The sequence below is a fragment of the Pseudogemmobacter sp. W21_MBD1_M6 genome (genome assembly GCF_052119585.1).
Taxonomy (GTDB): domain Bacteria; phylum Pseudomonadota; class Alphaproteobacteria; order Rhodobacterales; family Rhodobacteraceae; genus JBGQOJ01.
Genome location: NZ_JBGQOJ010000005.1, coordinates 1 through 191,519, shown reverse-complemented (window position 1 = coordinate 191,519; position 191,519 = coordinate 1). Strand labels below are relative to the sequence as shown.

Genomic DNA, 191,519 nt, shown 5'->3' with positions numbered 1-191,519 from the left:
GGCGGATTGATCCATCACTCGGACCGCGGCGGGCAATATTTGTCCATTCGATACACCGAGCGTTTGGCCGAAGCTGGGATCGAGCCATCGGTCGGCAGCGTCGGTGACTCGTATGACAACGCTCTCGCGGAAACCATAAACGGTCTTTACAAAACCGAGCTGGTTCACCGCCAGGGCCCTTGGCGCAACATGCAGGATCTGAAAATGGCCACCCTCGGCTGGGTCGACTGGTTCAACAACCGGCGCCTGCTTGGACCCATCGGAAACATCCCGCCAGTAGAGGCCGAAGAGAACTTCTATGCACAGCGCGACGTGTTCGATATGGTCGCGTGAAATGAAGCTATAGGTCTCCGATAAACTCGGAGCGATTCAATCAACTGGTCTATCCGCAGACCGCGCGGAATGTTTCGAACCGTGCAACCCAATCTGACCGGGCGCACTTCCACCGTGATCTGCGTCATGAATGCGTGACGTTGTCGCTGCTGCCCTGCGTCTCCAACACTGTGTCATGTGGAGCAGACTGACCAGCCTTTTCGGAGTTATGCCCACTTCCTGTCGCGTCGAAGCGGCATCTAAGACACTGAAAGGAAGACGCGTTACGTTTTGTCAGGTTTCGCCGAGATCAATTTCACCGGTCGCGCGGTTTGCATCATTCCAGCGGATTGATGACGCGGTGCAGAAAGTCCTTTGTTCGTTCATGTTTGGGGTTACGCAGCAATTCGCTGGCAGGACCTTCTTCCATAATCACACCGGATTCCAGAAATAGCACACGATCCGCCACTTCGCGCGCGAATCCCATCTCATGCGTTACAACCACCATGGTCATCCCCTCGTTTGCAAGATCGCGCATGACGGTCAGCACTTCGCCTACAAGTTCGGGATCCAGCGCTGATGTAGGCTCGTCAAAGAGGATCGCCTTGGGTCTCATTGCCAAGGCACGAGCGATTGCCACCCGTTGTTGCTGTCCCCCCGACAGGCTGGACGGATAGGCATCCAGCTTGCCTGATAGCCCCACCTTATCCAGAAGCTCTCGCCCCAGTTCGATGGCATCGGCCTTTTTTTCACGCTTCACCTGAACCGGGCCTTCGATCACGTTTTCCAGCACCGTGCGATGGGGGAACAAGTTGAAGCGTTGAAATACCATCGAAAGTTGGGTCCGAACGTCTATGATGCTTTTGTCGCTTGGATCAATTTTGATCCCGTCGAACATGATCGCCCCACTGTTGTAAGTTTCCAAACCGTTGATGCAGCGCAGGATCGTCGATTTTCCTGAACCGGAAGGGCCTATGATGCAAACCACCTCACCCTGTTTGACATCGAAACTGACGCCTTTGATGACTTTGACGGGTCCAAAGGATTTGTGAATATTGTCCACGGAAATCATGTGTTGGCATACCTTTTTTCCAGATAGCGGGTGAGGAATGTCAGCGGCAACGCCATCGCCAGATACATCAGGGCAACCAGCGAGAAAACGGTCATGTTGTCAAACGTAGACGATGCGATCAGCTGGCCTTGCCGTGTCAATTCCGCCACGGTGATGGTCGAAACCAGCGATGAATCCTTAAGCAGCATGATGATCGTATTGCCAAAGGGGGGCAGAACGATCCGCACGGCTTGCGGCAGGATCACGCGGCGCATGATCAGACCATCGGTCATGCCGATGGAATGCGCGGCCTCGATTTGACCTTTGTCGATGGCTTCGATTCCGGCACGGAAATTCTCGGCTTGATAGGCCGAATAGGCAAGGCCCAAGCCAATGATGCCCGCCTGCAAGGCCGTCAGATTTATGCCGAGTTCGGGCAGGACGAAGTAGATATAGAACAGCTGAACGATAATCGGGATGCCGCGTATTATCGTAATGAACGTGCGACTGATCCCCCGAAGGGTGCGCGATTTAGAGACCGCCATGATCGCCCAAACCAACCCAAGGACAGAGCTCAGGATGACCGAGGAAAAAGTCACCACGATGGTCAGCGTCACGCCTTCCATCAGCAGGGGAAAATACTGGGCCGATCTGGCCAGAAATTCACTCATGTGTTTTCACTCCATGTTGGGCAGGCACGAGAAGTCGCGCCTGCCCGGTATTCTTACTTGATGCCCCATTTTGCCAGGATTGCGTCCAGTGCGCCGCTGGCACTTATCTTGCCGAGCCCCTCGTTTATCGTGGCAAGAAGTGCGGCATCGTCCAGACGGACGGCAATGGCGACATCGCCTGTGATCTGGGATTTGTACTCCTCGACCATGCGCACGTCCGAGGCCCCTTTGGAAAGTTGGTATGCCAGGATCGGGCGATCGCCAAAGCCGGCGTCGATACGACCAAGAGAGACATCCCGCATGATGTCTGCCAGCGAGTCGTAGATCTTGATCTCCTTGAACTTTCCGCTTGCTTCGAGCGGCGGGATATAGGCCGTACCGACCTGAACGCCCACAGTCAGGCCTTCCATCTCGTCGATGGATGTATAGGCAACATCGGCGTCTTTCGGCACGATCAGGCCCTCGCCGTAAGAGTAGACCTTGTCGCTGAAGGCAACGACTTCCGCACGGGACGGGGTCGCATACATTGCGGCGGCAATGATATCGATCTTGCCGCTGGTCAACGAGGGGATAAGGGCGCTCCACTGTGTCGCGTCCACCTGGACGGCGAAGCCTTGTTCCTTTGCGATGGCCTCGATGATGTCGACCATGATGCCGTCGATCTGATTGGTCTCGACATTCAGAAAGGTGAATGGAACACCAGTGGGCGTTGACCCCACCTTGTAATTCGTTTGGGCGTAGGCCGCGCCAGTGATTGCAAGGGTCGCGCCGAGCGCCAGCGACACACCGCGCAGTTTGTGAACAAAAGACTTGAACTTCATGTGAATCTTACTCCCTGTTTCTTTGCTGAGCGGCTAAAAGTTTCGTAGCAGACTTCATAGTGGTTGAAATTAATGCCGCAATATTTCAATGTGAGCAAAACTATCTTGGGATGTCAATCATATGTTGGAAAGCAAATCGGATGCGAGCGGATCTGGCCGGACCGACAGTGTGTCCTCGGAGCCTGAAGCCGATCCTCAGATCGGGCGCCGGTTGAGAGAGCGTCGCAAAGTCCGGGATATGTCGCTGAAAGATGTGGCATCCAAGGCGGGTATCTCTGTCAGCCTGCTCAGCCAGGTAGAGCGCGGACTGTCGATGCCCTCGGTGCGCTCGCTCGGCGCGATCTGCGCGGCGCTTGAGATGCCTGTGTCCTGGCTGTTTGACCGCCACGATGAAAACCCTGGTCGGATCGTTGTGCGCAGACATCAACGCCGCACGCTCGATCTTGGGGCCAAGGGGATGATCAAGGAGCTGATGACGCCCGACAGCTGCTCGGGCATCCAGATGATGCGGCTCGTTATCCGGCCGGGCGGGTCAACGGGCGACACGCCCTATAATCACCCAAGCGGCTCGAAATGCGGCACCGTTCTATCGGGTACCCTCGCCCTTGAGGTTAATGGCACCCTGCATGAAATCGGACCCGGTGACGCTTTTGCTTTCGATGCGCAGGAACAGATCCGGTTTTGGGCCGTCGGACAGGTCGAGACCGAGGTGCTTTGGGTGGTGACACCCGCTGTTTATTAATCTTTCGGCTTTGAGGTGTGTGAAATGATACAGAACGAACTGCCCAGCATTGCCAATTCGGTGTGGTCGGCGACGGCGGCACCCCCGCCCGACTGTCCGCCGCTTGTCGGCGACCATCAGGTGGATGTTGTTATCATCGGCGGCGGGTTTACCGGGCTGACGGCGGCACTTCATCTGGCCGAGGCCGGCATCAGCGCCATGGTGCTGGAGGCCGAAACGCCGGGCTGGGGCGCCTCGGGGCGCAATGGTGGCCAGATCAATCCGGGCCTGAAGGAAGATCCGGACGCAGTCGAGCGGCATTTCGGTCCGGTGTTCGGGCCGCGCGCGGTCAAAGTGTCAGGCGGCGCGGCTGATTTTGTCGCGACACTGATTGCCAGGCATGAAATCGACTGCGGCTTTTCGCAGCGTGGATGGGTCCAGCCGGTCCATGACGCGACCGCGATGACCACGATTACCAAACGGGTCGAACAATGGCAGCGCCGCGGCGCGCCGCTTCGGCTGCTGTCCAGGCAGGACGCATCCGAAATACTGGGCACCGACGCCTATCTCGGGGGTATGATCGACGAGCGTGGCGGCCAGCTCCACCCTCTGAATTACGCGATCGGTCTGGCCAGGGCCGCGCTGAAGGCGGGCGCGGTGCTTCACGGTCATACCCGCGCTGTCAGCATCGAAAAACAGGGGGCGGGCCATCTTGTCAAATGCGCAAACGGCACCGTAAAGGCAGGGCGCGTTCTGATCTGCACCAACGGCTATACGGATGACGTCGCCCCGCGCGTAAGGCGCAGCGTCGTGCCGATCCGCTCTATCCAGATCGCGACAGATCCGCTGAGTGACAACTTGCGGCGCAGCATTCTGCCCTTTGGTCATTCCGCCTCTGACAGCCGCCGGTTGCTGCTTTATTTCCGGTTCGACGCGGATGGCCGGTTCTTGATGGGCGGACGGGGCGATTACACGGAAAAAGGGCTGAAACGCCAGTTTGCATCGCTCAAGTCGGTCACGGAAACGCTTTATCCCCAATTGGGCGGCGTTCCGTGGAAATATGGCTGGGGTGGTTTTGTGGCAATGACGGCCGATCATTACCCCCACCTGAGCAGCCCCGAGGCGGGGATCATGTCGGCGGTTGGCTACAATGGGCGCGGCGTGGCGATGGCAACGGCGCTGGGTAAGGTGCTGGCCGATTGGGCGTCCGGGGTTGCCGAGAAAGACCTCGATTTTCCGGTCACCCACCTGCGCCCCATCCCGTTCCATTTCCTGCGCAAACCCGCCGTCACGGCAATGATCGCGTGGTCCCGGCTGAAAGACAAACTGGGATAGGATCGAATCTGCATGTCCAGAGGTCCGATAAATTTCGCACTGGGCCGCCCGCCCAGTCCGATAACATACGTTCACCTGTTCCGAATATTCTCCCACCTTTGATGTCGGGCATGCGCGGCGCGTCACGGGCCAGACAGGTGACGCCGCTTTGCCTGAAACCGATCGCGGTGCACAGGCCCTGCGGCATGTCATGCCAGCGGCGCATCGCATCCATCATGATCGGCAGTTCCGCCAGATCCCGGCCCTGATGACGCAGCCAGCCCCAGTTCCAACCCGACTGCACGCCCTTTTCGCACAGCAAAACGCGAAGGCCATCGCGCGAAAGCTCCCAGTCGGTCAAAAGCCCGATTATGCCACTACCAATAACCATGACATCCACCGCTTCTGGCGGCGGGCCAGAATGCTCTGGCAGGGTGGCAAGGGTGATCGGAAAACCGAGCGTGACAGGTCAGAACCTTGAAATCAGGTAGGGGGCAGGATCAATGACCATGGCTCGTCCGGCTATGGTGTCCGCGACCATCTGCGCCGTGATTGCCGCGTTCTGTATCCAGGCTTACCCGCTTGCCCAACTGCCGCACCAGCCTGGCCGACCACGCCCCTGCCGCAATCACCAACCGGTCGAACGACTGTGTGTTCCCTTCGGCATGAACGGTCACGCCGCCTTCGCCGCATCGGGCAATCCCGCGAACACGCTGGCGCAGATGGATCGCGCCCCGCCGCGCGGCGGCGTCGAAATATGCCTGCGCCGGCCCTTTGGGATGCCGCACAAAGCCGCAGTCAAAGAGCGCGAGACGATAGGGTGTAGCGCGGCCGCAATGCGGTCCACTTCGGCAGGCAATCCCGCGCGTGCAAAGCGGAACAACCACGGCAAGACCTTCAGCGAATGGCGCAAGCGAAGCACCACAGCCCACGATCCCCGCGCCGATAATTGCGACAGACCGCGGTCCACCGTCTTTCATAGACTTAGGCATGGACGTGATTCCGTTCGAAAAAAATCTCTGTTTGGGTAATGCGCCATAAACTGCCCCGCCCGCCTCAATCGGCTATTGTCGATCCGCGACGGCATATGGCTTCGTCAAAGGCTTGATCACTCCAAGTCTATACCGATGGTGCCGAAACGGGTTTCGGCCCATTTCGAAAAGCGCAATACGGGATAACAATAGAAGAAATAGAAGACGGCGATAAGGCTGTAGATAAACATGATGTCGCCCGGCATTCTCATGATTGCCACTTCGCCCTGACGGGTCAGCTCTGCGATTCCGATCACCGAAAGCACCGCTGTGCTTTTGATCACGATCACATAGACACTGGCCATCGGCGGAATCGTCATTTTCAGGGCTTGAGGAAGGATAACGTACCTATGGGCCTGCGCCTTGGTCATACCGACCGAGCGGGATGCTTCGCTTTGTCCGGTTGGCACGGCGAAGATGGCCGATGCGACAATTTCGGTCACGTAACTTGATGTGTAAAGGGACAGTGACACCACTGCCGCCGTGAAGCTGTCGAACTTCAGCCACTCGATGTTGAATGACGGAAAGACGAAATAGATGATGTAAAGCTGGACCAGATATGGCGATCCGCGCAAAATATGCAGATATGTGTTAATCAGCTTTTCCAAGGCATAGATTTGCAGCGTCTTGAGAACGCCCAAGACAAACCCCAGCGCAGAGCCGAAGAAAATCGCAATGATCGAAATCTTGAATGTGATCCAGAGCCCCTGAAGCAAAAAGGGCGAAAGTTGGTCGATAATACCCCACTTATGTGCAAACCATTCCATGCGATATTCCCTAATTTGCCTGCCAGGCGGAACCGCCCAGTTTTCGTTGGACCAAGCCGGAAATCCCTAGCATCATGAAATATATAGCCAGGTAACAGACGGCGGTCGTCACGTAGCTTTCCGTGGCGATGACCGTTTCCGAAAACATCCTCAGCCCTGCTCCCATAAGCTCGAACACGGCGATGATGCTGAGAAGAGAGGTGTCTTTGATCAGAACCGCCGTCTGGCCAAGCAAAGGCGGCACAACGTTCGCAATCGCCTGCGGCAGGACAACGTTCGTCATGGTTTGTTTAGGGGTCATGCCGACAGACAGCGCACCCTCTATCTGACCGCGATCGACGGATTCCAGACCCGCGCGGATGATTTCGCCCATGTATGGCGAGGTGTGTATGGTCAGCGCTATAATGCCGGTTTGAGTCTCATCCAGAAAATTCCCGAACGGCAGTATGGACGGCAAGCCATAATAGATCAGGTAGATCTGTATCAGCAGTGGGGTAGAGCGTATCGCCTGGATGTAAACTGCGACAGGTCGCCAGATCAGCGGATTGGTCGACCTTCGCGCCAGTGCGATGAATATTCCGAACGTCAACGACAGAGCCAGACAAATCGCCGAAATCCAGATTGTATTGACGATGCCTTGCGCGAAGACTTCCCAATACTGCGAGACGATCCGAAAGTTAAAGATACTTTGAAGCCAATCCATTAACTCATCCGGTTTCCTGAGTATTGATGATTTTCGATTTATCAGCCCGCATCACGGCCGCGCGTACGCCGCCGTGAAACGCATAGTGGCGGGCGGGATCTTACTTGTGATCCGCTTCCCAGCTGGTGGTGTTCCACCAGTAGTCCAGCTTTTCATCCAGACGCCCGTCAGCACGGATCAGGCGCATGTAGTTGTCCAATGCGAACAACAGATGCATCGAGTCAGGACGCACCGCAAAACCAAGCGGTTCGCGGCTGATATCGCCGTCAAGAACAACGAGGCCGTCGATGGAAGACATGAAAGCGGCGATCGTCGCCTTGTCGGATACACCGGCGTTGATGCGACCGGACGTCAGTGCCTGAACCGTTTGGGCGGTGCCACCGGAAAACTCTTTCAGTTCCGCGTTCGAAATCTTCTTGCGCGCGAGATCAGCCCATGACGAGGCCTGGGTCGCACCCACAGAGATGCCTGCGACATTGAGATCTTTCCAGGATTTGTATCCTGCGTCTTTCATCGCGAACGCAATGGTTTCCGAGTAGAAAACCGGCTCTGTAAAGACGACCTGCATGCTGCGCTTGGCTGTCGGGGTCATATCCGCCGCAATGAAATCGGCTTTGCCGGACAGAAGCGCGGGAATAAGGCCCTTCCAGTCGTAGTCCTGAACGACCAGTTCAACTTCCATGTCGTCGGCCATCAATTGCGCAAGCTCGATGGCAAGACCCGTTCTTTCACCGGCCTTGTCGATAAAGCTGACGGGTGGCCCTTGTGTCTGAACGGCAATGGTCATCTGCCCGGTTCTGACGATTTTCTCCATCGTAGATTCGGCAAAGGATGCCGTCGCCATCAAGGCCAGCCAGGCACCGCTGGCGGCTGCAACTGCGAGTCTAGTATATTTTTGCATTTTTCTCTCCATTGTTGTGGTTTCTTGTTGTTTCGGCCCGTTACAGGATTTGTCGTAGGAAATCCTGGGCTCGTTCTGATTGTGGGTTGTCGAAAAACTGATCGGGGGTGTTTTCTTCGATGATGGCACCGGCATCCATAAAAATCACACGGTCCGCAGCTTCGCGCGCGAAACCCATTTCGTGCGTTACGACGGCCATTGTCATCCCCTCTGCGGCAAGACCCCGCATAAGTTCCAGAACACCGCCGACGGTTTCGGGGTCAAGCGCGGATGTGGCCTCGTCAAACAGCATGACTTTCGGCTTCATCGCCAAAGACCGCGCAATCGCGACACGTTGCTGCTGTCCACCGGATAACATCGAAGGATAGTTCCCGCCGAGGTTGGGAATGCCGACCTTGTTCAAAAGATCATTGGCAATCGCCTCGGCCTCGGCGCGGCTGCGCTTTAGCACCACGGTCTGCGGCATCACGATGTTTTCCAATGCGGTTTTGTGCTGGTACAAATTGAAATGCTGGAAAACCATGCCGACTTGCGACCGAAGCAGGTTCAGGTTGGTCTTCTTGTCGGTCACGCTGACACCGTCGATGATGATGGTGCCGCTGTCGATCTGCTGCAGCCCGTTCAAAGACCGCAAAAGCGTCGATTTCCCGGACCCCGACGGGCCAATGATCACGACAACCTCGCCGCGATCAATGTGGTTTGTAACATTGTCCAATGCGCGCACCGGCTCTGGACGGGATTTCACGTGGTATGTTTTACAAACCTTATCGATGGTTATCATGATGTCGTTCATGCCATATTCCGTTCTGGTCCTGGCAGCGTTCCGCTGAAACAAAACTCCACCGGCCCTGTCAGCACGGCAGAATTGTCGATGTGGATCTCTATATCGACCGCGCCTGCGGGCATCTCGACCGTGACACGGTTTCGTTTGGTCAATCCGCGCAATTGCGCCGCCCGCACGGCGACGCAGGCACCACTGCCACATGCGGTCGTCAATAGTCCCGGACGCTCATAAACGGTTGACCGGATGTAATCGTCGCGCACCATCTGCGCCGCCCCCACATTGACCTGGTTCGGGAATATCGGGTCATTCTGGATTTTGGGCGCAACCGCCGCCATGTCGACAGCATCCAGATCATCCACAAAATAAACCACATGCGGGTTGCCGATATTCAGCGCAATTCCGTCTGACAACGGCCCGTTTTCCACACCCATATGCAATGTGTCCATAGGGCGGGCCAGCGGAATGCTATCCCATTCTGTCGTGATCCGGCCCATTTCAACGCTGACAATCTTATGCCCCACGCGTCGGCAGCGCAGCGGTCCGACAACCGTTTCCAGAATAATCTCGTTCTGTCCGGTTTCCTCCAGCATCAACCAGCCAAAACAGCGCGTGGCATTTCCGCAGGCCTCGGCGTCTTTTCCGTCGATGTTGATAATCCGCATGAACGCATAGGCGCCCGCCTTTGCCCCCTGCCCGGTCGGCGGCTGAATAATCAAAAGCTGGTCAGCGCCGACACCGGTTCCGAAGTTGCAAATGCGGGCGGAGTCCTCAGGATCGGGCAAGAAGCCGATCTCGCGGCCATCTACGATCACAAAGTGATTTTCCAGCCCCTGCATCTTGATGAATGGCCTGCCCCCTACGGGAGCAATCTCGTCCCAGCGTCTAGTCGACAGAATGTCCGTCCCCCGTTTGATTTGCTTGGCGCCACTCTGGACCATGCCATGGCCCCTTCGCGGCTCAAGTCCGTATGCAACTCGTTTGGTGGTCGCTTTTCCGCATTACACGTACGGCTATTCTCATGTCATAAATTGAAGCATACACAGGGCGGTCTAAAACCACTAACAATTTCGAAACGATCAGGCGCCCCCTTTTTTTCCAGTCCTTTTCAAGGGTGAATTACCCCCGCCCTGCGGCAAACGCTTTGATGACAGCGCGGTGCAAAGGCGGTGTCCGCCCCAGGCACAGATAGGCTGCCAATTGTGACAAGGCGGGCGCGGTCTGCATGCCATAACCGCCTTCCCCGCCAGCCAGAAGAAGCCTTAGGCAACGGGGGCAAACCCGGCCACAGGCGTCCGGTCCGCCACAAAGCTGCGCAGTCCCGCCGGCGAATGTTCGACCCGCGTCACAGGCACGGTGACGGCCTCTGTTCATACCGGTGCGGCCCTTCCGCAACGACCATGTCATCGGCCCAGACATCGTGCGGCTCGACCTCGTCCTCTTCAGCGGGCGCGGGGATCAAAGCGGCAGACCGGCGCAGCGCACGAAGCCCGACAGGCGCCACGCCTGCCAATGCCGCAATATGGTCGACCCACGCGCCAGCTTCCGTCCCGTCTTGAGATGGATATGACCCGTGCGCCCGTCACAATCTGCCCGCCCTTCGCGTGGGAGAATGGCTATTGCGAGAGCTTCAATGCCCGTTTCCGACCCTCTTGTGGCTTGCAAGGCAAACCACTGCCGGGCAATGGATGAACCGCTGAACGGCGAGATTTTCGACACATTGCGCGAAGCCCGGATCCTGATCGAAAGAGGGAGGCGCCACGACACTACGGTCGGCCACATAGTGCCTTGGGCGACCGCCCGCCAGCGCCAGAAAGCATCGTTCCGGCAGACCAAAGGCCGACCATGCATTAACATTCAAACTGGACCACCTGATGGGGGCACTCCACCCGGAAGTGCCGCAATACTTGCCTCACGCCGCTTTTCTAACCACATACGTGAGTGTGACACGTTGGTTTAACTTGACCGGAGCTATTGCGCACAAAGTGTCTTTTCGAGTCGCAAAGTCTCATGCCACCGATGCAATCCCTTCACGCGATGGCAGCTTGCGGGACTGGCAAAACCAGCAGCGGCTGTTCCTCCTCCTGCTCGACCCGCTCAAGATACGTGCGACCATTTACGCCCATCTGGATCAACACCTCGCTCAGGGCGGGTTGCGATGCGATCCTCAGGCGAATTTCCGAAGCGTCTTGTGAAATTTGACGGGCAGCATCTGCTCCGCCTTGCAGGCGCGTGGAAAGGACGTCGCGCGGCATCAGAAATGCCAGTTCCTGAAGCTTGTCGACCTGGCGCCGCGAGCGCTCCCGCGCCGCTTCTTTCTCATCCAGCCAGAACAAGGACTTAATCTGCGCCCCCCCGCAAAGCGCCAATCCTGCCAGCAGGCTTTGCAACATGCGTTCGTCAATGGTCACCTCTGCAACCAACTGTTTGACACCGGCATGCAGAATATTGAATCCCTCGTGCAATGCTTCTTCTGCCTTTTGCACGACCGGGCGAGGATCCTGTCTAGCCGAAATTTCCTGAAGGCGTTCAAGCTGCGTCTCGACGCGCGTCAGCGTTTTGTGCAGATCAAGGTCGCGCCACTGAGCGGGAAGCGCGTTGATCTTACCTTCAATCGTGGCCAACCCGGCATCAACTGCCTTCAGGCGATGCAAAATGATCGCAGTGCTGGCCACAGTGACCCCGATCCCCACGACAGAAGACACCAGCGACGCGACCTGAAGCGTCTGCATGCCGCCAAGCATCGACTGCATGACGTCTATCCGTCTTTTGATCTGCTCATTCTGAACCACGCCGATCAAACCGGTCACGGCCCCGATGGGATCGAGTGGATTGAAGGGAAGACCGGATTGAAATACTTTTTGCAGCATCCCGGTTTCTTGCAGGTGCGCGACGATCCGTCCGGTCGAGCTGTCCTTGAGGATGGAGCCATACCGCACGACGTTGCCAATCGAAAGTGCGGCCTGAAAATTGGCGGGAACGATGAATGGTATGGCCGAGGCAATCATGAGAGACCTTTCAGTCGAAGCTGTGCGGTCTGGTCGATCTGCGACCTGAAGGTCGACCACGAGGATGAAGATTTCGAATTGCCGTCCGGGTCTGTCAATAACCGTTCCAGCATGGTGTCCAAATGCGTCAGGAACCGATCTCTGATCAGTTTCTCCGCGCCCTCACGGGCTGGAACAAAAAAATACGCCGCAGCGACAGCACTTGCTCCCACTACGGCAAAGAGCGGCCATGAGACCGTTGTGACTGGAACAAAGAACATGAACGTCGCGGTCGTCGTCGCAAAGCTGGTCGCCGTCGCGACAAGCCCCAAAGTGCCAAGCGCCAATGCCCCGCTGCCTGCAAGTGCTGCCATCTCGGACAGGGTGGCGCCGTCGAACGCGGCATTGCCTTCGACGCGCATTACAGAGGCCTCGAATGACGATTGAAGGGATGCGGCCAGTCGCCGGTTCAACATGTTGACGTCAGACTGGATCTGCCGCTCGATCGCAGTGCGCGCTGTGGCGCTTGGCATCAGCAAATCCTTCATCGAAAGATCGGCAGCAGCGGCAGATGCACGGGTCTTGAAGGTCTCCCTGGCTGCGAGGCAAGCGTCATAGATGCGTGCACGCTCGGCCTCCCACCAGTCAATAACCTCAGCACGTTGAATCTCTTCGGACAATCAGGGTTCCACCACATAGGGTCTTCAAAAATGAAGATGCCCCAAGTCCATCCGTTTCAACACCCCAAAAACGCGCTTTGCCCGTCTTTCAAAGCCCTGGGCAGCTCGCGCCCGGCCCGCATGATGGCTTTGCCCCCCCGGACCTGCCCCAGACAGTTGCCCGAAAGCCCCGCATCTGGAATGTTTCCCCCGCAATCGCCTAGAAAAAGATCGACGACACCGTGTAAAGCGCACCGCCAAGGATCATGACGACGCCCAGCGCGAACAGGAAGGGTTGCACAGGTTTGGCGGCCATAAACCGTTCGATATGCGGGCCAAGGTATTTTCGGATCATCGCGCACTCTCCGCATCTTGCGGCGGCGTTTCGCCACCCTCTGGGGACATGTCTTGCACATCCATCGGGCGCGGTCCACCGGGGGCCGCTGCCCGCGATCATCCCCAGACCGAAATCCAGACCGAGGGCTTTATGTCCTCGTTTCCATGGTGCGGCAGCTGGATATCAATGATCCGCACCCGGAACATGCGTTCCTTTTTCAGGCCCGACAGCAGCAGCGCCTGACTTGTCGGTCCCAGATGCCCAATCTTGATATCGCGGGTTTTGTGGAAGATGCCGAAGGCCTTGTAGGGCAGGCTGGCGTAGGCCGTGACCTGATCGTTGTCGCCAACCACCAGTTTCACATCGTCCCCAAGGCTAAGCTTGCCCCAGTTAAGTCTTTTCGGCACGCCCAGAAGGGCGGCTTTGCTGATAAGAACCTGCATGGGGCGTATTACCTCTGATGTCTTGCGCACGTCATCACCGCAATGCCCCCCGCGCCGAACCAGACACGCGGTGGCGCTGCGGGCGCACTCTTGCCGTGACTAGTCCACATGGCGCCAGATGAACAGGCGGGATGCCGCGCTTGGCGGATTCTTGCGGACGCCCGCCCCCCGCCCGCCTCAGGTCTTGGCGCCGGTCACGCTCATCTTGCCGGTGATATCAGCGCCGTTCTCGACCACAAGGTTCTCGCAGGCGATATTACCGGTGATCTTTGCCCCCGCCACGATCGACAGACGCTTGCAGGTGACGTTGCCCTGCTGCACCCCCATCAGTTCGGCACTGTCGGCCTTGATCGTGCCCTTGATGTGCCCGTCCTGAGACACGCCAAGGCTGTGCGCCGTGACATTGCCCTTCACGTTGCCATGAATCAAAAGCGTGCCGGTGCAGATCACGTTTCCGTCGATAATCATATCGTCAGAGATCAGGGATGGCCCGTTCTTGGATGTGTCCGTCATGGTGTTCCGCCTCTACCAACTATCTTGTTCCAAGCAATGACCTGCATCCTGCCGATTGAAAAGGGATCATCCGGCCATCGGCTGATCCTTGCACACGGGAGGTGGATCAAAGATCCGGGAAACACAGACATGGTTACAGTCAGTCAGGCAGGCGCACAGTCACATGCACCCTATTCGGTTTTGGCCGTCATTCCATCCTGTTTTTGATCCGGCGGTTCTGAAACGGCCAATCCGGACCGAAAGGCAGGCCTGCCCCTTATTTGGCCGCCCCCGCATCCGGCCTCGCACGCGCCGCCAGAAACAGGGTAATCGCGGTCGCCATTGCCCCTATGCCAAGCAGCACCAGCACCATATTCGCGAACCAGCCCAGAAACGGGATAAAGTTCAGGACGGTCATCACAAGCAGCCCTGCAGCCAGCACCGCCACCCGCACCGCCGTGCCCGGTGCCTTGTCCCCGCCCATGCCCTGCCAGAACCGCAGAGCCAGCACATAGACCCCCATCAGATAGCCCAGCGTCCAGACGACAACGCAAAACAGCACCGCGACCGGCACCAGCGGAATGCCGATCAGGGTCATGGCGCTGACTGGAACGCTGCCCAGCACCGTCGCCAGCCCGAGGAACCCCATCAGAATGGTAAAACCGGGCCGCGCCACGGCGACGGTGCGCAGATGCTCTACCCGCGACGCAAAGAACGCCAGAAGAACCGCGCCCAGCGCCACCAGAAACGCCAGCGTCACCAGCGCCATGGCGAACAGGGTCATAAAGGCGGGCAGGACCGGATAGTCGCGGTCCCTCATCGCCGTCCGCATGTCGCGCAGCATTTCCGACCGCTCCAGCTTTGTGAACCGCACGCGGTCGGTCGGGATCACGCCCTCGGGGATGCTGATCTCTGCCGGGGCGGAATAGGTCAGCGTCCCGCCGATACGCGCCTGCGGGCCAAAGCTGACCTTTTCGGCGATGATCCAGACATCGCCCCCGATCGCGCTATCCAACACCACCTCGCCGCCAGAGACACCAAGGCTGCCGGTCACCGGCCCTTCGATGGTCACCATGCCCCCGGCCAGCCGCGCATTGCCCTGTGTCACGGCAGAGGGCAGCGTGCGCAGGGAAAAGGCCATGGCGGACAGGTCGTGCCCTGTCGTGGCGCGGATGGCCACGGTGGCCCCCACGGCGTAGATGCTGCCCGCCGAGGCCCCGTCAACCTCGACATCGAAACCGGCCGCATGGGTCACCCCCGCCACCTGCCCGCGCAAGCTCAACGATGGCCCCGCCGCAAAGACATCCCGCGAGGCGCTCAGATTGCCGCTGGACCCGGTGCCCGACAGATAAAGGTCGCCGCCCATCATGCGGCTGGTGACTTCGGCGCGGGCGAAACCCGCCATCGCAAGGCAGGCGATCAGCAACAGGGCAAGGCGTGACATGGAAGGCTCCTTTGGTGTCGATCAAAACCCCATGCTACGCCCCTGCCCGCGAAATGAATTGACGACGGTCAACGCGGCGACGGCGGTTCTGGGTCATTGTGGCGTCAACCCGTTCCGAACCAAAGGATATCAGAATGAAAATCACCGGCATCTCGACACTGGACCACGCCCCGCAGGTAGTCGCGGAGTGGCTGAACCTGCTTTGCGAGGATCTGGACTGGGTCGATACCGCGCGCGCCTACCAGTTGCTGCGCGAAACCCTTCACGCCCTGCGGGATTACCTGCCCAGCGACGAGGCGGCGGACCTGTCCGCGCAATTGCCCCTGTTGGTCCGCGGGATCTACTTCGAGGGTTGGAATCCCGCCAAAACTCCTGTCCACCCCCGTGGCAAGGCCGATTTCATCGACCGCGTCGCCGCCAGGTTCCCCGACCGCACCCCGGAGGAGGTTGAAGAGGGCGTGGTGGCCGTATTCGACCTTTTGCGGCGCAAGGTGTCTGCCGGCGAGATAAATCAGGTGGCAAACGCCCTGCGCAAGTCGCTCAGGGATCTGTGGACATAGGCTCCCCTGCGAAACGCCGCCACGAAAAGCCGCTACGAAAAGTACCTGTCGCCCCCCGCATCCACCTACCGGAAAGAGCCCCATGTTTTCAAAAGCCGTCCGCCTGTTCAACATCGCCGGTTTCGAAATCCGGATCGACGCCAGCTGGCTGTTGATCGCGGCGTTGATCGTCTGGACCCTGTCCACCGGCTGGTTCCCCGAGACCCTGCCCGGTCAATCGACCGACACCTACCTGACCATGGCGGTTCTGGCGATGCTGGGCCTGTTCTCCTGCCTTGTGTTGCACGAGCTGGCGCATTCCCTTGTCGCACGGCGCTTTGGCCTCGGGGTTGGCGGCATCACGCTGTTCATCTTCGGTGGCGTGGCCGAGCTTGAAAAAGAACCGGTGGATGCAAATTCCGAATTCTGGATCGCCGTTGCCGGACCGGCCGCAAGTTTCGCGCTGGCCCTGATTGCGGGGATCGGCGCGTGGATAATGCCGGTGGCGACACCGGCGCAGGCGGTTCTGGCCTATCTGTCCACCATCAACCTGACACTGGCCCTGTTCAACCTGGTGCCCGCCTTTCCCTTGGATGGCGGACGGGTGCTGCGCTCGTTGATCTGGCGCAAAACCGGCGACATGATGCGGGCCACACAGATTGCCAGCACAGCGGGCATGGTGTTTGCCTGGGTGCTGATCTTTATGGGCGCCGCCAGCATGGTCGGTGGTCAGGGCGCGATCGGGCTTTGGCCGATCCTGATCGGCCTGTTCCTGATGTCCGCCTCGCGGGCGTCTTACCAACAGCTTCTGATCAAGGCGACGCTGGCCAGATCGACCGCCGCCAGCATGATGAGCACTTCCACCATCAACGCAAGCCCACTGACCAGTCTCGGCGACCTTGTCGACGACATGATGATCGGCCACGGGCGCTCCTTTGTTCCCGTCACCGATGCCGACGGCCTTTACGGCTATATCGACAGCGCCGCTATCCGCGCTGTGGACCGCGCCCTATGGCCGACCACGCGGGTCGTGGATGCGATGCAACCCAGCTCACCCGACAACACCGTATCGCCCGACACCCCCGTGATCGACCTGCTCGAGTTGATGGGCAAGACCGGACGCCGCAAGTTCCTCGTCGCGCGCAATGGCCGCCTCGAAGGGGTCGTGACCCTGTCGGACCTGATGGAATACATCGCCCTGCTGCAAGATCTTGGCGTGACCACGGCCAATGGCACGAAACGGCACTCCTCGTTCGTCGGCAGCTAGGCCGGGGGCCTTGCGCGACATCAAAGACGGGTCGCGGCATTGCTGCAAGTGTCCCCCCTGGAAGGACGCCAACCATGTCTGAGACGGTTTTCAGAACCGAAGGGCTGACCAAGGTCTACGACACCGGAACGGTCAAGGTCTTTGCCCTTGCCGGGGTGGACCTTGCGCTGTTTTCGGGCGAACTGGCCGTTTTGCTTGGCCCGTCGGGCAGCGGGAAATCGACGCTTTTGAACATCCTCGGCGGGCTGGATCACGCCACTCAGGGCCGCGTCTGGTTCCGCGACACGGAACTGACCGGAATGAACGACCGTGGCCTTGCGCGGTTCCGGCGTGATCACGTCGGCTTTGTCTTTCAGTTCTACAATCTGGTGGCCAGCCTGACCGCCCGCGAAAACGTCCAGCTTGTTACCGATGTGGCCAAGGACCCGATGGACCCCGCAGAGGCGCTGGCCCTTGTCGGGCTGACCAACCGCATGGATCATTTCCCGGCGGAACTGTCGGGCGGCGAACAACAGCGCGTCGCCATCGCCCGCGCCATCGCCAAGCGCCCCGATGTCTTGTTGTGTGACGAGCCGACAGGCGCGCTGGACAGCAAGACCGGCGTGCAGGTGCTGGAGGCGCTGAAAAACGTCAACGAACAGTTCGGCACGACGACAATCGTCATCACCCATAACGCCGCGATCCGCAAAATGGCGCACCGCGTGATCCGCTTTCAGGATGGCCACATCAGTGAGGTCGTGGAAAACGCGACCCGCCTCGATCCGGCGGAAATCGAGTGGTAATCGCATGAGAAACATCGTCCATGCCATTGATAAAAAATTGTTTCGTGACCTTGTTCGACTTTGGGCGCAGGCGCTGGCGATTGCCCTTGTTCTGGCCTGCGGTGTCGCGATCATGTTGACGGGTTTCGGCATGTACCGGTCATTGGACGACACCCGCAGCGCCTATTACGAGCGGAACCGTTTTGCCGATGTCTTTGCGCAGGTGCGCCGCGCGCCCTTGTCGCTGATGCGCGACATAGAGGCGATCGACGGCGTCTGGGCGGCAGAGGCGCGGGTGACCGGCAGCGCGATACTGGATGTGCCGGGGCGGCTGCAAACCACGGTCGGGCGCATTCTGTCCCTGCCCCCCGACAGGGAACCGCGCCTGAACGTTCCGGTCCTGCGCACAGGTCGTATGCCCTTGTCCGGCGCGCGGGACGAGATCGTGGTCAACGCGCCTTTCGCCATCGCAAGCGGTCTGGTCGCGGGGGATACCATCGCCGCCAACCTGAACGGCAGCCGTCGCAGTCTGACCATCACCGGCACCGTTTTGTCGCCAGAGTTCATCTATACCCTTGGACCCGGCGCCATGATGCCCGATAACTCATCCTTCGGCATTTTGTGGATGCCTGAACCCGAGGCCGCCGCGGCCTATGACATGACCGGCGCGTTCAACACGGTCAGCCTGAAACTGAGCATGGACGCCCGCAAGGACGAGGTGATCGACCGTCTGGACGCCCTTCTGGCCCCATACGGCGGTCTGGGGGCCTATGACCGGTCGCAACAGGAATCCAACGCCTTCATCGACGCCGAGATCCAGCAGTTGCACACCATGGTCTATGTGATGCCGCCGATCTTCTTCGGCATAGCCGCGTTTCTGGTCAATATGGTCATCGGGCGGATCATCTCGTTGGAGCGCAGCGAGATCGGGCTGTTGAAGGCGATCGGCTATACCAACGGTCAGATCTGCATGCACTATCTGGTTCTGGCGGGGCTGATCGCGGTCGGCGGTGTCGGGATCGGCTGGATCGTGGGCGCGTGGCTGGCGCATGGCATGGCGGCGCTTTACGCGCGGTTCTTCGACTTTCCGTTCCTGATGTATCGGGCGTCCTATGTCGCCTATGCCGTTTCGGGGGTGCTGGGGGTGGCGGCGGCGCTGCTGGGCGCGGTGCGCAGTGCGCTGAAGGCCGCGCTGCTGGCACCCGCAGTTGCCATGGCCCCGCCCGCCCCGCCGCATTTCTCGCGCGGGTTTCTGGACCGCGGCCTGTCGGCGCTGGGGATGCGGCAATCGGGAATGATGATATTTCGCAGCCTGACGCGATGGCCCGTGCGGTCGGGGCTGACCGTGCTTGGTCTGGCGATGTCGGTCGCTATTCTGGTCAGTTCCGGCTTTTTCAACGACGCGCTGGACAGCCTGATGGACCGGTCCTTTACCCAGTCGAACCGGCAAACCGCCACGCTGGCCTTCACCGGCGACCTTTCGGAAAGCGTGCTGGAGGAGGTGCGCCGCCTGCCCGGTGTGTTGCAGGTCGAGGGGCAGCAGGCGGTTCCCGTCACCCTGTCGCACGGCCACCTGTCCAAGCGCACGGTGATCGAGGCCCGCAGGCCCGACCCCGACCTTGCCCGCGTGATAGACGACGCAGGCCGCGTTCTGAACGCCCCGCCCAGGGGGATCATCCTGTCGGACCGTCTTGCCGCGCATCTGAATGTGGCGGCGGGCGGCGCGGTCGATATCCGGTTCATGACGGGCCGCCGGGAAACGACGCGGGTGACCGTGGCCGGCACGGTGCCGCTGTTTGTCGGCCTTGGCGCCTATATGGATCTATCGGCCCTTGGCACCCTGTTGCGGCAGATCCCGCAGGTCTCGGTTGCGCATGTGACGCTTGATGCCGCGCAGGAGGATGCGTTTCATGCCGCGATCAAGGACATCCCCAAGATCACCAGCGTGACCATGCTGACCCACGCCCGGCGCTCGTTTCAGGAGACCATCCGCGAGAATGTCATCATCATGACCACCGTCTACATCACCATCGGGGTGCTGATCACCATCGGCGTCAGCTATAACGGCGCGCGGATACAATTGTCCGAACGCGCCCGCGAACTGGCCAGTCTGCGCATCCTCGGGTTCACCCGCGCCGAGGTCTCGCTGATCCTTGTCGGGGAAACCATGCTTCTGGCGGTGCTGGCGCAACCGGTCGGATGGCTGCTTGGCGCGCTGATCGCCAAAATTGTCGCGCAAGGGTCGGCCAGCGACCTTTATGCGATCCCTTTTGTCTTGCAGCCCTCGACCTTCGCCACCGCCAGTCTGGTGGTTCTGGGGGCCGCGTTCGGTGCCGCACTTGTGGTGCGCCGCAGGCTTGACCGGCTTGACCTTGTGGCCGTTCTGAAAACACGGGAATGAAGCTATGGCATTGAACACACGAACAATTCTTATCTCGGGCGTCGGGGCCATCGCCCTAGCGGCCCTGATCGGCGTCGCGGTCTGGCCCGAACCGGTGCCCGTTGACCTGAAAACCGTCACACGCGGACCGATGGAACAGACGGTCAATGCCGACGGCAAGACACGGATCCGCGACATCTATGACATCTACAGCCCCATATCCGGCACCGCGCAACGTGCCCCTGTCGCGGTGGGCGACAAGGTCACCCAAGGGGAAACCGTGGTGGCCGTGGTGCAGCCCGTGGCACCCGCCCTGCTGGACCGCCGCACGCGCCTTCAGGCAGAGGCCGCCGTGCAAGAGGCCCAATCCGCACTGCGCATCGCCAACAGCCAATACCATCAGGCCAACGAGGAACTCGGCTATGCCCGGTCCCAGTACGACCGCACCCAGACGCTGGTGACGCGCGGGGTCGCCTCTGTCACCCAGCTGGAGGACGCGGCACAGCGCCTTGAGATCAAGAAAGCCGCACTTGAAACCGCCGCCTCTGGGTTGGCGATGGCCAACAGCGCGCTGTCCCGCGCGCAGGCCGCGTTGATCGAACCGAACGGCGCCACCCCGCCGCCCGAAAGTTGTTGCGTCCGCATCGATGCCCCGATCAGCGGATCGGTTCTGGCGGTCGATGTCGTCAGCGAACATACCGTCTCGGCGGGCACCCGGCTGGTGTCCATCGGGCAGACCGACAATCTGGAAATCGTGGCGGACCTGTTGTCCAGCGACGCCGTGCGTCTTGCGGCGGGTGCCGATACCGTGGTCGAACGCTGGGGCGGCCCCCTGCCCCTTCACGCGACCCTGCGCAGCGTCGATCCCTCGGCACGAACCAAGGTGTCGGCCCTGGGGATCGAGGAACAGCGGGTCGAGGCGACATTCGATTTGACCTCTCCACCTCAGGACCGCGCCGGGCTGGCCGACGGGTTTGCGGTGTTCCTGCGGATCACCGAATGGCGGTCGCCGGACGAGTTGCAGGCGCCGCTGAGCGCGCTGTTTCGCCACCAGGAGGACTGGGCCGTCTTCACCGTTCAGGACGGGCGGGCGCGGCTGACGCCTGTCCAGATCGGGCGGCGCAATGGCACCTTTGCGCAGGTGCTGGGCGGTCTGGAGCCGGGACAGCCGGTTATCACCCACCCCAGCGACAAGATTGCCGACGGGGTGCGGGTCATCGACCGCGCGGATATGTGAACGCGCGATAAAGAAAACGGCGCCACACGGACGCCGCCACAGATCGAAACAGGCGATGCTCAGGTGCGCTTGGCGTTCAGCAAATCGTCCATCATCTTCTGGCTCAACTGCACCAACTTTCCGGTTTCGGCGGTGTATTGCTCTATCGCCTTGTTCAGGAATTCGGTCTGGACCGTCTTGATCTGATCCATATCCTTGCAATGCAGCATACGATGCTGGGTTTGCACGTCTTCCTTGATGCGATCGGCGATGAACTGGGCGCATTCACTGTTGATTTCCGCCATTTTCTCGGCCATTGCCGCGCCGAACCACGTCATCGGCATCATGCCGGATTTCTGGATCGCGGCGAAGGCCTCTGTCATCGCCGTCGCCGGGTCTTTCGGTGTCTGGTTGGGTTTTGTCTGATCGGCCATTTGGAACCCCCTGCATATGGCGTTGAAAAAATCATAGTATCAAGGAATCCCCGGTTCCGACTTGACGCGCATCAAGGCATCGCCCCGCACAGTGGGTTTTTCGACCCGCGCCCGCGTTGACAGGCACCGACACGCGTTGACGACGGTCAATGACCGGGCGCGGTATTTTCCGCCAGATTAACCGTGTCGGGCCTATCACGTGAAACGATCAAGGAGACACAGAAGATGACAAGCGCCGCGTTCGTCATGTTGTCCGGCCGTCCGACACCCCGACAGGTTCCGGGCCGCTACGAGTTCCGCTGCTGGCCCGCGGACCTGCCGCAAGCGGCGTCACTGCTGCAACGCGACTGGCTGTTGACCAAGGCAGAGGTCCGGTCGGACATCTATCTTGTATCGCCATCCAGCGACCGTCACCTTGCCAAGCTTCGCGATGGAAATCGCCTTGAAATCAAAGCGCTGCGCGCAACGTCTTATCCTCTTCAATATTGGGAACTTGTCCTGTCGGACGACTTCCCCCTCAGCCGGAGCAGCCTTGGCACCTTTGCCACGGAACTGGGCCTGACGGTTGCGCCCGACACCCGCGCCGGACGTTCGCCCGCGCATCTGATGGCCTATCTGGCCGCCACCCATGCCACCCCCCGCATCGAGACGGTGGACAAATCGACCATCACATTCCAACGCGGATCAACCCGCGCGGGCATCACCTTCGTCACCCGTGACCAATTCCGCGCGTTAAGCATATCGGTCGAGGACGAAGACCCGCATCTTGCGCTGGAGGCGGTGTCGGAGCTGGGCCTTGCGATCTACCCGAACCAGTCCTTTGGCGAGGTGCTGTCGCCGCGACGGCTGGGGATGATGACACCGGAACCGATGCCGGACTTTGCGGCCTTCATCTGAACGGATTGGCTGGTTCTTATGGGCGATACCGATCCTATCTTCTCGATCCAGAAGCATGACGCAACACATCTGCATTACGATTTCCGGATCGAGGTCGGCGGTGTGTTGCGGTCATGGGCCTTGCCGAAAGGCCCATCCACCGATCCCGCGCAAAAGCGGCTGGCAATCCCCACGGCCGATCACGAACTGGATTACGCCACCTTCGAAGGCTACATTCCCGAAGGTCAATACGGCAGCGGAACCGTGCTGGTCTGGGACATCGGAACCTATCGCAACATCACCGAAAAAGACGGCAAGCCACAGCCCATCGACACCGCACTTGGCGCGGGGCACGCGGTGATCCAACTTGACGGGAAAAAACTGAAGGGCGGGTATATTCTGCAACGCGGCGGCGACGGGGGCCAGCCGCGCTGGCTGTTGACAAAGGTGCAGGACGAACATGCGGACGCCCGGCGCAAACCTCTGATATCGTTTCCATATTCGGTGCTAAGTGGGCGATCTCTGGATGACATCAAGCGCGAGGAAGGCCCGGAATGACGCCGTGATCCATGGGCAAAACACCGTCACCGCCCATGGTGCCTTTCGGGCGGTGACGGTGTTCACGGGGCAAAACGCCCCGCGTCACTCTACCTGAAGCGTCGAGATATATTCGATCAGCGCCAGTATCCGGCCGCGCACAAACTGTTCGCGATCTTCGGGCGAATAATCCCACCCCAACTGATCGGGCGCGCGCACGCGGTAGCGTTGCCCCCAGGCGGGCATCTCGCGGGTGCCATGCACGCCTGCGGGGCCATCGCCGGCAATGGTTTCAAAGATCGCCGACACCGGAAAAACGCCGCCATTGTTCTTTTGCAAAACGGTCAGGTCGGACGGCTTTGTGTTCATGAATTCCTGCATTACCCCGTCGCCCGTGCCCGAGGCCCCGTGGCATGCCGCGCAATGATCCATGAATTCGCGCTCTCCCAGATTTTGCGCATGCGCTGCGGGTGCCTGCGCCAAGGCAAAGACGGTCAGAACGGATGCCAGAACAGGTAGATGTGTCATTACGATTCCTCCTTCGCGATAAAATTTCTAAAATCCAACTGTTCAAGCCTACGTCGTTTTCGGACCCGCACATTGACGACCGTCAAAAGCGCACCGCCCGAAACTGCGGGGCGCTTTTTGACAGTGATCAATGTGCCAATGGCCCGACGGTGCGATGTTTGGGCATTGTCAATTTAGGATTGCAGATCATGAAAAACGAAAAATTATGGGTCCTTGTCCTGAATTCCACGCGTGCGCGTATTTTGCGTAATCTGGGACGGGACGGCTCCACCACAGAGGCCGAGCTTGTCCTGCGCTCCGAGAACCGGCACCTGAAGGACATCATGTCCGACAAACCGGGCCGCAGCTTTGCCTCGGTCGGCGACCGGCGGTCGGCGATGGCCTATGGTTCAGATCCGGTATTCGAGGACGAACGCGCCTTTGCAAAAGAGGTGCTGTCAGTGCTGGAAACCCACAGGCGGGCGGGCGATTTTGACCAGCTGGCGGTTTTTTCCGAGCCTGAAATGCTGGGCATTCTGCGCAAGGAATATCCGAACCTGCTGAAGGAAAAGATCCTTGGCGAGTATCGCAAGAACCTGCTGCACGAATCCGAGCAAGACCTGCCGCGGATCGTCGCGAAAGACCTGTTCCAGCGCAACGCCTGAGGCAGGTTCAGCCCTGCCCGCCCAGAATCTGCGTCGCACGGGCCAGATAGGCCTGTGCCTGACGCGGCCATTTTTCAGGCTTTCGCGGGTGCCGCTCTCTCAGATGGTCAATCGACAGCCGCGCTCGCGTCATGCAGCGAAACACGGTATAGGCCTTCATCAAACCGTCCGAGGGGGCCGCAAAGCCCGCCTTTTCCATGGCCGCCAGAACCATCTCGCCGATCCAGGGCGCGCCCAGCATCGCGCATTCAAGGCCAAGGTAGTTCACCTCGTCGAAGATATCGATCATCAGCATCTCAGACGCGAACTCTATCCGGTCAAAGATCACCGGCGGCGATGTCAGGCAGACATGTTCAGGGCGCAGATCGCCGTGCCCCTCGATGATCAGGCGGGCGGTGTCGCGCTGTGCAATCTCGGGGGCATGGCCTGCGATCATCGCCTCGGCCCGCGTTGCCGGCCCCATAGCGTCGATGCCGCCAAGATACTGCGTCATATCCGCAAGATGGGCCGTGTTGACCGCGCTTTCGGCCGTCAGATGCTTTTGATAGACGCCCGGTCTGGCCGGTTCCCCCTGCCGTTCCCGATAAAAGCGGACCAATCGTGCGGCGACATCGGTAATTCTGGCGCGGCTTGGCTGTTTTCCGGCCTTCAGCACTTCGTCCAGAATGCGCGTCGCCGGAAGGCGGCGCATCACGACCAGCCAATCCACAACCCGGCCATCACCGCCAAGCGCAAGTTGCCCGCCCGCGCCGATGACAACCGGTTCCAGCCCCAGATAGACATCGTCCCCCGCCAACTGCCGATTCAGGCGTAATTCCTCGGTGCAGGCATGTTCGCGGGCGGCCAGACTGCGGTGATCGAGGAAATCCAACGCGATGGGTTTCTTGATTTTCAACGCCCGGTCGGCGGTCAGAAAGACAAAGGCGGTGTGGGTCTCGATGCGGGTCGCCCCCGGAAAGGCGCGGGCCAGAAGGGCCAGTTTTTCATCCAGTGTCACCGGACGCGCAGGCCCGTCCGCAGCCGCCACATGGCCCTTCATGCAGGTCGCCCGACCGGCTGCACGAAGGTCACAAGCTTCGTGGCATCCAGGCCCAACGCCTGCGAAATCGCGGGCGCGTCGGCCCCGCCCACAAGACAGGTGCCCAGCCCGTTCGCGGCGCAGAACAGATAGACATTCTGCCCCACGATCGCGGTGTCGACATGGGCATAGATGCGCTTCGCATCCGCCCCCGCCTCTGCCATTTTCAGCAGGTCCGCGACAAGGATCAGCGCCATCGGCGCGGTCCGCACAAAGGGCTGGGTGGACAGGACCGCGCGAATATCCTCGGTCAGGATGGTGTCCAGGGTGTTGGTCGCGGGGTCGTAGGAATGCACACCTGCCGCGTCGGCCACATAGATCAGCGTCTCGGCAGAGCCGCGCCAGGATGGCGCGGTATGAAGCCCGCTGTCGGGCCTGTTGATCCCGAACGCCGCCCAGAGCAGCGCCAGAAGCGTCTGCGTCTCAATCGGATCGGGGGCAAAGCTGCGGGTCGAGCGGCGCTTCATCAGCGCCTCTGTCACGGTCCGTTCCACCTCTTGCGCCATTGCGCTGCCCGCCAGCACATGACCGATGCCCGTGGCCAGACCAGTCGCGCCCAGAAACAGGCGTCGCGACATTGAAATGCGTCCCATACCGTCCTCCTTCACTCCTCTTTCATCATCGGTCCGGGCAAGCAGGCGCGTCATTGACCGACGTCAATGACGCGCAGCCCGTCCGACGCAAAGATCGCGGTTATGATATTCTTCAGCCTCAACCATTCCGCAGATCTGGGACGCGCCGTTGCACATGCGGGCGGGTTTCCCCTTGCCCTGCATGAAGAGCGCGAATTCAGCGGCGGAGAGCACAAGGCCCGCCCCCTGCTCAGCGTACGCGGCAAGGACGTCTATGTCCTGCATTCGCTTTATGGCGAACCGGGGATGTCGGCCAATGACAAGCTGTGCCGCCTGCTGATGTTTCTGGCGACCTGCCGCGAGAACGGTGCCGCGCGGGTGACGGCGATCGTGCCCTATCTGGCCTATTCGCGCAAAGACCGGCAGACCAAACCCCGCGACCCGGTGACCACGCGCTATGTCGCCGCCCTGTTCGAGGCGATGGGCACCGATTGCGTCGTGACGCTGGACGTTCACAACCATGCCGCGTTCCAGAACGCCTTTCGCTGCCAGACGGTGCATCTGGACACGCGCCGCCTGTTCACCGCGCAAATCCTTGCCCGCGCCGACGAGGCCCCCATTGCGATCGTGTCGCCTGACGGCGGCGGCATCAAACGCGCCCAGCTTCTGCGCGAGGCCCTGACCGAAACATCCGAGCGGAGCTTTGATTTCGGCTTTATGGAAAAGCGCCGCAGCGAGGGTGTTGTATCCGGTAGCCTGTTCGCCGGTGATGTCATGGGACGCTCTGTCTGGATCGTGGACGACATGATCGTCGGCGGCGGCACCATGCTGCGCGCCGCGCGGGCCTGCCGCGAACACGGTGCCTCGCAGGTGCATCTGATCGCAACCCACGCGATGCTGACCCCCGAGGGGATCGACACATTGGATGATCCGGCGATCGACACGGTGACGCTGACCGATGCGGCGGCGGGTCTTGGTCCGGCGCGGGCTGTTCTGGGCGACCAGCTGGTCGGCGTATCCGTCGCACAAGAGATCGCGCAGACCATTCTGCGGCTGTCTCTGGGCCAGTCGATCAGCCCCGTTCTGGACCCGACCGGCAACACCCGTTGAGCGGGATCAATGCGCAAACGGCCGCAGTGCGGAATGATGCGGTGCAACACCTGGTCAGCACCAGAAACCAGACGGAGGATACCATGGAAATCTCAAAGGCAATGCACAAGAAGGCGCAATGGGTCAGCGCGGACACGCCGGTGTCCGATGTCGCGGCCATCATGAAAAAGGACGACATCGGGTCGGTGCCCGTGGGCGAGAACGACAAGCTGATCGGCATGATCACCGACCGTGATCTGGCGCTGCGGGTCGTGGCCGAAGGGCGCGATATGAAAAAGACACTGGCCAGGGACGTGATGACGCCGGGCATCATCTATTGCCAGACCCACCAGACGGTCGAGGACGCGATCCACCTGATGGACCAAAAGAAAATCCGGCGGATGCCGGTTCTGGACGGCAAAAAGCGCATGGTCGGGATGCTGAGCATCGGCGATGTGTCCCATTCTGTCGGGCACGATCTGTCCGGCGAACTGATCCAGGCGGTCAGCGATCATCACGCCTAAGCCCTGTTCCCCCCTTCGCGCATGAAAAGGCCCCCCGACGCCCTGCGCATCGGGGGGCTTTTTGCCATCGTTCTATCCGGTGATCGACAGATGATCGGTGACGTTGCGCACGCCCGGAGCGGCCCAGGCCGCACGCTCTGCCGCGCGGCGTTCGGACAGGCTGTGCACCTTGCCATCCAAGGTCACCGTGCCATCGACAACCGAAATCTTGATGGCAGCGGCTTCAACCTCGGCGTCGCGCTTCAGCGCCTTCTCGATCCGCTCGCGCACATCGCTGGCGTTGGCCTTGGGGCTGATCAGGATCGCGTTGGTGACCCCGGTCACCCCTGCCATGCCCTGCAACGCCCGCGCCGCCGCATCCCGCTGGAAATGCCATTCGACGGTGCCAGACAACTGCACCCAGCCTTTGGTCACTTTGATCTTGATCGCATCCTGCGGCACCGATGTATTCCAGCGCAAGACGTTGACGATGCGTTTGGCGATCTCGTCATCGGCCGTCAAATGAGTACCAACGGGGCGCACTTCGATCTCTTGCGCAATGCCTTTCACGCCTTTGACATGCGAGGTGATCCGCTCTGCCGTCATCTTTTCCGCATAGGTTTCGACATGGCCTGTCAGGGTGACAACGCCCTCGTCGACGGCGACCCCGATGTTCGCGGCATCCAGACTCGGTTCAAATTCCAACTCGTCCACGACACTCTGTCTCAGATCAGTATCAAGCATTTCATTCTCCCTTGGTATGCGCGCCAAGGCGCGACAGTTGATGATGCCGGTACTGTGGTCAGGGGGGCGCGGATTCGCATTGACCACAGTCAACATCGGCCCTGCGGGCGGTCATTCCGCGCCTGTCAGACCGGCGTTCACCACATCCAGAAGACCCATATCCAGCCAGTGCGCCACACCGGTTTCATTCAGGTGGTCGGTGTCGAAATACACTTTAGGATCAGGCAATATGCCACTGAAATCATGAACTTTTATGCCCTCTGGCCCCAGCACGCCAGAAAGCCGTTCGGCGAAGACTTCCTTGTGCGGAATCAGTGCGGCAAAGCGGGCCGGTACGGGCGGGCGAACGACGACAACACGCGCGCCTTCGGCCTTGGCAAGCCGGACGACCGCCACAAGATCCTGAAGGTAACGCGCAAGGGTCGCGTCGTTCGGAACCGCGGGGTAAAGATACTCGATCCGCTGCCGGTCGGCCAAGGCAGAGGGCCGCGCAGAGCGTGTGAATTTCGCCTCGCCCTCCCATGTGTCGGGGGTCAGCCGGTCGCGGGTGTTGATCTTGGAAAACCCGCTGGCGTAATCGGCCACCGTCGCAAACGGCAGCCCGCGCGCGGTCGCCCGCCAGAACATCCGCAGCAGCGCCGCGTCCCATGGCGTGCGCGGCAGCAGGTCGGCGTCGCCGATCCGGTCCTCGTTCCACGTCGGCGCGGTGAAACCGAAACTGTCCACAACAATCAGAACCGCGCGGGCCTGATGGTCTGTGAAATACCGCTCTGCGATCAGGCGCTGCACAAAGGGGCCCGCACCCGTCGCCGCAAGAGTTAGGGTGCTGGCCCCTGTCGCCTGTTCGATCTGCCGGCGCGGCCCTTCAAAACCCAGCGGCATCGCGTGGGACGCGCCAAGGATCACAAGGTCGAATTGCCGGGCTTCCGCTGTGAGGATGCGGAAAAACGGGTTCCGGTCGCCATAGCGATAGGTCAACCCCTCGGCTACGGCAAAGATCAGGCCATAGATCACCGCCCCGATCAGCACGAACAGCGCGATCAGGTCGGGACGCCAGACGGGGGGGATACCTTTGGTTTTCATGACCGCCCTCAGAATTGCATGTAGATGAAACCGTCGCCCTGCCAGCGCCCCAGCACCAGAACCAATGCCAGCCCCGCATACCAGACCGCCCACCGCGCGGCGCGGGGCCATTGCGCCAGACGCTCGGACAGGGGCGTGCGTTCGGACGCCAGCTCGACCGCCAGCAGCCCAAGGATCAGGGCCGCCCCAAGCCTATGATCCGCGCTGAACGGATAGTGCGGCACCAGCGCCGGAAGGCTGGGCAGCGCCTGCCAGATGCGGGTCAGGATGGTAGTGGCATCGGCCAGCGTTTCGGCACGGAAAAACACCCAGGAAAGCCCGATCAGGTGAAATGTCAAAAGCACACGCAGGACGGCCATGATGCGGCTTGTCCCGCCGATGGGGGATGTCGTGATCCGCCGCCCCACCACACCGACCGAGACATACAGCCCGTTCAGCAGCCCCCAGACCAGAAACCCCCAGCCCACGCCATAGCCAAGCCCCGCATGCCAAAGGCCGCTGATCGCAAAGACGAACATCAGGTTTATCACCTGCCGGATCACGCCCTTGTGGCTGCCACCAAGCGGGACATAGACATAGTCGCGAAACCACGCGCCCAGGGTGATGTGCCAGCGGTCCGACCAAAAGCCGGACACGGTTTGTGACAGGTAAGCATGGTGGAAATTCCGGCTAAGGGCCAGCCCGAACAACGCCGACAGCCCGATCGCGATGTCGCTATACCCCGAGAAATCGCAATAGATCTGGAAGGCAAAGAAATAGGCGGCGATGATCAGGTCCAGCGGGGCCGCATAGGCCGGAATGGCAAAGGCCGCATCGACCACGGGGGCCAGATTGTCGGCAATCACCAGCTTTTTGATCAACCCGCCAAGGACCAGAACCGCCCCCCCAAGCGCCAGATCGGGGCGCGGGCGCAGGGCCTGCGGGATCTGCGGAATGAACCTTGTGGACCGCTCTATCGGCCCTGCAAGGATTTTCGGAAACCATGTGACATAGAGCAGATAGTGCGCGGGCGCAGGCGGCGCGATTTTGCCGCGTCCGATGTCCAGCAGATGCGCCACGACCATGAACGTATAGAACGAATACCCCGCAGGCGGACCAGAGGCCAAGGGGCGCAGACCAATGTTCGGAAGAAGTGCATCGTGAAACTTCAGCACGACCAGCGCCGCGATCAAAAGGCCCGCCCCCGACCGCACCCAAACCTTGCGGGCGCTGTCTGTTGCGGCCCGTCCGGCCCCCAGCCCCGCCCCCAGCCCGACCACAGCCACCCCCCCGAGATAGGCCAGATCGGACGGCGCGACGCCCCCGTAGAACGCAAGGCTGGCAAGGATCAGCCAGACCACCCGCCCGCGCGTCGGCAACAGCGCAAAGCCCAGCAGGACCACAGGCAGGAAAAGAAAAAATCCGGGCGAGGTGAAAGACATGGCGCAGGCTCCTCTGCGGGTCAGGTCAGCCGTGTCTGGACCCGGTCAGTAGGACGCGCCCCCCGCCCTTAGCGCCGGGGGGATATCCTCGATTCCGATGCCCGCGTTCAGCACCAGATAATCCGCCAACTGGCCGCGCTCCTCCTCGGTCAGGGCAATCTCGACGTGGCTGGGTTTGTTCATCGTGCCCAACCATGCCTCGCGGGTGCGGTCCTGCGTCACGACGACGGTGATGATATGGCACGACTGGCACTTGGCCAGCGCCATGTCACGCCCGTCCCACGGCAGGTCCGCCACGGTGGGTTGCGGCCCCGCATAGGCCAAATATTCGGCAAGCGTCCGGCGCTGATGGTCCTCCATCTCTGCCGTGCCCGGCAACAGACCCGACGCCAGCGCGGCGTCCCATTCATCTGCGCCTTGCACGGTGGACAAGGCGTCCGACACCTGCGCATCGGTCAGGGCCATCTCCTCGATCATTCCACGCCCGCCCAGAGGCACGAAATCGAAGATGTCGTCTTGGGCGCGCAAACCGGTGGGGATGCACAAAAGTGCTGCGGCAAAGACCATTCGGAACATCGTTCTCTCCTTTTCGGGCGCGACGCCAGCCTAGAACCGCAGCTCTGGCGGGACGGCGTCGAATGTCATCGGCATGTTGAGGGCAGAGTAATTGGCAAAGGTCCGTCTTTCCGCGTCACTCATCTTTATTTCCTTATGGAACGGGGACTTGAAGGTTGAGAGCCAACCCTCTTCGTCGCGCCGCTGCATCAGGTAACCGGTAAAGAACGAATGGCAGAACTGGCATTGCGCCACGGCGATCTCGCGGCCGTCGGGGGGCAACAGCAGGGCGATGTCTTGCTCTGCCCCCTTTGGTTCCAGAAGTTGTTCCAGCGGGGTATTGATTGCCAGATACCCCGCAAGCGTGGCGCGTTCGGGTGGTGCCAGACCGGGGCTTTCCGCCTCGATCCGCGCAGCCCATTCCTGCGGCGTATGGGTTTCTGTCAGCGCGGTACGGGCCTTGTCCCCGCTGCCAAAGACGGCGACAAAGCTTTCCTTGCCGCCATCGGGCATGAAGGAAAAATTCGTCCCGACCTGCGCCAGTGCCACCGAAGCGATCAGGCACAGACCGGCAAGGGCCAGCCCGCGCCTCACCCGCCCCGCCCCGCCGCGACCGAGGGGTTGAACACGAACACCGGCACCTGAATGAACTCTGCCGCATCGGCCCGTCGGAACCCGTTCCCCCGCATCAGATCCAGTTTCATCGCGGTATGGTCGCTGATGAATTCCTCGCCGCAGGCCCCGCAGACAAGGGCGGGGATATCGCGGATCAGGCAGGGGTTCATGCCTTGCCAGAAGGCGATCGAGATCGTTTCCTCGGCGATTTTCCCGGCGCCGCATTTGGTGCAGGCCTGCGCCGGAACAAACGCCGTTCCCGGCACCTCTTCAGCAAGGTCGTCCCTCAGGCCTTCGGGGTGCAAGGTCTTGTAATGCATCGGGTTCTCCTTTGGTTTCTTGTGTGCTTAGCCGACAATCGCTTTGGCGGCGGCGGTGATGTGATCGGCGTTGGGCCGCATCCACAGGAACATCTCGGGCGATGCGGGTGGTGCCGCGTCGGGAAAGGCGATCCGCTTGAACCTGGCCCCCTCGACGTTCTCGGCCACACGCGCGATGACTTCGGCTGCGGGGCCAAGGGTGTAATAGGACTGGTCCACCGCCAGCAGGCGCTTGGTCTTGGCGACCGAATTCACCAGCGTTTCGGTGTCCATTTCCTTGAGCACCCGCAGGTCGATCACCTCGACCCCCATGCCGTCATCCTGCAACCGCTTTGCGGCGGCTAGCACTTCGGGCATGCCCGCACCCGATCCGACGATAGTCAGGTCGCTGCCTTCAGAGCGCACGGCGGCCTTGTCCAGCGGCACCTCGTATTGGTCGTCGGGCACCTCTTCGGTCAGGGTGCGCAGGCCCGCGGGATACAGATAGACCACCGGATCGGGGCTGCGCAGCGCCGAAACCATCATCCCTTTGGCATCATAGGGCGTCGAGGGGATAATGGTCCGAACCCCCGAGATATGGGCGTAAAGGCTGTCGATCTCGTAGTCCGAATGCTGCCCCGCAAACCCCGGAGTCTGGCCCGTCATCTCCATCACGAAGACCACCGGCAGGGTCGCCTTGCCGCCGGTCATCTGGCGCAACTTGCCCGCGTGGTTCTGGATCACCTGGAACGGCATGCACGCCCCCTGATAGGGCACATAGGTAGCCGCCCGTGACCCCGCCAGACCGGCACCGATCACGGCGGACACCATCCAGTTCTCGTCGATGCCGGTGTTGACCACCCGCTTGCGCCCGAACTCTTCCTCCAGATTGATCACCGGCATGCCGGGGTTAGAGGCGACGGGGGGCGTCAGTTCGTAGATCCAGATCATATTGGGGTCGGCGCGCATCTCGTTCGCGACCGCCTCGAGCACGGAATACATCCAGCTTTTCTCTGTCATCGTCGTGTTCCTTTTTATGCATGGGTGCCGCGATCAGCCGAACTGGCGCACGGGAACCTCGCCGGTTGCAAAAACATGTTTCAGACCGTCCTCGGGGGTGCAAAGCGGCTGTTCTGCCGCCCAGGCAAAGGCCTCGTCGACCTCGGTGCGCACGTCGGACTCTATCTGCTCTGCGGTGGCCATATCCATGACACCCCAGTCGACCAGGGTGTCGCGGCAGATGTCGACCGGATCGCGCTGCATCCACGACCGCACTTCGCGTTCGGGCCGGAAGGATGAAATGGCAAGCGGGTCATAGCCGAAGGCCCCCAACTCTCCCGCGACCGCACCGGGGGCGCCCCAGTGGTTGTAATAGCGATAGGTCTTGGCCTCGATAAAGGTCGGGCCACCGCCGGACCTTGCGCGGTCCACCGCCTCTTTTGCGGCGTTGTAGACCTGAAACACATCTTGCCCGTCCACGACCGTCGCGGGGATGCCATAGGCGCGTGCCGCATCGGCGATGTCCTTGTGCGGGCACGAATAGGAATAATGTGCGTATTGGTGATAAAGGTTGTTCTCCAGCACATAGATGAACGGCAGATCCAGCAGTTTGGCGTTGTTCAGCGCCGAGTGGAAATGCGGTGTCGCATAGGTGCCGTCGCCCCCGAACACCACCGCGACCTGATCCGATCCGCGCGCACGAAAGGCAAAGGCCGATCCGCTGGCGATCACCGGACCGGGGCCGATCATACCGTCCGCCCCGATGAACCCGACGCTTGGGTCGCACAGGTGCATTTCGGCGCCAAACCCGCCGTTCAGGCCGGTGGCGCGAAAGTCGTTCTCGGCGCACATCAGTTTCATGTCCACGCCCTTGGCAAGGGCATGTCCGGTCGGGCGGTGGGTGGAATAGGCAAGGTCGATCTGGTCGAACGGCCCGTCGTTGCGCAAGGCGGCGCAGACCCCTGTCGCGACGGCCTCCTGGCCTGCGTAGAAGTGGTTGTAGCCGCGATAGTTGCTGTCTGTCAGCATCTTGTCCGCCATTGTGCGTTCGTGCCAGCGGATGCGCAGAATGGTGCGATACATTTGCACAAGCTGGTCGTCGGACAGGTCTTTTGACCAGAACCCGATCTCTCCGTTGGCGCGGGCAACCTTGCTGGCCAGCGAAACAGACGCGCCCGCAAGCGCCGCGATCTGAAGAAAGCCCCGACGGGATGTCACATGAGCAGTCACTGGGGCTGTTGCAGCGGCCGTGCTCTTGGTTTCCTGAAGTTCGTTAACATCCGCCATTTCTATTCCTCCCTTGGATGAATGGAATTCCGGTAACGTGGCCTCACCATAGTTCCGGTTCCGGGCGGGATCATTGACCGTCATCAACCAACCGCAACCCCGCCGTTGTCGCCAGTCAATGCAGGGCGGCCCCGCGTCGCGCAGCATGGATGCGCAAGCGGCAATTCAGGCGCGTCGGGGCGGAAAGGACAGGCAGATGCAGGACAATCAGGCAGAGGTCATCGCGTTTCTGGCATCCCCTGCAGGGCATCCGGGCAAGGGGCCGGTCAGCGTTGTGCAGACCCATGGCGCGCTGGTGTTTCTTGCGGGCGACACGGCGCTGAAAATCAAGCGGGCCGTGCGCTATGACTATATGGACCTGTCAACCCTGCCCTTGCGCGAACAGATGTTGCAGCGCGAACTGGACCTGAACCAGTCGGTGGCACCCACGATCTACCGCGATGTGATCCCCGTCACCCGCCAGCCTGATGGCACGCTTGCGCTGGGCGGGACCGGGGATGTCGTCGAATGGGTGCTGCGCATGTGGCGGTTCCCGCAAGAAGACGAACTGGCCGTGATCGCCGCAGCAGGCGGGTTCACCGATACCCTTGCCAATCAACTGGGACAGGCCATCTACGACTACCACCACCAGACCCCCGTCAAACACGTCGGCGGGGCAAAACTGATCGCTGACATTCTGGCAGAACTGACCCGCGTTTTCGCAGGCATGCACGACGCATTGGGCGCGGACCGGCTGCACCGGTTTCTGTCGGGCGCGCGTCACAGCCTTGACGCACAGGCCGCCCTGCTGGACCGGCGCGGCCTTGACGGCCATGTCCGGCGCTGCCACGGCGACCTGCATCTACGCAACCTTGTGCTGATCGACGGCGTGCCAACCCCCTTTGACGCGCTGGAATTCGACGAGGTTCTGGGCACCTGCGATGTGCTTTACGATCTTGCGTTTCTGGTCATGGACCTGCGCCACCGCGACCTGCGACGTGGCGCGAATATTGTGTTGAACAGCTACCTTCTGGCGGCCCGTGGCACCGAGGATGACGGGCTGGCGGCGTTGCCGCTGTTTCTGGCCGTCCGCGCCGCGATCCGCGCGATGGTCATGGTGCAGACCGCGACCGCCACATCGGCCCCCCCCGCGGCAGAGGCACAGCATTATCTGGACGAGGCGCTGGCCGCCCTGACCCATGCGCCCGCGCGGCTGGTCGCGGTCGGCGGGCTGTCGGGCACCGGAAAAACAACTGTCGCCCACGCGCTGGCGCCGCTGATCGGGGCGGCCCCCGGCGCGGTCCACCTGCGCAGCGATCTGGAGCGAAAGGCGATGCGCGGCGTCGCAGAGCAAACCCGCCTGCCCGCAGACAGCTATGCGCAACCCGAACGCGAACGGGTTTACGACCGGATGTTCCATCGGGCAGAATCGATCCTGAAGGCCGGCCATTCGGTTTTGCTGGACGCCACATTTCTGGATCAGTCCATCCGGTCACGCGCCGAGGCGCTGGCGGATCAGGTCAGGGTGCCGTTCACTGGAATCTGGCTGACAGCCCCCCTTCCCGTCCTGATTTCAAGGGTCTCGGCGCGGTCCGGTGACGCGTCGGACGCCGATGCGGGCGTGGTCCGGCAACAGGTGCTTCAGGACTGCGGCACGGTCGGCTGGACCCGCGTCAACGCGGCAGCAGCCCTGTCAGACACGATCCAGACCGCGAAAACGGCGTTGGACCAGAAAAAAGCCGGTGCGCCAAGCTAGGCTGCACCGGCTTTCGGGGTCGGTCCTGTTCCGGTCAGGCAGGCTTCACCTCGATCTTGCGTTCCTTGCTTTTAGCCTGAGCGGTTTTCGGCATTTTGACAAACAACACGCCCTTGTCGAACCGGGCCTCGACCTTGTCGGTGTCAACGCCATCGGGCAGGCGGAAACTGCGCTGGAACTGGCCATAGCTGCGTTCGCGCATGTGATAATCCTGATCGTCCTCGACGTGTTCCTCGGATTTTTCGCCCTTGATGGTCAGCATGCCTTCGCTGACCTTGACGTCGATGTCGTCAAGACCCAGTCCGGGCAGTTCTGCCTGAATTTCGTATTCGCCGTTCCGCTCGACCAGATCCATCGCCGGTGCCATCGCCCAGACATCGGACCATTGGCGCACCGGCTCTATTGCGCTGCCACTTGCCCGAAACGGCAGATGAATGCCGGGCCAGTCGAAGTCCTCGAAGAGGCGGTCAATCTCGTGCCTCAGCGAGACAAACGGGTTCTGCCGCTGTCCATTTCCCGCAGGCCGCGTTTCGCGTTTCACTTCAACTTGTGTGCTTTTCTTGCTCATGGGGGGTCTCCGTCGATGATGCGTTGACTATGGCTTGTCAGGCAACAGCCCGCAGGATTGCCCCCGGTAACAGGGGGCAACTGAGCCGTAAAAGGGGCTGTGTCTGGCAAGTCAGGACAGGGTATCCCCATCCGGTCCCGCAATCATTGATACCAATCAACAGGCGCAAAAGTTGCGGCCGTTCCCGGCGGGGATGGCGTGTTCGCAACGGCCCTCAACAGCGGTCCGGCCTTGGCAGGCACTGCCTTCATCCGCTTTGACACCGCGCCCGGTTGCAGGTTCAGCCTGCCCCAGGACGCGGCCAGATTATGCGGAAACTGTATCTGATCGAACGTCCCTTCCAACTGGCCCATCTCGACCAGCGCCGGCAGATCCGGAATTTCGAATTTATAGGGCGTGATGGTTCGCAGCGCGCCGATTTCATGCAACCTTTTGGCGATCCGGCTGATCGTTTCCATCGAGACGCCCAACAAATCCGCAATATCGGACCGCGGCAGGTCCACATGCAAGATGCCGCCCGTCCTGCCGTCCGGCTCGAAAGCCATGAAATTGGTCGCCATCGCGAAAAACGAACACAGCCGTTCCTGAGCGCTGAGCGCCCCCAAGGACCACGTCAACCAGCGCAGTCGTTCCAGCTTGGCCATCCGCAGCTTGTAAACCGCGCGGACCAGATCAGGTTCTTCCACCATCAGGCGGTCGAACACGGCCTTGTCGAACCTGCACACGCGAACATCCGTCGCCGCCTCGATCGCATAGCCGGCTCTATGGCTGGACGAATCGCCGATAATGTCGCCTGCCATCTCCAGACTTAAAATCTGCCGCCGCCCGTCCATGCCATGGCGTTGAAACCGCAGATATCCCGAAATCACCACCCCGACGAACGCAGGCCCGTTGTCCTCGTCGCAAATACGCCCGTTCGCGGGGAAATCCTGAATGCGCCCCGTCGATACAAGCTTGTCACGCGTTTCAGGGCTGATCATTCCGCAAATGCCCTCGCTGCGCATCATGCAATTCGCACATTCTCTTTTGGATTGGGTTGCTGGAAGTCGATACATCTCAAGCCTCACTTTACAGGTTGGCACACCGGAACAGCGCGCCTGATCAAAGGGGGGAAATCAACATCTCGGCGTCGTGGCACCCGGTGATGAAATACATCCACCGGAAGAATCGACAACGACTCATTACATCTCAATATGATAACTTTATGGAAGGATTTTTAAAGCCCGGTATTGATCTGAATCAAGATGAGCTATGTCATACCATATTTAATTGGCGGTTGACCGGTCGGCCAAAAGAAAAGACCATGCGGTATTGATAAAAAGGAGGGTTGATCAGTGTATCTTGCTTCAATCAGTTTTCGTTTTTCCCAAATAATTTCAATTCGTTACGGCACTGAAAAATGAGTGGTGCAGATCAGGGGCCTGTTCTGCCGCAAGGGTTGCGCGGGGCAAAGGGAACCCACCTTGCCGACCTGTTTGCAATGATGTCCCCCGCGACACGCGACAAGATCGGCAAGATTTCGCGTGTCAAAACCATAGCCGCCGGAAAAATAATGATCGAGGATGGCGAAGAAACCGATCATGTTGGCTACGTGCTTGACGGCATGATGTGCATGACAAAACTTTTGCAGGACGGGCGGAAACACATCATCGGGCTTTTGGTGCCGACAGACATGTACGGTCACCTGTTCGATGGCGCGTCCAGCTATCAGGTCGAAGCCCTGACCGAAACGCAGATCTTTTGTCTGGACCGGGTGCCGTTCGAGAAAATCCTGAAAGAAACGCCTGAAATTGAACGGATGTTTCTGGTCAATGTGCTGGACGAACTGGATGCCGCGCGGGAATGGATCCTGCTGCTGGGCGCGCGCAAGGTGATAGAGCGTGTCGCGTCGTTTCTGTTGATCCTGATCCGGCGACGGTCGCGGCTTATCGGCAGCGCAGGGCTGGAGGATCATCCGATCGCGATCCATATTCCGATCCGGCGCATCGACCTTGCCCATTATCTGGGAACGCGGCCGGAATCCCTTAGCCGCGCCCTGCACGAGCTGGACGCAATCGGGGTGATCAAAATCCATGACCCCTCGCATCTGGAGGTCATGGACCTGGCCGCCCTCATTGATGCCGCAGGTCACGACCTGATTTCAGAGGACTCTCCGGTTCCCGGATAGCCTATTTCTGGATGGATTGCAGATAAAGCACCAGTTCCAGAACCCGACCGCGCACCATCGGTTCGCTGCCATAGACGCCGGCGGTGTCCTCTGTCTCGGTCTCGAAGCGGCGACCGAAAATCGGCATCGGATTGCCATGGCCGCGCACCTCCATCCGGCCGTCGATGATGTGCATCACATCCAGCAGCGGGAATTTTCCGTCGTTGCGCTCGGCGATGCCGGTCAGGTCGGGCACGGGCGTCTTGAACATCGTGGCAATCGGGCCGTTGCCATCGGCATTCTCGCCGTGGCAGGCGGCGCAGCCGGACATATACTCTTGCTGGCCACGCGAGAATTCCGACATATCCGTGGCCGAATCTGTGGCCGACTGGGCACTGGCGGCCCCCGCAGAGACGAGAAACGATAGGGTTATAATCCTTAACATGGTGTCATCCTTTCCGTTGGCATGAGGGGCCCGCGGCACGTCGGGGCATGTTGCCATCCTTCACCAAATCCGGCGATCTTCATTGACCATTGACAAGAGCGCAGGGAATGGCCCCGCCCGAAACCTGTCAATCACAACAGGTGTGCCGCTTGATTGCGGTCAAGGCACGGATTGGAAAAAGCGCAATGATACTGAAGGGATTTTGGCACGGATAACACTATTGCCGCGAACGACCCGCCCTGAAACGGGCCGACAAAAGGGAGACACGCCATGTGGACGACTGCACTGGACCATATGCTTGGGGCCTTGCTGCGGCAGGGTTCCGTCACGCTGCACCTGCCCGATGGATCGCAGCGCCGATACGGCGACGGCACGGGCGATCCGGTCACCGTGCGGCTGCACGACCGCGCGACCGTCGCGCATCTGGCCCGCAATCCCGAACTTGCCTTCGGCGAGTCCTATATGAACGGCACGCTGACCATCGACGGCGACGACCTTCAGGGGCTGATGGCCATCATCGTCACGAATTACAACACGCACCGCCCCGTCTGGTGGATGCGCTGGCTGGGGCGGACGCGCACAACCCTGCGGCGTTTGCGCCAGAACAATATCGCACCGTCGTCGCGGCGCAATGTGGCGCATCATTACGATCTGTCCAGCGCCCTGTTCGACCTGTTTCTGGACCACGACCGCCAGTATTCCTGCGGATATTTCCACACCCCCGATGACACGCTGGAACGCGCCCAAAGCCGGAAAAAGGCACATATCGCCGGAAAGCTGCTGATTGAACCGGGGATGCGGGTGCTGGACATCGGCTGTGGCTGGGGCGGTCTTGCCCTGACGCTGGCGCGGGATCATGGCGCACAGGTGGTCGGGGTCACCCTGTCGCAAGAGCAGCACAAGATCGCAACACAGCGCGCCCTGCGCGAGGGGCTGTCGGACAGGGTGGACTTCCGCCTGACCGACTACCGCGATGTGACCGAAACCTTTGACCGGATCGTGTCGGTCGGCATGTTCGAACACGTTGGCCTGCCCCATTTCCAGCCCTATTTCGCAACCATCCGCGACCGCCTGACACCAGACGGTGTGGCGCTGATCCATACCATCGGGCGCTCTGCCCCCCCCGAGGCGACAAACCCCTGGATGGCGAAATACATTTTCCCCGGCGGTTATATTCCCAGCATGTCAGAGGTCACCGCCGCAATCGAGGCAGAGGGGCTGTGGCTGGACGACATCGAATGCTTACGCCTGCATTACGCCTATACGCTGCGCCACTGGTATGACCGGTTCAACGCGAACGCCGACAAGGTCCGCCAGATTTATGACGACCGTTTCATCCGCATGTGGCGTTTCTATATCGCGGCCTGCGAACAGACGTTCCGGCACGGGCGACAGGCGGTATTCCAGTTCCAGATCTCGCGCAGGATCGACGCCGTGCCTTTGACGCGCGACTACCTGTATCAGCCGGACATCGGGGCCGCCCACCGCAACGCAGCGGAATAGCGGCCCCTAAGGTCAGGCGATCGCGCCGGCCAGAAATGCCTCTGGCATGTTCTGGTAGCACACCGGCCGCATAAAGCGCCGGATCGCCAGCGTGCCGACGCTGGTCGCACCGAAGTTGGTCGAGGCCGGATAAGGCCCACCATGCACCATCGCGTCGCACACCTCGACGCCGGTCGGGAACCCGTTGACCAGCACCCGCCCGGCTTTGCGTTCCAGCACCGGCAAAAGCGCCTGCGCGATGTCGCTGTCGCCCGCATCCATCTGCATGGTGCAGGTCAGTTGCCCGCGCAGGCCCATCGCCACGCGGCGCATCTCGTCGATATCCGCGACCCGCACGATCAGCCCCAGCGGGCCAAAGACCTCCTCTGCCAGATCGGGATTGGCAAGAAACGCCGTGCCCGTCGTGGTCAGAAGATCGGGCGCGTTCTGCCGCCCCGAACAGCCCGACCCAAGGCGCACATCGGCCAGCGCCGCCAGATGGTCGCGGCCATGGCGATAGGCATCGGCGATACCGTCGGTCAGCATGGTTTGCGCAGGCGCGGCCCCTAGTGCGGTCAGCGTCGCCGCCTCGAACGCGTCTGCGTCTGGCCCTTCAACCGCGATCACAATGCCGGGGTTGGTGCAGAACTGCCCTGCCCCCATGGTCAGCGATCCGGCCCAGCCCGCGCCGATCTCTGGCCCCCGTGCCGCCAGTGCGGCAGGCAGCAGGAACACCGGATTTACACTACCCAGTTCACCGAAAAATGGAATGGGAACAGGGCGTTGGCACGCCAGATCGAACAGCGCGCGCCCCCCCGCCAACGACCCTGTGAACCCGATCGCCTGGATCAACGGGTGCTGCACCAGGGCCTCTCCCGCAGCGCGGGAATTCGACTGGATCAGGGAAAACACCCCCGGATGCAGCCCGCAGGCCACGCGCGCGGCCTCGATCGCCTCGGCCACGATCTGTGCTGTGCCGGGGTGCGCGGGATGGCCTTTGACCACCACCGGACAGCCTGCCGCCAGCGCCGATGCCGTGTCGCCCCCCGCCGTGGAAAACGCCAGCGGAAAGTTCGACGCGCCGAACACACCCACCGGCCCAAGGGGGCGCTGGATCATCCGCATGTCGGGGCGCGGGGCGGGCGCGCGATCAGGCATCGCCGCGTCATGGCGCAGGTCCAGAAAAGCGTCGTCAAGGATATGGGTCGCGAACAGCCGCAACTGGCCCGTAGTGCGGCCCCGCTCGCCTTGCAGACGGGCGGCGGGCAATCCGGTTTCGGCGCAACCGATCTCGGTGATCGCATCGCCCCGCGCCTCTATCTCGTCGGCGATGCGGTTCAGAAAGGCGGCGCGGTCGGCGCGGCTGGTGGCGGAATAGGACCAGAACGCATCCTCGGCGCTGCGTGCCGCCGCATCGACATGCGCCGCCGTGCCTTGGGCAAAACGCTGCCCCTTGCCCGTCACGGGTTGGGAAAGAAAGGTTTCATCGCCCGACACGCAGGTTCCCGCGATCAGGTGGCGGCCGTTCAGGCCTTCAGCAACAGTCATTGGACGTCCAGTTCTATTCGTAAAAAGGCTTGGTGATATGCCTGCGCCCGATCATAAAGGCATCGGCAACATGGCGCAGCGGGGCGATATCGACATCGCTTTTTCCTGTGGCCAAAAGATCGGCAAAACGGGCATAAATCGCATCATACTCGCGGTTTTCGCCCTGAACAACCGTTGCGCCGTCCACAGCCATCTTTGCCCCGCCGTCCGACAGCACCAGCGTGCCGTCATCGGTGACAACCGTGATGTCCCATGTCTGGCGGCCCTCGTGGCGCCAGTCGAACTCGGCGGATATATCGCCCCCCATCGGGTCGGCGAACTGCAACCGCGCGGCAATCGGCGTTTCGCAGTTTTCAGGGAATTCCAGATCGGCGGACGCGATGTGGATGCCATGCGGCATGATCCGCGTCAGGATCGACAGCGCGTTGATACCGGGGTCGAACACGCCGACGTTGCCCGCCGTCCAGATCCAGGCCTGCCCCGGATGCCAGCGGCGCACGTCCTCTTTCCAGACGATCCGCAGCTGCTTGATCTGACGGCTGGCGATCCAGTCGCGCGCCGGTTCCACCCCCGTGGCGTGGCGTGAATGCCAGGTGGCATAGATCGTCAGCCCCCGTTCAGCGGCCAGTGCCGACAGGGTTTCGACCTCTGACAGGGTGGCGCCGGGCGGCTTTTCAAGCAGCACATGTTTCCCCGCCCGAAGCGCGTCCCACGCCATCTGGAATCGCACCGCAGGCGGCACGCACAACGACAGCGCCGGAACATCCGCGCCTGCGGTCAGGAACTCGGCAAGCGTGTCATAGTTCGCGACATTCTCGACGCCCGCATTGCGGCTGACGGCGGCCACAAGCCGGAATGACGGGTTGCCCGCGATAGAGGGCAGATGCTGGTCGCGGGCGATCTTGCCCACGCCCACAATCGCCAGATCAATGCGAGTCACGGCCAACCTCCTTTCCGCGACATCCCCTGAGAAAGTCGAAATCCGCCCCTTCGTCCGCGCCCTGAACATGGGTGCGGAACAGCAGGTCATAGCCGCCTTTGGGCATTTCGCCCGCAGGCACCCAGGCGGCCAGTCGCGCGGCCAGTTCGTCATCCGGGATATCCAGATGCAGCCTGCGGCCCGCCACGTCGATCTCTATCATATCGCCGGACCGCACCACCGCCAACGGCCCGCCGACAGCCGCCTCGGGCGAGGTGTGCAGCACGACCGTGCCATAGGCTGTGCCCGACATCCGCGCGTCGGAAATGCGCACCATATCCTTGATCCCCTTTTTCAGCACCTTGGGCGGCAGGCCCATATTGCCGACCTCGGCCATACCGGGATACCCGCGCGGGCCACAGTTTTTCATCACCATGATGCAGGTTTCATCAATATCCAACGCATCGTCGTTGATCCGCGCCTTGTAGTCGTCGATGTCCTCGAACACCACGGCGCGGCCGCGATGTTGCATCAGATGCGGGCTGGCCGCCGATGGCTTGATCACCGCGCCCTTGGGCGCAAGGTTGCCGCGCAGCACCGCGATACCGCCCTGCTGGGTCAGCGCCTTGTCCACCGGCAGGATCACATCCTCGTTCCAGTTGCGCACGCCTGCGATTTCCTCGGCCATGGTCTTGCCCGACACGGTCAGCGCGTCGCCATGCAGTTTTCCCGCGTCCAGCAGGCATTTCAGCACAACCGGCAGACCGCCCGCATAAAAGAATTCTTCCATCAGGTATTTTCCCGATGGCATCAGGTTCACGATGGTCGGAATGTCGCGCCCCTGCGTGTCCCAATCATCAAGGCTCAGGTCGACCTCGACCCGTCCGGCAATCGCCAGAAGGTGGATCACCGCATTGGTCGAGCCGCCGATCGCGCCATTGGTGCGGATCGCGTTCTCGAAGGCGGGGCGGGTCATGACGTCGGACGGTTTCAGGTCGTCCTTGACCATATCGACAATGCGTCGCCCCGTCAGATGCGCCATCACGCGGCGGCGGCTGTCGACCGCAGGGATCGCGGCATTGCCCGACAGCGCCATGCCAAGCGCCTCTGCCATACTGGCCATCGTGCTGGCGGTGCCCATGGTGTTGCACGACCCCGGAGAGCGGGACATCGACTGTTCCGCCTCCAGGAACTCGTCCTGCGTCATTTCGCCCGACTTCACCGCCTCTGACATCTGCCACAGCGCCGTGCCAGACCCCACATCTGTGCCGCGCCATTTGCCGTTCAGCATCGGCCCGCCGGTCACCACAATGGCCGGGATATCGACGCTGGCAGCCCCCATCAGCAGCGCGGGCGTGGTTTTGTCACAGCCCACCATCAGCACAACACCGTCCAGCGGATTGGCGCGCAGGGCCTCTTCGACGTCCATCGCACACAGGTTGCGATACATCATCGCCGTGGGCCGGAGCGAGCTTTCCCCCGGCGAGAACACCGGAAATTCCAGCGGCAGACCGCCCGCCTCGTAGATGCCGTGCTTTACCCGTTCCGCCAGATCGCGCAGATGCGCGTTGCAGGGCGTCAGTTCAGACCAGGTGTTGCAGATCCCGATCACCGGACGGCCATCGAAAAGATCGGCAGGAAGCCCCTGATTTTTCATCCAGCTGCGGTGATAGATATTGTCGCGGCTGGTGCCGCCATACCAGGCATGAGAGCGCAATGTGCGGGGCCATTCGGCTTTTTTGAAGGTCATATGACGTGCCCCTTGAGCTATAGCGATTTTACGACTGTGGGTGTGTCCGCGCCGGTCTCGATGGCAAGCGGATTGCGCAGCGGCAAGCCAAAGTCCGCCGCCTCTATCTCGAACACGTCGCCCGCCTGCGTGGTGATCCCCGCCGCAAACGAAAGGGTCGCGGTGCCGAACATATGCACATGCACGTCGCCGGGTTGGCGGAACAGCGCGTATTTGAAGTGGTGGTGCTCAAGATTGGCCAGCGTATGGCTCATGTTGGCCTCGCCCGACAGGAACGGCGCGTCGAATATCACGGTGCCGTCGCGGATGATCCGGCTGGTGCCGGCCACATCCTGCGGCAGGTCGCCCAGACGGATTTCAGGCCCGAAAGACGCCGGTCGCAGTTTGGAATGGGCCAGAAACAGATAGTTCTGACGCTCTGTCACATGGTCCGAGAATTCATTCGCAAGCGCGAACCCCAACCGAAACGGCGTGCCGTCGGGGCCGATCACATAGATCCCCGCCAGTTCCGGCTCTTCGCCGCCATCCAGCGCGAAAGCGGGCGACACCAGCGGCGCACCCGGCGCCACAACCGCCGCGCCTGTGCCCTTGTAGAACCATTCCGGCTGCACGCCGACCTGTCCCGCCGCAGGCTTGCCGCCCTCGACCCCCATGCGGAACATCTTCATCGAATCCGACATCTCTTCGGTGGCGTTCGCATGCATCGCGTCGCGGGTGGCGGCACTGCCCAGATGGGTCAGCCCGGTGCCCGTCAGGTGCAAATGACCCGCGTCGGGATGGGCGATCGGCGACAGGATGCGCCCTTCGGCATAGGCGCGGGCCAGATCGACCGCATCGCCGAACCCGAGGCCGGAAATCCGGTCGGCCAGCTTTTGCCCTGTCGCGGCACAGTCCATCGCCAGCGCGTAAAGGCTGTCGGCGCCCTTGACCACAAAGGCCTCTGTCCCTTCGCGCGCCACGACCCGCACCACGCCGTTTTCGTCCCTGATCCGAGATACCAGCATTGCATTACCCTCCATCAGGATTTCTTGCGGTTGTAGACGTCGAAAATCACGGCAGCCAACAGCACAAGGCCCTTGATGACCTGCTGCCAGTCGATACCGACCCCGAGGATCGACATGCCGTTGTTCATCACGCCCATGATAAAGGCGCCGATCACGGCACCGATGATGGTGCCCACGCCGCCGCTCATCGAGGCGCCGCCGATAAAGACCGCCGCGATCACGTCAAGCTCGAACGCCTGCCCCGCCTTCGGGGTCGCGGTGTTCAGGCGGGCGGCAAAGACCAGACCGGCAAGGGCCGCAAGCATACCCATATTGGCGAAGGTCAGGAACACCAGACGCTCTGTCTTGATGCCCGACAGCTTTGCCGCTTTCTCGTTGCCGCCGATCGCATAGATGCGCCGCCCGATGGTCGTGCGTTGGGCGATGAAGGTGTAGATCGCGATCAACAGGGCCATGACGATGAACACGTTGGGCAGGCCACGGAACGTCGCCATCAGATAGGTCAGATACACAACCGCCACGACGATAATCGCGTTTTTCGCGGCAAAGAACGCGAAAGGCTCGTCTGCGACACCGTTGGCCTGCTGGTTCTTGCGGGCGCGGATGCTGAGCCACAGCAACAGCGCGGCAACACCGCAGCCAAGGAACATCGAGAACAGGTTGATCCCCTTTGCCCCGAACAGGTCAGGAATAAAGCCGGACGACAGCAACTGGAACGTCTTGGGGAACGGCCCGACCGACTGACCGGCCAGCAGCCACAGCGTCAGCCCCTTGAACACCAGCATTCCCGCAAGCGTCACGATGAACGCGGGGATCTTCATATAGGCGATCCAATAGCCCTGCGCGGCCCCGATCAGCGCGCCGACACCCAGACAGACCACCGATGTCACCACGAAATTGATGTCGTAATTCACGATCATCACCGCGGCCAGCGCGCCCACGAACCCAAGGACAGACCCCACGGAAAGGTCGATATGCCCCGCCACGATGACCAGCAACATGCCGATCGCCATGATGATGATATAGCTGTTTTGCAGGATCAGGTTGGTCAGGTTGACGGGTTTCAACAAAATGCCGCCGGTCATGATCTGGAAAAAGGCCATGATCACCACCAGCGCGATCAGGATGCCGTATTCGCGCATGTGGGCGCGCATGAACTTCCATGACGACCCTTCGGGCTTGGCGGGGATGTTCGTTGTCTGGTCCATGTTCTTATCCAACCGAATTGATGATCATTCCCATGATCTTTTCCTGAGTGGCGTCACCGCTTGCCATTTCGCCGACAAAGCGGCCCTCGTTCATGACATAAAGCCGGTCTGAAATCCCCAGAAGTTCGGGCATTTCGGAACTGATGACGATGATCGACTTTCCCGATGCGGCAAGGTCGCGGATGATCGTGTAAATCTCGAATTTGGCACCGACGTCGATGCCGCGTGTCGGTTCGTCCAGGATCAGGATTTCCGGCCCCGCGAACAGCCATTTCGACAGAACCACCTTCTGCTGGTTGCCGCCCGACAGGTTCACCGTCTCCTGCGCGATGCTGGAGCATTTGATGTTGATCCTGCCGCGATAGTCTTCGGCGACCTCTGCCTCGCGCTCTTCGTTCACCACCACGCCTCTGGCGATGCCGTCCAGGTTGGCCAGCGGGATGTTGCGGCGGATCGTGTCGTCCAGCACAAGGCCGAACTGCTTGCGGTCCTCGGTGGCATAGCACAGGCCCGCCTTGATCGCCTTGGGGATGGTCGTCAGGTCCACGGGCTTGCCGTGCATCGTGACGCTGCCCCCCGCGTAGCGGCCATAGGCGCGGCCAAACAGGCTCATCGCAAGCTCGGTGCGCCCCGCGCCCATCAGGCCGGCGATGCCCAGAACCTCGCCCCGTTTCAAGGTAAAGCTGACGTTGTCCACCACCCGGCGGTCACTTTGCAACGGGTGCAAGACCGTCCAGTCGCGCACATCCATCACCACCTCGCCGATTTGCGGCGCACGGGCCGGATAACGGTCGGACATCGACCGCCCCACCATATCACGGATGATGTCGCCTTCGCTGATCGTGCCGGTGCGGCAATCCAGCGAGCTGACCGTCGCGCCGTCGCGCAGCACGGTGATGCTGTCGGCCACTTTGGAAATCTCGTTCAGTTTGTGCGAAATCAGGATCGACGAAATTCCATGCGCGCGGAATTCCATCAGCAACGCCAAAAGCGCGTCGCTGTCTTTCTCGTTCAGGGACGAGGTCGGCTCGTCCAGGATCAGCAGGCGCACCTCTTTCGACAGCGCCTTGGCGATCTCGATCAACTGTTGCTTGCCCAGCCCCAGTTCGGAGACCAGCGTTTCGGGGTTTTCCTTCAACCCGACCTTTGCCAGCAGTTCAGCCGTGCGGCGGTGGGTTTCATGCCAGTCGATGACCCCGTTGCGGGCGCATTCGTTGCCCAGAAAGATATTCTCGGCAATCGACAGAAGCGGCACAAGCGCCAGTTCCTGATGGATGATGATGATGCCGCAGGCCTCGCTGTCCGAGATGTCGCGAAAGTGCTTCACTTCGCCCTCGTACAGGATGTCGCCGTCGTAGGTGCCGTGGGGATAGACGCCGCTGAGAACCTTCATCAGCGTGGATTTCCCCGCGCCGTTTTCACCGACAAGCGCGTGGATCTCGCCGCGCGTCACCGAAAGGTTCACGTTGTCCAGCGCCTTGACACCGGGGAACGTCTTGGTGATGCCGCGCATTTCTAGGATGGTTTGCATGGGAAAGGGTTCCCGGAATCGGAAGGGGAAAAGATGCCGGACGGGCGGAGGATACCGAACCCGTCCGACAGGATCAGGTCAGATTACTTGATCTGGTCCATCGTGTAGTAACCGCTGCCGATCACGATCTCTTCCCAGTTCGAAATATCCACCGAAACGGGTTTCAGCAGGTAGGACGGGATCACCTTGACGCCGTTGTCATAGGTCGAGGTGTCGTTGATCTCCGGCTCGGACCCGGACAAAAGCGCATCCACCATGCCAACCGTCACACGGGCCAGTTCGCGCGTGTCCTTGAATACGGTCGACGACTGCTCGCCTGCCAGAATGGACTTGATCGACTGGATTTCCGCATCCTGCCCCGACACGATCGGCATCGGCTGATCGGCAGAGCCGTATCCCACACCCTTCAGCGAGGAAATGATGCCGATGGACAGACCGTCGTAGGGCGACAGAACCGCATCGACGCGGCCATCGGTGTAATAGGCGGACAAAAGGTTATCCATGCGGGCCTGTGCAACGGCACCGTCCCAACGCAATGTGCCGACCTTGTCCATGCCCATCTGGCCGGATTTGACGACCAGCTTGCCGCTGTCGATCAGCGGTTGCAGCACCGACATCGCGCCATTGTAGAAGAAGAACGCATTGTTGTCGTCGGGCGAGCCGCCGAACAGTTCGATGTTGAAGGGGCCGTCGCCTTGCAGCTTGTCGATCAGCGATGTCGCCTGAAGCACACCGACCTGGAAGTTGTCGAAGGTCGCGTAATAATCGACGTTGCCGCTGTCGCGGATCAGGCGATCATAGGCGATCACCTTGATGTCCGCCGCCGCCGCGTTTTCCAGCGCGTTTGACAGGGTCGTGCCATCAATTGCGGCGATGACCAGAACGTCCGCGCCTTTGGTGATCATGTTCTCGATCTGGGCCAGCTGGTTCGGAATGTCGTCTTCTGCGTATTGCAGATCGACGTCATAGCCCGCATCGGTGAACTGCTTGACCATGCTGTCGCCGTCGGAAATCCAGCGGGCGGACGACTTTGTCGGCATCGCGATGCCAACGGTGCCTTTGCCGGCGGCAAAAGACGGGGCACCAAGCGTGCCAACCGCAAGTGCGGCCACGGCAACCGTCATCAGGGCGCGTTTCGTGATATTCATGGTATCCTCCTCCCAAGGACAGGGTCTGCTGTGACCGGCGCACCGGAGGGCAGATCCAAATTTCAGTAGGGCGACCCGCCTTTTGCAGACGTTTTACCCTGGTTTGCCCCGCCCGTAATGGGCGGGACCAGCGCCACGCTCTGCCTGATCCGGCGGGTGTGGCTGCAACTGGATAATAAGATGTGGCTATGACAGTCAAATATTGTTATTTGATCTGGATATACCATTATTAATATATCAAAATTGGAAAATCATCCGCCATGGCGCAGAAACCGAATGGCCGTCGTTCCGAAGACCTGCGCCCTGATGACCTGATCCTGCGCGGGGTCAAGCTGACGCATCTGCGGCTTATGGCGCATCTGGGTGACACCACACAGATCAGCGCCGCAGCGCTGGCGCTGAACATCTCGCAGCCCGCCGCGTCGCGCCTTGCGTCGGAACTGGAACAGATCACCGGCGTGCCGCTTTACACCCGCCATCCCCGCGGGATCGAGCTGACGGAATTCGGTCTGCGTCTGGCCGCACGGGCGCGCGCGATCCTGCAAGGGCTGAATGACGCGGGCCGCGAGCTGGCGGAACTTGGCAGCGGACAGGGCGGACGGGTGAACATCGGGTCGGTCACCGGGCCCTCGATCGAGATGGTCCTGCCAATGCTGAAACGGATGCGGATGACCCATCCTATGGTTGAAACCACGGTGATGGTCGATGTCAGCGGCACGCTGGCGCAGGGCCTTTTGTCGAACCGGCTGGATTTCTACATCGGCCGCATCCCCGTCGACGCCGATCCGCGCCTGTTCGACGCCACCGTGATCGGAGAGGAACCAATCGCGATGATCGTGCGGCGCGATCATCCACTGACCCGCCAGCCCGACATCACCATTGCCGACTGCATGCCCTATGATTGGGTGATGCAGGATCAGGGCGGCCTGCTGCGCCGCACGGTCGAGGATTATCTAATCGCCCGCGACCTGCCGCTGCCCCGCAAGGTGCTTAGCACGGCCTCGCTTATGCTGACGCTGGCCTCGATCATGGAAACCAGCGCGATTGCTCCGATCGCACGCTCTGTCGCGGATTTCTTCGGCGGCGATGTGGGGCTGGGCGGGCGCATAACCAGCCTGCCGGTGGCGCCCACCCTTTCGGTTTCCGACTACGCCCTGATCCGGCGGGCAGGATCGGTTCTGTCCCCCGCCGCACAGATCTTTTTCGACAGCCTGTACAAGCTGACAGAGACAAAAAGCCTGCGGTCCATGCCTGACTAGGCCGGGGCAGCGCAGCCGCCGGGTGATCGGGTCGTGACCCCTTACACCGAATGGGCGTGGTGGCGTCGCCGCACTGTCGGTGGCCGCCCGTCAACACTCAGCCGCGCATCGTTGCGCAACTGCCGGGAGATCACCTTGCCCTTTGCCACAACGCACAACCGGTCGGGCCGCAGCCTGAGCGCCTCGATCGGGTTGCCCGCGTCCAGCACCACAAGCGAGGCCAGCGCGCCAACCTTCAGCCCGTAGTCCGTCAGCCCCATGATCCGCGCATTTTCCGTCGTCACCATGTCAAAGCACTGGCGCATTTCGGCGGGGCTGGTCATCTGCGCCACATGCAGCCCCATAAAGGCCACGTCCAGCATATCGCCCGTCCCCATGCTGTACCACGGGTCCATCACACAGTCCTGACCGAAGCCCACGGTGATGCCCATTGCCAGCATCTCCTTGACCCGCGTCATGCCGCGCCGTTTGGGATAGGTATCATGCCGCCCTTGCAGCACAATGTTGATCAGCGGGTTCGGAATGGCGGCCACGCCCGCCTCCAGCATCAGCGGCAACAGCTTGGACACATAGTAATTGTCCATCGAGTGCATCGAGGTCAGATGCGACCCCGCCACACGGCCCTGAAGCCCCAGCCGTTGCGCCTCGAAGGCCAGCGTTTCGATGTGGCGCGACATGGGGTCGTCGGTCTCGTCGCAGTGCATATCCACCATCAGCCCGCGCATCGCCGCCATTTCGCACAGCAGCGTGACAGAGGCGGCACCGTCGGCCATCGTCCGTTCAAAATGCGGAATACCGCCCACCACATCGACGCCCATATCCAACGCGCGAATGGTATTTTGCAGCGCCGTGGGGCTGCGCAACAGCCCGTCCTGCGGAAAAGCCACCAGTTGCAGGTCGATGTATCCCGAAACCAGTTTCTTCACCTCCAGCAGCGCCTGCACCCCCAAAAGCCGGTCATCGCAGGTGTCGACATGGCTGCGGATCGCCAGCAGGCCCATGCTGGCCGCCCAGTCGCAATAGGCCAGCGCACGGTCGCGGACCTCTTCCAGCGTCATCACCTCTTTCAATTCGCCCCACAGGCCGATCCCCTCCAGCAAGGTGCCGGACGCGTTGATCCGCGGTGTGCCGTAGGACAGCGTTGCATCCATGTGGAAATGCGGGTCGACAAAGGGCGGGCTGACCAGATCGCCGCTGGCATCGACCACCTCCCGCGCGCCGGTCAGGCCGGTTTCGATCGCCGTGATCCGGTCGCCGGTGATCCCGATATCGGCAACACGCCCGTCGGCCAGAACGCCGCCTTTGACAATCAGATCGAACATCAGCGTTCCCCCTTGTTGAACGGCAGCATCAAGGCTGCAGGCACCTCGGCGCGGCGGGACATGACCACCAGCGCCAGTATGGACAGAATATAGGGCATCATCAGGAAAATCTGATAGGGCACAACCGCGCCCAGCGGCGTTTGCTGCACGCGGATTTGCAGCGCGTCGAAGCCCGCGAACAGGATCGCCCCCAACAGCGCCTTTCCGGGGCGCCACGACCCGAACACCACAAGGGCGATGCAGATCCAGCCGCGCCCGTTGACCATCTCGAAGAAGAACGAATTGAACGCCGACATCGTCAGGAACGCGCCGCCGACCGCCATCAACCCGCTGCCGGCCATCACCGCCCCGATCCGCAGACCGGCCACCGAAAGCCCCTGCGCGTCGACCGCCTGCGGGTTCTCGCCCGCCGCACGCAGGGCAAGGCCCAGCGGGGTCCGATACAGCACAACCGACACCAGACCGACCAGCGCGAAGGCCAGATAGGTCAGCGGCGTCTGGGTGAACAGCGCGGGCCCCACCAATGGCAGGTCCGACAGAACCGGCACCGGCCAGGGCTGGAATGCCTCGATCTTGGGCGGGCTTGTGACCTCTGGCAGGGCCAGCCGGTAGCTGTAATAAGTCATCGAGGTCGCAAACAACGTGATCCCAAGGCCCACGACATGCTGCGACAACCCGAAGGGCACGGTCAGCACCCCGTGCAGCAAGCCGAACATCATTCCCGCACCGAACGCCACCGCGACGCCGGTCCACAGGCCGCAGCCCGCGTAAACCGACATCCATCCGGCAAAGGCACCCACCACCATGATCCCCTCGATCCCGAGGTTCAGCACACCCGCGCGTTCGCAGATCAGCTCTCCCATCGTGGCAAAGATCAGTGGCGACGCGATACGGATCGCGGCGGTCCAGAAACTGGCGCTCAGGACAATATCCAGATAGTCCATGCCCTACCCCCTGACCACGCGAAACCGCGTCAGCATGATCGCCAGCACCATCATCAACAGCGCCATCGACAGCATGATATCGGCCAGATAGGTCGGCACGCCCGCCGCACGGCTCATGCTGTCGGCCCCCACGAATATTCCCGCCACAAAGATCGCGGCGACGACCACACCCAGCGGGTTCAACAGCGCCAGCATCGCCACGATGATGCCGGTGTAGCCAAAGCCGGGCGACAGATCGAGCGTCAGGCTGCCCTTCAGCCCGGCCACCTCGGAGAAGCCCGCCAGAGCCGCCAGCCCGCCCGACAAAAGCGCGGTTTTCAACAGCACGTTGTTCACCGGCATCCCCGCAAACCGTGCCGCCGACGGGTTCAGCCCCACCGCCCGCATCTCATATCCCAGCGTGGTCCGCCGCTGGATCACCCAGACCAGACCCGCCGCGAGCAGGGCAAGACCAAAGCCCCAGTGCAACCGCAACCCCGTGGCAATGCGCGGCAGGCGCGCCTCGGGGATCAGGCGGGCGGACTTGGGCCACCCCATGCCCGCGGGGTCTTTAAGAACGCCCTCTAGCAGCATGGAAACAAACAGCAAAAATATAAAATTCAGCAGCAGGGTTGTCACCACCTCGTCAACGCCGAACCGCACCTTCAGAACTGTCGGAACCAGCAGAACGATCGCCCCCGCCAGCATTGCCGCAAGGCCGATCACCGGCACCAGAACCACGGACGGCAAGCTCAGTGCGCCGGTGCCCAGAACCACGGTCACCACCGCGCCCGCGTATAATTGCGCCTCGGCGCCGATGTTCCACAGTCTGGCCCGAAAGGCGACGGCGACGGCAAGGCCGGTAAAGACCAGCGGTGTCGCGCGGTTCAGCGTTTCAAGGGCGGCAAATTTCGACCCCGCAGCCCCGTGCAGGATCAGCCCCAGCACCCCGAACGGATCAGCCCCCGCCAGCATCGCCAGCAAAGACGCGGCAATGACTGTCAGCCCCAAGGCCACCGCAGGATAGGCCAGCGTCCGCAACGCCGACGGTGCCGTGACCGGTTCAAGCCGCATGGCTGGCCTCGTTGAACCCGTGACCGGCCATCCAGACGCCCAGCTCTGTCAGGGTCTTTGATCCGCGCGCAAAGCCGGGCGACAGGCGGCCCTCGGACATCACATGGATCACATCGGCAAGCGCGGTTACCTCGTCCAGATCCTCGGAGATCAACAGCACCGCAGCGCCCCTTGCGCGGGCCTCCAGCAGACGCTGGTGCACATAGGTCACCGCCCCGATATCAAGCCCGCGCACCGGCTGGTTCGCCAGGATGATGCGCGGCTCCTGTTCCAGCACGCGCCCCAGTATCAGCTTTTGCATATTGCCGCCCGACAGCAGGCGGATGCGGGTGTCCGGCCCCGGACAACGCACATCGTAAGTCTTTATGATACCACGGGTAAACGCCTTTGCCTTGCGCCAGTCCATCCAGCCATTGCGGCTGAACGGGGCAAGCGAATAGGTTTCCAGAATGGCGTTTTCCGTCAGGTCGAAATCGGCGATCGTGCCGGTCTTGTGCCGGTCTTCGGGAATGCGCGCGATGCCCGAGGCAACAGCACCCCGCGGCGACCAGTCGGCGGGCATGACCCCGTCCAGCAGCACTGCACCGCTGGCGGGCCGCGTCAGCCCCGCAACCAGATCGGCCAGCGCCGATTGCCCATTGCCGGACACGCCTGCCAACCCGACGATCTGCCCCGCCCTCAGGTCCAGCGTGACCCGCTTCAGTCCGGGGGCCGCACCGATGTCCGGGGTTGTGACCGCATCAAGGCGCATCGGCGTTTCACCCGCCGTCGAAGGCTGGACAGACGGCGCCTGAACCTCGGCCCCGACCATCAATTCGGCCAAGGCGTGGCGGTCGGTGTCCTGCGTTGCCACCTCGGCCACCAACCGCCCGTGCCGCAGCACATAACAACGTGAGGATATAGCCGTAACCTCATGCAATTTATGGGAAATGAATACAACGGACAGGCCACGCGCCACCGCCTTGCGCATCGTCGCGAACAGCGCGTCGGTTTCCTGCGGGGTCAGCACCGCGGTCGGTTCGTCCAGAATCAGGATCCGGGCGTCGCGGTACAGCGCCTTCAGGATTTCGACCCGCTGGCGTTCGCCCACAGACAGCGTTCCGACCTTGGCATCAACCGCCACGGCCAACCCGAAATCCTGCGCCAGGGCCATGATCCGCGCCGTGGCGGCGGCGCGGTCGAACCACGGCATCCACAGCGGCAGGGTGCCCAGCACGATATTGTCCAGCACGGTCATGTTGTCGGCCAGCGTGAAATGCTGGTGCACCATTCCCACCCCCGCCGCCAAGGCCGCGCGGGGGTTGCCCGCTGGCAGGGTCTGGCCAAACACCTCGACCGTGCCGCTGTCAGCGGTGTAATGGCCGAACAGGATGTTCATCAGCGTGGTCTTGCCCGCACCGTTTTCGCCCAACAGCGCGATCACCTCTCCCTCGCGCAGAACAAGGCTGATCGCGTCGTTGGCCGTCAACGCGCCAAAGGTTTTGGTGATCCGGTCAAGGCGCAGGACAACCTGCGCCTTTTCAAGCTTTGCCATTCAGACCGACTTTGGTTCTTCGTCGTTGATCTCGACGGTGAAGGTGCCCGCCTTGATCTCTGCCTCGCGGGCGGCGACCAGCGCCAGTGCGGCTTCTGGCACTTTGCCCTCGAAGGTGCCCAGCGGCGCAAGCGAGCAGCCCCCCGCCTTCATGAACGAATAGACCCCGTAATCGGCGGCGGTAAAACTGCCCGCCTTGATCGCCGCAAGGGCCGCATCCAACGTCGGCTCGAAATGCCAGATCGCCGAGGCGACGACGGTTTCGGGGTAATCGGCCTGCGTGTCGATCACGTTGCCGATCGCCAGAATTCCGCGTTCCTTGGCGGCATCCGACACACCGAACCGTTCGGCATACAGAACATCTGCGCTTTGCTCGATCATGGCAAAGGCGGTTTCCTTGGCTTTGGGCGGGTCGAACCACGACCCGATAAAGCTGATCTGGAAGATGATGTCGGGGTTCACTTCCCTGGCCCCCGCCATGAAGGCATGCATCAGGCGGTTCACTTCGGGGATCGGAAAGCCGCCGACCATGCCGATATTGCCCGATTTCGTCATTGCCCCGGCGATGATGCCCGAAAGATAGGACGCGTCCTGCACATAGTTGTCGAAAACCGCAAAATTCGGCAGGGCCGCGTCCTGCTTGAAACTGGAGCCCATCAGGAAGGCGACATCGGGATAGTCCGCCGCCACTTCGCGGGCTTCCTGCTCTGCCCCGAACACCTCGCCCACGATCAGCTGATAGCCCTGCTCGGCGAATTCGCGCATGACGCGGGGGTAGTCGGTATTGGCGACGTTTTCGGAATAGGTATAGGCGATGTCGCCCCGCGCCTGCGCCGTTTCCGCCGCCTTGTGAATGCGGCTGACCCACTGTTGTTCGACGGGCACGGTGTAAATTCCGGCCACCTTCAGCGGCTCCTGCGCCATCAGGCGGTGCGGCGCGATTGCGGCAAAAGCAGCCGCCCCCGCCGTGGTCGCCAGCATCCGGCGGCGCGTCAGGGTGGTTCGATGGAAGATCATTTCTAGGGTCCCCGCTGTTTATTTTTTACCATTTGGTAAAGCATCGGGCGATTCGGGCGTTCGGCAAACAAAAATCGTCGACCCCACCGCCCTGAACGCTGCATATGCCTGAATTTCAGGCACAACGGGCCGGCATGCCCTAGCCGATCGCAACCCTTGGACGCCCGCTGACGCTGACCGTCACCATTGCCTCCAGCACAATCGGCGCGCCCTCGACCGTTGCGGTTTTGAAATCGCGCGTGACGGTGATGTTCACCTGATCGGCCCCCGAGGCGCGGGCGTCCATCACCGCCCTGTCGCGCAACACGGTTTCCAGCGCCTCCAGCGCTTGCGCCTGATCGACAAAGTCTTTCGGCCCGTCAGCCAGATGAATGCGGAACTGTCCGGCGCCGGGCACCGTCATCGTGCCGCTTTCGCGCATCACAACCTGCCCGACCACGGCCCCGATGGCATTGGCAACCCCCGCATGTTCGGGCAGCACCATGCGGGTGTTCAGCCGGTCCCCCACCGCACCGTAATAACACGGAGCAGAGGCACCAAGCCCGATCACGGGCAGGTTCAGCCCGATGTCGGCGGCGATCAGCCCGCGGTGGCGAGCAAGCCCCGTGCGGGTCAGGGTATGGCGCGCCAGATCGGCGGGATCGCCGGTAAAGGCGGGGTCTTCGGCAAAGGCGCTTTCCAGCAGGCACAGCGCGGTCTGGTCGGTCAGTTGATCCACAACCCGCACCGCCATCTCGTGCGATGTGGCGCAAAGTGGCCGGCCGTCACCGGTCTTGCGCCGCGCGAACAACGTCAGCGCAAGATCCGCCGCCTGGCGGTTCCACGCGTCCAGCTTGCCCAGCACATGCGCCGCATCGGATGGCGTTACCGCCGAGATCAGCACAAGCCCGCGTTCCACCAGACGCGGGATCACAGCGCTTTCCATGCGGGACCGGAACAGCCCCTCCATCGCGCAGGGCACCTGACCGATACGGTCAAGGATGGCCAACTCGCGGTCCGACAATCCCGCCTTTGACACATCGGACCGGCGGATCGGCACCACAAACCGCCCATCATATTCGCCGGGCATCAGGCTGGCCACCTGCCGTTCCAGCGTGCCCAGAACCAGATCGGGCCAGGTCTGCGCGCACAGCGACACAGGCATCACCCGGCGCGGGCCAAGGAACAGCCGCCCCTCCAGCCCGTCGTTGACCAGATGCAGTTCGCTGTCGCCGCCCAGCCCCGTGGTGCGCATCGCCACCGCCTCGACCATGGTGCGATAGCGGCCAACCCGCGCGCCCTGCGGGTCGATCATCGGGCGGCCGCCGCGCAGGATCGCCACATCGGTGGTCGTGCCGCCGATGTCGGACACAAAGGCGTCCTGTTCCTGCGTCAGCCACAGCGCCCCCATGATAGAGGCGGCAGGGCCGGACAGGATCGTCTCAATGGGGCGCTCGCGGGCGGTGGCCGAGGAAATCAACGCCCCGTCGCCACGCACCACCATAAGCGGCGCGTCGATGCCGCGGTGCCGCAGCAGGGCCTCGGACGACGAGATCAGGTGGTCGATCATCCCGATCAGCCGCGCGTTCAGAACCGCCGTCATCGCCCGCTTTGGCCCGTTCAGCCGCGCCGACAGATGATGCGAACAGGACACGGGCCGCCCGGTCATCTCGACGATGATCTCTTGCGCGCGCAATTCATGGGCGGGGTTGCGGGTGGCGAACTGGCTGGCGACGGCAAAGGCCGAAACCTGCGCGCCATGCAGGGCCAGCCAGTCGCGCAGGCCCGTCTCGTCCAGGGGGGTGATCGCGGTGCCGTTGTGGTCGTGCCCGCCGGCAAGGATCAGCGCGGGGTCACTTTTCAGCGCCTCCGCCAGATCCTGCTTTGTCAGCTCGGTCGCGGTGAAGCCGATAAAGACCAGCGCCACGCGCCCGCCCTGCCCCTCGACCAGCGCATTGGTCGCCAGCGTCGTCGACAGCGACGCCATGGAAATATCGCCGACAGACACGCCGCTTGCCACCAGCACCGCATCAATCGCCGCCCCCACGCCTTCGGCCAGATCATGGCGCGTTGTCAGGGCCTTGGCTTTGGCCAGCACGGTCGTCTCGTCCTGCAACAAAACCGCATCCGTATAGGTGCCGCCGGTGTCCACGCCCAATAGTATTGTCATGCCGTTCCGTCCGCTTCCATATCCGCGCTTGTCTTTTGGCGGGACATTAGCCGTCACGCCCGCCAAGGAAAGGCCGAAATGCGACCCGATCCGTCAGAATTGGCGGCATCCCCGCAACAATCGCGGATTTACGCATGCTCTGACATAAATTCTTCATATTCAGGCCCCGACCGGCTGTTACCGTTAACATGCGCCATCCGCGAAACGAGCTGGCAGCGCCAAAAGGCGCATCGCAAAACCTAAGGCAAAGGCATCCCGATCCCCTTGGATGGGTGCAAACACAGAGCAAAACCAATGGCACGCAAATCGCCTCCCGACGCCAAACCCGAAGACACCCCCCAACCGCGCAGGATCGGCTATGTTTCCGACACCCTGCCCACACAAAGGCCCGACGCCCCCCAGACAGAGACCGACCGCGATGTCGTCTTTACCGACTGGGCCAGCATCTAGGGGCCCCTACCGGCCTTGGTCGGTGCCCCCACCCCCCCTGCGCACGCCGATGCGACGACCCGCATAAATCACATGGCGCTTGCCGTGTGATTGCATTAGCCCTTGGCCACTCGGACATCGTCTAGCGAATGGAGCGTGGAATGCAGGGCAAGAACGAAGACAGCCTGAAGGGCTTTGCATTTGCCATAACCGCCTATTTTCTATGGGGCTTTCTTCCACTCTACATGAAGGCGCTGGCGCATGTCCCGCCGACAGAGGTGATCATCCACCGCGTTCTGTGGTCTGTCCCGATTGCGGGCGCCGTGCTTTTGCTGACGCGCCGGACGGGCGATCTGCGGCAGGCGGTGCGGTCCCCCAGAACGCTGGCGATGGCGGCGGTCACCGCCGCGTTCGTGTCGGTGAACTGGGGCATCTACGTCTGGGCCATCGGTGCCGGTCATGCCCTGGAGGCAGCACTTGGCTATTACATCAACCCCCTGTTCAGCGTGCTTCTGGGGGCGGTCCTGCTGGGCGAGCGGCTAAGCCGCGCACAGATCGCCGCGATTGCGCTGGCGGCGGCGGCGGTGCTGGTGCTGACATGGGATGCGGGGCGCCTGCCGGTTGTGGCGATTGCCCTGACGCTGAGCTGGGGCGGCTATGCCTATCTGAAAAAATCGCTGCCCGTCGGGCCAAATCAGGGCTTCTTGCTGGAGGTGCTGCTGCTGATGCCCCCCGCTCTTGGCTATCTTGGTTATCTTTGGGCGACGGGGCAAAGCCATTTCATGGCCGGCACGCCTGCGGATACCTTGCTGTTGCTGGGATGCGGGGTCGTCACGGCGGTGCCTTTGATGATGTATGCCAACGGCGCCAAGATGCTGCGCCTGTCCACGATCGGCATCCTTCAATACATCGTGCCGACCATGCTTTTCCTGACGGCGGTCTTTGTGTTCGGTGAAAAACTCGGGGGGGCGCGGATGATCGCCTTTCCGATGATCTGGCTGGCGCTGATCATCTACACCGTCTCTATGGTCCGTCAGGCGCGACATTCCAAGGCGCAGACACTGGCGGTCAAATCCGTGTGACCCTGCCCCGGCGGGATCAAGGGATAGGCGATTTTTCGCTTATATAAAAACAGGTTACCGTAACGACACCGCACAGGAATTCGAACAAAGGCACGGAACCAATCCGCGACCATCACCGTTGTTACCCCACAAGAGACGCCGAGCAGGGTTCCCCGGATCGGCCGTCAATTGAAACAGGAGATAACGATGAACAACCGTATTCTAGCCCTATCCGCTGCAAGCCTTCTGATGGCGACATCCGCATTCGCAGAAACCCAGGCCACCGCGTCGACCGACCTGAATGTGCGGTCCGGCCCCGGCCCGATGTTCGACATCGTCGGCTTCATTCCTGCCGATGGCGCAGTCACCGTCGATGGCTGCCTCGAGACCGCCAACTGGTGCAAAGTAACCCACGAAGGCGTGGCTGGCTGGTCTTATGGTGACTACCTGACCACCAAAATCGGCGAAAATGCCGAAGTGCTTTACGAAAACCGTGAAAAGGCCGAGGTCGCAACGCTGGTCTATGAAGACAACACAGCCGCCGCCGCCGCCGGTGTCGGCACTGTGGGCGCCATCATCGGTGGCCTGATTGCCGGACCTCCGGGTGCCGCACTTGGTCTGGTTCTGGGTGCCGGTGTCGGCGACGCGGCTGCCCCCGATCCAACCGTGACAGCCTATGTCACCGACAACCCCGTTGACCCGATCTATCTTGACGGTGAAGTTGTGGTCGGCGCCGGTGTTCCCGAAAATGTGACCGTATACGAAATTCCGGACACAGAGTTCTCTTACGTCTACGTCAACGGCCTGCCCGTTGTGATCAGCGTCGAAGACCGCAAGATCGTGCATATCATCCGCTAACACGCGAACCTATGCCCGACGGACATTAAAAAAGGGCCGTTTCCATGACGGAGGCGGCCCTTTCGAGTCTGACGCTGCGCGGCGAAACGCCCCGCAGCCGCGTCGGCTTAGCCGACCAGTTCGAGACCCGAGAAGAAATAGGCGATTTCGATCGCCGCGGTGTCGGCACCGTCGGACCCGTGAACAGAGTTCTCGCCGATCGACAGCGCGAATTCCTTGCGGATTGTGCCATCTGCCGCATCGGCAGGGTTGGTTGCGCCCATAACTTCGCGGTTTTTCGCAATCGCGTCTTCGCCTTCCAGAACCTGAACGACGATCGGCTCGGACGACATGAACTCGCACAGTTCGTCGTAGAACGGACGCTCGGCGTGGACGCCGTAGAACACGCCAGCCTGGGCTTTCGTCAGGTGGATACGCTTGGATGCGACAACGCGCAGGCCGGCAGCCTCGAATTTCGCGACGATTGCGCCGGTCAGGTTGCGACGGGTTGCGTCGGGTTTGATGATCGAGAAAGTGCGTTGAATAGCCATGATTTGCCTCTTTTGGTCGCCGGAGTCCGGCACCCTGCCCGACCCCTTATAAATCGCGGTCCTGCTATCACGCGGTGCATCGGTTGAAAAGCTGCGATTGACGCGCCTATCTACATGCGGCAAAGGGGCGCCATGCTCAAGATTTCAGACATAAGCTACTCCGTCGAAGGCCGCCCTCTGTTTACAGGGGCCAGCGCCACGATTCCCACCGGCCACAAAGTTGGCCTCATTGGTCGCAACGGCGCCGGTAAAACGACGCTCTTCAAACTGATCCGCCGCGAACTGGTGCTGGAGGGGGGCAAGATATCGATTCCCGCCCGCGCCCGCATCGGCGGCGTCAGTCAGGAGGTTCCCGGAAACGAGGTCAGCCTGATCGACACGGTTCTGGCCGCAGACATCGAACGCGCCGAACTGCTGGCAGAGGCGGAAACCGCCACCGACCCCGGCCGCATCGCCGAGGTGCAGACGCGCCTTGCCGATATCGACGCCTGGTCCGCCGAAGGGCGCGCCGCCTCGATCCTCAAGGGTCTGGGGTTCACCCACGAAGAGCAGCTTATGCCCTGCTCTGCCTTTTCAGGCGGCTGGCGGATGCGTGTCGCCCTTGCGGCGGTGCTGTTCTCGGCCCCCGATTACCTGCTCCTCGACGAGCCGACCAACTACCTCGACCTTGAAGGCGCGTTGTGGCTGGAGGCCTATCTTGTGAAATATCCGCACACCGTGCTGATCATTTCCCACGACCGCGAATTGCTGAACCGTTCTGTCGGGGCGATTCTGCACCTCGAGAACAAGGGCCTGATCTATTATTCGGGCAACTACGACCAATTCGCCCGCCAGCGCGCCGAACAGCGTGCCGTGCAAACCGCGCAGGCCCGCAAGCAGGACCTGCAACGCGCCCACCTGCAAAGCTTTGTGGACCGGTTCAAGGCCAAGGCGTCCAAGGCCAAACAGGCCCAGTCCCGCGTGAAGATGCTGGAAAAGATGGTCAAGATCACCGCGCCAGAGGATGCGGCGCGCACGGTCTTCACCTTCCCCACGCCCGAGGAACTGTCACCGCCCATCATCGCCACCGAAAACGCGGCGGTCGGCTACGACGACAAGGTCGTGCTGAAGGGGTTGAACCTGCGCATCGACCAAGACGACCGGATCGCGCTTCTGGGTCGCAACGGCGAGGGAAAATCTACGCTTGCCAAGCTGTTGTCGGACAGACTTAAACCGATGTCCGGCTCGATGATCACCTCGAACAAGCTGCGCATCGGCTTTTTTGCCCAGCATCAGGTCGACGAGCTTTACGTCGATGAAACGCCGCTGCAACACCTTCTGCGCGAACGCCCCCTGGAAGGTCAGGCAAGGTTGCGCGCCCGTCTTGCGGGCTTTGGCCTTGGCCCCGATCAGGCCGAAACAGAGGTGGGTCGCCTGTCGGGAGGTCAAAAGGCGCGTCTGTCGCTGTTGCTGGCCACCCTGCCCGCGCCGCATCTGCTGATCCTCGATGAGCCGACCAACCACCTTGACATCGAAAGCCGCGAGGCGCTGGTCGAGGCGCTGACCGCCTATTCCGGCGCGGTCATTCTGGTTAGCCACGACATGCATCTTCTGTCGATGGTCGCCGACCGGCTGTGGCTGGTCAAAGACGGGTCGGTCACGCCTTATGACGACGATCTGGAAAGCTATCGCAAGATGCTGTTGGCCGGTGACACCCCCGTGAAAGCGGCAAAAGCCAAGGCCGAGGGCCCCAAACGCGCCAGCCGCGACGAAATGCTTGCCCTGCGCGCCGATGTGCGCAAATGCGAGGACCGCGTCGGCAAGCTGAACGAGATGCGCGACAAACTGGCCAAGAAACTGGCCGATCCCAAGCTTTATGGCCCCGACATGGGCAATCAGGCAGAGCCGTGGCAGAAGAAATACGGCGAAGTGATGGAGGCGCTGGACCGCGCTGAATCGATGTGGGTGAGCGCCCTTGAAAAGCTAGATAAAGCAGAGGCTTGACGGTGGATCTTCAAGTCCTGATTCCGGCCTTCGTCACATTGTTCGTGGTGATTGACCCGATCGGGCTTGCGCCACTGTTTGTGGCCCTGACCCGCGGTATGGACGATCAGCAGCGCCGCAGCATCGGCATCCGCGCCTGCCTGACCGGTTTCGTCCTTTTGACCCTGTTCGGTCTGCTGGGCGAGGCTGTCCTGGGGTTTGTCGGTATCTCGATGCCCGCCTTCCGCATCGCGGGCGGCATTCTGTTGTTCCTGACCGCGCTTGACATGTTGTTCGAGCGTCGCACCCAAAGGCGTCAGGGGCAAACGTCGCAAGCCAATGATCCGTCGATCTTCCCCCTCGCCACCCCGCTGATCGCGGGACCGGGGGCGATGGCCACGATGATCCTTCTGGTCGGGCAATCCGGCAACGACTGGGCCGCTATCGGCATGATCCATCTGGTGATGCTGTCGGTGATCGCCGTAGTGTTCCTGCTCTTCCTCAGCGCCAGCCTGCTGGAACGCGGCCTAGGCCCGACCGGCATCAACGTGGTGACGCGCCTGCTGGGAATGCTTCTGGCCGCGCTTTCGGTGCAATTCGTGCTCGACGGGCTGGCTTCTTTCGGATTTGGCCCCGCCTGACCCCTGCACATCTGGAAATTCGTGCTTAAATACCGCCTGGGCAAAGGAGACATATATGACATCCGATGACATCGGGCGATTGATCTATCTGGTCCTGCTGGCCGCAGTCATCGGGGGCTATTTCTTTGCGCGGAACCGCCAAAGCCTTGGGCGGACGATGCAGCAGGCCTCTGTCTGGGGGCTTATCTTTATCGGGGCCGTGGCCGTGATCGGTCTTTGGGGCGACATCAGCAAAAGCGTGATGCCCCGCCAATCGGTGATCACAGGCGAAAATCGGGTCGAGGTGCCGCGCGCGCCGGACGGTCATTACTATCTGGTGCTGGACGTCAACAACACGCCCGTCCGGTTTGTCGTCGACACCGGCGCGACCGAGGTGGTGCTACGGCAGGAAGATGCCAGACGCGTCGGACTGGACCCCGCCGATATGGCCTTTATCGGTCAGGCGAACACGGCAAACGGCATTGTGCGGACCGCCCGCGTCCGGCTTGACCGGGTGAATCTGGGTGGAATCGTCGACACTCGTCTGCCCGCATGGGTCAGCGAGGGAGAGATGCGGGAATCGCTTTTGGGCATGACCTATCTCAGCCGCTTTTCGAAGCTGTCGATCGAAGGCGGAACATTGGTTCTGCAAAGATAGCCCCCCTTGTTTTCTTACGTCTGAAAATATCCTCGCCGTAGGCTGGCAATCCCTGTCCGCGCTTTTGCGGTCAGGAAGGATTTGTGGATATTTTTTCCAAGAAGAATTGGGCCTTACACTTCGGCTTTCTTTTCCCAGCGCCCGCTTTCCTGCGACCAGTATTGCGCTTTGCAGCCGCCGCCGGTCAGGGCTTTCCACTGGGCCCGCGCAGCCTGCACCGCAGACGCGTCGGTGCCGTCGAACAGGATCATCACCCGTTCCATTGCCTGCACCTCTTGCACACTGACCTCTGCCCCGTCCACCGCCGCAAGGCAGGTGGCGCCGTTGGGGCAGGTCTGCGCCAGCGTCAGCAGGACCGGCTGGTCCTGCTCCATCGCCTCGCCGGCAAGCCCGTGCGGCAGAAACCCGTCCTGGGGCACCGTCCACAGTCGTTTGTCCAGCCAGTTCAGCCGTGCCGCATCGGTGCCGCGCACCGCAACACGCCAACCCGCGCCAAGCGCCTTGTCCAGCAACATGGGCAGGGTCACATCGAGCGGGCTTTGCGTCAGGTGGTAGAAATAGACCGCGCCCATCAGGTCTCCAGCATGTCGCGGACCAGCCGGTCGAGCGCCATGACGCCCCAGCCGGTTGCCCCCTTGGGCGCATAGGTCGTGTCGGATTTGACCGAAGCCACCCCCGCGATATCCAGATGGATCCAGGGCGTTTCGGGTTTCACAAAACGCTGAAGGAACTGCGCGGCGGTGATTGATCCTGCGGGCCTGCCGCCGGTGTTCTTGATGTCGGCGATATTGCTTTTGATCAGCGTGTCATAGCAGTCGCCCAGCGGCATCCGCCACGCGCCTTCGTCCTCGGCGCCGGCGGCCTTGAGGAAGGCATTGCACAGCGCGTCATTGTTGGAAAAGACGCCCGCGTTGTCATGGCCGAGACCGATGATGATGGCCCCTGTCAGCGTCGCAAGGTCGATCATGCCGCGCGGCTTGAACCGCTCTTGCGCATACCAAAGCACATCGGCCAGCACGAGGCGGCCCTCGGCGTCGGTGTTGATGACCTCGATCGTGTCGCCCTTCATCGAGGTGACCACATCGCCGGGGCGCGTGGCCTTGCCATCGGGCATGTTTTCCACAAGGCCGACAAGCCCCACCACATTGGCGCCCGCCTTGCGCAGGGCCAGGGTTTTCATCACCCCGGCCACAACACCCGCGCCCCCCATGTCCATGGTCATGTCTTCCATTCCGGCCGCCGGTTTGATCGAGATGCCGCCGGTATCAAAGACCACGCCCTTGCCGACCAGCGCGAGGGGCGCATCGCCCTTTTTGCCGCCGTTCCATTGCATCACCACGACCTTGGACGGACTTTCAGAACCGAAGCCAACGCAGAGCAGCGACCCCATGCCAAGCTTTTCCAGATCCTTTTCTTCCAGAACCTCGACCTCGACGCCAAGTTTTTTCAACTCTACCAGACGATTGGCAAATTCGGTGGTGGTCAGAACATTGGCGGGCGCGTTGACCAGATCGCGGGTAAAGAATACGCCTTCGGCCATTGCGGCAAGCGGTGCAAAGGCGGCGGCGGCCTCTTCGGGGGCCGAGGACATGACCGTCACAGCCCCCGGCGCGGGGGATTTTTCGGATTTGTGATCGGTAAAGGCATAGGCGCGCAGGGCAACGCCAAGCGTCACCTCCGCCAGCCGCTTTTGCCCCCCCGCAAGCAGCAGCAGGTTCGCCTCGTCCATGGCGCGGCCAAGGGTTGTGCCGGCCTTGCGCGCCTCTGTCACGCCTGGGTTGCGTTCCAGTTTGACCACGCTGACGCCCAGTGCTTCCATCCCTGCGGGATAGGCCAGATCGGCGGCCTCGCCCGGTTTCAGCTTGGCAAAAGCCGGGCTGTCGACAAAACGGGCCAGCGCCCCCTTGGTCAAGCGGTTCACCCGACGACAGGCCGGATCCAGCGTTCCCGCGGCGGGAACAAAGACCGCGACACGGCCCACATGGGTGCTGATCGCCTCTGGATCTGTTGCGGTGAACTCGATGGATACGGGGGTGGTCATCCGGTCTCTCCTGTCTGGTGTGCCCAATACCTAGCCCCCGTGCCGCCTATTGACCAGATAGCAGTTTTCCCCGTTTCCCAAATCCGCTAGGTTCAGTGAAATTATTTGGCTCAAGGGGGAACAGCGTGGCAAGATTCGACAGATACATGCTGTCGCAACTCTTTGTCGTGTTCGGCTTTTTCGCGCTTGTGCTGGTGTTGGTCTATTGGGTCAACCGCGCGGTGTTGCTGTTCGACCAGCTGATTGCGGACGGCCAGTCCTTTACCGTGTTCCTGCATATCACAGCGCTTTATCTGCCGGGCCTGATTGCGCTGGTCCTGCCCATCGCGTCATTTGCGGCGGCGGTCTATGTCACCAACCGGATGACGCGCGACAGCGAGATGGTCGTGGTGCAGGGCACCGGATACAGTCCCTTCCGCCTTGCACGTCCGGTGTTGGCGTTCGGCATTATGGTCATGTTGATCATGTCGGTTCTGACACATATCCTGGTGCCGGTCGCCCGCACCCAGCTGGAAGAACAGCGCGCCGAGATCGCCGAGAACGTCACCGCGCGTTTCCTGCGCGAGGGGACATTCCTGCACCCCGCCACCGGAATCACCTTTTACATCCGCCAGATCACGTCGCAGGGCGAATTGCGGGACATTTTCCTGTCCGACGCGCGGGTGGCACAGAACCGCACCACCTACACCGCGAAAAGCGCGTTGTTGGTGCGGGATGCGAACGGGCCGAAGCTGGTGATGTTCGACGGATTGGCGCAGACACTACAGGCCGACGGAACGCGGCTGTTCACCACGACCTTTTCGGACTTCTCGTATGATATCGGCACGTTGTTCAACCTGACGCCGAATGCGCGCCGCAGCTATGTCGAGCTGCCAACGGCAGAACTGTTGTTCCCCACGCCCGCGGTCATTGCGGAAACCGGCGAGTCTGCGGGGCGGTTGGTGTATTTCGGGCATTACCGCTTTGCCCAGCCGCTTCTTGCGGTGCCCGCCGCATTGATCGGGTTTGCAACGCTGCTTTTGGGCGGGTTCAGCCGCTTTGGCGTCTGGCGGCAGATCCTGGGGGCAATTGTGCTGCTTCTGGTGGTGAACTTCAGTGAAAACCTGCTGGCCGGCACGGCCCGCAGCGACCCGTCGTTCTGGCCGTTGGTCTATGTTCCGGGCCTTCTTGGCACGGGGATCGGGGTGATGCTTTTGTGGGTCGCGGGCAAGCCGCCGATGTTGCAACGCCGCCGGGCGCCAGAGGTGCCCATATGATCCTGCATCTGTATTTCGCGCGCCGGTTCCTTCGGGTGTTTTTCGCCGTGATGGCGATTTTTGTGCTGATCCTGTTCTTTCTGGACCTGATCGAACAGCTTCGGGTGTTCGGGGCCAAAGGCGTCGCTTTTGACGATGTGTTTCAGTTGGCTCTGCTGAACGTGCCCATGGGGATTTACCGGATCTTGCCGCTGATTGTGATCCTGTCCACGATCACGATGTTTCTGGGGCTGGCGCGCACCAGCGAACTGGTCGTCACCCGCGCCTCTGGCCGCTCGGCGATGCGCAGCCTGATCGCGCCGATTGTAACCGTGTTCCTGATCGGCGCGATCAGCGTCGCGGCCTTCAACCCGATCGTCGCCGCCACCTCGAAGAAATTCGAGGCGCTGGCGACCAAGTATAAACTGGGCACGGACAGCGTTCTGTCGATCAGTCCCGAAGGGCTTTGGCTGCGCGAGGGCACGGGCGAAGGCCAGACCGTGATCCGCGCGGCCCGGTCCAATCTGGACGGCACGCATCTGTATAATGTGACCTTCATCCATTTTCAGGAAAACGAAGGGCCGGTCAACCGGATCGAAGCCGCCGAAGCCATTCTGGTGCCCGGCGCGTGGAAGATGATGAACGCCAAGGAATGGAAGCTGACCGGCACCGACAACCCCGAACGGGACGCCCGAACTTATGACAGCCTTGATTTGCCCTCGTCGCTGACCAAAAACCAGATCGCCGACAGCTTTGGCACGCCCTCTGCCGTGCCGATCTGGCAGTTACCCGCCTTTATCGACAGTCTGGACAAGGCCGGATTTTCGGCCCGCCAGTACCGCGTCTGGCTTCAGACAGAGCTGGCCATGCCACTGATGCTGGTGGCGATGATGATGATCGGCGCCGGCTTTACCATGCGCCACACCCGTCTGGGCCGGACCGACCTGATGATCCTTGGGGCGGTGATTTCAGGCGTTGGCCTGTATTTCCTGCGCAACTTTGTTCAGATCCTTGGCGATAGCGGGCAATTGCCGGTGATGATCGCCGCTTGGGGGCCACCCGTTGCGGCGATCTGCCTGACCCTTGCCCTTTTGCTGCATCTGGAGGACGGCTGATGGGCCTTTTCGATCAACTGCCGCGCCTGCGCCAGGCAGCTTTGGCCATCGCGCTGTTGTGCCTGCCCCAGACCGCCCCGGCGCAAGAGGTCGCCAACCTTGTCGCCGATACCGTCGAGGTGCAGGGCAACAACACCCTGATCGCAGAGGGAAATGTTGAGGTTCTGTATGGCACCAGCCGCCTGAAAGCCACGCGCATCACCTATGACCGCGATGCCGACCTGTTGACCATCGACGGGCCGCTGACCATCATAGACGGCGACGCGGCGCTTATTCTGGCCGATCACGCCCAATTGGACCCGAAGCTGGAAAACGGGGTGCTGACGTCGGCCCGCCTTGTGCTGGACCAGCAATTGCAACTGGCCGCGGCAGAGATGACCCGCGCCGACGGGCGTTACACGCAATTGTTCAAGACCGTCGCCTCGTCCTGTCAGGTTTGCGCGTCCAACCCCGTGCCGCTTTGGCAGATCCGGGCGCGAAAGATCGTGCATGACCAGCAGGAACGCCAGCTATACTTTTACGACGCGCAATTCCGTGTGGCGGGCGTGCCCGTTGCCTATTTCCCGCGCCTGCGCCTGCCCGACCCGACGTTGAAACGCGCCAGGGGGTTTCTGTTTCCCACCATCCGCACCACCAGCCAGTTGGGTTACGGCATCAAGGCCCCGTATTTCATCCCGATCGGCGACCATTCCGACCTGACGCTGACGCCCTATGTCTCGCCCAAAACACGCACGCTTGAATTCCGCTATCGCCGCGCCTTTGAAAAGGGCGACATCGAGGTGAACGGCGCCTTCAGCGACGACACATTGACGCCGGACGGGCGCAGCTATCTGTTCGTGACGGGCGGGTTCGACCTGCCAAAACAGTTCCGCCTGACGCTGGACCTGAAGGCGGTCAGCGATTCCGCCTATCTGCTGGATTATGACTATGGCTATCAGGACCGCCTGCCTTCGACCGTGGGGATCACCCGGACCCGGCGGAACGAATATATCGGTGCCGCCTTCACGATCTACCGGTCGCTGCGCATCGCCGAGGTCGACGAAACCCAGCCAAGCACCCTGGTGGGCGGCACCTATCAGCGGCGTTTTTCCGCGCCCCTGATCGGTGGCAATTCGATGTTCACCTTCGATCTGCAAGGCCACCAGCGTAAATCCAACTCCGCCGTCGACAGCGACGGTGACGGAATTGCCGACGGTCTTGACGTGTTGCGCGCCAGCGCCCGTCTGGACTGGCGCCGCAACTGGACCCTGCGCAACGGGATACAGATCAGCGGTCTGGCCCAGACAAACCTTGATTTCTACGCGACGAACGATGATCCCGCCTATGCCGCCGAGCTGAGCCATCTGACGCGCTTTGCCGCGTTGGAACTGCGCTGGCCCTGGGTCAAATCCACGGCGGGCGGCGCATCGCATGTGATTGAACCCATCGCCCAGCTGGTCTACAGCGCCAAAACCGGCGCGATTGTCCCGAACGAGGACAGCCGCATGGTGGAATTCGACGAGGGCAACCTGTTCTCGTTGTCGCGGTTCCCCGGATATGACGTCTATGAACGCGGCCAACGGGCCAATCTTGGCGTCAGCTACACCCGCTATGATCCGGCGGGCTGGTCACTGGGCGTCACCGTGGGCCGCATCCTGCGCCGCGCCGACCTTGGGCAGTTTCCGGCGGGGTCCGGCCTTGACGGCACCACATCGGACTGGCTGGCGGCGGTGCAATTCGATCTGGGCGACCGCGTGTCGGTGCTGAACCGCGCGATTTTCGACGGCGGTTTTGACCTGACCAAGACCGAAACCCGCCTGAAATGGAAAAATGAAAAGCTGGACCTGACGACCGGATATATCTGGATGGACGCCGCGCCGCTGGACTACCGGCCGCTTGATACCTCGGAATTGACCGTCGAAGCGGGCTATCAGGTCAGCCGCCAATATCGCAGCAACGTCAACTGGCGCTATGATTTCATCGCAAACCGGGCCGCAAGCGCCGAATTGGGCCTGCAATACCGCAACGAATGCGCACAGGTCGATCTTTCCCTCTCGCGTCGATTTACGTCGTCGGCTAATGTAGCGCCATCGACAAGCGTCGACCTGACGGTCCAGCTAAGCGGCTTTGGCGCGGGCGGCGACAGTAGCGCCTATGCGAAGAGCTGTACAAAGTAAGGTCGGAACCGGCCATGACGACAACGAGCAGAACGGACATCAAAACCATGCGTTTCCCCAAGTATCCGACATTTTCCCTTGGAACACTGGCAGCATTGGCCTGCGCCATCGCATTTGGCGTGGCGTCCCCCGCCCCGGCACAAGGCATGTTCGATCCGGTCGTCAGGGTGAATGATCGCGCCATAACCGCCTACGAGGTGGACCAGCGGGCCAACCTGCTGAAGGTTCTGCGCGCGCCCGGTGATCCCAAGACCGTGGCGGTCGAGCGCCTGATCGAAGAGCGGCTTCAACTGGATGCCGCTGCCGCAGCGGGCATCACCCCGTCCGAGGAAGACATAAACGCCGGTCTGGAAGAATTCGCCAGCCGCGCTAATTTGAGCGCCGAAGAGTTCACAAAGGCCATCGCCCCTGCGGGCGTATCGCCGGAAACGCTGCGCGATTTCATTCGGGCCGGTGTCGCATGGCGCCAGCTTGTGCAGCAGAAATTCGGCCCCCGCGCCCGCGCCACCGAGGCGGAAGTAGACCGCGCACTGGCACAGTCCACGCGCGGCGGGCTTCGGGTTTTGCTGACCGAACTGATCCTGCCCGCCAATACCGCACAGGCCACCGCCAACAGCGAGCGGCTGGCCTCTGAGATCAGCCAATATACCACCGCCGGGGCGTTCAGCAGCGCGGTGCAGTCCTATTCCGTGTCGCCCAGCCGCGCGGTGGGGGGCAAACTGGACTGGTTGCCGCTGGAAAACCTGCCGCCCCAGATCCGTGGTCTTGTGCTGACGCTGGCGCCGGGTCAGGTGACAGCCCCGATCCCGGTGCCCAACGCCATCGCGCTGTTCCAGCTGCGGGCGATCGAGGAAACCGGCGCCCCTGCGGCGGATGTCGCCGCCATTGACTATGCCGCCTATTACATCGCGGGCGGGCAAACCCCGACGGCATTGGCAGATGCGGCCCGCGTCCGCGCCAAGGTCGACCGTTGCGACGACCTTTACGGTATCGCAAAGGGCCAACCCGAAAGCGTTCTGGACCGTGGCACCCTGCCCGTCGCCGAGATCCCGCAGGATATCGCGATGGAGCTGGCCAAACTGGACGCAGGCGAGGTGTCGACCGCGCTGACGCGCTCGAACGGCCAAACGCTGGTATTCCTGATGATGTGCGGCCGCACCACGACCCTGGCCGACGAAGTGTCGCGGCAGGACATCCTGTTGCAGCTCAGCAATGAACGCCTTGGCTCTTATGCCAATGGCTATCTGGCGGAACTGCGTGCCGACGCGGTGATCGTCCGCCCATGACGCGGGCGCCCATCGCGCTGACCTGCGGCGAACCTGCGGGCATCGGCCCCGAGATTGCCGTGAAAGCCTGGCAGGAGTTGGGCGCACGGATGCCGTTTTTCCTGATTGCTGACCCGGCGCATCTGCCTGCGGGCGCCCCGTTCCAGACGATCCACGATCCGATGGACGCGCTCCATGTCTCGGCCAGGGCGCTGCCGGTTCTTGCCCACGGCTTTGGCGGCGCGGCCCACCCGGGCCAGCCAGATCCGGCCAATGCGGCGGGCGTGATCGAGGTGATCGCGAAGGGCGTGCAACTGGTGCAATCGGGCAAGGCCTCGGCGCTGTGCACCAACCCGATCCACAAGAAGGCCCTGAAGGATGGTGCGGATTTCGCCTATCCCGGCCATACGGAATATCTGGCGGCACTGGCGGGTGTTGACCGCGTGGTGATGATGCTGGCCTGCGATGCGCTGCGGGTGGTGCCCGTGACCATCCATATCCCGCTGCAAGAGGTGCCGGAGGCGCTGACCGCGCGCCTGTTGACCGACACGATCCTGATCACCTATGCCGCGCTGCGTCGCGATTTCGGCATCGACGCACCGCGTCTGGCGATTGCGGGCCTGAACCCCCATGCGGGCGAAGGTGGCGCGATGGGGATGCAGGAGATCGAGATGATCACCCCCGTTCTGGACGCTTTGCGGGCCGAGGGGCTGGACCTGGCCGGCCCGATGTCCGCCGATACGATGTTCCACGCAGGTGCGCGGGCGCGCTATGATGCGGCGATCTGCATGTATCACGATCAGGCGCTGATCCCGATCAAGACGCTGGATTTCGCCGGGGGGGTGAATGTGACGCTGGGCCTGCCGTTCATCCGCACCTCGCCCGATCACGGCACCGCGTTCGATATCGCAGGTCAGGGCAAGGCCGACCCGAACAGCCTGATCGCGGCCCTGCGCATGGCCGACCGGATGGCGCGGGCACGCGAGGCGGAATGAAAAGATTTTACGCCTGCGGCGCGAGTATTTTTAGAACAAAGTGGACACGACATGAGCGCGATTGACGACCTGCCGCCCCTGCGCGAGGTGATTGACGCCCATGATCTTCAGGCGCGGAAATCCCTTGGGCAGAACTTTATCCTTGACCTGAACCTGACCGCGCGGATTGCGCGGTGCGCGGGCGATCTGACCGGCTGCGATGTGCTGGAGGTCGGCCCCGGCCCCGGTGGCCTGACGCGCGGGTTGCTGGCGATGGGGGCGCGCCGCGTTCTTGCGATCGAGAAAGATCCGCGCTGCATGGCGGCGCTGGCAGAGATCGCCGCTGCCTATCCCGGCCGGCTGGAGGTGATCAACGCCGACGCGCTGGATCTGGACACAAGCGCCTACCTGACGCCGCCGATCCGCGTTGTCGCGAACCTGCCCTATAACGTGGGCACGGAACTGTTGGTGCGCTGGCTGACCCCTGCGGTCTGGCCACCGTTCTGGGACAGTCTGACGCTGATGTTCCAGCGCGAGGTGGCAGAGCGGATCGTCGCCAAACCGGGGTCCAAGGCCTATGGGCGGCTGGCGCTTTTGGCGCAATGGCGGGCGGATGCGCAGATTGTGATGTCCCTGCCGCCAGAGGCGTTCACACCGCCCCCCAAAATCCATTCGGCAGTCGTGCATTTCAAGCGGCTGGAGGAACCGCGTTTTCCTGCCGATCCGAAGATCCTGAACCGTGTGGTGGCCGCCGGTTTCAACCAGCGCCGCAAGATGCTGCGCGCCTCGATGAAGGGCGTCGCGCCCGATATAGAGGACCGATTGCTGGCGGCGGGGATCAAACCTACCGCGCGGGCCGAGGAAATCTCGTTGGAAGGGTTCTGCGCCCTCGCCCGCGAAGTCGCGAAATAGCAAAAGCCCGGCGGGATTTTGTCGGATACCGGATGGTTTTCGGAAGCACCGCAGGTCCGACGCCGCACAACCAAAAAGCGCGAGAGGTTCCTCTCGCGCTTTTGTTTCCTTACATGCGGATCGGCCCTGGCAGTGCCTGACCGGTCGTCCTGTTACTCGGCGACTTTGGGCGCGTCCGGCTCTGCGATAGGCTTCAGCTTGCGCGGGGCGCGCTTTGGCTTGGGCTTTGGCGCGGGCTCTGCGTCTTCGATCAGTTGCGGCCGGGGCTTGGGCGCGCTTTCTGGCGTTTCCACCAGACCGCTGTCCTGCGCGCCGGTCATGTCGATCACGTCGATCAGATCGGGTTGCGGCGCGTCGGACAGATCACGCGGTGCGCGACGTTCCTGATTGCGCGGCGGGCGGGGCGTATCGGCGCGCGGCTCGCGGGGTTCATTGCGCTGTTCACGAGGTTCGCGCGGCTCGTTGCGCTGCTCTCGCGGCTCTGGTGAACGCTGCTCGTCGTCTCCGGTATGGGTGCCGGATTGGGCGTCATCACGGCTGCGGCTATTGTGCTGCTGCTGGGCCTGCTGCGCCTCGTGCTGCTCGCGGCGGGCATCCGCATCGCGCTGCGCCTCGCCCAGCATCCGCGTGTAATGCTCGGAGTGTTGCTGAAAGTTCTCGGCAGCGACACGGTCGTTCGACAGTTGCGCGTCACGGGCCAGCTGTGTGTATTTGTCGATGATCTGCTGCGGGGTGCCGCGCACCTTGCCTTCGGGGCCAGAGCTGTCGAAGACGCGGTTCACAATATTCCCAACGGTGCGATTTCCGTTGTTATTGCTGTGACGGCTCGACTTCGAGCGCGAACGGGATTTTGAGGTTCGTATATTAATGGTTTGGTCCAGCCTTATTGTGGCTTTCGCGTGAACCTCAGCCGCGCCTCATGCGTGGGGTTTAATACCGGGTCCGTGCGAGTTTTGTGACATTATGCGAGGGGGAGCGCAGAAGCATCCGCCCGCTCGCTATGATGGAGTAAACACGACATGGCGTTCAAAACAAGCAAAAATTGACGTGCCGCGACTTTTTGAGCATGTTTTTGCGTGAATCTCGCAGAGTTTTTACCGCGCGTCAGGATTGCGCCGCCGAAACAACGCGGTCGCGCCCGTCAAGGTCGGGAAGGATGCGGATGTCATGCAGCCCTGCGGCGCGGAACAGGTCGGCCACCGCAGCGCCCTGCGTCGGGCCGGTTTCGACCATCAGCCGCCCGCCCTGCGCCAGATGGGCCGGGGCCGTCGCCGCGATGATCCGGTAGGCAGTCAGCCCGTCCGCCCCGTCGGTCAGCGCCATGCGCGGCTCTTTTTGCACCTCGGGAGAGAGGTCTGGCATCTCGTCCCCGGCGATGTAGGGCGGGTTCGAAACGATCAGACCAAAGCGCCCCGTGACGCGCGCGAACCAGTCCGATTGAATAAAATGTGCCGCCACCCCAAGCGCCACCGCGTTGCGCTGCGCCACGGCAAGGGCGGCCTGCGACAGATCCACCCCCAGCCCCGTGGCCGCGCGCCGTTCCGCCAGCAATGTCAACAAGATGCAGCCAGATCCGGTGCCAAGATCCAGCACACGGGAAAAGGGCGAGGCCAGCGCCGCCTCGATCAGGGTTTCGGTTTCGGGGCGCGGGTCCAGCACATCGGGGGTCACGATGAAATCCCGCCCGTAAAAGGCGCGTGTGCCGGTGATGTGGCTGACGGGGGTGCGAGCGGCACGGGCGCGGATCGCCGCGTTGAAACCGGCGGCCTGTTCGGGCGTCATCGCGTCGCCCAGATGCAGCGTCAGGCGGTCGGGCGCGATCCCCATGGCGAAACACAACAACCGCCGCGCGTCGCGGGCGGCATCAGGCACGCCCGCCGCCGTCAACACACGCACGGCAGCCCCAAGCGCCGCCTGTGCCGTCATACGCCCATCTCTGCCAGCATGCCGGCCTGATCGTCGGCGGTCAGCGCGTCGATCACCTCGTCCAGATCGCCCTGCATCACCTGATCCAGCTTATACAGCGTCAGGTTGATGCGGTGGTCGGTCATCCGGCCCTGCGGAAAGTTATAGGTGCGGATGCGCTCTGACCGGTCACCGCTGCCGACCTGGCTTTTGCGGTTGGCAGAGCGTTCGCCATCGACACGGCTGCGTTCCAGATCATACAGCCGCGACCGCAGAACCTGCATCGCGATCTCTTTGTTGCGGTGCTGCGATTTCTCGGCGCTGACGACCACCAGACCGGACGGAATATGCGTGATCCGCACAGCCGAATCGGTGGTGTTGACGTGCTGGCCGCCTGCCCCGCTGGCGCGCATCGTGTCGATCCGCAGATCATTGGCGTCGATCTGGATATCGACCTCCTCTGCCTCGGGCAGAACGGCCACCGTCGCGGCAGAGGTATGGATCCGCCCGCCCGATTCCGTGGTCGGCACCCGCTGCACGCGGTGCACACCGGATTCGTATTTCAAACGGGCAAACACGCCCGTGCCTTTGATGTTGGCAATGACTTCCTTGATCCCGCCCAGCTCCGTTTCGGACATCTCGATGATCTCGAAGGTCCAGCCGCGGGTCTCGGCATAGCGCTGATACATGCGCAGCAGGTCGCCCGCGAAAAGCGACGCTTCGTCACCGCCAGTGCCTGGACGGATTTCGATCATCGCGGGTTTCATATCTGCCGCGTCCTTGGGCAACAACGCCACGCGCAATGCCTGTTCGGCGGCGGGCAGACGGTCGCGCAGCGCGTATAATTCGTCCTCGGCCAGCGCCTTCATCTCGGGGTCGCGCATCATCGCCTCGGCCTCGGTGATACCGTCCACCAGCGCGCGATATTCGGTGATCTGTTCGACCACCGGTTTCAGGTCGGAATATTCGCGGGCCAAAGCGACAATCTGGTCGCCGGACGCGCCCGATGACATCTTGGCCTCAAGAAATTGAAACCGCTCGGTGATCTGGATGAGTTTATCAAAGGGAACCATGGCGCTTCTGTCCAACATAGCGGTGTCGCGGTCAAGCAATGCGTTTCACTGACCACCATTTTCTGTTACATTTCGCGAATGGATCCCAAAGGCACCCTTTTCGCCCTGCTCCTGATCGCGGCTGCACCCGCTGCCTCGCAAACCTACAATTTCGACTATCCCGGCGTTGACCGCTACTGCACCGACGCCACAGGGGCCCGCCACGAGTTGGGCGAAGTGCTGTGCCTGCGCCGGTCCTGCGGCAATGACGTGTTGGCCCGCTGCGAGATGGCCCAGAACAACGTCATCTGGCGCGAAATCCAGCAAGGGTGTCCGGCGGCAAGCCTGATCCCGCTACTGACCCGACTAAAGCGCATCCAGCCAGGCTAGGACCCGCGCCTTGTTCACCCCCAGGTCAGACCTGCCAAACCGCAACCGCGCATAAATCGCCAGCGTTGCCCCGCCAGAAACGGGCAGAGCCGCGACAGTGGTATAGTCGGGGAACCCCCAGAATGCCGACCGCGTGACATAGGTGATCCGCCCCTCGGCCAGACTGCCCGCGACGACTTTGGTGCGCGGTGTGGCACGTGCGACAGCGTCGAGGCGCGCAAGCAGTGCCGCAGGTGTGTCCGCATACACAGGGGCCGGCATGTCGCCTGCATCGGGGCGCAGGATGAACCGGCCATCGCCGACCGGCCCGGCAGTTACGGGGTCAACCTGCAAAACCGCCATATCGACCGGCGAAAAACGCACATAGGCAGCAAAGCCCGCCACAACAAGGGTAAGGCTAAAAATAAACAATTTCAACACTGTACAGTCCTATCTAAATGTCACACCAGGCAGGATGCACATCAACTCGAACAGGATATTCGCCGCCGTAAGCGCGGTATTCCCCGACGTGTCATACGGCGGAGAGACCTCGACCAGATCGCATCCCACCACGTTCAACCCCCGCAACCCGCGGATAAGTTCCATCGCCTGTGGCGTGGTCAACCCGCCGATCTCTGGCGTGCCGGTGCCGGGCGCATAGGCCGGATCAAGGCTGTCGATGTCATAGCTGATATAAACCGGTCCATCCCCGATCGCCGCCTTTACCCGCGCCGCCAGCGGCGTCAGCGACTGGTGCCAGACCTCGTGCGCCTGCACCTGATGAAAGCCCCAGCCCTGCGCCTCGGTGAAATCCGTGGCCGTATAGCCGGTGCCGCGCAGGCCGATCTGCCAGACCTTGTCGGGCACGATCAACCCCTCCTCAAAGGCGCGGCGAAACACCGTGCCGTGGGCCTCGCGCTCGCCGAACATATGGTCGTTCACATCGGCATGGGCATCCACATGCACCAACGCGACGGGCCCGTACTTTTTGGCGATCGAGCGCAGCACCGGCAGGGTCAGCGTGTGGTCGCCGCCCAGCGTCATCGGGATGACATCATGCTTTAATATCTCGTCGTAATGCGCTGTTATCCTTAGGATTGTATCCGCCAGATTGAAGGTATTGACTGGCACATCCCCGATATCCGCCGCCTGCAATCCGTCAAAGGGCGCGGCCCCCGTTTGCAGGTTATAGGGCCGGATCATCGCGCTTTCCGCACGGATCGACTTGGGGCCGAACCGCGTGCCGGACCGCCAGCTGGTGCCGATGTCCATCGGGATGCCGACAAAGGCCACATCCAGCCCCTCTGCCGTCTCCTGCGAAGGCAGGCGCATAAAGGTGTTCGGCCCGCCGAAACGCGCCATTTCATTGCCGCCCAGCGGTTGATTGGTCATGCCCGCGCCCTTTTGTTCCAGCCCCATAGGCAGATCAGCTCCATCGCGACATGCGCCCCCGCAATGGCCGTGGCCCCGGTGGTGTCGAACGGCGGAGAGACCTCGACAACGTCGCCCCCCACCATGTTGATGCCCGCCAGATCGCGCAGGATCGCGGCCGCCTGCCAGCTGGCCAACCCGCCCCAGACAGGCGTGCCGGTGCCGGGGGCAAAGGCGGGGTCCAGCGCGTCGATGTCGAAGGTCACATAGGTCGGGTGATCGCCGACAATCGCGCGCGCCTTTGCCACCGCCGCCGCCGCCCCCCGTTCATGCACCTCGCGGGCGTCGATCACGTGCATCCCCAGATAATCGTCGCATTCCGTGCGTATCCCGATCTGCACCGACCGCGCGGCGTCCACCAGCCCCAATTTGACCGCCTTGTACATCATCGTGCCGTGGTCGATCCGGCCCATGTCGTCATCGGCCCACAGGTCCGAATGGGCGTCGAACTGGATCACCGACATCGGGCCGTATTTCGCGGCATAGGCCCGCAGGATCGGCAGGGTGATGAAATGATCGCCGCCAAGGGTGATCGTGCCCGGCCCTGCGCCCAATATGGTGTTGAAATGCGCCTCGACCAGCGCCGGAAACCCCGCGACATCGGCATAATCGAACGCCATGTCGCCGTAGTCGGCAATGGCGAATTCGGACAGCGGGTCAAACCCCCAGCCATAGGGCGGATCGAAGGGTTGCAGGCTGCTGGCCTCGCGGATCGCCCGCGGTCCGAACCGCGTGCCGGGGCGATGCGTAACCGCCTGATCGAACGGTATGCCCGTCACCGCCAGATCGACACCGGTCAGATCCTTTGTATAGGTCCGGCGCAGGAAACTGGTGGCCCCGCCAAACGCATTCTCATAGGCCAGCCCACGCAGCCCCTTGCGGGTCACGGCCGTATCCACCTGCGTTTTCGCATCTTCCAAAGCCATAGCGCTCTGCCCTTTGCCCTACTTTGTTCCAGAAATACTCAAATCCCTAGCCCGCTGGTTGCGCGCGTTCAACCAGACGCGCGAAAAACGACGCGCCCACAGGCGCCGCGTCATCGGCAAAATCATAGGCCGGATGATGCAGCCCCGCACTGTCGCCATTGCCGATGAACAGATAGGCGCCGCGCCGCTTTTCCAGCATGTAGCTGAAATCCTCTGCGCCCATCTCGCGGCCGGCTTCGGGGGTCACGGCGGCATCGCCCACGATCTCGGCGGCGACACCGGCGGCAAAGGCGGCTTCCTCGGGGTGGTTGATCGTGGCGGGATAGCCTTTTTGGAAATCGAGGATCGCCTGAACCCCGTAAGCCGCCGCCTGCCCGTCGACAATCGCCTGCATCCGGTCGATTACCATCGCCTGTACCGTCGCGTCAAAGGTGCGCACCGTGCCGCAGATATAGGCGGTTTCGGGCACGATATTGTCGGCGCTTCCGGTGTGGATCTGGGTGACAGAGATCACCAGATCGTTCAGCGCATAGTGGTTGCGTGACACGATGGTCTGGATCGCGCTGACAATCGCCACAGCCGCCACAACAGGGTCCGCCGTTTCGTGCGGCATCGCGCCATGCCCGCCGCTGCCCTTGATATGGATCTCAAAGGTGTCGGCGGCGGCCATGATCGGCCCGGGCGTGGTGTAGAAATGCCCGACGGGCGATCCGGGCGCATTGTGCAGCGCGAAGACCGACCCGATGTCGAACCGGTCCAGCACGCCCTCGTCCACCATGACAGCGGCGCCGCCGCCGCCCTCTTCTGCGGGTTGAAAAATCAGCGCGACACGGCCCGCGAAATTGCGCGTTTCCGCCAGATATTTCGCCGCCCCCAGCAGCATCGTCGTATGGCCGTCATGGCCGCAGGCGTGCATCTTACCCTCAACGGTGGACGCATGGTCAGCGCCGGTGGTTTCCAGAATCGGCAGCGCGTCCATATCGGCGCGCAGCCCGATCGTCGGCCCCGCCCCCTGCCCGTTGATGATCGCCACAACGCCCGAGGTCGCGATGCCCTCGTGGATTTCGTCAATTCCGAACTCGCGCAGGCGCGCCACCACATAGGCTGCGGTCTTGTGGCAATCGAACTGCAACTCTGGATGACGGTGCAAATGACGCCGCCACACCTTCATCTCTTCTGCATAATCGGCGATGCGGTTGACGATGGCCATGTGGACTCTCCGGCGTTGATTTGCGTTATTGGCCGAAAGTCACTCAAAGCACGGACGGACGCAATGACCAAAGAGAGCAACACCCTGTGTCTTGGGGCGAATGGCGGTATGCCCCGCTTGCTGGAAATCATGCGCCGGTTGCGCGACCCCGACACCGGCTGTCCCTGGGATATCGAACAGGATTTCGCCAGCATCGCGCCCTACACCATCGAAGAGGCCTACGAGGTGGCCGACGCGATAGAGCGCGAGGCCTGGGGAGAGCTGAAGGGAGAGTTGGGCGATTTGCTGTTGCAGACCGTCTACCATGCAGAGATCGGCGCCGAACGCGGGCTGTTCGATTTTCACAGCATTGCCGATGCGATCGCCGACAAGATGGTTGACCGGCACCCGCATGTTTTCGGTGATGAAAGCCGCGACAAGACCGCCGCCCAACAGACCATCGACTGGGAGGCGCAAAAGGCCCGCGAACGCGCCGGTCGCGCCGAGCGCGGCACGCTGGACGGGGTGGCGGTGGGCCTGCCCGCCTTGCTGCGGGCGGTGAAATTGCAGAATCGCGCGGCGCGGGTCGGGTTCGACTGGCCCTCGACCGATCAGGTGATCGACAAAATCGTTGAGGAGGCGCGCGAGCTTGTCGAGGCCCGCGACACCCTGACGCAAACCGAGGTCGAGGAGGAGTTCGGCGACCTTTTGTTTGTCGTCGCCAATCTGGCGCGGCACCTGAAAATCGACCCCGAGGCCGCGCTTCGGGCGGCGAATGCCAAGTTTATCAAGCGGTTCGAGGGCGTAGAGGCAAAGCTGGCGACACGGGGAAAAACCCCTGCGCAGTCGGATCTGGCAGAGATGGACGCGCTGTGGGACGAGGTGAAGATGGAGGTGAGGGCAGAGGCAGGGAAAGTTTCCGAGTAAAATAATCAGGTATTGACCTGACTAAAAGACTCGGATTTAACCGCCCCATCAACATCAAGGGAACTTTTGCCATGACCACCATTCGCTCCGCCCTCTTCGCGACCACGTTGCTTGCCATTGCCGCCCCCGTTCTGGCGGAAGAGGTCAACATCTATTCCTACCGCCAGCCAGAGCTGATCCAGCCCCTGCTGGACGCGTTCACCGCCGACACCGGCATCACCACCAATGTGGCGTTTGTCGAAAAGGGTCTGACAGAGCGGCTGGTGGCCGAGGGCGCGCGCTCTCCTGCCGATATCATCCTGACGGTCGATGTGTCGCGCGTGGCCGAAGCCGTGGATGCGGGCGTCACCCAAAAGGTCGACAGCGCGGTCCTGACCGAGAACATCCCCTCCGTTTTCCGCGACCCCGACGGCCAGTGGTTTGCGCTGACCACCCGTGCGCGGATCGTCTATGCCAGCAAGGACCGCGTCAAAGACGGCGAGATCACAACCTACGAGGATCTGGCCGACCCCAAGTGGAAGGGCCGCATCTGCACCCGTTCCGGCACACATTCCTACACGCTGGGCCTTGTCGCCGCGATGCTGGCGCATCATGACGCCGCCTATACGACCACATGGCTGGAAGGCGTAAAGGCCAATCTGGCGATGAAACCGCAGGGCAACGACCGCGCACAGGTCAAATCGATCTGGGCGGGCGAATGCGACATCTCGCTGGGCAATACCTATTACATGGGCGAAATGCTGGCCGACCCGGAACAGACCCAGTGGGCCAACGCCGTGCGGATCATGTTCCCCGTGTTCGAGGGCGGCGGCACCCATGTGAACATGTCGGGCGTGGCGATGACCAAGGCGGCGCCGAACCGTGACGCGGCGCTGACGCTGATGGAATATCTTTCCTCGCCCAAGGCACAGCAGATCTACGCCGAAACCAACTATGAATACCCCGTGAAAGAGGGCACGCCCGCCTCTGATCTGGTGGCAAGCTGGGGCAGCCTTACCCCCGACACGCTGGACCTGATCCAGCTGGCAAAGCTGCGCGGCGATGCGCTGAAGCTGGTTGAAACGGTCGATTTCGACGGCTGACAAAGACGGCTGAGACGAACTTATGAGACAGGGAAACGGGGGGCCGATGCGCCTCCCGTTTTTTTGACGGGTTGGCGTCCCTGTGGAATGGCGATATCATTGAGGTCCAACAGGTTACATGTGCGGAGAAGCCGAGTATGAGTATTATCGTTAACCCCAGATCCCGCCGGAATTTCGCGGGCCTTTGTATAATGATCGCACTTTCCATGACCGTGTCGGCACAGGCCGACGAAAACTGGGATGCCGCAAAAGAGGCGCTGGCGATTTGCGCAAAGACCTTTCCGAACGGGACGAAATCAAAGGACGCGCTGAAAGCCGCAGGCTGGAAATATCGGGGCGTCGAATCTGGCATGCATATTTACACACGCAACGGATTTCGGGCCGTTGCGGCCACCAATGCCGGGAAATCCTCTGGCCCGCGCTGCTTTGCAAGCGCAAGCAAAATGCCGGTGTCGCTGGCAACAGAGATTGCCAAAACCACCCTTAAAGACATGAAAAACGCGAAAGAACTGGATAAAAAGGCATCAGGTGGCGTCGCACGTTGGGAAGGGCAAATAAACGGCGTCGATACGATATTGGGTGTGTTGGACACGGTGGAGTTCGGCGTCATGCGCGGCGCGGGCGTCGGGTTCCTTTCCCGGTAATGCCCAGGCCCGCAGTGCGTCGGGCCTATTCTGCGGCCATCAGCACCGGCTCGATCAGGTCAAGCTGTGCTGCGGGCTGCATTGCCTCCAGTTCGTTGCGGTAGCGGTTGCTGAACATGCGCCGCTCGGCGGTGGTCAGCGGATCGAAACGGTCGTAGCCTTTTGTCACGCTGAAATCCTGTTTGATGTCCAGAATATCGGCCTGCGACAGGCCCACGCCTGCGCGAAAGTTCTTTTGCATCATCTCGATGGCGTCGCGGCTGACCGGCTCGTCAAAGTGCCAGTCGGGGGCGGCGATATCCGTAAGGGGGCGGTCTGCAAGGGCTGACAGCGCCTGCGTATTGCCGCCGCGCAGGGGTTCGGTCAGCAGCACCAGACGGCACGGGTTAAGCCCCTTTATCACCTCGCCGACAAGCCCGGTCCAACCGGCACCGACATTGACCAGCGCGGGCAGAAAGCTGCGGAAATCGCGCATCGGGCCGCGCTCTGCCAGCGACGCATAGGTCGCGACATAAAGATCGGCGTAATCCTGCATCACCAGAACCGCGCGATCCACCGGACGGCCCAGCGACTTTGCCAGAACGCGCAGACGCGGCCGGGCCAGCGGAAAGAACCGGCCCTGTTCAAAGGCCAGCATTTCGCCCAGCAGCGTATCGTCGGCCATCACCGAGGTGCGCGGCAGGCTTGCGTCCCACCCCCCGGCTTTCAGGGTGTCGCGGCTGCATTGAATGAAGGGTTTGGGGCCATAGCCCGACCGCAGGTCACGCGCGGCGGGCAGGCACAGCGCCAGATTTCCCGACGTATCCTCTGTGCGCTTGGGAACGAAGACATCCAGCCCCTGCTGCGCAAACTGGCCTGTGTTCCGGTCAAGGATGCGGCGAAAGCTGTCTGTGGCCATCGGCTGCGTGGTCAAGGCCAGCAGGACGGCGCCAGTGTCGGAAAGGTTGGCGGTGGATTGGTCTGTCATGGTCGGCCCCTGATCTGTCGGGGGTTTTGTGCAAGCCCCCCCTTATGTCATGCCCCATGGATATCGCCCGATTGTGGCGTTTCTGGGCCAAAGGCGCGGAACCGGTGTGGCATTATCGCCCCGTGCGCGCCCGCATCGGTGCGCGTCCGCGCCCCGTGGACATCGGGCCCGACTTCGCCCTAATGTCGCAGAAAAAAGGAGCCCCCATGACCCCGCGCAAGATTATCATCGACACAGACCCCGGGCAGGACGATGCGGTCGCCATTCTGCTGGCGCTGGCCAGTGCCGAGGTCGAGGTTCTGGGCCTGACCTGCGTGGCCGGAAATGTGCCCCTGCCCCTGACCGAAAAGAACGCCCGCATCGTGTGCGAACTGGCCGGGCGCCCCGATATGATGGTCTTTGCAGGATGCGACGCGCCACTGGTGCGCAGGCTGGTCACGGCAGAGAATGTGCACGGCAAAACCGGCCTTGACGGGCCGGTGATGGCCGATCCGGTAATGCCGCTGCAAGACACCCATGCGGTGGATTTCATCATCGACACCCTGCGCAGCCATGCGGATGGCACGGTCACGCTGTGCCCGCTGGGGCCGCTGACCAATATCGCGACAGCGTTGCAAAAAGCCCCCGACATTGCCAGTCGCATCCAAGAGATCGTGCTGATGGGCGGCGGCTGTTTCGAGGGCGGAAACATCACGCCCGCCGCCGAATTCAACATTCACGTCGATCCGCATGCTGCTGATATTGTGTTCAAATCCGCTGCACCGATTGTTGTGATGCCCTTGGACGTGACGCATAAAGCGCTGACCAACCGCGCGCGGGTCGAGGCGTTCCGCGCCCTTGGCACGCCGGTCGGCGCCACCGTCGCCGAATGGACCGATTTCTTTGAACGCTTCGACAAAGAGAAATACGGATCGGCGGGTGCGCCGCTTCATGACCCTTGCGTCATCGCCTATCTGATCCGCCCCGACCTGTTCAAAGGCCGCCACATCAACGTGACGGTGGAAACCGGATCGGAACTGACAATGGGCATGACCGTGGCCGATTGGTGGCGCGTTTCGGGGCGGCAACCGAATGCCATGTTCATGAACGATATCGACGCGGCCGGGTTTTTCACGCTGTTGACGCAGCGGCTTGCGCTTTTGTGACGGCGGACACCGGATGATCCGACGGGTGGCAACGGGGCGGCATGCGCCCTATGTATGCCATAACAATGGAGCGCCCGATGACCCTGTCCCTGCCCTTTGACAATTCCTATGCCCGCCTGCCGTCGCGGATGTTCACGGCCCTTGCGCCAACGCCGGTCCCGGCCCCGTCGCTGATCAAGGTGAACGCGGGGCTTGCAGCCCTTCTGGGGCTGGATGCGGCGGCGCTGGCCTCGCCCGAGGGCGTCGCGGTTCTGGCGGGCAACGCGGTGGCCGAAGGATCGCAGCCCCTGGCGCAGGTCTATGCGGGGCACCAGTTCGGCGGATGGTCACCGCAACTGGGCGACGGCCGCGCGATTCTTCTGGGCGAAGTGGTGGGCACCGACGGCATTCGCCGCGACATCCAGCTGAAGGGATCGGGGCCGACACCCTATTCCCGGTCCGGCGACGGGCGGGCGTGGCTGGGGCCGGTGCTGCGTGAATATGTGGTGTCAGAGGCGATGCACGCCCTTGGCATCCCCACCACCCGCGCCCTTGCCGCCGTGCTGACCGGCGATACGGTCTATCGCGAGGGGCCGAAACCCGGTGCCGTGCTGACCCGTGTGGCGCAAAGCCATATCCGCACCGGCACGTTCCAGTATTTCGCGGCACGCGGGGATGTCGCGGCACTGACCGCATTGACCGACCACGTGATCGCGCGCCATTACCCCGATGCGGACGGTCCGCTGGGGATGGTTCAGGCCGCCATCGCGCGGCAGGCGCGGCTGATTGCCCAATGGATGAGCGTGGGTTTTATTCACGGGGTCATGAACACCGACAATTCCCATGTTGCGGGCGAAACCATCGACTATGGCCCTTGCGCCTTCATGGAGGCGTATTTCAGCAACATGGTCTATAGCTCTATCGACCAGTTCGGGCGCTATGCCTATGATAAACAACCAGATATCGCGGTCTGGAACATGGCACAGCTGGCGACATCCGTGCTGCCGATCATGGGCGACCGCGACGCCGCCATCGACGCCCTGACGCAGGCCGTGCATGCCTTCCCCGATCTGTTCCGCGCGGAATGGCTGTCGATTTTCCGGCGCAAGATCGGGCTTGCCTCGGTCGAGGATGACGACGAGGCGCTGATCGGTCGGCTGCTGGCGGTGATGGAACAGGGACAGGCGGATTTCACCAATACATTCCGGGCGCTGTCAGGGCCGGACGCCCGTGACCAGTTCCTGAACCGCGAGGCATTCGATGTCTGGGCCGCCGACTATCACGACCGCCTTGCCCGCGACCCCCAGACGCCAGCGGCGCGGCGCGCGATGATGGACGCGGTGAACCCCGCGTTCATCCCGCGCAACCACCGGATAGAGCAGATGATCGGGGCGGCTGTGCAGGGCGATTTCACCCTGTTCGAGACGCTGAACACCCTGCTGGCCCGCCCCTATGACGACCAGCCCGAATTCGCGGCCTATCGCAACCCCGCAACCGCGACAGAAGCCGTGCGGGCGACATTCTGCGGGACATAGGCGTTATTTGCGGGTCTTGTTGAACAGCCGCCGGTTCAGGCGGATAAATTCGTCTATCGCGCCGGACAGGCCACCGATCTGCTGGCCCTTCAGGTAAAAGAACCCCGCAAGCGCGCCGACACCACCGCCGATGCCATCGACGATCAGATCCCACATCGTGTCGATCAGCCCTGACTTTTGCATGTTCATGCCAAAGGTCTGATCCATCGTGAACTCGAATATTTCCCAGATCGCACCAATGGTCATGGCCACGCACCACGACAGCGCCGCAATGGCCCAAGGGGGGGCGGCGTATTTGTCGCCTTCGAACAGGATAAAGATGAACAGGAACCCCAACAGCCCGAAGCCCACGGCAGACCCGCCGTGCAGGGCAATATCCCACCACCAGTAGCGGTTGTAAAAGTCGAACGCCTCGCCCAGAAAAAGCGTGGCAAAGGCAAAGACGACAATCGCCGCGACAAAGCTGATCGGCAGGCGGATCGCGAATCTTTCCGCAAACAGCGCGGGCGTCATCGACAGGCCCAGCGTGGCAAGGGACACGAACACAAGCGGAAGCCGCCCCAGCACAAGGGCGACAAGGGCCGTGGCGCACAGGGTGAACCAGATGGCATAGGTCACTTTGCTTTGTTTTCGCAGGTTCATGGGGAAAACGTAAGGTTCGCGCCGGAATTTAACAACCGGTTTACTTTGCGCGGGCGCGCGGGCCTCCCATATACCACCCATGGAACGACAACCGTCCCCCCGGCTGCGCATTGCCAGCTACAACATCCGCAAATGCATCGGTCTGGACCGCAGGCGCGACCCTGCCCGAGTGCTGGAGGTGATCAACGACCTCGGGGCCGATATCGTCGCCCTGCAAGAGGCCGACCGCCGGTTCGGTCCCCGCCCCGCCGCCCTGCCCCGTGTTCTGCTGGAGGGGCACAGCGATCTGGTGCCCCTGTCGTTCGATGCCACCGGCGTCAGCCTTGGCTGGCATGGCAACGCGGTCCTTGTCCGCAAGGGAATGCAGGTGACCTTGTCGCACCCCATGGCCCTGCCGGGGCTGGAACCGCGCGGCGCGGTTCTGGCAGAACTGACGTTTGGCGACCGGTCCTTGCGGTTGATCGGCGTGCATCTGGGGCTGATGCGGCGGCACCGGCGGTTGCAACTGGCCCATATCGCCGACGATCTGGCGGCGCGCGCGCCGATGCCCACGGTCATTCTGGGGGACTTCAACGAATGGTCGCCCAATGGCGGGCTGGAGGCGCTGGAGCGGCAATTCACGGTGCACGCGCCCGGTCGCAGCTTTCACGCGGCGCGTCCCATCGCAGCATTGGACCGGATCGGCCTTTCGGACAGCGTGAATTTGCTGGATGCGGGCGTGGTCGACCAGCACCACGCGCGGCGGGCGTCCGACCATTTGCCGGTCTGGGCGGATGTCAGCCTGATGCGGGACGACGAAGCCTGACGTTGATCAGCATGATCCCCAGCGCCACCAGCACCAGCGCGCCGATGATGCTTGGGCCGACCTCTTCGCCCAGCACCGCCCAGCCCATGAATACCCCGAACACCGGCGTCAGAAAGCTGAACGAGGCGACACTGGACGACGGATAGATCGCCAGAAGCACAAAGAAAAAGACAAACCCGAAGGTCACGATCACCACGATCTGGAACGCCAGAAGCCAGATGTGCAGCGGTTGCAGGTCGCGCACCAGCGGTCCGAACAACGGGGCGGCCAGCAACAGGATCGGGGCCGACACAAGCACCTGCCAGAACACCTGCATATCCGGGCTGACCCGCGACATCGACGTGACCCGCGACAATAGCACCAGCAAGGCCCAGCCAAAGGCCGCCCCCAATGCACAAAGGTCGCCCGCAAGGCTGGGATCTTTCGTACCGGCGGATTGGTCGATGATCGCCCAGGACACACCGGCAAAGGCACAGGCAAGGCCAACCGCCTTTTGCCCGCTGATCCGTTCCCCCGGCAAAACGAAATGCGACGCCCCCGCAAGCCAGACCGGCATGGAATAAAAAATCACGGTCGTGCGCGTGACGGTCGTCAGATCCAGCGCCAGAAACAGGAACAGGAACTCGATGGAAAACACCGCCCCCATCAACATGCCCGCCCCCCAAGTGTCGCGGGAAAGGTTCAGCCGCTGCCCGCGCAACCGCATGAACAGCCAGACGCAAAGAATAGCCCCGAGCGACCGCAGCCCCGCGAAAAACACCGGCTGAAGCCCGGCATTGACCACTTTGATCACCACCTGATTGACGCCAAGCAGCAGGGAAAACCCGACCAGCCCCGCAACCCCCAAGGCGTCCAGCCGATCCTTGCGCTGCATGGTTCACCCTTTCCGAACGTGCGGGCCAACCAATGCCGCGGCGGCGACCATGTCAAGCAGTTCCCGTAGGGCCAAACCCGTGATAAAGGACAGGAAAACAGGATAGGTGCCATTGATGACCGAACTTCAGATTGCCTCGCTTCTTATTGTGCTTGCCGGTGCGTTCGGATCGTTGAACTATCTTTTCCTGAGACTGCCAAGCGCCATCGGCATTCTGATCGTGGCCCTTGCCGCCTCTGTCACGTTGATGGGGCTGGATGCGGTGGCGCCAGGCTTGGGGGTTTCTGTCACGGTGCGCGGCATCATCGCCAGCATCGACTTTTCCGACGCGCTGCTGGAAGGCATGCTGGGGCTGTTGCTGTTTGCGGGCGCGCTGCATGTGAAACTGTCCGATCTGCGCGGGCAATGGGTGCCGGTGTTCTTGATGGCGACCATCGGCGTCGCGCTGTCGACGGCGGTTGTGGGGTTCGGCTTTTCGTGGCTGACGGGCATGCCCCTTTTGATCGCGCTGGTCTTTGGCGCGCTGATCTCGCCCACGGACCCTGTGGCGGTTCTGGGCGTCTTGCGCGAGGCGGACCTGCAAAAGTCGCTGGAAACCAAGATCGCGGGGGAATCGCTGTTCAATGACGGCGTCGGCTATGTGGTCTATCTGGTGCTGGTGGGCCTTGCCTTTCCGACGGGGGCGCATCACGCCGAAGGTGCCCTGGGCATCAGCCTGTTGTTCCTGCAAGAGGCCGGCGGCGGTGCCCTGCTTGGTGCGGTGCTGGGCTGGTTGGTGTTCCGCGTCATGCGCCGCATCGACGACTATTCGCTAGAGGTGCTGATCACGCTGGGTCTTGCCTTTGGCGGCTACGAACTGGCCGTGGCGCTGCATGTTTCTGCCCCGATCATGGCGGTTGTGGCGGGCCTGTTCATCGGCGACGTCGGCATGAAATACGGCATGTCCGAATTGACCCGCCGATATGTCGACGGCTTCTGGAAGATGATCGACGAAATCCTGAACGCCGTTCTGTTCCTGATGATCGGCTTCGAGGTCTTCGCCGTGGCCTTTGGCAATGAGGCCCTGATCGCGGGCACATTCGCCATCGCACTGGCACTGGTCGCGCGGCTGGTGGCGGTCGCGGTGCCGGTGCTGCTGCTGCGCCCCTTCCGCGAATTCTCGCGCGGGACGATCCCGATCATGACCTGGGGCGGGCTGAAGGGCGGCATTTCGGTCGCGCTGGCGCTGGCGTTGCCCGAAAGCGAGTGGAAGCCGTTGATCCTGACCGCGACCTATATGGTCGTCATCTTCTCGATCATCGTTCAGGGGCTGACCGTCGCGCAGCTTGCGCAGCGGGTCGGTCGCACGCCAGACCTGATGTAAGCCCCTGTCTTTGGAACACCTATGGGGGGAGCGCAGGGTTTGCATGATCCTGCCCTGATCAAAGCGCGCGGTTGATGTCGGAAAATTCTGGAAACCGCGCGCCACTTGCCGTAAACCCCGCGCCATAGAGCACGGGGGTTACGCATATGTCCAAATCCATCATCGCCCGCTGCGAGGCATCCGGCCTGCGCCTGACCGACCAGCGCCGCACCATCGCGGACGTTCTGCAAGGCGCGGATGACCATCCCGACGTCGAGGAACTTTATGCCCGCGCCACATTGATCGACCCGCGCATTTCCATCGCGACCGTCTACCGGACGGTCAAATTGTTCGAAGAATCGGGCATTCTGGAAAAGCACGAATTCGGCGACGGGCGTGCGCGGTACGAAACCGCCGACCGTGACCACCACGACCACCTGATCGACATGAACTCTGGCGAGGTGATCGAATTTGTCGATCCCGAGATCGAGGAGCTTCAGGAGCGCATCGCCGCCAAACTGGGTTACGCGCTGAAAGGTCACCGGCTGGAACTTTACGGCGTCCCGTTGAAGAAAAGCTGATGTCTTTGCGCGCCCTTAGTTAGCGCTAACAATCCATATTCCATTTGACACATTCCCCTGCTATACGCTCCTCAACCCCTCTCCGACCAAGGACACCTGCCCCATGAGCACGATCATCGACATTATCGGACGCGAAATTCTTGACAGCCGGGGCAACCCAACGGTCGAGGTGGATGTTATCCTGGAAGACGGCACCATGGGCCGCGCCGCCGTGCCATCGGGTGCATCCACCGGGGCCTACGAGGCCGTGGAAAAGCGCGACGGCGACACATCGCGCTATATGGGCAAAGGCGTGCTGGAGGCCGTGGCGGCCGTGAACGGCGAACTGGCCGAGGCGCTGGTGGGCTTTGACGCAACCGAACAACTGGCCATCGACATGTCGATGATCGAGATCGACGGCACCGAAAACAAATCCCGCCTTGGCGCGAACGCGATCCTCGGCATCTCGCTTGCTGTGGCCAAGGCCGCCGCCGATTTCACGGCGCAGCCGCTGTATCGCTACGTCGGCGGCACCTCTGCCCGTATGCTGCCCGTGCCGATGATGAACATCATCAACGGCGGCGAACACGCCGACAACCCGATCGACATTCAGGAATTCATGATCATGCCGATCGCTGCGGAAAACATCCGCGACGCGGTGCGCATGGGGTCCGAGGTGTTCCACACCCTGAAAAAAGAGCTGTCGGCGGCGGGCCTGTCCACCGGTATCGGCGACGAGGGCGGCTTTGCCCCCAATCTCAGCTCGACCCGCGACGCGCTGGATTTCGTGCTGAAATCCATCGAAAAAGCAGGCTACCGCCCCGGCGAGGACATCTGCCTTGCGCTGGATTGCGCCGCGACGGAATACTTCAAGGACGGCAAGTATGTCCTTGCCGGCGAAGGAAAAACCCTTACACCAGAGGAAAATGTCGCCTACCTGACCGCGCTGGTCAACGACTATCCGATCATCAGCATCGAAGACGGCTGCGACGAAGATGACTGGGACGGCTGGAAAGCCCTGACAGAGGCCCTGGGCCATCGCGTGCAATTGGTCGGCGACGATCTGTTCGTGACCAACCCGACCCGCCTTGCCGACGGCATCAAGCGCGGTTGCGCGAACTCTTTGCTGGTCAAGGTCAACCAGATCGGCACCCTGTCCGAAACGCTGAAGGCCGTCGATATGGCCCACCGCGCCGGATATACCGCCGTGATGAGCCACCGTTCCGGCGAGACCGAGGACACGACGATTGCAGACCTGGCGGTCGCCACGAACTGCGGCCAGATCAAGACCGGATCGCTGGCGCGGTCCGACCGGCTGGCAAAATACAACCAGTTGATCCGCATTGAGGAAATGCTGGGCGAAACCGCCGAATACGCCGGGCGTTCCATCCTGCGCGGCTAGGTCTTCCTGGCAAGAATACTTCGGCGCGGGGCGCGAAACCTTTCCCCCGCGCCGGAGCGGACGACAGATTTCCTGTCGCGCCAGACAGCCTTGCCCTGAACGTCAGGGTCTGGCTTTCAGGTTTCATATCAATGCCTTGCGGTGATGTCAGGGTGCATCCGGCCTGCTGATATTGCCGCCGCCCACCGCCGCTTTCACCCCCGTCGTCGAAGGACAGGACGTGGGTAAGCCGCGCACCACCCGCACCGCCAGAAAGGCAAAGGCCTGCGCCTCCAGCATGTCGCCATTCAGCCCCGCGGCCTCGACCGGTTCAACCACACAGTCCAGCCTGTCTGCCAGCATCGCCATCAAGGTCGGGTTGTGCCGCCCGCCACCGGTCACCAGCAGACGCGCGGGCGGGGTCGGGCAATGCTCCATCCCGCGCGCGACAGAGGCCGCGATCGCCGCCGTCAGGGTCGCCGCCGCATCCGCGTCGGACAGGGTGGACACCGCTTCGGACAATCCATTGAAATCGTTTCTGTCCAATGACTTAGGTGGCATCCTGAAGAAATACGAATGATCCAGAAACGCCGCAATCACCGGCTCCGCAACAGTCCCCTGTGCCGCCAGCGCACCACCCTCGTCCTGCGACAGCCCCCGCCGCGCCTGCATCAGGTCGTTCAAGGGCGCGTTGGCCGGGCCGGTATCAAAGGCCAGAATTGCACCTTCGTCCTCGGCGCGGGGCTTGGCGGGATCAACCCATGTGATGTTCCCGACACCGCCCAGATTGAGAAAGGCCAGAGGTGTCTCTTCCCCGATCCATTTGGCGCAGGCAAAGTGAAAGAACGGCGCCAGCGGCGCACCCTCGCCACCCATCGCCACATCATTGCTGCGGAAATCCCAGACCACCGGCAGCCCCAGCGCCTCTGCCAGAACCCGCCCGTCGCCCGCCTGATGGGTGCGCCCGCCGCGCGGATCATGGGCCAGCGTCTGGCCGTGAAACCCCACGACATCGGCCCCGTCGAACCCAGACAGCACCTCGGCATGGGCGTTCTCGACCAGTTCGGCCGCCTCTGCCACGCCCGGCTCGGTCTGCCAGCGGCCAAGACCGGCGGCGATGATCGCGCGTTCGGCTGGCGTATAGGGACGGTAGGCATGCGGCCCGAACCGGTCGATCGTCACGCCATCGGTCCGCACCATGGCCGCATCCACCCCGTCCAGAGAGGTGCCGGACATCGTGCCAAGCGCCCAAAGAGGCCCCGTTTTCAACATACGCTTTCCCTTCACACCACTCCCCGATATATGGGGCGGACGGATAAAAGAATGGACCTAAACCCGATGACCTACCACCCGAAATCAGACTTTATGCGCATCATGATCACCCGCGGCTTTCTGGCCGATTGCACGGATTATCAGGCGCTGGACGAGGCTTTGATCGCGGGCGTTGTTCCGGCCTATATCGGGTTCGATGCCACGGCAAGCTCACTTCATGTGGGATCGCTGATCCAGATCATGATGCTGCGCTGGCTGCAGAAATCCGGCCACAAACCGATCGTCCTGATGGGCGGCGGCACCACCAAGGTGGGCGACCCCAGCTTTCGCGCCGACGAACGCCCCCTGCTGACGCCAGACCAGATCGACGCGAATATTGCGGGCATCAAGCAGGTCTTTACCAGCTACGTGACCTTCGGCGACGGCCCGACCGATGCGATCATGGTGAATAACGCCGAATGGCTGGACCATCTGAACTACCTCGATTTCCTGCGCGACATCGGGCGGCATTTCAGTGTCAACCGGATGCTGGCGTTCGAAAGCGTGAAATCGCGGCTGGACCGCGAGCAGTCGTTGTCGTTCCTTGAATTCAACTACATGATCCTTCAGGCCTACGACTTTCTGGAACTGAACCGCCGCTACGGCTGTTTGTTGCAGATGGGCGGATCGGACCAGTGGGGCAATATCGTCAACGGTATCGACCTGACGCGGCGGGTGCTGGATCACCAGATTTACGGGCTGACCTCGCCGCTGTTGACCACGTCGGACGGCAAGAAGATGGGCAAAAGCCAGGACGGCGCGGTCTGGCTGAACGCCGACATGCGCTCGCCCTATGAATTCTGGCAGTTCTGGCGCAACACGACGGACGCCGATGTGGGCCGCTTCCTGAAGCTTTATACAGAGCTGCCGATCGAGGACTGTGACCGCCTGGGTGCGCTAGACGGGGCCGAGATCAACGAGGCCAAAATCGTTCTGGCCAATGCGGTGACCACACTGGCCCACGGGGCAGAAGCCGCCGCAACGGCAGAGGCCACAGCCCGCGAAGTCTTCGAAAAAGGCGGCGTGGGCGACGACCTGCCGACCCTGCTGCTGACCATAGAGGAGGTCGGCAGCGGCATTTCCATCGTGCAGCTGATTGTGCGCTCTGGTCTGGCGGGCTCTGGCAAGGACGCCAAGCGCCTGATCGCAGAGGGTGGCGCGCGGATGAACGACGAAGCGCTGAGTGATGCGGGGCTTTTGCTGGATGCCGCAGCACTTGCCGCCCCTGTAAAGCTGAGTGCGGGTAAAAAGCGCCACGCGCTGGTGATACTGCAAGGTTGATTTTCGAGTATTTTTGCCGAGAAGAACCACATTCCGGTCTCTTTTTGGCAAAAATATCCGCGCCGCAGGCAGCCGCCGCATGGCGGCTAAAAGCCCCCCGCATGTGCAGGGGGCTTTGTTTTTCAGTCGGTCACGGTGACCTTTTCCATCCGGTCCGGTTCGCCGATGACGGAACCGTTCGCGCCCTCGCCCTTTTTGATGCTGTCGACCACATCCATCCCGTCCGTCACGCGGCCGATGACCGTGTATTGGTTGTTCAGGAATTCGCCATCCGCAAACATGATGAAGAACTGGCTGTTCGCGGAATCGGGGCTTTGTGACCGCGCCATGCCGACGATGCCGCGTGTGAAGGGCTCTGCGGTGAACTCTGCCTTCAGGTCGGGAAGGTCGGAACCGCCCATACCGGCCCGGCCCATATCGCCGCCCGGTTTGCCGAATTCGACATCGCCGGTTTGCGCCATGAAGCCGTCGATCACGCGGTGGAAGACGACGCCATCATAGGCTCCCTTTTCCGCCAGCGCACGGATCTGGGCGACGTGGTTCGGCGCCAGTTCATTCAAGAGTTCGATGGTGACGGTGCCATTGGCCTCGCCCGCCACGTCGATTTTCATCGTGTCGGCAAACGCAGGGCTGGCGGTCAGGGCCAGCGCAAGGATCAGCTTACGCATCTGCGGCCACCTTGACGGAAATCATCTTGTCAGGGTTCGCCGGTGGCTCGCCGCGGGCGATTTTGTCGACATGTTCCATGCCGGAAATCACGCGGCCATAGACGGTGTATTGGCCATTCAGGAAGGCGTTATCGCCGAAGTTGATGAAGAACTGGCTGTTGGCCGAATTCGGGTTCGACGACCGTGCGGCACCCAGCGATCCACGGTCATGTGGCAGTTTCGAGAATTCAGCGGGCAGATCGGGCATGTCGGAGCCGCCTGTGCCGGCGCGACGGGTGTTGCCGCCGGCCTTGCCGTGCTCGACGTCGCCGGTCTGGGCCATGAAGCCTTCGATCACGCGGTGAAAGACAACGTCGTCATAGGCACCGGCACGGGCCAGCGCCTTTGCGCGCTCGACATGTTTGGGGGCGACGTCGGGCAGCAACTCGATGGTGACGGTGCCGTCCTTCAGTTCGATCAGCAGTGTGTTTTCTGGGTCTTTGATCTCGGCCATGGGGCGCTCCTTTTTGCATTCGGGCGGAACGTAGGGTGCGCGGGACGAAAGGAAAAGGGCAAACCCGTGCCTTTTCATTGACGATCTGCTCAAGATGGGGTGATTGGTGGCAAAACACCGTTAAAGGAGCATGATATGGCCTGGAAGACGCTTGACGATATGGATCTGGCCGGAAAAGTCATTCTGACCCGCGTGGATATCAACGTGCCGGTCGAAAATGGCCGCGTCACCGATGCGACGCGCATCGAACGGATCGCCCCCACGGTGAAAGACATTCTGGCCAAGGGGGGCAAGCCGGTTCTGCTGGCGCATTACGGGCGGCCCAAGGGTGCGGTCGTGCCGCAGATGTCGCTGGCGATCACGCTGGACGCATTGAGGGCGGAACTGGGCGTGCCGGTGCATTTCGCCGGCGACTGCATTGGGATCGAGGCGAAAAAGGCCGTGACGGCCCTGCCCGCAGGCGAGGTTCTGCTGCTGGAGAACACGCGGTTTCACGCGGGCGAGGAAACGAACGACAGCGGTTTTGCCGAATCTTTGGCGGCTTTGGGTGATGTATATTGTAACGACGCGTTTTCAGCCGCGCACCGCGCCCATGCCTCGACCGAGGCGCTGGCGCATTTGCTGCCCGCCTGCGCCGGTCGCGGGATGCAGGCGGAACTGACCGCGCTGGAAGCGGCGCTTGGCACGCCGATGCGCCCTGTTGTGGCGGTTGTGGGCGGGGCCAAAGTCTCGACCAAGCTGGAGCTGTTGGGCAATCTTGTGGGGCGCGTGGATTATCTGGTGATCGGGGGGGGCATGGCCAACACCTTTCTTGCGGCGCAGGGCATTGACGTGGGCAAGTCGCTGGCAGAGCACGAGATGACCGACACCGCGCTGGAGATTTTCGACAAGGCCAGTGCGGCAGGCTGCCGGATTGTGCTGCCTGTGGATGTTGTCGTGGCGCGGGAGTTCAAGGCCAATGCCGAAAACCAGACCGTCGAGGCAGACGCCTGCCCCAACGATGCGATGATCCTGGATGCAGGGCCTGATACGGTTGCCAAAATTGCCGAGGTTTTTGGCCAGTGCAAGACCTTGATCTGGAACGGCCCTTTGGGGGCGTTCGAGATCGAACCCTTCGACGCGGCGACAAATGCGGCGGCAGCGCGCGCGGCGGAATTGACCCGCGCGGGTGCGCTGGTGTCCGTTGCAGGCGGCGGCGACACGGTTGCGGCACTGAACAAGGCGGGCGCGGCAGAGGCATTCACCTATATCTCGACCGCGGGCGGCGCGTTTCTGGAGTGGATGGAGGGCAAGGTTCTGCCCGGCGTTCAGGCACTTGATTCGGCGAAGTAGCGCCACAAGGCCGGCTGTGACGTGCCCAGACCGAGGAAACTGAATTGTTTCGGGGCGTGTTAGCGCGAACATAATTGCGCGCCCTACGTCAGCCTAATATGCCAGAATCAACATCGGATTTGATGCTTTGGAAGGATTTTGGGATATGAGAGCGACGCGGATAGTTCAACGCATTCTGGCGAATTACGAAGGCGAAACACCCGGCGTAAAAGGCAAGCTGTGCGGTATGCTGATGAACGGCAAGCTGGGCGGCACCGGCAAGATGATCATCCTTCCTGTCGATCAGGGATTCGAGCATGGCCCTGCGCGCACCTATGCACCGAACCCCGCGTCCTATGATCCGCATTATCACTACCAGCTGGCGATCGACGCCGGGCTGAACGCCTTTGCCGCGCCGCTGGGTCTGCTGGAGGCGGGCGCAGATACATTCGCGGGCCAGATTCCGACAATCCTGAAAGTGAACTCTGCGAATTCGCTGATGTCAGACACGGCGGGCAAAAATCAGGCGATCACCGGATCGGTCGACGATGCGCTGCGTCTGGGGTGTTCGGCCATCGGGTTCACCATCTATCCCGGTTCCGACATGGCGTTGGACATGTTCGAGCAGATTTCCGCGATGCGCGAAGAGGCAGCCGCCAAGGGCGTTGCGACTGTCATCTGGTCCTATCCGCGCGGCGAGGCGATCACCAAAGACGGCGAGACCGCGATCGACGTGGCGGCCTATGCGGCACAGGTTGCCGCCCTGCTGGGCGCGCATATCATCAAGATCAAGCTGTCCACCGATCACCTGATGCTGCCCGAGGCCAAAAAGGTCTATGAAGACCAGAAGATCGACATCGCAACGCAGGCGGCACGGGTCAGGCATTGCATGGACGCATCGTTTGCCGGTCGCCGGATTGTCGTGTTTTCCGGCGGTGCCAAAAAAGGCGCCGACAGCGTTTATGACGATGCACGCGCGATCCGCGACGGTGGCGGCAACGGGTCGATCATCGGACGGAACTCTTTTCAGCGGGACCGTGCCGACGCGCTGGACATGCTGGGCAAGCTGGTTGATATCTATAAGGGCAAAGCATAACCTCGGCCCGTCCCAAGCGAGCCTGAAAACGCCCGGCCCTTGTGCCGGGCGTTTGGTTTATGGCAGGTGGCGGACGCCTGCGGCGGGCGGATATTTGGACCAAGAAGAGTTCACAGGGTTGTTCATCAAAGACCCGGTGCGAAACGCCATTTGGTCACGCACCTGTTGCGCTTTCGCGGGAATGAGGCCAATAGAGACGCAATTGCGTGAATTCACGACATCCAGGCCGGAGAGACTGACCATGAACATGGCATCCACATTTATCAAACCCGTTCATCGCGAGGGATATAAATTCATCTCGATCTTTGCGGCGATCACCCTGGGCCTGTTCCTGATGTCGGAGGTTCTTGGCTGGATCGGGGTGATCCTGACGGTCTGGTGCTATTATTTTTTCCGCGATCCGCAACGCACCACGCCCACGCGTGAGGGGTTGATCATCAGCCCGGCCGACGGGGTCGTGTCGATGATCGAGCCTGCCGTCCCGCCTGCAGAATTGGGCATGGGACCAGAGGCGATGACCCGCGTCAGCGTGTTCATGAATGTGTTCAACTGCCATGTGAACCGTTTGCCGATCGAGGGTATCGTCGAGAAGATCGCCTATCGCCCCGGCAAGTTTTTCAACGCCTCGCTGGACAAGGCGAGCGTCGACAACGAACGCAACGGGCTTGCCGTGCGGATGGCGGACGGGCGCAAGCTTGCCGTGGTGCAGATTGCCGGGCTGGTGGCGCGGCGCATCGTTTGCGAGGTCAAGGAAGGTCAGAAGCTGGGAACCGGCGAGCGGTTCGGAATGATCCGCTTCGGCTCTCGGTTGGACATCTACCTGCCAGATGGCGTTGCCCCGTTTGTGGCCGTTGGCCAGTCGACCATCGCTGGCGAAACCGTGCTGGCCGATCTTCGATCGGACGAACCGGCGCGCATCGGTGTGACGCGTTAACCGATGACAGAGCACCCCTCAAAACCGGAACGCCTGCCGTTTTTGCAAATTTTACCGAACCTTGTGACCATTCTGGGGCTTTGCGCAGGATTGACTTCGATCCGGTTCGTGCTTGCCGACCGGTTCGAGATGGCGGTCCTGCTGATCATCTTTGCCGCCGTGATCGACGGGCTGGACGGGTTGATTGCCCGCCGCCTGAAGGCGACCAGCGATATCGGCGCAGAGCTGGACTCGCTGTCGGATTTCCTGAATTTCGGGGTGGCCCCCGGCCTGCTGGTGTTCCAGTTCTCGATGAAAACCGAAACGGGGATGGGCTGGATTTTCGTGCTGGGCTACGTCAGCTGCTGCTGCCTGCGGCTTGCCCGGTTCAACGTGGGGAATGGCAAGATCCCCGAACGCGCCACGCTGGCGAAAAACCATTTCACCGGGGTGCCGGCCCCTGCTGGCGCGCTTTTGGCGCTGTTTCCCGTGTTTCTGTCGTTTCAGGGGATGATGGACGCCACCGCGATGCCCTGGGTTGCGGCATTGACGCTGGGCCTGACCGGGGCGGCGATGGTCAGCCGCGTGCCGACCTTTTCGCCAAAATCGATTCTGGTGCCCAAGGAAAAGATCATCTGGGTTCTGATATCTGCCGCACTGATCGTGGGTATCATGCTGACCAAGTTCTGGCTGCTGATGATCTGCGCCGATCTTGTCTATGCCGCGTCGGTGTTGCGCTCTGTCGTTAAACATTACCGCAAGTGACATGCTCAATTGGTGCTTAGGTGCCGACCTGAAAGGACGAAACTTGGATATTTCTGCTGTAAAGACGTCATACAAATACTGGGCACCGATTTACGACAATTCATTCGGGGCGTTTACAAGGTCGGGGCGCCGCAGGGCGGTCGAGTATATCAACAGCCGGAGTGGCAGGGTTCTGGAAATCGGCGTCGGCACCGGCCTGTCGTTGAAGCACTACGATCAGCACCTTGATGTGACGGGGATTGATGTCTCGCCCGAGATGCTGGCCAAGGCCCGATCCAAGGTCGAAGAACATGATCTGGGCCATGTGACCACTTTGCGGGAAATGGATGCGCGGCATCTGGAGTTCCCGGACAACACCTTTGACACGGTTGTCGCCATGTATCTGGTGTCTGTGGTGCCCGAGCCCGAAAAGGTTGTTGCCGAAATGGCCCGCGTCTGCAAGCCGGGCGGCAAGATCCTGATCGTGAACCATTTTGCCCGCAAGGACGGCGTGCTTGCCTCTATCGAGCGGCTGTTCGCGCCTTTCGCTAACCTGCTTGGCTGGCATTCCGACTTTGAGATGGACCGGGTTCTGGTCGGTGAACCTATGACCGTAGAGGAGATCCGGCCCATCCCCCCCTTCCGCATGTTCACCTTTCTTTTGCAGCGAAAATCCGAATGATCCGCGCACCGCGCCGGAAAACGCGCGGGTTTCTCTGAAAATTCGAGAAATAGGCCATTCGGGGGGATTCACAAAGCGAATCACCTGTGGCATTGTGCATGCAGTGATCCATCAGAGATCGCGCAAGAGGCAGACCTATGAACGCATCCCGCAAACGGCCCGCATTTGGCGTGGTGATTTATTTCGCCCTGACATTCTCGCTGGGCATGTATTTTACCTTTGCCGCCGTGCAGGGCGACTACGGGTTGTTTCGGCGCATTCAGATTGACGCCGAAGCCCGCGATTTGCGCTCTCAACTGGCCGATATTTCAGCACAGGTCGCAACGGCAGAAAACAACGCCCGCCGTCTGTCCGACGACTATCTTGATCTGGACCTTCTGGATCAGCAGGCGCGCGAAGTCCTGGGCATGATACGTGGCGACGAGATTGTGATCCGCTGATCAATCCCTGCCCCTCTCTTTGAAATCAAACCCTAATTGACCGGTTTCACGGTGGCTTTCACGGTGGCTTTCACTGCGGGAAATTCACACTCGCACTTTGCCTCTCGATGCGGTAAGAAATAGTTTAACGCTAAACTATTGTTTAATCAGCTGGGGAGACTGGTTCATGGCCACCCGAAAAACGACAAAGAATCCAAACGTTTCAAAGGAAGAATTGCTAGAGCATTATCGTCAGATGCTGCTTATCCGTCGATTCGAAGAAAAAGCCGGCCAGTTGTACGGCATGGGTCTGATCGGCGGATTTTGTCACCTCTATATCGGGCAAGAGGCAGTTGTCGTCGGGCTGGAAGCTGCCGCAGAGGAAGGCGACAAGCGCGTCACCTCGTACCGCGACCACGGTCACATGCTGGCCTGCGGCATGGACCCCAAGGGCATCATGGCAGAACTGACCGGCCGCGAGGGTGGTTTCAGCCGCGGCAAGGGCGGCTCTATGCATATGTTCTCGAAGGAAAAGAATTTCTACGGCGGACATGGCATTGTGGGGGCACAGGTGCCGATCGGTGCCGGTCTGGCCTTTGCCGACAAATATCTTGGCAACGATCGCGTGTCGTTCGCCTATTTCGGCGATGGCGCGGCGAACCAGGGCCAGATCTACGAGACGTTCAACATGGCGTCCCTGTGGAAGCTGCCGGTGATCTTCGTGATCGAGAACAACCAATATGCGATGGGCACCTCGTTGCAACGCGCCTCTTCGTCACCAGAGCTGTGGACCCGTGGCGCCGCATTCGGCATTCCGGGCGAAGCCGTTGACGGCATGGACGTGCTGAAGGTGAAAGAGGCCGGCGACAAGGCCATTGCGCACTGCCGTTCGGGCGAAGGCCCCTACATTCTGGAAATGAAAACCTACCGTTATCGCGGCCACTCTATGTCGGATCCGGCAAAATACCGGACCCGCGACGAGGTGCAGAAAATGCGCGAAGAACGCGACTGCATCGACCAGATCCGCGACATTCTGTTGACCGGCAAGCACGCAACAGAAGACGATCTGAAAGTGATCGACAAAGAGATCAAAGCCATCGTCAACGAGGCTGCAGAGTTCTCGAAGGAAAGCCCGGAGCCCGCACTCAGCGAACTCTGGACAGATATTTACGCCGAAGCACCGCAGGCCTGAGGAGACATCAGATATGGCAACCGAAATTCTTATGCCCGCATTGTCCCCCACCATGGAGGAAGGCACCTTGGCCAAATGGATGGTCAAGGAAGGCGACGAAATCACATCCGGCATGATCATCGCCGAAATTGAAACCGACAAGGCCACGATGGAATTCGAGGCCGTCGACGAAGGCACGATGGGTAAGATCCTGATCGCCGAAGGCACCGAGGGCGTAAAAGTAAACACCCCGATTGCGATCATGCTTGAAGAAGGTGAAAGCGCCGATGCGACGCCGGTTGCCGCAGCCCCTGCCAAGGCAGAGCCTGCCGCCGCCGCGCCGGCGTCGGTGCCTGCACAGGCTAAGGCACCAGTCGCAACGGTCATCCCGAAAGACACCGAGATCCCGGAGGGCACAGAAATGAAGCCCACAACGGTTCGCGAAGCGCTTCGCGATGCGATGTCCGAGGAAATGCGCCGCGACGAAACAGTCTATCTGATGGGCGAGGAAGTGGCCGAATATCAGGGGGCCTACAAGATCTCGCAGGGCATGCTGGACGAATTCGGCCCCAAGCGCGTGATCGACACGCCGATCACCGAACATGGCTTCACCGGTATCGCGGTCGGTGCCGCGTTTGGCGGATTGAAGCCGATTGTCGAATTCATGACCTTCAACTTCGCGCTGCAGGCCATCGACCACATCATCAACTCTGCCGCCAAGACGCTTTATATGTCAGGTGGCCAGATGGGGGCACCCATGGTGTTCCGCGGGGCCAATGGCGCCGCTGCCCGCGTCGGGGCCCAGCACAGCCACGATTTCGCATCGCTTTATGCGCAGATCCCCGGCCTGAAAGTTGCAATGCCCTATTCTGCGGCTGACGCAAAAGGTCTGCTGAAATCCGCGATCCGCGATCCGAACCCGGTCGTATTTTTGGAAAACGAAATCCTGTATGGCCGCACCTTCGACGTGCCGGTGATGGATGACTACACCGTTCCGTTCGGCAAAGCGAAAATCTGGCGCGAGGGCACGGATGTGACCATCGTCAGCTTCTCGATCGGCATGCAATATGCGTTGGAAGCAGCAGACAAACTGGCGGAAGAGGGCATCTCGGCGGAGGTGATCGACCTGCGCACACTGCGCCCGATGGACACCGAAACCGTCATCAAATCGGTGATGAAGACCAACCGCTGCGTCACCGTAGAGGAAGGCTTCCCCGTGGGTGCCATCGGTAACTACATCTCCTCGGTGTTGATGCAAAAGGCCTTCGACTATCTCGACGCGCCCGTCATCAACTGCACCGGCAAGGATGTTCCGATGCCATATGCCGCAAACCTCGAAAAGCTGGCCCTTGTGACCACTGCCGAGGTGATCGAAGCCGTCAAATCAGTCACCTACCGTTAAGGAGATCGCGCTATGCCAATTGAAATTCTCATGCCTGCGCTTTCTCCAACAATGGAAGAAGGCACATTAGCCAAATGGCTGGTAAAAGAGGGCGACACAGTATCGTCCGGTGACCTGCTGGCCGAGATCGAAACCGACAAGGCCACCATGGAATTCGAAGCCGTCGATGATGGTGTCATCGGCAAGATCATGATCCCCGAAGGCTCTGCCAACGTCAAAGTCAACACTGTCATCGCCGTGCTGCTTGCCGAGGGCGAAAGCGCTTCGGACATTGGCGCCGTAAAAGCGGCACCAGCAGCCGCGGCCCCGGCTGCGCCTGCCACGGCGTCCGCCCCCGCATCGGCACCGGCCGCCGCAAAAGCCTCTGACGGCGCTCGGGTGTTCGCCTCGCCCCTCGCGCGCCGCATTGCGGCGGACAAGGGCCTGGACCTTTCGGGCATCACGGGTTCCGGCCCCCATGGCCGCATCGTCAAGGCGGATGTCGAAGGCGCAACCGCCGGCCCAGCCAAGGCGGCACCTGTCGTAACGGCTGCCCCCGTTGCCGCCGCAGCCCCCACAGGTCCGTCCAGTGATATGGTCGCCCGGATGTACGAAGGTCGTGAATACATCGAAATTCCGCTGAACGGCATGCGCAAAACCATTGCCGCCCGCCTGACAGAGGCCAAGCAAACAATCCCGCATTTCTACTTGCGCCGCGAGATCAAGCTGGACGCCCTGATGGCATTCCGCGCCGATCTCAACAAAAAGCTGGCAAGCCGCGATGTCAAACTCTCGGTCAACGACTTCATCATCAAAGCCTGCGCGATGGCCTTGCAAGCGGTGCCAGAAGCGAATGCCGTCTGGGCGGGTGACAAGGTTCTGCAAATGAAGGCCTCGGATGTTGCGGTTGCCGTAGCCATCGAGGGCGGGCTTTTCACGCCCGTTCTGAAGGATGCCGACACAAAATCGCTCTCGGCACTGTCTGCGGAAATGAAGGATCTTGCAGCACGCGCCCGCGACCGAAAACTTGCGCCGCATGAATACCAAGGCGGCAGCTTTGCCATTTCCAACCTCGGCATGATGGGCATCGAGAACTTCGACGCGGTCATCAACCCGCCCCATGGCGGCATCCTTGCCGTCGGCGCGGGCATCAAGAAACCCGTCGTGGGCGATGACAACCAAATCACGATCGCAACGGTTATGTCCGTGACGCTATCTGTCGATCACCGTGTGATTGACGGGGCTGTCGGTGCAAAGTTCCTTGGCGCAATCGTCGACAATCTGGAACAGCCGCTCACCATGCTGGCCTGAAACAAAAAAGGGCTGCGGCACAATCCGCAGCCCTTCTTTTAATGTTTACAAAGTGTTACACAGAGCGCTGGATCACCTGATCCATCATGATCGACGGCTGCGCACAGCCGGCCTCGCCAACGATGCGCGCGGGCACCCCGGCGACGGTCGTGCACGGCGGCACATCCTCCAACACGACAGAACCCGCCGCGATCCGGCTGCAATGCCCGACGTGGATATTGCCCAGAACCTTGGCTCCTGCCCCGATCAAAACACCATCGCCGATCTTTGGATGACGATCTTCCTCTTCCTTGCCGGTCCCGCCAAGCGTCACCGAATGCAGCATCGACACATTGTCGCCCACAACGGCGGTCTCGCCGATCACGATAGAATGGGCATGGTCGATCATGATCCCTTTGCCGATCCGCGCCGCTGGGTGAATATCAACGCCAAAAACTTCTGAAATCCGCATCTGGAAGAAATATGCAAGATCGTGCCGCCCCTCGGTCCACAGCCAATGCCCGACGCGGTAGGCTTGAATCGCCTGGTAGCCCTTGAAGAACAGGATCGGCTGTAAAAAACGGTGGCAGGCCGGGTCACGGTCGAACACCGCAACAATGTCGGCGCGCGCCGATTGCCCCAGTGCCGGATCGCTTTCGTATGCGTGATCGGCGATCTCGCGCAGCAGTTGCTCCGACATTTCGCCCGACGACAGTTTCAGGGAAATCCGGAACGCCAAGGCGTTTTCGACAGACCCGTGGTGCAAAATGCTGGAGTGGATCAACCCGCCCAGCAAAGGTTCCGCGCGGACGGCGGCCTCGGCCTCGCCCTTGATGCGGGTCCATACAGGGTCAAGCTCGGCCAGTTTTGTGCGCTTCTCTGCCATAGAACATCCTTCCATCTGGCATTTGTTTTACAACAAGTAAGCGCGTCAGGCCAAGCGCAAACCCCTTTGGTCAATTATTCGTGCGTCGCAACCTGGACCCGTAGTGTCACGTCCCGACAGGGCGAACCAGGTTCGCACCCATAAAACACCGGCACTGGACGGCAAACGTTCCAGCGTAGCCTATGCCACACGCGTCAATTCCAAGCACACAGCGAAGATTGTCGAACAGCGCAGGTTGCTGATCGCACCCCATCTTCATATGCTCCAGTCAGGGGTGCGATGTCATGTGCCGCTTTCCAGTGTCGCAGCCTTGCCCGAGTAATGAGACAAATGACCCACATCACTATTCTCAACCGCTACTCTGTTTTCGGACTTTCTGTCATTCTCATGCTTGTCTTTGGCGCCCTCTTCGCCGCTTCAGGGGGCTGGATGGCTGCTCCATTCCTGGTTTCCGGGGCCTTGTCGGTTCTCGGCATCATGGATGTCAGGCAGACCAAACACTCCATCCTGCGAAACTATCCGGTCATAGGGCATATGCGCTTCATCTTCGAAGGCGTACGCCCCGAGATCCGGCAATACCTCATCGAAGGCGAAAAAGACGAAGAGCCTTTCAGCCGCGAGGCGCGCAGCTTGGTCTATCAGCGAGCAAAGGGTGTGGAGGACAAACGTCCCTTCGGCACGGCTGAACGCGTCTATGATGCGGGCTATGCCTGGATCACCCACTCGGTAATGCCCAAGACGATCAAGGATACCGACTTTCGCGTAAAAATCGGTGGCAAGGACTGTGTACAACCCTATGAGGCGTCGCTCTACAATATTTCGGCGATGAGTTTCGGTGCGCTCTCCGGCAATGCCATCCTGGCCTTGAACAAAGGTGCCCGAATGGGCGGCTTTGCTCATGACACGGGCGAAGGCAGTATCAGCAAATACCATCGTGACGGCGGTGGCGACCTGATCTATCAGGTTGCCTCGGGGTACTTCGGGTGCCGCGCATCCGATGGAACCTTCGACCCTGAAAAATTCGCCAGGCAGGCCGCTGATCCTCAGGTAAAAATGATCGAGTTGAAGCTGAGCCAAGGCGCAAAGCCCGGCCATGGGGGTATGCTTCCGGCCGCAAAAATATCCGCCGAAATCGCCGAGGCACGCGGCATCCCGATGGGGCAGGATTGCTCCTCTCCCGCAGCGCATAGCGCATTCTCGACACCTCTCGAGTTGATGCTGTTCATCGCGCGGCTGCGCCAATTGTCAGGTGGAAAGCCGGTAGGGTTCAAGCTCTGCATAGGTCATCGGCGAGAGTTTATGTCGATCGTCAAGGCCATGCTCGAAACCGGCGTGACGCCTGACTTCATCGTCGTAGATGGCAAAGAAGGCGGCACCGGCGCCGCACCGCTGGAATTCGCCAACCGCGTCGGCATGCCGATGCTCGAAGGTCTGAACTTTGTCCACAATACCCTGCGCGGGGCGGGTTTGCGTGGCGAAATTAAGATCGGGGCGGCCGGCAAAATCGTCAGCGCCTTTGATATCGCGCGGGTGCTGGCGCTTGGAGCCGACTGGTGCAATTCGGCTCGTGGCTTCATGTTTGCCATCGGCTGTATTCAAGCCCAGTCTTGCCATACCAATCGCTGCCCGGTCGGTGTCGCAACACAGGACAAGCTCCTGCAACGCGCCCTTGATCCTGACGACAAAAGCCAACGCGTGGCCCGCTTCCACCGGAACACACTAAAGGCTCTAGGGGAACTCGCCGGTGCGGCTGGCCTTACCGATCCAGGGAACTTCCTGCCCTACCACTTCATGTTCCGCCACAAGGACTCGCAGTTCCTCGATGGAAATCAGGCATTTCCGTATCTGCCGAACGGGTTTCTTGTCGCCACGCATGAAACCAACGAGCTTTCCGAATGGCACAGCCGCTGGGAGCGCGCATCGTCCAAGACTTTCGATCCACCCGAAATTCCGCACGGGCCATTCCCGCTGCATTGATACGCGCGAAAAAATCAAACGCCATTCCGGGCTTCCAGAGCGGCATTGATGTCCTTGCCTTGCCGATAAATCGTCGACGCAGTCAGAAGGGGTATTATTCCAGTTCCCCTACACATCTGTCACAGCGCCATGCAATAAGCACCTCGAGGACCGCCGCGAATGCACGGCAATAACCAAGATCGCCCAAAAACGGTTCTTGCTGCAATCCCTTCACCCCCACAGCGGCCATCAGGCTGCCATTTCCCCATTGCGGATGCACCCTTCCGAACCTCTTGCGATAGGCATCGGCAGCATCCGCCTGCGCAAGATAGCGTTGGATCACGCTTTGCCTGTACCGCGCGGGAAGATGCTGCACCACCAGCGCAACACAGGCCACGTCCCCATGAGTGATCGGCCGCATCACCTACAGACTTGGCAAAGTCATAGAAAACACATGGATACACAGGCGCACCGTTCCGCCCGAAAAATCTCCGTTGTCCGGCGTCAGCATCAACGGCAAAGCACCATAGGTCGTGTCCGGTGCCGACAACATCCCCAAGACATAAGATCCAACGCCCGTCCCCAATCCACTCCCGAACTTACTCGTCGCCCCCGGAACTCCCAACCGCCAGTCGGTCACGGTCCCGGTAATCTCCTCCAGAACGCGCCCCGTGATCCCAAAGACCATCGAATTGGCCGGGATTGTTGTCAGCGTAGAATGCGCCCCCCCGGCAACAATCTCGTGGTCAAATTCGATGACATCGAACCGCGCAACCGCGCCCGATACCGACGAGGCCAAAACCCCCGACTGCCACGCCACCCCGTCATAGACCAGCGTTTGCCCCTCGTCCCGGACCCATGCACGCCAACCGGCCTGCGGCGGCACAAACACCCAGCCGCCGTTGGCAAAGATCGCGACCGACCCAACCTGTCCCGACCAGTCATTCACCGCAGCGAAGGGCACAAGATACGATTGCCCGTCTGCGGCAATAACGGGTGGCGTTCCCGTCTGGCGAGACATCAGCGACAGCTGCGTCAATCCGTCAAGCCGCGCCAGTGCCTCGTTCACCGTCACATGCTTTTGTGCTTGAGCAGGCTGCAACAGCGGCAGCTTCAGGTTCTGTGTATCAGTCATTCAATTCAATCCTCTCAAATGGCCCGGCGCCAAACCGTGCCGACACTTGGGCAACCTCTATCGCGAAGCCCCCCGCAATTCCGTCCGTTGCCTGCAAGGCATCCGGATAGATCCAGACGGGCTCAACCAACTGCACCTCGCGCAAGATACTGCCCTCTGCCAAAACCCGCAGAACATAGGCCTCGCTCTCTTCCCCCAAAGGCACATCGACCGATTGCCAACTGTCACCGTCAATTCGCGTGCGTCTGATCCAGCTGACCTGCCAATCCCCCGCGTCATTCCGACGTCCGCGCAGATGACAAGGCGCATAGGGCCGCAACCCGATCCCCTGAAACGCCTCGACCAGATGAACATAAGACGGATCATCAAGCCCCCGCTGGGCTGGCCCCATCCTGTAATGCCGCGCAAGCCCGCGCGCGCTAACGGGCAGGTCGATCTGCTGCGGTCTGTCATTCAGCAAAACGAATTGGCTTCCAACGGGCCAGTCGTCGGGCATCACCGCGCCCGACCCCGCCTGCCCCCGAAGCCTGAACCGCAGATCATATATCGCAGGTGCGACAAGCTCTGCCTCGGCGAACTGGAACACCTCCCAACGGTCCGACGACCCATCGCCAATCGCCGAAACATTGGCACCGTTCAAAACCGCCAACCATTCGGCGGAACTCAACTCGCCCCCGAACACCTGAACCCGCAATGCAGGACCGCGATCAACCTTCCCGGGCGCAGCCGCCCCCATCGGGGTCAACGTCACCCCGATAACAGACCCGGCCGCGACAAGCCGATTCAGCGTGTATCCGCTATCATCGGCAGAGGAATAGACCGCGACACTGCCGGGCCAGGGCGTCGCCGTAACCGCCAAATGTGGCGCGTGCGGCACCTCCTCGCCCGTCAACAGCGGTAGATCCAGAAACAACGGATGGATCGGCACAGGGGGCGTGAAGGGGCGCACCGCGACGGCCTCCTCGACCGCGTCGCTCGGGCTGTAAATCCCCGGCTCCACTCGAACCGCCTCGATCAGTTGCACCCCTGACTGCTCCACATGATCCAAGCGGTAGAGCGCCGGACCACCATCCCCCGCCAGTTCGACAACATCCCCGGCCCCGATCCCCAGCGCCGAAGGCGGCAGCGCGAACCGGACCGTATCCCGCGCCACACGCGATTCCGCCAGCCATCGCTCTGTCACACTGCGACCCTCGCCCTGCGTCATCAGCAATGGCACCTCGGACTGCGAAATCGTGACGGTCGTCTCGTTCGGAAATACCGCCTCCGCCGCGCGCGTCTCGTAATCCCCATCCGCATCGACAAAGCTCAAGCGAACGCGCCCTGCAACCTCCGCCACAGGTGCACGAACCGCCTCCAGCGTGCTTTCCTGTTCTTTTGTCAACGCCAGCCGGTCCAGATCAAGCACCGCGCTCGCGCGCCCTGTCCGGCTCGAAAAGACCAGCTTCCCGTCCCGCTCCACCGCGTCAAAGCCATAGGCAAGCATCAACGGCTGCAAGGCCGCCCGCCCGCTGCTCACATCATCCACGACATAGCCGCGCACCAATCCATGCAACTTGGATACATCGTAATCGGCAACGCCACTGCGCCCGCATATCTCGGCCACTACAGTGGATAGCGCCAAGGCAGATGTCCGCCCGTTCAGCCAATGCCCCCGCGCATAATTCGCGCCATCGCTCCACAGATCGCGATTGTTTGGAAAGAACGGGTAGGGACGCGCATCCCAGGCCCAGACATGGGCACGCGCCATATCCACCATCTTGCCCTCGTAAACCTCTGACACCGGATTGTTCAGCGGATCGCCCCAAAACTCGAACATCGCACGCAGATACTGCATCTGGATCAGATCATCGCGCATCCCGTTTGAAAACGCAGGCAGGCTCGACTCCGATGACTTAGGGTCAAGGAACTTGTTCGGCTCATTCGTCCCCTTGTTGATCGCGGCACATCCCAATTCGGTAAACCAGATCGGCTTGGACCCGGGAACCCAATCGGTCGCCGCCATCTGACGCACCCCGTCGATCCGCTCGTGATGCGGGTTGGACCACCAGCCGCGCATATCCTTGTAACGATAGATCCATGGCTCGTTATGCGCACCATCCTCGATCGGCGTTCTGATCTGCGCCGCACGCGCCTCCGGCGAATGGTAATACCAGTCGAACCCTTCACCCCCGGCGATATTCGCCTTCAGATACCCAAGGTCATGGATTGTTCCCCAGCTTGCATCCAGATGCGCATCGCCATCGCGCCAATCGGACAGCGGCATGTAGTTGTCGATCCCGATAAAATCGATATTCACATCCGCCCAAAGCGGATCAAGATGGAACAAGCGATCACCGGAACCGTCCTGTGGCTGATACCCGAAATATTCGGTCCAATCGGCCGCGTAACCAATTCGGGTTGCCGCTCCCAGCAGGCTCCGCACCTCTGCCGCCAGCGCGCGCAGCGCCGCAACCGCAGGAAAGCCACCGTTCGCCCCGCGCACCTGTGTTAGGCCGCGCATCTCGGACCCGATGCAAAACGCAGTAACGCCACCCGCAGCCGCCGCCAGGGCAGCATTGTGCAGGATGAACCGCCGATATGACCATTCCGCCGGACCTGAATAGGTCACACCACCTGCCGACACCTGAAAATCGCTGGCCGACGCCGCCCCAAAGAACGTGACCACCTCCGCCTCCGCCGCAGCACTGCCGTCCACAGCCCCGTCCCGCCCGGCCGCAACAGAAACCGTGATCCGCCCGCGCCACGGCAATGCGGCCTGGTCGGATGCCCCGGTATAGGGATCGGTCAAACCGTTCCCCTCAAGTTGCTCCATCAGAATGAAAGGATAGAAAACGACATCCTGGCCAGCATCGTTAATCTCGCGGATCGCCTCGATCACTGCCGCGTCCGCAGGCGTCCCGCCGTAAACAGACCTTCCATCCTGCCGCGCAATCTCCTGCGCCGCTGATCGCGCCACACCGGACACTCTCCAGGGCATCCCCACCCCATCTGCAAGGCTTTGCTCGACCTTCGGCTTTAACGTGCAAGACCCGCATCGCAAATCATCCCCGAACCACGAGACGATCAAAGACACCGACCCGCAGTTTGGCAATTCGTCCCGCAAGGCACCAACCGAGGTCGCAAAATCACTCTCGCCGCTGGGCGAGTTCACATTGGCAGAGCGGTTGGCCCCCGGCCCGAACGAATAGTGCACAGGTGTCACCGCAAGCGCATATTCCCCTGTCCCCGGCATCATTGCGACCGCCTGAATATCGGACGACAGGCTCACAGGCCCACCCTCCTGCGCAGGGCGCATCACCTCGAACGTCAGTTGCGGCACACGGTTGCCGAATTGCGCCAGTTCCAAATCTTCTAGAACGACATAGGCCGTGCCACGATACGCGGGCACATTCCCCGCCCCCTCGACTGCCTGCATCTTCGGATCGGGCATCTGGTCAAGCGCCCCGTCGTACACCCGCAGGTTCAGTCCGGCCCTGGAAATCTCGACCCCGTCCGCCCAGATGCGCCCGACACGGCTGATGCGTCCTTCGCAGAGCGCCACAGCCAGGTTCACCGAATAGCTGTAGTCGCGCACAACCGGCGATTTCGGCGCCCCCTTGCCGCCGCCACCCCCACCAGAGGTCGTCACACGTTCGCTGAATCGCGATGCCCAGATCACCTGACCGGCCACCCTCATCCGGCCATAGATCTGCCCCACAGGTGCGCCCTCGCTTGCGCCCATCAGCCGGAACCGCTCGACCCTGCCCGTGTCGACCACCTGACTGCCCGCCCCCATCAGACGTTGGTCAATCACCCGCCCCAACGTCGCGCCAACAGCGCGCCCGACAATCGCTGTCGACAGGCCGAACACGGTCCCGCCAATAGACCCGCCAACAGCCATTCCCACAGCCGACAGTACGATGGTGGCCATCAGACACCCCTTTCCGGAAAAACAAACCGCGCCGTAACCCGGCGCTTCCACGGGACAGACAAAGGGCTTTCAACAACCCCGTGACCCGAATATGCATGAATAAACGTAGGATCAGGCCCAGCCGTCCCGATAATCCCAAGATGTTTGGCAACCGCCCCCGGCCGCATCCGAAACAGGATCAAATCCCCGACGTCCAATCCTGCCCCGTCCTTCGGGCTGAAATGCCGAAGGATAGCCGCCCACAGTCGCTCTTCGCCCTGCGGCTCCGACCAATCCGGCGTATAGGCGGGCACCGCCTCAGGTTCCGCCCCGTAGGCCTCGCGCCAGACGCCCCGCAACAACCCAAGGCAGTCGGCACCCGCCCCCCGAACCGAGGCCTGATGCAGATAGGGCGTCCCCACCCATCCCCGCGCCAGCCCGGCAAAGCGACCGGCGCTCAACGCGTCAGGCTCCCGCCGGAATTCCCCGACGCCTGCAACGGATAACTCATCAGCCAGTCCTCGCCCGGTATGTCTGGAAATCCGCGAAAGTTGACAAAGTTCTGGAACTTGAGTCGGCAGGTTTCGGCCCGCTTGTCACACCCCGCTTCAATCCGCACCAGATCGCCAGCCTCGATCGGCGCGCGCAGCACCTCCCACAGTTCGATCTCCCGGCCCGCATCGCTCAACCGGTCGTTCTTGATCATACCGACCAGCCCCTTGGCAGAACCGGACAGCACGCTCAGACGCCCCCGCTCGAACCAGCGCAGATCAAACCCCGCCATCGCGGAAAAACGGAACACCCGCCCGTCCTCGATGATCTCCACTGCCACCTCGGCAACATAGCCCGCAGCGGACAGATCGAAACCACAGGCCTTATCCCCAAGAACCGCAGGACACGGCCGCTGATACACCCGGCCCTGCGGCTGGTTCAGCGCCTCTGTCAACCCGCGCAGTTCGACCTGAAACGCCCCGCCGGACCGCTGGATCTCTCCGAATGTGCCGCGAAATTGCAGCATCCGCTGCGAAACATCCGCCCAGTTCACCAGCCAGGCCCGCACATCGGCCCCGTCATAGCGCCCCGCCTGAATATCCGCCTCGGACACAGACGCGTGGCTCAACGCGCCCAGCGCCTCGGTATTGTCCACGGCAAGACCAGTGGTCTGCTGCAACGCCTTTGCGCTCAATCCGGTGTCGGCGCGAAACAGCACCCCCTCGAACGTCAGGTCCATGTCATGATCGGTAAAGCCCTGCTCGATCCCGTCGCGCCGCGTCACCGCCCAGCATCGGCACAGGGTCGTCAGACCGCCCGCCAGATGCGCCTCCAACTCGCCCGGCAACGCCATCAGACACGCACCTCGATCACGGGCACATTCGGCACATCACCGGCCTGAAAACTGGCAACAGAGGTCTGTATCCGGTCCGTGTCAAAGCGCACAGGCACGTCGAACTCGAATCCGGCGGTAATCTCGACCCCCTCGTCGGGCGGATGCGCAAAGCTCACAAGCCCGGTGGCCGTGTCCACTTCGAATTCCACCCCTTCGCGCATCGGATCGCCCTGAATGCCGATCTTCACCGATCCCGCAACCGGTTTCGCAATCGGGCGCGTGTAGCTTTGCAACCCCGACCGGTAGGTCTTGTTCAGCTGGAACACCGCGACCGACCCATCCCCCGTTGCAATCACCTGATCCTGAAACTGCGGCGCAACGCTGGCTTTGCCCGATTTGAAATCTGCCCAATCCTTCCAGCGGAACCCGAACATCTGCCCGCGCCGCGCCTCGAAAAATGCGATCAGCATCTCGACATCGTCCAGCGACCGCATCCCCACACCCGCATCATAGCGTCGACGCGAATGCGCCCAGGGCGTATTGCGCTCCTCGAACCCGTTGGCCAACGTGACAACCTCGGTCCGCCGCTCCGGCCCACCGACAGAGCCAAAGCTCAACGAGGCCGGAAACCGCACTTCATGAAAACCCATATCCCTGCTCCCTACCTGTTGCGCTGGCCACGGCCCAGGGCGCGGCTCATTTGCGCGGCAATCTGCCCCTGACTGCGCTGAAACCCTTGGGCGTCCGGCGTGGTGATGTTCATCACCACCGTCACCGCGCGCGCGCCGTCGGTCTTGACGCCAAGCCGCCCGTCAGCGCCCCGTGCCAAAGGCATGATCGCCTCTGGCCCGGCCTCGCCCATCAGCCCCATGCCCCCCCGCATCGGAAAGGTCGTCGGCCCGCCCACAACACCGCCCTTGGCAAAGGGCATCACCCGCCCCTGGCTAAAGCTACCGCCCTTTTCGAATGGCAAAAGCCCCTGGAACAGCCCGCTGACACCATCCGCCAGCATCCCGCCAAAATGGTTGGTCACGGGCTTCATCGCGATGTTGTACATCGTGTTCGACATGGACTGCGCCACCTTGCCCAGCGCGTCGGACAGCTTCATCCCGTCGAACACCAAACCGTCAAAGGCACCGCGCAATCCGCGGCTGATCCCCCGCGACAGCGCTTCGACCTCGCGGTTGGCCGCCCCGAACCCGTCGTGCAGGCGGCCCAGTTCACCGTTGAATGCCGCCGCAACTGTCTGCGCACCGCCAAGACTGACCTCAAGCGATGCAATCTGGTCGTCCAGCCCGTCCATTCCGTCTACACTACTCATCCGCCGATCCTCCGTTCACATCGGGATAGGCGCGCGCCAATTCGTCCAGCCGCGCCCGCGTCAAAGGCGCCTCGCCGGCACCGCTCCCCAGCATTGTCAGCAACTCCACCGGCGTCAGTCGCCAGAACTCCTGCGGCTTCAACCCCGCGCCGCACAGGCCCGCCCGTAACAGCGCGGGCCAATCAAAGCCGCTCATGGCGCGGCGTCAGGCAACGAAAACGCCCGCGCCAGCAGCATCGCGCCCACCCGCGCCGCCTCGACCGGACCGCCCCCGATATCGGACCGCAGCAAATCCGTGCCGGTCCCGTCCCATCCGCCCCCCCGCAGCCCCGCCACCACCAGCGCCAGAACATCCCGCGTGGAAAAGCGCCCCGCCTCGAACCTCTCTACCAGATCGATCAGCGTGCCGGTTTCCAGCGCCGCCTCCAGTTCGGCCAACGCCCCAAGCGTCAGCTTGCAGACCCGCCGCTCGCCATCGAGGCACAGCGCGACCTCTCCCGCCCAGGGGTTCACCATCACAGCGCCGTAAACGTCAGCGCACCCGCGCTGGCCATCGACAGTTCATACGTCGCCTCGCCGTTGTGGCTGCCCGAATACTCGATCGAGGTCACCTGAAACGCCCCCTGGACGATTCCGAACGCCGGTATGATCACTTGAAAATCCGGCGTCTCACCGTCGAAAAAGATCTGCCGCGCCCGCTCGTCCGTGTCCGCATCCTTGAACACGCCCGAGCCTGAGATAGAGGCAGATCGCACACCAGCCCCCGCCAGCAACTCGCGCCAGCCCCCCTGGCTCTCGAGGCTCGTCACATCCACGCTTTCCGCGTTGAAACTGATCCGCGTGGCACGCAGCCCTGCAATGGTCTCGAACTGTCCGTCTCCGGTCAGGTCCAGCTTTATCAAAAGGTCTTTACCGTTCTGGGCACCCATGGCCATCACTCCGTTTTGAAACTCAAATGTCGTCAACCCGCGCGCGGAACTGCAAATCAATGCGCCGCTGCGTGCCCGTGCCAACCCGTCGGGCGCTGGCCTTCACAAAGCCAAGCGACACCAGCCGCCCGCGGTCCAGCACAAGATCCGCGTCGATCAGCGCATCCGACACCGCCGCCGCCACAACCTTGGCCGTCTGGAACCCCGCCGCATCGGTCACCACGCTGACCGTGAACAGATGCACCGCGCCCGAACCCGTCTTGTCGGACTGGTCGCGCACATCCTCGGGGCCAAGGCTGACATAGGTCGGCGGCAGCAACCCCGCCGGGGCCGCATCATAAACCGCAGCCCCGACCAACCCGCCCAAGACGGCATCTCCCAGCAACCGCTGGTAAACCGCCGCCTGCAAAGCCGCAGAAACCCCGTAACTCATGTCGGCACCTCCTCATGGGCAAAGCAGGTCAGATACCGCGCATCCGCATCCCGCTCCGCAACCGCCAGAATGCGGAACAGTCGCGCGCCTTCGCGGAACCGTTGATCCGGCTTCGGACGGGATGGCGCGCCAACCGCTGCCGCCCGCACCGTGATGCGGTAGGGCACAGTGGAAACCGTCACCAACTCCCCCGACCTTTCGCGCCCTGCGCCCGCCTTCACCTCGGCCCAGACCTGCCCCAAAGGCACCCAGACCTTGCTGAAACCGCCTGCACCGTCCGCATCCCGTTGCGACTCTTCCAGCACCAGCCGGCGCGACAGCACGGGGCCGTTCACCGCGCACCCCCGCCCAGCAACCGCACGGTGCGATACCGCTCGATCAGCGCAGCAACCCCGAACGGAACAGACCCGCCCTGCGCCGCACTCTCGAACCTGTGTTCGTAGTAATGCGCGGCCAGCATCATCACCGCCTGCGCCAGATCGCCGGGCAGATCACCCCAGGCCGCCGCAATGCCCGCCTCGAACACAACCTCCGCCGTGCCCGCCAATGGCACCTGCGGCAAGACCGCCCCCGTCGCCACAATCAGCGGTCTTTGCATGTCCGGCACCAGCCGCACACGCGCCAGATCAACGGGTGTCACCTCGCCCTGACGCGTCGACAACGCAATCGACACCACCTCCTGCACCGGGGCGACCGGCAATGCCTGCTCCGATAACGTGCTCCATTGCGTCACAGTCCAACCGAACCGGCGCCGGATCAGCACCTTGCCTGTCCGCCCCTCGATCACGGCAAGTGCCGCCCGTACAACGGCAGCCAGAACCGCATCCTGCGCCGCGTCATCGGCAAACCCCGACCCCAACCGCAGATGGTCCCGAAAAGCCACAATCGGCAGCGCCTCGTCCGGCACCACGCTTTGCTCGATCAACATCATTGAATTTCTCCGCAATTTCCGCCCTCCTCTGATGGACGCATGCCTCTCCCCGTGTTGCTCGAACGGAGGGGGAGCAGCTAGACAACACGGGGTCCATGACATACGCCCACCGACCGCCCCTTACCCAAGGGGCGGCCACTCACCGCAAGCGCCTTAGCTTGCCGAGAATTTCAGAAGTTTGATCGCGGCAAAGTCACTGACATCGCCCCCCACACGCTTGGTCGCATAGAACAGCACATGTGGCTTGGCCGAGAACGGATCGCGCAGCACCCGCAGATCGGGGCGTTCCGCAACCGTATAGCCCGCGCCGAAATCGCCAAAGGCAATCGCCGTCGCGCCCGAACCGATGTCCGGCATGTCCTCGGCAATCAATACGCGATAGCCCATCAGGCGTGCAGGTTCCCCGGCGGCAAGGCTATCCGCCCACAGGAACCGGCCATCCGCGTCCTTCATCTTGCGCACCGCGCCGGCGGTCTTCGAGTTCATCACGAAACTCGCATTCGCGCGGTACCCAGCACCAAGCGCATAGACCAGATCGACAATCGCATCCGCAGGGTCGCTCATGTCGAACGCGCCATCGGCACCGGTCGGCACATAGCCGATCGACCCCCAGCTCCACAGATCGTTGTCCACCGACGGATGGGTCAAAAAGCCCTTGGGCTTGTCGATGCCATCGCCACCAATGAACGCCGCAGCCTCAGATCGGGCAAACTTACCCGCGATGCGCTCCGCCAGCCAGCCCTCGATATCGAAGGCGCTGTCATCCAGCAGCCGCTGGCTCGCCCGCGGCAAGGCGGACAACTCGTGCAGCGGGATCGAAATACGCTCGATCTGCGGCGTATCCGTATCGCCCGCCGTCGCACCTTCGGTGGCCCAACCCGCGCCCAGTTCGGAATGATCCACCAGCACATCGAACGACGTTGCCTCGACGTTCACCACATTGGCAATCGCCCGGATCGAAGAGGTCGCGCGCAGCACTCCCAAAATCGCCGCCGAGGTCTCGGGGTCAACCAGATACCCGCCATCGGCTGCAACCGCAGTGGACATCGCCTTGCCCTCCATGACCAGACCGCGCAACGCATCATCATCGCCCGAGCGCAGATAGGCCTGGAACGCCTTCTGATGCGGTGCCTCGGTCACGGCAGCCCCCGACAAAGCAGGGCGGTTGTAGGTCATTGTCTTGCGATCCAGCATGGTAAGTCGCTCTTCCTGTTGTTGATACTTCACTTTGATATCAGCCTGAAAAACGCTGAAATCATTCATAAATCCGGCAAATGCCGCCTTCACATCCGCGGCCATCGGCTGGGGCGCGGACAGATCTGTCCCGACCCGGGACTTTGTCTCGGTTTTGGTCATTCAAACGTCCTGACAATTTAGGTTTCGTATCGCTGGCTCAGGTCTGCGCCAGCATTTGGCGGGCCCCCTCGATGACCTCCACCAAATCACTCCACACCGGGTCCGGCAGGCTCTCGCCCTTGGCCCCGATCCTCGCCTCGGTCAGCATGGGAAAGGTCACAAGCGACACCTCCCACAACTCCAGCTCCGCCAACAGGCGCCGCCCATTGGCATCCTTTTGCGCCCGCACCGTGCGATAGCCGATCGACAAGCCGTCAATCGCCCCCGCGCCGATCAGTGCCGCCGCCTCGCGCCCGCGGGCCACATCCCCCAGCAACCGGCCCTTCACATAAAGGCCACGCCCATCCTCGCGCACCTCGTCCCATATGCCTATGGGCTGCGCGGGATCATGCTGCCACAGCATCTTCACCCGCATCCCGCCCGCCGCCAGTCGCGCCAGAGACGCCGTATAGGCCCCCGCCTCGACAATATCGCCACCCTGGTCCGCCTTGCCAAAGAACGAGGCGTAGCCCTCGATCACCAGCCCGTCACTGACCGTCAAACCCCGGTCCGCGCGGGCAAACTTTCGCTCTAACTTCGGCCCATATTCATCTGAAATCATTGACAACTCCTTATCTATGCGGACGCCCGCACATTCACTCCGCACCAACCGGCGGCAGGCCCAGCAACGCCCGCTTTTCCGCATCACTCAGGAATATCGCGTCAGAAACACGGCGCCATTGCTGGTCCCGCTCCGCCGCCAGCGCGGGCACTTGATCCAGATCCGGTTTCAACTCGACCGCCTCGCCCGTGAACCCCGACAGCCAATGCGCCACACTCGCCGTCACCCGCGCCGCCAAGGGCAGAACCGTCAGCCGGTAGAACGCGCGGTTGGCCTCCTGATAGTTGGCATAGGTCGCGTCCCCGGCCACCCCCAACAGCATCGGCGGCACACCGAAGGCCACAGCAATCTCGCGGGCCGCCGCCTCTTTGGTCTTCTGGAATTCCATGTCCGAGGGCGAGAACCCCATCGGTTTCCAGTCCAGCCCCCCCTCCAGCAGCATCGGGCGACCGGCATTCTGCGCGCCCTGGTGATGGCTCTCCATTTCGGTCAGCAACCGCGCATATTGATCCTCGCTCAGCGCCGACTGCCCGTCCGCACCGCGATACACAATCGCTCCCGAAGGCCGCGCCGCATTGTCCAACAGTGCCTTCGACCAGCGCGAGGCAGAATTATGCACGTCCACCGCCGTCGCCGCCGCCTGCATCGGTGAAAACCCGTAGTGGTCATCTTGCGGATGAAAGCTTTTGACATGGCAAATCGGCGATCCCGCCTCGCTGACGGCAAAGCGGTGCTTGCGCCCGCCCACCGCATATTCGTAGCCCACGGGCCAGCCATCGGCCCCCGGAACGACAGACATCCGGTCAGACCGCAAAACATGCAGCTCGGCAGGCACACCGCCCTCGCCGCCAACCGCCTCAAGATAACCGTTGCCGGTCAACAGCATCTGCCCGTAAAGCGCCTCGAACAGCTCCGCCCGCCCCTGTGCCCCGTTGGGACGTGCGATCAATGCCATCAGTGGATGCACGTCGTATCGTCGCTCGCAATCCTGAACCACCAATGGCAAAGCCGCAGCGGCCTCTGCAATCAGCTTGACCGCCCTGAACCCGACGGGATTACCCGCAAACCCGGTGCGCGTCAGGGACGCGGTATCGCGCGGGCTCCACGCCACGCGCCCCGCCCCGTGATAGGCAACCACGCGGCCGGCAGCCGATGCCTTTTGCTCGGGCACCACGGCCTCGCTTTTCCTCAAGAATTCGAACATCATTCGCCACTCCTCTTGACCGCCGGACACGCCAATGGGCACCGCTTTCGCAGTGCCGGACGCCCCATGCCTTTCAGAAATCATCGACGCCCTCGGCGCCCGTCACTTTGTTCCAAAAATACTCGATCCTACTGCACCGACGGCACTGCGGATTTGGGATATTTATAGACGCAAGAAACGCTAAAGCGTGCGCACTCTTGGCCTGCGCCAGCTTGCTGCGGGCTCGATCATCAGATCATACAAGGCCCAGACCAATGCATCCACGCGGTCGGGGCTTCCCCGGCCCTCGAAGCCGCGCGAGGTAATCCGGCACATCTGGTCCTCCAGCGCGCCCAGCCCCCGGACATGGGCAACCCGACCCTGTTCATACAGGGCCGCAACAGGCTCTGCCCGGGCCACCTTGCCCTTCGAGGCACGCACCGAACGGTAGGGCACCAGCGGGTCGATCTGGCGGATCACCGCTTCCACCATATCCCCCCCCTGATTGACCTCGGCCACCAGCCGGTCCGCCCCGTGCCGCTCCATTGCGGCAATCGCCGCCTCCGCCCAGGCGGTGGGCGAGGATGCGGCAACGCTTGCATCCTCCAGCACCACCGCCCGCCAATCCTGCGGCGCGCCATCCGTGACCGCGCCCACCACAACAATCCCGCATTCGTCCGACCCCGCGTGCCCTGTCACCGGCGGGTCGACTGCAACGACAATCCGGCTGAACGCGGGCACCCTGTCAATCCGCGCCGCCTCCAGCCCGGCGGACGTCCACAGCGCACCCTCTGCATCCTCCAGCAATACGCCGTCCAACTCTTGCCGACCCAACCGCGTCCCGGCATAGCGCGCCCTCACCTCCTCCAGGAACGAGGCCGCAAGATAGGCCCGGTTCGCCTCGGTCGGCGCCGTCGTCACGACAGTGGACGGGTTCGCTAGGATCGACTTCAGAACACCAACGTTCTTTGGCGTCGTCGTCACGCACTGGCGCGGCGCATCCCCCAACCGCAGCCCGAACTGCAACATGTCCCAGGCCTCTTCCGCCTTCTTCCACTTGGCCAGTTCATCGACCCACGCCGCGTCGAACTGCGGCCCGCGCAGGCTTTCCGGCTCATGTGCCGAAAAGACCTGTGCCACCGCCCCGTTCGGCCAGATCAACCGCTTGCGCGTCGCCTGCCATTCGGGTCTGCGATCCGGCGGAGAGCACGCAAGAATGCCGCTCTCGCCGAACACCATCACTTCGCGCACCTGCTCCACCGTTTCACCAACCAGCGCCACACGGCGGGACCGGCCCGCATCCAATGGCCGCGATCCCTCAACCTCGGACCTCACCCATTCGGAACCGGCGCGGGTTTTCCCCGCGCCTCGCCCCCCCATGATCACCCATGTCCGCCAGTCCCCTTCCGGCGGCAACTGATGCTCCAATGCCCAGAACTCGAACAGCCAGGGCAGCGCCAGCAACGCCCCCTCGCTCAGGTCATTCAGGAATGCTTCCTGCGTCTGCGGCGGTGCGCAGGCGACCCAGGCGGCGCCCGATCTCATCCCGCGCCTGATCAAAGTCGAGCGCATACTCGTGAACAATACCGGCTTCTCTTCTCTGACGGGTTTCAACTCTTGCCCTCTCATCAAATGCGGCATTCGACGCCTTGTTCAAATCCCCAAGCAGCTTCGTCAGCTGCGAGGTTTCCTCGAACTGGCCAGCCTTGATCGCCGCCAAAGCCTTGTCGATTTCCGTGATTGCGGTTTCATATCGTCTGTGCGCCACGGCCAAAATATCGGCCGCAGGCTCATCATCCCCAACAGGTGTGATCAATGTCATAAGGTTTGTACCTGCCCTCTCATGCGTTCACTCCGCACGAGAGAAATGAAAAAGCGGCCCAAGGGTTTCCCCCGGCCGCTTGCCCACTTCTTCTAGCATGCCCGAAGGTATACCTAAGAGCGTTCGATATGTCAAGCACTATCTCTTTAGTTGCGTTCGCACCTAGGGCTTGGGCCGTTCCGCCTCCAACTTGCGCCACGCCGCGACATTGGCGTTATGCTCTTCCAGCGTCACCGCGAACGCATGCCCGCCGGACCCGTCCGCCACAAAGAAGATGTAGTCTGTGCCGTCAGGATCAAGCGCGGCCTCAATGCTCGCCCGGCCCGGATTGGCGATCGGCGTCGGGGGCAAGGCGTCAATGACATAGGTGTTGTAAGGTGTAACTGCACGCAACTCGCTCTGCCGCAGGCCACGACCCAAGGCGCCTTTGCCCTTCGTCACCCCGTAGATCACCGCTGGATCTGTCTGCAATCTCATGCCCTTGTTCAAGCGGTTCACAAACACAGATGCCACGCGACGCCGTTCCTCCGGCACACCGGTCTCTTTCTCGATCAACGAGGCTAGGATCAGCGCCTCCTCCGGCGTATCCACCGGCAAACCATCCACCCGGTTTGCCCAGGCGGCCGCCAGAATTGCCTCTTGCGCAGATTGCATCCGGCCCAGCAGTTCAAGGCGATCCGCACCGGCGACCACCTCGTAACTGTCAGGTGCCAACACTCCCTCGGCAGGTATGTCCTTGACATCGCCTGTCAGGAAATCGGCACTCTTAAGGCCTTCGACAACCTGCCAGCTTGTTGCGCCTTCGGCCAATGCCACGCGGTATCGCACATCGGCCTCGCCCCGCACGGTCGTATACGCGTCAGGCACAGCATCTACCGACGGATCGAACGATGCCACCTCGATGAACCGGTTGGTCGCCGGGTCCAACTCCCGCACGATCACACTGCTGGCCAGAACCCCAATGCGGTATACGATCTCCGTTCCGCAGGTGCTGGCACCGCCGCGCGTCACGATATCCACGATGTCCTGCATAGAGGCGCCTTCAGGCACCAGAAAGCTACCTGCCTTCAACTGGCTGGACATATCCGTGTAATCCGCACCGATCCGCAGGATCCTCGCGTTGCTGACCGCGCCCTGCTCGTCCAGTTGCCGCGACACCGACACCATCGAGGCGCCTTTTTTGACTTCCAGGCAAATCGCCTGCGTCAAAGGGCCGTCGGCCACATACTGTTTTTGTCCCCAGGCAATCAACCCGCCCAGGGCAAAGATAGCAACAACAAACAATGTCAATGCGTTAGAGGCAACATGGCGCCACATCAGGCTTTGACCTTCCCGATCACAAGCGACGCATTGGTTCCGCCAAAACCGAACGAATTCGACAAGGCGAAATCAATCTTGCGCTTCACGGCCTTGTTCGGCGCAAGGTCCAGCTTTGGCGTTACCGCAGGGTTATCAAGGTTGATCGTTGGCGGTGCGATCTGGTCGCGGATCGCCAGGATCGAGAAAATCGCTTCGACTGCCCCGGCAGCACCCAGCAAATGCCCGATTGCCGACTTGGTCGACGACATCGTCACCTTCGACGCCGCATCGCCCAGCATCCGCTCGACAGCGCCCAGCTCGATAGTATCCGCCATGGTCGAGGTGCCATGCGCGTTGATATAATCTATGTCCGCAGGCTCCAGCCCGGCGCGCTTGATCGCAGCCCGCATCGACCGCTCGCCCCCCTCGCCATCCTCGGACGGTGCCGTGATGTGATGCGCATCGCCCGACATGCCATAGCCCAGAATTTCGGCGTAAATCTTGGCACCCCGCGCCTTTGCGTGCTCGTATTCCTCCAGAACGACAACCCCCGCCCCCTCGCCCATGACGAATCCGTCACGGTCCACGTCATAAGGACGACTTGCCTTGGTCGGATCATCGGCGCGCTTGGTGCTCAGCGCTTTGCATGCGTTGAAACCGGCGATGCCGATCTCGGAAATCGGGCTTTCGGCCCCACCCGCAATCATCACATCGGCATCATCCAGCATGATCAACCGCGCCGCATCGCCAATCGCATGCGCACCGGTCGAACAGGCGGTCACAACCGCGTGGTTTGGCCCCTTGAACCCGAAACGGATAGAGACCTGCCCCGAGATAAGGTTGATCAACGCGCCGGGAATAAAGAACGGAGACACCCGCTTCGCGCCGCGTTCCTTGATCAGGATCGCCGTCTCGGCAATGGATTGCAGCCCGCCGATGCCAGAGCCGATCATAACGCCGGTGCGCAGGCGGCCCTCTTCGTCCTCGGGCGCCCAACCGGAATCCCTGACCGCCTGAACCGCCGCCGTCATTCCGTATAGGATAAAGTCATCGACCTTGCGCTGTTCTTTCGGTTCCATCCATTCGTCCGGATTGAACGTGCCGTCGGTCCCGTCCCCGCGAGGCACCTCGCAGGCATAGGTTGTAATCACACCGCTTGTGTCAAACCGCGTGATCGGGCCTGCCCCGGACTGCCCGTCCAACAGACGGCTCCAGGTTTCTTCGACCCCGCAGGCCAAAGGAGTTACCATGCCCAGACCTGTCACTACCACTCGACGCATTTGCTGTCCCCGTAAAAGTATCTTCAAACTTAGCCAAGGTGATACACGCCCCGGACCTATGGGGGCAAGTCCGCAAGCCACGCAATCGCAGGCGCTGGCGGATTTTCCCGATCCGGACGCGCGCGCTTCGCGCGCATTTTTCTAAAGCGCTTCGCGCGGTCTCGCTCCGCGAGGGGAGTATTTGGGCCGAGAAGAACGTCCAGAAGTCTTTTTGGTTTGAAATATCCGCGCCGCAGGCAGCCTGAGCCCCCGAAAGGGGGCGAGGCAAGAAATGTCGCGCCGCTCCGGCGCGTCCGCATGCGATGAACAGAAAAACGGCGCCCCGAAGGACGCCGTTTCGATATCACACCAGCTAAATTATCGCTCAGGAAGCCGAAGTGATGAACTTCACCGCATCGCCAAAAGTCTGGATGGTCTCGGCTGCGTCATCTGGAATCTCGATGCCGAACTCTTCTTCGAAGGCCATAACCAATTCGACCGTATCAAGGCTGTCTGCACCCAGATCATCGATGAACGATGCATTCTCGGTCACTTTGTCTTCTTCCACACCAAGGTGCTCGACGACGATCTTTTTAACGCGGTCAGCGATGTCGCTCATGTTCTTTCCTTATTCCGTGTTCGGGAGCATTCCCGTGGTTTCTTGTCTTCACCCTAGCGGGCTTTACTCATCCCCGCTACGCGGGAAAACCGACAAGCGACAAGCGCCCCCGGCAAATTCTGAAGCGCCTATATCACATCGTTTGCGTAAGGCAAACGCTTTCAACAGGCGCATCGGCGTTGTCACAACATGGCCATTCCGCCGTTCACATGCAACGTTGTTCCTGTAACGTAGCCCGCCTCGGGGCTGGCCAGATACAGAACAGCGGCTGCGATTTCGTTGGCTTCGCCCATGCGGCCTGCGGGAACATTGGTCAGGATACCCGATTTCTGGTCGTCGGTCAGTTTATCTGTCATCGCGGTGGTGATGAACCCCGGTGCCACGCAATTGGCGGTGATACCGCGGCTGGCCACTTCGTAGGCGATGGATTTCGTCATGCCAACCATGCCCGCCTTCGACGCCGCATAGTTCGCTTGTCCGGGGTTGCCCGTGGCGCCGACAACGCTGGAGATATTCACGATCCGCCCCCAACGCGCCTTCATCATGCCGCGCATGACCCCGCGACACAGCCGCATGGTCGAGGTCAGATTGACCTCCAGCACCGATGCCCATTCGTCATCCGACATCCGCATGAACAGCTGGTCACGGGTGATGCCGGCGTTGTTCACCAGAATATCGACCGATCCCATGGCCGCCGCAGCCGCCTTTGGCAGGGCTTCGACCGCGTCCTTGTCGCTCAGGTTGCAGGGCAGCACATGGGCGCGGCTGCCCAGTTCTGCCGCCAGCGCCTCCAGCGGTTCAACCCGCGTGCCGGACAGCGCAACGGTGGCACCTGCGTCGTGCAGCGCCTTGGCAATCGCGCCGCCAATGCCGCCCGACGCACCGGTCACAAGTGCATTTTTCCCAGTAAGATCAAACATTTCCACTCCTTAGCTTACCTGCTCTGCCGCAGTTTTCACGTCCTCGGGCATGGACACTGCCCGTGTCTCTACCTCTTTGGCGATCCGCCGCACCATGCCGGACAAGGCCTTGCCCGCGCCCAGTTCCCATATCTCTGTCACACCCTGACCTGCCATCCATGCAACGCTTTCGCGCCAGCGCACGGCGCCGGTGACCTGCTCGATCAACAGCGCGCGGATCACATCCGGGTCGCTGACCGCCTCGGCCCGCACGTTTGCGACCAATGGCACCACAGGCGCGTTGATCGTCACATCCGCCAATGCGCCCGCCATCACTTCGGCGGCAGGCGCCATCAGCGCGCAATGGAACGGGGCGCTGACCGGCAGGATGATGGCGCGCTTGGCGCCCTTGGCCTTGGCGATCTCGACCGCCCGTTCCACCGCAGCCTTGTGGCCGGACACGACCACCTGCGCCGGATCATTGTCGTTCGCCGCCTGGCACACCTCGCCCTGCGCCGCCTCTTCGGCAACGGCCCGTGCGGTGTCAAAGTCCAGCCCCAACAGCGCAGCCATAGCGCCCACGCCCACCGGCACCGCCTCTTGCATCGCGCGTCCACGCACCCGCAAAAGCCGCGCCGCATCGGCAACGGAAAATGCGCCAGCCGCCGCCAGCGCCGAATATTCGCCCAGCGAATGACCCGCCACACAGGCGCCAGACGATATCGCCACGCCCTCGGCCTGCAATGCGCGCACAACAGCCATGGACATCGCCATCAAGGCAGGCTGCGCGTTCTGCGTCAGGGTCAGCGCGTCCTGCTCCCCCTCCCAGATCAGTGCGCTCAGCTTTTCGCCAAGCGCATCGTCCACCTCGTCGAACACGGCCTTCGCGGCCGGATAGGCAAGCGCCAGTTCGCGCCCCATGCCAATGGTCTGCGCCCCCTGTCCGGGAAATACAAATGCGCGGCTCATGGTCCCTCCTGAGTTTTCTTTTCTTTTCGGGATACCCTGCCTGTGCGCCTTGCGCAATTCCCACAGCACCACCGCACAGGCATTTGTGCAGGGGCGCGAATTGCCAGCCCCCGGCGTTGTGCTAGACACTCCCCTGAAAACAGGAGGGCCAGATGGCTTTTAACAATACGAAAACCCGTTATGGCGGCGTCACAAAAACATTTCACTGGCTGACGGCGGCCCTGATCATTTCGCTGATCCCGCTGGGCATGATCGCAAACGACCTGCCCCACGCCACGGGCGAGGAACTGGCGCAAAAGGCGCTGCTGTTCTCGATCCACAAGACATTGGGCGTCGCCGTCTTTCTTGTGGCCCTTGCCCGCATCCTGTGGGCGGTGACGCAGCCAAAGCCGGGCCTTCTGAACGCCGACAAGAAACCAGAGGCCTTTCTGGCGGAACTCGTCCATTGGCTGCTCTATGCCTCGCTGGTTCTGGTGCCCCTGACTGGCTGGATCGAACATGCCGCAACCTCGGGCTTTGCGCCGATCTGGTGGCCCTTCGGCCAATCCCTGCCCTTTGTGCCCAAGGACGAGACGCTGGCGCATCTTTTCGCCACGCTGCACGCGGTCTTTGGCAAGGTGCTGATCGGATCGGTTCTGCTGCATATCGCAGGTGCCCTAAAGCACCATGTCATCGACAAGGACGCGACCCTGCGGCGCATGTGGTTCGGCCGCATCGCCGACCCGGTCCTGCCGCAGCAAACCCACAGCCGCCTGCCACAGATCGCCGCCAGTGCGATCTATGCCGTGGCGATCGGGCTTGGCCTGACCTTCGGGATGACAGCCACATCGACGGGCGAACAACGCCCCGCCGCCAGCCTGCAACAGGTCGCCAGCGACTGGACCGTGACCGACGGGCAGATAAAAATCGCCCTGTCGCAATTCGGAAACACGGTTCAGGGGCAGTTCACCGACTGGACCGCCGCCATCGCCTTTTCCGAAACGCCGACGGACGGAAAGAATGGCACGGTCGAGACCACGATCAACATCGGCAGCCTGACCCTCGGTTCTGTCACGCAACAGGCGCTGGGGGCGGATTTCTTCAATGTCAGCGGATTTCCAACGGCCATCTTCGCCGCCGACATCCTGCCAGCGGGCGACGGCTATATCGCCAAGGGCATCCTGACGCTGAAAGGCCGGGCTGTGCCTGTCGACCTGCCCTTTTCGCTGGCCATCGCGGGCGATACGGCGACCATGTCGGGCACGACGACCCTAGACCGCCGCACCTTCGGTATCGGTGAAACCTATGCCGACGAAAGCACCATAGGCTTTGGCGTTGCGGTCAGCATCGACCTGACCGCCACACGGTAAGACGCGCGCCCACCACGAAAACCAGATACGAAAAAAGGCCGCGCTGGCGAACCGGCGAGGCCTTTTTGTTGGTCTGAAAGCCCCGGTTTACTGGGCCTTCATCGCCTCGATCGAGATTTTCACATCGACTTCGTTCGACACGAAGGGCTCGAACAGGCCAAGGTTATAGTCCGTGCGCAACAATGTGGTCGTCGCGTCGAAACCCAGCCATGGCTGGTTTGCCATCGGGTGATTGCCTGCCTGATTCAGCTTTGCATCCAGTGCCACGGACTTTGTCACGTCATTCAGCGTCAGATCGCCAGTGATGATCGCTGTGTTCTCGCCCGTCACTTCGATCCCTGTCGAGATGAATGTGATCGTCTCGTCATCGGTCGCGGCAAAGAAATCGGCGGACATGAAGTGGTCGAACCGCTCCTGCCAGCCTGTCAGCATGGATTTCAGCGGCATGGACACCGAAACGGTGGAATTCGCAGGGGCGTCCGCATCATAAACAATGTCACCGGCAAAACCCGAGAACATGCCATACCCTGTGGAAAACCCAAGGTGGTTGTAGGAAAATACGATCTGGCTGTGGCTGGAATCCAGCGTGTATGTCTCGGGCGCGGCAAATGCGCTGCCTACGGTCACAGCCAAAAGTGCTGCGGCGATTATTGTGGTCTTCATTAACGTCACTCCATTGGTCATTGGTCTGTGACGTTAATTGGCGCGATCTGCTGAATGTGCAATTGCGCAGGAACAAACAGCGGGTGTTCAGGGGCGAACACTTGCACGGGGCATTGAGGCCTTGACCGGAACATCTTGCGACGCGCGCTGCGGCAACTCGCGCAGCGCAAGATTCCCCAAATCAGCACTGACCCGCAGCGCCAGTTTGCGAATTGCGGACGCGCCGCCACTCGACAACTCGATCACGGCGGCCTGATCCTTCATCCGCAGGTATACTGCGGCAGACCCGTCGTCGTGCACCTGCGTCATGACAGACCCGACCTCGTCAAAGCAATGACGCGCCAGCAGCGTTTCCGCCTCTGTCTTCATCCGCAGCACCTGACGGATCTCGCGGCAGTTGCGGTCGATCTGAACCTCGTGGCGCCCCATATCGCCGCCACGGGTCAACAAGATCACACCGATCCCCGCCAAAAGCACGCAAACCAGCAGCTTGAACCCCAGAACATCGCTTTGCGCAATGGCACCGGGCAAGGCCCACATGCCAATCGCGGCCATAACCATGCACATCCCAAGAAAGCGCATCATCCCGCCCCGCAGGCTTGCTTCGGTCTCTGGACCGGACCCGCAGGCAAAGGTGTATCCCCAATGGGTTTCAGTCACGTGCAAGGCGTCGCGGCGCATTTTGATGTCTGCATCCGGCAGGAATTCCGCGTTATACATTGTCATAAGCTTGGCCTCCATGAAACTATGCCCCGATATAGCCCGCCAAACATGTTTAAAATCGGGCAAACTCTGGCTCTTTTCGGGCCAATTTCCAACCTCTCCCTCGCGCGCCACGCATGCGCCCGCCATGCCTCTTCCCGCGCCCCAATCACCTTGCATCACCGCCACCAGCGTGTATAAGGCACCGTCCTTCCGCAAATTACGGAAACAGCGCAGCCTCTCGTGGGTGGGTCGCGGAGGGATTTGCCCAACCCTATGAAGTGCGCTTGAAAAGTATTGGAGCACGCATGCCGCTTTACGAGCATGTTATGATTGCGCGTCAGGACCTGTCCAACACGCAAGCCGAAGGCCTTATCGAGCATTTCGGCACGATCCTTTCGGACAACGGCGGCAGCGTCGTCGAGCACGAATATTGGGGCATCAAAACGATGGCCTACAAGATCAACAAAAACCGCAAGGGCCATTACGCCTTTCTGAAAACCGACGCTCCTGCGGCGGCGATTCAGGAAATGGAACGCCTGATGCGCCTGCATGACGACGTGATGCGCGTTCTGACCATCAAGGTCGACGCCCACGAAGAGGGCCCATCGGCCCAGATGCAAAAGCGTGATGATCGCGGTGATCGCCCTGACCGTGGCGACCGTGCCCCGCGTGGTGACCGTCCTGACCGCGGCGACCGTCCCGATCGTGGTGACCGTCCCGACCGCGGCGACCGTCGTTGATCTGAAGCATTAGGAAAGGACTGTAAATCATGGCAGCCAAACCGTTTTTCCGTCGCCGCAAAGTATGCCCCTTCTCGGGCGACAACGCACCGGCAATCGACTATAAGGACACACGTCTTCTGCAACGCTACATCTCAGAGCGCGGCAAGATCGTCCCATCCCGCATCACCGCCGTTTCGGCAAAAAAGCAGCGTGAACTGGCCCGTGCGATCAAACGCGCCCGCTTCCTCGCCCTGCTGCCCTACGCTGTGAAGTAAGGAGCAAACGCACATGCAAGTTATCCTTCTAGAACGCGTGGCCAAACTGGGTCAGATGGGTGAAGTCGTTTCCGTAAAGGACGGCTACGCCCGTAACTTCCTGTTGCCACAAGGCAAAGCGCTGCGCGCCTCGGACGCGAACGTGAAATCGTTCGAAGCCCGCAAAGCACAGCTCGAAGCCAACAACCTCGAGACCAAAAAAGAAGCCGAAGCAATGGCGGCGAAACTGGATGGACAAAAGTTCATCGTGATTCGCTCTGCCTCTGACGGCGGTTCGCTTTACGGCTCGGTCACTCCACGTGACGCAGCGGATGTTGCAAAGACCGACGGGTTCACCATCGACCGCAAGCAGATCTCCCTGATCGCACCGATCAAGGAACTCGGCCTGCACGACATGCGCGTCCGTCTGCACCCCGAAGTCGAAGCGACGATCACGATCAACGTCGCACGCTCCGTCGACGAGGCCCAGCTGCAAGCTGCCGGTAAATCCATCCAGGAACTGGCCGCAGAAGCAGAAGCCGAAGCCGAATTCGAGATCTCCGAACTGTTCGACGAACTCGGCGCAGCCGGCATGGACGACGACTATGCCCCCCGCGGCGACGCAGCGACAGCATCGGACGACGACGCCTGATAGCGTCCTCGTCACTGCAAAACAATTTAAACCGCGCCAGAGAAATCCGGCGCGGTTTTTTCATATGCCCCGCCCGATGGCAAATGACGGCGCCGCCTTCGGCGAGAGTATTTGGACCGAGAAGATATCATATCCCGTTCTTTTTGGTCTAAAATATCCTCGCCGAAGGCAAACCGAGCGCCCGCAGGGCGCGAGACACAGGACTAACGCCGCCAGGCGTTTCCGCAAGAAAAAGGGCCGCCCGAAGGCAGCCCTTTGAAAATCATGGAATTGAACGAATGAATTATTCTTCGTCCAAAGCCTCAATCGCTTTTTGCAGCTCTTCTTTCGACACTGTCTTTTCTGTCAGCGTTGCCAGCTCGAAGGCGTAATCAACGACCTTGTCCTCGAACAAGGGCGCGCGCAGCTGTTGCTGCATCTGCTGGTTTTGCTGAACGAATTCAAAGAACTGACGTTCCTGACCGCGGTACTGGCGGGCTTGGTTCATCACCGCCTGTGTGAACTCTGCGTCGGTCACGGTGATCTCGTTCTTGCGGCCCATTTCGGCCAGCAAAAGTCCAAGACGCACGCGGCGCTCTGCCAGATCGGTATGCTCTTTTGTCGTCTCGATCTGGGGATGATCGTGACCATGCACGTCGGGGTTTTCCTCGTGCCACAACTGATGCGCGATCTGGCTGGCCTCGGCATCCACCAACGATGGCGGCAGCTCGAATTTCACCAGCTTGTCCAACGCGTCCAGCAGGCCGCGCTTCATGATGGCGCGCGAGGCACCGGCATATTCGGCCTCAAGGCGCTCTGCGATCTGGCCTTTCAGCGCATCCAGCGATTCCGCGCCAAAATTCTTGGCCAACGCGTCGTCGATCTCTGCCGCTTTCGCGCCTTTGACTGCTTTCACAGTGCACTCGAACACAGCCGCTTTGCCAGCGAGGTTCGCCGCCTGATATTCGTCCGGGAAGGACACGTTCACGTCCAGCGTGTCGCCCGCTTTCGCGCCGATCAGTTGCTCTTCAAAGCCGGGGATGAAGCTGCCAGAGCCCAGAACCAGCGGGTAATCTTCAGCAGCGCCGCCCTCAAAGGCCTCGCCGTCGACCTTGCCAAGGAAGTCGATGACGATCTGGTCGCCGTCTTTTGCCTTGGAGCCTTTTTTCTTGTCTTCAAAGACCTGCGCCGTTTCGGCAAGGTTCTTCAGCGCGTCGGCGATATCGTCTTCGCCCGCTTTGACAACCATTTTCTCCAGCTTGACTGCCTTCAGGTCCACGTCCGGAATCTCCGGCAGGGCCTCGTAGGTCATGTCGACGATGACATCGTCACCCTCTTTCCATGCGTCACCCGCCTGCATCTTGACGTCGGGCTGCATCGCGGGGCGCTCGCCTGTCTTTTCAAAATGCTCGGACATCGCGGCGTCGATTGCGGACTGCATCGCATCGCCCAGCATCCGCTGGCCATGTTGCTTTTTCAGCAAGGCCATTGGCACTTTGCCCTTACGAAAGCCCTTCATCTCGATCTCGGGGCGCGCCTCGACCAGCTGTTCCATTACTTTGGCATCCAGTTCAGCCGCCGTGACGGTGATGGTGTAGCCGCGCTTCAGACCTTCGTTCAGGGTCTCGGTGACCTGCATGTTATCGTCCTTTTTCCAAGTCATGGTGCGGGTGAAGGGACTCGAACCCCCACGCCTTGCGGCGCCAGAACCTAAATCTGGTGCGTCTACCAATTCCGCCACACCCGCATAACCAACAGGGCAGCCACCTTGGGCCGCCCTGAATTTCCGCGCCTGTCTAGCAAAGGTTCACGGAGGATGCGAGAGGAAAAACAACGTAATAAAATACGTGCCAAGGCCGCTCTATTGTCATAGTGTCAAAAGAAAACCGAGGCAGTAACATATAGCGAGAGACGCCATGTCACACAAGAATGACAGGCTCGCGCGGGAATTTCCCCCTGACGCAGGCCGAATTGCGCCCGTTACCGGATTCACATCCGGCACGAACATATTGACGCTCGATGGCGAAATCGCCGTTGAATTCCTGAATGTCGGCGATCGGGTCGTCACCCGCCGCGGCATGCGGATTCTGCGTGCGATCACTGCGACCGTCACAAAGGCCCGCGGGGTATGTGTCGCGTCGCATTCTCTGGGCCATGGCCGCCCTGACCGTGACACGGTTCTGGCGCCCGACACGCTGGTTCTGGTGCGCGACTGGCGCGCAAAAAGCCTGTTCGGCGCGCCAGAGGCGCTGGTGCCCGTGTCGCGCCTGATGGACGGCGCCTATGTCAAGCCCACAGCGGCGACAGGCCTGCGGGTGTTCACCCTGGAGTTCGACGAACAATACGTCCTTTATGCCGACGGTATGGAAGTGGCCTCTCGTGTGCCGGTGCGTGTCGACGCCTGAGGCTACAACCCAAGCTGCCGGAACACCTTCGGCAGCGCCTCGGGCAAATCCTCGGCGATCAGGCCTGCGCCAAAGCTACGGGCGCAATCGACATGCAGCCGGACGGCCAGTTCCGCCGCCCGCATCGGCGCGATGCCCCGCGCCATCAGCCCCGCAATGAACCCTGACAGCACATCGCCCGCCCCTGCGGTGGCCAGCCAGGGTGCCGCGCGGTCGTAAAAGGCCGCGTTCAAGCGACAGCACCCCCGCGCGTCGGCAATCACCGTATCCGCGCCTTTGAACAGCACGACACAGCCCGCCCGCGCCGCCGCGTCGCGCGTTGCCTCCACCTTGGAACAGGCGCGGTCCTTCAGCCGCTCAGAAATGTCGGGAAACAGGCGCGCGAATTCGCCCGCATGGGGCGTCAGCACGCAGCGCCCGTGAAGCCGCGCAAACAGATCGGGCGATTGCGCCAGGGCGGTCAGCGCGTCGGCGTCCAGCACAGTGGCACGTTTGGCATCCAGCGCGGCGGGCAGCATTGCCGCAGCCAGCACGACCCCCATGCCCGGCCCGAGGCAAAGCGCGGTGATCCGGGTGTCAGCCAGCGCGGCGCCCACCCCCTCTGCGCCCTTTACGGGCCGCAGCATCACCGCATTCAACTGCGCCGCATTCTCGATCAGGGCGGTAGGCGGACACCCCAGCGTTACCAGCCCTGCCCCGATCCGCAATGCGCCGCGTGCCGCAAGGCGCGCCGCGCCGCCGTGACCAACGCCGCCCGACAGGATCAAGGCGTGGCCGTGGCTGAACTTGTGCCCGCCCCCCTTGCCAAGCACCTGAACCGCGTCGAAATCCAAAGGGTCCAACAATTCCAGACGCTCTGGCTCAGGAAAATCGGCCTTTTGCCGGTCCAGCCCGATCGGCACCACCTTGATGCTCCCGCAGACTTGCCCGCCGTCCCCCAGATAATGCCCGCGCTTGGCCCGATGAAAACTTACCGTCAGGGACGCCGCCATCGGATACGGCATCGGCCCGTCCCACCACAGCCGCCCCGTGTCCGCATCAAGGCCGGATGGCACATCGACCGCGACAATCCGCGCGTGGTTGGCACCGTCAAAACCTTTGGTCAGAAAGGCGCTGACCCCGTCAGGCAATGGGCGTGTCAGGCCTGTGCCGAACACCGCATCGACAACCAGATCGAACCCCGCCAGATAGCCCGCCCCGATCGCGTCACCGTCCATCCGCCGCACCAGTCCCGTGGCGCACCAGCGGTCATGGTTCGCCCGCGCGTCGGGCGGCAGGCGGGGCGGATCGCCGAACAGGAACACCTCGACCTGCCAGCCCCAGTCGGCCAGCATCCGCGCCACGACAAACCCGTCGCCACCGTTGTTCCCCGGACCACACAACACCACCGCGCGGAACGTCCCCGCCGCAAGCGCGGGCCAACGGGCAAAGACGGCCTCGACCACCCCGCGTCCCGCATGCTCCATCAATGCAGCACCCGTGACCGCACCAGTGGCGATTGCCGCGGACTCGATGGCGCGCATTTGGGCAGAAGTCAGAAGTTCGGTCATTTTTCAGCCTCAAAAGTTTTCAAACAGCACAATATAAAAGCTAAACGCACAAAATTTAATCACGCGACAGGGAATCCCGCCTGCCGTTCGCCCTCTCTGACCCTACTCAATTGTCCGCCCTCGGGGAAAGTGGTCTGACACCTGACGAAGAGCCACACTTAAGGGAGTCGCAGGCGATGAAGAAGATCGAGGCAATCATTAAACCCTTCAAACTCGACGAGGTGAAGGAAGCTTTGCAAGAGATCGGCGTTCAGGGACTCTCTGTGGTCGAAGTCAAAGGGTTCGGCCGTCAGAAAGGCCACACAGAACTCTATCGCGGCGCTGAATATGTCGTTGATTTCCTGCCAAAAGTCAAAATCGAGGTCGTCCTGCCGGACGATCAGGTCGAGGGCGCCATCGAGGCGATCATCGGCGCGGCCAAGACCGACAAGATCGGCGATGGCAAGATTTTCGTCTCGACCGTCGAACAGGCCATCCGTATCCGGACTGGCGAAGCCGGCGATGACGCGCTTTAACACTGCGGGACACAAAAACCGCATGACGATTCTAGGATTCACTAAGGGGAAGGCCCAATGAGCACATCAAAAGTTCTAAAGATGATCAAAGACGAGGAAATCGAATACGTCGATATCCGCTTCACCGATCCAAAGGGTAAACTTCAGCACGTCACAGTCTGTGCCGATCTGGTTGACGAGGATTTCATCGAGGAAGGCTTTATGTTCGACGGTTCGTCGATCGCTGGCTGGAAGTCGATCGAAGCCTCGGACATGAAACTGATGCTGGACACCGACAGCGTCTACCTTGACCCCTTCTATGCCGAGAAAACGCTTTGCGTGCATTGCAACGTGGTAGAGCCGGACACCGGCGAAGCCTATGACCGCGACCCACGCGGCACCGCGCTGAAGGCAGAGGCCTACCTGAAATCCTCTGGCATCGGCGACACATCCTATATGGGCCCCGAAGCTGAATTCTTCATCTTCGACGACGTCCGTTATTGCGTCAGCAGCAACAAAGTGTCCTATCAGGTCGATGCGATCGACGCAGCCTGGAACACCGACACCGAGTACGAGATGGGCAACACCGGCCACCGCCCCGGCATCAAGGGCGGCTACTTCCCCGTGAACCCGATTGACGACGCGCAAGACCTGCGTGGCGAAATGCTGTCCACGATGAAGCGCATGGGCATGAAAGTTGACAAGCACCACCACGAAGTGGCGTCTTGCCAGCACGAGCTTGGCCTGATTTTCGGAACGCTGACCCATCAGGCGGACGAAATCCAGAAGTACAAATATGTCATCCACAACGTGGCTCAGGCCTACGGCAAATCGGCGACCTTCATGCCGAAGCCGATCTCGGGCGACAACGGCACCGGCATGCATGTGAACATGTCGATCTGGAAAGACGGCAAGCCGATCTTTGCAGGCGACAAATATGCCGACCTGTCGCAGGAGGCGCTGTATTTCATCGGCGGCATCCTGAAGCACGCCAAGGCGCTGAACGCGATCACCAACCCGACCACGAACAGCTACAAGCGTCTGATCCCGGGTTTTGAGGCCCCCGTTCTGCGCGCGTATTCCGCCCGCAACCGCTCTGGCTGCGTTCGTATTCCATGGACAGAATCGCCAAAGGCCAAGCGCGTCGAGGCTCGCTTTCCCGATCCCGCAGCAAACCCCTATCTGGCGTTCGCCGCTTTGTTGATGGCCGGCCTTGACGGCATCAAGAACAAGATCGATCCGGGTGCCGCCTCTGACAAGGATCTCTACGACCTGCCGCCCGAAGAACTGGCAGAGATCCCGACCGTGTGTGGTTCCCTGCGCGAAGCGCTGGACGAACTGGCAGCGGATCACGACTTCCTGTTGGCCGGTGACGTGTTCACCAAAGGCCAGCTGGAGTCTTACATGGCGCTGAAATGGCAAGAAGTGTATGCCTACGAGCACACGCCTCACCCGATCGAGTACAAGATGTATTACTCCTGCTAAAAGGGTCGGTGGGTTTCCCCCACCCTTCCACATCGGATCAGGGCGCCTTCGGGCGCCCTTTTTCATTTTGGGGTCCGCCATTGTTTCGCCAGATCGCGCAGTTTGATCGAATCGCCTGGATTTGATCCGTTCCCGCAAAAACGCGCAGTTTTTCGCCGCAATACCTGAAAAAGCCACACTGCATTGTTTTTACGGCCTAAAATAAGGTCATCCTCGGAAACACACCGCTGAATTGCGTCAAATTCATGCCACTGTTTCGCAGAATGCGCCCAACTGTTTCCCTATTCGTCTTGTATTCAGGGATAAGGACCGCACCACCCACAGGACCGCAAAACGGTTTCAAGGGGCCGCAGTTCCAGAAATACGACGAAGGCCCGCCAGCCTGTGACAGTGTGTGTATCGCAGGACCGGACCGCCCCGCTTGGGGAACCAATCGTCGCCCGTAACGGTAAGTAGCTTCGGTTTTTGGGCAACCTGCAGGTCATTGCGGAAGATCCGCGATCCACACCTGTAAGACGTGGGGACGACAAGATGCTAGACCAGGACCTTATGAATATCTTCGCGGAAGAAGAGAAAATCGTGCGTCCGCGCAGGCCTGATCGGTTCGAGACCGCCCTGCGTGACAAAAGCAGACGCCGCCTCAGGATGAGCCTTCTGGACGGGCAAGCCGCCTTTGCCCACACACCGGCGCCAGTCGAGGTGGTTCATGATGCACTGGACGCCTCCTATCTGAAGGCAACGGAAAACCAGTCAGAGCAGGTTTCCCCGTCCATCATGGATTTGATGGCGACCCCGCGAGAGCCGCGCCCGATCCAGACCTACAATGACTTCAACCGGATCAGGGCCGCGCTTTATTCGAACGTCGACATCATTCCGCCCAAAAATTCCGACATGTCCGACCAGATGGCTGTGCCCGCATCCTACGAGGATCGGCGCGGCACGCTGGCCACGCGCCTGACCGTTTACACGATCAATGCCACCCTTATGGTCATCGCGTTTCCTATCGGGTTCGGCGTGCTGATGTTCAACATCCTTGGCGGCGAAAATTTGCGTGCCACCGCCCATGCCATGTCGATTACCGGCACCGCGATCGGCCTGATGGCAAGCGGCGCGCCAGATATGCTGATGAAAATGCTGTGATCCGGCGGCCTAGGTGCCGGACCCTGCGTCAAGCATCGCGGTTTCCTCTGCCGTCAGGCAACTGTCCCTGACCACATAGGTGTGGATGGAAAAGACAACCGCCCGAAAAGACGCAAGCCGGACAAGGCACTGACGCTCTGACCGGATATACGGTGCCATAGCCGGCCTGATACGCGGGTCCGCGGCGCGTCTTGGCTGGTACAAGGCCGGATCGGCGTAGCGCATCGCATTTGCCCGCCACAGGGGCTGGTCCACGCGGATGGCATCGAACACCCGCTGCACCCGCACGGCAATGTTTCCGTCATAGTCCGGCACCGTGTCATGGATCGCCGTCAGCGGCCGCCCGATCTTTTCCGCCAGGGTCCAGCTTGCCGGAAAGCACAGGATCGCGCCGGTCAGAACATGCTGGTCGCGTATCGGCTGAAGCAGGCACAGATCCTCCTGCACAAGCCGCCCCAATGTCAGCAACGGCTGCGCCGGATCAATCGGCACGCTGACCCCGTCGGGCCGCGTGACCACGTCGCCGCGCACTGTGAACCCGTCCATCCCGCGCAGCTCTGCCAGCCCCCGCGCCAGCAGCCCCCCCGCCGCCGCGCGAGCCTCTGGCAACAGCGCATGCACCGCGCAGGGCCGCTCTGCGATAAGGCGATCGCGCAGCGCCATCTGCCCCGCATAGGCATCATCCACCCGCAGCCAGTCCCCGGCCTCGACCGGCTGAAGTCCGGGCAAGCGCCGCGTGTGGGCCACCATCCAGGGCTTGATCGGCAAATATTCCTGCAAAACCGGCGTGTCGTTCATATGGGGGCCTTCCCGACGTATCTGCACCTTTTCCACGTCGGAAACCGGCGCGAAACCCTGACGGGAATGGCTTCATCGTGTCGGACACCCCCGGAGGCAGGCACATGCACACCCCTTATCGCGATATCCGAAAAATCGACCCGACCCGTGGCGACACCCTGCCCGATGGCACCCCGAACGACAACAACCGGATAGAGATCGGCCCGACGCAGATGGCCTTTCGCGAATGGGAGGCCGCAGGGCTGATCCTGCCCGACCTGCAAACCATGCGGTATTTTCGCTGGACCCGCCTGACGCAGCACGTCGTCGATCGCGGCTATGGCGGCCTTCTGGTCTTTGACCCGCTGAACATCCGCTATGCCACCGACACCACCAATATGCAGCTTTGGAACACCCATAACCCGTTCCGCGCCGTCCTGCTCTGCGCCGACGGCTATATGGTGATCTGGGACTACAAGAATGCACCCTTCCTGTCGGGTTTCAATCCGCTGGTCCGCGAGGTGCGATCCGGTGCCGATCTATTCTATTTCGACCGTGGCGACAAAGTGGACGTCGCCGCCGATGCCTTTGCCCGTCAGGTGCGCGACTTGATCAACGAACACGGCGGCGCGAACAACCGGCTGGCGGTGGACAAAATCATGCTTCACGGGCTTCGCGCACTAGAGGCGCAGGGATTCGACATCAAAGACGGCGAAGAAGTCACTGAAAAGGCGCGGTCCATCAAAGGCCCTGATGAAATCCTGGCCATGCGCTGCGCCTCTCATGCCTGCGAACTGGCCGTCGCCACGATGGAAGCCGCCTGCGCCCCCGGCCTCTCGGAAGACGAGATATGGGCGGTCCTGCACGCAGAAAACATAAAGCGCGGCGGCGAATGGATCGAAACGCGCCTGCTGGCGTCCGGGCCGCGCACCAACCCGTGGTTTCAGGAATGTGGCCCGCGCATCGTGCAGAACAACGAGATCGTCGCCTTCGATACAGACCTGATCGGGGCCTACGGCATCTGCGTCGACATCAGCCGAACCTGGTGGGTCGGCGACGCCGCCCCGCGCCCCGATATGGTCAGCGCGATGCAGCACGCGCATGCGCATATCCTGACCAATATGCAGATGTTGGCCCCCGGCGTGCCATTCCACGACCTGACCCATAACGGCCATCATCTTGCCCCCCTCTACCAGCGCCAGAAATACGGCTGCAAGATGCACGGGGTCGGCCTTTGCGATGAATGGCCGCTGATCGCTTATCCCGACAAATACGTCGCGGGCGCCTTTGACGCGGTGCTGCAACCCGGCATGGTCCTGTGCGTCGAGGCGCTGGTCAGCCCCGAGGGCGGCGATTTCTCAATCAAGCTGGAAGATCAGGTGCTGATCACCGAAGACGGCTTTGAGAACCTGACCCGCTATCCTTTCGACACACGCCTGATGGGGCTTGCCTGACCGCGTGTCACGCCCTCTCACCCTTGCGTGACGATCCGGTCACAGGGCTTGCCTGTTGCGCGCATTTGCAGCCACTCTCGCCGGGGCTTTCAGGGCCGGGACTTTCAGGGGATGCGCATTATGCCGACGACAAAGATCAGATTCGCAGGCCACACTGGCGATATGCTGGCCGCACGCCTTGATCTGCCAGAGGGGCCACATCTTGCAACGGCGCTTTTCGTGCATTGCTTCACCTGCTCCGGCACTATCCCCGCCGCGCGCCGGATCGCGGGCAGATTGTCCGGCATGGGCATCGCGGTGCTGCGGTTCGATTTCACCGGACTTGGCCATTCGGAAGGTGAATTCGAGAACACCACCTTTTCCTCCAATGTCGATGACCTACTGGCCGCATACGCCTATCTGACCGAACACAAGATGCCGCCCACCCTGCTGATCGGCCATTCGCTGGGCGGCGCTGCAATTCTGAAGGCGGCAGGCCGGATCAAGACTGCCCGCGCGGTTGTGACAATCGGCACCCCCTTTGATCCCTCCCATGTGACCCAAAGCTTCGCCGGCAGCCTGCCCGAGATACGGGCCAAAGGCCGCGCGACAGTCCGCCTTGGCGGCCGCCCCTTCACCATAAATGACGCCTTCCTGAAGGATATAGAGGCAAGCTCCCTTGGGCCCGAAATAGAGGCGCTGAAACCCGCACTTCTGGTCATGCACGCCCCGCGCGACGCGACAGTCGGCATCGACAACGCAACGCGGATTTTCACCGCCGCCCACCACCCCAAAAGCTTTGTCACCCTCGACAATGCAGACCACCTGATCAGCAGCGCCTCCGACGCGGAATACGCGGCAGGGGTCATCGCGGCATGGTCCGCCCGCTATATCGACCTGCGCCCGCCCGCGCCTCCCGTCGGGGCCCCCGAAGGGGTCGTGCGCGTGTCAGAGGCAGATTCGGGCGGATTTCTGCAAGACATCAACGCCGGCCCGAAACACCACACATTGGCAGACGAGCCATTCGCCTACGGGGGCACCGACAGCGGCATGTCACCCTATGGGTTTCTGGCGGCGGGCCTTGTTGCCTGCACGTCGATGACAATCCGGATGTATGCTCGCCGCAAGGGGTGGCCGCTGGACCATGTGCAGGTCGATGTGACGCACAACAAGGTCCATGCACAGGATGCAGGACAGATCACCGACCAGAAAATCGACAGCTTTCGTCGCGACATCCATCTGAACGGCGACCTCAGCGATACCCAACGGCAGAAATTGCTTCAGATTGCAGACAAATGCCCGGTTCACCAGACGCTGGAACGGGTCAGCGAGATCACGACGGTCCTGCGCGATCCGGCAGTCGCCTGACCCGGCAGAGCGCACTTCGTGCGCATTTCTTCTGGCACTTCGTGCGGTTTTTTTTGCGCTTCGCGCGAGGATATTTTAAGAACAAAGAACAGGTTCTTCCTGGTTCAAATATCCGCGCCGCAGGCACACCGAGCGCCCGAAGGGCGCGAGACAAAAGCCGTCGCGCGCAAAGCGCGCGCCCGCCGGCCGGCAGGAAGAAACGCTTTGCCTTGCCGCCTGACCCGTCTCGGTTTAAACGCTGGCACGCATCTTTCCCAATGAAAAGGCCGTGCCACATGATCCCTCGCTATTCCCGCCCCGATATGGTCGCCATCTGGTCGCCGGAAACGAAGTTCAAAATCTGGTACGAGATCGAGGCGCACGCCTGCGATGCCATGGCCGATATTGGCGTCATCCCGCGCGCGAATGCCGATGCGGTCTGGAAAGCCCGGGATGTGGAATTCGACGTGGCCCGCATCGACGAGATCGAGGCCGTGACCAAGCATGACGTCATCGCCTTTCTGACCCATCTGGCCGAGCATGTCGGCAGCGACGCGGCCCGCTTTGTGCATCAGGGCATGACCAGTTCCGACGTGCTCGACACCTGCTTCAACGTCCAGTTGGTCCGCGCCGCCGATATTCTGCTTGCCGATATGGACGCCCTTCTTGCCGCGCTGAAGCGTCGCGCCTTCGAGCACAAGGACACGGTCCGCATCGGCCGCAGCCACGGCATCCACGCCGAACCCACCACGATGGGGCTGACCTTTGCCCGCTTTTATGCAGAGATGGAGCGCAACAAGCGCCGCTTGCTGGTCGCCCGCGAGGAAATCGCGACCGGTGCGATTTCCGGCGCGGTCGGGACATTCGCCAACATCGACCCCGCGGTCGAGGAACATGTCTGCGCCAAGCTTGGCCTCACCCCTGAACCGATCAGCACGCAGGTCATCCCGCGCGACCGTCACGCGGCATTTTTCGCGGCACTTGGCGTTGTTGCCAGTTCGATCGAGAACGTCGCCATCGAGGTCCGCCACATGCAGCGCACCGAGGTTCTGGAGGCCGAAGAGTTCTTCAGCCCCGGCCAGAAGGGCAGCTCTGCCATGCCCCACAAGCGCAACCCGGTCCTGAGTGAAAACCTGACCGGCCTTGCGCGTCTGGTCCGCATGGCGGTGGTTCCCGCGCTGGAAAACGTCGCCCTGTGGCACGAGCGGGACATCTCGCATTCCTCGGTCGAGAGGAACATTGGCCCCGACACCACAATTACCCTTGATTTCGCTCTGTTCCGCCTGACTGGCCTGATCGACAAGCTGGTGATCTACCCCGAGAACATGCTGGCCAATATGAATAAGTTCCGCGGTCTGGTCATGTCGCAGCGCGTTTTGCTGGCCCTGACCCAGGCCGGCGTCAGCCGCGAGGACAGCTACAAGCTGGTCCAGCGCAACGCGATGAAGGTCTGGGAACATGGCGCGGATTTCAAAACCGAACTGCTGGCCGACCCCGAGGTCACAGCCGCCCTGTCTCCTGCCGAGATCGAAGAGAAATTCGACATCGGCTATCATACCAAGCATGTCGATACGATTTTCCGCCGTGTTTTCGGGGCCTGAACGATAATATTTGACGGACAGGACTTTCGTGTTACCATTTTGATGTGAGCAACAACATCAGGAGCGTCTTTATGAAGTTAAAAACCCTTCTGGCCGCACTGGCCCTGACTGTTACACCTGTATTCGCCTTCGCCCAGTGCGGAGGTCATTCCGAGGCTTCAATGTCTTGCATGGATGGCAAGATCTGGGATGCGGCAAGCAGTACATGCGTGGATAAATCCACAAGCTGAGTGCCGAAAACTTGATTTATCCGGCAGGGGCGGTCCATCGGGCCGCCCTTGTTTTTTGGCACGCCTCTATGTGGCACCCCCCCCCAGTCCGTAAAGCTCCGATGGCGCTTGGGCTGACTGCTCGCTCTGGCTGGCGCGGAAAAAATGGCGCGGGTTTTCTTGCTGATCCTGTGTTCCGTGTAAGGGCACGTTAACCCCTCTCTGCGAGTTTGATGAAAACGCCGGAATCGGAGAGATATGTTGAGCGCAGCGATCACCGCACACAGGCCCGTCGAAGGGGAACCACCACCCTTTTCACGCGCGATCGGCGCGGCGCTGAACCAGCGCCAAAAGGCGGCGATCGTCGTTCAGTTGCTCTTGTCCGAGGGGGCAAGCCTGCCGCTGTCCTCGCTGCCCGACGATGTGCAGACCGATCTGACCCTGCAAATTGGCCGGATGCGCAGTATCGACCGTGCCACACTGCAATCCGTGGTGACAGAATTCATGGCCGAGCTGGAGGGGATCGGCCTGTCCTTTCCCAAGGGCGTCGAAGGCGCACTGGCCGCTTTGGGCGGCGCGATCAGCCCCGGCACCGCAGGGCGTGTGCGGGCGGCGGCGGGCGGCGGAACCGGCGACCCCTGGTTGCGCATCGCGGCGATGCCGACAGACCAGCTTTTGCCGGTGATGCAGGAAGAAAGCGTCGAGGTCGGCGCGGTGCTCTTGTCCAAACTGGCGGTCGGACGCGCGGCAGAGCTGCTGGGCAGGTTGCCTGGCGACCGGGCGCGCCGGATCACGTATGCCGTGTCCCAGACCGGCGCGATCGGGCCAGACACGGTGCACAGAATCGGGCAATCGCTGGCCACGCAACTGGACGCGACCCCGCCACGCGCCTTTGAAACGGGTCCGGTGGAGCGGATCGGGGCAATCCTGAACGTGTCGCCCTCGGCCACGCGCGATGACATGCTGATCGGGCTGGACGAGGCGGACAAAGGGTTTGCCACCGAAGTGCGCCGCGCGATTTTCACCTTTATCCACATCCCCGCCCGCCTTGATGCCCGCGATATTCCAAAGGTGACGCGCGGGGTGGACCCGATCACCCTGGTCACCGCCCTTGCCGCGGCCACCGGCGATCTGGACCCGGTAGCGGAATTCATCCTGACCAACATGTCACAGCGCATGGCGGCCCAGCTGCGCGAGGAGATCGCCGCGCGCGGCAAGATCAAGGAAAAGGATGGCGAGGCGGCGATGACCGCGATTATTTCCGTTATCCGCGACATGGTGGACAACCGGGAGATCGTGCTGCGGGCAGAGGAGGACGAGTAGACCACTGGACAGCGCAGACGCGCGCGGATAGCATTTTGCCATGACACAGACATCCGATTTCACCGGCAAGCGCTGGCACGACATGGGCGGACAGGACGCAGGCCCGGTCCTGCCTGCGGAACATGACTTTGCCCTTTGGGAAAAGCGCGTCGATGCGCTGATGGTGCTGTGCACGACCAAGGGCCATTTCACCGTCGACGGCCTGCGCCGCGCGATCGAGGATATGGGCGAAACCGCCTTTGAAACGATGAGCTACTATGAACGTTGGGTCGCCGCCGTGAACCAGAACATGATTGAGGGCGGCGTCTATACGCTGGCCGAACTTGGTGCAAAGATGGACGCTGTGAAAAAGCGCGGCACCACCTACGGCGAGGCGGCCACCACAGATGGCTGACCCGTTGGACAGACTGCCCGGACACCCTGTCCGCGTCAAGGCAATGATGCCACCGGGCCACATCCGCACCCCTGTCTATCTGCGCGGCAAAACCGGCTATATCGAACGGGCGCTGGGGCATTTTGGGAACCCCGAGCAACTGGCCTATGGTTTGCCCGGCACCCCGACTGCCTTGGTCCGCGTGCGGTTCACGATGGCAGAAATATGGGGCGATCAGGCAGAGATCGCGACAGACACGCTGGATGCGGAAATTTACGAACACTGGCTTGAACCGGCCGAGGATTGATATGCCCCACGATCACCATGACCATGCCCCCCTCAGCCCCTCGGGCCACCCCTATCGCAAGGACGACGATAGCCCGCTGACCTATTGGCAGACCATGGAAATTGCGATCCGGGAACTGCTGATCGAAAAGGGCGTCACCACCGCCGCAGAGGTCGCAAGGCAGATCAGCGCGATGGACGAGCGGACGCCCGCAAATGGCGCAAAGGTTGTTGCCCGCGCCTGGTGCGACCCCGCTTTCAAGGCGCGGTTGCTGGAAAACGGCTCTGACGCCAGCCGCGAAATGGGTTTTGACATCGGCGCGCTGCGTCTGATCGCGGTCGAAAACACCGAAACCGTCCATAATGTCATCGTTTGCACCCTGTGTTCGTGCTATCCGCGCAACCTGTTGGGCATGGCACCGGACTGGTACAAGTCCCGCGCCTACCGCAGCCGCGTGGTGAAGGCGCCCCGCGCTGTTCTGGCCGAATTCGGCGTGACGCTGCCTGCGGGCACGACGATCCGTGTCCACGACAGCACGGCCGACATGCGGTATATCGTGTTGCCCGCCCGGCCCGCCGGCACAGATGGACTGACCGAGGCAGAGCTGGCCGCCCTTGTCACCCGCGACAGCATGATCGGCACAGGTTTGCCGCGAACCGGCTTGTGATCGGTGGCGTGACTGCCTATCTTCGGTCAAAGAGTTGCGGCACGGCCCGCGCATTCGCCCAAGTATAAAGTTCGGACCGTCCATGGCACAAACCCGCAATCGCGTGGCAGATTATCTCGCCAACGCCTTTCTTATGTCGGTCCTGTCCGTCCCCCGCCTGCTGCCCTATGCGTCGCGCATCCGTTTCGCCGGATGGTTGACGGGCAATATCGTGGCGCCGCTTGCGGGCTATGACCGGCGGGTGATCCAGAATCTGACCAAAATCTTTCCCGATATGCCCGAGGCCGAGAAAAAACGCCTGAGCCGCCGCGTGCCGAATAATGCTGGCCGCACCTTTATGGAAATATTTTCAGGCGCGGACTTCAAGGCGCGCATTGCCCACACACCGATAACAGGGCCCGGCCTTGCCGCGCTTGACGAAGCCCACGCCGCCGGGCGCCCGATTATCGTCGTCAGCGGTCATTTCGGCAATTACGATGCGGTTCGCTCGTCCCTTGCCATGCGCGGGCACAAGGTGGGCGGCCTTTACCGGGTGATGGAAAACCGCTATTTCAACGATTATTATGTAAGCAAGGTCAAGGAAATCGCCGAGCCCGCATTCGAGCGGGGCCGTCGCGGTCTGGCGGGAATGGTCCGGCATCTGCGCGACGGAAACACGATCGCGATGCTCATGGACCAGAACATCGGCAGCGGCACGGATCTGGAATTCATGGGAAAGACCGCCCGCACCACCTTGTCGGCCGCCGATCTGGCGCTAAAGTTCGACGCGCTGCTTTTGCCTGCTTACGGCATCCGCAAAACAGATGGCATCAGCTTTGATATCGTCATCGAAGACCCGATTCCCCACAGCGACCCTGTGACCATGATGCAGGCGTTCAATGACAGCCTGGAATCGCGGGTCCGTGACAATATGGATCAGTGGTTATGGGTCCACCGTCGCTGGAAAAAACGTTAACGCAGGCGCGCGGCGCCAAGGATGGGGCCATGTCCGGCGGTCTGGACGATCACCACGACCGGATCATTGCCTGGCGTTGCCGACGACAATGACAGGGGCGATTTACCGTCCCAAGTGCCCACAACGTCCCATTTCGTAACGATATTGGCATAAACAACTGTTTTCCCTGCGTTTTCGCCGCGTTTGATCTGAACCGTGGTGCGCGGCGTGTAGCGAACCACCTGCACCTCGGCGACCGAGGTCAGCGGTGGCGAGGCGACGGCGCTGATCATCACAGTCCCGCCACTGCGCGCCAGTTTGACTGTGACCTGTTCGGGTCTGGCACTATGGGCACGCAAAAGATCGGCCACTTCCATCGGGCGCGTGCCGACCACGGGGTCCACGCCCCCCACGATCATCTGCGGCGTGTAGACAGAGCGAGCACCGGCGGCACGGCCATAGTCCTTTTGGCGTTTGCTGAAGGCCGGCTGGGCAAACACGTCGGTCCAGCCAAGATAATCCCAGTAATCGACATGCAGCGCCAGCGCGATCACATCGTCACGATCAGCGATCTGGGCCAGGAATTTGTCGGCAGGCGGGCAGGATGAACACCCCTGCGAGGTAAAAAGCTCTATAACAACCGGATGCGATTGCGCTGTGGCCAGACCGGGAAAAAGCATCATGGCCCCGATCAGGGCTCCGGTGATATTACGCATTGACTGTGACTCTTTTCTGCCTGTTCCCTGTGTTGGTATTGCACATGGGTTGAAATAACCAATCAAGGTTTTGCGAGAAACCGTCAAAGGGTGGCAGCCGCGTCACACTGCCGTCATGCGCCCCCGATCAAAACCGGATTCAAGGGCCGTGGTGCGGGATGCGAAAATAATTGTGCACAATGGTATACAATTCACCTGATCCCCCTTGATCCGAAGCCTGACTTGCGGCATTAGAGGCGGCAAGACGACCCCCCTTTTCATTCAAAGGAAGGCTGAACATGCCCATTACCGTTGGTCACGATAGCGCAAAAACCCGCAAAACCCTGACAGTTGGCAAACAAAGCATTGCCTACTACTCGATCCCCGCCGCACAGGCCGCAGGGCTTGGCGACTTTTCCCGCCTGCCCGCCGCGCTGAAGGTGGTGTTGGAAAACATGCTTCGCTTCGAGGACGGCAAAACCGTCAGCGTCGACGACATCAAGGCTTTCGCCGAGTGGGGCGCCAATGGCGGCAAGAACCCGCGCGAGATCGCCTACCGCCCGGCCCGCGTGCTGTTGCAGGACTTCACCGGCGTTCCCGCCGTTGTCGACCTTGCCGCGATGCGCGACGCGATCGTCAAACTGGGCGGCGACGCGGAAAAGATCAACCCGCTTAACCCCGTTGATCTGGTCATCGACCATTCCGTCATGATCGACGAATTCGGCAATCCGCGCGCGTTCCAGATGAACGTCGACCGCGAATACGAGCGCAACATCGAACGCTACACCTTTCTGAAATGGGGCCAGTCGGCGTTCAACAACTTCCGCGTTGTGCCACCGGGCACCGGCATCTGCCATCAGGTGAACCTGGAATACCTGTCGCAAACCGTCTGGACCGACAAGGACCAGAACGGCGTTGAAGTGGCCTATCCCGACACGCTTGTCGGCACCGACAGCCACACCACCATGGTCAACGGGCTGGCCGTTCTGGGCTGGGGCGTTGGCGGCATCGAGGCCGAGGCCGCAATGCTGGGCCAGCCGATTTCCATGCTGATCCCCGAGGTCGTCGGCTTTAAACTGACCGGCGCGATGAAGGAAGGCACAACCGCCACCGACCTGGTGCTGAAGGTTGTGCAGATGCTGCGCGCCAAGGGCGTGGTTTCGAAGTTCGTCGAATTCTACGGCGAAGGCCTGGACCATCTGCCATTGGCCGACCGTGCGACAATTGCCAACATGGCCCCCGAATACGGCGCGACCTGCGGCTTTTTCCCGATCGACAGCGAAACCCTGCGCTACCTGCGCAACACCGGCCGCGACGAAGACCGGATTGCCCTGATCGAGGCCTATGCCAAAGAGAACGGCATGTGGCGCGGTGCCGACTATGCGCCGATCTACACCGACACGCTGGAACTGGACATGGGCACGATTGTTCCCGCGATTTCCGGCCCGAAGCGCCCGCAGGACTATACGCCGCTTGATCAGGCCGCTGACAGCTTCCTGAATGTGGTCAACGAATACCGCGGCATCGACACGACCCTTGCCGCCCGCAACATGGCATCCGAGGGTCCGGCCCCCGTGGCCAACGACCCGCGCAAAACGACGGCGGTGTCCGGCGAGGACTACATGCTGCGCGACGGCTCTGTCGTGATCGCCTCGATCACATCCTGCACCAACACATCGAACCCCTATGTGATGATCGGTGCCGGTCTGGTGGCCCGCAAGGCGCGCGCCCTTGGCCTGAACAGCAAGCCATGGGTGAAAACCTCGCTGGCGCCCGGATCGCAGGTTGTGTCCGAATATCTGGAGGCCGCTGGCCTGCAAGAAGATCTGGACGCCGTCGGTTTCAACCTTGTCGGTTACGGCTGCACCACCTGCATCGGCAACTCCGGCCCGCTGCAACCCGAGATCAGCAAGGCGATCCACGACAACGACCTGATCGCGACTGCGGTTCTGTCCGGCAACCGCAACTTCGAAGGCCGTATCAGCCCCGATGTCCGCGCCAACTATCTGGCCTCGCCGCCGCTGGTGGTGGCCTACGCGCTGGCCGGTGACATCAACATCGACCTGACAACGGAACCGCTTGGCACCGACAAGGACGGCAACGACGTCTATCTGAAGGACATCTGGCCCACCACAAAAGAGGTGGCTGATCTGGTCGAACAGACCGTGACACGCGCCGCATTCCTGAAGAAATACGCCGATGTATTCAAGGGCGACGAAAAGTGGCAGGCGGTTGAAACCACCGACAGCCTGACCTACGACTGGCCCTCGACCAGCACCTATGTGCAGAACCCGCCCTACTTTCAGGGGATGGGGGCCGAGGCCGGTGTGATCCATGACATCAACGGAGCACGCGTTCTGGCGCTTTTGGGCGACATGATCACAACAGACCACATCAGCCCCGCCGGTTCGTTCAAGGAAACGACCCCTGCCGGCAAGTATCTGATGGACCGTCAGGTCGCCCCGCGCGAGTTCAACAGCTATGGCGCGCGTCGCGGCAACCACGAAGTGATGATGCGCGGCACCTTCGCCAACATCCGCATCAAGAACGAGATGCTGCACGGCGTCGAGGGCGGTTATTCCAAAGGCCCCGATGGCGCGCAGATGTCGATCTTCGACGCGGCGATGGCCTATGTCGACAACGGAACCCCACTGGTGATCTTCGGGGGCGCCGAATACGGTGCCGGATCGTCACGTGACTGGGCGGCAAAGGGAACCGCGCTGCTGGGCGTCAAGGCCGTCATCGCCGAATCGTTCGAGCGTATCCACCGGTCCAACCTGGTTGGCATGGGCGTTATCCCGTTCGAGTTCACCGGCGGCGACACCCGCAAATCGTTGAACCTGACCGGCGACGAGACTGTGTCGATCAGCGGTCTGGCCGGCGATCTTGTGCCTTTGTCGACCGTGCCTTGCACGATCACCTATGTCGACGGCACCGTCAAAGAGATCGCATTGAAATGCCGGATCGATACCGAGGTCGAGATCGAATACGTTCAGAACGGCGGCGTGCTGCACTACGTTCTGCGGAACCTTGCCAAAGCCTGATCAGGCCTTGGCCCGTCAAAACAGAAAGCCCCGGTCGATTGGCCGGGGCTTTTGCGTGCGGGGCGGTGTTTTCGAGTATTTGGACCGAGAAGACGGGCAAGAGGTCAAGACCTTGGGGGCTCGCCGCGTGGTGATGCCGCGGGCTATTTTGCCGCCGCAATGGCCGGACGGATCGTGTTTTCCAGATTGGCTTTGGTGATCGGACCCGCCAAGCGCAGAACGATTGTGCCGTCACTGTCGATCACATAGGTTTCGGGCACGCCGTAGAGGCCCCAGTCCAGCGCCATCCGCCCGCTTTCATCCGCGCCCATCAAGGTGAACGGATTGCCGAGGTCGGCCAGAAACGCCAGACCCTTTACCGGATCGTCCTTGTAGTTGATGCCGTATATCGGCACCCCCTCGCCCGCCAGAATTTCAAGGTTCGGATGCTCTGCCCGGCAGGGCGCGCACCAGCTTGCCCAATAGTTCACCAGCTTGACGCCGGGCTCGCGCAGGGTGGCGTCGGTGAAGGGGGGCATGTCGCCAAGTTGTGTCAGCACCACAGGCGGCGCCGCAGTCCCGAGCCGCGTCGAGGGCAGGTTGTCAGGGTTATCGCGGTTCATGCCCGCGTAGAACATCACCGCCAGCGCGCCGAAAATCAGCGGCGGGGCCAGCATCAGCGGAGAGATCTTAAATGCCATGTCTGGTTTTCCTTGCTTCGACCTCGTCCAGCGCACGGCGCACCTTGCGCCCCCGCAGCCATGTGACAAGAACCAGACCCACGATCAGCACCAAGGTCATCCCGTAGGCCGATAGCACCGCTTCGGCGTATTTTCCCAGATCGGGCATCATGCCATCCTTTCGCGCGCGATCAGCGCCGCAAGACGCCGCGCGCGGATTTCGGTGCGGGTGCGGATCAGAACCAGCGTGACGAACAGCAGCACAAAGCCCGCGATGCAGATCAGCAGCGGGATATAGAACACATCCGCCACGTTTTCCTTTTTATCCATTGACAGGGACGCGCCCTGATGCAGGCCCTGATTCCAGAAGTTGACCGCATAGCGCGACAAAACCGCAAAGACCGACCCCACGAGGCACAACACCGATGTCAGATCGGCGGCGGTGTCGGGGTTGTCGATAGCAGCCCAGAGCGCCATGTAGCCCAGATAGAACAAGAACAGGATCATGAAAGAGGTCAGGCGCGGATCCCAGGCCCAATAGGTGCCCCACATCGGTTCGCCCCAGATCGCACCGGTGACCAGCGCGATCAGCGTCATGGTCACGCCCACGGGGGCTGCGGCCTTGGCCGCCAGTGCGCTGACATGGTGACGGCGGATCAGCCAGATCAGGCTGGCGACCAGCATCATCATCCAGGCGTTGATCGCCATCAGGGCGGACGGGACGTGGATATAGATGATCTTGACGGTCGAGCCGAAATTCACCGCCTCGGGGGTGAAAAAGAACCCCCATATCAGGCCCGTGGCAAGGCAGACCGCAGTCAGGACAGCCACAAAGGGCAGCACCTTGCCAGAGGTCTGCATGAATTTCTTCGGATTGGCGTATTCCCACAAGGACATGGCAGTTATCTAGGCTTTCATGGATTGGCACACAAGACACATGGCACAGATCGGGTCATCTGAGGTTGACGCGGATTGCCGCAGCCGCCGCAAACGGCAACACGGCAATGGCGCCAAGGGTGATCCCCGCCAACATCAAAAGCGGGGTTGAAACAGCCATGCCCTCGGCGCCGCGACGCACGGTTTCGGCCCCGAAGATCAGCGTCGGCACATAAAGCGGCAGCACCAGCAGCGACAACAGCAGCCCGCCCCGCTTCAGCCCGACGGTCAGCGCCGCGCCGAAAGTGCCGATGAACGACAGCGCGGGCGTGCCAAGCAGCAGCGAGGCCATCAGCCAGCCATAAGCACCATAAGGCAGGTTCAGCAAAAGCCCCAGCACAGGGGCGGCCAGCACCAGCGGCAGACCCGTCGTCACCCAGTGCGCTGCGGCCTTCATCGCGACGACGCCTTCCAGCGGGATCGGCGCGGTGGCCAAAAGGTCCAGCGAACCATCCTCGAAATCCAGATGAAAGATGCGGTCAAGCGATAAAAGGCAGGCCAAAAGCGCGCCAACCCACAAAATACCCGGCGCAATGCGGGCAAGAACAGCGCCCTCGGGACCAACGCCAAAGGGCACCAGAACCGTGACAATCAGGAAAAACGACAACCCAAGGCCAAAGCCGCCACCGGCACGGATCGCCAGAACCAGATCGCGCAGAAACAGGGCGATCATGTGAAAGCCTCGTCAAAGGCGCCATGGGTCTGGTTTTTGGCTTTGAACGGGGTCAGGTCCAGCACATCGGCCTTGATCCCGAGGTCGATATGGGTGGCGATCAGGGCCGAACCGCCCGCCGCGCAGTGCCTCGCGACGGCATCCGCGAACAGCTGCACGCTGGCCACATCCAGCGAGACGGTAGGTTCGTCCAGCGCCCAGATCGGGCGCCCCGTTACCAGAAGCCGCGCAAGGCCCAGACGGCGCTTTTGCCCCGCCGACAGGTTCTGTGCCGCGCGATCCGCAAGGCCCGTCAGGTTGAATCCGGCAAGCGCGGGGGCAATATCGCCGGTGCCGAACACCTTTGCCCAGAACCGCAGGTTTTCGGCCACACTCAGCGTCGCCTTCAGCCCATCGGCATGGGCCGCATAGGCGATGCGTTCGCGATCGACCGAAATGCGGCCCGACAACGCCGGTTGCAGCCCCGCGATGGTGCGCAACAGCGTGGTCTTGCCGATGCCGTTCGGGCCGCGCAACAACAGCACCTGCCCTTCGGCCAGCGTCAGGTTGACGCCGTCCAGCACGGGCACGCCGCCACGGTCACAGGCGATATCGGTCAGGCGCAATTCCATCAGACGGGCAGCAGCGCTGCGGCGACCCGGCGACCCTCGGACAAAAGCACGTTGAAGGTGCGACAGGCGGCGGGGCTGGCCATGGTCTCTACGCCGATGCCGGCCTGCTCCAGCGCGGTGCGAAAGGCGGCGGGGGCATGCGCGATCTCGGCGCCGGTGCCGACGAACAGCACGTCGATATCCGCCGCCACCGCAAGGATACTGTCCAGATCGTCATAGCCGCCCCAGGACGACAGGCTGGTCGGCAGGACCAGCACAGCCCCCTGCACCGCCTGCCCCGCGACGCGGAAAAAGCCCGGCCCGTAGCCGTCGATCGGTCTGGCATCGGTATAGCGGATCTCGTTCAGGCGCATCGGTCGTTCCCTAGTCCAGCAGCGGCAGGCCCAGAATGGCCGACCCCGCAATGATCGTATACGCGGCGGCGCGGTATATGCCGTCGCGGTTCGGGGCAAAGATAGCAGCCCCTGCCATATTGGCCAGCAGATAGGGCAGCGTCAAAATGGCACCCGTGACCGCCGCCGTCGCCACCAGATACCCGTTCAGCCAGAACACGGCCAACAACATCACATCGGTCAGGATAAGGAACAACATGATATTGGCGCGGATCACCTGCACCGGATGCAGGCTGGCCATATACAGCAGCACAACCGGCGGCCCCGCCAATCCGGCACTGCCCGCCAGAAACCCCGACAGGCCGCCAGTGCCGAATATCATCGGGCGGGTCAGTGTTCCGTGAAAACGGATGCCTCCCAGCAGCGCCACCAGCATACCAAGCGACAAAAGCGACACCGCATAGCGGAACGCCTCTGGCGGGATCAGCGACAGCACCAGAACCCCCAAGGGCAGCGCCAGAACCGCGCCCGCGCTTAACCGCATCACATCCGCAGGGTGCCCGTCGCGCAGCGCGCGGCGGATATTGGGGACCGGACCGATCAGGTCCATCACGATCAGGATTGTCAGCGCCTCGAAGGGTGGCACAACCTGCCCCGCAACAGGCAAGAACACCATCGCCGTGCCAAAGCCCGAAAACCCCCGCACAAGACCGCCAATGACGGCACCCACGACAAGAAACCAAAGCCCCTCTGCGTCAAGCGCCGCCAGTAGCGCGTCCATTACTGCTGTTTTTCAGCGTTCGCGAATTGCGTGCCGGCCAGCGGATCTTTCTTTTCCTCGCGGTTCACACCCAGGAACAAAACGATGTTCTTGGCCACATAAACCGAGGAATATGTCCCCACAACAATGCCCCAAGTGATTGCAAAGACGAACCCGCGGATCACATCGCCACCCAGCACCAACAGGGCGATCAGGGCGATCAGGGTGGTGCCCGATGTCATCACGGTCCGCGACAGCGTCTCGTTCACCGACACGTTCATCACATCGCGCAATGGCATCTTCTTGAACTTGATCAGGTTCTCGCGAAGCCGGTCAAAAATCACCACGGTATCGTTGATCGAATACCCGATGATCGTCAGGATCGCCGCGATCGTGGTCAGGTCGAACTTGATCTGGAACGCGGCAAAGATGCCGATGGTCAGGATCACGTCATGGAACAGGGCCGCGACCGCGCCCACCGCAAACTGCCACTCGAACCGCAGCCAGATGTAGAACAGGATCGCGATCAACGAGGTTCCGACCGCCAGAAACGCGGTCTGCACCAATTCGCCGGACACTTTCGGTCCGACGCTTTCGACAGAGGGAAAGGTGATCGTCGGATCAACCGCTTGCAGCGCGGTCTCTATGGTCGCGGTGGTTTCCGCGCTGATTGCCTCTTCGCCCTCTTGCGCCTGAATGCGCACCATCGCCACGTTCTTTTCAGGCCCGAACGACGGATCGAACACCTGCGTGATCGACACATCCCCAAGGTTCAGGGGCTGCAACGCCGCGCGGTAGGCCGCGACATCCACTGACGAAGTGGATTCCGTGCGGATCGTCGTGCCGCCGCGAAAGTCGATGCCAAAGTTCAGGCCGACCATAAAGAACAACACCAGCGACACAACCATCGCCACGCAGGACGCGCCGAAGGTAAAGCGCGCAAAGCGGAAGAAGTCGAAGGCGGTGTTATCGGGAACAAGTTTCAGGCGCATCGGTCAAACCTCGATTGTCTTGGGACGGCGGCGTTCATACCATGTAACCACGATCAAGCGGGTCACAAAGATGGCCGTGAACATCGACGTCAGGATGCCGATCCCCAACGTCACGGCGAACCCGCGCACCGGGCCAGAGCCAAGCGTGAACAGGATCAGCGAAATGATCAGCGTCGTGATATTGGCGTCAAGAATGGCCGAAAGCGCCCGCTCGTAGCCAAGTTCGATCGCGCGAACCGGGCCCTTCGCGGTCTTCAGTTCTTCTTTGATCCGCTCGAAGATCAGCACGTTGGCATCCACCGCCATACCGATCGTCAATACGATACCGGCGATCCCCGGCAAGGTCAGCGTGCCGCCGATGATCGACAGAAGCCCGAAAATCAGACAGATGTTCACCATCAACGCGATATTGGCGAACAAACCGAAGATGCCGTACACCGCGATCATGAACACCATCACAGCGGAAAATGCAACGATGCTGGCGATTTTGCCGGCGTCGATGCTGTCCTGCCCCAGTTCCGGCCCGATGGTGCGCTCTTCGACGAAATCCATTTTGGCGGGCAAGGCGCCCGCGCGCAACAGCACGGCCAGATTGGTCGATTCCTCGACAGAAAAACTGCCGGTGATGATGCCCGAGCCGCCCGGAATATGGCTTTGGATCACGGGGGCGGAAATCACCTCGCTGTCCAGAACGATCGCAAAGGGAGAGCCGATGTTGTTTGCGGTATAGTCGCCGAACTTGCGCGCGCCCGTGGGGTTGAACCGGAAGCTGACCGCAGGGCGGCCGTTCTGGTCGAACGAGGGCTGCGCGTCGGTCAGTTCCTCGCCGGTCACGACGGGGCTGCCCTCGATCACATAGAACTGCCCCTCATCCTCGACCGAGGGCAACAGCAGGTTGCGCAGGCCGGGGTCGGCTTTGGGGTCTGTGGTGCGGCCGATCACCGGGTTGAATGTCAGCTGCGCCGTGGTGCCAATCAGCGCCTTCAGCTCTGCTGCCGACCCGATACCGGGCACCTGAATAAGGATGCGGCGATCACCCTGCCGCTGGATCGTCGGCTCTCGGGTGCCAACCTCGTCCACACGGCGTCGAATGATTTCAAGGGCTTGCTGGATGGTGCGGTCATCCGTCGCCAGCTTTTCAGCCTCGGACAGTTGCACCACAATCGTGTCGCCCTGCGCCGAAACCTCCAGGTCGCTGGACCCCACACCGGCCAGCGTCACAACGGGGCTGGCCAGCCCGCGCACCAGATCCAGCGCCTGTGCCATATTCCCCGGCTGGGAAATCTTCACGTGCAACTGATCGGGCGGCGACGGTTGCAACCGGATCGTGCCGACCACATCGCGCTTGTCCCGCAGCAGATCGCGCACCTCGGCCCAGAGGCCCTGCACGCGCTGCTCATAGACATCCTCAACCTGCACTTCGGCCAAAAGATGCGCCCCGCCGCGCAGGTCAAGGCCAAGATTGACCAGACCATTGGGCAGAATATCGGGCCAGACGCTTTTCGCGGCGGCCTGTTCCGGCGTCGCTGTTCCCCCCGCCCTTTCAATCGCGGCGATGGCATCGTTATGCCCTTCGACGCGGGAATAGAAACCGTTGGGCATCGCATACAGAAGGCCCAACGCGCAGACCCCCCAGATAACAATGCGTTTCCAGAGTGGGATGTTAAACATGTGCTGGCCCGATGGGTAAAGTTACGCGGCTGGTTCGGTCTTGTTCAGGACCTGTGCAATGGTGGCCTGGATAACGCGCACCTTGACGCCCTCCGCGACCTCAAGCTGGACCTCGCCGTTGTCGACCTTGACGACCTTGCCGATCATCCCGCCCTGCGTCACAACCTGATCGCCACGGCGCAGCGCATCGACCATCGCCTTGTGCTGCTTCAGCTTCTTCTGCTGGGGACGGATCAACAGGAAATACATGATCGCGAAGATCAGGATCAGCGGAACAAAGCTTTGAAAAGCGCCGGCAGCGCCGCCGATCCCTTGAGCATAAGCTGGGGTCACAAACATGAGGTCGTCCTTTTGGTCTGCGGGCGCCTAAATCTGGCCCCCCTGTGTGTTAATTGCCGCGCACCCTATCCCTGCCATTTGGGGATGGCAAGCGACGGGGCACGTCGATGCCACCGACATAGGAGGTCACTTTACCGCGTGCCAGTAGCGCCTTAGGGTTTTGTTTGCATTTGACACAAGTGATTTGAGGGTATGATGGGCGAACAGGACGAAAAGCGCGGGCTGACCGAATGGTTGTGGCCCGCCACAGTGCCCGATTTCACCAAGGCAAAGCCCTTGGGCGCGGCCGTGGGCGTTGTGATTGCCCTGCTGGGCGTCACACTTCTGATTATGATATTTGCCCTGTTCGTGGGGCTGTTCAAAACCATCCTCAACCCGCCTGAAACACCCGACCTGCGCGGCATGGGCATCCTTCTGGCGGGTCTGATCGGCGCGCCCTTTGTCGTCTGGCGGGCCATCGTGGCGCAGCAAACCGTCAATATCGCCGAACAGAACCACATCACCGACCAGATCAACAAAGCGGTCGAGGGGCTGGGGGCAGAGAAAACCACCAAGGAAGACGGCGTCGAACAGACAAAACCCAATCTGGAGGTCCGCATCGGCGCGATCTACGCGTTGGAACGCATCGCAAGGATGAACCTGAGCGAGCACATCCAGATCATGGAAATCCTCTGCGCCTATGTGCGGGAGAATGCGCCGGCGTCGGGGGCCGAGGAGATGGACGAGACAACATCATCTGAAGACATCTGGCTCTGGTCTCGATCTCTGCCCCTTCCACGCACTGACATCCAAACCGCACTCACTGTCATCGGACGCCGAGGGTCTGCGGGGATAGCACTAGAGCGCAACAGAATGCGGCGCGGCAAGGCTGACCCGTACCGACTTGATCTGCGCGCGACCAACCTACAACGGGTTGATTTGATAGAGTTGGACTTCGATTTTGCGCAACTGGACGAGGTGCAACTGCAGGGGGCGCAGCTTTGGGGGGCGCAGTTGCAGGAGGCGCGGCTAAGCGATGCGCAGTTGCAGGGGGCAGAACTCTTTGAGGCCCAATTACAGCGCGCACTACTATTTCAGGCACAACTGCAGGGTGCCGAACTCACCTCCGCGTTCCTGTCGGACGCAAACCTCAACAAAGCGCAAATGCAGGGGGTATCGCTCGCAGGTGCGCAAATGCAGGGGGCCTCACTCGCGGGGGCACAGTTGCAGGGGGCACGGCTCGGCGATGCGCAGTTGCAGGGGGCGTCGCTCGCGGGCGCGCAGTTGCAGGGGGCACGGCTCCATTTCGCGCAATTGCAGGGGGCATGGCTAAGCGAGGCGGAGATGAGCGACAACACATCCCTTATAGCTACTGCTTTCCGAGGTGCAGCGATGAGAAACGTGGATTATACCTCAGTACCCCTATCTCCAGAGCAAATAGCAGAATGTTTCGGCGACGCCTCCGTCACGCTTCCAAACGGCGTCACCCCGGATCACCCCAGCTGGCCCGAACATTGGTCGATGGAAGTCCTCGATGAATGGGACGACTTCGACACCCAATGGCGTGCTTTCCAGCAATCCATCGGTTACACCCCGCCCGAAAATCCGGCATAACCTCGCCAAACACCGACTCAAACCACCTCAAGGACCGGCCCCATGCATGATATCCGCAGCATTCGCGAAAACCCTGCCGCTTTTGACGCGGGCCTGTCCCGTCGCGCGTTGCCGCCGATGTCGCCCGAAATCCTTGCCCTCGACGAGGAACGCCGCGCCACCATAAAGGCCGCCGAAGACGCCAAGGCCGAGGCCAACGCCGCCGCCCGCGACGTGGGCGCCGCCAAGGCCCGTGGCGACGACGCCGAATTCAACCGCCTGCGCGCCCTTGTTGCCGACAGCAAGGCCGCCGTCGCCACGCTGGAAGAGCAGGCCAAGGTTAGGGACGCCGCCCTGCGTGACCTGTTGATGGGCATCCCCAACCTGCCGATGGACGGCGTGCCCCTTGGCCGCGACGAGGCCGACAACGTCGAGGCGAAACGCTGGGGCACGCCCCGCGCCCTCGACTTCAAACCGCTGGAACATTTCGACCTGCCCGCCGTCGCCCGCGGCATGGATTTCGCCACCGCCGCCAAACTGTCCGGCGCGCGCTTTGTGATTCTGTCGGGGGCCGTCGCCCGCGTGCACCGCGCCCTCGCGCAGTTCATGCTGGACGTGCATACAGAGGAAAACGGCCTGACCGAAATGAACACCCCCGTGCTGGTCCGCGACGAGGCGATGTTCGGCACCAACCAGTTGCCCAAATTCGCCGAGGACAGCTATCAGACGACGAACGGCTGGTGGCTGATCCCCACCGCGGAGGTGACGTTGACCAACAGCGTCGCGGGCGAGGTGCTGGACGAGGCCGCCCTGCCCCGCCGCATGACGGCCCACACGCTGTGCTTCCGCTCCGAGGCGGGATCGGCGGGCAAGGACACCAGCGGCATGCTGCGCCAGCACCAGTTCGAAAAGGTCGAGATGGTGACGATCTGCACGCCCGAAACCTCGCTGGCGGAACACGACCGCATGACCGGATGCGCCGAAGGCATCCTTGAACGCCTGAACCTGCCCTACCGCACCATGGTGCTGTGCACCGGCGACATGGGGTTCGGCGCGCAAAAGACCCACGATCTGGAGGTCTGGCTGCCAGGGCAGAACACCTACCGCGAGATCAGCTCTGTCTCTGTCTGTGGCGATTTTCAGGCCCGCCGGATGAACGCCCGCTACCGCCCCGCAGGCGGCAAGCCCGACTTCGTGCACACGCTGAACGGCTCGGGGCTTGCCGTCGGGCGCTGTTTGATCGCAGTGCTGGAAAACGGCCAGCAGGCCGACGGATCGGTCGATCTGCCCGAGGCGCTGCACCCCTATCTGCGCGGCAAGACCCGCATCACCGCCGAAGGAATACTTGCCTGATGGACCCGATCAAATCCGCACTGGTCTTCATGGCGACGCTGGCGTTCGTGCTGTCGCCGCTTTTGACGTCGGGCTTCAACGGCTTCACCCCCGACCAGTTCCCGATCCCGCAGGATCACCCCCCGATCCAGCCCGCAGGCTATGCCTTCTCGATCTGGGGGCTGATCTATGTCTGGCTGATGGTCTCGGCGACGCTGGGCATGGTCAAACACGCCCGGAACATCGACTGGGAACCGGCGCGCGCACCGCTGATCCTGTCCCTCGGCATAGGGGCGTCATGGCTGGCCGTGGCACAGCTAAGCCCGCTGTGGGCAACGGCGCAGATCTGGGTCATGCTCGTGGCAGCGCTGGTCGCACTCTTTCGCACGCCGCGCAGCCATCGTTGGATATTGCAAGCCCCCGTCGCCATCTATGCAGGATGGCTGACCGCCGCCAGCTTCGTCTCGGTCGGCCTGATTGGTGCGGGATACGGCATCGGGTTCGACAGCACGGGCTGGGGTTACATCGGGCTGACCGCAGCCCTGATCTTTGCCGCCACGGTGCAGATTAAGCTGGGTCGCGCCCCTGAATACGGCGCCACGGTTGTCTGGGCGCTGGTCGCCGTCGCCGTCGCAAACTACGGCAACCAGACCGGCATAACCCTGCTTGCCGCCGTCGGCATCATTCTGATGTCGGCCCTTGCTGTCAGGGCAGCAAAATCGAGTATTTGAACCGAGAAGAAACCAGAGCGCCCGAAGGGCGAGAGATAAAAGACGTCGCGCCCCGAAAGGGGCGCGTCCGGTCTTAAAAAGGTTTCTTGTCCAAGTGCTTGCGCAGCCGCGACGGGATGGATTTCTTGCGGTTCTTGAACGGGTTGTCCTGCGACTGGCTGCGCATGAACAGCCGGATCGGCGTGCCGGGCATGTCAAAATACTCGCGCAATCCGTTGACCAGATACCGCGAATAGCTTTCCGGCAGCTTTTCCGGCAGCGAACACATCACGACAAAGCCCGGCGGGCGGGTCTTGGCCTGCGTCGCATAGCGCAGCTTGATGCGGCGGCCCCCCGGTGCGGGCGGCGGGTGCGCCTCGATCATATCGCCCAACCACCGGTTCAGTTGCGCCGTCGTCACGCGGCGGTTCCAGACCTCATGGGCCTTGATCACAGCGGCCTGCAAACGGTCTAGCCCCTTGCCGGTCTTGGCAGAAACCGTCACCAAAGGCGCACCGCGCAGCTGGGGCAGAAGTTTTTCAAAGTTCAGCCGCAGCTCTTTCAGCTTGGCCTGCTTGTCGCCTTCCAGGTCCCATTTGTTCACCGCGACCACAACGGCACGGCCTTCGCGCTCTGCCAGATCGGCAAGGCGCAGATCCTGCTGCTCGAACGGAATTTCAGCGTCCAGCAGGATCACGACAACCTCGGCGAATTTAACGGCGCGGATACCGTCGGACACCGACAGCTTTTCCAGCTTTTCCTGCACCTTGGCACGCTTGCGCATTCCTGCGGTGTCGAACATCCGCACAGGAACACCGTCCCAGTCCATCATCACCGAGATCGCGTCGCGGGTGATGCCGGCCTCGGGGCCTGTCAGCATCCGCTCTTCGCCCAGAAACGAGTTCACCAGGGTCGATTTACCGGCATTGGGGCGCCCGACGATGGCCACTTGCAGCGGCTTGGCCTTGGTCGGCACGCGTGGCGCGTCGAAATCCTCATCGTCCTCGTCCACCATAACGTCGGTTTCGGGTGCATCGTCGATCGCGCGCTGGTCAAAGGCGTCGGCCAAAGGCATCAACTGGCTGAACAGGTCGTTCAGACCCTCGCCATGTTCCGCCGACATGCGGATCGGTTCACCCAAGCCCAGGGCATAGGCCTCGATCACGCCACCATCGGCGGCACGGCCTTCGGCCTTGTTCGCCGCGACAATAACATGGGCGTTCTTTTTGCGCAGGATTTCGGCCAACAGTTGATCCGTCGGCGTCACACCCGTGCGGGCGTCGATCATGAACAGGCAAACATCGGCCATTTCGACCGCGCGTTCGGTCAGTTTCCGCATCCGCCCCTGAAGGCTGTCGTCGGTCACTTCTTCGAGACCGGCGGTGTCGATCACGGTAAACCGCAGATCGCCGAGTCGCGCAGCCCCTTCCCGAAGGTCGCGGGTTACACCGGGCTGGTCATCGACCAAGGCCAGCTTTTTACCGACCAAACGGTTAAATAGTGTGGATTTGCCCACATTTGGGCGTCCCACGATTGCAAGGGTAAAACTCATCTGGCGTCTCCGGCGTCACTCAAGCAGCCCCCATACACCTTTGCTGCGTCAGCGGAAAGCGATGAGTTGCCCTTTACGGGTCACAACATAAAGCGTGCCCCCCGCGACGACCGGATTGCTGGCCGCGCCACCGGGCAGCGGCACCTCTGACAGGACCGCGCCCGACACGGGGTCAAAGGAGCGCAACACCCCGTCACCGGAGGCCACGATCAGGCGGCCACCGGCAAGGACCGGGCCGTAATGGGCGAACACTTCGCGCTGACGCTTTGGTTTGGATTTCACGTAATAGGGCATCTGCACGGCCCAGATCCGCTCTCCGGTTGCCGCATCAAGCCGCACCAGTTCGCTTTGGTCGTTCACCAGAAACACGGAACCGCCGGCAGGCCAGACCGCAGAATAGGCGCCGTCTGTCGCGGTCCAGATCCGCTCGCCGCTGTTGGCGTTCAGCGCCACAGTGCGCCCGCTTTGGTTTCCGGCATAAATCGTATCGCCGACGACAACGGGGTCACCGGTTATGTCGGTGACAAAGGTATAGGCGCGCCCACGGCGCTCTCCGGACACCGAAGTCCCCCAGATGCGGACACCGCCCTGACGGAACGCGCCCACGATCTCTCCCGATCCGAAGGGAAAGATGGCAAGGCGGTCGGTCACGGCGGGGGCAGATCCGCCCACCATACCTGTGGGGGTCGGTGTGCCCGACACATCCCAAAGAACGCGGCCAGTGTCCGTCTTTACGGCCCAGCCACGGCTGTCACGCGACACGACATAGACGATTCCGTCCCGCACGGTCGGCGCGCCTGTGGCCTGCGCGTCAAGCTCTTGCCGCCAAATCACCGCGCCTGTGGCGGGATCAAGCGCGATCAGCTCGTCGAATCCGGTGGTGGCGAACAGACGGCCGTCGGCATAGGCCAACCCGCCCCCCGACGCGTCATCCTGCCGGTCACGCTGCGGCGTCAGATTGACGGACCACAACGTTCCGCCATTGGTGCCCAGCGCCGTCACGGTAGACCGGCTGCCCATGGCGAACACTCGCCCCTCGGCAACAATGGGATCGGCGGCAATGCGGAACTTGCGGCTGTCACCCGCCCCGATGGATTGGGAAAACACCTGTTTCAGGCTGCTGCCAAGGGCAGGATGGGTGATCTGGTGGGTCGGGCTGCCGTTTCTGTGTGTCCAGTTGGCATTGGCCACTTGCGCGGGCAAGCTGATCGGCAATGCGCGGTTCACATCCGCCGCAATCGCAGTTTCAGGCGCATCCAAAGACGCCCTCAGGTCCAGACGCTCGCCCGGCAGGATTTCCTCTTGGCTGCACGCGGCAAAAAGCCCTGTCAGCACAACAATTCCAGCGATCCGGGTCAGCTTCACCGCTCATTTCCTCTTGATCATGCGATGCCTTGGCACCGTTTGTCTCTAACTCGTCTGGTGGCGATAAAGCGCGATTTACGCCGCGCTCAGGTCTCCGCCCAGGGCCACAATCAACTGCGAGGCCCGCCGACGCAAGCCCGCTGTCACATCTGTATCCAGCAAAATCGCCTGAAGCTTGGTCAAAGCGGCGTCAGTATCGCCTTTTTCCACCAGAATCAGCGCGATTTGCTCTTCTGCCAAAAGTCGGAACGGCGCCCCTGCGGCGGTCAATGGCTGCAACAGGCCGATCCGGTCATCTGCGGGCGTGTCCGCGCCCTGCAACAGAACCGATTTCAATGTGGCAAGGTCGCGATACAGCGCCGGAAGGCTGGCATCCGCCGTGATATCCTTCAACCGCGCGATTGCCTCTTTACGGTCCTCGCCGGTCAAGGCGTTGGCGGACAACATAAAGTCCACCAGAGCCTTGGCGCCGCCTGTGACCTCGATCTGGTCAAGTGCTGCGGTGCGGATGGCGGCGTCCTCGTTCGACAGCGCCGACAACATGCTGTCGCCAAGCGCCTGCGCTGCGGCCTCTGTCCGGGCTTTTTGCCATTCGGAATAGGTCGCGCCGCCGACAATCAGCAAAACCGCCGCGATGACGATCCAGCCGTAGCGGCGCATCAGGACGAACAGCCGGTCGCGGCGCACCTCTTCGGTGACCTCGTCAATGAAACTTTCGTTATTGCTCACGCCATGCCCTGCCCTGCTAGACCCTATTTGTGTCCCTCATACCCCGAAGGCCGATGCCTTGCCAAGGGCCGCGACACTCGCGCTCAGGATGAACTTGCGCGGTCAACGGGGAAAGTTTAATCTGAACCGAGCAGTTTAGCGTAATGACACATAGTCGCTGTATGTCGGTTCATGCAGCATTTTAGATTTCACGGCGTCTGGTTGACGCACTGTCAAAGAGGCCTTGATGCGTTTCCTTCCCCTTCTTATCGCCGTTCTTGTGTCCGGCTCGCTTTATTTACTGGTGTTCGAGCGCGAGCGCCTATTGGGATTTGCCACCACCGGCGCGCCCGAAGCGGTGCAGGCAGAACAGCCGTCCCCGGTAAAACAGCCCGCACCCGACACAAACAAGGCGGTTCTTGTCGCAGCCATGGTTTCAACCGCGAAAGACATCGAGAATGCGGTTCTGGTCCGTGGCCAGACCGAAGCCGCGCGTGCCGTCGAGGTTCGCGCGGAAACATCAGGCCTTGTGATATCAGAGCCGAAGCGCAAGGGCAGCTTTGTCAGTGCGGGCGAGCCGCTGTGCCAGCTGGACCCCGGCACGCGCGGTGCGTCGCTGTCAGAGGCGCAGGCCCGGCTGGCCGAAGCAACGATCAACACGGTCGCCGCAAACAAGCTGGCCGAGGGCGGATTTGCCTCGGAAACGCGCAAGGTCTCGGCAGAGGCGACGCTGCAATCGGCGCAGGCCGGTGTGGCCGCCGCGCAGACCGAAATCAGCCGTCTGACCATCGCCGCCCCCTTCGAAGGACTGCTTGAAACCGATACGGCGGAACTGGGGTCCTTGCTGCAACCCGGTGCGCTTTGCGCCAATGTGATCCAGCTTGACCCGATCAAACTGGTGGGATTCGTGCCCGAAACCGACGTTGATAAGGTCAATGTAGGGTCGATGGCCCGCGCAAGGCTGGCATCCGGAACCCAGGTCGCGGGGCGGGTGACATTCCTGTCACGCTCTGCCGATGTGACAACCCGCACCTTTCGCGTGGAAATTCAGGTGCCCAATGCCGACCTTGCGATCCGCGACGGCCAGACGGCGGAAATCGTGATCGCATCGAACGGGCTTAAGGCGCATCTGCTGCCGCAATCGGCCATGGTGCTGAATGACGAGGGCGCAATCGGCGTGCGGATCGCCAGCGATGACAGCCGTGCGGAATTCGTGCCCGTCACCCCGCTGCGCGATACCGTCGAGGGCATTTGGGTCACCGGCCTGCCGGAGACCGCAAAAGTGATCGTGGTGGGGCAGGATTTCGTCACGGATGGTGTTAAACTGGATGTGACATTGCAGGAGACGCAGCAATGACCGGACTGGTCGATTGGGCCGCCTCGCGCGCCCGGATGGTGGTTGCCTTTATCGTCCTGTCCATCGTGGCCGGGGCCTATGCCTATAGTGTCCTGCCGAAAGAGGGCGAGCCCGACATCGAAATTCCGGCGCTTTTCGTTTCGGTGCCCTTTCCCGGTATTTCTGCCGAAGACAGCGAGAAACTGCTGGTCAAGGTCATGGAAACAGAACTGTCCGATCTGGACGGTTTGAAAAAGATCAGCGGCACGGCATCGGAAAACTACGCCGGTGTCGCGCTGGAATTCGAATTCGGCTGGGACAAGTCCAAGATCCTTGCCGATGTGCGCGACAAGATGAATACCGCCGAAGGGAAATTCCCCGCAGGCGCCGATAAATACTCGATCACAGAGATCAACTTTTCCGAATTCCCCATCATCATCGTCAACCTGACGGGGGCTGTGCCGGAGCGCACGCTGATCCGCGTAGCGAAGGGCCTGCAAGACCGGCTTGAGGCGCTGGAGCCCGTGCTGGAGGCCGGTCTGGCGGGCGAGCGGGACGAAATGGTCGAGGTCCAGATCGACCCCCTGCGTCTGGAGGCCTACAACGTCACCGCGGCAGAGCTGATCGGCGTGGTGCGCAACAACAACCAGCTGATCGCTGCGGGCGAGGTCGAAACCCCCGGCGGTGCGTTTTCGGTCAAGATCCCCTCGTCCTTCAACGAGGTGACGGACATCTACAACCTGCCGGTCAAGACCAACGGCGACCGCGTTGTCGTGCTGGGCGATCTGGCCCGCATCCGGCTGACCTTCGAAGACCGCACCGGCACCGCACGGTTCAACGGCGAGACGACCGTGGCCCTGCAAGTGGTCAAGCGGAAGGGCTATAACCTGATCGACACCTCCGCCCTTGTGAAAACGGCGGTGGACGCGGAACGCGCGACATGGCCTGCGGAACTGCAATCGGCGATCCGCGTCGGCACATCGAACGACCAGTCGCGGCAGGTCGCCTCGATGGTATCGCAGCTTGAAGGCTCTGTTCTGACCGCCATCGCGCTGGTGATGATCGTGGTCTTGGCCTCTCTGGGCACCCGCTCTGCGCTTCTGGTCGGGTTTTCGATCCCCACCTCTTTTCTGCTGTGTTTCGCGCTTCTGGCGATCATGGGCATCAGCATTTCCAACATCGTCATGTTCGGCCTGATTCTGGCCGTTGGCATGTTGGTGGACGGGGCCATTGTGGTTGTCGAATACGCCGACAAGCGTATTCAGGAGGGCGTCGGCCCGATGCACGCCTTCACCGAGGCCGCAAAGCGCATGTTCTGGCCCATCGTGTCCTCCACGGCCACAACGCTATGCGCCTTTTTGCCGATGCTGTTCTGGCCGGGCGTTCCGGGGCAATTCATGGGCATGTTGCCCGTCACGCTGATTTTTGTGCTGTCCGCCAGCCTTGTCGTCGCGCTGATCTATCTGCCGGTCATGGGCGGCGTCGCGGGCCGTATGTCGCGCATGTTCGGTCACGGGTCTGACGCGCTGATGGGGCTGCCGTGGCTGGTGCGGGCCGCTTTGGTCGTGCCCTCGGCCTATCTGGTGTTTCTGGGGGCGATGCAGTCGCTGAACCCGGGGTATCTGTTCGGCGGCACCTCTCCTTTGCCTGCGGCAACCGCATGGCTGCCCGGTGCCGCGATGTTCCTTGGCGGCGCAATTTTGTCGTCGATCACGTTGGGGGCCGCGAAAATACACCGCACCCCGCGCAAGATCGACGCGGGCTATCGGCGGACCCCGTTCGGCTGGTTCATAAAGCTGATCACCGGCAATCCGGTCATGCCCCTTGTCGCCATCGGCGCGGTCGTCTTCTTTGTGGTCACCACCTTCGGATACTTCGGCAAGAACAACTACGGCGTTGAATTCTTCGTCGAGTCAGAGCCGGAGCAGGCCATCGTCTATGTCCGCGCCCGCGGCAACCTCTCGCTTGCGGAAAAGGACGATCTGGTGCGGCAGGCAGAGGCCAGGGTGCTGGGCATCAAGGGCATCGACAACGCCTTTGCCTTTGCCGGCAAGGGCGGGCTGAGTTCGAACAATGGCGGTGCGCAGGAACCGCTGGACACCATCGGCCAGATCCAGATCGAGCTGATCCCATGGGAAGACCGCGCCGGCAACGCGGACCTCGACGGCGATCTGGTGATCGACCGACTGACAGCCGCGCTGGCCACGATTCCGGGGATACAGACAGAGATTCTGAACCTGTCACGCGGTCCCGCATCGGGCAAGCCTGTGCACCTGCGCCTGAAGGGTGACAACTGGCAGGATCTGCAAACCGCCGCCGCCACGGTGCGCGCCAGGTTTGAACGCACCCCTGCCCTGAAAGACATCGAGGACAGCCGCCCCCTGCCCGGCATCGACTGGCAGATCGACGTGGATGTCGAAAAGGCCGGACGTTACGGCGCGGATGTGGCCACCGTCGGCGGCATGGTGCAACTGGTGACGCGCGGCATCTTGCTTGACACGATGCGCGTCGATACCTCGGACGAGGAAATCGAGATCCGCGTGCGCCTGCCCGAACAGGACCGCGTTCTGTCCACGCTGGACACGCTGAAGGTCCGCACCGCCGACGGGCTGGTGCCCCTGTCCAACTTCATCACCCGCAAGCCGGTGGCCAAGCTGGGCCAGATCGACCGGATCGGGCAACAGCGCTACTTTGACGTCAAGGCCGATGTCACCGCTGGCATGACCAACGACAAAGGCGAGCCGATCAACGCGAACGAGCGGATCGCGGCCCTGACCGGCTGGCTGACCACAGACCAGCCCCTGCCCGCAAGCGTCACATGGGAATGGACCGGCGACCAAGAGGATCAGGCGGAATCAGGCGCCTTCCTGATGAAGGCGTTCTCGGGTGCGCTTGCCTTGATGTTCATCATCCTGCTGGCGCAGTTCAACAGCTTCTACAACGCGGTTCTGGTGCTTCTGGCGGTGGTTCTGTCCACGGCGGGCGTGCTGGTTGGCATGCTGGTGATGCAGCAGCCCTTTTCGATCATCATGACCGGCACCGGCATCGTGGCCTTGGCGGGGATTGTGGTGAACAACAACATTGTGCTGATCGACACCTATCAGGAATTCAGCCAGTACATGCCCAGACTAGAGGCAATCGTGCGCACCGCAGAACAGCGCATCCGCCCCGTTCTGCTGACCACGATCACCACGATGGCAGGCCTTGCGCCAATGATGTTCGGCCTCTCGCTCGACTTCATCAACGGCGGTTATTCCATCGACAGCCCGACTGCCCTGTGGTGGAAACAGCTGGCCACCGCCGTGGTTTTCGGCCTTGGCATCGCGACGGTTCTGACGCTGGTCTTCACCCCCTCGATGCTGGCGCTGCGCATCTGGCTAGGAACCGGCGCCTACCGCTCTGTCAACCGCCTGAAGGCGCTATCGCTGGGACGCGACAGTGCGCAGGCGCGGGATCTGGCGCTTGGCAAGGCGGCCCGCAAGGTGGGCTCTCCGACGATCCTTTGGGACCAGCCGGAACACGATCTGGCAGAAACCGAGGGCCAGCGCGCCAAGGAAAAGGCCAAGTCGCGGGCCAAACCGAAGGCCGCAAACAAAAGCACCCCCCTGCGCGCCGCCGAATAGCAACACCGCAAGTCCCGGCCTTCGGTCGGGGCTTGTCAGCGATAAAAAGGTGCCTTTACGCAGTCAAGCGCGGGTGTATCCCATCGTTGATAAAGAGCGCTCTATCAGGAGAATATCTTGCCCCTTCAAACTTATGAACTATCGGCAGGGGCGGGGCCCAATCCAGTCTATAACGCTGCAATGGCATATCTCGATGCAGCAGAAGTAGTATACGAAAAAGAAAGCGCAAAATCCGGCTTCCTTGCCTTTCCCAATTGGCATGTCGTGCACCACCTGAGTTTCATCGCGTCGGAACTTTTCCTGAAATCGTTTCGTGTGACCATACGGCATCCCCCGTCTCGGACGAGTCAGGCCCGGATTTTGAAGATGTGGCGCATGCATACGATGGCCATAACGCGCAACTGGATAAGCTTTTAGAGGAAGACAAAGTCGGTCTTCGACAACATCTTTCGGAAGAGCAGCTTGGTCTTTTGGACCGGATTTCAGAGTGGCGCGCGGGAAATGCCGAGCTTTCCAAAGGACGGTATCCCTATGAAAATCCAGATCGAAAAGCAAACGATGGGGAAACCTGCTTTCCAGTCGGGGACGCGGGCCGAGGCTTCGCAGAGAACTGGCTGAGCCTCGCTCGCTCTCTTTCAGAATTCCGCCAACCAACCAAGAATGGCAAAGCAGCGGACTAAAAACCACAACTGCCCCTTCCGCGCCACACCGCACCGCATCCCGGCCACCCGCCAAGGCTGCCCTCACCCGGTTATCGCGGCCTGCAACGGCCTGCCAATCGCCCCCTTAAACCGGCGGTAGGCAATCGCTGGCATCAAGCTGTTTAACGGGATCATCCGGCCTGCACACTTCGCCACTGACAGGATAGGTGCCATTGGTTGCGCAGCCAGCCAGCGACAGTATGGAAAAGGCCAGAACCAGCCATAGGGATTGTTTCAACGCACGACCCTCCTTTGCTAAATATCCCGGACAGCACGGGATCACGCAGGCCCTCTCGATTTACAACCCTTGCCTGCCCCCGCCTGTTCGGCATTGACCAAAGTCAAAGAAGGGCGGGAAGGATCAAACAAACATACCGCTCCCCCGATTCCAGGCCGCCTTTGGTCAGCACGCGCGTGTTGATCACGGTCAATTCAACGCACCTAGACACCTGATAGTGCTGTTCCTGTGATCAGCACACTGATCGCTGTTGATGTTTTGAGGAAGGACAGATGATGAGATTAAAGCACACTGCAATCCTCGGGGTTGGACTGGTGGCCATCCTTGCCGCGTGCGCACCTGCAAAGGCGCCGGAACCGATTTATGCAGAGCCGGTATTCAACAAATACGGCGACCCGTCGTGTCGCCCACCCACTGTTCCGATCGGCGGCGTGTATACTGCGGACCTGCCGCTTTGTCCTTTGATCGCGGGTGTGGTCGCGCAACCCGCAGCGATGCCTGCGTCGGGCGTGTCGGGCGCACCTGGCACCGTCACACCACCCCCCGCAGTTACCCCCGTCGATCCAGTTGATCCGGTGACGGGTCAGCAATACAGGAACAGGAATACGAACCAGAACACCAACCAGAGCGGCACCTGAACCGGGCGATCAGTAGTGCACCCGCCTGGCCCTGCGAACGCGGGCCAGGCGGATGCCGGCCTAGGCCGCGTCTTCCTCTTCGGATTGCTGGCGATACCACATGCCGGAGTAGCGCCCGCCCGCATCCACCAGATCGGCATGAACGCCGCGCTCTACGATGACGCCGTCTTCCAACACGATGATCTGGTCGGCATCCGCGATTGTCGACAGACGGTGCGCGATGGTGATCACCGTGCGCCCCTCGCCCATCATCTTCAGGCTGTCCTGGATGTCGCGCTCTGTCTGGGTATCCAAGGCGCTGGTCGCCTCGTCCAGCAGCAGGATCGGCGGGTTCTTCAACAAGGTCCGCGCGATGCCGACGCGCTGCTTCTCGCCGCCCGACAGTTTCAGCCCGCGTTCGCCCACCATGGTCTTGTATCCCTCGGGAAGGCTGACGATGAAGTCGTGGATCTTGGCGGCCCTCGCGGCCTCCTCGATCTCGGCGGGGGTTGCATCGGGGCGGCCGTAGGCGATGTTGTACAGAACGGTATCGTTGAACAGCACCGTGTCCTGCGGCACGACCCCGATCTGCGCGTGCAGGCTGGATTGGGTGATGTCGCGCAGATCCTGCCCGTCGATGGTCAGCGCGCCGCTGGTCACATCATAGAACCGGAACAACAACCGCCCGATGGTGGATTTGCCCGACCCGGACGGCCCGACAATCGCCACCGTCTGACCGGGTTTCACCGTCAGGCTGACGCCCTTCAGAATGGGCCGCGCCGCGTCGTAACCGAAATGCACATTATGCAGGGCAACCTCACCCCCGGTGACCTTCAGGGGCGGCGCGTTCGGCTTGTCCTGCACCTCTGACGGCTGTTCCAGCAGGTCGAACATATCGGCCATGTCGATCAGCGCCTGCCGGATTTCGCGGTAAACCGTCCCGAGAAAATTCAAAGGCATGGTGATCTGCACCATATAGGCATTGACCATGACAAAATCGCCCACCGTCAGTTGCCCGTTCTGCACCCCGATTGCGGCCAGAACCATGACCACCACCAGACCCGCGGTGATCAACAGGGATTGCCCGAAGTTGAGGAACGCCAGCGTGTAGTTCGTCTTCAGCGCCGCGGCCACATAGCGCTCCATCGCGCTGTCATAGCGTGCGGCCTCGCGCTCTTCCGCGCCGAAATACTTGACCGTCTCAAAATTCAGCAGGCTGTCGATGGCCTTTTGGTTCGCGTCCGTGTCCTGATCGTTCATCTCCTTGCGGATCTTCACGCGCCATTCGGTGACCGCAAAGGTGAACCAGACATACAGCGTAATCGTGACGACCACCGCGACCAGATACCAGACATCGAACACCACAAACAGAATGGCCGAAATCATCACCAGTTCCAGAACCAGCGGCCCGATGCTGAACAAAAGGAACCTCAGCAGGAAATCGACGCCCTTGACGCCGCGCTCGATGATCCGGCTCAGCCCGCCGGTCTTGCGGGTGATGTGGTATCGCATCGACAGGCGGTGGATATGCGTAAAGGTTTCAAGCGCCAGTTGCCGCAGGGCCCGCTGCCCGACACGCGCAAAGATCACGTCGCGCAACTGGGCGAAACCGACGCTCATCAGCCGCGCCATGCCATAGGCCACGGTCAGCCCCACAGCGCCCGCTCCCATCACCCACACAGGGCTGACATTGCCCTGCGCCAGAGAATCCACCGCCTCTTTGTAGAAAAACGGCGTGGTGACCGCAATGACCTTGGACAGCAACAGGGCAAGCAGCGCCCAGACCACCCGATGTTTCACCCAAGGATGCTCGGCCGGCCAAAGATAGGGCGCCACACGGCGGATCGTCCGCAGACCGCTCAGGCGGGCAGAGGTGTTCAGATTGGCATCGGTAGGGGTCAGGCGGCGCATCGGGTCACTCCAGGATCACGCGGACCCTAGGCGGCAAAAGCAGGAAAGGCCAGAGACGGCACGCGCCTGTGGCCCTTCCTGAACCCTCGTTTATCTTCTCGGCAAAAATACTCGCCTTTTTTGCGCCTTGCCCGCTGCCGGCCAGCCTTCGAGGGGCTCATTCAGGCAGGGTAAAGACCTGACCGGGATAAATTAGATCTGGGTCGCGGATGCGGTCACGGTTCGCCTCGAACACACGGACGAACAGCGGTCCCTCGCCGTAAGCGTCGCGCGCCAAGGCCCAGAGCGTATTGCCCGGCTGCACCGTGACCACGCTGATCCGCGTTTCGGGCAACTTGTCCGTATCGGACGGTGAAACCGATGCGGCCTCGGCCAGAACCTCTGCCGATTCTCGCTTGAACGGCGTCTCGATCCGGCTGGTGACTTTTCCCGCCTCGTCCGTCTGGTCGACCCGCAAGGCATAGATGCCAGAGGCGACATCGGACAGTTCCGCGCTCCAATCGCCACTTTCGGTGATGCGAGTTTTGCGGATCGGCTTGTTGTCCAGATAAACCTGCACAAGCGCCGATTTCTTGCCGCGCCCTGCCAGCGTCACCTCGCCCCCGGCATCATAAGTGATGGTATCAAGCGCGATATCGGCGCGATCGGGCTGCGCCCCAGGGGCCTGCAAAACCCGCAGGCCGGTGTCATCCGCCAAGATCACCACAGGCGCTTGCGTCTCGACTGTGGCAGGTGTGGTTTGGGGGGGCAGCCCGGCTGTTGGTGCGGCATCTGCCGCTGCCACGCCTTCGGCCGCAGGGGTTGGGGGCGGCTCTGCAACCGTTTCTGCAACCGTCTCTGTGGCAGGCTCTGTGGGAGGCTCTGTGGGAGGCTCTGTGGCATCCGCCAGCGCGGCACTTCTCGTCTGGTCCACAACAGCCTCCGGCACTGTGACCTCTGCAACGACAGGGGCCACAACAACCGGTGCCACGATAATGCTCTCGGTGGAGGCGACAGCGTCCGTGTCCGTTTCCATCCTCAGTGTCACGACACGGGGCGCGTCATCGGGGGCGGCAGTGAACAGGGCCACGAACTTGCCCTGCCCGTCCGCCGTTGCGCGCGCGACCTCGGCCCCGTCCATCAGCACGGCGACCGCCGAACCGGCCATCGCCCGCCCCGCAACCAACGCATTCCCCGCCGCGTCGATCCGCACCACGTCGAATGCGGGCGGGGTCTTGTCTGCCCCCGCGACCACCTTCGGTGCAGGGGCCGCTGCGGGCGCTGCCGCAGCAGGGCTGTCTGCGGGCACCGCAACGGGTGCCTCGACCATGGCTGGAGGAGCCGCCAACGGCGCAATGTCGGCCACCGGCAAAGGCACCGGCGACGTCTTGTATTGAAACAGTAAATAGCTTGCCACAGCGATGGCCGCGGCGGTCAGCCCGCCCGCCAGCACTCTGCCGCTCATCCCCAGACCGGACCAGCTTGTCATCTTGTCATCCCCTTACGCACGTCGCCGCATAGCGCGCGCTTGAACTGACCATAACAAGCCCGTTATCAGGGGTCAAAGAAACCCGCACAGAATGGAATTTTATCAATGGCCCAGTCCCGCCCCTCAATTTGCGTCTATTGCGGATCGCGAAATGGCATCCGCGCCTCTTACGTTCAGGCCGCAACCGACCTTGGCGTTGTTCTGGCGCAGGAAGGCTGGCGACTGGTCTATGGCGCGGGCGATGTCGGGCTGATGGGCACTGTCGCGCGGGCGGCGCAAACGGCGGGGGGCCAGACCTTTGGCGTGATCCCCGCGCATCTGCTGGACCGCGAGGTGGGCAAACGCGACCTGACACAGTTCATCGTAACCGAAAACATGCACGAGCGCAAAAAGGTCATGTACATGAATTCCGACGCGATCGTGGTGCTGCCGGGCGGGGCCGGATCGCTGGACGAGTTTTTTGAAGTGCTGACATGGCGGCAACTGGGGTTGCACCAAAAGCCGATCTACCTGCTGAACACCGACGGGTTCTGGAACCCGCTGGTCGACCTTATGGATCACGTCATCGCCGAAGGCTTTGCCGAGGGCACGTTGAAAACCTATGTCACCGTTCTGCCCGATGTGCCCGCCCTGACAGCCGCCCTGCGCAAGACCCTGTCCTGACGCAGGGTTTCCGCCGAATAAAGCGCCAGCGCCGCCCAGATCAGCGGAAAGGCGAGCCCGTGCCAAAAGGTAAACGGCTCATGGAAGGCCAGCGTCGCGACAAGGAACTGCAACGTCGGGTTGACGTATTGCGCCAGCCCGATCGTCGCCATCGTCACCCGCTTTGACGCATAGCTGAACAGGATCAGTGGCAGCGCGGTCAGCGGGCCCGACACCATCAGGATCAGGCTGTCGTGCCAATTGCTGCCGAACGCAGCCCCGGTCCGCCCCGCGATCCCTGTCCAGCCCTGCGTGTGCACGCCCCACAACCAGACCCCGGCCAAAGGGGCCAGTAGCAGCACCTCGGTCGTGACCGACACCACCGGCCCCGCAGCGACCTGTTTCTTGATCAGCCCGTAAAAGCCGAAGGTCAGCGCAATCGCCAAAGAGATCCAGGGCGGCACCCCCAGACCAAGGGTCAAAACCGTCACCGCCACGCCCGCCAGGGCAACCGCGACCCATTTAAACGCATTGAGACTTTCGCGCAGAAAAACCGCGCCCAGAATGACCGACACCAGCGGAAAGATGTAATAGCCAAGGCTTGCCTCGACCGCATGACCGATCTGGATCGAAAAGATGAACAGAAACCAGTTGCCGCTGATCATCAACGCGGCCAGCGCCACACCGCCCAGCGTGCGCCCGTTGCGCAGGATCGCTCCGATCTGCCCCAGCCGCCCCTGAACGGCCAGCACGACGCCGAAAAACACCAACGACCACAGCGTGCGATGCGACAGAACCTCCAGGGGCGGAACATGGGCGATCATCTTGTAATACAGCGCCGACAGCCCCCAGACAGTGCAGGCCGCAATCATCGCAAGAATGCCTTTGGTCGCTTCGTTCATTGGCCCGCCCTATCGCCGGATCGCAGATTCATCCGCGCCACTTCAATGCAGAACGCCCCGCAGATTGACCTGCGGGGCGTGCTTCTTTTCCGGGTCAGGTCAAGGCCCGACACCATCAACCTCAGGCAAGGCGGGACGCGACATTTTCCCAGTCAACAAGGTTGTCGAGGAAGTTGGTCAGGTAGGCCGGACGCTTGTTGCGGAAATCGATGTAGTAGGAATGCTCCCATACGTCGCAGCCCAGAAGTGCGGTCTGACCAAAGCACAGCGGGTTGACGCCGTTCTCGGTCTTGGTGACCTTCAGGCTGCCGTCCTTGTCCTGAACCAGCCATGCCCAGCCAGAGCCGAACTGGCCCGCGCCAGCCGCGGCGAAATCTTCCTTGAACTTGGCAACCGAACCGAAAGCGTCAGTGATCGCCTTTTCAAGCGCACCGGGCATGGTTTTGCCGTTCGGGCCCATCATGGTCCAGAACTGGGCGTGGTTCCAATGCTGCGAGGCATTGTTGAAAATGCCGTTCTGCGCAACGGACCCGGCGGCATATGTGCCGGTGATGATATCCTCGACGGATTTGCCTTCCCACTCGGTCCCGGCAATCAGCTTGTTGCCGTTGTCGACATAGGCCTTGTGGTGGATATCGTGGTGATATTCGAATGTTTCCGCAGACATGCCATGTGCAGCAAGCGCATCGTGGGCATAGGGAAGATCGGGAAGTTCAAAAGCCATTGGTCAGCCCCCTTGTTGGTGCAAAAATTACGTGTGCTAGATGGAGGGCACGGGCGGCCAAGGTCAACCCCTGCCCGTCCGTCGGATCAGAAATACCCGACCTCGGACCCTTTTGCAGCACTCGTCGACAATACACCAAAGGCATAATCCGCGACAGAGCGGAAACAGACCAGGGTGAATTCACCCTCGCCCGACATCCAGATCGCGGCGGCGACCTGCGCCAGACGGGTGCGGCGCACTTCGCCCGGCTTGAATGTCGCGGGCGACAGATCAACGGGGCAGACCTTGGCCAGCACCTCGGCCGCGCCGTCGCCCGTCACGGTCATCACCGCGCGCGCGTCGGACACATCGATCGCCAGCGCATGCGCATTGCCAAGCGCCTTTGTGACGGCGGCAAGCGTCGCTGCGGCGTCGGCGTAGGGCACCATCAGCAATAACTCATCCGGCGACATCCACGCGACGGCCTTGTCGCCGTCCCCAAGGATGGCACGCTGGCCCGGCACCTCCATGCCCACCGCCGCCTTGACCGCCTTTTTCACAGGGGCCGAGGCAAGATCGCCGCGCAGGGTGATCATCCCGCACAGCCCCTTGTCCGCCACCTGTGCGAAACCTGTGGCAGCTTTGCCGTTCAACGCACTGACAGCGTTAGACATTTTGCTTCTCCCCGTCCTTATCAAAGAACACAGCATCAACGATCTTCGCCTTCACAACGGTGCCGTCGAGTTTCGGAAACTCCACCACGTCGCCCATCCGGTCGGGACCGTGATGGATCAGACCCATCGCGATGCCCCGGTCCAGCGTCGGGGAATAATAGGTCGAGGTGACGCGCCCTTCGGTGTTGCGCTGGCCGTTGGCGTTATGCCCCGCGCTGACCGCATAGGCGCCGTCGGGAATAACCGATCCGTCCAGTGTTTCCAGCCCGACCAGCTTCCACCGGTTCGGGTCGGTCATATGCGGCCGTTCCTGCGCGCGCTTGCCCAGATAGTCCTCTTTCTTTTTCGAAATCGCCCAGCCCAACCCCAAATCCTGCGGGATCACGGTGCCGTCGGTCTCGTCCCCGATCATGATAAAGCCCTTTTCGGCCCTTAGGATGTGCAGGCATTCGGTGCCATAGGGCATCACGCCTAACTCTGCCCCTGCCACCATCAACGCCTCCCAGAAGGCCAATCCGTCAGACGCGCGCACGGCGATCTCGTAGGACAGCTCGCCCGAGAACGAAATCCGGTAGGCGCGGCACTCGAACCCGCCAAGGGTGCCATCCGCCCATGTCATGAAGGGCAGCGTTTCCTTGGACACGTCCATGCCGCCCAGCTTTTCCAGCACCTTGCGGGCATTGGGGCCGACCACGGCAATCTGCGCGTATTGCTCTGTCACATTGGCGGTGTAGACCTTCCAGTCCCACCATTCGCACTGCAACCAGTCCTCCATCCAGGCATGGATGCGATCCGCGCCGCCGGTGGTGGTGTGGCACAGCCATGTGTCCTCGTCGATCCGCGCGACCACACCGTCATCCGACAGGAACCCGTTTTCCGAACACATCAACCCATAGCGGCATTTGCCAACCGGCAGCGTGCTCATCATGTTGGTGTAGAGCATATCAAGGAACCGGCCGGCGTCGGGGCCTTTGACGATGATCTTGCCCAGCGTGGATGCGTCCAGCAAACCAAGGGCTTGGCGGGTGTTCTTCACCTCGCGGGTCACGGCATCATGGATGCTTTCACCGGGATTTTGATAGCAATAGGTCCGGCGCCAGTGACCCACGGGTTCCCAATAGGCGCCATGCGCCTCGTGCCAGGCGTGCATCGGGGTCTTGCGCAGCGGCTGGAAGATCTCACCGCGCGCCTCGCCCCCGATAGACCCCATGGAAATGGGGGTATAGGGCGGGCGGAAGGTGGTGGTGCCGACCTGCGGAATGCCCATGTTCAGGCTGTCAGCAAGCACCGCCAGACCATTGATGTTGCTTAACTTTCCCTGATCCGTCGCCATACCAAGCGTGGTATAGCGTTTGGTGTGTTCGACGCTTTCGAACCCTTCGCGGGCGGCCAGCTGCACGTCGGCGACCTTTACGTCGTTCTGATAGTCCAGCCACATTTTCGACCGCAACTGGATGCTTGCGCCCTGCGGCATGATCCAGACGGGGGCCATCGGTGCCTCCTGCACCGTCTCTGCCGCTGGAACATGCGATGTCTTGGGGGTGAATCCGGCAGCCCGTGCCGCCGCCTTACCCGCCGCATCGGCATCGGCCAGAACATCCGCCGTGGTCATCGCGCCATTGGCGATCCCTGCGGCAATCACAAATGCCTCTCCCTTTGCGCCCGTGGGGGCGCGGGTTGCGTCGGGGCGGAAATGCGCCTGCGCCTCGTCCCATGTCAGCTTGCCGCCGCAATGGGACCACAGATGCACCACCGGAGACCAGCCGCCGGACATCGCGACCGCATCGCAGGCGATCTCTTCCAGCGCGGCCCCTTCGCCGGCCTGCGCACAGATCGCGACAGCGGTCACGCGCTTGCCGCCTTTGACGCGGGCAATGCCCTTGCCGGTCTCGACGCGGATGCCAAGGGCACGGGCGGCGGTGGGCAGTTCCCCGTCCGCCACCGCGCGGGCATCAAGGATCACAGGCACCTCCAGCCCCGCCTGCTTCAAGGCGATGGCCGTGCGGTAGGCGTCGTCATTGTTGGTGACGACAACGGTTCGATCCCCAAGAGACGTGCCGAAATTCACCACATAATCGCGCACTGCGGCGGCAAGAAGCACGCCCGGAATATCGTTGCCCGCAAAGGACAAGGGCCGCTCTATCGCGCCGGTCGCAGTGACAATCTGCGCCGCGCGGATCTTCCACAACCGATGACGCGGCAGGTCCGCTGCGGGGGCGTGGTCGGTCAGCCGCTCGTAGGCAAGCGCATAGCCGTGGTCATAGACACCCGCGCCCATCGTGCGGGTTCGGATCGTGACATTATCCATCTTCTCAATGGCTTCACGGGTGATGTTCACCCAATCATCCGCAGGCATCCCGTCGATCACGGCACCATCCACAGGGGCACGACCGCCCAGATGCGCGGTCTGCTCGACCATCAGAACCGTCGCGCCCGCCTCGCCTGCCGCTTTTGCCGCCTGCAGGCCCGCGATGCCGCCGCCGATGACCAGAACGTCAACGAAGGCATGGAAATGCTCGTAGCGGTCGGCGTCGCGGTCTTTGGGGGCTTTGCCCAGACCGGCGGATTTGCGGATGATCGGTTCGAACACATGTTTCCATGCGGCGCGCGGATGGATGAAGGTCTTGTAATAGAACCCCGCCGGCAGGAACCGCGCGGCATAGTTGTTCACCACGCCGACGTCGAATTCAAGGCTGGGAAAGTGGTTCTGCGAGGTCGATTGCAACCCGTCGAACAGTTCTGTCGTTGTGACGCGCTGGTTCGGCTCGAACGTGCCGCCCTGCCCCAGATTGACCAGACCGTTGGGCTCTTCGGCACCGGATGCCACGACGCCGCGCGGGCGGTGGTATTTGAACGAACGGCCAACCAGCATCTGGTCATTGGCCAGCAAGGCAGAGGCAAGCGTGTCGCCCTCATACCCCTTCAGCCGTTTGCCGTTAAACGTAAATTCGATGGATTTGCCGCGGTTCAGAAGGCGGCCGCCAGTGGACAGACGAGTGCTCATTTATAGCCCTCCCATGCGGGAAATTTTGCGGTGATCGCGTCGACAATGGCCTTTGGCGGCTCTGTCGTCTGCGCGCTATAGGTGCCGAACACCTCCAGTGTGGTGGTGGACCGCGCCGCAAGGAACCACTTGCCGCAGCCGTTCACATGCCGCCAACGCTCGAAATGCACCCCCCTGGGGTTCTTGCGCATGAACATGTAGTCCTCGAAACTTTCGTCAGAAGACCCCGGACCAAAGCGTTTCAGATGCGCCTGCCCGCCCGCGTGCAGTTCGGTTTCATCGGCGCGGACGCCGCAATAGGGGCATTCAAGGATCAGCATTGCAGGGCTCCAGACACAGGAAAGGCGGACGCACCAAAGCGCCCGCCTGACCGGCGTGTTTCAGGGGTAGGTTCAGTTGGTTTGAATGTTGGGCAATTCGATTTTGATGTCAGTGGTATCACCCGGAACGTCGCCGCCCAGCATGAAGTAGGCAAGCACTGCCACGACGACGACAAGTGCGCCGACGATAAACGCGAGTGCGGTGGTATTGCGGTTGTTTTCGTTTGCCATTGTCCCAGAGTCCTTGTGTCGGGATCATGGGGCCGGACCCGCCACCGACCGGCGGCAGATCCGCCCTGATCAGTTGCCTGCGGGTGCAGTCGTGGCGTCTGCCGCCGCGCCTGTTGTTCCGGTGTCTGCGCCTGCATCTGCGCCTTCAGCGGTCGCGCCCGCCGTCGCACTGCCGCCCTGGGGTGCCTCGACCGTGATGTTGGTGGTGCCGGTGCCCGTCGCGACACCGGGAACATCCCCGCCGGACAGGACGTAGAACAGCACGCCCACTGCGACGACCAATCCACCGACAATGAAGATAAGCGTGCCGTTACCGCCGCTGTTGTTGCCGTCTGCCATTTGTCCGTCTCCGATATGTTATGTGACATATCCTTAACGCGACCTGCGATGGAAAAGTTCCGCATCAATGCGCCACCCCTGCGGCGACGCTTTCGTCGATGAACCGCCCCTCGATGAAGCGGTTCATGTCAAAGGCCGCCGCCAGCGGTCCGGGTTCGCCCTTGGCGACCAGTTCGGCCATGGCCCAGCCAGACCCCGGAATCGCCTTGAAGCCGCCCGTGCCCCAGCCGCAGTTCACAAACACATTGCCCACCGGCGTTTTCGAGATCAGCGGCGAGCGGTCGCCGGTCATATCCACGATCCCGCCCCACTGGCGCAGCATTTTCAGGCGGCTGATCATCGGGAAGGTCTCGATCAGGGCGCGCACGGTTTCCTCGATGTGGTGGAAAGAGCCGCGCTGGGTATAGTTGTTATAGCCGTCGGTGCCGCCGCCGATGACCATCTCGCCCTTGTCGGACTGGGACATATAGCCGTGCACGGTATTGGCCATCACGACCACATCCATGCAGGGCTTGATCGGTTCCGACACCAGCGCCTGAAGCGCGAGCGATTCAACCGGCAGACGGAAGCCCGCCATTTCCGCCAGAACGGAACTGTGCCCCGCCACGACGATGCCGACCTTACCGCAGGCGATCGCGCCCTTGGTGGTATCGACGCCGACGACCTTGCCGCCCTCGGTGCGCACGCCGGTCACTTCGCATTGCTGAAGGATGTCCATGCCCATGTCCGAACAGGCCCGCGCATAACCCCAGGCCACCGCATCGTGCCGCGCCGTGCCGCCGCGCGGCTGCCACAGGGCACCAAGCACGGGGTAGCGGGGGCCGTCGATGTTCATGATCGGGCACAGTTCCTTGACCTTTTCCGGCCCGATGAACTGGGTTTCCACCCCTTGCAGCATATTGGCATGTGCCGTGCGCTGGTAGCCACGGATCTCGTGCTGGGTCTGCGCCAGCATCATCACGCCGCGCGGGCTGAACATGACGTTATAGTTCAGGTCCTGACTTATGGTTTCATACAGCGACCGCGCCTTTTCATAGATCGCAGCAGAAGGATCCTGAAGGTAGTTCGAGCGGATGATCGTGGTGTTGCGCCCCGTGTTGCCGCCGCCAAGCCAGCCCTTTTCGATGATCGCCACATTGGTGATGCCGTGGTTCTTGCCAAGGTAATAGGCCGTCGCCAGACCGTGCCCCCCGGCCCCGATGATGACAACGTCGTATTTCGCCTTTGGCGCAGGCGAGCGCCACGCCTTTTCCCACCCGGTATGATAGCGGATGGCCTCTTTGGCGATGGCGAAGGCAGAGTAGCGTTTCATGGGCAAACGAATCCGGCTGGGGCGGGGGAAGTCCCGCAAGTCTGTTGTGCGATGTGGCGCCACCCTACCCCCTTCCATGCGCGGCACTCTATTGGAAAATTGCGACAAGGGTCGGAATCCCCGTGTCGCAAAACCGGCCGCGAGACCACCTGCGACCGAATGGACCTTTTGCGACGGCCCGCGGGACTATACATGGGAGGGGAACTGACCGGAGGCGACATGGAAAACTGGATATTTTGGGCCGTAGCAGGCGCATTGGCGGTGGCGGTGGCGGGTATGCTGGCGCAGGTTTTGTTGCGCCGTCGCGACATTGCCGACCCCGCCGCCGCCTATGATCTTCAGGTCTACCGCGACCAGCTGAAAGAGGTGGACCGCGACGAGGCGCGCGGCGTGATGTCCAGCGTCGACGCCGAACGCACAAGGCTGGAAGTGTCCCGCCGCATTCTGGACGCCGACCGCGCCCTGCATGCGGATGTGGCAGAGACGCCCGTGCCACGGTCCATGTCCATCGGGATGGCGGCGCTGGCGCTTTGGGTCGTGGTCGGCGGCGCCTTCGTCACCTACACCTTCACAGGTGCGCCGGGCTATCCCGATCTTCCTATGGCTGAACGGCTTGCCGCCAGCAACCTTGCCCGCGAAACCCGGCCCCTGCAGGCCGTGGCAGAGTTAGAGGCCGCCCGCCAGCTGCCCGTTCCACAGCGTGACCCGTCCTATGTCGCGCTGGTCGAAAAGCTGCGCAAGGCGGTGGCGGATCGCCCCGACGACCTTCAGGGGCAGCTTTTGCTGGCCGGAAACGAGGCCGCCCTTGGCAATTACATCGAGGCCTACCGCGCACAAGAGCGCGTGATCGCGCTAAAGGGCGATGTCGCCACGGCGCAAGACTTTGCCGATTTGGCGGATATGCAGATCATGGCTGCGGGCGGTTATGTGTCCCCCGAGGCGGAGCGCGCGCTGACACAGGCGCTGCAACGCGACCAGACCAACGGCACGGCGCGGTATTATTCGGGTCTGATGTTCGCACAGGTCGACCGCCCCGACCTGTCGTTCCGCCTGTGGCGCGCCCTGCTGGACGACAGCGCACCCGATGATCTCTGGGTGCCCGCGATCCGCGACCAGATCGAGGATATCGCGGTGCGGGCCGGTGTGAATTACACTCTGCCGCCCGTCACGGGCCTGAAAGGGCCAGATGCGGCGGATATTCAGGCCGCAGGGCAGATGACCGACGCGGACCGCACGGAGATGATCCGCGGCATGGTGGCGGGCCTGTCCGACCGTCTCGCCACATCGGGTGGCTCGCCCGAGGAATGGGCGCGGCTGGTGGGGGCTTATGGCGTGCTGGGCGAAACCGGTCAGGCCGGCAGGATCTGGACAGAGGCGCAGACGGTGTTTGCCGGAAACGAGGCCGCACTGGCCACGATCCACGCCGCCGCGGTTCAGGCAGGTGTGGCGCAGTGATCTTCGAGACGACAGAGGAATTCGCGCTGGCCCTGCCCGCCTACCGCGCCATCGGCGGGCTTGATCTGGGGACGGAAACCATCGGCGTTGCGGTGTCGGACACGTTGATGTCCATCGCGACGCCACTGGAAACCGTGCGGCGCAAGAAATTCACGCTGGACGCCGCGCGTCTGTTGGAAATCGCCGCCGACCGAAACCTGTGCGGGTTCATCCTTGGGATGCCACGCAACATGGACGGCAGCGAAGGCCCGCGCGCGCAATCGACCCGCGCCTTTGCCCGCAACCTGTCGCGGCTGACCGAGCTGCCGATCGGCTATTGGGACGAACGGTTGTCGACCGTCGCCGCCGAACGCGCCTTGCTAGAGGCGGATACGTCGCGAAAACGTCGCAGCGAGGTCATTGATCATGTGGCGGCGGGGTATATCTTGCAAGGTGTGCTGGACCGCATGGGTCACATAAGGCGAGCGACATGACCGACGACATCTGGAAACGCGACGAAGTCCAGTCGCCCTGCATCAAGATCTGCGTGATCCATCCGGCAGAGCGGCTGTGCACGGGGTGCTTGCGCTCTATCGACGAGATCACCGCATGGTCGCGCATGACCAACGAGGCACGCGCCGCCCTGATGGACGAATTGCCAACACGCGCATCGCGTATCGCGAAGCGCCGTGGGGGCCGTGCGGGGCGTCTGGCACAAAGCTAGGCCGCGGCAAGACGCCCTATTCGCCTACATGAACGCCTTGCGCAGCATGTTCAGCGCCACAAGGATCAGGAAGACGGCAAAGACCCGCTTCAGCGGCTTCGGGTCCATCGAATGCGCCATCCTGACGCCCAAAGGCGTGGTCAGCAACGTCATCGAGATGACAATCAGAAACGCGGGGATGTTCACCGCGCCCAGCGTGAAGGGCGGACGCACATCGACAGGGATCTGCACCAGCAGAAAACCGATCACCGACGGCACCGCGATCAACAGGCCAAACCCTGCGGCAGTTGCCACCGCGCTATGGATCGGGCGGCCATAAAGCGTCATCAGCGGAACCCCCATCGACCCGCCACCGATGCCCATCAGCACCGACAGAAACCCGATGACCGGCGAAATGATCGCGCGTCTGATCCCTTTGGGCATCGCATCGCCCAACCGCCAATCGGCGCGTCCGAACGCCATATACAGCCCGATCAGCATGGCCAGACCGCCGAAAATTGCCTGCAACGTCGAGGATTTCAGCGAGGCCGCGATCAGCACACCAAGGATCGCACCCACCGCAATGCCGGGCGCCCAGCTTTTCAGGATAGCCCAATCCACGACACCCTTTTTCGCGTGCGACAGAACAGACCGGATAGAGGTGACGACGATCGTCGCCAACGAGGTCGCCAGACAGATCTGCATCAGATAGGCGCTGTCATAGCCCAGCGAACCGAAGGCATAGAAAAACGCGGTCACCAGCACGATGCCGCCACCGACCCCCAAAAGCCCCGCCAGAATTCCGGCAATCGCACCAATCGTCAAAAGCAGTGCCACCAGGGGCGCAAGTGTCGCAAAATCGGGCATCGGCCCCTCCATTCAGGTTTTGATATGGTAAATCGGGTTTCGCGCCCTGCTTCAATGCCAAAGCGACGCGGGGTCAGGTTGCGGGGGTCAGAGTTCGGCGGCCTCTTGCAGGTCGGTCACCGCTGCCAGCGCGGCCAGAACGGTATGGGGACCCGCCCCGTCCTTGTGCCCCTCTTCGGACAGAATGCGCCGCCAGCCGCGTGCGCCGGGTTTGCCCGCGAACAGCCCCAACATATGCCGCGTCACCTGCCCCAGCTTGCCACCCGACGCCAGATGCGCCTCGATGTAGGGCAGCATCGCGTGCACGACCGCCTCTGCCGTCGTGGCATGGGTGTCGCCATAGATCAGACGGTCGGCGCCCAGCAAAATGTCGGCCGGTGTGTGGTAGGCCGCCCGCCCGATCATCACGCCATCAAGCCCCCTGTCCAGAAACCCCCTGGCCTGATCCAGCGTGGTGATCCCGCCGTTGACCGACAGATGCAGATGCGGAAACAGCGCCTTCATCGCGATTACAAGATCATAATCCAGCGGCGGAATATCGCGGTTTTCCTTGGGGCTAAGCCCTTGCAGCCACGCCTTGCGGGCATGGATCTGGAACCGGTTGACGCCCGCCGCGCTGACCCGCGCCAGAAAGTCGGGCAGCACATCTGCCGGGTTCTGGTCATCGACCCCGATCCGGCATTTGACGGTCACCTCGACGCCCTGCGCCCCGATCATCGCGGACACACACTCGGCAACCAGCGCCGGACGCTGCATCAGAATCGCACCAAAGCACCCCGATTGCACACGGTCCGAAGGACAGCCGACATTCAGATTGATCTCGGCATACCCCTCGTCCGCGCCCATTCTCGCCGCCTGCGCAAGCTCGACGGGGTCAGACCCGCCAAGCTGCAAGGCGACCGGCTGTTCGGCAGGATCAAAGCGCAACAAATGCCGCGCATCGCCCCGCACAAGCGCGGGGGCGGTGACCATTTCGGTGTAAAGCAACGCATTGCGCGACATAAGGCGGTGCAGATAGCGGCAATGCCGGTCGGTCCAGTCCATCATCGGGGCCGTAGACAATCTAGCGTGTTGATTTATTTGCATTTTTTGTTTATCTTCAAACTGTTGACGGCGGATGTTGCTACGCTGGAATACGCCCCAATATCCCCGAATTTGCCCCTCTACGACGACTCATTGCACACACAGCGCACACGAAAATGGCCTCCATCACCAAACTCCCCTCCGGTGCCTACCGGGTTCAGATCAGACGAAAGGGCCGCTACGCGAGCGAGACGTTTCTCCGTCGCGACGATGCCCATCGCTGGGCCCGCCAAGCGGAGACCCGGGTGGATCAGGGGTTGGCGCCGAACAAGTCGTCCGTCTCCCGCCTGACCACCTTCGGCGATCTCATCGATCTTCACATAATCGATATGTGCGAGGTAGGCAAACCGCCGCGTCGCAGCAAGGCCGCCACGCTCAAGACGCTCAAGCGCGATCTGGGCAAGGAGAAGATCGGGCACCTCGACCGGCAAAAGCTGATCGACTACGGCAAGATGCGCGCCGATCAAGGCGCCGGTCCGGTGACCCTCAGCATCGATATCGGCGTGATCAAGATGATCATCACCCATGCGGCAGCCGTGCACGGCCTCGACATCTCTCCGGAACCCGTTGATCTGGCGCGTGTCGCGCTCAAGCGGCTCGGCCTTATCGGCAAGGGCACAGAGCGGGATCGTCGCCCCACCACGGACGAGCTGAACCGCCTCATCCGTTGCTTCGATGACAACGAACGCCTGACCCTGCCGATGACACGGATCGTGAAGTTCGCGGTGGCCACGGCGATGCGGCTCGATGAGATCTGCCGCGTCGCATGGACCGATCTCGACGTCGACCGCCGGATGCTCATGATCCGCGATAGGAAGGACCCGCGCAACAAGACCGGAAACGACCAGCGGATCCCACTCTTCGCCGCCACGGGGTTCGATGCCTGGGCATTGGTCACCGAACAGGCCAAGGAACTCGGGCACGCAAGGGGCCGGATCTTTCCCTACAACTCGAAATCGGTCGGAACGGCCTTCCGGCGCGCCTGCGTCGAGGTCAGCGTGAAGGACCTGCATTTCCACGATCTACGCCATGAGGGCACAAGCCGCCTGTTCGAGGCCGGCTTCGCCATTGAACAGGTCTCGCTGGTCACTGGCCACAAGGATTGGAAAATGCTGCGCCGGTACACGCATATCCGCCCGGAAACGCTGCACCGGCTTGCCGCGTCGCGCGCCCCTTCCCCGCTCGAGACCCGCGCAGCCGAGTGGCCGGAGAGTCAGAGGGGTGCCGTCCCGGCCCGTGACGGGTTTGGAGGTCGAGAGAGAGTGGACCTGCACCGGTTTCGTTCCGGTCAGGTGCTCATGTTAAGCGGCCTTTCGTTCGAAGGCCACGGGGCTTTTGCC

At 61.7% G+C, this 191,519-nt stretch carries 195 protein-coding genes, 1 tRNA gene and 1 pseudogene; 80 read left to right on the top strand and 117 right to left on the bottom strand.

Annotated elements, in window-relative coordinates; translation table 11 throughout:
• Positions 1-333 (top strand): integrase core domain-containing protein (locus ACEN2R_RS08650; RefSeq protein ID WP_442041242.1); only part of this gene is annotated, 333 nt, incomplete at its 5' end.
• A gap of 316 nt (positions 334-649) precedes the next feature.
• Here ACEN2R_RS08650 and ACEN2R_RS08645 read toward each other — a convergent pair.
• The 3 genes from ACEN2R_RS08645 to ACEN2R_RS08635 are packed head-to-tail and all read right to left on the bottom strand — an operon-like array spanning position 650 to position 2,855.
• The gene (locus ACEN2R_RS08645) at positions 650-1,384 is read right to left on the bottom strand and encodes an amino acid ABC transporter ATP-binding protein (RefSeq protein WP_442041240.1); all 735 of its coding nucleotides are present in this window, start codon (positions 1,382-1,384) and stop codon (positions 650-652) included.
• Positions 1,381-2,034 (bottom strand): amino acid ABC transporter permease, encoded by a 654-nt coding sequence (locus ACEN2R_RS08640; protein WP_442041238.1) that lies wholly within the window; start codon positions 2,032-2,034, stop codon positions 1,381-1,383. Before ACEN2R_RS08640 ends, ACEN2R_RS08645 begins: the two co-directional genes overlap by 4 nt.
• Before the next feature lie 53 nt (positions 2,035-2,087).
• Positions 2,088-2,855, bottom strand: a complete 768-nt coding sequence (locus ACEN2R_RS08635; protein ID WP_442041236.1) for an ABC transporter substrate-binding protein — start codon at positions 2,853-2,855, stop codon at positions 2,088-2,090.
• 121 nt (positions 2,856-2,976) lie between these two features.
• Between ACEN2R_RS08635 and ACEN2R_RS08630 the strand changes: the two genes are divergently transcribed.
• Both ACEN2R_RS08630 and ACEN2R_RS08625 read left to right on the top strand, forming a co-directional pair.
• Positions 2,977-3,597: a helix-turn-helix domain-containing protein gene (locus ACEN2R_RS08630; protein WP_442041234.1), complete on the top strand. Its 621-nt coding sequence runs from the start codon at positions 2,977-2,979 to the stop codon at positions 3,595-3,597.
• A 24-nt stretch (positions 3,598-3,621) separates the two neighbouring features.
• The gene (locus ACEN2R_RS08625; RefSeq protein WP_442041232.1) at positions 3,622-4,911 is read left to right on the top strand and encodes an NAD(P)/FAD-dependent oxidoreductase; all 1,290 of its coding nucleotides are present in this window, start codon (positions 3,622-3,624) and stop codon (positions 4,909-4,911) included.
• Here the strand turns inward: ACEN2R_RS08625 and ACEN2R_RS08620 are convergent.
• The 7 genes from ACEN2R_RS08620 to dapF all read right to left on the bottom strand — a co-directional run bounded on the left by ACEN2R_RS08620 (position 4,865) and on the right by dapF (position 10,014).
• On the bottom strand, positions 4,865-5,281 hold the full coding sequence (locus ACEN2R_RS08620) for an FAD-dependent oxidoreductase (protein ID WP_442041230.1): 417 nt from the start codon (positions 5,279-5,281) through the stop codon (positions 4,865-4,867). The two genes, ACEN2R_RS08625 and ACEN2R_RS08620, sit on opposite strands and share 47 nt — an antisense overlap.
• 109 nt (positions 5,282-5,390) lie before the next feature.
• Positions 5,391-5,882, bottom strand: coding sequence for an FAD-dependent oxidoreductase (locus tag ACEN2R_RS08615; RefSeq protein ID WP_442041228.1), 492 nt, complete (start codon positions 5,880-5,882; stop codon positions 5,391-5,393).
• A 116-nt stretch (positions 5,883-5,998) separates the two neighbouring features.
• Entirely contained in the window at positions 5,999-6,688 is a 690-nt protein-coding gene (locus ACEN2R_RS08610; protein WP_442041226.1) for an amino acid ABC transporter permease, read from the bottom strand.
• Positions 6,689-6,698: 10 nt separating this feature from the next.
• On the bottom strand, positions 6,699-7,391 hold the full coding sequence (locus tag ACEN2R_RS08605) for an amino acid ABC transporter permease (protein WP_442041224.1): 693 nt from the start codon (positions 7,389-7,391) through the stop codon (positions 6,699-6,701).
• Between the two features lie 100 nt (positions 7,392-7,491).
• A complete protein-coding gene (locus tag ACEN2R_RS08600; RefSeq protein ID WP_442041222.1) occupies positions 7,492-8,292 on the bottom strand; it encodes an ABC transporter substrate-binding protein in 801 nt (266 codons plus the stop codon).
• A gap of 40 nt (positions 8,293-8,332) precedes the next feature.
• Positions 8,333-9,085 (bottom strand): amino acid ABC transporter ATP-binding protein, encoded by a 753-nt coding sequence (locus ACEN2R_RS08595; RefSeq protein WP_442041220.1) that lies wholly within the window; start codon positions 9,083-9,085, stop codon positions 8,333-8,335.
• The gene (dapF, locus tag ACEN2R_RS08590) at positions 9,082-10,014 is read right to left on the bottom strand and encodes a diaminopimelate epimerase (RefSeq protein WP_442041218.1); all 933 of its coding nucleotides are present in this window, start codon (positions 10,012-10,014) and stop codon (positions 9,082-9,084) included. The genes ACEN2R_RS08595 and dapF overlap by 4 nt, the downstream gene beginning before the upstream one ends.
• A 652-nt stretch (positions 10,015-10,666) precedes the next feature.
• Here dapF and ACEN2R_RS08585 point away from each other — a divergent pair.
• Positions 10,667-10,927 (top strand): annotated as a pseudogene (locus tag ACEN2R_RS08585) (integrase core domain-containing protein); the annotation flags it as partial.
• Between the two features lie 176 nt (positions 10,928-11,103).
• On the opposite strand, the gene ACEN2R_RS08580 reads toward ACEN2R_RS08585, so the two are convergent.
• The 6 genes from ACEN2R_RS08580 to ACEN2R_RS08555 form a co-directional block, all read right to left on the bottom strand.
• Positions 11,104-12,081 carry a hypothetical protein gene (locus tag ACEN2R_RS08580; protein WP_442041216.1) on the bottom strand — a complete coding sequence of 326 codons (978 nt, stop codon included), beginning with the start codon at positions 12,079-12,081 and terminating at the stop codon, positions 11,104-11,106.
• Positions 12,078-12,740 (bottom strand): hypothetical protein, encoded by a 663-nt coding sequence (locus ACEN2R_RS08575; RefSeq protein ID WP_442041214.1) that lies wholly within the window; start codon positions 12,738-12,740, stop codon positions 12,078-12,080. The genes ACEN2R_RS08580 and ACEN2R_RS08575 overlap by 4 nt, the downstream gene beginning before the upstream one ends.
• A gap of 199 nt (positions 12,741-12,939) precedes the next feature.
• A complete protein-coding gene (locus ACEN2R_RS08570; RefSeq protein ID WP_442041212.1) occupies positions 12,940-13,074 on the bottom strand; it encodes a hypothetical protein in 135 nt (44 codons plus the stop codon).
• A 98-nt stretch (positions 13,075-13,172) separates the two neighbouring features.
• Complete coding sequence (locus ACEN2R_RS08565) at positions 13,173-13,499, bottom strand: hypothetical protein (RefSeq protein WP_442041210.1); 327 nt, start codon at positions 13,497-13,499, stop codon at positions 13,173-13,175.
• A gap of 177 nt (positions 13,500-13,676) precedes the next feature.
• The gene (locus ACEN2R_RS08560; protein ID WP_442041208.1) at positions 13,677-14,012 is read right to left on the bottom strand and encodes a bactofilin family protein; all 336 of its coding nucleotides are present in this window, start codon (positions 14,010-14,012) and stop codon (positions 13,677-13,679) included.
• A 256-nt stretch (positions 14,013-14,268) separates the two neighbouring features.
• Positions 14,269-15,435, bottom strand: coding sequence for a hypothetical protein (locus ACEN2R_RS08555; protein ID WP_442041206.1), 1,167 nt, complete (start codon positions 15,433-15,435; stop codon positions 14,269-14,271).
• 134 nt (positions 15,436-15,569) lie between these two features.
• Here ACEN2R_RS08555 and ACEN2R_RS08550 point away from each other — a divergent pair, with 134 nt between their 5' ends.
• From ACEN2R_RS08550 to ACEN2R_RS08530, 5 genes are all read left to right on the top strand, one after another.
• Positions 15,570-15,995 (top strand): DUF2267 domain-containing protein, encoded by a 426-nt coding sequence (locus ACEN2R_RS08550; RefSeq protein ID WP_442041204.1) that lies wholly within the window; start codon positions 15,570-15,572, stop codon positions 15,993-15,995.
• Between the two features lie 82 nt (positions 15,996-16,077).
• Entirely contained in the window at positions 16,078-17,241 is a 1,164-nt protein-coding gene (locus ACEN2R_RS08545) for a site-2 protease family protein (RefSeq protein WP_442041202.1), read from the top strand.
• A gap of 74 nt (positions 17,242-17,315) precedes the next feature.
• Complete coding sequence (locus ACEN2R_RS08540) at positions 17,316-18,023, top strand: ABC transporter ATP-binding protein (protein WP_442041200.1); 708 nt, start codon at positions 17,316-17,318, stop codon at positions 18,021-18,023.
• Between the two features lie 4 nt (positions 18,024-18,027).
• A complete protein-coding gene (locus ACEN2R_RS08535; RefSeq protein WP_442041198.1) occupies positions 18,028-20,403 on the top strand; it encodes an ABC transporter permease in 2,376 nt (791 codons plus the stop codon).
• A gap of 4 nt (positions 20,404-20,407) precedes the next feature.
• The gene (locus ACEN2R_RS08530) at positions 20,408-21,619 is read left to right on the top strand and encodes an efflux RND transporter periplasmic adaptor subunit (protein WP_442041196.1); all 1,212 of its coding nucleotides are present in this window, start codon (positions 20,408-20,410) and stop codon (positions 21,617-21,619) included.
• A 59-nt stretch (positions 21,620-21,678) separates the two neighbouring features.
• Here the strand turns inward: ACEN2R_RS08530 and ACEN2R_RS08525 are convergent, their stop codons facing one another.
• Positions 21,679-22,032: a phasin family protein gene (locus tag ACEN2R_RS08525; protein WP_442041194.1), complete on the bottom strand. Its 354-nt coding sequence runs from the start codon at positions 22,030-22,032 to the stop codon at positions 21,679-21,681.
• 225 nt (positions 22,033-22,257) lie between these two features.
• On the opposite strand from ACEN2R_RS08525, the gene ACEN2R_RS08520 reads away from it, so the two are divergent.
• Together ACEN2R_RS08520 and ACEN2R_RS08515 are read left to right on the top strand one after the other, a co-directional pair.
• A complete protein-coding gene (locus tag ACEN2R_RS08520; RefSeq protein ID WP_442041192.1) occupies positions 22,258-22,929 on the top strand; it encodes a hypothetical protein in 672 nt (223 codons plus the stop codon).
• An 18-nt stretch (positions 22,930-22,947) separates the two neighbouring features.
• The gene (locus ACEN2R_RS08515) at positions 22,948-23,466 is read left to right on the top strand and encodes a DNA polymerase ligase N-terminal domain-containing protein (RefSeq protein ID WP_442041190.1); all 519 of its coding nucleotides are present in this window, start codon (positions 22,948-22,950) and stop codon (positions 23,464-23,466) included.
• Between the two features lie 84 nt (positions 23,467-23,550).
• Here ACEN2R_RS08515 and ACEN2R_RS08510 read toward each other — a convergent pair whose 3' ends face one another.
• Positions 23,551-23,973: a c-type cytochrome gene (locus ACEN2R_RS08510; protein WP_442041188.1), complete on the bottom strand. Its 423-nt coding sequence runs from the start codon at positions 23,971-23,973 to the stop codon at positions 23,551-23,553.
• 188 nt (positions 23,974-24,161) lie between these two features.
• Here ACEN2R_RS08510 and ACEN2R_RS08505 point away from each other — a divergent pair, with 188 nt between their 5' ends.
• Complete coding sequence (locus ACEN2R_RS08505) at positions 24,162-24,617, top strand: host attachment protein (RefSeq protein ID WP_442041186.1); 456 nt, start codon at positions 24,162-24,164, stop codon at positions 24,615-24,617.
• A 7-nt stretch (positions 24,618-24,624) separates the two neighbouring features.
• Here the strand turns inward: ACEN2R_RS08505 and ACEN2R_RS08500 are convergent, their stop codons facing one another.
• Entirely contained in the window at positions 24,625-25,656 is a 1,032-nt protein-coding gene (locus ACEN2R_RS08500) for a hypothetical protein (RefSeq protein ID WP_442041184.1), read from the bottom strand.
• Entirely contained in the window at positions 25,653-26,288 is a 636-nt protein-coding gene (locus ACEN2R_RS08495; protein ID WP_442041182.1) for a nitroreductase family protein, read from the bottom strand. Before ACEN2R_RS08495 ends, ACEN2R_RS08500 begins: the two co-directional genes overlap by 4 nt.
• A gap of 102 nt (positions 26,289-26,390) precedes the next feature.
• Between ACEN2R_RS08495 and ACEN2R_RS08490 the strand changes: the two genes are divergently transcribed.
• Positions 26,391-27,377, top strand: coding sequence for a ribose-phosphate diphosphokinase (locus tag ACEN2R_RS08490; protein ID WP_442041180.1), 987 nt, complete (start codon positions 26,391-26,393; stop codon positions 27,375-27,377).
• Between the two features lie 83 nt (positions 27,378-27,460).
• Complete coding sequence (locus ACEN2R_RS08485) at positions 27,461-27,880, top strand: CBS domain-containing protein (RefSeq protein WP_442041178.1); 420 nt, start codon at positions 27,461-27,463, stop codon at positions 27,878-27,880.
• A 72-nt stretch (positions 27,881-27,952) separates the two neighbouring features.
• On the opposite strand, the gene ACEN2R_RS08480 is transcribed toward ACEN2R_RS08485, so the two are convergent.
• The 8 genes from ACEN2R_RS08480 to ACEN2R_RS08445 all read right to left on the bottom strand — a co-directional run bounded on the left by ACEN2R_RS08480 (position 27,953) and on the right by ACEN2R_RS08445 (position 34,862).
• A complete protein-coding gene (locus ACEN2R_RS08480) occupies positions 27,953-28,603 on the bottom strand; it encodes a BON domain-containing protein (protein WP_442041177.1) in 651 nt (216 codons plus the stop codon).
• A 111-nt stretch (positions 28,604-28,714) separates the two neighbouring features.
• Positions 28,715-29,686, bottom strand: coding sequence for a hypothetical protein (locus tag ACEN2R_RS08475; protein ID WP_442041175.1), 972 nt, complete (start codon positions 29,684-29,686; stop codon positions 28,715-28,717).
• Positions 29,687-29,694: 8 nt separating this feature from the next.
• The gene (locus ACEN2R_RS08470) at positions 29,695-31,107 is read right to left on the bottom strand and encodes an MBOAT family O-acyltransferase (protein WP_442041173.1); all 1,413 of its coding nucleotides are present in this window, start codon (positions 31,105-31,107) and stop codon (positions 29,695-29,697) included.
• 45 nt (positions 31,108-31,152) lie between these two features.
• Positions 31,153-31,683 (bottom strand): hypothetical protein, encoded by a 531-nt coding sequence (locus tag ACEN2R_RS08465; protein WP_442041171.1) that lies wholly within the window; start codon positions 31,681-31,683, stop codon positions 31,153-31,155.
• A gap of 30 nt (positions 31,684-31,713) precedes the next feature.
• The gene (locus ACEN2R_RS08460) at positions 31,714-32,256 is read right to left on the bottom strand and encodes a hypothetical protein (protein ID WP_442041169.1); all 543 of its coding nucleotides are present in this window, start codon (positions 32,254-32,256) and stop codon (positions 31,714-31,716) included.
• Positions 32,253-32,597: a type II toxin-antitoxin system MqsA family antitoxin gene (locus ACEN2R_RS08455; protein ID WP_442041167.1), complete on the bottom strand. Its 345-nt coding sequence runs from the start codon at positions 32,595-32,597 to the stop codon at positions 32,253-32,255. Before ACEN2R_RS08455 ends, ACEN2R_RS08460 begins: the two co-directional genes overlap by 4 nt.
• 27 nt (positions 32,598-32,624) lie before the next feature.
• A complete protein-coding gene (locus ACEN2R_RS08450; protein ID WP_442041165.1) occupies positions 32,625-33,596 on the bottom strand; it encodes an alpha-ketoacid dehydrogenase subunit beta in 972 nt (323 codons plus the stop codon).
• A 33-nt stretch (positions 33,597-33,629) separates the two neighbouring features.
• Entirely contained in the window at positions 33,630-34,862 is a 1,233-nt protein-coding gene (locus ACEN2R_RS08445) for a thiamine pyrophosphate-dependent dehydrogenase E1 component subunit alpha (protein ID WP_442041163.1), read from the bottom strand.
• Positions 34,863-35,058: 196 nt separating this feature from the next.
• On the opposite strand from ACEN2R_RS08445, the gene ACEN2R_RS08440 reads away from it, so the two are divergent.
• Positions 35,059-36,597 (top strand): AAA family ATPase, encoded by a 1,539-nt coding sequence (locus ACEN2R_RS08440; protein ID WP_442041161.1) that lies wholly within the window; start codon positions 35,059-35,061, stop codon positions 36,595-36,597.
• Positions 36,598-36,631: 34 nt separating this feature from the next.
• Here the strand turns inward: ACEN2R_RS08440 and ACEN2R_RS08435 are convergent, their stop codons facing one another.
• Positions 36,632-37,165, bottom strand: coding sequence for an Hsp20/alpha crystallin family protein (locus tag ACEN2R_RS08435; RefSeq protein ID WP_442041159.1), 534 nt, complete (start codon positions 37,163-37,165; stop codon positions 36,632-36,634).
• A gap of 143 nt (positions 37,166-37,308) precedes the next feature.
• Entirely contained in the window at positions 37,309-38,145 is an 837-nt protein-coding gene (locus ACEN2R_RS08430) for a Crp/Fnr family transcriptional regulator (protein WP_442041157.1), read from the bottom strand.
• A gap of 419 nt (positions 38,146-38,564) precedes the next feature.
• Between ACEN2R_RS08430 and ACEN2R_RS08425 the strand changes: the two genes are divergently transcribed.
• Positions 38,565-39,332, top strand: a complete 768-nt coding sequence (locus ACEN2R_RS08425; RefSeq protein WP_442041155.1) for a Crp/Fnr family transcriptional regulator — start codon at positions 38,565-38,567, stop codon at positions 39,330-39,332.
• Position 39,333: 1 nt separating this feature from the next.
• Here ACEN2R_RS08425 and ACEN2R_RS08420 read toward each other — a convergent pair whose 3' ends face one another.
• On the bottom strand, positions 39,334-39,756 hold the full coding sequence (locus ACEN2R_RS08420; RefSeq protein WP_442041153.1) for a c-type cytochrome: 423 nt from the start codon (positions 39,754-39,756) through the stop codon (positions 39,334-39,336).
• A gap of 270 nt (positions 39,757-40,026) precedes the next feature.
• Between ACEN2R_RS08420 and ACEN2R_RS08415 the strand changes: the two genes are divergently transcribed.
• The gene (locus ACEN2R_RS08415) at positions 40,027-41,259 is read left to right on the top strand and encodes a class I SAM-dependent methyltransferase (protein ID WP_442041151.1); all 1,233 of its coding nucleotides are present in this window, start codon (positions 40,027-40,029) and stop codon (positions 41,257-41,259) included.
• Between the two features lie 12 nt (positions 41,260-41,271).
• Here the strand turns inward: ACEN2R_RS08415 and ACEN2R_RS08410 are convergent, their stop codons facing one another.
• The 7 genes from ACEN2R_RS08410 to chvE all read right to left on the bottom strand — a co-directional run bounded on the left by ACEN2R_RS08410 (position 41,272) and on the right by chvE (position 50,346).
• Positions 41,272-42,786 carry an aldehyde dehydrogenase (NADP(+)) gene (locus tag ACEN2R_RS08410; RefSeq protein ID WP_442041149.1) on the bottom strand — a complete coding sequence of 505 codons (1,515 nt, stop codon included), beginning with the start codon at positions 42,784-42,786 and terminating at the stop codon, positions 41,272-41,274.
• Between the two features lie 13 nt (positions 42,787-42,799).
• On the bottom strand, positions 42,800-43,726 hold the full coding sequence (locus tag ACEN2R_RS08405; RefSeq protein ID WP_442041147.1) for a Gfo/Idh/MocA family protein: 927 nt from the start codon (positions 43,724-43,726) through the stop codon (positions 42,800-42,802).
• Positions 43,713-45,455 (bottom strand): L-arabinonate dehydratase, encoded by a 1,743-nt coding sequence (gene araD / locus ACEN2R_RS08400; protein ID WP_442041145.1) that lies wholly within the window; start codon positions 45,453-45,455, stop codon positions 43,713-43,715. Before araD ends, ACEN2R_RS08405 begins: the two co-directional genes overlap by 14 nt.
• 17 nt (positions 45,456-45,472) lie before the next feature.
• Positions 45,473-46,474 (bottom strand): AraD1 family protein, encoded by a 1,002-nt coding sequence (araD1, locus tag ACEN2R_RS08395; RefSeq protein WP_442041143.1) that lies wholly within the window; start codon positions 46,472-46,474, stop codon positions 45,473-45,475.
• Positions 46,474-47,667, bottom strand: a complete 1,194-nt coding sequence (gene mmsB, locus ACEN2R_RS08390) for a multiple monosaccharide ABC transporter permease (protein WP_442041141.1) — start codon at positions 47,665-47,667, stop codon at positions 46,474-46,476. The genes araD1 and mmsB overlap by 1 nt, the downstream gene beginning before the upstream one ends.
• A 4-nt stretch (positions 47,668-47,671) precedes the next feature.
• On the bottom strand, positions 47,672-49,198 hold the full coding sequence (mmsA, locus tag ACEN2R_RS08385; RefSeq protein ID WP_442041139.1) for a multiple monosaccharide ABC transporter ATP-binding protein: 1,527 nt from the start codon (positions 49,196-49,198) through the stop codon (positions 47,672-47,674).
• A gap of 83 nt (positions 49,199-49,281) precedes the next feature.
• A complete protein-coding gene (gene chvE / locus ACEN2R_RS08380; RefSeq protein ID WP_442041137.1) occupies positions 49,282-50,346 on the bottom strand; it encodes a multiple monosaccharide ABC transporter substrate-binding protein in 1,065 nt (354 codons plus the stop codon).
• A gap of 260 nt (positions 50,347-50,606) precedes the next feature.
• Here chvE and ACEN2R_RS08375 point away from each other — a divergent pair, with 260 nt between their 5' ends.
• Positions 50,607-51,605, top strand: coding sequence for a LysR family transcriptional regulator (locus tag ACEN2R_RS08375; protein WP_442041135.1), 999 nt, complete (start codon positions 50,607-50,609; stop codon positions 51,603-51,605).
• A gap of 41 nt (positions 51,606-51,646) precedes the next feature.
• On the opposite strand, the gene ACEN2R_RS08370 is transcribed toward ACEN2R_RS08375, so the two are convergent.
• The 6 genes from ACEN2R_RS08370 to ACEN2R_RS08345 all read right to left on the bottom strand — a co-directional run bounded on the left by ACEN2R_RS08370 (position 51,647) and on the right by ACEN2R_RS08345 (position 59,624).
• Positions 51,647-52,927, bottom strand: coding sequence for an amidohydrolase family protein (locus tag ACEN2R_RS08370; protein ID WP_442041133.1), 1,281 nt, complete (start codon positions 52,925-52,927; stop codon positions 51,647-51,649).
• Positions 52,927-53,871, bottom strand: coding sequence for an ABC transporter permease (locus ACEN2R_RS08365; RefSeq protein ID WP_442041131.1), 945 nt, complete (start codon positions 53,869-53,871; stop codon positions 52,927-52,929). Before ACEN2R_RS08365 ends, ACEN2R_RS08370 begins: the two co-directional genes overlap by 1 nt.
• Before the next feature lie 3 nt (positions 53,872-53,874).
• Positions 53,875-54,924, bottom strand: a complete 1,050-nt coding sequence (locus ACEN2R_RS08360) for an ABC transporter permease (protein ID WP_442041129.1) — start codon at positions 54,922-54,924, stop codon at positions 53,875-53,877.
• On the bottom strand, positions 54,914-56,458 hold the full coding sequence (locus ACEN2R_RS08355; protein ID WP_442041127.1) for an ABC transporter ATP-binding protein: 1,545 nt from the start codon (positions 56,456-56,458) through the stop codon (positions 54,914-54,916). Before ACEN2R_RS08355 ends, ACEN2R_RS08360 begins: the two co-directional genes overlap by 11 nt.
• The gene (locus ACEN2R_RS08350) at positions 56,459-57,475 is read right to left on the bottom strand and encodes a BMP family protein (RefSeq protein WP_442041125.1); all 1,017 of its coding nucleotides are present in this window, start codon (positions 57,473-57,475) and stop codon (positions 56,459-56,461) included.
• A 139-nt stretch (positions 57,476-57,614) separates the two neighbouring features.
• Positions 57,615-59,624, bottom strand: coding sequence for a hydantoinase/oxoprolinase N-terminal domain-containing protein (locus ACEN2R_RS08345; protein WP_442041123.1), 2,010 nt, complete (start codon positions 59,622-59,624; stop codon positions 57,615-57,617).
• A 294-nt stretch (positions 59,625-59,918) separates the two neighbouring features.
• Here ACEN2R_RS08345 and ACEN2R_RS08340 point away from each other — a divergent pair, with 294 nt between their 5' ends.
• The 3 genes from ACEN2R_RS08340 to ACEN2R_RS08330 all read left to right on the top strand — a co-directional run bounded on the left by ACEN2R_RS08340 (position 59,919) and on the right by ACEN2R_RS08330 (position 61,972).
• A complete protein-coding gene (locus tag ACEN2R_RS08340) occupies positions 59,919-60,074 on the top strand; it encodes a hypothetical protein (protein ID WP_442041121.1) in 156 nt (51 codons plus the stop codon).
• A 140-nt stretch (positions 60,075-60,214) separates the two neighbouring features.
• The gene (rarD, locus tag ACEN2R_RS08335; RefSeq protein WP_442041120.1) at positions 60,215-61,135 is read left to right on the top strand and encodes an EamA family transporter RarD; all 921 of its coding nucleotides are present in this window, start codon (positions 60,215-60,217) and stop codon (positions 61,133-61,135) included.
• Between the two features lie 186 nt (positions 61,136-61,321).
• The gene (locus tag ACEN2R_RS08330; RefSeq protein WP_442041118.1) at positions 61,322-61,972 is read left to right on the top strand and encodes a DUF1236 domain-containing protein; all 651 of its coding nucleotides are present in this window, start codon (positions 61,322-61,324) and stop codon (positions 61,970-61,972) included.
• A 107-nt stretch (positions 61,973-62,079) separates the two neighbouring features.
• Here the strand turns inward: ACEN2R_RS08330 and ndk are convergent, their stop codons facing one another.
• The gene (ndk, locus tag ACEN2R_RS08325) at positions 62,080-62,502 is read right to left on the bottom strand and encodes a nucleoside-diphosphate kinase (RefSeq protein ID WP_442041116.1); all 423 of its coding nucleotides are present in this window, start codon (positions 62,500-62,502) and stop codon (positions 62,080-62,082) included.
• A 132-nt stretch (positions 62,503-62,634) separates the two neighbouring features.
• Here ndk and ACEN2R_RS08320 point away from each other — a divergent pair, with 132 nt between their 5' ends.
• Genes ACEN2R_RS08320 through ACEN2R_RS08310 form a run of 3 tightly spaced genes read left to right on the top strand, consistent with a single transcriptional unit; the run spans position 62,635 to position 65,742 of the window.
• The gene (locus ACEN2R_RS08320) at positions 62,635-64,485 is read left to right on the top strand and encodes an ABC-F family ATP-binding cassette domain-containing protein (RefSeq protein WP_442041114.1); all 1,851 of its coding nucleotides are present in this window, start codon (positions 62,635-62,637) and stop codon (positions 64,483-64,485) included.
• 2 nt (positions 64,486-64,487) lie between these two features.
• Positions 64,488-65,105 carry a MarC family protein gene (locus tag ACEN2R_RS08315; RefSeq protein WP_442041250.1) on the top strand — a complete coding sequence of 206 codons (618 nt, stop codon included), beginning with the start codon at positions 64,488-64,490 and terminating at the stop codon, positions 65,103-65,105.
• 55 nt (positions 65,106-65,160) lie between these two features.
• Positions 65,161-65,742, top strand: a complete 582-nt coding sequence (locus tag ACEN2R_RS08310) for a TIGR02281 family clan AA aspartic protease (RefSeq protein ID WP_442041112.1) — start codon at positions 65,161-65,163, stop codon at positions 65,740-65,742.
• A 113-nt stretch (positions 65,743-65,855) separates the two neighbouring features.
• Here ACEN2R_RS08310 and ACEN2R_RS08305 read toward each other — a convergent pair whose 3' ends face one another.
• On the bottom strand, positions 65,856-66,314 hold the full coding sequence (locus ACEN2R_RS08305) for a DNA polymerase III subunit chi (RefSeq protein ID WP_442041110.1): 459 nt from the start codon (positions 66,312-66,314) through the stop codon (positions 65,856-65,858).
• Positions 66,314-67,783, bottom strand: coding sequence for a leucyl aminopeptidase (locus tag ACEN2R_RS08300; protein WP_442041108.1), 1,470 nt, complete (start codon positions 67,781-67,783; stop codon positions 66,314-66,316). Before ACEN2R_RS08300 ends, ACEN2R_RS08305 begins: the two co-directional genes overlap by 1 nt.
• A gap of 125 nt (positions 67,784-67,908) precedes the next feature.
• On the opposite strand from ACEN2R_RS08300, the gene lptF reads away from it, so the two are divergent.
• The 6 genes from lptF to rsmA are packed head-to-tail and all read left to right on the top strand — an operon-like array spanning position 67,909 to position 75,440.
• Entirely contained in the window at positions 67,909-69,039 is a 1,131-nt protein-coding gene (gene lptF, locus ACEN2R_RS08295) for an LPS export ABC transporter permease LptF (protein WP_442041106.1), read from the top strand.
• Positions 69,036-70,133: an LPS export ABC transporter permease LptG gene (lptG, locus tag ACEN2R_RS08290; protein ID WP_442041104.1), complete on the top strand. Its 1,098-nt coding sequence runs from the start codon at positions 69,036-69,038 to the stop codon at positions 70,131-70,133. Before lptF ends, lptG begins: the two co-directional genes overlap by 4 nt.
• A complete protein-coding gene (locus tag ACEN2R_RS08285; protein WP_442041103.1) occupies positions 70,133-72,289 on the top strand; it encodes an LPS-assembly protein LptD in 2,157 nt (718 codons plus the stop codon). The genes lptG and ACEN2R_RS08285 overlap by 1 nt, the downstream gene beginning before the upstream one ends.
• 47 nt (positions 72,290-72,336) lie before the next feature.
• A complete protein-coding gene (locus ACEN2R_RS08280; RefSeq protein ID WP_442041101.1) occupies positions 72,337-73,575 on the top strand; it encodes a peptidylprolyl isomerase in 1,239 nt (412 codons plus the stop codon).
• The gene (gene pdxA / locus ACEN2R_RS08275) at positions 73,572-74,549 is read left to right on the top strand and encodes a 4-hydroxythreonine-4-phosphate dehydrogenase PdxA (protein ID WP_442041099.1); all 978 of its coding nucleotides are present in this window, start codon (positions 73,572-73,574) and stop codon (positions 74,547-74,549) included. Before ACEN2R_RS08280 ends, pdxA begins: the two co-directional genes overlap by 4 nt.
• Positions 74,550-74,600: 51 nt before the next feature.
• A complete protein-coding gene (gene rsmA, locus ACEN2R_RS08270; protein WP_442041097.1) occupies positions 74,601-75,440 on the top strand; it encodes a 16S rRNA (adenine(1518)-N(6)/adenine(1519)-N(6))-dimethyltransferase RsmA in 840 nt (279 codons plus the stop codon).
• Between the two features lie 152 nt (positions 75,441-75,592).
• Here rsmA and ACEN2R_RS08265 read toward each other — a convergent pair whose 3' ends face one another.
• The 3 genes from ACEN2R_RS08265 to prfA form a co-directional block, all read right to left on the bottom strand.
• Entirely contained in the window at positions 75,593-76,303 is a 711-nt protein-coding gene (locus tag ACEN2R_RS08265; protein ID WP_442041248.1) for a DUF4167 domain-containing protein, read from the bottom strand.
• 241 nt (positions 76,304-76,544) lie between these two features.
• On the bottom strand, positions 76,545-77,366 hold the full coding sequence (prmC, locus tag ACEN2R_RS08260; RefSeq protein ID WP_442041095.1) for a peptide chain release factor N(5)-glutamine methyltransferase: 822 nt from the start codon (positions 77,364-77,366) through the stop codon (positions 76,545-76,547).
• Positions 77,363-78,418, bottom strand: coding sequence for a peptide chain release factor 1 (gene prfA, locus ACEN2R_RS08255; protein WP_442041246.1), 1,056 nt, complete (start codon positions 78,416-78,418; stop codon positions 77,363-77,365). The genes prmC and prfA overlap by 4 nt, the downstream gene beginning before the upstream one ends.
• A gap of 78 nt (positions 78,419-78,496) precedes the next feature.
• Between prfA and ACEN2R_RS08250 the strand changes: the two genes are divergently transcribed.
• Complete coding sequence (locus tag ACEN2R_RS08250) at positions 78,497-78,787, top strand: hypothetical protein (RefSeq protein ID WP_442041093.1); 291 nt, start codon at positions 78,497-78,499, stop codon at positions 78,785-78,787.
• On the opposite strand, the gene ACEN2R_RS08245 is transcribed toward ACEN2R_RS08250, so the two are convergent.
• From ACEN2R_RS08245 to ACEN2R_RS08230, 4 genes are read right to left on the bottom strand one after another with little or no spacing between them, the layout of a single operon-like run.
• Positions 78,764-79,207: a DUF1499 domain-containing protein gene (locus ACEN2R_RS08245; protein ID WP_442041091.1), complete on the bottom strand. Its 444-nt coding sequence runs from the start codon at positions 79,205-79,207 to the stop codon at positions 78,764-78,766. The genes ACEN2R_RS08250 and ACEN2R_RS08245 overlap by 24 nt on opposite strands.
• 9 nt (positions 79,208-79,216) lie before the next feature.
• On the bottom strand, positions 79,217-80,158 hold the full coding sequence (gene speB / locus ACEN2R_RS08240; protein ID WP_442041089.1) for an agmatinase: 942 nt from the start codon (positions 80,156-80,158) through the stop codon (positions 79,217-79,219).
• Positions 80,155-81,123 carry an agmatinase gene (gene speB, locus ACEN2R_RS08235; protein ID WP_442041087.1) on the bottom strand — a complete coding sequence of 323 codons (969 nt, stop codon included), beginning with the start codon at positions 81,121-81,123 and terminating at the stop codon, positions 80,155-80,157. Before speB (ACEN2R_RS08235) ends, speB (ACEN2R_RS08240) begins: the two co-directional genes overlap by 4 nt.
• A 46-nt stretch (positions 81,124-81,169) precedes the next feature.
• Positions 81,170-82,333 (bottom strand): M20 aminoacylase family protein, encoded by a 1,164-nt coding sequence (locus tag ACEN2R_RS08230; RefSeq protein WP_442041085.1) that lies wholly within the window; start codon positions 82,331-82,333, stop codon positions 81,170-81,172.
• Positions 82,334-82,396: 63 nt separating this feature from the next.
• Between ACEN2R_RS08230 and mazG the strand changes: the two genes are divergently transcribed.
• The 3 genes from mazG (at position 82,397) to ACEN2R_RS08215 (ending at position 84,965) form a co-directional block, all read left to right on the top strand.
• Complete coding sequence (gene mazG, locus ACEN2R_RS08225) at positions 82,397-83,239, top strand: nucleoside triphosphate pyrophosphohydrolase (RefSeq protein ID WP_442041084.1); 843 nt, start codon at positions 82,397-82,399, stop codon at positions 83,237-83,239.
• Between the two features lie 71 nt (positions 83,240-83,310).
• The gene (locus tag ACEN2R_RS08220; protein ID WP_442041082.1) at positions 83,311-84,321 is read left to right on the top strand and encodes a Fe(3+) ABC transporter substrate-binding protein; all 1,011 of its coding nucleotides are present in this window, start codon (positions 83,311-83,313) and stop codon (positions 84,319-84,321) included.
• 191 nt (positions 84,322-84,512) lie between these two features.
• Complete coding sequence (locus ACEN2R_RS08215) at positions 84,513-84,965, top strand: hypothetical protein (protein ID WP_442041080.1); 453 nt, start codon at positions 84,513-84,515, stop codon at positions 84,963-84,965.
• A 25-nt stretch (positions 84,966-84,990) separates the two neighbouring features.
• Here the strand turns inward: ACEN2R_RS08215 and ACEN2R_RS08210 are convergent, their stop codons facing one another.
• Positions 84,991-85,932, bottom strand: a complete 942-nt coding sequence (locus ACEN2R_RS08210) for a hypothetical protein (RefSeq protein WP_442041078.1) — start codon at positions 85,930-85,932, stop codon at positions 84,991-84,993.
• A 206-nt stretch (positions 85,933-86,138) separates the two neighbouring features.
• On the opposite strand from ACEN2R_RS08210, the gene ACEN2R_RS08205 reads away from it, so the two are divergent.
• Together ACEN2R_RS08205 and ACEN2R_RS08200 are read left to right on the top strand one after the other, a co-directional pair.
• Positions 86,139-87,077 carry a nucleoside hydrolase gene (locus ACEN2R_RS08205; protein WP_442041076.1) on the top strand — a complete coding sequence of 313 codons (939 nt, stop codon included), beginning with the start codon at positions 86,139-86,141 and terminating at the stop codon, positions 87,075-87,077.
• A 77-nt stretch (positions 87,078-87,154) separates the two neighbouring features.
• Positions 87,155-88,591 (top strand): protein adenylyltransferase SelO, encoded by a 1,437-nt coding sequence (locus tag ACEN2R_RS08200; protein ID WP_442041074.1) that lies wholly within the window; start codon positions 87,155-87,157, stop codon positions 88,589-88,591.
• A 3-nt stretch (positions 88,592-88,594) separates the two neighbouring features.
• Here ACEN2R_RS08200 and ACEN2R_RS08195 read toward each other — a convergent pair whose 3' ends face one another.
• Entirely contained in the window at positions 88,595-89,233 is a 639-nt protein-coding gene (locus tag ACEN2R_RS08195) for a hypothetical protein (RefSeq protein WP_442041072.1), read from the bottom strand.
• Positions 89,234-89,312: 79 nt separating this feature from the next.
• On the opposite strand from ACEN2R_RS08195, the gene ACEN2R_RS08190 reads away from it, so the two are divergent.
• Positions 89,313-90,038 (top strand): endonuclease/exonuclease/phosphatase family protein, encoded by a 726-nt coding sequence (locus ACEN2R_RS08190; RefSeq protein WP_442041070.1) that lies wholly within the window; start codon positions 89,313-89,315, stop codon positions 90,036-90,038.
• Here ACEN2R_RS08190 and ACEN2R_RS08185 read toward each other — a convergent pair.
• A complete protein-coding gene (locus tag ACEN2R_RS08185; RefSeq protein WP_442041068.1) occupies positions 90,010-90,912 on the bottom strand; it encodes a DMT family transporter in 903 nt (300 codons plus the stop codon). The genes ACEN2R_RS08190 and ACEN2R_RS08185 overlap by 29 nt on opposite strands.
• A gap of 115 nt (positions 90,913-91,027) precedes the next feature.
• On the opposite strand from ACEN2R_RS08185, the gene ACEN2R_RS08180 reads away from it, so the two are divergent.
• The 3 genes from ACEN2R_RS08180 to eno all read left to right on the top strand — a co-directional run bounded on the left by ACEN2R_RS08180 (position 91,028) and on the right by eno (position 94,216).
• A complete protein-coding gene (locus tag ACEN2R_RS08180; RefSeq protein WP_442041066.1) occupies positions 91,028-92,275 on the top strand; it encodes a cation:proton antiporter in 1,248 nt (415 codons plus the stop codon).
• Positions 92,276-92,421: 146 nt separating this feature from the next.
• A complete protein-coding gene (locus ACEN2R_RS08175; protein ID WP_442041064.1) occupies positions 92,422-92,835 on the top strand; it encodes a Fur family transcriptional regulator in 414 nt (137 codons plus the stop codon).
• 103 nt (positions 92,836-92,938) lie between these two features.
• Positions 92,939-94,216, top strand: a complete 1,278-nt coding sequence (eno, locus tag ACEN2R_RS08170) for a phosphopyruvate hydratase (RefSeq protein WP_442041062.1) — start codon at positions 92,939-92,941, stop codon at positions 94,214-94,216.
• A gap of 147 nt (positions 94,217-94,363) precedes the next feature.
• Here the strand turns inward: eno and ACEN2R_RS08165 are convergent, their stop codons facing one another.
• Positions 94,364-95,467 carry an anhydro-N-acetylmuramic acid kinase gene (locus ACEN2R_RS08165; protein WP_442041060.1) on the bottom strand — a complete coding sequence of 368 codons (1,104 nt, stop codon included), beginning with the start codon at positions 95,465-95,467 and terminating at the stop codon, positions 94,364-94,366.
• Between the two features lie 66 nt (positions 95,468-95,533).
• Here ACEN2R_RS08165 and tyrS point away from each other — a divergent pair, with 66 nt between their 5' ends.
• The gene (tyrS, locus tag ACEN2R_RS08160) at positions 95,534-96,787 is read left to right on the top strand and encodes a tyrosine--tRNA ligase (RefSeq protein ID WP_442041244.1); all 1,254 of its coding nucleotides are present in this window, start codon (positions 95,534-95,536) and stop codon (positions 96,785-96,787) included.
• A gap of 122 nt (positions 96,788-96,909) precedes the next feature.
• Here tyrS and ACEN2R_RS08155 read toward each other — a convergent pair whose 3' ends face one another.
• Both ACEN2R_RS08155 and ACEN2R_RS08150 read right to left on the bottom strand, forming a co-directional pair.
• A complete protein-coding gene (locus tag ACEN2R_RS08155; RefSeq protein ID WP_442041058.1) occupies positions 96,910-97,455 on the bottom strand; it encodes a peptidylprolyl isomerase in 546 nt (181 codons plus the stop codon).
• The gene (locus tag ACEN2R_RS08150) at positions 97,448-97,948 is read right to left on the bottom strand and encodes a peptidylprolyl isomerase (protein ID WP_442041056.1); all 501 of its coding nucleotides are present in this window, start codon (positions 97,946-97,948) and stop codon (positions 97,448-97,450) included. The genes ACEN2R_RS08155 and ACEN2R_RS08150 overlap by 8 nt, the downstream gene beginning before the upstream one ends.
• A 135-nt stretch (positions 97,949-98,083) precedes the next feature.
• On the opposite strand from ACEN2R_RS08150, the gene ACEN2R_RS08145 reads away from it, so the two are divergent.
• The 9 genes from ACEN2R_RS08145 (at position 98,084) to ACEN2R_RS08105 (ending at position 106,976) form a co-directional block, all read left to right on the top strand.
• Positions 98,084-99,280, top strand: a complete 1,197-nt coding sequence (locus tag ACEN2R_RS08145) for a phosphoglycerate kinase (protein WP_442041054.1) — start codon at positions 98,084-98,086, stop codon at positions 99,278-99,280.
• Positions 99,281-99,425: 145 nt separating this feature from the next.
• A complete protein-coding gene (locus ACEN2R_RS08140) occupies positions 99,426-100,355 on the top strand; it encodes a class I fructose-bisphosphate aldolase (protein ID WP_442041053.1) in 930 nt (309 codons plus the stop codon).
• A gap of 241 nt (positions 100,356-100,596) precedes the next feature.
• A complete protein-coding gene (locus tag ACEN2R_RS08135) occupies positions 100,597-101,289 on the top strand; it encodes a phosphatidylserine decarboxylase (RefSeq protein WP_442041051.1) in 693 nt (230 codons plus the stop codon).
• A 3-nt stretch (positions 101,290-101,292) separates the two neighbouring features.
• Positions 101,293-102,033: a CDP-alcohol phosphatidyltransferase family protein gene (locus ACEN2R_RS08130; protein WP_442041049.1), complete on the top strand. Its 741-nt coding sequence runs from the start codon at positions 101,293-101,295 to the stop codon at positions 102,031-102,033.
• A 43-nt stretch (positions 102,034-102,076) separates the two neighbouring features.
• Entirely contained in the window at positions 102,077-102,694 is a 618-nt protein-coding gene (locus ACEN2R_RS08125) for a class I SAM-dependent methyltransferase (protein ID WP_442041047.1), read from the top strand.
• A gap of 137 nt (positions 102,695-102,831) precedes the next feature.
• Positions 102,832-103,134, top strand: coding sequence for an FtsB family cell division protein (locus ACEN2R_RS08120; protein ID WP_442041045.1), 303 nt, complete (start codon positions 102,832-102,834; stop codon positions 103,132-103,134).
• A gap of 166 nt (positions 103,135-103,300) precedes the next feature.
• A complete protein-coding gene (gene pdhA / locus ACEN2R_RS08115; RefSeq protein WP_442041043.1) occupies positions 103,301-104,305 on the top strand; it encodes a pyruvate dehydrogenase (acetyl-transferring) E1 component subunit alpha in 1,005 nt (334 codons plus the stop codon).
• 13 nt (positions 104,306-104,318) lie between these two features.
• On the top strand, positions 104,319-105,686 hold the full coding sequence (locus ACEN2R_RS08110) for a pyruvate dehydrogenase complex E1 component subunit beta (RefSeq protein ID WP_442041041.1): 1,368 nt from the start codon (positions 104,319-104,321) through the stop codon (positions 105,684-105,686).
• 12 nt (positions 105,687-105,698) lie between these two features.
• On the top strand, positions 105,699-106,976 hold the full coding sequence (locus ACEN2R_RS08105; protein WP_442041040.1) for a pyruvate dehydrogenase complex dihydrolipoamide acetyltransferase: 1,278 nt from the start codon (positions 105,699-105,701) through the stop codon (positions 106,974-106,976).
• A gap of 55 nt (positions 106,977-107,031) precedes the next feature.
• Here ACEN2R_RS08105 and cysE read toward each other — a convergent pair whose 3' ends face one another.
• Entirely contained in the window at positions 107,032-107,841 is an 810-nt protein-coding gene (gene cysE / locus ACEN2R_RS08100) for a serine O-acetyltransferase (RefSeq protein ID WP_442041038.1), read from the bottom strand.
• 330 nt (positions 107,842-108,171) lie between these two features.
• Between cysE and ACEN2R_RS08095 the strand changes: the two genes are divergently transcribed.
• On the top strand, positions 108,172-109,818 hold the full coding sequence (locus ACEN2R_RS08095) for an FMN-binding glutamate synthase family protein (protein WP_442041036.1): 1,647 nt from the start codon (positions 108,172-108,174) through the stop codon (positions 109,816-109,818).
• A gap of 94 nt (positions 109,819-109,912) precedes the next feature.
• On the opposite strand, the gene ACEN2R_RS08090 is transcribed toward ACEN2R_RS08095, so the two are convergent.
• The 23 genes from ACEN2R_RS08090 to fabD form a co-directional block, all read right to left on the bottom strand.
• The gene (locus ACEN2R_RS08090) at positions 109,913-110,218 is read right to left on the bottom strand and encodes a DUF7742 family protein (RefSeq protein ID WP_442041034.1); all 306 of its coding nucleotides are present in this window, start codon (positions 110,216-110,218) and stop codon (positions 109,913-109,915) included.
• 3 nt (positions 110,219-110,221) lie between these two features.
• Positions 110,222-110,932, bottom strand: coding sequence for a DUF2793 domain-containing protein (locus ACEN2R_RS08085; RefSeq protein WP_442041032.1), 711 nt, complete (start codon positions 110,930-110,932; stop codon positions 110,222-110,224).
• Positions 110,925-114,845, bottom strand: coding sequence for a baseplate multidomain protein megatron (locus ACEN2R_RS08080; protein WP_442041030.1), 3,921 nt, complete (start codon positions 114,843-114,845; stop codon positions 110,925-110,927). The genes ACEN2R_RS08085 and ACEN2R_RS08080 overlap by 8 nt, the downstream gene beginning before the upstream one ends.
• A complete protein-coding gene (locus tag ACEN2R_RS08075; protein ID WP_442041028.1) occupies positions 114,845-115,285 on the bottom strand; it encodes a peptidase in 441 nt (146 codons plus the stop codon). Before ACEN2R_RS08075 ends, ACEN2R_RS08080 begins: the two co-directional genes overlap by 1 nt.
• Positions 115,282-116,169 (bottom strand): DUF2163 domain-containing protein, encoded by an 888-nt coding sequence (locus ACEN2R_RS08070; RefSeq protein WP_442041026.1) that lies wholly within the window; start codon positions 116,167-116,169, stop codon positions 115,282-115,284. Before ACEN2R_RS08070 ends, ACEN2R_RS08075 begins: the two co-directional genes overlap by 4 nt.
• On the bottom strand, positions 116,169-116,801 hold the full coding sequence (locus tag ACEN2R_RS08065; RefSeq protein ID WP_442041024.1) for a phage distal tail protein, Rcc01695 family: 633 nt from the start codon (positions 116,799-116,801) through the stop codon (positions 116,169-116,171). Before ACEN2R_RS08065 ends, ACEN2R_RS08070 begins: the two co-directional genes overlap by 1 nt.
• A gap of 11 nt (positions 116,802-116,812) precedes the next feature.
• Positions 116,813-117,472 (bottom strand): phage tail tape measure protein, encoded by a 660-nt coding sequence (locus ACEN2R_RS08060; protein ID WP_442041022.1) that lies wholly within the window; start codon positions 117,470-117,472, stop codon positions 116,813-116,815.
• Positions 117,465-117,668, bottom strand: coding sequence for a rcc01693 family protein (locus ACEN2R_RS08055; protein WP_442041020.1), 204 nt, complete (start codon positions 117,666-117,668; stop codon positions 117,465-117,467). The genes ACEN2R_RS08060 and ACEN2R_RS08055 overlap by 8 nt, the downstream gene beginning before the upstream one ends.
• Positions 117,665-117,988 (bottom strand): gene transfer agent family protein, encoded by a 324-nt coding sequence (locus tag ACEN2R_RS08050; protein ID WP_442041018.1) that lies wholly within the window; start codon positions 117,986-117,988, stop codon positions 117,665-117,667. The genes ACEN2R_RS08055 and ACEN2R_RS08050 overlap by 4 nt, the downstream gene beginning before the upstream one ends.
• Positions 117,988-118,401, bottom strand: a complete 414-nt coding sequence (locus tag ACEN2R_RS08045) for a phage major tail protein, TP901-1 family (RefSeq protein WP_442041016.1) — start codon at positions 118,399-118,401, stop codon at positions 117,988-117,990. Before ACEN2R_RS08045 ends, ACEN2R_RS08050 begins: the two co-directional genes overlap by 1 nt.
• A gap of 22 nt (positions 118,402-118,423) precedes the next feature.
• Positions 118,424-118,834: a DUF3168 domain-containing protein gene (locus ACEN2R_RS08040; protein ID WP_442041014.1), complete on the bottom strand. Its 411-nt coding sequence runs from the start codon at positions 118,832-118,834 to the stop codon at positions 118,424-118,426.
• A complete protein-coding gene (locus tag ACEN2R_RS08035; RefSeq protein ID WP_442041012.1) occupies positions 118,831-119,169 on the bottom strand; it encodes a head-tail adaptor protein in 339 nt (112 codons plus the stop codon). The genes ACEN2R_RS08040 and ACEN2R_RS08035 overlap by 4 nt, the downstream gene beginning before the upstream one ends.
• The gene (locus tag ACEN2R_RS08030) at positions 119,166-119,765 is read right to left on the bottom strand and encodes a head-tail connector protein (RefSeq protein WP_442041010.1); all 600 of its coding nucleotides are present in this window, start codon (positions 119,763-119,765) and stop codon (positions 119,166-119,168) included. The genes ACEN2R_RS08035 and ACEN2R_RS08030 overlap by 4 nt, the downstream gene beginning before the upstream one ends.
• Positions 119,766-119,918: 153 nt before the next feature.
• Positions 119,919-121,121, bottom strand: a complete 1,203-nt coding sequence (locus ACEN2R_RS08025) for a phage major capsid protein (protein ID WP_442041008.1) — start codon at positions 121,119-121,121, stop codon at positions 119,919-119,921.
• Between the two features lie 37 nt (positions 121,122-121,158).
• Complete coding sequence (locus ACEN2R_RS08020; RefSeq protein WP_442041006.1) at positions 121,159-121,722, bottom strand: HK97 family phage prohead protease; 564 nt, start codon at positions 121,720-121,722, stop codon at positions 121,159-121,161.
• 34 nt (positions 121,723-121,756) lie between these two features.
• On the bottom strand, positions 121,757-122,929 hold the full coding sequence (locus ACEN2R_RS08015; RefSeq protein WP_442041005.1) for a phage portal protein: 1,173 nt from the start codon (positions 122,927-122,929) through the stop codon (positions 121,757-121,759).
• A 177-nt stretch (positions 122,930-123,106) separates the two neighbouring features.
• Positions 123,107-124,450: a DNA-packaging protein gene (locus tag ACEN2R_RS08010; protein ID WP_442041003.1), complete on the bottom strand. Its 1,344-nt coding sequence runs from the start codon at positions 124,448-124,450 to the stop codon at positions 123,107-123,109.
• A complete protein-coding gene (locus tag ACEN2R_RS08005) occupies positions 124,386-124,727 on the bottom strand; it encodes a hypothetical protein (RefSeq protein ID WP_442041001.1) in 342 nt (113 codons plus the stop codon). The genes ACEN2R_RS08010 and ACEN2R_RS08005 overlap by 65 nt, the downstream gene beginning before the upstream one ends.
• 162 nt (positions 124,728-124,889) lie before the next feature.
• On the bottom strand, positions 124,890-126,044 hold the full coding sequence (gene mltG / locus ACEN2R_RS08000) for an endolytic transglycosylase MltG (RefSeq protein ID WP_442040999.1): 1,155 nt from the start codon (positions 126,042-126,044) through the stop codon (positions 124,890-124,892).
• Positions 126,044-127,306, bottom strand: coding sequence for a beta-ketoacyl-ACP synthase II (fabF, locus tag ACEN2R_RS07995; protein ID WP_442040998.1), 1,263 nt, complete (start codon positions 127,304-127,306; stop codon positions 126,044-126,046). Before fabF ends, mltG begins: the two co-directional genes overlap by 1 nt.
• A gap of 364 nt (positions 127,307-127,670) precedes the next feature.
• Positions 127,671-127,904, bottom strand: coding sequence for an acyl carrier protein (locus tag ACEN2R_RS07990; protein ID WP_442040996.1), 234 nt, complete (start codon positions 127,902-127,904; stop codon positions 127,671-127,673).
• Between the two features lie 182 nt (positions 127,905-128,086).
• Positions 128,087-128,824 carry a 3-oxoacyl-[acyl-carrier-protein] reductase gene (fabG, locus tag ACEN2R_RS07985; RefSeq protein ID WP_442040994.1) on the bottom strand — a complete coding sequence of 246 codons (738 nt, stop codon included), beginning with the start codon at positions 128,822-128,824 and terminating at the stop codon, positions 128,087-128,089.
• A 9-nt stretch (positions 128,825-128,833) separates the two neighbouring features.
• Complete coding sequence (fabD, locus tag ACEN2R_RS07980) at positions 128,834-129,772, bottom strand: ACP S-malonyltransferase (RefSeq protein WP_442040992.1); 939 nt, start codon at positions 129,770-129,772, stop codon at positions 128,834-128,836.
• Between the two features lie 152 nt (positions 129,773-129,924).
• Here fabD and ACEN2R_RS07975 point away from each other — a divergent pair, with 152 nt between their 5' ends.
• Positions 129,925-131,121 carry a cytochrome b/b6 domain-containing protein gene (locus tag ACEN2R_RS07975; RefSeq protein ID WP_442040990.1) on the top strand — a complete coding sequence of 399 codons (1,197 nt, stop codon included), beginning with the start codon at positions 129,925-129,927 and terminating at the stop codon, positions 131,119-131,121.
• Between the two features lie 87 nt (positions 131,122-131,208).
• Here the strand turns inward: ACEN2R_RS07975 and ACEN2R_RS07970 are convergent, their stop codons facing one another.
• Both ACEN2R_RS07970 and ACEN2R_RS07965 read right to left on the bottom strand, forming a co-directional pair.
• Positions 131,209-131,784: a YceI family protein gene (locus ACEN2R_RS07970; RefSeq protein ID WP_442040988.1), complete on the bottom strand. Its 576-nt coding sequence runs from the start codon at positions 131,782-131,784 to the stop codon at positions 131,209-131,211.
• An 87-nt stretch (positions 131,785-131,871) separates the two neighbouring features.
• Positions 131,872-132,510 carry a hypothetical protein gene (locus tag ACEN2R_RS07965; protein ID WP_442040986.1) on the bottom strand — a complete coding sequence of 213 codons (639 nt, stop codon included), beginning with the start codon at positions 132,508-132,510 and terminating at the stop codon, positions 131,872-131,874.
• A gap of 284 nt (positions 132,511-132,794) precedes the next feature.
• Between ACEN2R_RS07965 and rpsF the strand changes: the two genes are divergently transcribed.
• The 3 genes from rpsF to rplI are packed head-to-tail and all read left to right on the top strand — an operon-like array spanning position 132,795 to position 134,117.
• Positions 132,795-133,229: a 30S ribosomal protein S6 gene (gene rpsF, locus ACEN2R_RS07960; protein WP_442040984.1), complete on the top strand. Its 435-nt coding sequence runs from the start codon at positions 132,795-132,797 to the stop codon at positions 133,227-133,229.
• A gap of 29 nt (positions 133,230-133,258) precedes the next feature.
• Positions 133,259-133,486: a 30S ribosomal protein S18 gene (gene rpsR, locus ACEN2R_RS07955; RefSeq protein ID WP_005852865.1), complete on the top strand. Its 228-nt coding sequence runs from the start codon at positions 133,259-133,261 to the stop codon at positions 133,484-133,486.
• Between the two features lie 13 nt (positions 133,487-133,499).
• The gene (gene rplI, locus ACEN2R_RS07950; protein WP_442040982.1) at positions 133,500-134,117 is read left to right on the top strand and encodes a 50S ribosomal protein L9; all 618 of its coding nucleotides are present in this window, start codon (positions 133,500-133,502) and stop codon (positions 134,115-134,117) included.
• Between the two features lie 283 nt (positions 134,118-134,400).
• Here rplI and tig read toward each other — a convergent pair whose 3' ends face one another.
• Together tig and ACEN2R_RS07940 are read right to left on the bottom strand one after the other, a co-directional pair.
• Entirely contained in the window at positions 134,401-135,735 is a 1,335-nt protein-coding gene (gene tig, locus ACEN2R_RS07945) for a trigger factor (protein ID WP_442040980.1), read from the bottom strand.
• 23 nt (positions 135,736-135,758) lie between these two features.
• A tRNA-Leu gene (locus ACEN2R_RS07940) sits at positions 135,759-135,843 on the bottom strand.
• A gap of 169 nt (positions 135,844-136,012) precedes the next feature.
• Between ACEN2R_RS07940 and ACEN2R_RS07935 the strand changes: the two genes are divergently transcribed.
• Positions 136,013-136,501 carry a Hint domain-containing protein gene (locus ACEN2R_RS07935; protein WP_442040978.1) on the top strand — a complete coding sequence of 163 codons (489 nt, stop codon included), beginning with the start codon at positions 136,013-136,015 and terminating at the stop codon, positions 136,499-136,501.
• 2 nt (positions 136,502-136,503) lie between these two features.
• Here ACEN2R_RS07935 and ACEN2R_RS07930 read toward each other — a convergent pair whose 3' ends face one another.
• Positions 136,504-138,051 (bottom strand): NAD(P)H-hydrate dehydratase, encoded by a 1,548-nt coding sequence (locus tag ACEN2R_RS07930; protein ID WP_442040976.1) that lies wholly within the window; start codon positions 138,049-138,051, stop codon positions 136,504-136,506.
• Between the two features lie 176 nt (positions 138,052-138,227).
• Between ACEN2R_RS07930 and ACEN2R_RS07925 the strand changes: the two genes are divergently transcribed.
• The 3 genes from ACEN2R_RS07925 (at position 138,228) to ACEN2R_RS07915 (ending at position 141,170) form a co-directional block, all read left to right on the top strand.
• Positions 138,228-138,566, top strand: coding sequence for a P-II family nitrogen regulator (locus ACEN2R_RS07925; RefSeq protein WP_442040974.1), 339 nt, complete (start codon positions 138,228-138,230; stop codon positions 138,564-138,566).
• A 57-nt stretch (positions 138,567-138,623) separates the two neighbouring features.
• Complete coding sequence (gene glnA, locus ACEN2R_RS07920) at positions 138,624-140,030, top strand: type I glutamate--ammonia ligase (RefSeq protein WP_442040972.1); 1,407 nt, start codon at positions 138,624-138,626, stop codon at positions 140,028-140,030.
• Positions 140,031-140,561: 531 nt separating this feature from the next.
• Positions 140,562-141,170, top strand: coding sequence for a hypothetical protein (locus ACEN2R_RS07915; protein WP_442040970.1), 609 nt, complete (start codon positions 140,562-140,564; stop codon positions 141,168-141,170).
• 9 nt (positions 141,171-141,179) lie between these two features.
• Here ACEN2R_RS07915 and ACEN2R_RS07910 read toward each other — a convergent pair whose 3' ends face one another.
• Entirely contained in the window at positions 141,180-141,968 is a 789-nt protein-coding gene (locus ACEN2R_RS07910) for a heme-dependent oxidative N-demethylase family protein (protein WP_442040968.1), read from the bottom strand.
• 104 nt (positions 141,969-142,072) lie between these two features.
• Between ACEN2R_RS07910 and dddP the strand changes: the two genes are divergently transcribed.
• From dddP to ACEN2R_RS07870, 8 genes are all read left to right on the top strand, one after another.
• On the top strand, positions 142,073-143,401 hold the full coding sequence (dddP, locus tag ACEN2R_RS07905; RefSeq protein ID WP_442040966.1) for a dimethylsulfonioproprionate lyase DddP: 1,329 nt from the start codon (positions 142,073-142,075) through the stop codon (positions 143,399-143,401).
• 120 nt (positions 143,402-143,521) lie between these two features.
• Positions 143,522-144,748, top strand: coding sequence for a bifunctional alpha/beta hydrolase/OsmC family protein (locus ACEN2R_RS07900; RefSeq protein ID WP_442040964.1), 1,227 nt, complete (start codon positions 143,522-143,524; stop codon positions 144,746-144,748).
• 275 nt (positions 144,749-145,023) lie between these two features.
• A complete protein-coding gene (purB, locus tag ACEN2R_RS07895; RefSeq protein ID WP_442040962.1) occupies positions 145,024-146,328 on the top strand; it encodes an adenylosuccinate lyase in 1,305 nt (434 codons plus the stop codon).
• A gap of 467 nt (positions 146,329-146,795) precedes the next feature.
• A complete protein-coding gene (locus tag ACEN2R_RS07890) occupies positions 146,796-147,860 on the top strand; it encodes a flagellar motor switch protein FliG (RefSeq protein WP_442040960.1) in 1,065 nt (354 codons plus the stop codon).
• 40 nt (positions 147,861-147,900) lie between these two features.
• Positions 147,901-148,254, top strand: a complete 354-nt coding sequence (locus ACEN2R_RS07885; RefSeq protein ID WP_442040958.1) for a ScnB-like protein — start codon at positions 147,901-147,903, stop codon at positions 148,252-148,254.
• Positions 148,247-148,540 carry an SH3-like domain-containing protein gene (locus ACEN2R_RS07880; protein ID WP_442040956.1) on the top strand — a complete coding sequence of 98 codons (294 nt, stop codon included), beginning with the start codon at positions 148,247-148,249 and terminating at the stop codon, positions 148,538-148,540. Before ACEN2R_RS07885 ends, ACEN2R_RS07880 begins: the two co-directional genes overlap by 8 nt.
• Position 148,541: 1 nt before the next feature.
• Complete coding sequence (gene nthA / locus ACEN2R_RS07875) at positions 148,542-149,186, top strand: nitrile hydratase subunit alpha (RefSeq protein ID WP_442040954.1); 645 nt, start codon at positions 148,542-148,544, stop codon at positions 149,184-149,186.
• Between the two features lie 82 nt (positions 149,187-149,268).
• Positions 149,269-150,141 (top strand): lysophospholipid acyltransferase family protein, encoded by an 873-nt coding sequence (locus ACEN2R_RS07870; RefSeq protein WP_442040952.1) that lies wholly within the window; start codon positions 149,269-149,271, stop codon positions 150,139-150,141.
• On the opposite strand, the gene ACEN2R_RS07865 is transcribed toward ACEN2R_RS07870, so the two are convergent.
• Positions 150,138-150,836, bottom strand: a complete 699-nt coding sequence (locus ACEN2R_RS07865) for a DUF1223 domain-containing protein (RefSeq protein ID WP_442040951.1) — start codon at positions 150,834-150,836, stop codon at positions 150,138-150,140. The genes ACEN2R_RS07870 and ACEN2R_RS07865 overlap by 4 nt on opposite strands.
• 278 nt (positions 150,837-151,114) lie before the next feature.
• Here ACEN2R_RS07865 and acnA point away from each other — a divergent pair, with 278 nt between their 5' ends.
• Entirely contained in the window at positions 151,115-153,859 is a 2,745-nt protein-coding gene (acnA, locus tag ACEN2R_RS07860; protein WP_442040949.1) for an aconitate hydratase AcnA, read from the top strand.
• A gap of 143 nt (positions 153,860-154,002) precedes the next feature.
• Here acnA and ACEN2R_RS07855 read toward each other — a convergent pair whose 3' ends face one another.
• The 10 genes from ACEN2R_RS07855 to yajC are packed head-to-tail and all read right to left on the bottom strand — an operon-like array spanning position 154,003 to position 160,832.
• Positions 154,003-154,539, bottom strand: a complete 537-nt coding sequence (locus ACEN2R_RS07855; protein ID WP_442040947.1) for a DsbE family thiol:disulfide interchange protein — start codon at positions 154,537-154,539, stop codon at positions 154,003-154,005.
• Positions 154,529-154,690 carry a heme exporter protein CcmD gene (ccmD, locus tag ACEN2R_RS07850; RefSeq protein WP_442040945.1) on the bottom strand — a complete coding sequence of 54 codons (162 nt, stop codon included), beginning with the start codon at positions 154,688-154,690 and terminating at the stop codon, positions 154,529-154,531. The genes ACEN2R_RS07855 and ccmD overlap by 11 nt, the downstream gene beginning before the upstream one ends.
• On the bottom strand, positions 154,687-155,415 hold the full coding sequence (locus ACEN2R_RS07845) for a heme ABC transporter permease (protein WP_442040943.1): 729 nt from the start codon (positions 155,413-155,415) through the stop codon (positions 154,687-154,689). Before ACEN2R_RS07845 ends, ccmD begins: the two co-directional genes overlap by 4 nt.
• A gap of 55 nt (positions 155,416-155,470) precedes the next feature.
• Positions 155,471-156,127, bottom strand: a complete 657-nt coding sequence (gene ccmB, locus ACEN2R_RS07840; protein ID WP_442040941.1) for a heme exporter protein CcmB — start codon at positions 156,125-156,127, stop codon at positions 155,471-155,473.
• A complete protein-coding gene (ccmA, locus tag ACEN2R_RS07835; RefSeq protein WP_442040939.1) occupies positions 156,124-156,738 on the bottom strand; it encodes a heme ABC exporter ATP-binding protein CcmA in 615 nt (204 codons plus the stop codon). Before ccmA ends, ccmB begins: the two co-directional genes overlap by 4 nt.
• The gene (locus tag ACEN2R_RS07830) at positions 156,738-157,091 is read right to left on the bottom strand and encodes an Mth938-like domain-containing protein (protein WP_442040937.1); all 354 of its coding nucleotides are present in this window, start codon (positions 157,089-157,091) and stop codon (positions 156,738-156,740) included. Before ACEN2R_RS07830 ends, ccmA begins: the two co-directional genes overlap by 1 nt.
• A 10-nt stretch (positions 157,092-157,101) precedes the next feature.
• Positions 157,102-157,851: a TSUP family transporter gene (locus ACEN2R_RS07825; RefSeq protein WP_442040935.1), complete on the bottom strand. Its 750-nt coding sequence runs from the start codon at positions 157,849-157,851 to the stop codon at positions 157,102-157,104.
• Entirely contained in the window at positions 157,851-158,822 is a 972-nt protein-coding gene (gene secF, locus ACEN2R_RS07820) for a protein translocase subunit SecF (protein ID WP_442040933.1), read from the bottom strand. Before secF ends, ACEN2R_RS07825 begins: the two co-directional genes overlap by 1 nt.
• Positions 158,823-158,825: 3 nt before the next feature.
• Positions 158,826-160,493: a protein translocase subunit SecD gene (gene secD, locus ACEN2R_RS07815; protein ID WP_442040931.1), complete on the bottom strand. Its 1,668-nt coding sequence runs from the start codon at positions 160,491-160,493 to the stop codon at positions 158,826-158,828.
• 21 nt (positions 160,494-160,514) lie between these two features.
• Entirely contained in the window at positions 160,515-160,832 is a 318-nt protein-coding gene (yajC, locus tag ACEN2R_RS07810) for a preprotein translocase subunit YajC (protein WP_442040929.1), read from the bottom strand.
• 192 nt (positions 160,833-161,024) lie between these two features.
• Here yajC and ACEN2R_RS07805 point away from each other — a divergent pair, with 192 nt between their 5' ends.
• Genes ACEN2R_RS07805 through ACEN2R_RS07795 form a run of 3 tightly spaced genes read left to right on the top strand, consistent with a single transcriptional unit; the run spans position 161,025 to position 164,467 of the window.
• Complete coding sequence (locus ACEN2R_RS07805; protein WP_442040927.1) at positions 161,025-162,425, top strand: pentapeptide repeat-containing protein; 1,401 nt, start codon at positions 161,025-161,027, stop codon at positions 162,423-162,425.
• 42 nt (positions 162,426-162,467) lie between these two features.
• On the top strand, positions 162,468-163,757 hold the full coding sequence (gene serS / locus ACEN2R_RS07800) for a serine--tRNA ligase (RefSeq protein ID WP_442040925.1): 1,290 nt from the start codon (positions 162,468-162,470) through the stop codon (positions 163,755-163,757).
• Entirely contained in the window at positions 163,757-164,467 is a 711-nt protein-coding gene (locus ACEN2R_RS07795) for a hypothetical protein (RefSeq protein ID WP_442040923.1), read from the top strand. The genes serS and ACEN2R_RS07795 overlap by 1 nt, the downstream gene beginning before the upstream one ends.
• Positions 164,468-164,540: 73 nt before the next feature.
• Here the strand turns inward: ACEN2R_RS07795 and der are convergent, their stop codons facing one another.
• The 3 genes from der to ACEN2R_RS07780 all read right to left on the bottom strand — a co-directional run bounded on the left by der (position 164,541) and on the right by ACEN2R_RS07780 (position 168,092).
• Positions 164,541-165,998 (bottom strand): ribosome biogenesis GTPase Der, encoded by a 1,458-nt coding sequence (gene der, locus ACEN2R_RS07790; RefSeq protein ID WP_442040921.1) that lies wholly within the window; start codon positions 165,996-165,998, stop codon positions 164,541-164,543.
• A gap of 48 nt (positions 165,999-166,046) precedes the next feature.
• On the bottom strand, positions 166,047-167,363 hold the full coding sequence (locus ACEN2R_RS07785) for an outer membrane protein assembly factor BamB family protein (protein ID WP_442040919.1): 1,317 nt from the start codon (positions 167,361-167,363) through the stop codon (positions 166,047-166,049).
• Between the two features lie 75 nt (positions 167,364-167,438).
• Positions 167,439-168,092: a hypothetical protein gene (locus ACEN2R_RS07780; protein ID WP_442040917.1), complete on the bottom strand. Its 654-nt coding sequence runs from the start codon at positions 168,090-168,092 to the stop codon at positions 167,439-167,441.
• 226 nt (positions 168,093-168,318) lie between these two features.
• Here ACEN2R_RS07780 and ACEN2R_RS07775 point away from each other — a divergent pair, with 226 nt between their 5' ends.
• The 3 genes from ACEN2R_RS07775 (at position 168,319) to ACEN2R_RS07765 (ending at position 173,710) form a co-directional block, all read left to right on the top strand.
• Positions 168,319-169,428, top strand: a complete 1,110-nt coding sequence (locus ACEN2R_RS07775) for an efflux RND transporter periplasmic adaptor subunit (RefSeq protein WP_442040915.1) — start codon at positions 168,319-168,321, stop codon at positions 169,426-169,428.
• Positions 169,425-173,030: an efflux RND transporter permease subunit gene (locus tag ACEN2R_RS07770; protein WP_442040913.1), complete on the top strand. Its 3,606-nt coding sequence runs from the start codon at positions 169,425-169,427 to the stop codon at positions 173,028-173,030. Before ACEN2R_RS07775 ends, ACEN2R_RS07770 begins: the two co-directional genes overlap by 4 nt.
• A 368-nt stretch (positions 173,031-173,398) precedes the next feature.
• Positions 173,399-173,710 carry a hypothetical protein gene (locus tag ACEN2R_RS07765; RefSeq protein WP_442040911.1) on the top strand — a complete coding sequence of 104 codons (312 nt, stop codon included), beginning with the start codon at positions 173,399-173,401 and terminating at the stop codon, positions 173,708-173,710.
• A gap of 106 nt (positions 173,711-173,816) precedes the next feature.
• Here the strand turns inward: ACEN2R_RS07765 and ACEN2R_RS07760 are convergent, their stop codons facing one another.
• The gene (locus ACEN2R_RS07760) at positions 173,817-173,969 is read right to left on the bottom strand and encodes a hypothetical protein (RefSeq protein ID WP_442040909.1); all 153 of its coding nucleotides are present in this window, start codon (positions 173,967-173,969) and stop codon (positions 173,817-173,819) included.
• 272 nt (positions 173,970-174,241) lie between these two features.
• On the opposite strand from ACEN2R_RS07760, the gene ACEN2R_RS07755 reads away from it, so the two are divergent.
• Positions 174,242-174,607: a hypothetical protein gene (locus ACEN2R_RS07755; RefSeq protein ID WP_442040907.1), complete on the top strand. Its 366-nt coding sequence runs from the start codon at positions 174,242-174,244 to the stop codon at positions 174,605-174,607.
• 60 nt (positions 174,608-174,667) lie between these two features.
• On the opposite strand, the gene ACEN2R_RS07750 is transcribed toward ACEN2R_RS07755, so the two are convergent.
• Both ACEN2R_RS07750 and ACEN2R_RS07745 read right to left on the bottom strand, forming a co-directional pair.
• Positions 174,668-176,497 carry an ABCB family ABC transporter ATP-binding protein/permease gene (locus ACEN2R_RS07750; protein ID WP_442040905.1) on the bottom strand — a complete coding sequence of 610 codons (1,830 nt, stop codon included), beginning with the start codon at positions 176,495-176,497 and terminating at the stop codon, positions 174,668-174,670.
• A 157-nt stretch (positions 176,498-176,654) separates the two neighbouring features.
• On the bottom strand, positions 176,655-177,965 hold the full coding sequence (locus ACEN2R_RS07745) for a LysM peptidoglycan-binding domain-containing protein (RefSeq protein ID WP_442040903.1): 1,311 nt from the start codon (positions 177,963-177,965) through the stop codon (positions 176,655-176,657).
• A 105-nt stretch (positions 177,966-178,070) separates the two neighbouring features.
• Here ACEN2R_RS07745 and ACEN2R_RS07740 point away from each other — a divergent pair, with 105 nt between their 5' ends.
• Positions 178,071-178,628 (top strand): TIGR00730 family Rossman fold protein, encoded by a 558-nt coding sequence (locus ACEN2R_RS07740; protein ID WP_442040901.1) that lies wholly within the window; start codon positions 178,071-178,073, stop codon positions 178,626-178,628.
• Here the strand turns inward: ACEN2R_RS07740 and rarD (ACEN2R_RS07735) are convergent.
• The 8 genes from rarD (ACEN2R_RS07735) to ACEN2R_RS07700 form a co-directional block, all read right to left on the bottom strand.
• Positions 178,565-179,509 (bottom strand): EamA family transporter RarD, encoded by a 945-nt coding sequence (gene rarD, locus ACEN2R_RS07735; RefSeq protein ID WP_442040899.1) that lies wholly within the window; start codon positions 179,507-179,509, stop codon positions 178,565-178,567. The two genes, ACEN2R_RS07740 and rarD (ACEN2R_RS07735), sit on opposite strands and share 64 nt — an antisense overlap.
• 121 nt (positions 179,510-179,630) lie before the next feature.
• Entirely contained in the window at positions 179,631-180,233 is a 603-nt protein-coding gene (locus ACEN2R_RS07730; protein WP_442040897.1) for a superoxide dismutase, read from the bottom strand.
• An 86-nt stretch (positions 180,234-180,319) separates the two neighbouring features.
• A complete protein-coding gene (locus ACEN2R_RS07725) occupies positions 180,320-180,886 on the bottom strand; it encodes a sarcosine oxidase subunit gamma (RefSeq protein WP_442040895.1) in 567 nt (188 codons plus the stop codon).
• Positions 180,879-183,890: a sarcosine oxidase subunit alpha family protein gene (locus ACEN2R_RS07720; RefSeq protein WP_442040893.1), complete on the bottom strand. Its 3,012-nt coding sequence runs from the start codon at positions 183,888-183,890 to the stop codon at positions 180,879-180,881. Before ACEN2R_RS07720 ends, ACEN2R_RS07725 begins: the two co-directional genes overlap by 8 nt.
• Positions 183,887-184,210 carry a sarcosine oxidase subunit delta gene (locus ACEN2R_RS07715; RefSeq protein WP_442040891.1) on the bottom strand — a complete coding sequence of 108 codons (324 nt, stop codon included), beginning with the start codon at positions 184,208-184,210 and terminating at the stop codon, positions 183,887-183,889. Before ACEN2R_RS07715 ends, ACEN2R_RS07720 begins: the two co-directional genes overlap by 4 nt.
• Positions 184,211-184,282: 72 nt before the next feature.
• Entirely contained in the window at positions 184,283-184,441 is a 159-nt protein-coding gene (locus ACEN2R_RS07710; protein WP_442040889.1) for a hypothetical protein, read from the bottom strand.
• 69 nt (positions 184,442-184,510) lie between these two features.
• Complete coding sequence (locus tag ACEN2R_RS07705) at positions 184,511-184,780, bottom strand: hypothetical protein (protein WP_442040887.1); 270 nt, start codon at positions 184,778-184,780, stop codon at positions 184,511-184,513.
• Positions 184,781-184,844: 64 nt separating this feature from the next.
• Positions 184,845-186,092 carry a sarcosine oxidase subunit beta family protein gene (locus ACEN2R_RS07700; protein WP_442040885.1) on the bottom strand — a complete coding sequence of 416 codons (1,248 nt, stop codon included), beginning with the start codon at positions 186,090-186,092 and terminating at the stop codon, positions 184,845-184,847.
• Positions 186,093-186,311: 219 nt separating this feature from the next.
• Here ACEN2R_RS07700 and ccmI point away from each other — a divergent pair, with 219 nt between their 5' ends.
• Genes ccmI through ACEN2R_RS07685 form a run of 3 tightly spaced genes read left to right on the top strand, consistent with a single transcriptional unit; the run spans position 186,312 to position 188,250 of the window.
• Entirely contained in the window at positions 186,312-187,547 is a 1,236-nt protein-coding gene (gene ccmI, locus ACEN2R_RS07695) for a c-type cytochrome biogenesis protein CcmI (protein ID WP_442040883.1), read from the top strand.
• A complete protein-coding gene (gene ruvX / locus ACEN2R_RS07690) occupies positions 187,544-188,020 on the top strand; it encodes a Holliday junction resolvase RuvX (protein ID WP_442040881.1) in 477 nt (158 codons plus the stop codon). The genes ccmI and ruvX overlap by 4 nt, the downstream gene beginning before the upstream one ends.
• The gene (locus ACEN2R_RS07685) at positions 188,017-188,250 is read left to right on the top strand and encodes a DUF1289 domain-containing protein (RefSeq protein ID WP_442040879.1); all 234 of its coding nucleotides are present in this window, start codon (positions 188,017-188,019) and stop codon (positions 188,248-188,250) included. Before ruvX ends, ACEN2R_RS07685 begins: the two co-directional genes overlap by 4 nt.
• 24 nt (positions 188,251-188,274) lie before the next feature.
• Here ACEN2R_RS07685 and ACEN2R_RS07680 read toward each other — a convergent pair whose 3' ends face one another.
• Positions 188,275-189,096, bottom strand: a complete 822-nt coding sequence (locus ACEN2R_RS07680; protein ID WP_442040877.1) for a sulfite exporter TauE/SafE family protein — start codon at positions 189,094-189,096, stop codon at positions 188,275-188,277.
• An 87-nt stretch (positions 189,097-189,183) separates the two neighbouring features.
• Entirely contained in the window at positions 189,184-190,182 is a 999-nt protein-coding gene (dusA, locus tag ACEN2R_RS07675; protein ID WP_442040875.1) for a tRNA dihydrouridine(20/20a) synthase DusA, read from the bottom strand.
• A 113-nt stretch (positions 190,183-190,295) separates the two neighbouring features.
• Between dusA and ACEN2R_RS07670 the strand changes: the two genes are divergently transcribed.
• On the top strand, positions 190,296-191,519 hold a 1,224-nt coding region (locus ACEN2R_RS07670), incomplete at its 3' end, for a site-specific integrase (protein WP_442040873.1).

Coding starts and splice junctions, on each gene's coding strand:
- ACEN2R_RS08645 (WP_442041240.1), bottom strand. CDS start 1,384: ATGATTTCCGTGGACAATATTCACAAATCCTTTGGACCCGTCAAAGTC.
- ACEN2R_RS08640 (WP_442041238.1), bottom strand. CDS start 2,034: ATGAGTGAATTTCTGGCCAGATCGGCCCAGTATTTTCCCCTGCTGATG.
- ACEN2R_RS08635 (WP_442041236.1), bottom strand. CDS start 2,855: ATGAAGTTCAAGTCTTTTGTTCACAAACTGCGCGGTGTGTCGCTGGCG.
- ACEN2R_RS08630 (WP_442041234.1), top strand. CDS start 2,977: ATGTTGGAAAGCAAATCGGATGCGAGCGGATCTGGCCGGACCGACAGT.
- ACEN2R_RS08625 (WP_442041232.1), top strand. CDS start 3,622: ATGATACAGAACGAACTGCCCAGCATTGCCAATTCGGTGTGGTCGGCG.
- ACEN2R_RS08620 (WP_442041230.1), bottom strand. CDS start 5,281: ATGGTTATTGGTAGTGGCATAATCGGGCTTTTGACCGACTGGGAGCTT.
- ACEN2R_RS08615 (WP_442041228.1), bottom strand. CDS start 5,882: ATGCCTAAGTCTATGAAAGACGGTGGACCGCGGTCTGTCGCAATTATC.
- ACEN2R_RS08610 (WP_442041226.1), bottom strand. CDS start 6,688: ATGGAATGGTTTGCACATAAGTGGGGTATTATCGACCAACTTTCGCCC.
- ACEN2R_RS08605 (WP_442041224.1), bottom strand. CDS start 7,391: ATGGATTGGCTTCAAAGTATCTTTAACTTTCGGATCGTCTCGCAGTAT.
- ACEN2R_RS08600 (WP_442041222.1), bottom strand. CDS start 8,292: ATGCAAAAATATACTAGACTCGCAGTTGCAGCCGCCAGCGGTGCCTGG.
- ACEN2R_RS08595 (WP_442041220.1), bottom strand. CDS start 9,085: ATGAACGACATCATGATAACCATCGATAAGGTTTGTAAAACATACCAC.
- dapF (WP_442041218.1), bottom strand. CDS start 10,014: ATGGTCCAGAGTGGCGCCAAGCAAATCAAACGGGGGACGGACATTCTG.
- ACEN2R_RS08580 (WP_442041216.1), bottom strand. CDS start 12,081: ATGATTGCCTCGGCCATACCATTCATCGTTCCCGCCAATTTTCAGGCC.
- ACEN2R_RS08570 (WP_442041212.1), bottom strand. CDS start 13,074: ATGATCCGAAAATACCTTGGCCCGCATATCGAACGGTTTATGGCCGCC.
- ACEN2R_RS08565 (WP_442041210.1), bottom strand. CDS start 13,499: ATGCAGGTTCTTATCAGCAAAGCCGCCCTTCTGGGCGTGCCGAAAAGA.
- ACEN2R_RS08560 (WP_442041208.1), bottom strand. CDS start 14,012: ATGACGGACACATCCAAGAACGGGCCATCCCTGATCTCTGACGATATG.
- ACEN2R_RS08555 (WP_442041206.1), bottom strand. CDS start 15,435: ATGTCACGCCTTGCCCTGTTGCTGATCGCCTGCCTTGCGATGGCGGGT.
- ACEN2R_RS08550 (WP_442041204.1), top strand. CDS start 15,570: ATGAAAATCACCGGCATCTCGACACTGGACCACGCCCCGCAGGTAGTC.
- ACEN2R_RS08545 (WP_442041202.1), top strand. CDS start 16,078: ATGTTTTCAAAAGCCGTCCGCCTGTTCAACATCGCCGGTTTCGAAATC.
- ACEN2R_RS08540 (WP_442041200.1), top strand. CDS start 17,316: ATGTCTGAGACGGTTTTCAGAACCGAAGGGCTGACCAAGGTCTACGAC.
- ACEN2R_RS08535 (WP_442041198.1), top strand. CDS start 18,028: ATGAGAAACATCGTCCATGCCATTGATAAAAAATTGTTTCGTGACCTT.
- ACEN2R_RS08530 (WP_442041196.1), top strand. CDS start 20,408: ATGGCATTGAACACACGAACAATTCTTATCTCGGGCGTCGGGGCCATC.
- ACEN2R_RS08525 (WP_442041194.1), bottom strand. CDS start 22,032: ATGGCCGATCAGACAAAACCCAACCAGACACCGAAAGACCCGGCGACG.
- ACEN2R_RS08520 (WP_442041192.1), top strand. CDS start 22,258: ATGACAAGCGCCGCGTTCGTCATGTTGTCCGGCCGTCCGACACCCCGA.
- ACEN2R_RS08515 (WP_442041190.1), top strand. CDS start 22,948: ATGGGCGATACCGATCCTATCTTCTCGATCCAGAAGCATGACGCAACA.
- ACEN2R_RS08510 (WP_442041188.1), bottom strand. CDS start 23,973: ATGACACATCTACCTGTTCTGGCATCCGTTCTGACCGTCTTTGCCTTG.
- ACEN2R_RS08505 (WP_442041186.1), top strand. CDS start 24,162: ATGAAAAACGAAAAATTATGGGTCCTTGTCCTGAATTCCACGCGTGCG.
- ACEN2R_RS08500 (WP_442041184.1), bottom strand. CDS start 25,656: ATGAAGGGCCATGTGGCGGCTGCGGACGGGCCTGCGCGTCCGGTGACA.
- ACEN2R_RS08495 (WP_442041182.1), bottom strand. CDS start 26,288: ATGGGACGCATTTCAATGTCGCGACGCCTGTTTCTGGGCGCGACTGGT.
- ACEN2R_RS08490 (WP_442041180.1), top strand. CDS start 26,391: ATGATATTCTTCAGCCTCAACCATTCCGCAGATCTGGGACGCGCCGTT.
- ACEN2R_RS08485 (WP_442041178.1), top strand. CDS start 27,461: ATGGAAATCTCAAAGGCAATGCACAAGAAGGCGCAATGGGTCAGCGCG.
- ACEN2R_RS08480 (WP_442041177.1), bottom strand. CDS start 28,603: ATGCTTGATACTGATCTGAGACAGAGTGTCGTGGACGAGTTGGAATTT.
- ACEN2R_RS08475 (WP_442041175.1), bottom strand. CDS start 29,686: ATGAAAACCAAAGGTATCCCCCCCGTCTGGCGTCCCGACCTGATCGCG.
- ACEN2R_RS08470 (WP_442041173.1), bottom strand. CDS start 31,107: ATGTCTTTCACCTCGCCCGGATTTTTTCTTTTCCTGCCTGTGGTCCTG.
- ACEN2R_RS08465 (WP_442041171.1), bottom strand. CDS start 31,683: ATGTTCCGAATGGTCTTTGCCGCAGCACTTTTGTGCATCCCCACCGGT.
- ACEN2R_RS08455 (WP_442041167.1), bottom strand. CDS start 32,597: ATGCATTACAAGACCTTGCACCCCGAAGGCCTGAGGGACGACCTTGCT.
- ACEN2R_RS08450 (WP_442041165.1), bottom strand. CDS start 33,596: ATGACAGAGAAAAGCTGGATGTATTCCGTGCTCGAGGCGGTCGCGAAC.
- ACEN2R_RS08445 (WP_442041163.1), bottom strand. CDS start 34,862: ATGGCGGATGTTAACGAACTTCAGGAAACCAAGAGCACGGCCGCTGCA.
- ACEN2R_RS08440 (WP_442041161.1), top strand. CDS start 35,059: ATGCAGGACAATCAGGCAGAGGTCATCGCGTTTCTGGCATCCCCTGCA.
- ACEN2R_RS08435 (WP_442041159.1), bottom strand. CDS start 37,165: ATGAGCAAGAAAAGCACACAAGTTGAAGTGAAACGCGAAACGCGGCCT.
- ACEN2R_RS08430 (WP_442041157.1), bottom strand. CDS start 38,145: ATGATCAGCCCTGAAACGCGTGACAAGCTTGTATCGACGGGGCGCATT.
- ACEN2R_RS08425 (WP_442041155.1), top strand. CDS start 38,565: ATGAGTGGTGCAGATCAGGGGCCTGTTCTGCCGCAAGGGTTGCGCGGG.
- ACEN2R_RS08420 (WP_442041153.1), bottom strand. CDS start 39,756: ATGTTAAGGATTATAACCCTATCGTTTCTCGTCTCTGCGGGGGCCGCC.
- ACEN2R_RS08415 (WP_442041151.1), top strand. CDS start 40,027: ATGTGGACGACTGCACTGGACCATATGCTTGGGGCCTTGCTGCGGCAG.
- ACEN2R_RS08410 (WP_442041149.1), bottom strand. CDS start 42,786: ATGACTGTTGCTGAAGGCCTGAACGGCCGCCACCTGATCGCGGGAACC.
- araD (WP_442041145.1), bottom strand. CDS start 45,455: ATGACCTTCAAAAAAGCCGAATGGCCCCGCACATTGCGCTCTCATGCC.
- araD1 (WP_442041143.1), bottom strand. CDS start 46,474: ATGGAGGGTAATGCAATGCTGGTATCTCGGATCAGGGACGAAAACGGC.
- mmsB (WP_442041141.1), bottom strand. CDS start 47,667: ATGGACCAGACAACGAACATCCCCGCCAAGCCCGAAGGGTCGTCATGG.
- mmsA (WP_442041139.1), bottom strand. CDS start 49,198: ATGCAAACCATCCTAGAAATGCGCGGCATCACCAAGACGTTCCCCGGT.
- chvE (WP_442041137.1), bottom strand. CDS start 50,346: ATGAATATCACGAAACGCGCCCTGATGACGGTTGCCGTGGCCGCACTT.
- ACEN2R_RS08375 (WP_442041135.1), top strand. CDS start 50,607: ATGGCGCAGAAACCGAATGGCCGTCGTTCCGAAGACCTGCGCCCTGAT.
- ACEN2R_RS08370 (WP_442041133.1), bottom strand. CDS start 52,927: ATGTTCGATCTGATTGTCAAAGGCGGCGTTCTGGCCGACGGGCGTGTT.
- ACEN2R_RS08365 (WP_442041131.1), bottom strand. CDS start 53,871: ATGGACTATCTGGATATTGTCCTGAGCGCCAGTTTCTGGACCGCCGCG.
- ACEN2R_RS08360 (WP_442041129.1), bottom strand. CDS start 54,924: ATGCGGCTTGAACCGGTCACGGCACCGTCGGCGTTGCGGACGCTGGCC.
- ACEN2R_RS08355 (WP_442041127.1), bottom strand. CDS start 56,458: ATGGCAAAGCTTGAAAAGGCGCAGGTTGTCCTGCGCCTTGACCGGATC.
- ACEN2R_RS08350 (WP_442041125.1), bottom strand. CDS start 57,475: ATGATCTTCCATCGAACCACCCTGACGCGCCGCCGGATGCTGGCGACC.
- ACEN2R_RS08345 (WP_442041123.1), bottom strand. CDS start 59,624: ATGACAATACTATTGGGCGTGGACACCGGCGGCACCTATACGGATGCG.
- ACEN2R_RS08340 (WP_442041121.1), top strand. CDS start 59,919: ATGGCACGCAAATCGCCTCCCGACGCCAAACCCGAAGACACCCCCCAA.
- rarD (WP_442041120.1), top strand. CDS start 60,215: ATGCAGGGCAAGAACGAAGACAGCCTGAAGGGCTTTGCATTTGCCATA.
- ACEN2R_RS08330 (WP_442041118.1), top strand. CDS start 61,322: ATGAACAACCGTATTCTAGCCCTATCCGCTGCAAGCCTTCTGATGGCG.
- ndk (WP_442041116.1), bottom strand. CDS start 62,502: ATGGCTATTCAACGCACTTTCTCGATCATCAAACCCGACGCAACCCGT.
- ACEN2R_RS08320 (WP_442041114.1), top strand. CDS start 62,635: ATGCTCAAGATTTCAGACATAAGCTACTCCGTCGAAGGCCGCCCTCTG.
- ACEN2R_RS08310 (WP_442041112.1), top strand. CDS start 65,161: ATGACATCCGATGACATCGGGCGATTGATCTATCTGGTCCTGCTGGCC.
- ACEN2R_RS08305 (WP_442041110.1), bottom strand. CDS start 66,314: ATGGGCGCGGTCTATTTCTACCACCTGACGCAAAGCCCGCTCGATGTG.
- ACEN2R_RS08300 (WP_442041108.1), bottom strand. CDS start 67,783: ATGACCACCCCCGTATCCATCGAGTTCACCGCAACAGATCCAGAGGCG.
- lptG (WP_442041104.1), top strand. CDS start 69,036: ATGATCCTGCATCTGTATTTCGCGCGCCGGTTCCTTCGGGTGTTTTTC.
- ACEN2R_RS08285 (WP_442041103.1), top strand. CDS start 70,133: ATGGGCCTTTTCGATCAACTGCCGCGCCTGCGCCAGGCAGCTTTGGCC.
- ACEN2R_RS08280 (WP_442041101.1), top strand. CDS start 72,337: ATGCGTTTCCCCAAGTATCCGACATTTTCCCTTGGAACACTGGCAGCA.
- pdxA (WP_442041099.1), top strand. CDS start 73,572: ATGACGCGGGCGCCCATCGCGCTGACCTGCGGCGAACCTGCGGGCATC.
- rsmA (WP_442041097.1), top strand. CDS start 74,601: ATGAGCGCGATTGACGACCTGCCGCCCCTGCGCGAGGTGATTGACGCC.
- prmC (WP_442041095.1), bottom strand. CDS start 77,366: ATGACGGCACAGGCGGCGCTTGGGGCTGCCGTGCGTGTGTTGACGGCG.
- prfA (WP_442041246.1), bottom strand. CDS start 78,418: ATGGTTCCCTTTGATAAACTCATCCAGATCACCGAGCGGTTTCAATTT.
- ACEN2R_RS08250 (WP_442041093.1), top strand. CDS start 78,497: ATGGATCCCAAAGGCACCCTTTTCGCCCTGCTCCTGATCGCGGCTGCA.
- speB (WP_442041089.1), bottom strand. CDS start 80,158: ATGACCAATCAACCGCTGGGCGGCAATGAAATGGCGCGTTTCGGCGGG.
- speB (WP_442041087.1), bottom strand. CDS start 81,123: ATGGCTTTGGAAGATGCGAAAACGCAGGTGGATACGGCCGTGACCCGC.
- ACEN2R_RS08230 (WP_442041085.1), bottom strand. CDS start 82,333: ATGGCCATCGTCAACCGCATCGCCGATTATGCAGAAGAGATGAAGGTG.
- mazG (WP_442041084.1), top strand. CDS start 82,397: ATGACCAAAGAGAGCAACACCCTGTGTCTTGGGGCGAATGGCGGTATG.
- ACEN2R_RS08220 (WP_442041082.1), top strand. CDS start 83,311: ATGACCACCATTCGCTCCGCCCTCTTCGCGACCACGTTGCTTGCCATT.
- ACEN2R_RS08215 (WP_442041080.1), top strand. CDS start 84,513: ATGATCGCACTTTCCATGACCGTGTCGGCACAGGCCGACGAAAACTGG.
- ACEN2R_RS08210 (WP_442041078.1), bottom strand. CDS start 85,932: ATGACAGACCAATCCACCGCCAACCTTTCCGACACTGGCGCCGTCCTG.
- ACEN2R_RS08205 (WP_442041076.1), top strand. CDS start 86,139: ATGACCCCGCGCAAGATTATCATCGACACAGACCCCGGGCAGGACGAT.
- ACEN2R_RS08200 (WP_442041074.1), top strand. CDS start 87,155: ATGACCCTGTCCCTGCCCTTTGACAATTCCTATGCCCGCCTGCCGTCG.
- ACEN2R_RS08195 (WP_442041072.1), bottom strand. CDS start 89,233: ATGAACCTGCGAAAACAAAGCAAAGTGACCTATGCCATCTGGTTCACC.
- ACEN2R_RS08190 (WP_442041070.1), top strand. CDS start 89,313: ATGGAACGACAACCGTCCCCCCGGCTGCGCATTGCCAGCTACAACATC.
- ACEN2R_RS08185 (WP_442041068.1), bottom strand. CDS start 90,912: ATGCAGCGCAAGGATCGGCTGGACGCCTTGGGGGTTGCGGGGCTGGTC.
- ACEN2R_RS08180 (WP_442041066.1), top strand. CDS start 91,028: ATGACCGAACTTCAGATTGCCTCGCTTCTTATTGTGCTTGCCGGTGCG.
- ACEN2R_RS08175 (WP_442041064.1), top strand. CDS start 92,422: ATGTCCAAATCCATCATCGCCCGCTGCGAGGCATCCGGCCTGCGCCTG.
- eno (WP_442041062.1), top strand. CDS start 92,939: ATGAGCACGATCATCGACATTATCGGACGCGAAATTCTTGACAGCCGG.
- ACEN2R_RS08165 (WP_442041060.1), bottom strand. CDS start 95,467: ATGTTGAAAACGGGGCCTCTTTGGGCGCTTGGCACGATGTCCGGCACC.
- tyrS (WP_442041244.1), top strand. CDS start 95,534: ATGACCTACCACCCGAAATCAGACTTTATGCGCATCATGATCACCCGC.
- ACEN2R_RS08155 (WP_442041058.1), bottom strand. CDS start 97,455: ATGCGTAAGCTGATCCTTGCGCTGGCCCTGACCGCCAGCCCTGCGTTT.
- ACEN2R_RS08150 (WP_442041056.1), bottom strand. CDS start 97,948: ATGGCCGAGATCAAAGACCCAGAAAACACACTGCTGATCGAACTGAAG.
- ACEN2R_RS08145 (WP_442041054.1), top strand. CDS start 98,084: ATGGCCTGGAAGACGCTTGACGATATGGATCTGGCCGGAAAAGTCATT.
- ACEN2R_RS08140 (WP_442041053.1), top strand. CDS start 99,426: ATGAGAGCGACGCGGATAGTTCAACGCATTCTGGCGAATTACGAAGGC.
- ACEN2R_RS08135 (WP_442041051.1), top strand. CDS start 100,597: ATGAACATGGCATCCACATTTATCAAACCCGTTCATCGCGAGGGATAT.
- ACEN2R_RS08130 (WP_442041049.1), top strand. CDS start 101,293: ATGACAGAGCACCCCTCAAAACCGGAACGCCTGCCGTTTTTGCAAATT.
- ACEN2R_RS08120 (WP_442041045.1), top strand. CDS start 102,832: ATGAACGCATCCCGCAAACGGCCCGCATTTGGCGTGGTGATTTATTTC.
- pdhA (WP_442041043.1), top strand. CDS start 103,301: ATGGCCACCCGAAAAACGACAAAGAATCCAAACGTTTCAAAGGAAGAA.
- ACEN2R_RS08110 (WP_442041041.1), top strand. CDS start 104,319: ATGGCAACCGAAATTCTTATGCCCGCATTGTCCCCCACCATGGAGGAA.
- ACEN2R_RS08105 (WP_442041040.1), top strand. CDS start 105,699: ATGCCAATTGAAATTCTCATGCCTGCGCTTTCTCCAACAATGGAAGAA.
- cysE (WP_442041038.1), bottom strand. CDS start 107,841: ATGGCAGAGAAGCGCACAAAACTGGCCGAGCTTGACCCTGTATGGACC.
- ACEN2R_RS08095 (WP_442041036.1), top strand. CDS start 108,172: ATGACCCACATCACTATTCTCAACCGCTACTCTGTTTTCGGACTTTCT.
- ACEN2R_RS08090 (WP_442041034.1), bottom strand. CDS start 110,218: ATGCGGCCGATCACTCATGGGGACGTGGCCTGTGTTGCGCTGGTGGTG.
- ACEN2R_RS08085 (WP_442041032.1), bottom strand. CDS start 110,932: ATGACTGATACACAGAACCTGAAGCTGCCGCTGTTGCAGCCTGCTCAA.
- ACEN2R_RS08080 (WP_442041030.1), bottom strand. CDS start 114,845: ATGGCCACCATCGTACTGTCGGCTGTGGGAATGGCTGTTGGCGGGTCT.
- ACEN2R_RS08070 (WP_442041026.1), bottom strand. CDS start 116,169: ATGGCGTTGCCGGGCGAGTTGGAGGCGCATCTGGCGGGCGGTCTGACG.
- ACEN2R_RS08065 (WP_442041024.1), bottom strand. CDS start 116,801: ATGGGTTTTCATGAAGTGCGGTTTCCGGCCTCGTTGAGCTTTGGCTCT.
- ACEN2R_RS08060 (WP_442041022.1), bottom strand. CDS start 117,472: ATGAGTAGTGTAGACGGAATGGACGGGCTGGACGACCAGATTGCATCG.
- ACEN2R_RS08055 (WP_442041020.1), bottom strand. CDS start 117,668: ATGAGCGGCTTTGATTGGCCCGCGCTGTTACGGGCGGGCCTGTGCGGC.
- ACEN2R_RS08050 (WP_442041018.1), bottom strand. CDS start 117,988: ATGGTGAACCCCTGGGCGGGAGAGGTCGCGCTGTGCCTCGATGGCGAG.
- ACEN2R_RS08045 (WP_442041016.1), bottom strand. CDS start 118,401: ATGGGTGCCCAGAACGGTAAAGACCTTTTGATAAAGCTGGACCTGACC.
- ACEN2R_RS08040 (WP_442041014.1), bottom strand. CDS start 118,834: ATGAGTTACGGGGTTTCTGCGGCTTTGCAGGCGGCGGTTTACCAGCGG.
- ACEN2R_RS08030 (WP_442041010.1), bottom strand. CDS start 119,765: ATGATGTTGATCGAGCAAAGCGTGGTGCCGGACGAGGCGCTGCCGATT.
- ACEN2R_RS08025 (WP_442041008.1), bottom strand. CDS start 121,121: ATGACCAAAACCGAGACAAAGTCCCGGGTCGGGACAGATCTGTCCGCG.
- ACEN2R_RS08020 (WP_442041006.1), bottom strand. CDS start 121,722: ATGATTTCAGATGAATATGGGCCGAAGTTAGAGCGAAAGTTTGCCCGC.
- ACEN2R_RS08015 (WP_442041005.1), bottom strand. CDS start 122,929: ATGATGTTCGAATTCTTGAGGAAAAGCGAGGCCGTGGTGCCCGAGCAA.
- ACEN2R_RS08010 (WP_442041003.1), bottom strand. CDS start 124,450: ATGAGATCGGGCGCCGCCTGGGTCGCCTGCGCACCGCCGCAGACGCAG.
- ACEN2R_RS08005 (WP_442041001.1), bottom strand. CDS start 124,727: ATGACATTGATCACACCTGTTGGGGATGATGAGCCTGCGGCCGATATT.
- mltG (WP_442040999.1), bottom strand. CDS start 126,044: ATGTGGCGCCATGTTGCCTCTAACGCATTGACATTGTTTGTTGTTGCT.
- fabF (WP_442040998.1), bottom strand. CDS start 127,306: ATGCGTCGAGTGGTAGTGACAGGTCTGGGCATGGTAACTCCTTTGGCC.
- ACEN2R_RS07990 (WP_442040996.1), bottom strand. CDS start 127,904: ATGAGCGACATCGCTGACCGCGTTAAAAAGATCGTCGTCGAGCACCTT.
- fabG (WP_442040994.1), bottom strand. CDS start 128,824: ATGTTTGATCTTACTGGGAAAAATGCACTTGTGACCGGTGCGTCGGGC.
- fabD (WP_442040992.1), bottom strand. CDS start 129,772: ATGAGCCGCGCATTTGTATTTCCCGGACAGGGGGCGCAGACCATTGGC.
- ACEN2R_RS07975 (WP_442040990.1), top strand. CDS start 129,925: ATGGCTTTTAACAATACGAAAACCCGTTATGGCGGCGTCACAAAAACA.
- ACEN2R_RS07970 (WP_442040988.1), bottom strand. CDS start 131,784: ATGAAGACCACAATAATCGCCGCAGCACTTTTGGCTGTGACCGTAGGC.
- ACEN2R_RS07965 (WP_442040986.1), bottom strand. CDS start 132,510: ATGACAATGTATAACGCGGAATTCCTGCCGGATGCAGACATCAAAATG.
- rpsF (WP_442040984.1), top strand. CDS start 132,795: ATGCCGCTTTACGAGCATGTTATGATTGCGCGTCAGGACCTGTCCAAC.
- rpsR (WP_005852865.1), top strand. CDS start 133,259: ATGGCAGCCAAACCGTTTTTCCGTCGCCGCAAAGTATGCCCCTTCTCG.
- rplI (WP_442040982.1), top strand. CDS start 133,500: ATGCAAGTTATCCTTCTAGAACGCGTGGCCAAACTGGGTCAGATGGGT.
- tig (WP_442040980.1), bottom strand. CDS start 135,735: ATGCAGGTCACCGAGACCCTGAACGAAGGTCTGAAGCGCGGCTACACC.
- ACEN2R_RS07935 (WP_442040978.1), top strand. CDS start 136,013: ATGTCACACAAGAATGACAGGCTCGCGCGGGAATTTCCCCCTGACGCA.
- ACEN2R_RS07930 (WP_442040976.1), bottom strand. CDS start 138,051: ATGACCGAACTTCTGACTTCTGCCCAAATGCGCGCCATCGAGTCCGCG.
- ACEN2R_RS07925 (WP_442040974.1), top strand. CDS start 138,228: ATGAAGAAGATCGAGGCAATCATTAAACCCTTCAAACTCGACGAGGTG.
- glnA (WP_442040972.1), top strand. CDS start 138,624: ATGAGCACATCAAAAGTTCTAAAGATGATCAAAGACGAGGAAATCGAA.
- ACEN2R_RS07915 (WP_442040970.1), top strand. CDS start 140,562: ATGCTAGACCAGGACCTTATGAATATCTTCGCGGAAGAAGAGAAAATC.
- ACEN2R_RS07910 (WP_442040968.1), bottom strand. CDS start 141,968: ATGAACGACACGCCGGTTTTGCAGGAATATTTGCCGATCAAGCCCTGG.
- dddP (WP_442040966.1), top strand. CDS start 142,073: ATGCACACCCCTTATCGCGATATCCGAAAAATCGACCCGACCCGTGGC.
- ACEN2R_RS07900 (WP_442040964.1), top strand. CDS start 143,522: ATGCCGACGACAAAGATCAGATTCGCAGGCCACACTGGCGATATGCTG.
- purB (WP_442040962.1), top strand. CDS start 145,024: ATGATCCCTCGCTATTCCCGCCCCGATATGGTCGCCATCTGGTCGCCG.
- ACEN2R_RS07890 (WP_442040960.1), top strand. CDS start 146,796: ATGTTGAGCGCAGCGATCACCGCACACAGGCCCGTCGAAGGGGAACCA.
- ACEN2R_RS07885 (WP_442040958.1), top strand. CDS start 147,901: ATGACACAGACATCCGATTTCACCGGCAAGCGCTGGCACGACATGGGC.
- ACEN2R_RS07880 (WP_442040956.1), top strand. CDS start 148,247: ATGGCTGACCCGTTGGACAGACTGCCCGGACACCCTGTCCGCGTCAAG.
- nthA (WP_442040954.1), top strand. CDS start 148,542: ATGCCCCACGATCACCATGACCATGCCCCCCTCAGCCCCTCGGGCCAC.
- ACEN2R_RS07870 (WP_442040952.1), top strand. CDS start 149,269: ATGGCACAAACCCGCAATCGCGTGGCAGATTATCTCGCCAACGCCTTT.
- ACEN2R_RS07865 (WP_442040951.1), bottom strand. CDS start 150,836: ATGCGTAATATCACCGGAGCCCTGATCGGGGCCATGATGCTTTTTCCC.
- acnA (WP_442040949.1), top strand. CDS start 151,115: ATGCCCATTACCGTTGGTCACGATAGCGCAAAAACCCGCAAAACCCTG.
- ACEN2R_RS07855 (WP_442040947.1), bottom strand. CDS start 154,539: ATGGCATTTAAGATCTCTCCGCTGATGCTGGCCCCGCCGCTGATTTTC.
- ccmD (WP_442040945.1), bottom strand. CDS start 154,690: ATGATGCCCGATCTGGGAAAATACGCCGAAGCGGTGCTATCGGCCTAC.
- ACEN2R_RS07845 (WP_442040943.1), bottom strand. CDS start 155,415: ATGTCCTTGTGGGAATACGCCAATCCGAAGAAATTCATGCAGACCTCT.
- ccmB (WP_442040941.1), bottom strand. CDS start 156,127: ATGATCGCCCTGTTTCTGCGCGATCTGGTTCTGGCGATCCGTGCCGGT.
- ccmA (WP_442040939.1), bottom strand. CDS start 156,738: ATGGAATTGCGCCTGACCGATATCGCCTGTGACCGTGGCGGCGTGCCC.
- ACEN2R_RS07830 (WP_442040937.1), bottom strand. CDS start 157,091: ATGCGCCTGAACGAGATCCGCTATACCGATGCCAGACCGATCGACGGC.
- ACEN2R_RS07825 (WP_442040935.1), bottom strand. CDS start 157,851: ATGGACGCGCTACTGGCGGCGCTTGACGCAGAGGGGCTTTGGTTTCTT.
- secF (WP_442040933.1), bottom strand. CDS start 158,822: ATGCGCCTGAAACTTGTTCCCGATAACACCGCCTTCGACTTCTTCCGC.
- secD (WP_442040931.1), bottom strand. CDS start 160,493: ATGTTTAACATCCCACTCTGGAAACGCATTGTTATCTGGGGGGTCTGC.
- yajC (WP_442040929.1), bottom strand. CDS start 160,832: ATGTTTGTGACCCCAGCTTATGCTCAAGGGATCGGCGGCGCTGCCGGC.
- ACEN2R_RS07805 (WP_442040927.1), top strand. CDS start 161,025: ATGATGGGCGAACAGGACGAAAAGCGCGGGCTGACCGAATGGTTGTGG.
- serS (WP_442040925.1), top strand. CDS start 162,468: ATGCATGATATCCGCAGCATTCGCGAAAACCCTGCCGCTTTTGACGCG.
- ACEN2R_RS07795 (WP_442040923.1), top strand. CDS start 163,757: ATGGACCCGATCAAATCCGCACTGGTCTTCATGGCGACGCTGGCGTTC.
- der (WP_442040921.1), bottom strand. CDS start 165,998: ATGAGTTTTACCCTTGCAATCGTGGGACGCCCAAATGTGGGCAAATCC.
- ACEN2R_RS07775 (WP_442040915.1), top strand. CDS start 168,319: ATGCGTTTCCTTCCCCTTCTTATCGCCGTTCTTGTGTCCGGCTCGCTT.
- ACEN2R_RS07770 (WP_442040913.1), top strand. CDS start 169,425: ATGACCGGACTGGTCGATTGGGCCGCCTCGCGCGCCCGGATGGTGGTT.
- ACEN2R_RS07755 (WP_442040907.1), top strand. CDS start 174,242: ATGATGAGATTAAAGCACACTGCAATCCTCGGGGTTGGACTGGTGGCC.
- ACEN2R_RS07750 (WP_442040905.1), bottom strand. CDS start 176,497: ATGCGCCGCCTGACCCCTACCGATGCCAATCTGAACACCTCTGCCCGC.
- ACEN2R_RS07745 (WP_442040903.1), bottom strand. CDS start 177,965: ATGACAAGCTGGTCCGGTCTGGGGATGAGCGGCAGAGTGCTGGCGGGC.
- ACEN2R_RS07740 (WP_442040901.1), top strand. CDS start 178,071: ATGGCCCAGTCCCGCCCCTCAATTTGCGTCTATTGCGGATCGCGAAAT.
- rarD (WP_442040899.1), bottom strand. CDS start 179,509: ATGAACGAAGCGACCAAAGGCATTCTTGCGATGATTGCGGCCTGCACT.
- ACEN2R_RS07730 (WP_442040897.1), bottom strand. CDS start 180,233: ATGGCTTTTGAACTTCCCGATCTTCCCTATGCCCACGATGCGCTTGCT.
- ACEN2R_RS07725 (WP_442040895.1), bottom strand. CDS start 180,886: ATGTCTAACGCTGTCAGTGCGTTGAACGGCAAAGCTGCCACAGGTTTC.
- ACEN2R_RS07720 (WP_442040893.1), bottom strand. CDS start 183,890: ATGAGCACTCGTCTGTCCACTGGCGGCCGCCTTCTGAACCGCGGCAAA.
- ACEN2R_RS07715 (WP_442040891.1), bottom strand. CDS start 184,210: ATGCTGATCCTTGAATGCCCCTATTGCGGCGTCCGCGCCGATGAAACC.
- ACEN2R_RS07710 (WP_442040889.1), bottom strand. CDS start 184,441: ATGGCAAACGAAAACAACCGCAATACCACCGCACTCGCGTTTATCGTC.
- ACEN2R_RS07705 (WP_442040887.1), bottom strand. CDS start 184,780: ATGGCAGACGGCAACAACAGCGGCGGTAACGGCACGCTTATCTTCATT.
- ACEN2R_RS07700 (WP_442040885.1), bottom strand. CDS start 186,092: ATGAAACGCTACTCTGCCTTCGCCATCGCCAAAGAGGCCATCCGCTAT.
- ccmI (WP_442040883.1), top strand. CDS start 186,312: ATGGAAAACTGGATATTTTGGGCCGTAGCAGGCGCATTGGCGGTGGCG.
- ACEN2R_RS07685 (WP_442040879.1), top strand. CDS start 188,017: ATGACCGACGACATCTGGAAACGCGACGAAGTCCAGTCGCCCTGCATC.
- ACEN2R_RS07680 (WP_442040877.1), bottom strand. CDS start 189,096: ATGCCCGATTTTGCGACACTTGCGCCCCTGGTGGCACTGCTTTTGACG.
- dusA (WP_442040875.1), bottom strand. CDS start 190,182: ATGCAAATAAATCAACACGCTAGATTGTCTACGGCCCCGATGATGGAC.